179 protein-coding genes and 4 pseudogenes are annotated in these 190,018 nt (G+C 66.7%); 82 read left to right on the top strand and 101 right to left on the bottom strand.

The features are described 5' to 3' along the window. Positions 1 to 153 (top strand): annotated as a pseudogene (locus Q7514_RS27250) (glycerate kinase); the annotation flags it as partial. Here the strand turns inward: Q7514_RS27250 and Q7514_RS27245 are convergent. The 4 genes and pseudogenes from Q7514_RS27245 to Q7514_RS27230 all read right to left on the bottom strand — a co-directional run. Then, positions 123 to 1,085: pseudogene (locus Q7514_RS27245) on the bottom strand (MsnO8 family LLM class oxidoreductase); the annotation flags it as partial. The pseudogenes Q7514_RS27250 and Q7514_RS27245 sit on opposite strands and share 31 nt — an antisense overlap. A gap of 56 nt (positions 1,086 to 1,141) precedes the next feature. Beyond that, a complete protein-coding gene (locus Q7514_RS27240; RefSeq protein ID WP_330136386.1) occupies positions 1,142 to 2,272 on the bottom strand; it encodes a hypothetical protein in 1,131 nt (376 codons plus the stop codon). A 59-nt stretch (positions 2,273 to 2,331) separates the two neighbouring features. After that, on the bottom strand, positions 2,332 to 2,820 hold the full coding sequence (locus Q7514_RS27235) for an LppA family lipoprotein (protein ID WP_330136385.1): 489 nt from the start codon (positions 2,818 to 2,820) through the stop codon (positions 2,332 to 2,334). Continuing rightward, entirely contained in the window at positions 2,817 to 4,430 is a 1,614-nt protein-coding gene (locus Q7514_RS27230; protein WP_330136384.1) for an alpha/beta hydrolase, read from the bottom strand. Before Q7514_RS27230 ends, Q7514_RS27235 begins: the two co-directional genes overlap by 4 nt. An 84-nt stretch (positions 4,431 to 4,514) precedes the next feature. On the opposite strand from Q7514_RS27230, the gene Q7514_RS27225 reads away from it, so the two are divergent. Further along, complete coding sequence (locus tag Q7514_RS27225) at positions 4,515 to 4,724, top strand: hypothetical protein (protein ID WP_330136383.1); 210 nt, start codon at positions 4,515 to 4,517, stop codon at positions 4,722 to 4,724. A gap of 13 nt (positions 4,725 to 4,737) precedes the next feature. Here Q7514_RS27225 and Q7514_RS27220 read toward each other — a convergent pair whose 3' ends face one another. The 3 genes from Q7514_RS27220 to Q7514_RS27210 form a co-directional block, all read right to left on the bottom strand. Continuing rightward, entirely contained in the window at positions 4,738 to 7,266 is a 2,529-nt protein-coding gene (locus Q7514_RS27220) for an ABC transporter permease (protein ID WP_330136382.1), read from the bottom strand. A gap of 12 nt (positions 7,267 to 7,278) precedes the next feature. Continuing rightward, positions 7,279 to 8,040 (bottom strand): ABC transporter ATP-binding protein, encoded by a 762-nt coding sequence (locus tag Q7514_RS27215; protein WP_330136381.1) that lies wholly within the window; start codon positions 8,038 to 8,040, stop codon positions 7,279 to 7,281. A 78-nt stretch (positions 8,041 to 8,118) separates the two neighbouring features. Further along, complete coding sequence (locus Q7514_RS27210) at positions 8,119 to 8,880, bottom strand: SDR family NAD(P)-dependent oxidoreductase (RefSeq protein WP_330136380.1); 762 nt, start codon at positions 8,878 to 8,880, stop codon at positions 8,119 to 8,121. A gap of 234 nt (positions 8,881 to 9,114) precedes the next feature. On the opposite strand from Q7514_RS27210, the gene Q7514_RS27205 reads away from it, so the two are divergent. Next, positions 9,115 to 9,723, top strand: coding sequence for a T3SS (YopN, CesT) and YbjN peptide-binding chaperone 1 (locus Q7514_RS27205; RefSeq protein ID WP_330136379.1), 609 nt, complete (start codon positions 9,115 to 9,117; stop codon positions 9,721 to 9,723). A gap of 58 nt (positions 9,724 to 9,781) precedes the next feature. Here Q7514_RS27205 and Q7514_RS27200 read toward each other — a convergent pair. After that, a pseudogene (locus tag Q7514_RS27200) lies at positions 9,782 to 11,137 on the bottom strand (zinc ribbon domain-containing protein). 359 nt (positions 11,138 to 11,496) lie between these two features. Between Q7514_RS27200 and Q7514_RS27195 the strand changes: the two are divergent. Then, positions 11,497 to 12,267, top strand: a complete 771-nt coding sequence (locus tag Q7514_RS27195) for a deoxyribonuclease IV (protein WP_330136378.1) — start codon at positions 11,497 to 11,499, stop codon at positions 12,265 to 12,267. A 67-nt stretch (positions 12,268 to 12,334) separates the two neighbouring features. Continuing rightward, positions 12,335 to 12,703, top strand: coding sequence for a VOC family protein (locus tag Q7514_RS27190; RefSeq protein ID WP_330136377.1), 369 nt, complete (start codon positions 12,335 to 12,337; stop codon positions 12,701 to 12,703). Here Q7514_RS27190 and Q7514_RS27185 read toward each other — a convergent pair. The 4 genes from Q7514_RS27185 to Q7514_RS27170 all read right to left on the bottom strand — a co-directional run bounded on the left by Q7514_RS27185 (position 12,682) and on the right by Q7514_RS27170 (position 17,343). Next, a complete protein-coding gene (locus Q7514_RS27185) occupies positions 12,682 to 13,545 on the bottom strand; it encodes a helix-turn-helix domain-containing protein (protein WP_241996996.1) in 864 nt (287 codons plus the stop codon). The two genes, Q7514_RS27190 and Q7514_RS27185, sit on opposite strands and share 22 nt — an antisense overlap. A 313-nt stretch (positions 13,546 to 13,858) precedes the next feature. Further along, a complete protein-coding gene (locus Q7514_RS27180) occupies positions 13,859 to 14,791 on the bottom strand; it encodes an alpha/beta fold hydrolase (protein ID WP_330136376.1) in 933 nt (310 codons plus the stop codon). After that, positions 14,788 to 15,771: a VOC family protein gene (locus Q7514_RS27175; RefSeq protein ID WP_330136375.1), complete on the bottom strand. Its 984-nt coding sequence runs from the start codon at positions 15,769 to 15,771 to the stop codon at positions 14,788 to 14,790. The genes Q7514_RS27180 and Q7514_RS27175 overlap by 4 nt, the downstream gene beginning before the upstream one ends. A gap of 18 nt (positions 15,772 to 15,789) precedes the next feature. Then, positions 15,790 to 17,343, bottom strand: coding sequence for an FAD-dependent monooxygenase (locus Q7514_RS27170; RefSeq protein ID WP_330136374.1), 1,554 nt, complete (start codon positions 17,341 to 17,343; stop codon positions 15,790 to 15,792). A gap of 128 nt (positions 17,344 to 17,471) precedes the next feature. Here Q7514_RS27170 and Q7514_RS27165 point away from each other — a divergent pair, with 128 nt between their 5' ends. After that, positions 17,472 to 18,119 carry a TetR/AcrR family transcriptional regulator gene (locus Q7514_RS27165; RefSeq protein ID WP_330136373.1) on the top strand — a complete coding sequence of 216 codons (648 nt, stop codon included), beginning with the start codon at positions 17,472 to 17,474 and terminating at the stop codon, positions 18,117 to 18,119. A 327-nt stretch (positions 18,120 to 18,446) separates the two neighbouring features. On the opposite strand, the gene Q7514_RS27160 is transcribed toward Q7514_RS27165, so the two are convergent. Continuing rightward, a complete protein-coding gene (locus tag Q7514_RS27160) occupies positions 18,447 to 18,683 on the bottom strand; it encodes a hypothetical protein (protein ID WP_064079968.1) in 237 nt (78 codons plus the stop codon). Then, the gene (locus Q7514_RS27155; RefSeq protein ID WP_065923750.1) at positions 18,680 to 18,940 is read right to left on the bottom strand and encodes a ribbon-helix-helix domain-containing protein; all 261 of its coding nucleotides are present in this window, start codon (positions 18,938 to 18,940) and stop codon (positions 18,680 to 18,682) included. Before Q7514_RS27155 ends, Q7514_RS27160 begins: the two co-directional genes overlap by 4 nt. A 211-nt stretch (positions 18,941 to 19,151) precedes the next feature. Here Q7514_RS27155 and Q7514_RS33340 point away from each other — a divergent pair, with 211 nt between their 5' ends. Continuing rightward, positions 19,152 to 19,640, top strand: a complete 489-nt coding sequence (locus Q7514_RS33340; protein ID WP_330136372.1) for a recombinase family protein — start codon at positions 19,152 to 19,154, stop codon at positions 19,638 to 19,640. Next, positions 19,597 to 20,112, top strand: coding sequence for a helix-turn-helix domain-containing protein (locus Q7514_RS33335; RefSeq protein ID WP_330136371.1), 516 nt, complete (start codon positions 19,597 to 19,599; stop codon positions 20,110 to 20,112). Before Q7514_RS33340 ends, Q7514_RS33335 begins: the two co-directional genes overlap by 44 nt. A gap of 56 nt (positions 20,113 to 20,168) precedes the next feature. On the opposite strand, the gene Q7514_RS27140 is transcribed toward Q7514_RS33335, so the two are convergent. From Q7514_RS27140 to Q7514_RS27125, 4 genes are read right to left on the bottom strand one after another with little or no spacing between them, the layout of a single operon-like run. After that, complete coding sequence (locus tag Q7514_RS27140; protein ID WP_330136370.1) at positions 20,169 to 22,502, bottom strand: TniQ family protein; 2,334 nt, start codon at positions 22,500 to 22,502, stop codon at positions 20,169 to 20,171. Beyond that, complete coding sequence (locus Q7514_RS27135) at positions 22,499 to 23,602, bottom strand: ATP-binding protein (RefSeq protein WP_330136369.1); 1,104 nt, start codon at positions 23,600 to 23,602, stop codon at positions 22,499 to 22,501. Before Q7514_RS27135 ends, Q7514_RS27140 begins: the two co-directional genes overlap by 4 nt. Further along, the gene (locus Q7514_RS27130; RefSeq protein WP_330136368.1) at positions 23,599 to 25,737 is read right to left on the bottom strand and encodes a transposase; all 2,139 of its coding nucleotides are present in this window, start codon (positions 25,735 to 25,737) and stop codon (positions 23,599 to 23,601) included. The genes Q7514_RS27135 and Q7514_RS27130 overlap by 4 nt, the downstream gene beginning before the upstream one ends. Continuing rightward, a complete protein-coding gene (locus tag Q7514_RS27125; protein WP_330136367.1) occupies positions 25,734 to 26,507 on the bottom strand; it encodes a TnsA-like heteromeric transposase endonuclease subunit in 774 nt (257 codons plus the stop codon). Before Q7514_RS27125 ends, Q7514_RS27130 begins: the two co-directional genes overlap by 4 nt. Positions 26,508 to 26,720: 213 nt before the next feature. Here Q7514_RS27125 and Q7514_RS27120 point away from each other — a divergent pair, with 213 nt between their 5' ends. Beyond that, the gene (locus Q7514_RS27120; protein WP_330136366.1) at positions 26,721 to 27,446 is read left to right on the top strand and encodes an SDR family NAD(P)-dependent oxidoreductase; all 726 of its coding nucleotides are present in this window, start codon (positions 26,721 to 26,723) and stop codon (positions 27,444 to 27,446) included. Here the strand turns inward: Q7514_RS27120 and Q7514_RS27115 are convergent. The 3 genes from Q7514_RS27115 to Q7514_RS27105 are packed head-to-tail and all read right to left on the bottom strand — an operon-like array spanning position 27,425 to position 29,555. Beyond that, on the bottom strand, positions 27,425 to 28,069 hold the full coding sequence (locus Q7514_RS27115) for a TetR/AcrR family transcriptional regulator (protein ID WP_330136365.1): 645 nt from the start codon (positions 28,067 to 28,069) through the stop codon (positions 27,425 to 27,427). The genes Q7514_RS27120 and Q7514_RS27115 overlap by 22 nt on opposite strands. Beyond that, positions 28,066 to 28,821, bottom strand: a complete 756-nt coding sequence (locus tag Q7514_RS27110; RefSeq protein ID WP_330136364.1) for an ABC transporter permease — start codon at positions 28,819 to 28,821, stop codon at positions 28,066 to 28,068. The genes Q7514_RS27115 and Q7514_RS27110 overlap by 4 nt, the downstream gene beginning before the upstream one ends. A gap of 2 nt (positions 28,822 to 28,823) precedes the next feature. After that, positions 28,824 to 29,555, bottom strand: coding sequence for an ABC transporter ATP-binding protein (locus Q7514_RS27105; protein WP_330136363.1), 732 nt, complete (start codon positions 29,553 to 29,555; stop codon positions 28,824 to 28,826). 125 nt (positions 29,556 to 29,680) lie between these two features. Here Q7514_RS27105 and Q7514_RS27100 point away from each other — a divergent pair, with 125 nt between their 5' ends. The 3 genes from Q7514_RS27100 (at position 29,681) to Q7514_RS27090 (ending at position 32,756) form a co-directional block, all read left to right on the top strand. Next, on the top strand, positions 29,681 to 30,259 hold the full coding sequence (locus Q7514_RS27100) for an AMIN-like domain-containing (lipo)protein (protein ID WP_330136362.1): 579 nt from the start codon (positions 29,681 to 29,683) through the stop codon (positions 30,257 to 30,259). A 77-nt stretch (positions 30,260 to 30,336) separates the two neighbouring features. After that, positions 30,337 to 32,238, top strand: a complete 1,902-nt coding sequence (locus tag Q7514_RS27095) for an ABC transporter ATP-binding protein (protein WP_330136361.1) — start codon at positions 30,337 to 30,339, stop codon at positions 32,236 to 32,238. After that, positions 32,235 to 32,756: a mycothiol transferase gene (locus Q7514_RS27090; RefSeq protein ID WP_330136360.1), complete on the top strand. Its 522-nt coding sequence runs from the start codon at positions 32,235 to 32,237 to the stop codon at positions 32,754 to 32,756. Before Q7514_RS27095 ends, Q7514_RS27090 begins: the two co-directional genes overlap by 4 nt. A 21-nt stretch (positions 32,757 to 32,777) precedes the next feature. On the opposite strand, the gene Q7514_RS27085 is transcribed toward Q7514_RS27090, so the two are convergent. Beyond that, a complete protein-coding gene (locus Q7514_RS27085; protein WP_330136359.1) occupies positions 32,778 to 34,652 on the bottom strand; it encodes a DEAD/DEAH box helicase in 1,875 nt (624 codons plus the stop codon). A gap of 201 nt (positions 34,653 to 34,853) precedes the next feature. Here Q7514_RS27085 and Q7514_RS27080 point away from each other — a divergent pair. The 4 genes and pseudogenes from Q7514_RS27080 to Q7514_RS27065 all read left to right on the top strand — a co-directional run. Next, a pseudogene (locus tag Q7514_RS27080) lies at positions 34,854 to 35,419 on the top strand (hypothetical protein); the annotation flags it as partial. A 64-nt stretch (positions 35,420 to 35,483) separates the two neighbouring features. Continuing rightward, a complete protein-coding gene (locus tag Q7514_RS27075; protein ID WP_330136358.1) occupies positions 35,484 to 36,119 on the top strand; it encodes a phosphoribosyltransferase in 636 nt (211 codons plus the stop codon). 163 nt (positions 36,120 to 36,282) lie between these two features. Then, positions 36,283 to 38,085, top strand: coding sequence for an AMP-dependent synthetase/ligase (locus tag Q7514_RS27070; protein ID WP_330136357.1), 1,803 nt, complete (start codon positions 36,283 to 36,285; stop codon positions 38,083 to 38,085). A gap of 318 nt (positions 38,086 to 38,403) precedes the next feature. Further along, positions 38,404 to 38,925, top strand: coding sequence for a hypothetical protein (locus Q7514_RS27065; RefSeq protein WP_330136356.1), 522 nt, complete (start codon positions 38,404 to 38,406; stop codon positions 38,923 to 38,925). A gap of 382 nt (positions 38,926 to 39,307) precedes the next feature. Here the strand turns inward: Q7514_RS27065 and Q7514_RS27060 are convergent, their stop codons facing one another. From Q7514_RS27060 to Q7514_RS27050, 3 genes are read right to left on the bottom strand one after another with little or no spacing between them, the layout of a single operon-like run. Further along, positions 39,308 to 39,931 (bottom strand): alpha/beta hydrolase, encoded by a 624-nt coding sequence (locus tag Q7514_RS27060; RefSeq protein WP_330136355.1) that lies wholly within the window; start codon positions 39,929 to 39,931, stop codon positions 39,308 to 39,310. A gap of 32 nt (positions 39,932 to 39,963) precedes the next feature. Then, entirely contained in the window at positions 39,964 to 41,193 is a 1,230-nt protein-coding gene (locus Q7514_RS27055; protein WP_408016195.1) for an amino acid deaminase/aldolase, read from the bottom strand. Between the two features lie 46 nt (positions 41,194 to 41,239). Continuing rightward, positions 41,240 to 41,881 carry a TetR/AcrR family transcriptional regulator gene (locus Q7514_RS27050; protein ID WP_330136354.1) on the bottom strand — a complete coding sequence of 214 codons (642 nt, stop codon included), beginning with the start codon at positions 41,879 to 41,881 and terminating at the stop codon, positions 41,240 to 41,242. Between the two features lie 75 nt (positions 41,882 to 41,956). Here Q7514_RS27050 and Q7514_RS27045 point away from each other — a divergent pair, with 75 nt between their 5' ends. Next, positions 41,957 to 43,261 carry a D-arabinono-1,4-lactone oxidase gene (locus Q7514_RS27045; protein WP_330136353.1) on the top strand — a complete coding sequence of 435 codons (1,305 nt, stop codon included), beginning with the start codon at positions 41,957 to 41,959 and terminating at the stop codon, positions 43,259 to 43,261. Between the two features lie 15 nt (positions 43,262 to 43,276). Here Q7514_RS27045 and Q7514_RS27040 read toward each other — a convergent pair whose 3' ends face one another. The 3 genes from Q7514_RS27040 to Q7514_RS27030 all read right to left on the bottom strand — a co-directional run bounded on the left by Q7514_RS27040 (position 43,277) and on the right by Q7514_RS27030 (position 46,871). After that, complete coding sequence (locus Q7514_RS27040; RefSeq protein WP_330136352.1) at positions 43,277 to 44,233, bottom strand: adenosine deaminase; 957 nt, start codon at positions 44,231 to 44,233, stop codon at positions 43,277 to 43,279. 130 nt (positions 44,234 to 44,363) lie between these two features. Further along, complete coding sequence (locus Q7514_RS27035; protein WP_330136351.1) at positions 44,364 to 45,419, bottom strand: class I adenylate-forming enzyme family protein; 1,056 nt, start codon at positions 45,417 to 45,419, stop codon at positions 44,364 to 44,366. Positions 45,420 to 45,449: 30 nt separating this feature from the next. Then, positions 45,450 to 46,871: an MFS transporter gene (locus Q7514_RS27030; protein ID WP_330136399.1), complete on the bottom strand. Its 1,422-nt coding sequence runs from the start codon at positions 46,869 to 46,871 to the stop codon at positions 45,450 to 45,452. A 115-nt stretch (positions 46,872 to 46,986) separates the two neighbouring features. On the opposite strand from Q7514_RS27030, the gene Q7514_RS27025 reads away from it, so the two are divergent. Further along, complete coding sequence (locus Q7514_RS27025; protein ID WP_330136350.1) at positions 46,987 to 47,667, top strand: GNAT family N-acetyltransferase; 681 nt, start codon at positions 46,987 to 46,989, stop codon at positions 47,665 to 47,667. Positions 47,668 to 47,706: 39 nt separating this feature from the next. Next, complete coding sequence (locus Q7514_RS27020; RefSeq protein WP_330136349.1) at positions 47,707 to 48,753, top strand: glutathione S-transferase family protein; 1,047 nt, start codon at positions 47,707 to 47,709, stop codon at positions 48,751 to 48,753. 20 nt (positions 48,754 to 48,773) lie between these two features. On the opposite strand, the gene Q7514_RS27015 is transcribed toward Q7514_RS27020, so the two are convergent. Then, positions 48,774 to 49,217 (bottom strand): VOC family protein, encoded by a 444-nt coding sequence (locus Q7514_RS27015; RefSeq protein ID WP_330136348.1) that lies wholly within the window; start codon positions 49,215 to 49,217, stop codon positions 48,774 to 48,776. 18 nt (positions 49,218 to 49,235) lie between these two features. Then, a complete protein-coding gene (locus tag Q7514_RS27010; RefSeq protein ID WP_330136398.1) occupies positions 49,236 to 50,090 on the bottom strand; it encodes a helix-turn-helix domain-containing protein in 855 nt (284 codons plus the stop codon). A gap of 37 nt (positions 50,091 to 50,127) precedes the next feature. Between Q7514_RS27010 and Q7514_RS27005 the strand changes: the two genes are divergently transcribed. The 5 genes from Q7514_RS27005 to Q7514_RS26985 all read left to right on the top strand — a co-directional run bounded on the left by Q7514_RS27005 (position 50,128) and on the right by Q7514_RS26985 (position 60,696). Then, a complete protein-coding gene (locus tag Q7514_RS27005; protein ID WP_408016194.1) occupies positions 50,128 to 50,874 on the top strand; it encodes a hypothetical protein in 747 nt (248 codons plus the stop codon). 75 nt (positions 50,875 to 50,949) lie between these two features. Then, on the top strand, positions 50,950 to 52,044 hold the full coding sequence (locus Q7514_RS27000) for an ABC transporter ATP-binding protein (RefSeq protein ID WP_408016193.1): 1,095 nt from the start codon (positions 50,950 to 50,952) through the stop codon (positions 52,042 to 52,044). Continuing rightward, on the top strand, positions 52,041 to 52,820 hold the full coding sequence (locus tag Q7514_RS26995; RefSeq protein WP_330136347.1) for an ABC transporter permease: 780 nt from the start codon (positions 52,041 to 52,043) through the stop codon (positions 52,818 to 52,820). The genes Q7514_RS27000 and Q7514_RS26995 overlap by 4 nt, the downstream gene beginning before the upstream one ends. 52 nt (positions 52,821 to 52,872) lie before the next feature. Then, positions 52,873 to 56,742, top strand: coding sequence for an ABC transporter ATP-binding protein (locus tag Q7514_RS26990; RefSeq protein WP_330136346.1), 3,870 nt, complete (start codon positions 52,873 to 52,875; stop codon positions 56,740 to 56,742). 258 nt (positions 56,743 to 57,000) lie between these two features. After that, positions 57,001 to 60,696 (top strand): multifunctional oxoglutarate decarboxylase/oxoglutarate dehydrogenase thiamine pyrophosphate-binding subunit/dihydrolipoyllysine-residue succinyltransferase subunit, encoded by a 3,696-nt coding sequence (locus tag Q7514_RS26985; protein ID WP_408016197.1) that lies wholly within the window; start codon positions 57,001 to 57,003, stop codon positions 60,694 to 60,696. A gap of 53 nt (positions 60,697 to 60,749) precedes the next feature. Here Q7514_RS26985 and Q7514_RS26980 read toward each other — a convergent pair whose 3' ends face one another. Further along, positions 60,750 to 61,415: a TetR/AcrR family transcriptional regulator gene (locus Q7514_RS26980; protein ID WP_330136344.1), complete on the bottom strand. Its 666-nt coding sequence runs from the start codon at positions 61,413 to 61,415 to the stop codon at positions 60,750 to 60,752. Positions 61,416 to 61,486: 71 nt separating this feature from the next. Between Q7514_RS26980 and Q7514_RS26975 the strand changes: the two genes are divergently transcribed. The 3 genes from Q7514_RS26975 to Q7514_RS26965 are packed head-to-tail and all read left to right on the top strand — an operon-like array spanning position 61,487 to position 64,793. Continuing rightward, on the top strand, positions 61,487 to 63,055 hold the full coding sequence (locus Q7514_RS26975) for a flavin-containing monooxygenase (protein ID WP_330136343.1): 1,569 nt from the start codon (positions 61,487 to 61,489) through the stop codon (positions 63,053 to 63,055). Then, on the top strand, positions 63,052 to 63,879 hold the full coding sequence (locus Q7514_RS26970) for an SDR family NAD(P)-dependent oxidoreductase (RefSeq protein WP_330136342.1): 828 nt from the start codon (positions 63,052 to 63,054) through the stop codon (positions 63,877 to 63,879). Before Q7514_RS26975 ends, Q7514_RS26970 begins: the two co-directional genes overlap by 4 nt. 8 nt (positions 63,880 to 63,887) lie before the next feature. After that, complete coding sequence (locus Q7514_RS26965; RefSeq protein ID WP_330136341.1) at positions 63,888 to 64,793, top strand: alpha/beta hydrolase; 906 nt, start codon at positions 63,888 to 63,890, stop codon at positions 64,791 to 64,793. Positions 64,794 to 64,806: 13 nt separating this feature from the next. On the opposite strand, the gene Q7514_RS26960 is transcribed toward Q7514_RS26965, so the two are convergent. From Q7514_RS26960 to Q7514_RS26945, 4 genes are all read right to left on the bottom strand, one after another. Further along, a complete protein-coding gene (locus Q7514_RS26960; RefSeq protein WP_330136340.1) occupies positions 64,807 to 65,757 on the bottom strand; it encodes a glycine betaine ABC transporter substrate-binding protein in 951 nt (316 codons plus the stop codon). Positions 65,758 to 65,861: 104 nt separating this feature from the next. Further along, a complete protein-coding gene (locus Q7514_RS26955) occupies positions 65,862 to 67,055 on the bottom strand; it encodes an NAD(P)-dependent malic enzyme (protein WP_330136339.1) in 1,194 nt (397 codons plus the stop codon). Positions 67,056 to 67,524: 469 nt separating this feature from the next. After that, entirely contained in the window at positions 67,525 to 67,953 is a 429-nt protein-coding gene (locus tag Q7514_RS26950; protein WP_330136338.1) for a hypothetical protein, read from the bottom strand. Beyond that, positions 67,950 to 68,804 (bottom strand): PHP domain-containing protein, encoded by an 855-nt coding sequence (locus Q7514_RS26945; protein ID WP_330136337.1) that lies wholly within the window; start codon positions 68,802 to 68,804, stop codon positions 67,950 to 67,952. Before Q7514_RS26945 ends, Q7514_RS26950 begins: the two co-directional genes overlap by 4 nt. Positions 68,805 to 68,945: 141 nt before the next feature. Between Q7514_RS26945 and Q7514_RS26940 the strand changes: the two genes are divergently transcribed. Next, positions 68,946 to 70,016 (top strand): magnesium and cobalt transport protein CorA, encoded by a 1,071-nt coding sequence (locus Q7514_RS26940; RefSeq protein WP_330136336.1) that lies wholly within the window; start codon positions 68,946 to 68,948, stop codon positions 70,014 to 70,016. Further along, the gene (locus tag Q7514_RS26935) at positions 70,007 to 71,809 is read left to right on the top strand and encodes a hypothetical protein (protein WP_408016192.1); all 1,803 of its coding nucleotides are present in this window, start codon (positions 70,007 to 70,009) and stop codon (positions 71,807 to 71,809) included. The genes Q7514_RS26940 and Q7514_RS26935 overlap by 10 nt, the downstream gene beginning before the upstream one ends. Before the next feature lie 3 nt (positions 71,810 to 71,812). On the opposite strand, the gene Q7514_RS26930 is transcribed toward Q7514_RS26935, so the two are convergent. The 3 genes from Q7514_RS26930 to Q7514_RS26920 all read right to left on the bottom strand — a co-directional run bounded on the left by Q7514_RS26930 (position 71,813) and on the right by Q7514_RS26920 (position 74,860). After that, positions 71,813 to 72,406, bottom strand: coding sequence for a suppressor of fused domain protein (locus tag Q7514_RS26930; protein WP_330136334.1), 594 nt, complete (start codon positions 72,404 to 72,406; stop codon positions 71,813 to 71,815). Between the two features lie 66 nt (positions 72,407 to 72,472). Then, positions 72,473 to 73,702, bottom strand: coding sequence for a GNAT family N-acetyltransferase (locus Q7514_RS26925; protein WP_330136333.1), 1,230 nt, complete (start codon positions 73,700 to 73,702; stop codon positions 72,473 to 72,475). A gap of 42 nt (positions 73,703 to 73,744) precedes the next feature. Next, a complete protein-coding gene (locus tag Q7514_RS26920; RefSeq protein WP_330136332.1) occupies positions 73,745 to 74,860 on the bottom strand; it encodes a winged helix DNA-binding domain-containing protein in 1,116 nt (371 codons plus the stop codon). A 78-nt stretch (positions 74,861 to 74,938) separates the two neighbouring features. Here Q7514_RS26920 and Q7514_RS26915 point away from each other — a divergent pair, with 78 nt between their 5' ends. Next, a complete protein-coding gene (locus tag Q7514_RS26915) occupies positions 74,939 to 75,376 on the top strand; it encodes a protein-tyrosine phosphatase family protein (RefSeq protein WP_330136331.1) in 438 nt (145 codons plus the stop codon). Here the strand turns inward: Q7514_RS26915 and Q7514_RS26910 are convergent. From Q7514_RS26910 to Q7514_RS26895, 4 genes are read right to left on the bottom strand one after another with little or no spacing between them, the layout of a single operon-like run. Further along, the gene (locus tag Q7514_RS26910) at positions 75,365 to 76,219 is read right to left on the bottom strand and encodes a hypothetical protein (protein ID WP_330136330.1); all 855 of its coding nucleotides are present in this window, start codon (positions 76,217 to 76,219) and stop codon (positions 75,365 to 75,367) included. The two genes, Q7514_RS26915 and Q7514_RS26910, sit on opposite strands and share 12 nt — an antisense overlap. Before the next feature lie 20 nt (positions 76,220 to 76,239). Further along, on the bottom strand, positions 76,240 to 78,729 hold the full coding sequence (locus Q7514_RS26905) for an ABC transporter permease (RefSeq protein WP_330136329.1): 2,490 nt from the start codon (positions 78,727 to 78,729) through the stop codon (positions 76,240 to 76,242). Further along, positions 78,726 to 79,481, bottom strand: a complete 756-nt coding sequence (locus Q7514_RS26900) for an ABC transporter ATP-binding protein (RefSeq protein ID WP_330136328.1) — start codon at positions 79,479 to 79,481, stop codon at positions 78,726 to 78,728. Before Q7514_RS26900 ends, Q7514_RS26905 begins: the two co-directional genes overlap by 4 nt. A gap of 44 nt (positions 79,482 to 79,525) precedes the next feature. Next, positions 79,526 to 79,789: a hypothetical protein gene (locus Q7514_RS26895; RefSeq protein ID WP_330136327.1), complete on the bottom strand. Its 264-nt coding sequence runs from the start codon at positions 79,787 to 79,789 to the stop codon at positions 79,526 to 79,528. A 258-nt stretch (positions 79,790 to 80,047) separates the two neighbouring features. Between Q7514_RS26895 and Q7514_RS26890 the strand changes: the two genes are divergently transcribed. Together Q7514_RS26890 and Q7514_RS26885 are read left to right on the top strand one after the other, a co-directional pair. Further along, positions 80,048 to 81,322, top strand: a complete 1,275-nt coding sequence (locus Q7514_RS26890; protein WP_330136326.1) for a sensor histidine kinase — start codon at positions 80,048 to 80,050, stop codon at positions 81,320 to 81,322. After that, positions 81,313 to 81,972: a response regulator transcription factor gene (locus tag Q7514_RS26885; protein ID WP_330136325.1), complete on the top strand. Its 660-nt coding sequence runs from the start codon at positions 81,313 to 81,315 to the stop codon at positions 81,970 to 81,972. Before Q7514_RS26890 ends, Q7514_RS26885 begins: the two co-directional genes overlap by 10 nt. A gap of 15 nt (positions 81,973 to 81,987) precedes the next feature. On the opposite strand, the gene Q7514_RS26880 is transcribed toward Q7514_RS26885, so the two are convergent. Together Q7514_RS26880 and Q7514_RS26875 are read right to left on the bottom strand one after the other, a co-directional pair. Beyond that, positions 81,988 to 82,473: a general stress protein gene (locus Q7514_RS26880; RefSeq protein ID WP_330136324.1), complete on the bottom strand. Its 486-nt coding sequence runs from the start codon at positions 82,471 to 82,473 to the stop codon at positions 81,988 to 81,990. An 89-nt stretch (positions 82,474 to 82,562) separates the two neighbouring features. Further along, positions 82,563 to 83,519 carry an HpcH/HpaI aldolase/citrate lyase family protein gene (locus Q7514_RS26875; RefSeq protein ID WP_330136323.1) on the bottom strand — a complete coding sequence of 319 codons (957 nt, stop codon included), beginning with the start codon at positions 83,517 to 83,519 and terminating at the stop codon, positions 82,563 to 82,565. A 57-nt stretch (positions 83,520 to 83,576) separates the two neighbouring features. Here Q7514_RS26875 and Q7514_RS26870 point away from each other — a divergent pair, with 57 nt between their 5' ends. The 5 genes from Q7514_RS26870 (at position 83,577) to Q7514_RS26850 (ending at position 88,729) form a co-directional block, all read left to right on the top strand. Further along, positions 83,577 to 84,851, top strand: a complete 1,275-nt coding sequence (locus tag Q7514_RS26870) for a magnesium transporter MgtE N-terminal domain-containing protein (RefSeq protein ID WP_330136322.1) — start codon at positions 83,577 to 83,579, stop codon at positions 84,849 to 84,851. Continuing rightward, complete coding sequence (locus Q7514_RS26865; RefSeq protein ID WP_330136321.1) at positions 84,844 to 85,365, top strand: DUF1003 domain-containing protein; 522 nt, start codon at positions 84,844 to 84,846, stop codon at positions 85,363 to 85,365. Before Q7514_RS26870 ends, Q7514_RS26865 begins: the two co-directional genes overlap by 8 nt. A 103-nt stretch (positions 85,366 to 85,468) precedes the next feature. Continuing rightward, entirely contained in the window at positions 85,469 to 86,392 is a 924-nt protein-coding gene (locus Q7514_RS26860) for a lysozyme family protein (protein ID WP_330136320.1), read from the top strand. Positions 86,393 to 86,688: 296 nt separating this feature from the next. Further along, on the top strand, positions 86,689 to 87,570 hold the full coding sequence (locus Q7514_RS26855) for a lytic murein transglycosylase (RefSeq protein WP_330136319.1): 882 nt from the start codon (positions 86,689 to 86,691) through the stop codon (positions 87,568 to 87,570). Between the two features lie 25 nt (positions 87,571 to 87,595). Beyond that, entirely contained in the window at positions 87,596 to 88,729 is a 1,134-nt protein-coding gene (locus tag Q7514_RS26850) for an Mrp/NBP35 family ATP-binding protein (protein WP_330136318.1), read from the top strand. Between the two features lie 100 nt (positions 88,730 to 88,829). On the opposite strand, the gene tatB is transcribed toward Q7514_RS26850, so the two are convergent. The 4 genes from tatB to sigE form a co-directional block, all read right to left on the bottom strand. Continuing rightward, on the bottom strand, positions 88,830 to 89,249 hold the full coding sequence (gene tatB / locus Q7514_RS26845) for a Sec-independent protein translocase protein TatB (protein WP_330136317.1): 420 nt from the start codon (positions 89,247 to 89,249) through the stop codon (positions 88,830 to 88,832). A gap of 68 nt (positions 89,250 to 89,317) precedes the next feature. Then, a complete protein-coding gene (locus tag Q7514_RS26840; protein WP_330136395.1) occupies positions 89,318 to 90,814 on the bottom strand; it encodes a S1C family serine protease in 1,497 nt (498 codons plus the stop codon). Positions 90,815 to 91,006: 192 nt separating this feature from the next. Continuing rightward, complete coding sequence (locus Q7514_RS26835) at positions 91,007 to 91,381, bottom strand: anti-sigma factor (protein WP_330136316.1); 375 nt, start codon at positions 91,379 to 91,381, stop codon at positions 91,007 to 91,009. Between the two features lie 16 nt (positions 91,382 to 91,397). Next, positions 91,398 to 92,024 (bottom strand): RNA polymerase sigma factor SigE, encoded by a 627-nt coding sequence (gene sigE, locus Q7514_RS26830; RefSeq protein ID WP_330136315.1) that lies wholly within the window; start codon positions 92,022 to 92,024, stop codon positions 91,398 to 91,400. A gap of 290 nt (positions 92,025 to 92,314) precedes the next feature. On the opposite strand from sigE, the gene Q7514_RS26825 reads away from it, so the two are divergent. After that, positions 92,315 to 92,950, top strand: coding sequence for an O-methyltransferase (locus Q7514_RS26825; protein ID WP_330136314.1), 636 nt, complete (start codon positions 92,315 to 92,317; stop codon positions 92,948 to 92,950). A 63-nt stretch (positions 92,951 to 93,013) separates the two neighbouring features. Here the strand turns inward: Q7514_RS26825 and glgC are convergent, their stop codons facing one another. Continuing rightward, positions 93,014 to 94,228, bottom strand: coding sequence for a glucose-1-phosphate adenylyltransferase (gene glgC / locus Q7514_RS26820; RefSeq protein WP_132471581.1), 1,215 nt, complete (start codon positions 94,226 to 94,228; stop codon positions 93,014 to 93,016). A 151-nt stretch (positions 94,229 to 94,379) separates the two neighbouring features. Here glgC and glgA point away from each other — a divergent pair, with 151 nt between their 5' ends. Then, positions 94,380 to 95,552 (top strand): glycogen synthase, encoded by a 1,173-nt coding sequence (gene glgA / locus Q7514_RS26815; protein WP_330136313.1) that lies wholly within the window; start codon positions 94,380 to 94,382, stop codon positions 95,550 to 95,552. Here the strand turns inward: glgA and Q7514_RS26810 are convergent. From Q7514_RS26810 to dapE, 10 genes are all read right to left on the bottom strand, one after another. Next, a complete protein-coding gene (locus tag Q7514_RS26810) occupies positions 95,539 to 96,414 on the bottom strand; it encodes a putative RNA methyltransferase (RefSeq protein ID WP_330136312.1) in 876 nt (291 codons plus the stop codon). The genes glgA and Q7514_RS26810 overlap by 14 nt on opposite strands. 105 nt (positions 96,415 to 96,519) lie before the next feature. Beyond that, positions 96,520 to 96,687: a DUF3117 domain-containing protein gene (locus Q7514_RS26805; RefSeq protein WP_011211259.1), complete on the bottom strand. Its 168-nt coding sequence runs from the start codon at positions 96,685 to 96,687 to the stop codon at positions 96,520 to 96,522. Positions 96,688 to 96,838: 151 nt separating this feature from the next. Then, positions 96,839 to 97,411, bottom strand: a complete 573-nt coding sequence (locus Q7514_RS26800; RefSeq protein WP_330136311.1) for a DNA-3-methyladenine glycosylase I — start codon at positions 97,409 to 97,411, stop codon at positions 96,839 to 96,841. Further along, complete coding sequence (locus Q7514_RS26795) at positions 97,408 to 97,833, bottom strand: DivIVA domain-containing protein (protein WP_330136310.1); 426 nt, start codon at positions 97,831 to 97,833, stop codon at positions 97,408 to 97,410. The genes Q7514_RS26800 and Q7514_RS26795 overlap by 4 nt, the downstream gene beginning before the upstream one ends. 34 nt (positions 97,834 to 97,867) lie before the next feature. After that, the gene (locus Q7514_RS26790; RefSeq protein WP_330136309.1) at positions 97,868 to 98,785 is read right to left on the bottom strand and encodes a glucosyl-3-phosphoglycerate synthase; all 918 of its coding nucleotides are present in this window, start codon (positions 98,783 to 98,785) and stop codon (positions 97,868 to 97,870) included. Further along, positions 98,782 to 99,780, bottom strand: a complete 999-nt coding sequence (gene folP / locus Q7514_RS26785) for a dihydropteroate synthase (RefSeq protein WP_330136308.1) — start codon at positions 99,778 to 99,780, stop codon at positions 98,782 to 98,784. Before folP ends, Q7514_RS26790 begins: the two co-directional genes overlap by 4 nt. Positions 99,781 to 99,799: 19 nt before the next feature. Beyond that, positions 99,800 to 101,575 carry a long-chain-acyl-CoA synthetase gene (locus Q7514_RS26780; protein WP_330136394.1) on the bottom strand — a complete coding sequence of 592 codons (1,776 nt, stop codon included), beginning with the start codon at positions 101,573 to 101,575 and terminating at the stop codon, positions 99,800 to 99,802. 116 nt (positions 101,576 to 101,691) lie between these two features. After that, on the bottom strand, positions 101,692 to 102,252 hold the full coding sequence (locus Q7514_RS26775) for an LOG family protein (protein WP_330136307.1): 561 nt from the start codon (positions 102,250 to 102,252) through the stop codon (positions 101,692 to 101,694). After that, a complete protein-coding gene (locus Q7514_RS26770) occupies positions 102,246 to 103,058 on the bottom strand; it encodes an LOG family protein (protein ID WP_330136306.1) in 813 nt (270 codons plus the stop codon). The genes Q7514_RS26775 and Q7514_RS26770 overlap by 7 nt, the downstream gene beginning before the upstream one ends. A gap of 10 nt (positions 103,059 to 103,068) precedes the next feature. Further along, positions 103,069 to 104,145, bottom strand: coding sequence for a succinyl-diaminopimelate desuccinylase (dapE, locus tag Q7514_RS26765; RefSeq protein WP_330136305.1), 1,077 nt, complete (start codon positions 104,143 to 104,145; stop codon positions 103,069 to 103,071). Positions 104,146 to 104,243: 98 nt separating this feature from the next. Between dapE and dapD the strand changes: the two genes are divergently transcribed. Continuing rightward, on the top strand, positions 104,244 to 105,197 hold the full coding sequence (dapD, locus tag Q7514_RS26760; protein ID WP_330136304.1) for a 2,3,4,5-tetrahydropyridine-2,6-dicarboxylate N-succinyltransferase: 954 nt from the start codon (positions 104,244 to 104,246) through the stop codon (positions 105,195 to 105,197). 82 nt (positions 105,198 to 105,279) lie between these two features. Further along, entirely contained in the window at positions 105,280 to 106,614 is a 1,335-nt protein-coding gene (locus Q7514_RS26755) for an amino acid permease (RefSeq protein ID WP_408016196.1), read from the top strand. 56 nt (positions 106,615 to 106,670) lie between these two features. Here the strand turns inward: Q7514_RS26755 and Q7514_RS26750 are convergent, their stop codons facing one another. From Q7514_RS26750 to Q7514_RS26710, 9 genes are all read right to left on the bottom strand, one after another. Beyond that, positions 106,671 to 107,891, bottom strand: a complete 1,221-nt coding sequence (locus Q7514_RS26750; protein ID WP_330136392.1) for a PucR family transcriptional regulator — start codon at positions 107,889 to 107,891, stop codon at positions 106,671 to 106,673. A 226-nt stretch (positions 107,892 to 108,117) separates the two neighbouring features. Next, the gene (locus Q7514_RS26745) at positions 108,118 to 109,560 is read right to left on the bottom strand and encodes an acyl-CoA synthetase (RefSeq protein WP_330136303.1); all 1,443 of its coding nucleotides are present in this window, start codon (positions 109,558 to 109,560) and stop codon (positions 108,118 to 108,120) included. A 53-nt stretch (positions 109,561 to 109,613) separates the two neighbouring features. Next, complete coding sequence (locus tag Q7514_RS26740) at positions 109,614 to 110,297, bottom strand: rhomboid family intramembrane serine protease (RefSeq protein ID WP_330136302.1); 684 nt, start codon at positions 110,295 to 110,297, stop codon at positions 109,614 to 109,616. A gap of 30 nt (positions 110,298 to 110,327) precedes the next feature. Further along, on the bottom strand, positions 110,328 to 111,341 hold the full coding sequence (locus Q7514_RS26735) for a proline dehydrogenase family protein (protein WP_330136301.1): 1,014 nt from the start codon (positions 111,339 to 111,341) through the stop codon (positions 110,328 to 110,330). Further along, positions 111,338 to 112,993: an L-glutamate gamma-semialdehyde dehydrogenase gene (gene pruA, locus Q7514_RS26730; RefSeq protein ID WP_330136300.1), complete on the bottom strand. Its 1,656-nt coding sequence runs from the start codon at positions 112,991 to 112,993 to the stop codon at positions 111,338 to 111,340. The genes Q7514_RS26735 and pruA overlap by 4 nt, the downstream gene beginning before the upstream one ends. A gap of 140 nt (positions 112,994 to 113,133) precedes the next feature. After that, positions 113,134 to 114,243 carry a succinyldiaminopimelate transaminase gene (dapC, locus tag Q7514_RS26725; protein ID WP_330136299.1) on the bottom strand — a complete coding sequence of 370 codons (1,110 nt, stop codon included), beginning with the start codon at positions 114,241 to 114,243 and terminating at the stop codon, positions 113,134 to 113,136. A gap of 6 nt (positions 114,244 to 114,249) precedes the next feature. Continuing rightward, positions 114,250 to 114,573 carry a ferredoxin gene (gene fdxA, locus Q7514_RS26720; protein ID WP_054719028.1) on the bottom strand — a complete coding sequence of 108 codons (324 nt, stop codon included), beginning with the start codon at positions 114,571 to 114,573 and terminating at the stop codon, positions 114,250 to 114,252. A 153-nt stretch (positions 114,574 to 114,726) separates the two neighbouring features. Beyond that, positions 114,727 to 117,345 (bottom strand): bifunctional FO biosynthesis protein CofGH, encoded by a 2,619-nt coding sequence (locus tag Q7514_RS26715; RefSeq protein ID WP_330136298.1) that lies wholly within the window; start codon positions 117,343 to 117,345, stop codon positions 114,727 to 114,729. A 55-nt stretch (positions 117,346 to 117,400) separates the two neighbouring features. Further along, positions 117,401 to 117,616 carry a hypothetical protein gene (locus tag Q7514_RS26710; RefSeq protein WP_330136297.1) on the bottom strand — a complete coding sequence of 72 codons (216 nt, stop codon included), beginning with the start codon at positions 117,614 to 117,616 and terminating at the stop codon, positions 117,401 to 117,403. Positions 117,617 to 117,757: 141 nt separating this feature from the next. Here Q7514_RS26710 and Q7514_RS26705 point away from each other — a divergent pair, with 141 nt between their 5' ends. Genes Q7514_RS26705 through Q7514_RS26695 form a run of 3 tightly spaced genes read left to right on the top strand, consistent with a single transcriptional unit; the run spans position 117,758 to position 120,524 of the window. Continuing rightward, positions 117,758 to 118,234, top strand: coding sequence for a PH domain-containing protein (locus Q7514_RS26705; protein WP_330136391.1), 477 nt, complete (start codon positions 117,758 to 117,760; stop codon positions 118,232 to 118,234). Beyond that, positions 118,231 to 119,790 (top strand): PH domain-containing protein, encoded by a 1,560-nt coding sequence (locus tag Q7514_RS26700; protein ID WP_408016191.1) that lies wholly within the window; start codon positions 118,231 to 118,233, stop codon positions 119,788 to 119,790. Before Q7514_RS26705 ends, Q7514_RS26700 begins: the two co-directional genes overlap by 4 nt. A 41-nt stretch (positions 119,791 to 119,831) precedes the next feature. Then, a complete protein-coding gene (locus Q7514_RS26695; protein ID WP_330136296.1) occupies positions 119,832 to 120,524 on the top strand; it encodes a uracil-DNA glycosylase in 693 nt (230 codons plus the stop codon). On the opposite strand, the gene Q7514_RS26690 is transcribed toward Q7514_RS26695, so the two are convergent. From Q7514_RS26690 to typA, 5 genes are all read right to left on the bottom strand, one after another. After that, the gene (locus tag Q7514_RS26690; protein WP_330136295.1) at positions 120,487 to 120,921 is read right to left on the bottom strand and encodes a hypothetical protein; all 435 of its coding nucleotides are present in this window, start codon (positions 120,919 to 120,921) and stop codon (positions 120,487 to 120,489) included. The genes Q7514_RS26695 and Q7514_RS26690 overlap by 38 nt on opposite strands. A gap of 78 nt (positions 120,922 to 120,999) precedes the next feature. Continuing rightward, complete coding sequence (locus Q7514_RS26685) at positions 121,000 to 121,158, bottom strand: hypothetical protein (RefSeq protein WP_330136294.1); 159 nt, start codon at positions 121,156 to 121,158, stop codon at positions 121,000 to 121,002. Between the two features lie 35 nt (positions 121,159 to 121,193). Then, entirely contained in the window at positions 121,194 to 122,078 is an 885-nt protein-coding gene (gene mshB / locus Q7514_RS26680; protein WP_330136293.1) for an N-acetyl-1-D-myo-inositol-2-amino-2-deoxy-alpha-D-glucopyranoside deacetylase, read from the bottom strand. Beyond that, positions 122,075 to 124,090 carry an ABC transporter family substrate-binding protein gene (locus Q7514_RS26675; RefSeq protein WP_330136292.1) on the bottom strand — a complete coding sequence of 672 codons (2,016 nt, stop codon included), beginning with the start codon at positions 124,088 to 124,090 and terminating at the stop codon, positions 122,075 to 122,077. Before Q7514_RS26675 ends, mshB begins: the two co-directional genes overlap by 4 nt. A gap of 76 nt (positions 124,091 to 124,166) precedes the next feature. Beyond that, positions 124,167 to 126,065, bottom strand: a complete 1,899-nt coding sequence (typA, locus tag Q7514_RS26670; RefSeq protein ID WP_330136291.1) for a translational GTPase TypA — start codon at positions 126,063 to 126,065, stop codon at positions 124,167 to 124,169. A gap of 356 nt (positions 126,066 to 126,421) precedes the next feature. Here typA and Q7514_RS26665 point away from each other — a divergent pair, with 356 nt between their 5' ends. Beyond that, a complete protein-coding gene (locus tag Q7514_RS26665) occupies positions 126,422 to 126,604 on the top strand; it encodes a hypothetical protein (RefSeq protein ID WP_330136290.1) in 183 nt (60 codons plus the stop codon). Between the two features lie 53 nt (positions 126,605 to 126,657). Then, entirely contained in the window at positions 126,658 to 126,945 is a 288-nt protein-coding gene (locus tag Q7514_RS26660; RefSeq protein WP_330136289.1) for a 4a-hydroxytetrahydrobiopterin dehydratase, read from the top strand. Here Q7514_RS26660 and Q7514_RS26655 read toward each other — a convergent pair. Then, entirely contained in the window at positions 126,890 to 128,134 is a 1,245-nt protein-coding gene (locus tag Q7514_RS26655; RefSeq protein WP_330136288.1) for a mannosyltransferase, read from the bottom strand. The two genes, Q7514_RS26660 and Q7514_RS26655, sit on opposite strands and share 56 nt — an antisense overlap. A gap of 351 nt (positions 128,135 to 128,485) precedes the next feature. Between Q7514_RS26655 and Q7514_RS26650 the strand changes: the two genes are divergently transcribed. The 3 genes from Q7514_RS26650 to Q7514_RS26640 all read left to right on the top strand — a co-directional run bounded on the left by Q7514_RS26650 (position 128,486) and on the right by Q7514_RS26640 (position 131,332). Continuing rightward, positions 128,486 to 129,322 carry an Rv1157c family protein gene (locus Q7514_RS26650; RefSeq protein ID WP_330136389.1) on the top strand — a complete coding sequence of 279 codons (837 nt, stop codon included), beginning with the start codon at positions 128,486 to 128,488 and terminating at the stop codon, positions 129,320 to 129,322. Positions 129,323 to 129,440: 118 nt separating this feature from the next. Next, positions 129,441 to 129,779: a hypothetical protein gene (locus Q7514_RS26645; RefSeq protein ID WP_330136388.1), complete on the top strand. Its 339-nt coding sequence runs from the start codon at positions 129,441 to 129,443 to the stop codon at positions 129,777 to 129,779. Positions 129,780 to 129,901: 122 nt separating this feature from the next. Further along, complete coding sequence (locus Q7514_RS26640) at positions 129,902 to 131,332, top strand: MFS transporter (protein WP_330136287.1); 1,431 nt, start codon at positions 129,902 to 129,904, stop codon at positions 131,330 to 131,332. 17 nt (positions 131,333 to 131,349) lie between these two features. Here Q7514_RS26640 and Q7514_RS26635 read toward each other — a convergent pair whose 3' ends face one another. Together Q7514_RS26635 and Q7514_RS26630 are read right to left on the bottom strand one after the other, a co-directional pair. Next, a complete protein-coding gene (locus Q7514_RS26635; protein WP_330136286.1) occupies positions 131,350 to 132,072 on the bottom strand; it encodes a DUF1906 domain-containing protein in 723 nt (240 codons plus the stop codon). A gap of 115 nt (positions 132,073 to 132,187) precedes the next feature. Next, entirely contained in the window at positions 132,188 to 133,132 is a 945-nt protein-coding gene (locus Q7514_RS26630) for a restriction endonuclease (protein ID WP_330136285.1), read from the bottom strand. A gap of 179 nt (positions 133,133 to 133,311) precedes the next feature. Between Q7514_RS26630 and Q7514_RS26625 the strand changes: the two genes are divergently transcribed. Next, the gene (locus tag Q7514_RS26625) at positions 133,312 to 134,682 is read left to right on the top strand and encodes a carotenoid oxygenase family protein (RefSeq protein WP_330136284.1); all 1,371 of its coding nucleotides are present in this window, start codon (positions 133,312 to 133,314) and stop codon (positions 134,680 to 134,682) included. Positions 134,683 to 134,691: 9 nt separating this feature from the next. After that, positions 134,692 to 135,288: a mismatch-specific DNA-glycosylase gene (locus Q7514_RS26620; protein WP_330136283.1), complete on the top strand. Its 597-nt coding sequence runs from the start codon at positions 134,692 to 134,694 to the stop codon at positions 135,286 to 135,288. On the opposite strand, the gene Q7514_RS26615 is transcribed toward Q7514_RS26620, so the two are convergent. Next, a complete protein-coding gene (locus Q7514_RS26615; protein ID WP_330136282.1) occupies positions 135,262 to 135,600 on the bottom strand; it encodes a DUF1330 domain-containing protein in 339 nt (112 codons plus the stop codon). The genes Q7514_RS26620 and Q7514_RS26615 overlap by 27 nt on opposite strands. An 87-nt stretch (positions 135,601 to 135,687) precedes the next feature. Between Q7514_RS26615 and Q7514_RS26610 the strand changes: the two genes are divergently transcribed. Both Q7514_RS26610 and Q7514_RS26605 read left to right on the top strand, forming a co-directional pair. Continuing rightward, a complete protein-coding gene (locus tag Q7514_RS26610) occupies positions 135,688 to 136,464 on the top strand; it encodes a helix-turn-helix domain-containing protein (RefSeq protein WP_330136281.1) in 777 nt (258 codons plus the stop codon). Between the two features lie 88 nt (positions 136,465 to 136,552). Continuing rightward, the gene (locus tag Q7514_RS26605; RefSeq protein WP_330136280.1) at positions 136,553 to 136,768 is read left to right on the top strand and encodes a maltose regulon activator MalT; all 216 of its coding nucleotides are present in this window, start codon (positions 136,553 to 136,555) and stop codon (positions 136,766 to 136,768) included. Positions 136,769 to 136,786: 18 nt separating this feature from the next. On the opposite strand, the gene Q7514_RS26600 is transcribed toward Q7514_RS26605, so the two are convergent. From Q7514_RS26600 to Q7514_RS26585, 4 genes are all read right to left on the bottom strand, one after another. Beyond that, complete coding sequence (locus tag Q7514_RS26600) at positions 136,787 to 137,311, bottom strand: 2'-5' RNA ligase family protein (RefSeq protein WP_330136279.1); 525 nt, start codon at positions 137,309 to 137,311, stop codon at positions 136,787 to 136,789. Beyond that, positions 137,311 to 137,781: a sigma factor gene (locus Q7514_RS26595; protein ID WP_330136278.1), complete on the bottom strand. Its 471-nt coding sequence runs from the start codon at positions 137,779 to 137,781 to the stop codon at positions 137,311 to 137,313. Before Q7514_RS26595 ends, Q7514_RS26600 begins: the two co-directional genes overlap by 1 nt. Before the next feature lie 2 nt (positions 137,782 to 137,783). Then, complete coding sequence (locus Q7514_RS26590) at positions 137,784 to 138,194, bottom strand: YciI family protein (protein WP_330136277.1); 411 nt, start codon at positions 138,192 to 138,194, stop codon at positions 137,784 to 137,786. A 117-nt stretch (positions 138,195 to 138,311) separates the two neighbouring features. Continuing rightward, positions 138,312 to 139,061: a CPBP family intramembrane glutamic endopeptidase gene (locus Q7514_RS26585; RefSeq protein WP_330136276.1), complete on the bottom strand. Its 750-nt coding sequence runs from the start codon at positions 139,059 to 139,061 to the stop codon at positions 138,312 to 138,314. A 219-nt stretch (positions 139,062 to 139,280) separates the two neighbouring features. Here Q7514_RS26585 and Q7514_RS26580 point away from each other — a divergent pair, with 219 nt between their 5' ends. Next, positions 139,281 to 140,978: a fumarate hydratase gene (locus Q7514_RS26580; RefSeq protein WP_330136275.1), complete on the top strand. Its 1,698-nt coding sequence runs from the start codon at positions 139,281 to 139,283 to the stop codon at positions 140,976 to 140,978. Between the two features lie 71 nt (positions 140,979 to 141,049). On the opposite strand, the gene Q7514_RS26575 is transcribed toward Q7514_RS26580, so the two are convergent. Then, positions 141,050 to 141,511, bottom strand: a complete 462-nt coding sequence (locus tag Q7514_RS26575; protein WP_330136274.1) for a carboxymuconolactone decarboxylase family protein — start codon at positions 141,509 to 141,511, stop codon at positions 141,050 to 141,052. A gap of 74 nt (positions 141,512 to 141,585) precedes the next feature. On the opposite strand from Q7514_RS26575, the gene Q7514_RS26570 reads away from it, so the two are divergent. Then, the gene (locus Q7514_RS26570; RefSeq protein ID WP_330136273.1) at positions 141,586 to 142,476 is read left to right on the top strand and encodes a sigma-70 family RNA polymerase sigma factor; all 891 of its coding nucleotides are present in this window, start codon (positions 141,586 to 141,588) and stop codon (positions 142,474 to 142,476) included. A gap of 101 nt (positions 142,477 to 142,577) precedes the next feature. On the opposite strand, the gene Q7514_RS26565 is transcribed toward Q7514_RS26570, so the two are convergent. Next, a complete protein-coding gene (locus Q7514_RS26565; protein WP_330136272.1) occupies positions 142,578 to 142,970 on the bottom strand; it encodes a hypothetical protein in 393 nt (130 codons plus the stop codon). A gap of 264 nt (positions 142,971 to 143,234) precedes the next feature. Between Q7514_RS26565 and uraD the strand changes: the two genes are divergently transcribed. Genes uraD through pucL form a run of 3 tightly spaced genes read left to right on the top strand, consistent with a single transcriptional unit; the run spans position 143,235 to position 144,987 of the window. After that, positions 143,235 to 143,741 carry a 2-oxo-4-hydroxy-4-carboxy-5-ureidoimidazoline decarboxylase gene (gene uraD, locus Q7514_RS26560; RefSeq protein ID WP_330136271.1) on the top strand — a complete coding sequence of 169 codons (507 nt, stop codon included), beginning with the start codon at positions 143,235 to 143,237 and terminating at the stop codon, positions 143,739 to 143,741. Continuing rightward, entirely contained in the window at positions 143,738 to 144,064 is a 327-nt protein-coding gene (gene uraH, locus Q7514_RS26555; protein ID WP_330136270.1) for a hydroxyisourate hydrolase, read from the top strand. Before uraD ends, uraH begins: the two co-directional genes overlap by 4 nt. 2 nt (positions 144,065 to 144,066) lie before the next feature. Continuing rightward, a complete protein-coding gene (gene pucL, locus Q7514_RS26550) occupies positions 144,067 to 144,987 on the top strand; it encodes a factor-independent urate hydroxylase (protein ID WP_330136269.1) in 921 nt (306 codons plus the stop codon). Here the strand turns inward: pucL and Q7514_RS26545 are convergent. Then, positions 144,969 to 146,480 (bottom strand): helix-turn-helix domain-containing protein, encoded by a 1,512-nt coding sequence (locus Q7514_RS26545; protein ID WP_330136268.1) that lies wholly within the window; start codon positions 146,478 to 146,480, stop codon positions 144,969 to 144,971. The genes pucL and Q7514_RS26545 overlap by 19 nt on opposite strands. Positions 146,481 to 146,621: 141 nt before the next feature. On the opposite strand from Q7514_RS26545, the gene Q7514_RS26540 reads away from it, so the two are divergent. The 11 genes from Q7514_RS26540 (at position 146,622) to Q7514_RS26490 (ending at position 158,308) form a co-directional block, all read left to right on the top strand. Next, entirely contained in the window at positions 146,622 to 147,995 is a 1,374-nt protein-coding gene (locus tag Q7514_RS26540) for an 8-oxoguanine deaminase (protein WP_330136267.1), read from the top strand. A 5-nt stretch (positions 147,996 to 148,000) separates the two neighbouring features. Continuing rightward, the gene (locus tag Q7514_RS26535) at positions 148,001 to 148,828 is read left to right on the top strand and encodes an FAD binding domain-containing protein (protein ID WP_330136266.1); all 828 of its coding nucleotides are present in this window, start codon (positions 148,001 to 148,003) and stop codon (positions 148,826 to 148,828) included. Beyond that, positions 148,825 to 151,539 (top strand): molybdopterin-dependent oxidoreductase, encoded by a 2,715-nt coding sequence (locus tag Q7514_RS26530; protein WP_330136265.1) that lies wholly within the window; start codon positions 148,825 to 148,827, stop codon positions 151,537 to 151,539. The genes Q7514_RS26535 and Q7514_RS26530 overlap by 4 nt, the downstream gene beginning before the upstream one ends. A 209-nt stretch (positions 151,540 to 151,748) precedes the next feature. Continuing rightward, on the top strand, positions 151,749 to 152,024 hold the full coding sequence (locus Q7514_RS26525) for a hypothetical protein (RefSeq protein WP_330136264.1): 276 nt from the start codon (positions 151,749 to 151,751) through the stop codon (positions 152,022 to 152,024). Continuing rightward, positions 152,021 to 152,680, top strand: coding sequence for a Rieske 2Fe-2S domain-containing protein (locus Q7514_RS26520; RefSeq protein ID WP_330136263.1), 660 nt, complete (start codon positions 152,021 to 152,023; stop codon positions 152,678 to 152,680). Before Q7514_RS26525 ends, Q7514_RS26520 begins: the two co-directional genes overlap by 4 nt. Next, complete coding sequence (locus Q7514_RS26515) at positions 152,680 to 153,267, top strand: glutathione S-transferase family protein (RefSeq protein WP_330136262.1); 588 nt, start codon at positions 152,680 to 152,682, stop codon at positions 153,265 to 153,267. Before Q7514_RS26520 ends, Q7514_RS26515 begins: the two co-directional genes overlap by 1 nt. Positions 153,268 to 153,288: 21 nt before the next feature. Beyond that, positions 153,289 to 153,789: a thiamine pyrophosphate-binding protein gene (locus tag Q7514_RS26510; RefSeq protein WP_330136261.1), complete on the top strand. Its 501-nt coding sequence runs from the start codon at positions 153,289 to 153,291 to the stop codon at positions 153,787 to 153,789. Next, complete coding sequence (locus Q7514_RS26505) at positions 153,786 to 154,409, top strand: thiamine pyrophosphate-dependent enzyme (RefSeq protein ID WP_330136260.1); 624 nt, start codon at positions 153,786 to 153,788, stop codon at positions 154,407 to 154,409. The genes Q7514_RS26510 and Q7514_RS26505 overlap by 4 nt, the downstream gene beginning before the upstream one ends. Next, a complete protein-coding gene (locus tag Q7514_RS26500; RefSeq protein WP_330136259.1) occupies positions 154,396 to 155,943 on the top strand; it encodes a GMC family oxidoreductase in 1,548 nt (515 codons plus the stop codon). The genes Q7514_RS26505 and Q7514_RS26500 overlap by 14 nt, the downstream gene beginning before the upstream one ends. After that, a complete protein-coding gene (locus Q7514_RS26495; RefSeq protein WP_330136258.1) occupies positions 155,940 to 156,818 on the top strand; it encodes an aromatic ring-hydroxylating dioxygenase subunit alpha in 879 nt (292 codons plus the stop codon). The genes Q7514_RS26500 and Q7514_RS26495 overlap by 4 nt, the downstream gene beginning before the upstream one ends. Continuing rightward, positions 156,815 to 158,308, top strand: coding sequence for an aldehyde dehydrogenase family protein (locus Q7514_RS26490; protein WP_330136257.1), 1,494 nt, complete (start codon positions 156,815 to 156,817; stop codon positions 158,306 to 158,308). Before Q7514_RS26495 ends, Q7514_RS26490 begins: the two co-directional genes overlap by 4 nt. Positions 158,309 to 158,364: 56 nt before the next feature. On the opposite strand, the gene Q7514_RS26485 is transcribed toward Q7514_RS26490, so the two are convergent. Continuing rightward, on the bottom strand, positions 158,365 to 159,324 hold the full coding sequence (locus tag Q7514_RS26485) for an isopenicillin N synthase family dioxygenase (RefSeq protein ID WP_330136256.1): 960 nt from the start codon (positions 159,322 to 159,324) through the stop codon (positions 158,365 to 158,367). An 85-nt stretch (positions 159,325 to 159,409) separates the two neighbouring features. Continuing rightward, positions 159,410 to 159,982, bottom strand: coding sequence for a helix-turn-helix domain-containing protein (locus Q7514_RS26480; RefSeq protein ID WP_330136255.1), 573 nt, complete (start codon positions 159,980 to 159,982; stop codon positions 159,410 to 159,412). 128 nt (positions 159,983 to 160,110) lie between these two features. On the opposite strand from Q7514_RS26480, the gene Q7514_RS26475 reads away from it, so the two are divergent. Genes Q7514_RS26475 through Q7514_RS26460 form a run of 4 tightly spaced genes read left to right on the top strand, consistent with a single transcriptional unit; the run spans position 160,111 to position 164,786 of the window. Continuing rightward, positions 160,111 to 161,667: an ABC transporter ATP-binding protein gene (locus Q7514_RS26475; RefSeq protein WP_330136254.1), complete on the top strand. Its 1,557-nt coding sequence runs from the start codon at positions 160,111 to 160,113 to the stop codon at positions 161,665 to 161,667. Beyond that, positions 161,664 to 162,740, top strand: coding sequence for an ABC transporter permease (locus tag Q7514_RS26470; RefSeq protein ID WP_330136253.1), 1,077 nt, complete (start codon positions 161,664 to 161,666; stop codon positions 162,738 to 162,740). The genes Q7514_RS26475 and Q7514_RS26470 overlap by 4 nt, the downstream gene beginning before the upstream one ends. Then, on the top strand, positions 162,737 to 163,699 hold the full coding sequence (locus tag Q7514_RS26465; protein ID WP_330136252.1) for an ABC transporter permease: 963 nt from the start codon (positions 162,737 to 162,739) through the stop codon (positions 163,697 to 163,699). Before Q7514_RS26470 ends, Q7514_RS26465 begins: the two co-directional genes overlap by 4 nt. A gap of 58 nt (positions 163,700 to 163,757) precedes the next feature. Beyond that, a complete protein-coding gene (locus tag Q7514_RS26460; RefSeq protein WP_330136251.1) occupies positions 163,758 to 164,786 on the top strand; it encodes a BMP family protein in 1,029 nt (342 codons plus the stop codon). Positions 164,787 to 164,833: 47 nt separating this feature from the next. Here the strand turns inward: Q7514_RS26460 and Q7514_RS26455 are convergent, their stop codons facing one another. The 3 genes from Q7514_RS26455 to Q7514_RS26445 all read right to left on the bottom strand — a co-directional run bounded on the left by Q7514_RS26455 (position 164,834) and on the right by Q7514_RS26445 (position 169,194). Further along, positions 164,834 to 166,657, bottom strand: coding sequence for an ABC transporter ATP-binding protein (locus tag Q7514_RS26455; protein WP_330136250.1), 1,824 nt, complete (start codon positions 166,655 to 166,657; stop codon positions 164,834 to 164,836). Then, on the bottom strand, positions 166,654 to 168,339 hold the full coding sequence (locus Q7514_RS26450) for an ABC transporter ATP-binding protein (protein WP_330136249.1): 1,686 nt from the start codon (positions 168,337 to 168,339) through the stop codon (positions 166,654 to 166,656). The genes Q7514_RS26455 and Q7514_RS26450 overlap by 4 nt, the downstream gene beginning before the upstream one ends. A 66-nt stretch (positions 168,340 to 168,405) precedes the next feature. Continuing rightward, positions 168,406 to 169,194 carry a siderophore-interacting protein gene (locus Q7514_RS26445; RefSeq protein WP_330136248.1) on the bottom strand — a complete coding sequence of 263 codons (789 nt, stop codon included), beginning with the start codon at positions 169,192 to 169,194 and terminating at the stop codon, positions 168,406 to 168,408. A 193-nt stretch (positions 169,195 to 169,387) separates the two neighbouring features. Here Q7514_RS26445 and Q7514_RS26440 point away from each other — a divergent pair, with 193 nt between their 5' ends. The 5 genes from Q7514_RS26440 (at position 169,388) to Q7514_RS26420 (ending at position 174,547) form a co-directional block, all read left to right on the top strand. Beyond that, entirely contained in the window at positions 169,388 to 170,200 is an 813-nt protein-coding gene (locus Q7514_RS26440) for a helix-turn-helix domain-containing protein (RefSeq protein ID WP_330136247.1), read from the top strand. A 234-nt stretch (positions 170,201 to 170,434) separates the two neighbouring features. Then, positions 170,435 to 171,304 (top strand): ABC transporter ATP-binding protein, encoded by an 870-nt coding sequence (locus Q7514_RS26435; protein ID WP_330136246.1) that lies wholly within the window; start codon positions 170,435 to 170,437, stop codon positions 171,302 to 171,304. A 93-nt stretch (positions 171,305 to 171,397) separates the two neighbouring features. After that, entirely contained in the window at positions 171,398 to 172,387 is a 990-nt protein-coding gene (locus Q7514_RS26430; RefSeq protein WP_330136245.1) for an ABC transporter substrate-binding protein, read from the top strand. Further along, positions 172,344 to 173,465, top strand: a complete 1,122-nt coding sequence (locus Q7514_RS26425) for an iron chelate uptake ABC transporter family permease subunit (RefSeq protein WP_408016190.1) — start codon at positions 172,344 to 172,346, stop codon at positions 173,463 to 173,465. Before Q7514_RS26430 ends, Q7514_RS26425 begins: the two co-directional genes overlap by 44 nt. Then, positions 173,462 to 174,547 carry a FecCD family ABC transporter permease gene (locus Q7514_RS26420; RefSeq protein WP_330136243.1) on the top strand — a complete coding sequence of 362 codons (1,086 nt, stop codon included), beginning with the start codon at positions 173,462 to 173,464 and terminating at the stop codon, positions 174,545 to 174,547. Before Q7514_RS26425 ends, Q7514_RS26420 begins: the two co-directional genes overlap by 4 nt. A gap of 91 nt (positions 174,548 to 174,638) precedes the next feature. Here the strand turns inward: Q7514_RS26420 and Q7514_RS26415 are convergent, their stop codons facing one another. The 6 genes from Q7514_RS26415 to Q7514_RS26390 all read right to left on the bottom strand — a co-directional run bounded on the left by Q7514_RS26415 (position 174,639) and on the right by Q7514_RS26390 (position 181,494). Further along, positions 174,639 to 175,370, bottom strand: coding sequence for an alpha/beta fold hydrolase (locus tag Q7514_RS26415; protein WP_330136242.1), 732 nt, complete (start codon positions 175,368 to 175,370; stop codon positions 174,639 to 174,641). Further along, positions 175,367 to 176,416, bottom strand: coding sequence for an isopenicillin N synthase family dioxygenase (locus Q7514_RS26410; RefSeq protein ID WP_330136241.1), 1,050 nt, complete (start codon positions 176,414 to 176,416; stop codon positions 175,367 to 175,369). Before Q7514_RS26410 ends, Q7514_RS26415 begins: the two co-directional genes overlap by 4 nt. Further along, the gene (locus tag Q7514_RS26405; protein ID WP_330136240.1) at positions 176,397 to 177,791 is read right to left on the bottom strand and encodes a nucleobase:cation symporter-2 family protein; all 1,395 of its coding nucleotides are present in this window, start codon (positions 177,789 to 177,791) and stop codon (positions 176,397 to 176,399) included. Before Q7514_RS26405 ends, Q7514_RS26410 begins: the two co-directional genes overlap by 20 nt. Positions 177,792 to 177,917: 126 nt before the next feature. Beyond that, a complete protein-coding gene (gene alc / locus Q7514_RS26400) occupies positions 177,918 to 178,886 on the bottom strand; it encodes an allantoicase (RefSeq protein ID WP_330136239.1) in 969 nt (322 codons plus the stop codon). Further along, positions 178,883 to 180,238, bottom strand: coding sequence for an allantoinase AllB (allB, locus tag Q7514_RS26395; protein ID WP_330136238.1), 1,356 nt, complete (start codon positions 180,236 to 180,238; stop codon positions 178,883 to 178,885). Before allB ends, alc begins: the two co-directional genes overlap by 4 nt. Continuing rightward, positions 180,235 to 181,494 carry a DUF6986 family protein gene (locus tag Q7514_RS26390; protein WP_408016189.1) on the bottom strand — a complete coding sequence of 420 codons (1,260 nt, stop codon included), beginning with the start codon at positions 181,492 to 181,494 and terminating at the stop codon, positions 180,235 to 180,237. Before Q7514_RS26390 ends, allB begins: the two co-directional genes overlap by 4 nt. 194 nt (positions 181,495 to 181,688) lie before the next feature. Between Q7514_RS26390 and Q7514_RS26385 the strand changes: the two genes are divergently transcribed. Both Q7514_RS26385 and Q7514_RS26380 read left to right on the top strand, forming a co-directional pair. Beyond that, positions 181,689 to 182,027, top strand: coding sequence for a helix-turn-helix domain-containing protein (locus tag Q7514_RS26385; RefSeq protein WP_330136236.1), 339 nt, complete (start codon positions 181,689 to 181,691; stop codon positions 182,025 to 182,027). A gap of 132 nt (positions 182,028 to 182,159) precedes the next feature. Further along, positions 182,160 to 182,651, top strand: a complete 492-nt coding sequence (locus Q7514_RS26380; RefSeq protein WP_330136235.1) for a hypothetical protein — start codon at positions 182,160 to 182,162, stop codon at positions 182,649 to 182,651. A gap of 20 nt (positions 182,652 to 182,671) precedes the next feature. Here Q7514_RS26380 and Q7514_RS26375 read toward each other — a convergent pair whose 3' ends face one another. Both Q7514_RS26375 and Q7514_RS26370 read right to left on the bottom strand, forming a co-directional pair. Then, the gene (locus tag Q7514_RS26375) at positions 182,672 to 183,268 is read right to left on the bottom strand and encodes an ATP-dependent Clp protease proteolytic subunit (RefSeq protein ID WP_330136234.1); all 597 of its coding nucleotides are present in this window, start codon (positions 183,266 to 183,268) and stop codon (positions 182,672 to 182,674) included. Then, positions 183,265 to 183,894: a ClpP family protease gene (locus tag Q7514_RS26370; RefSeq protein WP_330136233.1), complete on the bottom strand. Its 630-nt coding sequence runs from the start codon at positions 183,892 to 183,894 to the stop codon at positions 183,265 to 183,267. The genes Q7514_RS26375 and Q7514_RS26370 overlap by 4 nt, the downstream gene beginning before the upstream one ends. Positions 183,895 to 184,115: 221 nt before the next feature. Between Q7514_RS26370 and Q7514_RS26365 the strand changes: the two genes are divergently transcribed. Both Q7514_RS26365 and Q7514_RS26360 read left to right on the top strand, forming a co-directional pair. Beyond that, entirely contained in the window at positions 184,116 to 185,075 is a 960-nt protein-coding gene (locus Q7514_RS26365; RefSeq protein WP_330136232.1) for a ferritin-like domain-containing protein, read from the top strand. Positions 185,076 to 185,207: 132 nt separating this feature from the next. After that, a complete protein-coding gene (locus Q7514_RS26360; protein ID WP_330136231.1) occupies positions 185,208 to 185,918 on the top strand; it encodes a type 1 glutamine amidotransferase domain-containing protein in 711 nt (236 codons plus the stop codon). 42 nt (positions 185,919 to 185,960) lie between these two features. Here the strand turns inward: Q7514_RS26360 and Q7514_RS26355 are convergent, their stop codons facing one another. The 4 genes from Q7514_RS26355 to Q7514_RS26340 all read right to left on the bottom strand — a co-directional run bounded on the left by Q7514_RS26355 (position 185,961) and on the right by Q7514_RS26340 (position 189,909). Further along, entirely contained in the window at positions 185,961 to 187,280 is a 1,320-nt protein-coding gene (locus Q7514_RS26355) for an MFS transporter (RefSeq protein ID WP_330136230.1), read from the bottom strand. 40 nt (positions 187,281 to 187,320) lie between these two features. Next, entirely contained in the window at positions 187,321 to 187,794 is a 474-nt protein-coding gene (locus Q7514_RS26350; protein ID WP_330136229.1) for a VOC family protein, read from the bottom strand. A gap of 69 nt (positions 187,795 to 187,863) precedes the next feature. Continuing rightward, positions 187,864 to 188,466 (bottom strand): hypothetical protein, encoded by a 603-nt coding sequence (locus tag Q7514_RS26345; protein WP_330136228.1) that lies wholly within the window; start codon positions 188,464 to 188,466, stop codon positions 187,864 to 187,866. Positions 188,467 to 188,496: 30 nt separating this feature from the next. Further along, on the bottom strand, positions 188,497 to 189,909 hold the full coding sequence (locus Q7514_RS26340; protein WP_330136387.1) for a xylulokinase: 1,413 nt from the start codon (positions 189,907 to 189,909) through the stop codon (positions 188,497 to 188,499). Positions 189,910 to 190,018: the final 109 nt, after the last annotated feature.

Below are 190,018 nucleotides of genomic sequence, written 5' to 3'. Positions count from 1 at the left end.
GTGGTGGGGTCGGTCGGTGACGATCTCGGCGACTACCGGTCGCGGTTCGCAGACGTGGTGGTGGCTTCCGATGCGGACGCGATGCGGGCTGTGGGAGCGGCGCTGACCGCGCCCACGCCGAACAGTCGCGCGAGCCGCGCATCGGAGGCGTAGAGCGCGTCGACGTCGAAAGTGGACGCCGAGCTCAGCACCTCGGCCGCGCCTGTCGTCGCGACGAGTTTCTCGATCTGTTCGGCGACCTGGTCCTCGGTGCCGACGATCGCGGCGGCCGCCGTACCGTCGAGGGCCCTCTGTCTACGTTCGGTGACCGGTAGACGTCGCAGCGCCTCCACCGGCGACAGCGGCGGGAAGAAGCCGCGCTCTCGGGACAGCGCCATCGCCCACCCTTCCGGCAGCAGCAGGTCGGCGGCATCCGCTTCGGTGTCGGCGATGAGGATGTCCGCGCCGATCACCAGGTACGGCTCGGGATTCGCCGCGCTGGGGCGGTAGTCGGCGCGATAACGATCGAACGGTTCCGGCCCCTGCGTCAGGATCGGACCTGCGACGACGGCGGGTAGGCCCAGGCGTGCTGCCACTCGAAGGCCGGCACCGGTCCCGAGCACGAACAGCGGCGGCGGTTGCGCGACACGGGGCCTGATCGACACCATCGCCGTGTCGTCGAGATACGCGCGTAGTTCGTCGATATCTGCGACGAAGTCGTCCGGGTCGGCGCGGGTGGTGCGCAGGGCGTCGCGAATGGGTGCGGTGAAGCCGAGCGACCGCCCGACACCCAGATCGATCCGGCCCGGGTGCAGTGCTTCGAGTGTCGCGAACTGTTCGGCGACGACGATCGGTTGATGATTGGGCAGCATGACACCGGCCGAGCCGACCCGGATGTGCCGTGTCCGATCGGCGAGGGCCTGGATCAGCAGTGCCGGGGTGCCGGATGCCACTCCCGGTACCGCATGGTGTTCGGCGACCCAGAATCGTTGATACCCTGAGGCTTCCGCGAGTTCCGCGCGGTGCAGGGTCTGCCGTAGTGCCGACGCGTCGTCCTGCCCTTCCCGAGTCCGGGAACGGTCCAGCAGCGACAATGCGACATCCATGTGGGATATCAACGCCTCACCGTGCGGCGATCATCCCCGGAACCTGCCTGCAGTGGTCAGGGCGCCGGGTCGACCGGTGGGTCGCAGGGAGGTGCGGGCTCCGGAGCGTGGTCGGGCGCGGGGAGCGGTACAGGGCTCGGGGCGGGGTCGGACCCACGGGCCGGCCATGACGCAGGCTGCGCGGCGCTGCACGGATCACTGCCGTGAGGTGCCGGGTCCGGGGGTGCGCCTGCATCATCAGGAGCACCCGCGTCGCGGGGAACAGAGTGCGGCGCGATGCGATCCCACAGCTCCGGGGTGTCGGCTTCTGGCGCGAAATCGGTGGTGCCGGGTATCGCACTCTGCCCCTCGGAACCACCCGGCTGCTCGGAGCTGCTCTGGTCGTTGGACCCACCGGATCCACCCATCGCGAGCGCCAGTCCACCGCCGAGCACTGCGAGGAGAGCGATGACGATGACCATCAGGGCAAGGATTCGGCGGGTCGATGCCGTGCCCACCGCTACAGCGGGCTGCACTCTACTGCGACGCGACGCGACCAGGGCCGCTCCGGTAGGGCGATGCCACGGCACACCGTGCGGCGTCACGAACGGGACGCCGAGGATCGTGGAGAGTTCCCGGGCGGGCACCGCGTCGCCGGGACGGAGGTCGAGGAAGACCAGCGCCGCGGGCGAGACCCCGGCCCGGGCGAGTGCTTCGTCCATCGTGTCGGGTAGGGCGTCGGGGTGGCCGGTGAGATCGTCGCCGCCGCGTACGACCGACGACAGCACCGTCCGCGAGCGGGTGTCGACGATCGACACCGACTCGACACCGCCGGTACGAGTGTGGATGGCCAGGACGGGAGTGTCGGCGAGTTCGGGTGCTCCGGCCAGGTACGCGAGCCGTGCGCTGTCGAGAGGGACCACTTCGACGGGTACCTCGCTCACCGCGCGGACAGCCTCCGCGACGACATCGGTATCGGCCTCGCCGCTCGGTAGGGAGACCAGACCGATCGTGCCGACGGTCAGCGACGCGTTCTCCGCCCGTTCCGTCATCGAGGTCACGGCCCGTGCGACGGCGTCGGCCTGCGACGTATCCGGTCCGGCCGCCCAGCGCTGCGAGTCGAAGGGGCCGAGCTGCGGAACGTCGGCGTCGACGAGGACCGCGGAGACTTCACCGTCATCGACGGCAACGCCGAGTACAGGACGCATCGTCACCGCCTCTTCGTCAAGATCGTCACGGACCGCACGAGCGTAACCGAATTCGATGCTCAGATCCGGTAGCACCCGACGGTCAGTCCGACGATCGCGGCCACATAACTGCCGAAGGTGATGTACGAACCGTCGGCAGCGAACATCCGCATCGAGAACCCCGTGTCGGGTGGCAGGACCTGACGTCCGTGGAAGCCGGCATCGGCGGCGGTGCGTTCGAACAGGTCGGCCGCACGCTGCAGATCGGCCACGGGGACCGGGTTCGAACTGCCTTGGATGGGCAGGTGCACCGACATTCCGTAAGTTCCGTCGGCGAGGGTGCACCCCGCGTTCGTGCGCGCGTATTTCTCGGAGAACTCGAGGCCGGGGAATTCCGCGGACAGTGCGTCCACGACGTCGCGCTGGACCTGGAGGTAGTACTCGACGGCTGCGTCGGTGGAGTCGGCGACAGGCTCGGGAACAGCTCTGGATCTCGCTGTGGCGCATCCGGTCATCGTCGCCACCACTGCTGTCACGATGCAGACACGTAGAAAAGGAAATTCGCTCATCGGACACTCCGTTCGTCGGCGGTGTCCGCTATGACGACCGCAATGTTGTAGGTACTCATGGAGCCGGGCACCAGATAGGAGCTGTGCCCTTCGGAGGCGGTGCGCAGAACACCCGAAACATCCTCTCCAGCATCGCTGGACAGGTGGGTCAGACCCGGGAGGTGGCTGGGGTCGCCGCCGAAGATCCCCGTGTCGGCGATAAGGTCTCCATCCGCCTCGATGAGGTACATCGACCCGGGCGCCACGCCGAGTGAGCCGACGTCGGAGGTACCGAGCCCGGCGGCGCCGACGAAGACCGCCTTGTCGGCCTCTGCTCCCTGCTGCAACGCGAGACTCGTCACGAGTGCTCCGTACGAATGACCGATCGCGGTCACATGCGGTGGCGAGGCGGGTCGGGACGCATCGAGCCCATCGAGGAACGTGGCCAGGCGCGGCGCGCCGAGCGTCGCAGACAGATCCGAGACGGGACTGCGTTCGGTGAAGGCCAGTCCCCAACCGAAATGCGGTGCCTGATAATTCATCCAGGTGACGGCCGCGACGGTCTCGGAGCCACGGTCGACACGGCCGAGTTCTCGCTGGGCTTCGTCGCGCAACCCAGAAACCTGCTGGTCGTATCCGTGGAGGTTGCCCTGCACTGACGATCCTGCTCCCGGCGTGTAGACCGCAATGTGGTCGGCAGTGTCGATGTCGCCCACCGCAACCACGGCCATCGCCTCACGGCCGGACATGTCGAGCGCCAGCAGCCGGCGATCATCCAGCGTGAGCGTGCGTTCGATCGCATCGAGTGCAGCGAGCTTGTTCAAGGTCTGCTCGAGACCCGCATCGGCGTTGGAGAGCAGACCGCCGAATACGTTGCCTTCCAGCTCTTCCTGCAGTTGCAGAGCGACCACCTCCAGCCGCTCTCGTTCGATGCCGAGCACGGCGCGGTTCGCGAGGTCGCGGATGTCGGACGGTATTCCGTCGAGGCCACCTATCTGCTCCGGGTGCTCGGTGAGCAGCACGGTGCGGTCGAAGGGATCGAGGCTGTTCCACCAGGCGACGACAGCACCCGGATCCGATCCGGCATCAGGAAACGGCTCCATCGCCGGAAATCGCATGGATATGTGGACGAACTGTGTTGCCGGCACGGCACTCTCATCAGGGAAGGCGCGTGCGAGCATCGATGTCGCCTCATGGTCGAGTTCCTCTGCGCGCCGAAGCACCGAGTCGAGTCGCGCACGCAGTGCACCGTGGTCGGTGTCGGGTTCGGCTCCGATCCGACCGGGGGCGTCGGTGAGTACGCCGTCTACTCCGATGACGAGGTCGTGTTCGTCCGCCCAGGTGTATGCAGCCTCGAGTTCGGCACGCACAGCACGTAGTTGCGGAGCCACCATGGCTGCGCACGCACTCACCCAGCGATACGAATCGGCCTGGACATCAAGGGTATCGACGACCGTTCGTAGCGACACCGCTGCGGCATCCGCGGCGTCGCCGGTCCAGGCTCCCCCGAAGATGGCGACCCGGCGGATGTCGCCGGCGATACGGTCCAGTTCCTCGGCACGATCGCCGAGGTGGGCACCCAGTTCCTCCAGTGCGTCCGGATTCCACCCGGCAAGATCGTGCAGATCCATGTCTCTTCCACCCCCTGCCGCGAAAGCATAAGGGGGCGCATACGACTACCGGCCCGGGGAGGGGCCCTGGGCCGGAATCTGTGGATGAATCGGCTGCCTGTGGACAACCCACTCGCCGCACCCCGGCGCACGGCAGCGGTCAGCGCCGGGCCGCTCGGCTGGATGCTCGGCCGCGCCCTGGCCCGGGTGATGGCCTCACGCCCTCTGCGCCCGGTGATGATCGAAATGATGAGCGGAACCGACGAGTACGAATTGCCTTCGTATCCCGCCGATTCCGCTCCCAACGCGCGGTGACGTGGTGGTGTGGCTACATGTCGGCGATGGCCTCGAGCGGCGGGGTCTTCGCGGCCCGATGCCCCGGCCACAGCGCGGCCAGCACACCCACCACACCGGAACCGATGAGCATCCCCACGACCTGGCCCCACGGCACCGAGATCCGGTCGAGTCCCTGATCGGCCAGGGTACTCACGAACGCCCAGCCGAAGACCAGACCCAGCACGAGACCGACGACCGCTCCGAACACCGCGATGAGCAGCGACTCTATGTAGATGGTGCGTCGCACCTGGGCACGTTGCATCCCGACGGCTCGGAGCATGCCGATCTCACGTCGCCGCTCGACGACCGACAACGCGAGTGTGTTCACGATGCCGAGGATCGCGATGACGACAGCGAGTGCAAGCAATCCGTAGAGGATGGCGAGGAGCATGTCGATCTGCTGGGCCTGTTGTCCCTTGAACTGATCGCGGTCCATCACCTGGACGATCACCAGGTCCTTGGTGGCGTCCTCGAGTCCTGCCCGGACCGCCTCCGGATCTGCACCGTCCGCGGTGTTGACGAGTACGACCTGCGCCGACCTCGACGACACCGGGGTGAACTGTTCGTACAGCTCGTTCGAGACGATCCACGGTCCGATGAGCTGGTTGTCCGCATAGATTCCGACGACGCTGGTGTCGACCGTCTCACCGTCCATGCTCGTGAGCGGCACGGTGGCACCGAGCTGCCAGCCGTTGTCCGAAGCGGCGGTCTCCGACACCACCATCTGGTCGCCCGCGATCGCGTCGGTGCCTTCCTTCATCTCCAGCGTGAGGACGTCCTGGATGGCGCCACCCGTCACCGCAGTGCCGTATGCGGCCTCGTCGTCGATCGTCGCCTGAACACCGTGCGACGACACCACTTCGACGACGCCGTCGACACCACGTGCAGCGTCCTGGGCCGCGACGGGCAGTCCGAACATCGGCGGCCCGGTGAGCACGAACTCGGACTTGACGCCGGTGTCGACCAGTGCGTCGACGCTGGCTTTCGCAGACGAGCCGAACACCCCGATGACGGACACGAGCATCAGGCCGAGTGTCAGCGCGAAGGCAGTTGCAGCGGTTCGACGCGGGTTGCGAGTCGCGTTGGTGCGGGCCAACCGTCCGACCGCGCCGAAGGGTCGCGCGAACACCGCGCCGAGAACCTTCACCACCGGTCGCGACAGAGCGGGCGCCGCGAGCAGCACAGCGAGGATCAGCGCGAAGGCTCCCGCTCCGACAGTCGCGGCAGCACCACCTCCGGTGCTCCGCGAGCCGACCGCGACGAGCACGGCACCTCCGACAGCGGCGACGACACCGGCGATGGTGCGGATCTTCAGAGACTCGACGGACGCCGTGGATTCCTCACGCATTGCCGCGACCGGCGGCACATGCATGGCACGCCTGGCCGGTGCATAGGCACTGACGACGGTGACGATGATCCCGACGAGCAGCGCGACGATCACGGTGCGCGGCTGCAACTGGAGCGGACCGGACGGCAGCCCGAGATCCGCGGCGTTGAGCGCCGCACGGAGCCCGTATGCGAGCGCGACACCGGCCGCGATCCCGATCGCGCTGCCGATGACACCGACGACGAGCGCTTCGAGGGTGACCGATCGGCCGACCTGCTGTCGGCTCGCGCCGATCGCGCGCAGCAGCGCGAGTTCGCGCAGGCGCTGAGCCACGATCATCGAGAACGTGTTGTAGATGATGAACGTACCGACGAGCAGTGCAATGCCACCGAATGCAAGCAGGAAGTAGTTGAGGAAGCTCAACGCTTCCGACACCTGATTCTGGGTTTCCTCGGTGACTTCGGCGCCGGTCTGCACCTTCATGTCGGGCAACGCGGCAGCAACCTCGTCACGCAGCGCTTCCGGACTCATCGAGCCGTCGCCGACGATGTCGAGGAACTGGACGTGCGTGCCGTCGGTGAACAGCCGGCTCGCCTGCTGCTCTGTGAACAGCACACCGATGTACCCGCCGGTGTCGGTGTCGAGGTCGTAGATGCCGCTCACCGTGACGGGAACCATGCCCTGAGACATGGTCAGGACCTTCGTCTCGTCCCCGATCGCCAGGTCGCCGCGTTCGGCCGCGCTCGTATTGAGTGCGATCTGCCCGACCTCCGTGGGCGGGGCGCCCTCGACGAAGACCTCGGGTTCTCCGACGGCCTGTTCCGGGGGGAACCACGCGTAGCCTTCGGCGGGTGCACCGCCGGTCTGGATCGCGGCGCCGTCGGAGCCGAGCACGATGAGCCCGCCGCCGACCGTCGGCGCCGTGCGTTCGACGCCGTCGAGGGCGTCGACCCGCGCGATGTCTTCGACGGGTACACCGCTCGCGCCGAACTCTTCGCTGCTGACGCGGACGTCGACGCCTTGGGCAACATCACCGAAGATGTCGTCGAACGTGCGCTGGAGAGTATCGGTGAACACGAACGACCCGGTGATGAAGGCGGTGCCGAGCACCACCGACAGCACCGTCAGAGCAAGCCGCACTTTGTGTGCGGCGAGGTTGCGCAGCGCAACCTTGCGGATGGGATTCCCACTCATGGTCGCCGGCTCCTACTGTGCCGTGGGTGCGTTGACGACGGTGTCGAACTGCTTCATGCGGTCGAGCACCGAGTCGGCGGTCGGCCCGCGCATCTCGTCGACGATGCGGCCATCGGAGAGGAACACAACGCGGTCGGCGTATCCGGCGGCCCGTGGATCGTGGGTGACAATCACTACGGTCTGCTCGAACTCGTCGACTGCGGCGCGCAGGATCGACAGCACCTCACCGGACGAGTGCGAGTCGAGGTTGCCTGTGGGTTCGTCGCCGAAGATGATCTCCGGCCGCCCGGCCAACGCGCGGGCACACGCGACACGTTGCTGCTGCCCACCGGATAGTTCGCCGGGTTTGTGGTCGAGGCGGTCGCCGAGACCGAGTCTGCCGACCACGGTGTCGAGCCATTCGGTGTCGACCTTGCGACCGGCGATGTCGAGCGGCAGCGTGATGTTTTCGAGCGCCGTGAGTGTGGGGACGAGGTTGAACGCCTGGAAGACGAAGCCGATGCGGTCGCGACGCAGCTGCGTCATCGCTTTGTCGGACAGCGTCGTGAGGTCGGTGTCGCCGATCAGCACTGCGCCGGAGGTCGCACTGTCGAGTCCGGCAAGGCAGTGCATCAGGGTGGACTTACCGGATCCGGACGGGCCCATGATCGCGGTGAACTCACCGGCAGCGAAATCTTCGGTCACACCGTCGAGGGCGTGAACAGCGGTTTCACCTGTTCCGTAGATTTTCTTCAGGTCCTGGGCTCGGGCAGCGGGGGCCGAATGCGATGGCATGCGCACCATCCTTCCCGCTGATGCGTCGACGCACCATCGGGGACTCCCCTGATTTGTGGTCGGCGCCCATCAGGGAGGTCAGCTCCAGCGTGCCTGGCCGCCGTCGAGAGGGACGGTGGCGCCCGTGAGATAGCGGGCGTCGTCGCCGACGATCCATGCGACGGCCCGCCCGATGTCCTCCTCACAATCGCCGATGCGACGCAACGGAATGCTCTTGACGAACGCAGCGGCCTCCTCGGGACGATTCTCGGTCCACCACTGCAACCCGGGCGACATGGCGTGCGGTGCGACCGCGTTGACCCGGATGCCGTCTACACCCCACTCCGCGGCGGCGGCCCGCGTCAGGCTGCGCAGCGCTTCCTTGACCGAGGCGTACCCCCCGTAGCCGCTCATGTCCCACCGCACCGCGGCCGAGGACACCATGTTGACGATCGATCCGCCGCCGCGGTGCTTCATGATCGGATGTACGGCCTGCATCGCGTGGAGCGACGCGATGGGCCCCGAAGCGTAGGCCTTCGTCATCAGTTCGGGTGTCAGGTCGAGGACCGGCCCGAGCGGGTTCAGACTCGCGTTGTTGACGAGGATGTCCACTCCCCCGAGCCTCTCCACGGTCTGCTCCACCGCGGCGGTGATCTGCTCGGTATCGGAGATGTCGCAGGCGATCGGTTCGGCCACACCCCCGAACCCGCGGATCTGCTCGACCGTGTCGACGAGTTTCGACTCCGTACGACCTGTCACCGCGACCGCGGCTCCCTCACGCGCCAGCGCAAATGCGACGCCCTGCCCAACCCCCTGACCTGCTCCGGTGATGAACGCGACCTTGCCATCCAATGTGCCCATGCGGCGACCTCCCTGTCTCGGCCCCCGCATGGAAGCAGACCCCACCGCTTTCGAGCGCTCGTCAGTCCTGCTCACCGGAACACAGCACCCGCACGAAACTTCCTCCCGTTGCCCGGCGTGCCGTGGGTCGTGAGGCAACGGAAAGCCGGACGACCGGGGGAAAGTTACGCAGTGGCGACACCGGCTAGGCTTCCAGCAGACACCCGGACCGCAGGCACCACAAGCGAGGGCAGCATGAGCGAGCACAACCACGGCCAGGACACCACGGCTCCCGAGCCCCTTCGCATCGACGGCGCGCTGGCGGTCGCAACCGAGGAGTACACCCAGCTCCGCGACCTGGCGATCCGCGCGCTCAGCGAACTGCTCGGCAGCGCACCGGAGACCGACGAGGACGGCGACATCGCGATTCCCGTCCACGGGTTCGGCGTGTACGTGACGGTCGCGGAGGACGGCCCGCAGCTGCACATCTGGTCGTCGCTGCTCGGTGATCTCGCCGACCGCTCCAAGGCCGCCGATGAGCTGGCCGACCTGTCGAGCGAGTGGGCGCGTCTGCGTTTCACCATCCAGGACGGGCACCTGCTCGTCTCGACGATCCTCGACGCGGATCCCTTCGCGCCGCAGCATCTCATCAACCTGATCGACGAGATCCACGACCTCACACACGAACTCGACGACGACTTCGCAGCGCGATTCGGCGGTGTCCTCGACTGCGATGCCGACGACACCTCGTATACCGGACCGTGTGGGGGCGGTGGCTGTGGTGAGGGCTGCACGTGCGGCCACGGCGGCGAGGATGCGGGCGACCTCGGTGCGGACATCCCGGTCGGACGGCCCGAGGCGTAATCACTCGGCGCACACCGTTCGCCGCTAGCGTCTACGTAAATCTGATACTTCCTGCCACCTACGTGCCAGGCGGTCCAGATCCACGTTCCTCACGGCTACCCGAGACATCCTGCGATGCCGCGGGCTCGACCGTGTCCCACACCGACGCTTCAGGTGCAGGACGAGACTTCAACGTATTCACCCCCTCAACGGAGGTCGGCCTGGGAACACTACGGCGGACACGGCGATGCCGCGGCCTCCCCGGGGTAGGACCGGTCTTGTCCCGACACTTACGCACCGGCGCATGCTCGGTGGTGCGAATCTCCAGACCCCCAGCACGGGTCCGGACCTCGGTGCCGCGCCCCACCAAGGCTCGTTTGGCGAGGTTCACCCCCGCCACATGATCACGATTCCCACCCACTCGACAGGATTCGCACCACGCATCGTGATATCCCTGTGGCCGGGCAAGTTCCTCGTTGCAGGCCTGGACACAGCGCTGACGACCCGCGGGCGGGGACCGTCACCACCACCGCACCCACGCGGGCCGCGGTGTGGGTCAGCGCATCGGCGGCCTTGCGGCGCGCGGACTGCGCCGCCCGGTTGTTGTTCACCCGGCCACGCCCACGAGGTTCGAGGGTCGCGAGATCTTCGACCGCGATCACCGTCGCGCAGCGGCGACCGCATAGTCGGTGACCTGACGAGCGAAATGAAACGCCAACTCCCGATTGATCTTGCCGCGCTTCGCACCGACGGCGGTGCGGTTCGCGTCGAGCACCGCGATCTTGCCGTCGAGTTCCACTCGTACCTGTGGTGGCGCGTTCTCGGCCAGTTGGCGCAGGCGGGCGACCTTGCGGTGCAGGAATTGGCCTTCGGTCTGCAGGCGGGCCGCAGCCGCTCGGGCTGCGCTGTATCCGAGGTCACCTCATCGCCCCTGCGGGTACGGGCGACCAGCTGCCGCCGCACACCGCGGGCGAACCCCGACGGCACAGACACTTCCCCACCGGCCGGCGGGGCGATGTGTCCGGTGGCGGGATCGAACCGGGCCGACAGCGACGCGATCGCAGTGTCGCGGTAAGTCAAGGTCCGTAGCGTCGCGGTGGCCTGTGCGGTGACCACCCGCGACACCCGCGACGGCACATAGCACCCGTCGGGGTAGGTGGGGGGTCCAACCGAGACGAGAGGCGACGGCGTGCCCGTGTTTCGGCAGTGCCCGGCCCTCGCGGTCGCGGCCGGCGGCGAGGGTGTCGAAGGTGGTGGGGTGCCATAGCCCGGTGAGTAGTTCGGTTTCGGCGCCGGTGATCAGGTCGAGTAGCCACCCGACGCGAACATCGATGTCGTCGAGTCCGATCGGGTCGCCGGTTGTGTCGTCGACCGCCACATGGGGGCGGGTGGTGAACGCGAACTGACGCCGCTCGGTCGGGTCGGTGCCGGTCATCGCGTCCCCCTTTTACCCCCCGTTGCGGGCAGCATTCAGGCTGCTGCACGTGTTGCTTTCCGGCAGTGCCGGTGTGAGGTGTCGGCGGTGACGGTATCGCGGGGTACCGACATGTTCTGTTCGGCCCGCACCGCGGCGTCCCGGACGTGCGCGACGGGGTCGTGCCGGGATACACGAGGGTTGTTTCTGCGATACTGCGGCGATCGGAATCGGGTCGACGAATAGGGAATGTGAACTTACGCTACGCAGGATGCTGCGGTATTCCGTGGTCTCCTCGAGGGGCGAAGGAGGTCGGAAGAAGTATCGGTGAGTGTGAGGGAGTATTGGATTTCTCGTCGACTGTTGTGAGACTGGAGGGCATGAGGATAGGTGCTCATGTCCGTCAGGACGACGATCCCATCGGCCAGGGCGAACGGCTCGGCGCAGATCTGGTGCAGCTGTTCCTGTCGGACCCGCAGAAATGGCACACGCCGGGCGAGCATCCTCGTACCGAGCAGATACTCGCGTCCGAGATCGACGTCGTGGTGCACTCGCCGTACGTCATCAACGTGGCGAGCCTGAACAACCGGCTTCGTATGCCGTCACGCAAAGCCGTCGCCGAGCACGCGGACGCCGCGGCGAAGATCGGCGCCTTCGGCCTCGTCGTACACGGCGGGCACGTCCGTGACGGCGAGAGCGTGGCCTCCGGCGTCCAGAACTGGCGCAAACTGTTCGAACGACAAGAGGACAAGGGCGGGTTCGCGGTGCCGATCCTCGTCGAGAACACCGCCGGCGGAGATTTCGCGATGGCCCGCTACATCGACGCCATCGGCCGGCTGTGGGATGTGATCGGAGACTACGACGTCGGGTTCTGCCTCGACACATGCCACGCGTGGGCGGCAGGTGAGGATCTCGTCGACGCCGTCGAACGAGTGCGTGCGCTGATCGGTCGCATCGATCTCGTGCATCTGAACAACTCTCGCGACGAGTTCGATTCCGCCCGCGACCGCCACGCGAATCTCGCCGACGGCACTATCGACCCGCAGTTGCTCGCCGAGGTCGCGTTGAAGGCGAATGCGCCGGTGATCCTGGAGACCCCCGCGGGCGGACTCGCCGACGACATCGCCTACCTGCGTGAGCAGACATCCTGATCGGTTGCTACCGATCCGGCGACTGTCGCCGTGATGAATTCCGGTCTCCCGTGCGGTCTACCCGAGCATGACCATGACAACGAAAGTGCTGAGCGTGTCGGTTCCGGTGGCCGACCAGGACGCCGCCCTGAAGTTCTACACCGAGGTACTGGGGTGTGAACTCCGCACCGACATCGAGATCTGGCCTGGTGCACGGCTGGTCGAGGTCGCGCCGCCCGGTTCGGAGGTCTCGCTGCTGCTCCTCCCGCGAGACAGCGAGATCCCGGTCGCAACCCGCTTGGGCACTTCCGATGCGCGAGCCGCGCACGACGCGATCCGCTCGTCCGGGACCACCCTGCACAACGACGATCTGATCCGGATGGAGGGCGTGCCGGCGATGTTCTCCTTCGCCGACCCCGACGGCAACGGCCTGGTCTATCTGGAGGACAACTCGTGAACACCCAGAACGCGTAACAACGCGAGCGACTCCGCAGCGTGTGTACCGGGTGCAGCCGAATACACGATGACCGATTGGTCGACATCCGGGATGTGCAGGGCGTCGCAGTCGAGAACGATCGGGCCCAACGCGGGATGATTCACCGTCTTCGTGTGGTTCCGCCACCCGCCGACGGTGCCCTTGTCCCACAACTCGGCGAAGTGTGCCGACTTGGTCCGTAGTTCGTGCACGAGCGCGCTCGAGCCCGTGTCGTCGGGGTAGCGGGCAGCCGCCGACCGAAGACTCCCGACCGACTGCTGCGCCGTCGCCTCGAATTCTTCCTCGGTGGCACCGACCGTGCTCATCCGAGGATCCGCTGGATCGGGGAGGAACCGCAGTCTGTTGATATTCCGGCGATGCGGTGGCAACGCCGACCAATCACCCTGCAGCGCAGAGGCCATCGCGTTCCACGCGAGGACATCACCCTTCGCGCTCATCACCACGACGGGCAGGTCTGCGAACCGGTCGATCAGGCGCAGCACGCTGGGCCGCACGTGCATGTCGATCACGCCCGGGCCGGGAGGCGCAACACCTGCCAGATGGAACAACTGGTTGCGTCCGTCGAGATCGAGTCGTAGTGCCCTGGCCAGTGCTCCGAGGACCTGCGCTGACGGAACCGATCCGCGTCCCTGTTCGAGTCGGACGACGTAGTCGACACTGATGCCCGCGAGCATCGCCACCTCCTCGCGGCGCAACCCCGGGGTGCGGCGATGCACCCCTGACGGGAGACCGACCTCGCCCGGTGAGATCAGTTCGCGAGCGTGTCGCAGCACTGCCGCCAGTTCGGTGCGGTTGATCGCCATGGAATCCAGCATGACGTCTTGTCGTGGCATATTGTAGGTTCTCGCCGCCGGTGGCATCTTGAGGCGCTGCAACCTGCTGAATTGCCGCTTGTCTCATGGCACGGCCACCGCAATCTGTCTCAATTCCCTGGCATTTCTTCAGCGCTCAGGAAGCAGGCGGGCCGTGCTGATGTCCTGCCGCGACGGGTGATCAGGACGCTGAGCAGTTCGCCGACGTCGGCCGCGCCGAGGTCGACGAGAACATAGCCGTCAAGTTGGTTCTCAAGACGAACGGCGCGGATGCCGCCGGGCGTGCGAATGGTGGCGAGCTTGATCAGGTGTTGTCCTGTCGGGTCCGACGGTCGGACGGCAGGGTCGAAGGTTCGCCGAGAAACAGTTTCGCCTGCTCGACGAAACGCTCGGCTTGCTCGATCTGGATCCAGTGACCAGCGTGCGGCAGGACGTGGAGCTGTGCATTCGGGAGGTTCTCGGCGAGGTAGTAGCCGGCCCGGACCGGCAGCATCCGGTCCTCGCGACCGTGGAGCACCAGTGTCTCGTTCTTAATCTGCGCGAGCGCTTCCTCGCTGTACCCGACCGGGTTGAACGCAGGGTTGAAGGTCGCCAGATGGGAGCGGCGTATGTCGGGCCGGTTGGCTTTTGCAGCTCGGTCCGCCGCGATCTGGTCGAGTTTGCCGGCGAACAGATCGGTGTTGTCGACGAAACGGATGAGCAGGCCGGCCATGGCCTCTGGAGACGGGTCGTCGTAGAAGGTGATGAGCCGCATGAGGTCGTCGGTCGGCTTCATCGGTGCACCGCCGGATCCCATCAGGATCATCCGGTCGACGCGCTCGGGCGCGATCTGTGCGATGCGCAGCGAGATCATGCCGCCCATCGAGTTCCCGATGAAGTGGGCCTTGCCGATGCCCAGTGCGTCGAGCAGGGCGATCAGGGAAGTGGCGCGAAGGTCGGTGTACTCCGGCATTCCACCGGCCGGTGCCGGGTCCGGATGCTCGGAGTCGCCGAAACCGAGGACGTCGGGTGCGATCGCGAAGTAGCCGGCCTCGGCGAACACCGGAAGCAGGTGCTCCCAGTTCGACGGTGCACTGACACCCGGCCCCGAGCCATGGACCAGCACAACGGCCGGGAGCACCCGATCACCGCAGGTGTAGACCCGGAGCCGATGGTCTCCGGCATCAACATCCCGGCTGGTGACCTGCCCGCTGACCATCGCTCCGCTGGCGGCCACGGTGTCACAGGTGGCCCTCACGACTGGACCTCCGCCGCAGCGGCGACGGCCTCGTCGACGGCTGCGCGCTGGAGCTCGTCGCCGCGGTCGGCACTCTCGATGAGCCACTTCCCGAGCTCCCGCGAGTTCTTGTGCCCCCACATCGAAATCGCGTCGTACTGGGTGACTTCCCAGGCTTCGTCGTCCTCGATGATGAGACCGCCCCAGCCGAACTCGACGGCAACACCGGAGGGTGAGTGGGCGTAGAAAGAGAACATCTTGTCGTTCGGGTGCATGCCGAGGGTCATGAGCAGCGGCACGCGGGCCTCGAGGATACGGTCGTAGGCCAGGCCGACGTCCTCGCGGAGGTTGTTCTCGATCAGGAAGTGGTGCAGCTTGAACGGCGCCGGGGCCTCGGCGATCGCGAGGGTGTGGTGGCGGCCGTTGCAGTGGGTGAACGCCGCGTCGATGTAGACGCCGGGCGCCATCTCCTCCTTGATGTAGTCCGACAGCTTGAAGCCGAGGTAGCCGTAGAACTCGAGCATCACGTCGCGCATGCCTTCTCCGCAGAGTAGGAAGATGTGGCCGGCACCCCCTTGCTGGGTCTGGAAGCCGCCGGTGTTGACATCGTTGCGGTAGGGCTCGGTCGCCGCGGCGAGACCGGTGATCAGCTCGACGCGGATCTGTTCCGGGTCGTGGGTGATGAAGACCCGCTGGACTCCGCGCTCGGTTCTGAGCGCTTCGTCGCCCTCGGTGACTTCGTGCCCTTGGGCTCGGAGCAACGCGACGACCTCTTCGAGGTCGGCATCGGACCCGCAGTCGTAACCGACGAACGAGACGTCGTTCTTCGGGCCGCGCTCGATGATGTGGCGGTGGATGCGGTCGTCGATCCGGAATGTGCGGACGTCCTCGGTGTGACGAGCCGGCATCACGCCGAGCAACTGTCCGAGGAAGTCGCTCCAGGCATCGAGGTCGGAGGCCTCGATGCCGACGTACGCGAGTTCTTTGACGGTGGTGGTCATGGTGACTCCTTGCTGTGATCAGAGAGCGGGGATGGAGAGGCCGGTGCTGTCCGCAGCGGCCACGAACCGATCGGGACGTACGACGACCACGCGGGCGCCGTACCTGCGAAGCCAGGCGAGGAGGGTGCCGTCGATGTCGACGACGTCCTCGGGACCCTCGGTGGCCTGGTCTGCGGCGCGCACGGCGACGTACCGGACACCAATCGCATCCCATGAGGTCTTCTCCGCCGGGGACAGGACCGTGGCCGGGTCGACGTTGTCGCCGAGCACGACGAACCCGCTGCCGAGGAGATCGTCGAGCGGCCCGATGAGACCCTGAACGTTGGCCGCACGTGGCTGCGGGATCATCCGCCCGACTGCGCCCTCGGGCATGCCCATCGGATCGGTGGAGATGCCGGTGAACCATCCGGCGGGGTAGGTCGGCGGCCACAACAGCGGCGGCAGCTCGCCGGACTCCTGAGCTGCGGCCAACCCGGCCTGCTCCTCGGGCGTGAGCTCTTGCTTGATGATGCGGCCGAGTTGGATCGAGACGTCGGTGTAGAAGTCGACGTTGGGTCGCCGCTCGGCCTCGTAGGAGTCGAGGATTGTCTCGGGAAAGGTGCCGTCGAGGACGCCGGCCAGCTTCCAGGCGAGGTTGAACGCGTCCCGGATGCCCGACTGCATGCCGGATCCGGCCCACGGGGGCATGAGGTGGGCGGCATCGCCGAGCAGGAAGAGGCGCTCTCCGAGTCGCCACTTCTCGGCAGATCGGATGTGGTGGCTGTAGAACGCCCAGCCGTGGATGTCGATCTCCTCGTGCGAGACGCCGACCGACTCGAGCAAGGGCCAGATCTTCTCGGGGCTGTCGAAGTCGGCGTCGGTCTCGCCCGGGTTGAGTGGGATCTCCCAGCGGTGGTTGTCGCGGCCGAGCGCTATGTCGACGACGGGGCGCTCCTTGTCCGACCAGAAGGTGAGGATGTGGCGGTTGGGCCACCAGCGCTTGACCTTGCCGTCGATGACAACCCAGCGCACATCGAGCGTGTCGCCGAGGAGGTTGATCCCGAGGTGCTCGCGGGTGCGCGCCTCGCCACCGTGACATGCGAGTGCGTAGCGGGCGCGGACGCTCGACTCCTCGTCCGTCACCATGTCTCGGGTCGTCACGGTGACCCCGTCGGCATCCTGGGCGACGTCGACCACAGTCGCGCCGTACTCCACGCGGATCTTGTCGCCGTAGCGCGAGGCGCCGTCGCGCAGCGTCTGCTCGAGCGCGGGTTGGTAGATGGCGTACGAGGTGGCGTGGCCGAGCTCGCCGGGTGGGAACGGTGTGCGGAGCAGCTCGGCGCCGTCGTAGGTGATCCACCGCAGCGCGACTGTCGGGTCCATCTCGGCCTTGGCCTGCTGGTCCAGGCCGACGGACTGGAAGTGGCGCATCGTCCAGTCGTTGACGGTGACGGCGCGAGCCCGGGCGTAGATGTCGTGGTCGCGCTCGAAGGCGATTGCGGTGACCCCGAGCGCGCCCAGCGCGTTCGCGGCCGCGACGCCGGACGGGCCGTATCCGATGATTGCGACGTCGGTGTCGTAATTGGTGCTCATGGCACTCCCTCAAATTCTGGACTGAACGTTCCAGACAGAAGTCTGTGGCCCCGATTACACTCGCAGGGATCACGCCTGTCAAGAGTTCTGGAATAGACACTCCAGAAATATCGCCTACACTTCGTCGTGTGCCACCAGCAGCGAAGCGACCGAACAAGCGCATGGCCCAGGGTGCGAGGTCTCGCGACGAGATCCTTGACGCCGCCTCCCGGATGATGGCCACCCGCGGATTCGAAGGAACGAGCGTCGCCGACATCGCCCGCGAGTCAGGCCTGCCGAACAGCTCGATCTACTGGCACTTCAACTCCAAGGCCGGCATCCTCGCGGCGGTGATGGAGCGGGGCGCGGAGCGCTTCTTCGCCGACGTACGACCGTCGCCGGCACTGCCGGACGAGACTGCGGACGCCCACCTGCACCGAGCTCTGCGCGGCGTCGGCGAGGTTTTCGTCGCCCACCCGGAATTCTTGCGGCTGTTCGTCATCCTGTTGTTGGGCAACGAGTCCGACGACATCAGGGAGATCGTGCACCGGGTGCGTGAGCGCGGACGTCAGAGCCTGAACACCTTGCTCCAGGCGACCCTCGGGTCATGGGGTGAGGCGACGGCCGCCCGTGTCAGCGACCGCATCGTCGACTTTGCCCTGGCGGGATTCGACGGCGCCTTCCTTGCCCTGCAGGCCGGTTCTCCGACCTCACACGAAATCCTGATGTCCCAGCTGGCCGACTCCGTCATGGAACTCGCACGCGGCGAACGGGAGGTTCAGCCGACTTCGCGTTGATTCGCGAACGCCGAACCGAACCCCCGACCTCAGTCCGAATTCGAACCCACGTCTCACATCCAGGACCTGACTTTCGGTACGCTCCGCAGAGCCCGGGTGTCGACCGCCAAGCAGAACCTCGCGCAGCAGATCGACGCCGCTCACCAAAGGCGGGAATAGACCCAGGCGAACGTTCTACGTGGACAACAAATCCGGGGCCACCACCGAACGTTCCGGACTGTAGGCGCTGCTCGGCCACGCCCGATGATCGTGGTACATATCCCGCCCCACTCGATCGGATCGTTCGCCTCCAAGGGGCGGATCTCGCACCGGCCGCCGCCGTGATCGCTACAAGAGGTCGAAGTACTGCGAGCGAGCCTTCATGGCATGAATGAGCAGCTCGTTCCCACTGTCGAAGCGCAGGACAACCAGTTCCAGGAGCCGACCGTTGGGGTCGAAACCCAGCCGGAACTCGCGCGCGGGGTTGTCGTCGTCCAGACCAGCGGTATACACGTGATGCTCTGCCGCGTAGATGCCATCGTTTTCGCTGATCCCGTGTTTGAGCGCAGATTTATGCGCCTTCACGCGACCTGGGTCCAGGCACGCACAGCTTCTCGAATCGCCTCGGATCGGGAAACATGCTCCTGCTCGGCACGCGCGTTCAAGGCCTTCAACAATGCCTCGTCCATCCGTACCGGCACCACTGCGCCGGGGCCGTCCCCCACGGTCGGTCGACCGCGTTTGCGCAACTTTTCGACGTCGTAACCGGCCTCGGCCTCGTCTGCCCACTTCTGGATCATCCCGTCCGTGACGGGTGCTCCGTTGATCGTCTCCTCAGCCATATCCATTATCGTAATACGAAATTTGCCTATCGGCCACGGCCCTCAACCCCAGCCCCAGGGACGGTCGATCCGAGTGATACCCGTCGCTCGCGTACTTGCGATCCATCTAACCCGATCCGGATACCGCAAAGGCCCAGGTGGCAGCTCGAAAATAGGCTGTACATTCCGTGTCATAATTACGTACAGATTTAACTTTCGGTACGCTCCGCACATGGAGTTGGGATACGCGCGGGTGTCGACGAGCAAGCAGGACCTCACCCGTCAGATCGACGCGCTCACCAAGGCGGGAATCGACCAGCCGAACATCTACGTGGACAAGAAGTCCGGGGTCAGCACCGACCGACCCGGACTGCAGGCGCTGCTCGGCTACGCCCGCACAGGTGATGTGATCGTGGTGCATACCCTCGACCGGCTTGGCCGCACCGTCCGCGACACCCTGAACCTGATTCACGACCTGCACCAGCGCGGCATCGGATTCCGGAACCTGGCGGACCCGATCCGGATCGACTCGACGAATCCGGACGACCCGATGGCTCAGGTGGCGGTGGTGCTGCTGGCGTTGTTCGGCCAGATGGAACGCACCTACGCGGTCGAACGGGGCTGCGCACGCCCGGACGGTCGCCACCGCCAAGGGCCGACGCACCGGCAGGCCGAGTGTGGTCACCGACGCCCAACTCGCCTACGCCACCCAATTGCGTGACGGCGGCGACACCATCGCGGAGATCACCGACAAGACCGGGCTCACCCGCTCCACCCTCTACCGGCACCTGCCGACCCGGCCGGCGGAGACGCTCACCGCCGAAACTATCACCGCTGAGGAGAAGGCCTCGCCGTCAAGGATTTCGGTGACACCGTCATCGGCGGCCGGACCGCTGGCGTGCCCTACCTGTGGGTATCAGCCCACAACGCCTCGGGACCTTGTTTCGCACCGCGCTGACCTCGCCACCGTCTGGCTGCACCTCGACGATCGCGGCGAACCGCACGAGGCGCGCCACTGCGCCCGCTGCCAACCGCACGGGCACGTCCTGGTGACCAACTGCTCCCGGTGCGGCGACGGCCCCCTGGTCACCGGCTCGCCCGGCGAAGACCTGCTCGAACCGATCCTCAACTGGCTCGAGGGTCACGGATGGACCACCCTCCCCGAACTCGTCTGCGGCCAGCACAACCGGTGACTGCCGACTAGGCGAAAGACGGATCCCGACGACGCGATCGATGCAAGTTGCCCTGATCAGTGCGACTCGCTCAGGTGACGTGCACGGCCGGCGTCGCGTGGTGTGCGAATCGGGATGCCGTACTGCTTCGCGATCCGGCTCATCCGCGGCACGCTGCGTCCCACCTCGTGCCCGAGTTCCCGCAGTGTTCGTCGCTGGGTGACGTACTGGTCGTGGAACCATGCCGGATCGACTGGCGGCCCTCCGACGGTCGGGGTGATGCCGTGGTGTCGTGCCAGCCGGCCTGCCGATTTCCTGCTGACGCCGATCATCGCGGCGATCTCGGCGAGGGTGCGGCGCTGTACGCAGTAGAGGTCGACGAACTGTGACCGGCTCAAGGCCTCCTCGGCCGCGGCCTGGGCGGCACGTCGTCCGGACCGCTCTGCGGTCATGGGCGATGCGGGTGCGGGATGGTTTTCGAGGAGGTGGCGGATGACATCGAGGGTGGTGCCCAGTTGCCGCGCGATCTCGGACAGGGAGGTGTGTTCGTGACGGGTCAGGTCGTGGAGGGCGGCGAGGGCCACGGCGCCCGGATCGGGTCCGGGTAGGTCGAGCCCGTCGAGTAGATGCAGGGGTGGATGCCAGTAGACCGGTTCCTCGTCCAGTCCGTGGTCGTCGAGGAACCGCCGGGCCGCCGCAGCGAGTAACGCGGCCAGGGCGGGGGTGAGTGTGCGCGGGAACTCGGCCCGTTTCGCGCGGACGTCGTAATCGTCTGCGAGGAATGGGGACTGGGACGCGGGGAGCCCGCTGAGTCGTTCGAATAGCAGGCAGCGGGCGAAGTCCGCCTTCTGGCCGGCGCCGGGCGGTGTTCCGGTCCGGCGGCAGATCTTGTGCCACAGGTCGTCGGGCAGCAGTGCGCGATGGTCCAGTTGTCGGCGTCGGTCGTAGTCGATCGGGGGCGGCTCCGCGGCGAGGTGGTCCGCCAGCCGGGTCAGTGCGGTCAGGGTGTCGTCCCAGTGTGGGGAGTTCCGAAGGCATGCCAGCGTGCGGGTGACCCCGTCCGCTCGGACCGCCGATCCCAGGCGGTCGGTGGTCTCGCCGAGCCTGACTGTGGTGCCCACCAGCATCAGAGCTGCCGACAGGGCCGGTCGGACCTGCTCCGGACTGCACGGGGCCACCGTGAATCGCAGTGACCATTCCGGCCAGAGCAGGGTCGGGATGCGGCGGGCAGCAGCGTCTACCGCGACAGCACTCGTCGACGGGTAGCTCGGGAGGGCGGCGGCGCTGCGGTACCGCAACTGATCGACGGCGCGGACGAACAGCGGCCGCAACGCGGCGAGCTGGATGGCCGCCAACATCGTACTGGTGGCGCTGCCCCACTCGCACATGGTTCCGGCGTCGACAGGCAGCCCCAGACGCCGGCCGCCGTGCACCAGCCACCGCAATGCCTCGCCGGCACCGGCGATGTCGGGCCGATCCAGCACCGTCATGGCCGTGGTCACCGCGGCGGAGGTGGCGATCGCCCCGTCGGCCCCCGACAGCTCCGATCCGCCCAACGCTGGGGCTTCCGACGCGGTGGACGAGCGAATCCGGGCCAATGCGTCGGCGAGATCGGCGGGAACTCGCTCGGCGATCTCCTCGATGCTGCCGTAGACGAGGACGCGGGATGCGATGGCGTGCAGATCGGCCAGCACCACGCGGGCCGCGACGAAGTGGTCGGCGTACACACCGAAGGTGCCCCGGCCGACGGAGAGGACATCGAGCACGCGTTGCTGGGCCCGGATCGCCGGGTGATCCGGACGCAACCGCATCACCGGTGCCGATGTCAGATCCGCACCGCACCGGATGAGCCCACACGGGCGAGCGGTGTCCGCACTGCGGTGGGCGCAGCGGCCCGGACTCGGCACGACCTCCCGTAGGGGACGGCTGCACCGTTGGAAGCTTTCACAGCGCGGGCAAGTGTCCGCCAGCAGACAGTGGTGCTTGGTGCAGGCGAAGACGCACCCCAGCCGCCACTGCAGTTGCCACCGACCACCGGACTCGGCGAGGCAGTCCGGGCAGTACCGGGATCGGCGCCCGCGACCCCAAGGGAAGCCCACAGTGGATCGTCCCTTCCGGCCGTTCAGCGACAGGGCGACCCCGTCGTATCGGGACAACGTCATCGCCTCGACAACGGCCGCGGGCAGATCCGCCGCCGCGGCGATGGCGCCCGCGTCATTCGGGCGCAGGTGCATCGGCCACAGGTTCGGACGCCGAACCCTGCCAGCGGCAGTGCTGTCGTCGGAGCGCAGGGCCATGTCCAGGTCGACGAACGGCGTCCCGGTGCGGTGCGCGATGGCCTCGAGCCAGGAATCGATCGCCTCCCCGGGCAGCGGGGCCACCCGGATCGGCAGGGACCGCACCCCGGTCATCGACGGCGCTGTGTCGGCCGGGTGGTGATGCGGCGCGCCTCGAGGGCGGCCTGCAGTTCGCGCCGCGCGGCCTCGGCGTCCTCGTCGTTGCTGACGGTGTCGAGAACCTCGGCATTCAGGCGTTCGCGTCCGGTCCCGACGGCGCGGTGGCAGCCGCGGTTGATCAGCACCATCAGCGACCCGATGTGTCCGGTGCTGCGGGCGAACAGGTAGTCCGACAGGTCGTCGGCGAGCATGCCCGGGTACTTGTCGGCGAGAACCAAGCCCTGCTCGATCGCCAGCAGCATCGTCCGCCATTCGCGGCGCCCGGTGTCGGTGTCGATGACGAACGGCCGCATCCCCACCAGCGTGGTGCGCCGCGCCGTCTGGGCCTCGGCGAACAGGCCCCGTTCGGCGAGCTTGACCCCGATGAACACCACGGTGACCGGGAACTCGTTGGCGATGTATTTGAAGTGGTTGCTGATCTCCACGCCGCTGGTGGCGTGCATGCGCAGGAAATGCAGATCATCGACCACCAGAAGTCTTGTCTCACAGGAGGTCACGCAGTCCAGGGTGCGGCGGGACAGGTCGGCGCTGGTGCCGCGGGTGATCCCGGGGTGGGCGTAGAACTCGAGCATCGCCCGGTTGAACTCCTTGAGGCCGGTGTTGCCGGTCAACCCGACCCGGCACACCGGCCACCGCTGGTGCCCGTCGCGGGTGTGGGTGCCCTTGATCCGGATCTCGCGGAGGTGGAACGCCTTGGCGAAGGCCAGCATCGATGTCGTCTTGCCCAGGCCGGGGTAGGCGTCGATCGCGACCGCACCCTTGGCCTTGTCGCCGAACTGGAGGTTGCTGTCGACCACGGTCGACAGCTGCTCGTGCAGCGCGGTCAGTTGCGGGGTCCGGATCGGGCCCAGGTTCGCGTGCCACAGCTGCCGAAAATGGTTGTAGACCTCGGCGTCGTCCGCGCTGAGCGCTCTCAGTTGCGTGCGGGTCAGCACCTGCGGCGCGACCAGGGAAGGGGCGTCGGCGAAATCGCGCCACCCTTCCTTGCGGGAGAGCGCCACGTTGCCCAGCGGCGCGTAGTCCTGCAGGTGCTGCCGGATCAGTGCGATCGTCACAGGTACTCCAGCGCATCGGCGTAGAAGCCGTCATCGTCGGGCCGGTCCGGCTCGTCCTCGGCGTCGTCGTCACCGATGTCGATGTCGCTCCGCGCGGTGTTGACCGCTGTCGCGCCATCGCGCGCTCCCGGCACGGGCTCGGTCACCTCGTGCGGACCCGGTGGTGGCTCGAGGTCGAGCGCTGCGTCCTCGCGGGCCATACGCAATGCCATGCGCCGCTCGGTCGTGCTCGACCCGAGGCCGAGATTCCACCGCTCCAGCAGGTCGGCGACCGCGATCCGGTCGTCGGGGTAGGTGTACTTCGCCTTCGCCAACCGGCGCGCGAACGCCAACGCGTCCTCACTGAGCGGCATCTGCATCGACCGGGCGTGCTCCCACTCGAGCGGGTACCACCGCCGGGAGGCGGGATCCCGCAGGTAGATCCGGGTGATGTCGTCCGGGTCGACGTGCAGTGGCCACCACCGGCCCTTGCCCTTTCCCCGGTCCGGGTACGGGCTGGCACCGTCGCGGCACCCGGGCGGCAGGTCGCCGTTATAGCGGCGGCCGTGCACCTCGAACCCGTAGTGCTGGAGGGTGCGCCACTCCACCTTGAGGAATTCGTACCCCAGGTCCGGGTCGCGCGGGACCTCGATGTAGCCGGCGCGGGCGATGCCGTGCTCGAACATCGCCGCCGGCGACATCTTCACCGACGGCAGATGCGGATCGAGCAGGCTCTCGTGCGGCCGGTGGTGGTACACCACCGCCACCCACTCGCGGATGATCGCCTCCAACTCGTCGAGGTAGAAGAACGCCTCCGACTCCGGCGCCACCCCACGCGAATGCAGGTCCGGGCCCTTGTATCCGGGCAGCGCCTGCAACAGGTCCTCCCGGATGGTGCGGAAGAACCGCTCCACCGGCCCCTTGTCGCGGCCGGTCCGCAGCCGGGCCGGCTGGATCGAGATCCCCATCCGCTGACACACACTGGTCAGATGTTCGGAGACATAGATCTTTCCGTGGTCGATCACGATGGTCTCCGGCGCCAGTGCCGGAGACGCCGTCCCGGCGATCGGCCCGTCGATCGCGTCGGGGTCGATCAGCAGGGACCGGGGAATCCCGTGCTCGGGCCACACCGCGTGCGCGGGCCAGTCCTTGCCCGCCGGTCGCGGCCGGAACGCCTGATACAGCGTGGCGGCGGCGTCGACCGCCTTCGTCGACACCGGTGTGAGCCGGATCCCGACGACACAGCGTGTGTACCAGTCCATCCCGACCGTTAATTCCGTCTGCACCCACCGCAGTGTCACCGGGTCCAGGGCGAACACGTCCAGCCGGGTGGTGTCCATCAACAGGTACTCGCCCGGTCGGGTCGGGCGCAGCTTCCCGTATGGCTCGTCCGGTCGGGTCGCGATGTCCCGGTTGCGTTTGGTGCTCAACCGGAACGTCGGGTGTCGCCGCTCCAGATCCTCGAGTATCCGAAACGCAGTCGCGCGCGAGGGCAGCTTCACCACGCCCGCCCCGAACCGGGCCACCACCCGGGCGTTCGCCCGTTCGATCACCATCGTCCGTGACGGTCGCGACTGATCGGTGTGCTCGACCATCACCTCCAGAGCGGTCTCGACCCACCGGTCATCGGTTCTCGTTGAGCTCACTGATGAAGGGTCGCGCCGCACCGCCAGCCCGGCCTCGCCGAACTTCTGGAACTTGCCGACCCAGCGCTCGATTGTGCGAACTCCGAGCCCCAATTCGGCCGCTTTCGCGGCGTAGCGGTCCGACAGCGCGACATTCTCGCTGTATTGGGTGCGTGGCTCGTCGGGGTCGGCGATCAGCGGGTTTCCGGACCGATATCCGGTAAGCACCTCACGCACATGGGCTGCTCGCGCGGTGAGTTGCTCCTGCTCGGTCGTGGTCAGCTGGGTCAGCACCACGCCGGCGACTTCCTGATCGTCGTCGCTCGCCGGGCCGGGACCGGTTGGGATCACCCGGGCGCGCTCGCATGCCAGGAGTTCCTTCAGCGCGAAGCGTCGATACTGCCGGCCGGTCGCGTCCTTGACGACGACCTCGTTCCCGGCTGCGGTCGACAGCATCTCTACCACCTCGACGGTCTCACCGTCATAGAGGAACCGAGTCCCGACACCGACCCGCACACCCGCGCCCGTCACGAACGCATTCCCAGCACGGTCCGCGAGGTCAAGGTTTTGCTCAAGTCGACCGTGAAATGGTGCCGCCACAACAGGTGCAGGACAGCCGATCGCACGACGGGTTCCGGCTGGCCTGGCAGGCACCGGACGGCCTCACCGAGCGTGGCGCCGTGAAGGTCGACCGATCGCAGGCCCGCCAGCAAGTCGTCATCGAACAGCCAGTCACGGCGATATCCGGCCAGGAATCGGACATTATTCAACTCCGGCTCTGCCGGTTCGCTGGCAATCTGGTACCGCCAACCACGTGACTCCACCACCAGTCGCGTCCACGCAAAGGTCAGCGCAACCTGCGGCTTCGCCAGCCGACGAGCGGGTTTCACGTCGACAACCATCGGACCGTCATCGCTCATCAGTAGGTAGTCCGGCACGTGCCGTCGTCGCGCGCCCGCCACGTCGGCTTCGAGCAGGAACGGCTGAGCGAGAATGCGCCGCACCGAGCGATCGAAATCTGCCAGCAGCAGCCGAGCCAACTCCAGCCGCGACTCGTAGATCACCAGCGCCCGCTCCGTACTGGACCAGTAGGCGCCGGAATAGTGCTTCTGACCGTGGTACCAGCGGAACGTTCGCCACGGTGTAGCGGCGTCGACCAGCTCTTCCGGCGAGACATCGCCCCAATCAACTTCTGATTCAACACCATCCGTCTTACGGCGGACGCTCGCCACAACAGAGGTCGGATGCGGATCAAGATCAACGGCCATCAGGAACCTCGATACCGAAGCGGGCCGCACCACCGCAGCCCTTCACCATCGATCATCAACCCTGGTGATCCGTTGACCCGACATTCGGCTGGGCGTGTCTCACGACAATGGCGGATCCGCCATCTGCCCGCTGCTCACTGTGAGATTCCGCCACGGTCCTCGAGACCCTACACATATGGGTAGTACGGTCCATCCCACGATCGTCCGGCCCTGGTACAACGCGAACCAGCGGGCGACCGTGATGACATGACCACTCACAATGCATCCACAGTCCTCGTCACCGGCGCCACCGGAGGCCTCGGCGCCGAAACCTGCCGTCGTCTTGCCGCCGCCGGACACACCGTCTGGATGGGCGTGCGGACTCTCGAAGCCGGCTACGACGTTGCGGGGAAGATCAGAGTCGACAGCCCCGACGCCGATGTCCGCGTCGTCGAACTCGATGTCACGAGCGACGACTCGGTCACTGCCGCCTACCGGGCGGTGTCCGAGTCCGGCACCGGTCTCGATGTTCTCGTCAACAACGCCGGTATCGCGGGCCGTGTCGCTGCACCCACCGACACCGTCCCCACCGATTTCCTTCCGGTGTTCGGTGTGAACCTGCTCGGGCCGGTCCGCGTGACCCACATCTTCCTGCCGCTACTCGCGCAGTCCCCGTCGCCGCGGTTGGTGATGGTGTCGAGCGGGATGGGCTCGTTCGCCGTGACGAACGATCCCGCGCGGATCGAATCGACGTTGCACGGGCTGGTGTATCCGTCGTCGAAGGCGGCCTTGAACATGGTGGCAACGATGTATGCCAAAGCACTTCCGAGTATTCGGGTCGTGGCTGTCGATCCCGGCTACACGGCCACCGCACTCAACGGCTTCTCCGGCACCCAATCGGTCGAGGACGGCACCGACGCGATCGTCGAGGCGTGTACCGCCGATTCACCGGCGGGGATGTTCATCGACCGTCACGGACCCGTGCCGTGGTGATCCGATCCGGCGCCGTCGGGTAGCTCACCCGTGAGATAGCGTTGAACTGTCGGCGCGATGATCTCGATGAGTTGCTCGGACGGCAGCGACGCCAACGGCTCGAACCCGAGAACATAGCGCACCAGCATCACCCCCGTCATCTGGGTTGCCACCAATTCGGCGCGCAACCGGCCGGTGCCTTCGGGCAGGTCGATCCTGCCGAGGAGCGGTTCGAGCGCGACCTCGAGCAGGAACGTCCGGATCAGTCCGGTGTCGCCGCCCGCGATCTGCGCGCGGAACATCGCCACTGCCGCGTCGCGGTGCGGGGACTCCCACACTCCGATCAGTGCGGAGGCGAGTGCATGACCGAGTTCCTCGACCGGCGTCTCGTACACCGGCGCGAGAACATCTCGAGGATCGACGGGCAGCGCGATGGATGCGGTGAACAGCTCCATCTTCGTGCCGAAGTAATGGTGTACGAGCGCTGGATCCACACCTGCGCGTGCCGCCACTGCCCGCACGGTCGTCTTGTCGAACCCGTTGGAGGCGAACAACTCCCGCGCCGAGACGAGGATCGACTCGCGGGCACCCGAGTTGCCGGGGCGCCGGCCCGGACGCCGTGTGCCGGGCGATTCGGTGGTCACTCCGTCCGCCGACGCAGTGTCGCAGCGCCGAACGCAAGGGCTGCCGCGGCGAAAGCAGCAACGACGATGAGGTCACGCACCATGACGGCGGTGGTCCCCGGGTACTGGGTGATCTCCTGCAACGCCTCCACCGCGTAGCTGAGCGGGAGCACGTTGCTGATCCAGCGGAGCCAGTCCGGCAGTTGGTCGCGCGGAACGAGCAGACCGCACAGCAGGAACTGCGGGATGACGAGCACCGGCATGAATTGCACGGCTTGAAATTCGGTGCGGGCGAAGGCGCTACACAGCAATCCCAGCGACACACCGAGCACCGCGACCAGCACTGCCGTCACGAGCACCCATGCCACCGACCCTGCGCTGGTGACGCCGAGCAGCCAGAACGCCACGGCGCATGCAAGCCCGGCCTGGAGTGCCGCTGCGAGGGAGAACGCGCTGCCGTATCCGGCAAGCAGGTCGAGTTTCGTCAACGGTGTGGTGAGAAGCCGCTCGAGTGTGCCCGAGCTTCGCTCGCGCTGCATCGCAATGGACGTGACCAGGAACATCACGACGAACGGCAGGATCCCGAGCATGGTCACGGCGATCCGATCGAACAGCGAGAAGCCGCCCGGCCCGACAGGTGCGTTCTGGTACATGAAGTACAGCAGGATCATCAGCAGGCTCGGCACGAACACGATCATGGCGACCGTGCGGTGGTCGGATCTGAGCTGCCGAAGGATACGGGTGGTGGTGGAGGCATAGATGAGGGCGCTCATGATCATGCTCCCGTCGAGGTTCGGATCAGGCGGAGGAAGGCATTTTCGAGGCTCGGCTCGCCGGTCCGATCGCGTAGTTCGCCCGGCGTGAGCTGCGCGATCAATCGGCCGTCTCGGAGCAGGACCAGTTCGTCGCAGTGGTCGGCCTCATCCATGACGTGGCTGGAGACGAGCAGGGTGGTGCCGCGCGCAGCCAGGGTTCGGAAGTGTTCCCACAGTTCGGCACGCAGGACCGGATCGAGGCCGACGGTGGGCTCGTCGAGTACGAGCAGCTCAGGGTCTCCGACGAGGGAACACGCGAGCGACAGGCGCCCGAGCTGACCTCCCGAGAGAGCACTCGCGGCATTGCGTGCATGGTCCGTCAGTCCGACGGCGGCGATCGTGTCGGCGACGGCGGAGCCTCGTCTGCCGTAGAGCGCAGCGAAGTAGGAGACGTTCTCGGTGACCGACAGATCGAGGTACACGCTCGGAGCCTGGGTGACGTACCCGACGCGTCGGCGCAGGTCTGCGGAACCGGCGGGTTTCCCGAGCACGGTGACACTGCCGGATTCGACGATCTGAGTGCCGACGATCGACCGCATCAGGGTGGTCTTTCCACAACCCGAGGGGCCGAGCAACCCGGTGATCGATCCTCGGCCGACCTTCACGTTCACATCTACGAGCGCTCGGTGAGTACCGCGGCGGACCTGCAGATCACGGACGTCTACGGCGAAGGATTCGGAAGCGACATTCATGGCGCACTCAATTCATCGAGTGTTGAAATCATCGTGTGTTGAATTGTGTAACTCGGGCCCGCCCGCGTCAATACCTTCATCGCGCCTCCCTCGATCCCGCCAAATCACGCCGTATCATGAGGCGCATGCTTCGCACCCGTCACGCCCTCGCCGTCACTGCCGCCGCGTTGGTTCTTGCGGGGTGCACCGCCAACGGGGACCCCGTGCCCGATCCCGCCGCGTCCATCGAGACGCAGGTCGAATCTCCGGATGCTCCGGCGACCACCCCGACCGACACAGCCGACAAGGTCTCCCCCGCGGGGGACGGCGCGAAGCTCACGGTCACCGATATCCGCACCGGCAGGCATGACGGCTTCGACCGTGTCGTCTACGAACTGGGCGGGGAGGGCACGCCCGGTTGGCGTGTCGGCTACGTCGACGAGGCGGTCCAGGACGGCAGCGGCAACGAGATCCCACTCGCGGGAGGCGCCGTGATCCAGGTACTCATAGACGGATCCGCGTATCCGTTCGACAGTGGTGTCGAGCCGTACTCGGGCCCCAACCCGGTTCTCGGCTCGCCGGGCGGCTCGGTGGTGGAGGTCAACGGCTCGGGCGTGTTCGAGGGCGTGACGCAGTCGTTCATCGGAGTGTCCGCCCCAGAGACGCCGTTCTCCGTCTCTGCCCTCACCGATCCCACACGTCTGGTGATCGACGTGGCGAACTAGCCCTCCCCCGCGCCTACGCTTGACCTCGAGCGCACTCGAGGTCTTAGCGTCGAGCGCGACACAAGGAGGGCTCACCCATGAGCATGGAAGTCACGGCGTGGAACGCGATGTACAACGCGATGCACGCCGAGAGCGACCGACGCCCGTTCTCGCGCGCAACAATGCGCAGGATCGGCGCATTCGCCCGGCCACATCGGCGCAACATCATCGCGTACTTGATCCTGAGTGTGCTCATCGCAGCACTCGGGGTGGCGACACCGGTCCTCGCCGGCCGTGTCATCGACGCGATCGTCGACAACGCCGCGCTGTCGGTCATCGTATGGCTGGCGGTCATCATCGCCGCGATCGCGCTGGTCGAGGCAGGCCTGGGCATCGTCAATCGGTGGCTGTCGTCCAGCATCGGTGAAGACCTGATTCTCGATCTGCGCACAACGGTCTTCGATCATGTGCAGCGCATGCCGATCGCGTTCTTCACCCGCACTCGCACCGGTGCGCTGGTCTCGCGATTGAACAACGACGTGATAGGTGCGCAGCGCGCGTTCAGCGACACGCTGTCGGGTGTCGCCGGAAACGTCGTCACGCTGGTGATCACTCTTGTCGTCATGTTCGGCATCTCGTGGCAGATCACCCTGCTGGCGCTGCTGCTGTTGCCGATCTTCATCATTCCCGCACGCACGATGGGCGCGAAGCTGGCTCAGCTGAGCCGCGAAGCGGCCAACCACAATTCGGTGATGAACACACAGATGACCGAGCGATTCTCGGCACCCGGCGCGACGCTGGTCAAGCTGTTCGGTCGCCCCGCCCACGAATCGTCCGAGTTCGCGGTGCGCGCACGACGCGTCCGCAACATCGGTGTTCGCACTGCGATGCTCCAGACCGTGTTCGTGACCGCCCTGACGCTCGTCTCTGCACTCGCGCTCGCACTGGTCTACGGACTCGGCGGCTTCTACGCGCTACGTGGACAGCTCGATCCGGGTTCGGTCGTGGCGATGGCGATGTTGCTCACCCGCCTGTACTCCCCGCTGACCGCGCTGGCCAGCGCGCGGATGGACGTGATGAGCGCGCTGGTGAGCTTCGAGCGGGTCTTCGAAATCCTCGACCTGACGCCACTGATCCGCGAGATCCCCGACGCGAAACCCGTTCCGGACGGCCCGGTCGCAGTGGAGGTGCGCGATGTGGGTTTCGCATATCCGTCGGCCGACAAGGTGTCGCTCGCATCGCTCGAAGAGGTCGCGGTGCTCGACTCGCGCGGCGGCGAGACGGTGCTGCACGACGTGTCGTTCCGCGTCGAGCCGGGCGAGATGGTCGCGCTCGTCGGATCCTCGGGAGCGGGGAAATCGACCATTGCGCAGCTGATCCCGCGGTTGTACGACGTCGACACGGGAGCCGTGCTGCTCAGCGACACGGACGTGAGGACGCTGACTGCGGATTCGATACGGGAGACGGTCGGCCTCGTGACGCAGGACGGCCACCTGTTCCACGACACGGTCCGCGGGAATCTGCTGCTGGCCCGGCCCGAGGCCACCGAGGAGCAGGTATGGGACGCACTACGCCGCGCCCGGCTCGACGAACTGATCCGGAGCCTGCCGAGTGGTCTCGACACCGTCGTCGGGGAACGCGGTTACCGCCTCTCGGGTGGTGAGCGTCAGCGATTGACCATCGCGCGTCTGCTGCTGGCACAACCGCGCGTGGTGATTCTCGACGAAGCGACCGCGCATCTGGATTCGACGTCGGAAGCCGCCGTGCAGGAAGCACTCACCGAGGCACTCGCAGGGCGCACATCGGTCGTGATCGCGCACCGTTTGTCGACGATTCGGGCGGCCGATCAGATTCTCGTGGTCGAGGCCGGGCGCATCGTCGAACGCGGCGGGCACCAGGAGTTGCTCGCGGCCGGAGGACGCTACGCCGAGCTGTATCGCACCCAATTCGCAGATTCCGGACCGAAGTCGTCCGCGAATGCGCCGATACTTCAGGCATGACCACACAGACCGACCGAGAAACCGAACTGCTGCTGACGATCCTAGGAAACCAGTTCGCCGGACTACACGGATCGTTGTCCGGTCTGACAGCGGAACAGGCGCGCAGTATCCCGAGTGCGTCGGCGATGAGCTTGGCGGCGCTGCTCAACCACCTGATCGACGGTCTCGAAGCGACCATCGACCGGATCTCCGGTGAGCAGAGCCGCGCCTCCGACCCGGTCGCCGCGTGGATGGCCGGATGGGAGGTCGACGACGAAGAGTCCGTCGCCGACCAGGTCGCGCGCCTCGACGCCACAGCCGGTCGTTTCGCGGCAAGGCTGCGCGCGGAACCCGACCTCGACCGCGTCGTCGACATTCCCGCGGGGGCCGCAGTCTGGCTCGATCAGGGCGTGCCGTTCACCGTGCGGTTCCTGGTCCTGCACCAGGTCGAGGAGTGGGCCCGGCATGCCGGCCACGCAGACATCATCCGGGAATCGATCGACGGCGCCACCGCCGATGTTCTGGCGGAGGCGCCGTGATCGATACCCTGTGAACGACTTTCAGTCGCGATAGCCGCCGCGACCACCGCGGTCGCTGCGATCGCTCCGGTGAGTGAAGTCGCCGCTGCTGCCGTAGTCCTTGCGGCCACCGCGACGATCGCCGCCGCGGTCTCCGCGGTCGCCTCCGCGTCGGTCTCCACCTCGACGATCGCCACCGCGATCACCGCCGCGGTACGACGCGGGACGTCCGCCCGGCGCACCGGTGTCGCGCTGAAGCTGGATCAGCACACCGGAGATCCGTGTGGCGCGCAGCGCCTCGAGGGCCTGCTGCGGAAGGTCCTTGGGGAGCTCGACGAGGCTGTGATCGGCGCGGATGCTGATATGCCCGAAGTCGCCGCGGCGCAGGCCACCTTCGTTGGCGATCGCACCGACGATCGCGCCCGGTTGCACGCGATGGCGCTTGCCCACCGCGATGCGGTAGGTCGCCATCTCCTGGCCGTCGCGACCGACCTTCGGTCCGTCGTCGAAACGGCGGGGCGGACGCTCGCGGGGTTCACGCTCGCGGCGAGCCGGGGCGACGGGCTCCGGCTGTTCCTCCATGAGGAACGAGTCGCCGTCGCGCGACAGCACGGCCAGCGCAGCGGCGATGTCGGCGAGCGGGACATCGTGTTCGCGCTCGTAGTCCTCGATGAATGTGCGGAACAGCTGCAGGTGCTCGGAGGTCAGCGCCTCGGTGATCGAGTCGTTGAACTTGGCCACACGCTGTGCGTTGACATCGTCGACGCTGGGTAGCTGGATCTCGGTGACCGGCTGGCGGGTGGCCCGTTCGATCGCCTTGAGCAGGTGCCGCTCGCGCGGCGCCACGAACAGCAGTGCGTCGCCGCTGCGTCCCGCACGACCGGTACGGCCGATGCGGTGCACATACGACTCGGTGTCGTGGGGGATGTCGTAGTTGACGACGTGGCTGATGCGTTCCACGTCGAGTCCGCGGGCCGCGACGTCGGTCGCGACCAGAATGTCGAGCGCTCCGCTCTTGAGCTGACCGATGGTCCGCTCACGTTGCGCCTGCACGATGTCGCCGTTGATCGCCGCGGCGGAGAAGCCTCGGGCACGGAGCCGTTCTGCCAGATCTTCGGTGGCCTGCTTCGTGCGAACGAAGATGATCATCGCCTCGAACGACTCGACCTCGAGGATCCGCGTCAACGCATCGAGCTTGCGCTGGTGCGACACGAGCACCCAGCGCTGGGTGGTGTTGGAGGAGGTCGTGGTCTTCGACTTGACCGTGATCTCCTGCGGATTGTTCAGGTACTGCTTCGACAGCCGGCGAATTGCGCCGGGCATCGTCGCCGAGAACAACGCGACCTGCTTGGTGTCGGGGGTGTCGGCAAGAATCCGCTCGACATCCTCCTGGAAGCCCATCGTGAGCATCTCGTCGGCCTCGTCGAGGACGAGGAATTCGAGTTCCGAGATGTCGAGGGTGCCCTTGGAAAGGTGATCGATCACACGTCCGGGGGTGCCGACGATGACCTGCGCACCGCGGCGCAGCCCGGAGAGCTGGACACCGTAGGCCTGGCCGCCGTAGATGGGCAGCACATGCAGGCCCGGGATGTGCGACGAATACTTACCGAAAGCCTCCGCTACCTGCAGCGCGAGTTCTCGGGTGGGCGCGAGCACGAGCGCCTGGGGCCGCTTCTTCGAGGTGTCGATCCGGGAGAGGATGGGCACTGCGAACGCGGCAGTCTTGCCGGTGCCGGTCTGAGCGAGACCGACGACGTCCCGACCCTCCAGCAGTGGTGGGATGGTTGCCGCCTGAATCGGCGACGGGGACTCATAACCCACGTCCGAAAGAGCCTTCAGCACACGGTCGTCGATGTCGAGATCGGCAAACGTGAGGGATGCGGTCTCCTGGTCGGGGGCGTCTTGAATTTCACTCATTTGACCAGCAGTTTATCGGATGGCGCGGCGATTCCGCGCCACACCCACGCAAGAGTGTGCCGAAACACGCCCCGAGCAGTCGTGTGTCGGCACTCATGAGTCCCCTCGATCTGCGACTCTACCCGCTGGTAGAACAAGTGGAGCGCGCCCACCGTCGCCGCTCGGAAACAGCACCCGCGCCGAGAGAGAAGAGTCGCCATCGTGTCGGATTCGATCGCTGTCCCGACCCACTGGTACAACGTCGCCGGGGATCTGCCTGTTGCTCCGCCGCCGCACCTGCACCCGGGCACCCGGGAACCGATCTCTGCGGACGACCTCGCTCCGCTCTTCGCCTCCGGCCTGATCGAGCAGGAGCTTTCGACCGAGACGGACATCGAGATCCCCGAGCCGATCCGCGAGGTGTACGGAACGTACCGTACGACCCCACTGATCCGCGCCCGATCGTTCGAGAAGGCACTCACCACACCCGCCCGCATCTACGTGAAATACGAAGGTGTGAGCCCGGTCGGTAGCCACAAGGTGAGACGCAGGCCGACGTCGTCTTCGGGTGCGCCGGGGGTGGCTCCAACCTCGCCGGTCTGGCGTTTCCGTTCATCCGGGAGGTCCTCCGCGACCGCGCTGACACCCGCGTCGTCGCGGTCGAGCCTGCGGCCTGCTCGTCCATCACCCAGGGTGAGTACCGCTACGACCACGGCGACATCGTGGGTCTGACCCTGCTGCTGAAGATGCACACGCTGGGCCAGGACTTCATCCCGGATCCGATCCACGATCACTCCTATCTGTCCGGCGAGCTGGGCTGATTTCATCCCGCGCCGAGTCCATACTGGGGTGGTGCGGCGGTACTCCTCGCGTGAAGAGGCCGGCCGGCGGCTCGCCCGCTCGGTCGAGCATCTCCGTGGAGCGGACAACGTCGTTCTCGCGTTGCCCCGCGGTGGGCTTCCCGTGGCCCGCGAAGTCGCCCTTGCTCTCGGTGCTCCGCTCGATGTCCTCGTCGTCCGTAAGCTCGGGGTGCCCTGGCATCCCGAGCTTGCGATGGGCGCAATCGCCGAGGGCGGCATCCGTGTGCTCAACGACGGGGTGATCCGGATCTCCAGGATCGGCGCCGAGTCCATCGAACACGTTCAGGCACACGAGCAGGTCGAGCTGGAACGTCGTGGCGCGCTGCTGCGTTCCGGTCGCGAACGTGTCGCGCTGAGCGGGCGCACCGCCGTGGTCGTCGACGACGGGATGGCGACCGGGGCGACCGCAGCGGTCGCATGTCTGGCCGCGCGCGCTGCCGGTGCCGCACGGGTGGTGCTCGCGGTTCCGATCGCCTCCCCCGAGGCCTTGAGCCGGGTCGCTGGGGATGCAGACGAAGTGATCTGCCCGTGGGCACCCCCGGGGCACGACTCCGTGGGGGCGGCCTATTCCGACTTCCATCAGCTGAGCGACGACGAAGCCGCAGGCATCCTGCGCGACACCACGTAACAGCGTCGAGCGACCCCTCAAGCTACCTGCGGGTAGCTTTCGTGTCGCAGATCACGCACAATGGACCCTGAAACTTCCCAAAACCGGCAGCCCGGGTGGTGCGGAAGCGGACACTTTGTGATGCAATGCACACCGCAAGTTTCAAAAGATGGAGGGGTCACAGATGGGTGAGATTGCCGTTCCGCAGTCGTTCGCGATTCCGGACGACGTGTCGATGGCAGATTCGGTGTTCCGGCACGAAAAGGAGTCTCCCGACTTCGTGCCGTTCGAACGCCTCATCGACGGCAAGTGGGTACCGGTCACGGCAGTTCAGTTCGCCGCCGAGGTCCGCTCCGTAGCGAAGGGCCTGATGGCATCCGGAGTCGAGCTGGGCGACCGCGTCGCGATCCTCTCGAGCACCCGCTACGAATGGGTTCTGCTGGACTACGCGATCTGGACCGCAGGCGGTGCCACGGTCGCGATCTACGAGACCTCCGCGGCCGACCAGTCGAAGTGGATCCTCGAGGACTCGGGAACATCCCTTCTCATCGTCGAGAACACCGAGCAGGCCGACATTGTCCGTGAGGTCGCCGAGGCCGCACCGACAGTGCGCGAGCTCCTGCAGATCGATCCGGCTTCGGGCGCCAAGGGCGCAATCGAGGAACTCACCGCCCGCGGCGCGGCGGTCACCGACGAGCAGGTCGAGGAACGCCGCAAGCAGGTGAACGCGGAATCCGCCGCCACCCTCATCTACACTTCGGGCACCACCGGCCGACCGAAGGGCGTGCAGCTCAAGCACCGCCACTTCTACTCCGAGTCAACGGCCGCCCAGCTGGGGCTGCCCGACTCGATGGAGGCCGGTCAGCGCACGCTGCTGTTCCTGCCGCTCGCTCACGTGTTCGCCCGGCTCATCTCCTTCGCGTCGTTCGATCACAAGGTCACCGTGGGTCACACCTCGGATCTGACCACCCTGCTCGACCAGTTCGCCGCGTTCAAGCCGAACTTCATCCTCTCGGTTCCCCGCGTGTTCGAGAAGGTCTACAACTCTGCCAAGCAGAAGGCGTACGACGGCGGCAAGGGCAAGATCTTCGACAAGGCCGCCGACACCGCGATCGAGTACAGCAAGGCACTCGAAGCGGGCGGGCCCGGCCTCGTCCTCAGAGCCAAGCACGCGTTGTTCGACAAGCTCGTCTACGGCAAGCTGCGCGATGCACTCGGCGGAAACGCGACCCGGGCCGTGTCGGGCGGCGCTGCGCTCGGTGCGCGTCTCGGTCACTTCTTCCGCGGTATCGGAGTCACGGTGTACGAAGGCTACGGTCTCACCGAGACCACCGGCGGCATCGTCATGAACACCCCGGAACATCAGAAGGTCGGCACTGTCGGACGCCCACTCAACGGGCACTCCGCGAAGATCGCCGAAGACGGCGAACTGCTCCTCAAGGGTCCCGTGGTGTTCGACGGCTACTGGCAGAACGACGCGGCCACCGCCGACTCGATCCGCGACGGCTGGTTCCACACCGGCGACATCGGAACGATCGACGCCGAGGGGTTCATCTCGATCACCGGACGTAAGAAGGAACTGCTCGTCACTGCCGGCGGCAAGAACGTCGCGCCCGCGATCCTCGAGGATTCCCTGCGTGCGCATCCGCTGATCAGCCAGGTCCTCGTCGTCGGCGATGCGAAGCCGTTCATCGGTGCGCTCATCACCATCGACGCGGAAACCCTCCCGGGCTGGCTCGAGCGCCACAGTCTGCCCGCGGACAGCACGATCGCAGATCTGATCAAGAACCCCGACCTGATCGCGGAGATCGATTCGGCCGTGTCGGCCACGAACGCCAGGGTGTCGAAGGCCGAGGCCATCAAGAAGTACCGCATCCTGGAGACCGACTTCTCGATCGAGACCGGCGAGCTCACCCCGACGCTCAAGCTCAAGCGCAACATCATCCACGACAAGCACGGTGCGGCGATCGAGGCGCTCTACTCCTGATCCGTCTGCCCTACCCCGAGCAGCCCTGAGCGAAAGTGCCGTTCACTCGCATGGCGGGCTGTTTCAGAATCGCGGGTCGGCCCCGTCGGCATGTCTCCGACGGGGCCGACCTGCGATTACTTATAGAATCCGTCGGTGGTCAGGAACGCGCCGGTCACGCCGTCGCCCACCCCGACGAAAGGGTCGCGTCGAGGCGGTGCAACCCGATCCCGCCGACGCCACCCAGCGGTCGGCTACGTCGGCCGGTATCGGGGAATTCGGCCGTTTCACGTGTGGCCCGACGGCGTTCGGCCGTACCATTCTTCCGGGAGGTTGGCCATGTCGAGAAGAGCTTCTGTCGGCGCAGTACTGGCCGGAGGTATTGCCGTAGCCGCAGCCCTGGCGCTACCTGCGACGGCAACGGCGGCGCCTGTGCAGTGCCAAGCCCAAGGCCCACAGGAGACGGTGATGATGGACGAGGGCGGTTCGTCGTGCCTCGCGTTGTCGGAGGACCGTGGGACGGCGATCAGTACGGCATGGGGTGCCGAAGCGTTCGCGAACATCGCCGGCGACGGCACGGTGGGCACAGCGTGGGCAATCGACGACAGTGGCGGCCCGGATGTTCAAGCCGGTGTGATCACTGGAGACGGCTCGAATGTGCATGCCTACGCCATCGGCACCCCGGGGCCGGGCCCAGCCGGACAGGACACAGCAGCCTATATCGGAACAAGCACGCGCACAGATGGTTTCGCGTTCGCAGCGTTCGGCGGCGAGGCCGTTCTCGCGTACGGCGATCCGGCACGGTGCTCGGGTCTCGCGATTGTCATGACGACTCAGGGGTCCTGCGCCACCGTGCGCTGACGCACACAGTCCCCGAGACCTCGGGTGTGTTCACCGGCTGTTTCGGATTCGCGGGTCGGCCCCGTCCACGACCAACAGTTCCTGATCCCACCGGACATCACGACTGGCTCGGCACCGACAACCCCGTCTGGACGGTCATCGACATCGTCGAGCGGATCGACGCCGGCCCCGATGCGTCACCGTGGAGGCGATGGCGCATCGGTTGCGGACCGAGGCGGGAATCACGACCTAGCGCAAGCGTTCTCATATTGCGGAGGCTCCGTTCGGGCATTCCGAACACAATCCCCGCGAACCGTGGATTCGCCGTGTGCCACGCATCGTCAGGATTTCGCCACGGCCCGCTGGTCGAGATGACGGCACTGCGCTCGCTGAGGGGAGGTAGTCAGGCTCGGGCGGTGACCTCGAGGACGAATTCTGCGATATCCCGGGTGACTGCACGATGGACCGGCTCATGGAGCAGGTCGTGCCCCGCATCGGGATACTCGTCGACCTGCAGATTCGGAACCTCCGTGGCCCACTCCCGCACCGGTTCCACGGGGGCGAGCCGGTCGTCGATTCCGTGCACGGCAAGGACGGGCAGGCGGGATTCCACCAGTGCCCGAGCGAACTCGGATCGTGTCGCCGATCGCGGAGTCCCACACAGTATCGCGGCCCTGAAACGGTCGGCGTCGGTGCGCAGCAGCGCGAGCGCAGACGCGGCACCGAGCGAATGTCCCATCAGCACAAGCGGGATCCCGGCGGCCTCCGCGATCGCGGTCAATGCGGACAGATCGGCCGCGTGGGACTCGACGGACCCGGGCGCATCGGGTTCGCCCTCGGACAATCCGTGCCCGGCCAGGTCGATGCCCCACAGTGCGATACCGCGAGCGCCGAGGCCCGCGGCGAATCGGTGGTAATTACCGGTGTGCTGCCTGATGCCGTGGGCGAAGACGACACCGACCGGAGCCGCATCGGTGTTCCAGCTGCGGTAGTGGATGCGGCCTGCGGCCCCGTCGAAGAACGGCATGGGTGCATTATCCGCTCACCACCGCCGACGGTTCACCAGCAGTGCCCCTCTCCCCGGTAGGTGGGAACGGCAGTGCGGGCACCGGCCTCGACGACGTGGATCTGCGCGAACCTCTCGCACAGTTCCCCTGCCTTCGCATGCCTGAACCACACACGTCCACCGATCGGGACATCCGAGGCGGCGCGGCCGCGCACCGGGGTCTGCACCTCCCCCGCTCCCTCATTGCGCAGAAGCCTCAGGCCTGCGGGCCGGACCGGCCGGGGAACGCGGGCAGCACCCGGCGGCCCCGACGCGATGTATCCGCCGCCGAACAGTGTGGTGATCGACGGCGCGGGTTTGCGCACTGCGGGCAGCGCGAAGAACAACGAAGGATTCGGCGTGAACGAGTCGTAGGCGTCGAACAGGGTCGGTACGTACAGTCCCGATCCGGCGGTGACCTCGGTGACCACCGGATCGGACGCACTCACCTCGAGTGACCCGGTGCCGCCGCTGTTGACGATCTCGAGGTCGCCGACGACGGCGCGGACCGCGTCGACCACCTCGCCGCGCCGTGTCGCGAGTTCCCGCGCCGACATTCTCTTGACCATTCGCACGGGAAGCGACGAATCGGGCAGGCCCGCGATCTGCGCCTCGTAGAACATGATTCCGACGACGTCGAAACTGCCGGCCACAGCGAGCCGCGCGAGTTCGGCCGCCTGATCAGGGGTACGCAGCGGCGACCGCCGCACCCCGAGGTGCACCGGTCCGATGCGCAGAGACGCATCGACGTCGAGACACACGCGTGGCCGAACAGTTCTGGTGCCCAAGGTATTTCGGATAAGCTCCAGCTGCGCGGGTGCATCGATCATGAGGGTCACCGACCCGGCGGCGACCGGGTCTGCAGCGAGTTCCGCGAGGCCCGCGCGGTCGACGGTGGGATATCCGAGCAGGATGTCGCGTGCACCGCACCCGACGAGCCAGAGCGCCTCACGCAACGAGTACGCCATGATGCCGCGGAACCCGCCCTGCGCGGTGAGACCGGAACCGAGCACCTCCTCGAGCACCGTCCGACAGCGCACCGACTTACTCGCGACCCGGACGGGGGTGCCCGACGCACGACGGACGAGATCGTCCGCATTGGATCGCAATGTCGTCAGGTCCAATGCAGCGAGGGGTGGATCCAGATCCGACGTCGCTGCATCGATACGGTCGAGAACAGCAGTGTTGCCGGGTACAGCAGTGTTGCCGGGGAAGGCAGTGTTGCCGGGGAAGGCGGTGCTCAAGGGTGATCCCATCGGTGCGGGGGTGAGTGTGGTGCAGGAGCGAGCGTCAGGGTTTCCCGACGGCACGGGCTGCGATGATCGCTGCCATATCGTCGAGTTCGCTGACGATCGAATCACTTTCCCGGTCGACGAGCCAGCGCAGCGTGAGGCCGTCGATGAGCGCGAGCGCGATGCGCGCCACGGATTCGATCGGCTCCGTCCACGTCGTTCCGGTCTGTTCGGCACACGCCGACAGGAAAGCGTGCGCCTGTTCGTCCATGATGCGGTACTGCTGCAGGGCTACATCACCACCGAGCGCGCCCGCGTTGCGGTGACGAAGCGAGTAGGTGGTGATCTCGTAGGTGAGGAGTTGACGTCCGGCGGTCGCCTCGATCGACGGCCACGCAGCACTGAGCCCTTTGAACAGCAGTTCTCGCAGACCGCGAACGCCTTGCGGCGCGGGCTCGTCGTGGGGGATGTCGAACGCCGTGCGCATCGTGTCGGCGAGTTGCTGAATCAACGTCTCTGCCATCGCGACGACGAGGGCTTCCTTGCTGTCGAAACAGTAATGCACCACCCCCAACGACACTCCGGCGTTCTCCGCAACTGCCCGGACGGTGACCGCGCCGACGCCACCGCCTTCGGCGAGTTCCAGCGCAGATTCGACGAGTTGGGTTCGACGCTCGTCCGCAGGTAACCGGTTCGACATGTCCCGATGGTAGTTCGGACATCGGTCCGAAGCGGGGTATTGACCTGAACGCGTGTCCAGGTCGATCATGTGGACATGGCGACGTGGCACAACTGGGCACGGAACGAGCACTCCAGCCCGCATCGGTTCGACACACCCGAAAACACGGGTGAACTCGCAACAGTGGTCGCACGCGCCGCCGAACAGGGCCGACGTGTCAAGGCCGTCGGCGCGGGCCATTCGTTCACCGGCGTCGCCGTCACCGACGGAGTTCTGCTCTCGCTCGACCGGATGACGGGGATCGAGACCGTGCTGCCCACGGCAACCGGCGCACTCGTGCGCGTGCAGGCGGGGACTCGCCTGCACGACCTGAGCGACCAATTGTGGGCACTCGGTCTCGCACTGCCCAACCTCGGCGACATCGACGTCCAGTCCGTCGCCGGAGCGATTTCCACCGGAACCCACGGGACCGGCGCGAGTTTCACCGGCCTCGCAGCACAGGTTCGTGCGGTGACGACGGTGCTCACCGACGGATCGGTCGTCGAGTGCTCCCCCGACCACGAGCCGGAACTGTTCGAGGTCTCGCGGCTCGGGATCGGAGCTTTCGGCGTTCTCTCGAGCGTGACGTTCGACTGCGTCTCCGCGTTCCGGCTGCGCGCCCACGAGGCGCCGGCCTCGCTGAGTGAGACACTCGACAGCCTCGACGAACGGCTCCACGCCGACCATTTCGAGTTCTACTGGTTCCCCCACACCGAGGGCGTCCTCACCAAGACCAACACCCGGCTGCCCGGTGCCGCGCCGGTCGACCCCGTCGGTCGGGTCCGGGGATTCGTCGACGACGAGATTCTCTCCAACGGCGTGTTCAACGCGTTCCAACACCTGGGCACCCGGGTGCCCTCGTTGGTCCCCGGACTCAACTCCCTGTCCTCGCGTGCCCTGGCGGAACGCACATACACCGATCGCAGCCACCGTGTGTTCGCGTCGAAGCGGCGTGTGCGGTTCAAGGAGATGGAGTACGCGATACCGGTAGACGCCCTGCCCACGGTCCTGGACGAGATCGCGACATGGCTGAACCGCTCCGACGTGCGGATCGGGTTCCCTATCGAGGTGCGATTCGCAGCCGCGGACGATGTCTGGCTGTCCACCGCCCACCAGCGCGACACCGCCTATGTGGCGGTGCACCAGTTCCACCGGGGCGAGCACCGCGAGTACTTCTCGGCAGTCGAGGCCATCGCACAGTCCGTCGGCGGGCGCCCGCACTGGGGGAAGCTCCATGGCCTCACTGCCGCCGAACTCAGCCGGGCGTATCCCCGATTCGACGACGTCCTCGCGGTTCGCGATCGTGTCGATCCACAGCGCGTGTTCGGCAATGCCTACCTGCAGCGCGTACTCGGCGCGTAGCGGTGCGGATCGGATTCAGAGGAAGGCAGCGCGCATCGAATTGTCGGCCAGGACCTGCCTTTCCTCATCGGTCAATCCCAGCTGTTCACGCAGCGCAGAGAACGTATCGTCCACATATCCCCCGAAGTACGCGGGGTCGTCGGAGTTCACGCTCACCGACAATCCCGCCTCGAGCATCCGGCGCAACGGATGATCGGCAAGCGTATCGACCACTCGCAACCGAACATTCGACAACGGGCACGCCGTCAACGGAATCTGTTCGTCCACCAACCGCGCGACGAGTTCCGGGTCTTCGAGGGACCGGATACCGTGGTCGATGCGCTCGGCGCCGAGCAGATCCAGTGCCTGCCGGACATACTCCGGAGGTCCCTCTTCCCCCGCGTGCGCCGTGATGCGCAAACCTTCTGCGCGGGCACGGGCGAACACATCCTCGAACAGCGACGGCGGGTAACCGACCTCCGCCGAGTCGAGTCCGAGCGCGATGATCGGGGCCTGCATCTTCATCAGATCCGTGAAGGTGTCGTTCGCCTCGGCCACGGGACGATCCCGCACGATCGACGCGATCATCGCAGCATCGATGCCGTACTCGCGGCGCGCACCGGCGGCGGCATCCGCGAGACCGTCGACGACCTCACGCAACTCCACTCCGCGAGCCGTGTGGGCCTGCGGATCGAAGAAGAATTCGGCCCGGGTGATTCCGGCCTGCGCCGCCCTCGCGAAGTACGCGCGGGCGAGGTCGGCGAAATCCTGTGCCGTACGTAGGACGTCCATGTTGGCGTAGTAGAGGTCGAGGAACGACGTGAGGTCACCGAACTCGTATCGACCACGCAGATCATCGAGGTCCCGGTACGGAAGTTCGATGCGATTGCGTTCCGCGAGGGCGAAGATCAGCTCGGGTTCGAAGGTTCCTTCGATGTGCACGTGCAGTTCCGCCAAGCCGTGCTCGTGCAGCACCACGCCTTCCTCGACCATTGATCCATCGCCTTCCAGACGGGTGTGCGCCTCTCCGCGAATGCCAATGCACCCTCACGCGGCTCCGGAAAAGGATACCTGAGCTGCGAAAGCGCACTGGGTCACAAACACCGTGGAACGCAGTCGTACGTCACGACACCCGCACTGCGACAGGATTGACGAAGCCGGCGGCGTCGATGGAAACCTGGTCGCCGGTACGAAACCAGCCGTCGTCGAACATCTCTGCGGTCGCTGCCGGATTGTTCCAATAGCCGCGGGCGACGCTCGGCCCGCGGCACAGCAGTTCGCCGCGCCCTTCCTCGGCCTCCGGGCCGAGCAAGGCGACCTCGATCCCGCCGAAAGGCACACCGACACTGCGCGGATGTCTGCGGCGATGCTCGGACGGAAGCAGAAGACCGATCCCTCCGGTCTCGGCCACACCCCAACCCCGGATGCAACGCGAGGCGGGAAACGACGCTCGGAGGTGCCGCCACGGCACTCGTGTCCCCCGGGCGCCCGCCGCGACGACGGTTCCTCCGAACGCGAGCGTCGGGAGCAACTGCACGCTGCATCCCACCGCCGTGCACAACGGTGCGGTGATCACGGTGCGACCGGGTTCGTTCACCAGATCCATGGCATGCCCTACGGCCTCGACTGTCGACAGGACGTTCGTGTTGGTCAGCTCCACGCCGCGCAGGTCACCACCATAGCCTCGGACGTAGTAGAGCAGCGCCAATTCGTCGGGTGAGGCACCGCCATCGAGGAACGGAACCCCTTCGGGGAGGGGGCCGTCGAGAATGAGCACGGCACCACTGTCGAAGGCCATCCAGTCGATTTCGGTGTCGCTGCACGTGGGATCAGGCAGAACCGGCACGCCTCCTGCGAGCACGACCCCGAGAAACGCATGCAGCCATTCGAAGCCGTTCCGGTGATGCACCAGGACGCGGTCGGCCGGGCCGACACCCTGGTCGAGGAGCCCTCCCGCGACCTTCGCCGCTTCGGTCCACAGGTCACGATAGGTGACCGCGCGACCGTCCCCGTCGACCGCAGCGACACGGTTCGAGTACCGCAACGCACTGCGATCGAGCAGTTCGGCCAGGCACGGTTCGAGATCGTCGTAGTGCAGAATCCCGCCGCAGCGATGCATGACGCGCTCACCCTGCAACCAACCCGCTCCCGCGGGAACTCCGACGACCGCCAGCGACATCGCCACCTCCCAACGCCGTCCGTGCTTGCACTATATGGCGTGGGTCACATTCTGGCCGGAGAACTGCGTTCCGAGGTGCACCGGTTTCCCGGCCGATGTGGGGCGCGCGAAGCACACCGACGCGACGAAACCCACCGTCAACGCCGCCGCCGGCAGCCACATCGAGTGCGCCATCGCCGCCGCGTATGCCTCGCGTATCGGTCCGGGCAGTTCACCAACAGGGTTCTGCGACACACCGTTCCCGAGTCCCCGTCCCGACAGCGACGCTGCCATCACGGCAGCGATCGCCGCGCTGCCGAGGACCGCGCCCAACTGCCGGGTGGCGTTGTAGACGCCCGAACCGGCACCCGCCAGCCGGAGATCGAGGTTGCGAGTGGCAGTGGTCGACAGCGTCGACCAGATGCCCGCCGACGCGAAACCGGTCAGTCCGATCGGCAGCAGCAACTGCCATACGCTCGCGTCCGGCGTCATCGCCAGCGAGAGCCACACGAACGCGACGGTCAGGAGCGCGAAACCGGGGCCCGCGACGTAACGCGGATGCACCCGATCGACGAGGCGGCCGACGAACGGCGCGAGCCCACCGCTCAACACCGCCATCGGAACCATGAGGAGCGCCGACTCGGTGGGACCGAGCCCCCGGACATCCTGCGCGTAGAACATCAGCGGGAGCATGAACGCGGTAATCGCGAAGCCGATCGACGCGATCCCGATGTTGGCGAGCGCGAAGTTCCGGTCGCGGAACAGTGTCAGCGGCACCAGCCGTTCGCCCCGACCCCGTGCCTGGTACCACACGAAGATCACAAGGAACACGACGCCGATGCCGATGCTCGTCCACACGTCGGACGACCACGGGTACTCGTCGGCCCCCTGAAGCCCGAAGACCAGAAAGAACATACCCACGCCACTGAGGACCACACCCCGGACATCGAATCGGTGGGCCTGCGTCGGGAGGACGGGCACGAATCGCAAGGCCAGCACGACACCTGCCAGTCCGATCGGAACGTTGACGAAGAAGATCCATTCCCAGCCGAGCCCGTCGACGAGCACCCCACCGGCGAGTGGCCCGACGAGGGTTGCGACCCCTCCGACAGCACCCCAAAGCCCCATCGCCAGGCCGCGCCGGTCGGGCGGAAACACGCGGGTGATCACAGCCATGGTCTGCGGAGACATCAGTGCCGCCCCGAGCCCCTGAAGCACACGCGCCGCTATGAGCGTCTCGATCGTCGACGACAGTCCGCACCACAGCGACGCGACGGTGAACACAACCAGGCCCGACAGGTAGAGCCGGCGCTGACCGAACCTGTCGCCGAGTCGACCGGCGATCAGCAACGGCACCGCGTACGCAAGCAGATAGGCGCTGGTGACCCACACGACGCTCTCGATATCGGCGTCCAGGGCGCGCATGATCGCCGGGTTCGCCACCGACACGATCGTGCTGTCGACCAGAATCATGAAGAAGCCCAGGCACAACGCACCGAGCGCGGCCCAATGAGAATCAGGTGCGGGCGGCTCTGCTCCTGATGCCACTGCACGTCCCCCTCCGCGGTCTGCGGGATACGGTATCCGCGTGGACCCCCATCTCTCGAGCATCGCGGCCCTCGCGTGGTGTCGCGAACTCGGCCTTGCCGACGACGCCCTCTCCTCCGGCGGACTCGTGACGAAAGTGGACGACACGGTCAGCACGGTCCGAGTGCTCGACGTCGGCGATACCGTCGCGGTGGTGGGCCCCGCCCGCGCCGCCTCTGCGGTGGCAGCTCTGCCGACGCGTTCGGACGAGGGTGTGGTACGCGCTGCGGCCGGTGGCTTCGCGGCCCGCACCGAGGTGCTCTGTCTGTGCCCGGAGTGGACGGATGCGGTACGGGTGAAGGATCCGTTGATCTCGCACGACACCGCGGACCTCGCCGAGCTGGTGCGGCGCTGCCCACCCGACGACAGCAGCGAGGTGGGCGCGGATGTGCCCGATCGGGCATTCGTGCTGCTCGACGACGACCACCAGCCGCTTGCCGTTGCGGGCTACCGCGAACTCCAGTCGCTTCTCGCGGACGTGCGGGTGCTGACGACACCGGAGAATCGGCGCCTCGGGCTGGGCGCCACCGTCGCGACGCTGTGCACGCACGACGCGCTCGATGCCGGGCTGATCCCCCAGTGGCGGACCCGCCGCGACAATCTCGCGGCGCGGGGGCTCGCGGCGGTGTCCGGATACCTCGAGTGGGGAACTCTCATCACAGTGCGTACGTCGGTCGAGTAGCAGACTCGGGCCGGTGACCGATCGATTCGAGGGAGCCTCATGAGCAGCAAAGCCACAGACAACACTGGCACGGCCGACCAGGCGAGTTACGTCGAGCCGGGTGCCGAATTCACCCGCGACACGAACTACATCTCGACGCGGATCACCGCCGACGGCCGCGACGGGTACCCCGTCGAAGCAGGGCGTTACCGTCTCGTCGCAGCACGTGCCTGCCCGTGGGCCAACCGCACGTTGATCGCGCGACGGCTGCTCGGTCTCGAGGACGCACTGTCGCTGGGGCTGTGCGGTCCGACCCACGACCAGCGCAGCTGGACCTTCGACCTCGACCCCGGTGGTGTCGACCCGGTGCTGGGCATCGAACGCCTCCAGGAGGCGTACTTCGCGCGGCAGCCCGACTATCCCCGGGGCATCACGGTGCCGGCCATCGTCGACGTGCCGACGGGAAAGGTCGTGACCAACGACTACGCGCAGATCACGCTGGACTTCTCGACCGAATGGACCGCGTTCCACCGGGACGGTGCACCGGACCTGTATCCGGAGTCGCTGCGGAGCGAGATCGACGAGGTCGCTGAGCTTGTCTATCGCGATGTCAACAACGGCGTCTACCGATGCGGGTTCGCCGGTTCACAGGACAAATACGACGCGGCGTTCGACCGGTTGTTCGCTCGGCTCGATTGGCTCGAGGACCGGCTCACCCACCGGCGTTACCTGGTGGGCGACACGATCACGGAGGCCGACGTCCGGTTGTTCACGACCCTCGCGCGATTCGATCCCGTCTATCACGGCCATTTCAAGTGCAACCGGAATCCACTCACCGCGTTCCCGGCGCTGTGGGGCTACGCGCGCGATCTGTTCCAGACACCCGGATTCGGCGACACAACCGATTTCGTGCAGATCAAGCAGCACTACTACATCGTGCACACCGACCTGAACCCGACGCAGATCGTGCCGAAGGGCCCGGAGCTGTCGGGCTGGGTGACGCCGCACGGCCGGGAAGAACTCGGTGGCCGGCCGTTCGGTGACGGCACCCCGCCTCCCCCGCCGCGCGCGGAGGAGGCGGTGCCGTCCGATCACACGCCGCTGTGAATCTCGTTCACCGGTGAAGCTCACTCACCGAATCCGTGCCCCGCATAGGTACCGATGCTCCAGTACACCCCCTGCGGGTCGCGGCACGAGAAGCCGTGTGAGCCGTAGTCCTCGTCGCGCAACTCCACGGTGATGGTCGCGGCGGAGGCCCGGACCTTCTCGTAGAGGGCATCGGCGAGTGCGCTGTCGGGAACGACGAGGTACACCGATCCCGAGTCGGCGTGTTGATCGAGTGGGGTGTCACGCCCGGCGGAGCCGAGCATGACTCCACCCCCGTACGGCCACGTCAGTTCTGCGTGGTCCACGGTGTCGCCGTCCCCGTAGCAGGCGGATTCTGTGAATCCGAGTGTGTCGACGAGGAACCGGATGGCGCCCCGAGCGTCGGTGTACGCCAGGCACGGCCATACGTTCGGGGCGTGGTTGTCGGTGCTGATGCGTTCCGGATTTGCTGCTGTGCTGGACATGGGACAAGCGTCCTCGGATCAGGCGTCGAAGTCTTGGACGAATGGGAACACCTCGTCCTGTCTCCAGCGCGACGGCGGCACGCCCGCGAACTCACGCCACTCGCGGGCGAGGTGGGCCTGGTCGTAGAACCCGCAATGCACTGCCACCTCCGACAGCCGCGCTGCGGGCCTGCGCAACATCGCCTTCGACCGGTCGAATCTGGCGATGCGCGCGGATTCCTTGGGTGTGATCCCGAGTTCCGCGGTGAAGCGGGCGGTCAGGTAGCGGCGACTCCACCCGAGGTCGTCGGCCACGTCGCGCACTGCGGTGCCGGGTCGGGCGACGAGCTGCTGCCATGCGTGCGCCACACGCGCATCCATCTGCGCGGTATCGCGGGCCTCGAGCAGTCGCCGGGTGAGGACGCCATCGAGGACCGCGAACCGTTCCTGCCACCCGGGTGTCGCGGCGATCCGCTCGAGCAGCTCCTGCGCGTCGGGACCCAGCACGTCGTCGAGTTCGACCACCCACGCACCGAGCGCGGATGTCGGAACCCCGAGGAGGGCACGGGCTCCCGCCGGCGTCAGCGCGAGCTGGATACCGTGCTGGTTGCCGTCGTGCGCGATCGTCACCGCCGACGTCGTCAGTCCACTCGCCAATGCGGTGAACCGACCCGGTTGCTGGCCGGGCGCGGCCGCCCTGGTGATGTCGACGGGTCGGTCGAGGCTGAGGACGACGGTCAGATCCGGCGACGACAAGCCCAGATGCTGCCCCGGTGGGAAACCCGTCAGCCGATATCCTTCGTACCAACGCACGTAAGGTTGCAGCAACGGCGCGGGCCGCTGCCGGGCGCCGTCGGAAATGCCGACAACAGTTGACGACCGGGCCACAATCACCAGCGTAACCACCGGCGGACACACGACAAGGATCGAAATGAGCGAAAAGTCCCGCGCCGTCGACAAGAACGGTGAGCCCATCAAGGGTGGCGCGATCGAACGCGCACTCATCACGCTGCTCGACAACGGCAGCCGGCTGCAGGGCCCCGCGGTCGCGAAGTACGTCGAGCGGCTGCGTCGCGCGCATCCCGGCGAGTCGCCCGCGCAGATCATCACGCGGCTCGAGAAGCAGTTCCTCACCACCATCACGGGAAGTGGTGCCGCAGCAGGCGCCACCGCGGCTTTCCCCGGCGTCGGCACGATCGCTGCCATCGGCGCGATCGGCGCCGAGTCGGTGTTCTTCCTCGAAGCATCTGCACTGCTGACGCTCGCTGTCGCGTCGGTGCACGGAATCGAACCCCACGACCACAACCAGCGCCGCGCGCTGGTGCTCGCGATCGCGCTCGGGGATTCCGGCAAGGAGATCGTGGCGGCCGCCACCGGAACGTCACTGAAGAACTGGCCGAAGGCGCTGACGGGGCAGGTCGGCAGCAAACAGCTCAAGCTGATGAACAACACGCTCGTGAAGAAGTTCGTCCGGAAGTACGCGGCCAGGCGGGGGGCACTTCTGCTCGGCAAGCTCGTACCTGCGGGTATCGGGGCTGCGATCGGTGGTGCCGGCAACCGGACGATCGGCAAGCGCACGATCATCAACGCGCGCGAGGCATTCGGAGCGCCTCCCACGACGTGGCCTGCCGAGCAGAGCGCGCTGCCGTCCCGCCCCACGTCGGAGTTGGAAGCCTGAGGCAGAGGCCTCGACCCTGCCTGCACGTATGCTCGCGGCGACACAACAGCGAGAGGTAACCGGGGGAACATTTCTGTGACAGCACCGTCAGCGAACACTCCGCACGGGCAGCCGCATTTCGCGGCACCGGCAAGCGGCCCCCCTCCCGGGATTGCAGTGGACGGCCTGACCAAGACGTTCCGCAATGTCACCGCGGTGTCGAACCTGAGCTTCACCGTGCCCCGGGGTTCGATCACCGGATTTCTCGGCCCGAACGGTTCGGGCAAGACGACGACGCTGAGCATGTTGACGGGGCTGGTACGACCCACAGCCGGCGCGGCCTACATCGACGGTGTGCCGTTCACCCGGCTCGAACAGCCCGCTCAGGTCGTGGGTGCGGTGCTAGACGCACACGGCGCACATCCGAAACACACCGCAGCCACACATCTGAAGGCGTACTGCGCGGCGATGGGTGTGCCGGACGATCGGGCAACCCGGATGCTCGACCTCGTGGGGCTGACCTCCGTGGCGCGTCGACGGGTCGGCGAGTTCTCGCTCGGTATGCGTCAGCGACTCGCGTTGGCGACCGCGTTGCTCGGCCAACCGCGCTACCTCGTCCTCGACGAACCTGCCAACGGTCTCGATCCCGAGGGAATGGCGTGGCTTCGCGACTTCCTCGTGACGTTCGCGAGAAACGGCGGCACCGTCCTGATCTCGAGTCACATCCTCCGGGAGGTCGAGCAGATGGCCGACCACCTCGTGATCATCAGCCGCGGAGCGCTCGTGATGCAGACCAGCATGGCGGATCTGCGCAACGCCTACCGGTCGCGCGTGCTCGTCGCGGTATCCGATCCCGTGAAGCTGGCGACGGCGCTTGCGGCGAGCGGTTTCACCGATGCGCAGATCCAACCCGACGGCCGGCTGGCCGTTGTGGGCGTCGAACCCGATCGCATTGCCGCACTGGCGGGTGAACACGGCATCACGCTGTTCGGCACGAGCATCGAGCATGTCGACCTCGAACAGGTCTTCCTCGCCATGACGGCCGGCCAGTACACAGCGGCACCGCAGAGCTTCGGCGCGCCACAGAACGCCCAGAGCTTCCAAGGTCAACCGAACTACCCTGCCCAACCGAACTACCCTGCCCAACCGAACTTCCAGCAACCGCCGACCGGATCCGGAGGGCACTCGTGACCGCACTCTTGACAGCTGAGTTCCGCAAGGTGCTCGGCCTGCGGTACTGGTGGATCCTGGGTATCGCACCGCTGGTGGTCGGGTTGTTCTGCGGGGCACTCACACTCCCCGTGATGCGTCAGGTCGAGGACATCCTCGGGCCCGGCTTCGCCGAGGCTGCCGCCGCAGCAGTGGGAATCTCGTTCGCGCTCGCCCTGGTGTTCCTGTTCGCTGCGCTGTTCGGTGTCGTCGGCTCCGGCGGCGAATACCAGCACCGCACCATCATCACCACCTTCCTCACCACACGCGGGCGCGACCTGGTCGTCGCATCCAAGTACACGACCGCGGCGCTGTTCGGTCTGCTGTATTGCGTGATCACGGAGGTCGTGTCGGCCCTGACCATCCTCATGTTCGGCGGCGGCTTCTCGGGTGCCGACCTCGGCAGTATCGCAGGCGTCCTCGGCACCGGTCTGCTCTGCGCGGTGCTGTGGGCACTCATCGGCTCGGGTCTGGGGCTGTTCACCGGCTCGATGGTGGGCAGCGTTCTCGCGATCTGCGCGTGGGTTCCGTTCGGTGAGCTGACCGTGTCCCTCGTGCTCCACGGCATGGGTCTCGGCGGCGTCGCGCAATTCCTGCCTGCCCAGATCACCTGGTACACGCTGTTCGGTGTCGTGGACCTGTCCGGCGAGGCCGAGATGCCGGTGTCGTGGCCGCTTGCCCCGCTCGTCCTGATCTTCTGGACCGCGTTGGTTTGCGGGCTCGGATGGTGGCGGACCCGCAGTCGCGATCTCACCTGAGTAATTCTCACCTGAGCACTGCTGTCGTAGCCCGGCGCTACTGTCGGAGGAAATGCCACACGACACACACGATCAAGGTTGGGTCCGTCGCCTCGGCGCGGAATGCATGCGCCACCGCAGAACGGCGATCGGCGCACTCGCACTCACGGCGATCGCCGCCCTGATCGATATCGCCTTCCCGCTGCTCACGAAGATCGCGCTCGACAGCGCCACCGGTGAGGCCACCGAATTCACCTCGGTCCCGAACGTGATCGGGCTCGCGGCCGCTGCGATCGCAGTGGGCGCGGCCGTCCGGTTCGGATGCCAGTACGGTCGTCGGATGCTGGCGGGCAGGCTCTCGCTGGACGTCCAACACGACCTTCGATTACGCCTGCTCGGATCGCTGCAACGCCTCGACGGCCACGGTCAGGACCGAATCCGCACCGGACAGGTGGTGTCGCGCTCGATCACGGATCTACAGCTCATCCAAGGTCTGCTCGCGATGGTCCCTATGTCGGCGGGCGCATTGCTGCAGCTCGCGCTGGCTCTGGTGATCATGACGTCGCTCTCGCCGCTGCTCACGCTGATCGCTGTCGCCACCGTGCCCGTCATCGTGACCATCGTCCGGGTGGTCCGCCCCAAGGTCTTCGCCGCGACGTGGTCGGCGCAGCAGCGGGCCGCCGACCTCGCGCAGCACGTCGAGGAAACCGTCACCGGTGTCCGGGTGGTCAAGGGCTTCGGCCAGGAGGACCGCGCCGTCGACCAACTCGAGGACCACGGCCGGATCCTGTACTCCGAGCGCATGCGGGCGGCCCGGATCAACGCGCGGTTCGCCGCGCCGATGGGTGCGATCCCGCAGCTCGGTCTGGTCGCGACGATCGCGCTCGGCGGCTGGCTCACCTTGAACGGCACGATCACGGTCGGCACCTTCGTCGCGTTCACCGCGTACGTCGCGACGATGAGCGCGACCACCCGCACGCTGGCTCAGGTCGTGATCATGGCGCAGCTGTCACGCGCCGCGGTCGAGCGGGTGTACGAGGTGATCGACACCGAGCCCGACGTCGCCGATCCTGCGCATCCCGTACCACTTCCCGACGGACCGCTCGGGCTCGCATTCCGCAACGTGACCTTCGGTTTCGACGAGGGCCGCGATGTGCTCGACGGGATGGACCTGGAGGTGCTGCCCGGCGAGACCGTCGCGATCGTGGGGCCCGCCGGCTCGGGCAAGACCGCCTTGTCGCTGCTCGCACCGCGCTTCTACACACCGTCGACGGGCGCGGTGTGCCTCACATCCGACGGCCACGACATCGATGTGGCCTCGCTGCGCGCCGACCGGCTGCGCGAAGCGGTGAGCCTCGTGTTCGACGAGCCGTTCCTGTTTTCCGACACCATCGCGTCGAATATCGCGCTGGGCCGGCACGACGCCACCGATGAGGAGATCCGCGCCGCCGCTGTCGCGGCACGTGCCGACGAGTTCATCGAGTCGTTGCCCGACGGGTACGACACCGTCGTCGGCGAACGCGGTCTCACGCTCTCGGGTGGGCAACGGCAACGGGTCGCGCTGGCCCGCGCGCTGCTGCTCAGTCCCAGAGTGCTGCTCCTCGACGATGCGACATCCGCCGTGGATGCCGAGACGGAGGCCGCGATCTACGCCGCGCTCCGCGCGCAGCCCGACCGCACCACCCTGGTGCTCGCACACCGCCGGTCGACACTGACGCTCGCCGACCGTGTCGCGGTACTCGACGGCGGCACGATCGTCGACATCGGGACCGTCGACGAACTCGATCGGCGCAGTCCGGTGTTCCGCCGCTTGTTGACGGGCACATCACCCGATGTCTCCTCGGAACGAGCAGCCCCCTCCGACCACGCCATATCGGCCCAGCAGGGTGCTTCGGACGGCCCGCACGCACTGTGGCCCGAGACCGAGACCCCATCCGACGACCATTCCCCGAGCAGGCCGCCGGCTCTCGCTCCCGTGAACCGCGGTCCCGGTGGCCGTGGAGGGGCCGGGCCCATCAGTGGCGCGCTCGGCGCGGTGGCGCCCACACCCGAACTGCGCACGGCGGTCGCCGCGTTGCCACCTGCCACGGAGCAACCCGGCGCCGACCCCGACCTGCAGTCGCGTGCGTTGCGCCGACCCGACCCTCAGTTCCGGCTCCTGCGAACGCTGCGTCCGGTGCGCCGACTGCTCGTCGCAGTGATGGTGTGTCTGGCGGTCGAGTCCGCGATCAACATAGCGTTTCCGTCGATCGTGCGGTTCGCCGTAGACCGGGGTGTCACCCCCGGCGACCCCGACATGCTGTGGTTCGCTGCGGCGATGGGTGTGGGACTCGCGCTGCTCGGGTGGGCCGCGGTGGCCGTCCTGACGGTGCTCACCGCCCGGGCCGGGGAACGAGTGCTGTTCGGATTGCGGGTACGCAGCTACGCACACCTGCAGCGGCTGGGCCTCGACTACTACGAGCGCGAACTGTCGGGCAGGATCATGACGCGGATGACGACCGACGTCGACGCACTGTCGCAGTTCATCCAGACGGGGTTGTCGACCGCGGTGGTCAGCGTGCTGACTCTGCTGGGGATCTCGGTTGCTCTGCTGGCCACCGACGCCTCGCTCGCGGTGGTGGTGCTCGCTGTCCTCCCGGTGCTGGTGGCGGCCACGCTCTGGTTCCGGAAGGTCTCGGGCGTAGCCTATGCGGTCTCGCGGGAACGGATCTCCCTGGTCAATGCCGATTTCCAGGAGAACATCACCGGATTGCGCGCGGCTCAGGCGTACCGCCGCGAGGAGACCTCCGCGCGCCGGTTCGCCGAACGTGCCGATGCGTACCGCCGCAGCCGTATGCGGTCGCAGCGGGCGATCTCCCTGTTCTTCCCGTTCATCACGTTCCTGTCGGATCTTGCATTGGCTGCCGTCGTGTTCGTGGGTGCCCGCGAGGTCTCGTCCGGAGCCACCACTGCCGGTGTCCTGATCGCATTCGTCCTGTACCTGAACCTGCTGTTCGGTCCCATCCAGCAGTTGTCACAGGTGTTCGACGGTTATCAGCAGGCACGTGTCGGGTTGCGCCGAATCGGCGACCTCCTGCGCACCGAGAGTTCGCTCGAGTCCGGACCGGCGGGCACCGTCGATGTGACCGGACACCTGCACGGCGATGTTCGTCTCGACGATGTCGGCTTCCGGTACAGCGGGGCCGAGACCGATGCGCTCGCCGACGTCGACCTGAGCTTCCCTCCGGGATCGACGGTCGCGTTGGTGGGTCGCACGGGGGCCGGGAAGTCGACGATCGTCAAATTGCTCGCCCGTTTCTACGACCCGACGTCCGGTTCGGTGCGCGTCGACGGGACGGATCTGCGCGAGTACCGGCTACCCGAGTACCGGAGCCGGCTCGGCGTGGTGCCGCAGGAAGCGCACCTGTTCACCGGGACGGTGGCGAGCAACATCGCATACGGCCGACCCGACGCGAGCCGGTCCGACATCGAGTCCGCGGCCCGCACGGTGGGAGCACTCGGCATGATCGCCGGCCTCGACGGAGGGATGTTTCATCCAGTCGGCGAGCGTGGTCAGGGTCTGTCGGCCGGTCAGCGCCAGTTGATCGCATTGGCCCGGGCCGAACTCGTCGATCCCGACCTGCTGTTGCTCGACGAAGCGACGGCCACCCTGGATCCGGCCACCGAGCAGGCGGTGCTCGAGGCCGGCGCGTCGGTCTCGCGGTCGCGGACGGCGGTGATCGTCGCGCACCGGCTGGCCACCGCAGCCCGGGCCGACCTCGTCGTCGTGATCGAGGGAGGCCGGGTGGTCGAGAGTGGACCACACGAGACGTTGCGTCGCGCGGGTGGCCTGTACACCACATTGTGGCAACTCGCGACCGCGGGGCCGGTACCGGACGTCGAGGACGACACGCCGACGCGGAACCCCGAACCGGTTGCGACCCCGCGCAGCTCGACTTTGTAACGGGGTCCGTGCTGCGGCGATGCACGTAACAGGGAATAATCTGCGGTCGAGAACCGTCATCGATGGAGACCCCGTCGACTCGAGATTGTGAGGTGGCTCTCCGGCATGCAAGATCGGTTCGAATCGTCACATGCCGAGGGCTAGCCTCATAACCACAGGCGCTCCGATCGGGTACCGAAGAAAGAAACGAGGCGAACAACTGCCGTGAGCAGCAGCTCTACATCACAGTTCGGACAGAACCAGTGGTTGGTTGACGAAATGTACCAGCGTTTCCAGGACGACCCGTCGTCCGTGGATGCGAGCTGGCACGAGTTCCTGACCGATTACTCGCCGGAAGCAGCGGTTGCGGGAGGTGTGAACGGATCCGACACCACGGCACCCGAGAAGCCCGCACCGGCGAAGTCCGCACCCGCCACGACTGCTTCGGCCACCCCTGCACCCAAGGCTGCAACATCGAAGACTGCGCCTGCATCAGCGCCGAAGGCTGCGCCTGCAGCCCCGGCTGCCAAGCCTGCCGCGGCAAAGCCCGCCGCGGCGAAGCCCGCAGCCAAGGCTGCTGCCGCACCTTCCGCCACGCCCGCCACCGAGGAGAAGAAGGTTCTCCGCGGAGCTGCCGGCGCTGTCGCGAAGAACATGAATGCCTCGCTGTCGATCCCCACTGCCACGAGCGTCCGCGCGGTCCCCGCAAAGCTGATGTTCGACAACCGGATCGTCATCAACAATCACCTCGCGCGCACGCGCGGCGGCAAGGTGTCGTTCACCCACCTGCTCGGCTACGCGATCGTCCAGGCGATCCAGGCGTACCCGAACATGAACAACCACTACGCCGAGATCGACGGCAAGCCGAACCTCGTCACCCCAGCGCACACCAACCTCGGTCTCGCCATCGACCTGCCCGGCAAGAACGGGCAGCGTTCCCTGGTCGTCGCTGCGATCCGCAACTGCGAGACGATGAACTTCGCGCAGTTCTACTCTGCGTACGAGGACATCGTCCGTCGTGCCCGCGACGGCAAGCTCACCGGTGAGGACTTCTCCGGCGTCACGATCTCGCTGACCAACCCGGGTGGCATCGGTACCGTGCATTCGGTTCCGCGCCTGATGAACGGTCAGGGTGCGATCATCGGCGCAGGCGCGATGGAGTACCCCGCCGAGTTCCAGGGTGCCTCCGACGAGCGCATCGCCGAAATGGGCATCGGCAAGTTGCTGACCCTGACCTCGACGTACGATCACCGCGTCATTCAGGGCGCCGAGTCGGGCGAGTTCCTCCGTCAGATCCATCAGCTCCTGATCTCCGACGAGTTCTACGACGAGATCTTCCACACGCTCCATATTCCTTACGAGCCGGTTCGCTGGCGCAAGGACGTGCCGGAAGGCCTCGTCGACAAGCACACCCGAGTGCTCGAGCTGATCGCGGCGTACCGCAATCGCGGTCACTTGATGGCCGACACCGATCCGCTGCAGTTCGTTCGCGACAAGTTCCGTTCGCACCCCGACCTCGACGTCACAACCCACGACCTGACCCTGTGGGATCTCGACCGCGAGTTCAACGTCGGCGGTTTCCACGGCCAGCAGCGTATGAAGTTGCGCGACGTGCTGTCGGTGCTGCGCGACGCGTACTGCCGCCACGTCGGCATCGAGTACACGCACATCCTCGAGCCCGAACAGCAGCAGTGGCTGCAGGAGCGGGTCGAGGCGCACCACGTCAAGCCGACGGTCGCGCAGCAGAAGTACATCCTGAGCCGCCTCAACGCCGCCGAGGCATTCGAGACGTTCCTGCAGACCAAGTACGTCGGCCAGAAGCGGTTCTCGCTCGAGGGCGCCGAGTCCGTCATTCCGATGATGGACAGCATCATCGATCAGGCCGCGGAGCATCAGCTCGACGAGGTCGCGATCGCCATGCCGCACCGTGGTCGTCTGAACGTGCTCGCCAACATCGTCGGCAAGCCGTACTCGAAGATCTTCACGGAGTTCGAGGGCAACCTGAACCCGTCCGCTGCACACGGTTCCGGCGACGTGAAATATCACCTGGGCGCCGAAGGCACCTACATCCAGATGTTCGGCGAGAACGACATCAAGGTCTCGCTGACCGCGAACCCGTCACACCTCGAAGCGGTCAACCCGGTTCTCGAGGGCCTCGTCCGCGCCAAGCAGGACATCCTCGACAAGGGTGAGAGCGGCTTCACGGTCCTGCCGCTGCTGCTGCACGGCGACGCCGCGTTCGCAGGCCAGGGCGTGGTCGCCGAGACGCTGAACCTCGCGCTGCTGCGCGGGTACCGCACCGGCGGCACCGTGCACATCGTGGTCAACAACCAGGTCGGCTTCACCACCGCGCCGGAGCACTCGCGTTCGTCCGAGTACTGCACCGACGTCGCCAAGATGATCGGCGCGCCGATCTTCCACGTCAACGGTGACGATCCCGAGGCCTGTGTGTGGGTTGCGCAGCTCGCCGTGGACTTCCGCGAGACGTTCCACAAGGACGTCGTGATCGACATGATCTGCTACCGCCGTCGCGGCCACAACGAGGGCGACGACCCGTCGATGACGCAGCCGGCCATGTACGACGTGATCGACACCAAGCGCAGCGTCCGTAAGAGCTACACCGAGGCCCTCATCGGCCGCGGCGACATCTCGCTCAAGGAAGCCGAAGACGCACTGCGCGACTACCAGGGTCAGTTGGAGCGGGTGTTCAACGAGGTCCGCGAGCTCGAGAAGTTCCAGCCGGAACCGTCCGAGTCCGTCGAGCTCGACCAGACGCCCGCACCGCGCCTGACCACGGCGGTCGACCAGGGTGTCCTCGACCGCATCGGCGATGCGTTCGTCAACGTTCCCGAGGGCTTCAGCGTGCACCCGCGTGTCAAGCCGGTCATCGAGAAGCGTCGCGAGATGTCCCGCGAGGGCCACATCGACTGGGCCTACGCGGAGCTGCTCGCATTCGGGTCGCTCGCCGAGCAGGGTGCACTCGTGCGCCTGGCCGGACAGGACTCGCGGCGCGGCACGTTCACGCAGCGCCACTCGGTGCTCATCGACCGCAAGACCGGCGAGGAGTACAACCCGCTCGCGGAGCTCGCTGCGAATTCCGGTAACGGTGGCCGCTTCATGGTGTACGACTCGGCGCTGACCGAGTTCGCAGGCGTGGGCTTCGAGTACGGCTACTCGGTGGGCAACCCCGAGGCGCTGGTGCTGTGGGAGGCACAGTTCGGCGACTTCGTCAACGGCGCGCAGTCGATCATCGACGAGTTCATCTCGTCCGGTGAGGCCAAGTGGGGTCAGCTCTCCGACGTCGTCATGCTCCTGCCGCACGGCCACGAGGGTCAGGGCCCCGACCACACCTCCGGTCGTATCGAACGCTGGCTGCAGCTGTGCGCCGAGGGCTCGATGACGGTGGCAGTGCCGTCCACCCCGGCGAGCTACTTCCACCTGCTGCGTCGCCATCACCTCGACGGCATCCGCCGCCCGCTGGTGGTCTTCACACCGAAGTCGATGCTGCGCAACAAGGCTGCGGTCAGCAACGTCGAGGACTTCACGCAAGGCAAGTTCCGCTCGATCCTCGAAGAGATCCCGTACGAGAACGGGACGGCGGATCGGTCCAAGGTCACGCGCGTGCTGCTGACCTCGGGCAAGATCTACTGGGAGTTGCTCGCGAAGAAGCAGAAGGAAGGCCGCGACGACATCGCGATCGTCCGTGTCGAGCAGCTGTACCCGGTGCCGCGTCGCCGGATCGCCGAGACCCTCGACAAGTACCCGAATGCGTCCGAGTTCTTCTGGGTGCAGGAGGAGCCGGCCAACCAGGGCGCCTGGCCGTTCCTCGGCTTGGCTCTGCCGGAGCTCCTTCCCGATCACCTCTCCGGCGTGAAGCGGGTGTCGCGTCGCGCGATGTCGGCTCCGTCGTCGGGTTCGAGCAAGGTGCACGCGGTCGAGCAGCAGGAGATCCTCGACAAGGCGTTCGAGCGCTGATCACTCGAGCGGCAAGCAGGCCCCGTTCGTGCTGGATCAGAGCATGACGGTTCTCATGCGAGCCGGGTCGGTTCGTCCTTCGGGACGAGCGACCCGGCTCGCGCCGTTTCACCGAGTGCGACCGCTGCGTAGGTGACGGCGGGGAGTGCACCGACCGCGAGTTCGATGAACTCGTCGCGGTCGATGGCCGGCTCCCGGAGCCACGCGATGGTGATGTCTTCGACGAAGGCCACCCACCCGCGCACGGCGAGGCGGACCGCGGGACCGGCGTCGATCCCGATGTCCGGGAGGTATCGAAGTGTTCGCTCGACCATCGCGGTGCGCGTCTGTTCGAAGACCTCGCGCATCTCCGGGTCTCCGCTCGCGGTTCCACGCAGCATCGACACGTAGGTGTCGCGGCGCTCGGTCACGTAGTCGGCATAGGCGACGATGGTACCGCGCAGCATGTCGAAGGGCTCGAGGGTCTCGTCCGGTGCAGTGCATTCGAGCATGTCGCGGCTGATGTGCCGGACGAGTTCGACGTGGAACTCGTGCTTGGACGAGAAGTAGTGGAAGAGCAGTCCGCGCGACACTCCCGCTTCGTCGGCGATGTCCTCGACGGAGATCTGATCCAGGGGGCGGTCGGCGAGCATCCGCATTCCGAGGTCGATCAATTGGGCGCGACGTTCCGCCGGTCCGAGCCTTCTTCGTTTGGTGTCGGTGCCTTTCACGCCTTCCATGCAACCGCCTTACTGAATTAGAGTCAACAAGACTATTGACCGGCGCTCAACAAGTGCCTACGCTGAGTTACATGAGTCTCACGGTTACAGACAATTCCGCGGCCGACGCGAGCCCCCGCCCGGTCGACACGCTGATCATCGGCAGCGGATTCGCCGGGCTCGGCGCCGCCATCGAACTCACCCGTGCGGGTAAGGATTTCCTCGTGCTCGAACGCGGCAACGAGGTGGGCGGCACCTGGCGCGACAACACCTACCCCGGCGCCGCGTGCGACGTGCCGTCGAACCTGTACTCGTACTCCTTCGCCCTCAACCCCGGCTGGACCCGCTCGTTCTCCCCCCAACCCGAGATCCAGGCATACATCTCCTCCGTCGCCGACAAGTACGACGTCCGCCGCCGCACTGTCTTCGGCTGCGACGTGCACTCCGCGACCTGGAACACGACGACCTTCCGGTGGGAGGTCGAGACCACCAAGGGCGCGTTCAGCGCGAAGATCCTCGTCTCCGCGGTCGGCGCGCTGTGCGAGCCGTCGCTGCCCGAGATCAAGGGAATCGACGACTTCGAAGGCGAGATCTTCCACTCGGCGCGTTGGAACCACGACGCCGATCTCTCCGGCAAGCGCGTCGCTGTGATCGGCACCGGAGCGTCCTCCATTCAGATCGTCCCCGCGATCGCCGGCAAGGTCTCGCATCTCGACGTCTATCAGCGCACCGCACCGTGGATCCTCCCCCGTGCCGACCGCGAATACACCAAGGCCGAGCGATTCGCGTTCCGCTACGTACCGGGCTTCCAGCGCCTCTCGCGCGCCATGCAGTACCTGACGCGCGAGACGCAGGTCGTCGGCCTCGCCAAGGCCCCGATCTTCATGAAGCCGCTCGAACTTGCGGCCCGCGCCCAGATCCGTCGTCAGATCTCCGATCCGGTGCTGCGACGGAAGGTCACCCCGACCTTCAAGATCGGCTGCAAGCGCATGCTCATCTCCAACGCCTATTACCCCACACTCACGCGACCGAACGTCGACCTGATCACCGCCGGCATCAGCGAGGTGACGGCCGACGGGATCGTCACGAAGGACGGCACCACCCGCAAGGTGGATGCGATCGTTGTCGCCACAGGCTTCCACGTCACCGACTCCCCCACGTTCGCCGGCATCTTCGGCAAGGACGGGCGCTCGCTCGCCGAGGTCTTCGACGACAGCGGCATGCAGGGATACAAGGGCACCACCGTCGCCGGGTTCCCGAACATGTTCTTCCTCGTCGGGCCCAACACCGGGCTCGGCCATACCTCGATGGTCTACATGATCGAATCGCAGCTCAACTACCTCGTCGACGCGATCCGCACCATCGACCAGCACCGCATCGGCACCATCGAGGTCCGCGAGGACGCCCAGGACGACTACAACCGCACTCTCCAGCATGCCCTCGGATCGAGTGTGTGGAATACCGGTGGCTGCGCGAGCTGGTACCTCGACAAGCACGGCAACAACACCACGGTATGGCCCGGATTCACCTTCGAATTCCGCAACATCACGAAGAAATTCGATCTCGAGGCGTACCGTAGCGTCGCCGCCGCCGATCTTCCCGCACCCGTTCCCGCTCGAGCAGCGGAAGCCGACACCACCCGAGAGGTTGCAGCACAATGAGTGAATTCACCGGCAGGGTCGTCGTCATCACCGGCGCCGGCTCGGGTATCGGGCGTGCCCTCGCGCTCGATCTTGCAGCGAAGGGTGCCCGGCTGGCACTGTCCGACGTCGACACCGTCGGGCTCGAGGAAACCGCTCGTCTCGCACGCGATCTCGGTGCCGAAGTTCAGGCAGAACCGCTCGACGTCACACAGCGCGAGAAGGTGATGGACTACGCAGACAAGGTCGCCGAGCACTTCGGCGTGGTCAACCAGGTCTACAACAACGCGGGTGTCGCCTACCACGGGGAGTTCGAGCGCACGGAGTTCAAGGACTTCGAGCGCGTCGTGGATGTCGACTTCTGGGGAGTTGTCAACGGCACCAAAGCTTTTCTTCCCCACCTCATCGCGTCGGGCGACGGGCACCTGATCAACGTGTCGTCCCTGTTCGGGTTGCTGTCCATTCCCGGCCAAAGCGCGTACAACGCAGCCAAGTTCGCGGTACGTGGGTTCACCGAGTCGCTGCGGCAGGAGATGCTCGTCGCGAAGCATCCCGTCCAGGTCACGTGCGTGCACCCGGGCGGAATCAAGACGGCGATCGCGCGCAACGCGGCCGTGCCCGACGGCGACGATCAGGTGAGCTTCGCGCAGTTCTTCGACAGTAAGCTGGCCCGCACCACCCCCGAGGATGCGGCCGCGACCATCGTGCGCGGCGTCCGGAAGAACAAGGGCCGCGTGTTGATCGGCGCCGATGCGAAACTGCTCGACGGATGGGTGCGTCTCGTCGGTCCGTCGTACCAGCGTGTCGTCGCGTTCGTGACGGCACGCGTCCTGCCGAAGGGTTAGCGTCCGTCATGCCCCACCTGCCGCTGCCGCTCGTCCGCGCCGCACTCCGGCCCCTGTACGCGCTCACGCTCAATGCGCGACTCCCCTTTCCCGTGCAACGACGCCTGCTCGAGGCCGCCGCGCCGATCCAGACGTTGCCGTCGTGCACAGTGGTCCGGCCGACGACGCTGGCGGGCCGACCGGCCGAACGGGTGACGGTGGGCGCCACCGAACGTCCCACCGCGGTGCTGTATCTACACGGAGGTGCCTATACCTGCGCGTCGCCGGCCACACACCGGTCGCTCGTCGCCCACCTCGCCGCCGCCAGCGGTGCCGTGGTCTATGCGGTGGACTACCGCCTCGCGCCGGAGCATCCGTATCCGGCCGCGCTGGACGACGCGGTCGGTTCCTACCTCGAACTCCTCGACCGGCAGGGTTTCACGCCCGGATCCCTGTCCATCGCCGGAGATTCCGCAGGGGGTGGGCTCACCGTGTCCACCGCGAACAGGCTGATCAGCGATCACGGCGTCACGCCGGCGGCCCTGGGCCTGTTCTCGCCGTGGGTGGATCCGGGTTCACGTGCGGCAACCATCGACCGGGATGTCGTCGTCAACACCCGATGGGCGTACGCCTCTGCCGAGGCGTATCTCGGCGACGGAAACCCCACCGACCCGGGCTACGCACCCATGCACGCGGACCCGACGGGCCTCCCGCCGACGCTGATCCAGGTCGGCACCACCGAGGTGCTCTATCCGCAGATCATCGAGTTCGCGCACACGCTGCGCGCAGCCGGTGTGGATCTGACGTTGGTGGAGCAACCGGCGCTGTGGCATGTCGCGGGCCTGCAGGCGTCTCTCGTGAAGGAGGCTGCGGATGCCGTGGTCGAGTTCGGGGAGTTCCTGCGTTCACACATGGCAGCGCCGTCACTGCCCTGATCGGCCGGCGCAGTCAGACGTGCTCGGCGAGCCAGGTGTCGGCGACTGCGGCGATGTCGTCGCCGTCGTCGATGCGGGCAAGCATCTCGGCCAGATCCGCCGTGGTGAGTTCGCCGGCAACAGTGCGGAGCGCATCGAGCTGGGGCTCGCCGAATACGTCCTTACGGAAGACCGGGACGACGTTCTGCGCGACGAACACCGGCGTCTCCGCGTCGGCGGAGGCCTCCTCCATCGGTGCGCGATCCGGGACGTCGGGCACGGTGACCACATCGCTTCCGCTGCCCTCCTCCGCGAACACCGGCGCGAGGGTGGTCAGTCCCGCGACGGTCTCGCCGGATGCAGCGGCGAAGGCCTCGGTAGGGTCTGCGCGTTCCACCGACAGCGGCTCGCACCCGTTGTCGGTGAGCGCCTCGAGGCCGCCCACGGCCTCGAACTCCGGGGTGACGACGAACGTCAGATCTGTGCAGCGGCCGGCGAGGCCGGCGACGTCCTGCTGTGAGGCGAGTTCGGTGCCTGCGGCGAGCACGGCGCGATTCTGGGCGGACGCATAGTCCGCGATCGTCAGTTCGTCGGGGAGCGCACGCGCCAGTGCGTCGAAGACGTCCTCGGCATCCCCGGAAGTGCCATCACCGGAGATGACTCCGGGGTCGTAGTGCTGCAGCAGCAGCCCGCTGTAGTCGGGAACCACCGTCACGTCTGCGGTGTCGAGCGATCTGAGGGCGGCCGCGCGGTCGCCGAGACCGTCACGTACCTGTACGTCGATACCGGTTGTGCGCAGCACCCCGGCGTAGAGGTGCGCAAGCAGCGCCCCGTCGGCGCCGTCCCGTGCCCCGACCACCACGGGACCGGTCACTTCCGCCGGGTCGAGTACCGACGATGCGCATCCGGCCGAGAGCGGCAACACGGCCGCGACCGTCACGATCGACAACCGGTTTCGCATCCACTGGATTCCCACGGCGGTCATTGTCGCGCATCATCCGCAGAGGCCGGGCGCCCGGTGTACGAACGCCGGACGCCCCGGTCCGAACCTTGGTGCGGGTTCGAGCCGGGGCGCACGGTGCGATCACATCAGTCGGCGACACCTTCTGCCCTTGCAGCGGCCGCAACGGCCTCTGCAACAGCGGGCGCGACACGCGGATCGAGCGGGCTCGGAACGATCTTGTCCACAGCCAACTCATCACCGACGACCGAGAGGATGGCCTCGGCGGCGGCGAGTTTCATGCCCTCGGTGATGCGGCGGGCGCCGGCGTCGAGCGCCCCCTTGAACACACCGGGGAAGGCGAGCACGTTGTTGATCTGGTTCGGGAAGTCGCTGCGTCCCGTCGCGACGATCGCCACGTGCTTGGAGGCGACGTCGGGGTGGATCTCCGGATCCGGGTTCGACAGCGCGAACACGATCGCGTCGTCGGCCATGGTCGCGACGATCTCCTCGGGCACGGTGCCCGCAGACACACCGACGAACACGTCGGCACCGTCGAGCGCCTCGACGATTCCGCCGTGGCGACCGGCCGGGTTGGTGCGATCGGCCAGATCGGTCTTCACGCCCGACAGGTCGGTGCGCTCGTGCGAGATGATGCCCTTCGAATCGAGCACCGTGACGTCCTCGATTCCTGCGGCGAGCAGGATGTTCGCGCACGCCACACCAGCTGCGCCGGCGCCGGAGATGACGACCCGCAGCTTCGTGATGTCGCGGCCCTGCACCTTCACGGCGCCCTTGAGCGCGGCGAGGAGGACGATGGCCGTGCCGTGTTGGTCGTCGTGCATGACCGGGCAATCGAGCGCCTCGATCAGGCGCTTCTCGATCTCGAAGCAACGCGGAGCGGAGATGTCCTCGAGGTTGACTGCGCCGAAGCTCGGACGCAACCGGACGATGGTCTCGACGATTTCGTCGGGGTCCTTGGTGTCGAGGACGAGCGGGATGGAGTTGAGCCCGGCGAACTTCTTGAACAGTGCGGCCTTGCCCTCCATCACCGGGAGGGAGGCACGCGGGCCGATGTCGCCGAGGCCGAGCACGGCGGTGCCGTCGGAGACGACAACCACGAGACGGTTGGTCCAGGTGTACCGCTCGGCGAGCGTCGCGTCGGCCGCGATCGCGCGGCTGACCTGGGCAACGCCCGGGGTGTACGCGATGGACAGGTCGCGCTGGGTGTCCAGCGGCGAGGTGAGCTCGACGGAGAGCTTGCCGTCGACGTGGCTGCCGAAGATCTCGTCGTCCGTCAACGCGAGCTTCTGAGGGGTTTTTGCGTCGGACACAATTGACACGATGACACTCCTGCGTGTTCCGAGACCAGTCGGGTCCCGGTTACTGCGAAGTAACTGCAACAGAACATCATTGGTATGCACCAGCGTGCATCGACCGTCTATGTAGTTGCAGCAGCTTCGCCAAGGACGGGTTCGGTGAAGCTTCCGGGCGCGATCACGATTGCCGCTGTACAACGCTGTACGACTTCCGGAGCGTGATGGCGCCGAGGAGGGTGGCCCTGGCGGCGGCCCTTCAGCAGGACCTGCCATCTTCTGCCCGAAGCGGGGCGGTAGCACCACCTCGAACCACACAGAAGTTTGCCACCTTCACAGACCAAACATCAAATCGGTGTTGGTTGCGAAGGTTCTCACCGATTTGCACTCCCTACCTGTGAGTTTGCAACTCCGACAGCCGGTTTTTCGGTGATTCCTCAGCGGTTCCTGGGGTTACGCCCGAGCTACCGACGAGTAGCGCGAAGATTTCGCACCCTCAACCCCACCACTGGGTGACCAACAGAATCGATGCAGTGAAAACCACCACAATTGCGGCAAGGACGGAAATCGGCCCTCTCCGACGGTCCGCGATCACCTGCGCCACCAACGCGACGACCGCCGCCACGACATGCGCCACCACCGACGCGGTCCCCGGACCGGGAAAACTGCCATCACCCCCGAGGTAGTGGGCACCGCACACAAGGACCATGAGAACCAGGACAGCGCCGGTCACGATTCCCGAGACGACGCGCGCCGCCCTCACCACGATGCCCGCCCGCCCGAGGGGAGTTCCGTAGCGCACACCATCGCCGTGATACTCCCCCGAGTAGTACTCATCCGCGTAGTACTCATCGTCGTAATAGATACTGTCCCGGTAGATTTCATTCTGATGTGCGTCGTCGCGACGCGGGCCCCGCGACCTCATCCCTCGACCACCTCGGCACCGTGCGCACGATCGAGCAGGTCCTCGAACGCGTCGCGGCCGGTCGTGAACCGGCCGAGCCCGATCGATTTGTTGTCGCCGTGATAGTCGGACGAACCCGTGACGAACAATCCCAGATTCGACGCCAGGTCCTTCATCAGCCGGGCATCCGCGTCGCTGTGGTCGGGATGGTCGGCCTCGACACCGCCGAGACCGATCTCGGCAAGCTCCTCGATCTGGTCGAGCGCCAGTAATCGCCCGCGAGACCTCGCCCGGGCATGTGCGACGACCGCAACGCCACCGGCCGCCGTCACCATCTTCACCGCCTCGGCCAGCGGAGTGTCGTTCTTGTCGATGTAGTAGCGGCCCCGCGGCGCCAACAGCTCGGTGAAAGCGTCTCCGATCGTCGACACGACACCGGCCTCGACGAGTGCACGCGCCAGATGCGGGCGACCGGCTGCCGGTCCCGCCTGCTCCAGAACATGATCCGCGTCGATGGGCAGCCCGTCCGCCGCCATACGCTCGGCCATCACGCGCAGCCGCGACACGCGCTCACCGCGCAATCGTTCGAGTTCGTCGACGAACACCTGATCCGTGGGATCGAACAGATATGCCAGCAGGTGCACCGCGACGGGATGGCCGTCCTCGCCGCGACCGGTGCACGACATCTCCATCCCCCGGACCAACCGCAGGCCGGAGGGCAGAGCACCGACAGCCTCGTCCCAACCTGCTGTGGTGTCATGGTCCGTCAGGGCCACCACGTCGAGGCCCGCAGCCGCCGCATTCCGGACCAACCCGGTGGGGGTGTCCGTACCGTCGGAGGCGGCCGAATGGGAGTGAAGATCGATGCGCACCACACAAGTGTGTCAGGTGCAGCGACTACGATGATCCAGCGACCGGACAGTGCCTTCGCCTCATGCCGAAAGCACGCTACGGGCACGTGCCGATGACGCCTTGGAACGTGCCGAAGGCACCTCGACACGGAAGGGAACCCGTTGCCGAATCCCTCCCTGCCGCGTCCGGGACGCCGCACGACAACGGACGTACCGACGATCCACGTCCCCGCCGAACGTGCGGTGGTCGACTGCGCGATCTACATCGACGGCACGCGACTCCCTGGCCGATACACCCACGCCGCCGCCCTCGCGGAGGTTCGCCGACGCGGCGAGGGCTTCGTCTGGCTCGGGCTCCACCAACCGGACGAACACCAGATGACGAGCGTGGCCCGCACGTTCGATCTGCACGAACTGACGGTCGAGGACGCCGTGCACGCCCATCAGCGCCCGAAACTCGAGCGCTACGACGATCTGTTGTTCCTGGTGCTACGCACCGTGACCTATGTCGAGCACGAATCGGTGACCACCACAAACGACATCGTCGAAACCGGGGAGATCCTCCTGTTCACCGGCCCCGACTTCATCATCAGCGTGCGTCACGGCGATCATTCGGAACTGTCGGCAGTACGCGCCCACCTCGAAGCCGACCCGGAACAACTCGGTCTCGGGCCGGCAGCGGTGCTGCACGCGATCGCAGATCATGTCGTCGACACATATCTTGCGGTCACCACCGCGGTGGAACCGGACGTCGATGACCTCGAGGAATTCGTCTTCACCCCCGACACCAGGATCGCGGTCGAGCAGATCTATCTCCTCAAGCGCGAGATCGTCCAGCTTCGCCGGGCGGTGGTGCCACTCGCGGAGCCGCTCCAGCGACTGATCCGATCACCCGGCAATCCGATCCCCAAGGACATTCGGCGCTACTTCCGCGATGTCGCCGACCATCACACCACGGTGTCCGACCGCATCGCGACCTTCGACGAAACGCTGAGCACTCTGCTCGACGCCGCGATCGCCAAGGTCACGGTTCAGCAGAACACCGATATGCGCCGGATCTCCGCGTGGGTCGCCATTGCGGCGGTACCCACGATGATCGCGGGTGTGTACGGCATGAACTTCGACCACATGCCGGAGTTGCACTGGGAGTACTCCTACTACGTGGTGGTCGGCGTCATCGCCCTGATCGTGACGGTGCTGTTCGTCCTGTTCCGCCGCAACAAGTGGCTGTGAGCACTGCACTTGTCGAGCGCGAACCCGGTACGTCCGGTTCGCGCCCGGGCACGCGTCGGGTGCTGGTGGTCGCACTCGCGCTCATCGCGCTACAGGTGACGATCCGCGGCGTCCTCGCATTCCGGGGCGAATTCTATTGGGACGACCTCATTCTGATCGGTCGCGCGGGGACCTACCCGCTGTCGTCACCAGAACTGCTGAACTACGACCACGACGGTCACCTGATGCCCGGGGCGTTCGCGGTCGCGTCGGTGGTCACGTGGCTCGCACCGATGCAATGGTGGCCGGCCGCACTGACTCTCGTCGTGGCCCAGCTGGTGGCGTCGCTCGCGGTGTTACGTCTGTTATGGCTGATACTCGGACCGCGCCGGGTGTTGTGGGCCCCCCTGTTGTTCTACCTGTTCTCGCCGTTGACGCTGCCCGCGTTCGCGTGGTGGGCTGCCGGCCTCAACTCACTCCCCATGCAAGCTGCTCTCGCCTGGGTGGCAGGGGATGCTCTGCAGCTCGCGCGGACAGGCAGGCGACGTCATGCCGTGTCCGGCATCGTCGTCACCCTCTGCGCATCGGCGTTCTTCGAGAAGTCGGTCCTCGTGCCCTTCGTCGCGTTCGTGACGGTCGCGCTGCTGTATCGCGTGGACGGTGTTCGGCGGCCGCTCCGTGTCGCGTGGCAGCGAGCACACCCCCTGTGGCTCGGATCCGGAGTCGTGCTGGCGGTCTGGGCCGCGTGGTACACCACCGTCGTCGCATCGCGGTTCGGTGTGCCGCCCTGGTCGATGGTGGCAGGACTGACCCACCACGGCCTGTCGTACGGTCTGGCGCCGTCTCTGCTCGGTGGGCCTTGGCAATGGGACCGGTGGAATCCGAGTCCGCCGTGGGCCGACCCACCGCTGGTCCTCGTGGTCGCCGCGTGGGTTGCTGTCGCGGGTGCCCTGGTGTGGAGCCTGCGCTGCCGGACCCGGACCGGGTGGGTGTGGATCGCGGCGACCGCGTACGTGTGCGCGTCTCTCGTGGCCATGATCAGCACGCGGTTCGGTCCCGAGACGACATACGAGCTGGCGCAGACCCTGCGCTACTTCGCCGATTCGTCCGTGATCGTCGCGGTGGCCGCTGCGCTCGTCCTCCGCAGCGCCGAACGCAGACCATCGGGCGTGCGGTCGCGTGCGGTCGCCCTCGCATGCGTGGTCGCGTTCGTCGTGAGCTCGGTGTGGTCGACCGTGACATTCGCCCGCAGCTGGACCGACAACCCCACCGGCGAATACCTCGCGACCGCGATGGATGCACTCACCGAACACCCGCAGGATCCGGTCCTCGACCACCCGGTGTCGGTGTGGGTCCTCCTGCCCGTCACGTACCCGCACAATCTCGTCGGGTCGGTCTTCTCCTCATTGCCCGGACGCTCCGATATCAGCGACCACACCACCGCGCTGAGTGTCCTCGACGATCGCGGCGTACTGGTGCCCGCCGAGCTCATGCCGCTCCGTGGTGTCCTTCCCGGACCGGTGCCCGAGTGCGGGTACGCGGTGACCGACGATGTGGTGACGCCACTGCTCTTGAACGAGCCGGCCGGCGACTGGGAATGGACCGTGGAGCTCCACTACATGGCCGCCGACGACGGTGCGATCGACCTCGGATTCCCCGGGCGTCCCCGTGTCTCCGTGCCCGTCACCGAAGGACTCGGCTCTGTGTACGTGCGGATCCCCGGCGGTGGCGCTGCGCTGCAGGTCGAGTCGGCGACACCGGGCCTGAACGTGTGCATCGGCGGCGGATCCATGGGTGTCGTCGTCCCGAGCTGACCGTCACATGCGAGCAGCGCCGCGCTCGGGATCGCGGACATCGATGCCTGCCTCCGCCCACGCCTCGCGGAGTGCATCGGCGCCGCGCAATCGCTTCCACGCCGCCTCGTTCGCCGTGATCGGAACCGCATCGAAGAACCGCACCGGATCGGCTGGTTCGGGCAATTCCAGCTCGGGAACGTCGCTCGCTTCGAGAAGCACCGCAGTGAACGGCGCGCCCTCCCACAGTGGCTCACCGAGATCGAGGAGCGCGTCGTCGGTGAGTACCACGCCCTCCACGGCCGGGAGCGCCGCCAACACCGCCAGGCTGCGGTGCACACCGGCTGTGAGCCCCTCCGCCCTGCGCAGGCTCAGCACGAGTTCGGCGCGCGGACCGCGCGTCGGGTCGGCGACGATGGTGGTGGGGTCACCCATCGGATGACGCGAACAACCCAAGGTCGCGAATCGGGTGAGGTCCTTGCTCGCGTGGAACCGCAGAATCTCGATCGGCTCGAGACCGAGGAACGTCACCGACGCCGATTCGGGCGCCGATCCGGGCGTGTCGGACAGATTCGCAGCGAGGTGGGCACGGACTGCGGTGAGAACGGCTTCGGTCACCTCTGCAATCTATCGCTCCCGAGGGATCCGATGCCGGGGCGGCAGCGGGTACTGCGAGCACGCCCCTCAGAACATGGTTCCCGCGAACGGTGCCAGCGGCCACGCGAACAGCGCGTCGGCGACCTGAAGCGCTGCCCGATCGTGCACCGCGATCCGTCCTGCCGCCGCCAACCGATGACAACCCACTCCACCGAGCAACAGCGATCCGAGTTCGGCGACGCCGAGCTCGAGGTGCGCAGGTTCCGTCGAGGTCGACACACCGTCGGCAGAGATCTCGAAGACCCCCGTGTTCTCCGCGAAAAGAGTGTCGGTCACCGCGACCCGGACGCTCCCGGCGCCCACGAACGAGCGTGCTTCGAGTGCGCGGGGCACGTCGAGGATCCGCAACCAGGTCTCGTCCGATACCGAACGAACATTCGCCGCGCGGTGGTCCGACAGCATCCACGGAAGTGGATCATCCGCGGGCACCGCATCGAAGACGATCCGGTCGACGAGGTCGAGGTTCAGCAGGAAACGGACGAGTCCCGCGTGCGCTTCCGCTGTGGGAGCGAAGAAGTCGCTCACAACGATGGTCCGGTCGCGCCCGCCGAACCATGCCCCGGTGTTCTCCGGGCGATACCGGACGAACCCGTCCTCGGCTCCCGCGCCGCCGTGCACCGCGAGATACGCGGGTCCGTTCGCGGACGAGAGACGGAAGCGCTGCGAAGCCCACCAGAACGAGGTGCGCTCGATACGCCCCGGACGATCCGCCACATTCTCGGAATAGATGCGCTCCAACAGATCCCAGGATTCAGGAAGCTCCGCAAACCTGACCGGACCGCCCTCGGGCACACCCGGGTGCAGCACCGCGCGCTGTCGCTCGACCTCGAGGGTCGTCGACGTCGACGCAATGCCGTAGCCGAATCGTCCGTAGATCGTGGCCTCGGATGCCCGGAGCGTGGCGACGAGGTCGCCACCGTTGCGGGCGTCGCGCAACTGCCGATGCACCAGCGACGTGACCACACCGCGACGTGTGTGGGTGGGGAGCACCCCGATGTGGGTGACAGCGGCGTGGGTGACACCCTCGCCGCCCGGCAGCACCAGAAACCCCGACGTCGCATCGACGGTTCCGACGAGTGCGCCGTCGATGAACGCGCCGAAGGTGCGGCCCTTCTCGAGGTAGTCGCCCATGCGTCCCTCGGGATAATCCGGCCCGGAGGGTAGACCGACCATGGCCGTGCGGAACAGTGCCATCGCCTGCCGCAACTCCCCCTCGGATTCGAGGACTCGGATCGCGACGTCGGGGTGTTCACTCATACGTCCGAGATTAGGCCCTCGCTTCAAGGCTGGTCGGCCCGCTCACGCGGAGTCGGTGCCGACCCGTACGTCGTGGTGCTCTGCCGCCGGGGCTGCGAACCTCACCAGCTTCATCCCTTCGGTCTCGATCGCCGACCGGTTCGATGGGGTCAGCGAACGCCACGGCGTGACTTCCAGCACCGCGGATGTGCGGCCGGTGGTCAGCTTCGCGGCACCGGCGACGCGACCGCCGACGAGCACCAGAGGAGCGATGATTCCGTTCTTCGTCATCGTGCGGGCACGGTGTTCGTCCGAAATGAACCGTCGGCGATCGGCGTGCGAGAGCAGCGCATTGTCGAACGGAGCGAGGATCCTCACCGGTGCGGGGGTGGACGGGTCGGGGCGCGGGGCGTCGGGCAGATCGAACAGTTCGACCCCACGCTCGTCGCGGAAGGTCGCGAGTTCCGGGCGCAGCCGCTCGACGATCTCCGACAACCTGGTCAGGCCGCACCATGCCTGCACGTCGCGGACGCTCGCGGGGCCGAACGCCGCCAGGTATCGCAGAACGAGCCGGTCCGGGCTCGGAAAGTCCGATTCCGGTGGGCCGGCCCATACGTCCAGGGGTGCGAGACGCGGCTTCCCCGAGCGGCCCCATAACCCGCGCGGCGTGACCTGTACCAGTGGAAGCAGGCACCGTGCGCCGTGTGCGAGCGCTGCGGGGTCCTGACCGGGGAAACAATCAGCCAGCAGCGGCCGGAGCTCGGCCTGGGTTCGCGGGGTGTCGGACAGAAGCTCTCGCGCAACGGACGCGAGGGCCCTCCGATCGACGCCGCGCAGGCCGGCGCCGTGGATCGGGTTGGTGTCGAGGTCGTTGTCGAGCAGCGGTTGCACCCATGGACGCAGCGCGTGTGCGTCGGCCGCGGACACCGCGAACACAGTGCCGCGCATCAGCACGATCCGCACCACACGTCGGGACTCGAGAAGCGCCGACAGCGACTCGGCGCGGAAGCCGCGTAGACGGGTCCACAGTGCGTAGTAGGGCGGGGTCGGGGCCTGCGCCTGCAGCCCCAGCAGATGCTCGACCATGGCCAGCGGATCCATGTCGCCCCGACGCAGTAGATGCTGACGAGCAAGGGTCGCGCGCCCGAGCGCGCGATCGGTCAGAGTGCCGGTAGCCACAGTGCACCTTGACACACACACCACCGACACGAAGCGTGTGAGACAGATCGACCACACGGGCACAGGTAGGTTTCCACCGTGCAAGAGGAATGGGACATCGCCTCCCCCGGCGTGCTGCAGCTCCCGTCGGGGCGGCTCGTTCGTGGTCGCGCGTTGCGTGCCCCCCTACCCGAAAGCCCACTACCCGAATTCGGTGTCTACCTCCAGGGGCGTCCGCTGGTCGCCATCGACTGGGATTCGCGTTGGGTCCGATGGCCCGACTTCCGGGTGCCGTCCGACCCCCAGGGCGCATACGACACCCTGTACGAGGCGTGGGTCCGTGCAGGACGGCAACGGGTGGAAGTTGCCTGTACCGGTGGGCGGGGACGCACCGGAACCGCGCTCGCGTGCCTCGCAGTACTCGACGGCGTTCCGGCGAAGGAGGCAGTCGCATTCGTCCGCCGCCATTACCACCCGCGCGCGGTCGAAACCCCTTGGCAACGCCGCTTCGTCGCACGGTTCCTCTCACTCGGGTGAACGGCGCCTCCCGAGCCGGACCACCTCGGCTTCGGCCGCGGATGCCTCGCGCTCGGCAGCGGTGACGTCCTTTTTCGCAGCTGCGACCGCGCGACGTGCGAACTTGCGTTGTTGTTCGGCGTGGAGCAGCTTCTCCTGCAGTGCGGCGACCTCCGCCTCGTGGCGGGCGAGTTCCTGATCTGCTTCCGCGGCCGCAGTGCGTGCACGCTCGACCGCGCGGCGCGCATCCTCTGCCGCGGTGGTGGCCTCGTTCAGTTCGGCTCGCTCGGCGGCACGATCCGCTCGTGCCACCGTCCGCTCGGACCGTGAGGCCGTGCGCTCGGGAACCACGCTCAGCGGCGCCGACAACAGGTCTCCGAAGCCGCCGAGGTCGCCGATGCTGCTCGGCTCGATGATCGCGTCGAGCCGGCCCGCGCGCACGCGGTCGGCGATCGCCGGGTCCGCAAGAGCAGCATTGAGGGTCTGCGCGACCTCCCGCAGCGCGCTCTCGCTGACGTTTCTCCCCCGTTCCGAAGCCAGTTCGGTGACGTCCCGCTCGAGCGCGGAGATCACCTGCCGTCGCTGGGTCGACAGTGTGCGCAGGTCCCGGCCTGACAGTGTTCGCTGCGCGGTACGCAGGGCGTCGCCGAGTTCGAGGAGGACACCGAGTTCGTCGGCCCGCTCACGTGCCAGCAGGTTCACCAGCCATGCGGCAACCGTCGGCTTGCGGAGCCGGCCTATCGCAGCGGTGAGCTCGCGATCACCCGACTCGCGGGCCTGCGCCGCGTACTCGGTGCGCGCGGCGATGAACTCCCCGGGGTCGAGACCGTACAGGGAGTCCGCCACCGAATCGAGCGTGGGCATGTGTCGAGACTAGTGGCGGATCACCCCGCCGGCACAGGGACACCCGATCCTCGCAGCAGGCGGCGCGCGGGCATCGTCGTCGCCGAGTGCGCGACCACACAGGTGACGAACACTGTCACCACCACGGCCCACAGCGGGCCCTGGGGCCAGGGCTTTCCGACGAAACCGATCGCTAGCATCGTCATCGGACCGAGGGAGATCACCAGTCCGATGACGGTTGCGATGAGGCAGACCAGCAGCGTTTCGGACCACGCCATCGTGCGGAGCTGACGCGGGGTGGCCCCGATGGCCCGCAGCAGTTGCCACTCCCGTCGACGTCGGAGTGTGCTCGCCACGAGGCGGTTGGCGACACCGAGCAGGATGTATCCCATCAGGACCAGGGAGACAGCGACGTTGAGCACGCGTGACGGATCCTGCGCGGACGGCCCTGTCAGGGCCGTGCGGGCATCGCCGATCTGCATGCCGGGCGAGTCGGCGAGAAGCGGCGCGAGTTCGGTCGTGATCCGCGCGTGGTCTCCGGCGACGAGCACCTCGTCATAGGGCCCGGACGAACCGTCCGGGAGCAGGTCCAGGCCCGCGACGATCTTGCCGAAACCGAAGCCGCGCGCGTATGTCGCGACCACCGTCGGCTCGACCTCCGTCCCATCCGACAGGATCAGCGGCAGGGTGTCGCCGACATCGACCCCGGCAAGCCGGGCGGCAGCGGAATCCATCGCAACGGCATCACCGGTGAGGTGCGTCAGGTCACCGTCGGTGAGCCCGAGATCGAGCGCGCGTCCGACGCCGGGACCGACAGCGAGCATCGGATACTCCTCGGCACGTGGTCCGCCGTCCTGCTGAAACGGACGTATCACGGTGGACCGGACCACGGCGACGGCCGCACTCGCCGAGGGCGCGCGCCCGATCGCCGCGAGCGCCGACGACGACACGCCGCCCGCGGCGGGTGCAGACACGAGCACATCGGCGACTGCGCCTTCGGTCACCTCGTGGTCCATCGTGGCGCTCGCAGTGGTCCCCGCGAAGATCTGTGTGGTCAACAGTCCGACCGCGAGTGCGAGAACACTGACGGCACCACCGGTCCGCAGCGCACGGCTACCCGAGTTGCGCACGGCGAGCCACCTGCTCGCAGAACCGGTCCTGGGCGCGATCCATCCGCAGATTCGCCTTACCATCGCGGGGGCAATCAGCGCCACACCGATGATCGCCAGGAGCGTTCCCGAGGCCGTACCGATGAGGGCCTCCTCGCTTCGGATCCCGAGGGGAACGAGGGCGGATCCGGCCGAGAATGCCAATACCACGAACCCCACCCGGGTCCGACCCGGACCGCCGCCGTGAGGTTCGGCCTCGGTCTCGACGATCGCCTCGGCGCCCGGCATCCTGGAGATGCGTAGCGATCCCGCGCGCGCCGCCACCGGAACCATGCCCAGCATCAGCAGCCCGGCACCCAGCGCCGGAACGGGACTCCAGCTCAGTGACTGCCCGTTCGCGAGCATCCCGACTGTGACCAACGACTGCGTGGCCGCCGCAGACAACAGGTAGCCGCCGATGACGCCGACGATCACGGCCCCGAATGCCGCACGGGTCGTCTGTTGCGCCGTCATCGACCGGATCTGTCGTGGCGTCGCCCCCACGGCACGGAGCAAGGCGATTTCCCGCGACCGGTTCGCCACCCCGACGGAAACCGCTCCCGCGGTGATGAATCCGACGAGGACCACGACCACTCCCCCCACGGAGAGCGCCGCGGCCGTCAGCATACCGGTCCCGGAGGCCGCCGCCGGCCGTTCGACTCGGCCGATGTCAGCGCCCGTCGCTACCACGAAACCTCGTCCAGCGACGAGTTCCTCGACGCGGTCGGTGACCGCGGCAGCGTCCGCGTCGTCGTCGAATGAGACGGTGAGTAGATCTGCGGTGTCGACCGGCTTCCGAGAGAGTTCCCGCGCCGAGGAGTCGCTGACGAATACGCCGCCGCCCGGAAGGTCTGCGATGCCGGTGACCCACATGTCCCTGGCCTGTCCGCGGAGCAGTATCTCCACCGGGTCGCCGACCGAGACCCCCACCGGGGCAGCCGCATCCGCGGTCAGCACGACGTCGGCAGGACCGCTCGGTGCGTCACCGATCAGGTCGATCGTTCCGAGAAGAGAGTTCCATCCGTGCCCGTTGTCTCGGACCGACTCCGCTGGCAGCACCCCACCTCGACCGTCGGTGACCGCAGCCGGGAAGCTCAGATCTGTCGCAACCGCACGCACCCCCGGTATCTCCGACACCTCGTGGGCGAGATCCGACGGAACCCCGACCTGCTCGGGCAGCACCGGATCGAAGTCTTCGTCCTGTGGGACGCTCTGGTCGCCGCCGACGACCATGTCGACACCGGCGAACCGATCCGTGGGGACCTGCGAACGAAGTCCCGACTCGGCCATGATGAGACAGAACGTGACCAGCGCCGTGCCCACCGCCACCGCACACACCACCGCGAGCAGGTCACCGACCCGGACAGGCAATCGCACCGTCATCGGGCTCGTCCTCCGAGCACGGCGGTCAACATAGGTGCGTCGGGGCTGTGCAGGACTTGAACGATGCGGCCGTCTTCCATCACCACGACGTCGTGTGCTCGGGCTGCAGCCGACGGGTCGTGCGTGACCATCACGACAGTCTGCCCGAGGTCGCGCACGAGATCGTCCAGGAGGGAAAGGATCTGGTCGCCGGTGGCCGGGTCCAGCGCGCCCGTCGGTTCGTCTGCGAAGACGACGTCGGGACGGGTCGCGAGTGCGCGTGCCACCGCGACCCGCTGTTGCTGCCCGCCGGAGAGTTCGCCGGGTTTGCGAGACAGGAAGTCGCCCAGACCGACCCGGTCGACGACTGCGCCGAGCCACGTTCTGTCGCAGGGTGTCTCGGACGGTGCTGATGTGCCCGCCCCAGCCAAGCGAAGAGGTAGCGTGATGTTCTCCTCGACACTCAGGGACGGGATCAGATTGTAGGCCTGGAACACGAATCCCACCCGTTCACGCCGAAGCCGTGTGCGGGCGGTCTCCCGCAGCCGACCGATCTCCGTGTCGCCGATCCACACCCTGCCGCGCGTCGGCGCATCGAGTCCGGCCGCACAGTGCAGTAACGTGCTCTTCCCGGAACCGGATCGACCCATGACGGCAAGGAATGCGCCGCGCGGGACGGTCAGGCTCACGTCGTCGAGTGCGGGTCTGCCTCCTCGATTGTCCTTGGGCCGATGGATTTTGGTCACCTGCTCCAACCGGATCGCAGCCCTCACGGATTCTCCCTCGACGCTGGACCCGGTGCGCGCTACGACAGTGTTCACGAGCGTCGCCGCCCCAGGTAACGCGCCACCAGCATGACGAGGCAGAGGACGGCGGGGATCCCGAACACCAGTGAGAACAGGACATCGTCGGGCTTGACGATCGAGAACACGGCGTTCAGGCCGACGCAGACCGCGAGTACGACCCACAGCGTCCCTGTCGCCCGGTCACGGGGTTCCCCGCCCGGTCGGATCCCGGCCGCCGAGAGTGGTTCGGGTGTTCCGGATCTTTGGTTCGGTCGGATGCCGTACGGGTCGTCCACGATGTCTCCTCGGTATCAGCGGGGCGGATCCGCAGAAGATCGCCCAGGGGGTCGAGGCCGCTGCGCGGCGCCGTTGTCCGTTCACTGGCCTCGACGCTATGAGGAGCCGCATCATCCCGACATCCCGACAGCTACCGGCTTCCGGTACAGCAGGCTGTACTGTTCGTCCCGGGCGACGCACTCGCATGGACGGCACCGGCACGCAGGGCATACCGTCGGCACACCCACCGCCTCCACGCGAGGATCCGAGGAGGAGCCGTGACTGCCGTGCGCGACACCCGACGAACTGCGCTGCGCGAGAATGCAGTTGCAGCGGTGACCAAGGCAGCCGTCGCGACGAAATGGCTGGTACTCGGAGCCGGAACCGCGGCCCTGGCGCTTCTGGGCGTGATCGCCCTGATCCTGGTTGCAGCGCTGTGCCTGGTGGGTGTCGGAGTGCTTCTGCTTGCGCCGGTGCTGTCCGGTGTCCGGTGGATCGCCGACCTGGAACGACGACGGCTCGCCGCGATCGGAACTGCCGTCCCGTCGCCGTACGGCCGTGTTCCCACCGAGTGGCGAGAGGCCTGGCGGTTCCTGCGCTCAGATCCCGGACCCCGACGAGACATCGCATGGATGTGCATCCACGCGACATTCGGGCTCGTCGTCGGCCTGCTGCCGCTGGAACTTCTCTCGAATGCGGTGGAGGAGCTCAGCCTTCCGCTGTGGTGGAGCTCGGTGCCGTCGGGTGGCGCGACGATCCTCGGTGGCTTTGTCACCGTCGACTCAGGGGCCGGTGCGCGCTGGGCGATCGTCACCGGCCTCTGCTGGGCGATCCTGTGGTTCGCGTTGCCCCCGTTGCTTCTCCGGGCACAGGTTGCACCCGGCATCCGGTTGTTGGTCCCGCACCCGGACGTCGACCTGTCCGAACGCGTCGCGGAGCTCACCGCAACACGAGCGGCCGCCCTCGACGCACACGCCGTGGAGTTACGCCGGATCGAGCGGGCGCTGCACGACGGCGCGCAGAATCGGCTCGTGACCGTCGCCGTACTCACGGGAGCGGCCCGCCAAGCGCTCGCCCGCGACCCGTCCACCGCCGATCCCCTGCTCGAACGCGCCCAACAGAGCGTCGAGGCGGCCTTGTCGGAACTGCGCTCGGTGGTGCGCAGCATCCTGCCACCGGTCCTCGAATCCGATGGCCTGTCGGGAGCCTTGTCTGCGCTGGCGGCGCAGTGCCCGGTCGAGACCCGTGTCGACGCACGCGTGATGTCGCGATGTCCCGTGGCCATCGAAGCCATCGCCTATTACACGGTGGCCGAGGCGCTCACCAATGTCACCCGCCACAGTGGAGCACAGCGAGCGGAGGTACGAGTGCGGCAGCGAGGCGACGAACTCGTGATCGAGGTGGAGGACAACGGTTCCGGCGGAGCCGCCGTCGGGCACGGATCCGGGCTGGCCGGAATCCGGGGACGTGTCGAGGCCCACGACGGGACACTGCAGGTGCACAGCCCGGCCGGTGGGCCGACGATCGTGGAGGTGGTGATCCCGTGCGGATAGTGGTGGCCGAGGACGACGCGCTGCTCCGGGAAGGGCTCGTGCTGTTGCTGCGCGGCGAAGGACTCGATGTCGTCGCAGCGGTGGGCGACCCCGACGCGTTGCTCGACGCCGTAGAACACCATCGACCCGACGTCGCCATCGTCGACGTCCGCATGCCACCGACCCACACCGACGAGGGCATTCGGGCGGCCGTCGCAGCCCGGGCGGCGCATCCCGAACTCGCGATTCTGGTGCTCTCGGCCTACGTGGAACAGAGTTTCGCCACCGCACTGCTCGCCGGCGGCTCCCATCGCACCGGGTATCTGCTCAAAGAACGGGTCGGACGGGTCCACACCTTCCTCGAAGCCCTACACCGTGTCGCGGAAGGCGGCACCGCGATCGATCCCGAAGTAGTGGCCCAGCTCTTCGCGCGAGAGCGGGCCGCCCACCGCCTGTCCGACCTGACCACCCGGGAGCGGGAGGTACTGGCGGTGATGGCCGAGGGTCTGGGCAACAGCGCAATAGCGACTCGGCTGGTCATCACCGAGAACGCCGTGCACAAACACATCCGGAACATTTTCGCCAAGCTCGACCTGCAGGCCGGTGACGACTCCGACCGACGGGTCGTCGCGGTGCTCCGACACCTCGAAGCCACGCAACGAACCGGTTGAATCGTGTGTGGGCGCCTACAAAGCCAGCTTTGCGAGCAGGTCGCGTGCCGTCTCGGCGCTGCGCGGCTGGCACAGCACGTCGTAGCGACCGGCAACCAGCTGCATCGTCGACGAGAAGTCACGCTGTCCGCGTGTGGCCGCGTAAGGGATCGTCGCCGAGATCAGCCCGAAGATGATGCCGCCGACGAGACCCACGATGAGCGGGCCCAGGAAGTCGGTGGAGAAGATCCCGAGCAGCAGACCGAAGAACAGGCCGAGCCACGCACCGGAGACGATGCCGCCGCCGATCACCTTGGCCCACGTCAGCCGACCCGTGACGCGCTCGACCTGCATCAGGTCGACACCGACGATCGTGACGTCCTCGACCGAGAAGTTCTGATCGGAGAGGTGGTCGACAGCGCGCTGCGCTTCTGCATATGTCGTGTACGAACCGACAGGCCATCCGCTCGGCGGTTCCGGGAGTCCCGGCGCCGGACGTCCTGCACCCATGGGATTCGTCATTGTGGCTCCTTCTCGTTTCCGTCCGCGTCCATTCTGCCGGGATTCCGCTCTCGTCGCCGGTGGCGGACGGCGTCGGCTCGGGGCGATGGCTACTCCGGCGGTTCGAACGACGTGGTCCGGACCATTCCCGCGGCACGGCCCTTCGCAGAGATCACGAGGGCCATCTTGCGGCTCGCTTCGTCGATCATCTCGTCACCGAGCATCGCGGCACCCCGCGCTCCACCCGCTGCGGAGGTGTGCCATTCGTAGGCGTCGAGGATCATCTCCGCCTTGTCGTAATCCTCCTGCCGCGGACTGAACACCTCGTTGGCGGCATCGATCTGGCTGGGATGCAGCACCCACTTGCCGTCGAATCCCAGTGCCGCCGAGCGCTGCGCCGACCGGCGGAACGCCTCGACGTCACGGATCTGTAGGTAGGGCCCGTCGATGGCCTGGAGGCCGTGTGCGCGCGCGGCCATGAGGATCGTCATGAGGATGTGGTGGTAGGCATCGCCGCGGTCGTACCCCTCGGGCTGCTCCCCCACCACCAGCGTGCGCATGTTGATACTGGCCATGAAATCCGCGGGGCCGAAGACGAGAGTCTGCACGCGCGGGCTGGCGGTCGCAATCTCGTTGATGTTCGTCAGCCCCAGGGCATCCTCGATCTGCGGTTCGATCCCGATCCGTCCGACCTCGAGTCCGTGTGCCTTCTCCACCTGGGTGAGCAGCAGATCGAGCGCCTTCACGTGGCTCGCGTCGGGCACCTTGGGCAGCAGGATCGCATCGAGGTGCGCACCCGCGCCGCCGACGACGGCAGCCACATCCAGATAGGTGGCGTCGGTGGTCCAGTCGTTGACCCGCACCACCTTCAGCTGGTCGCCCCAACCGTCCTCGTTCAGCGCCTCGACGATGGTCGTACGTGCCTGCTCCTTGGCGAGCGGCGACACGGCGTCCTCGAGATCCAGGAAGAGCGCATCGGCCGGGAGGCCCTTCGCCTTGTCGATCATCTTGCGGCTACTCCCCGGAACCGCGAGAACCGACCGTCGGGGCCTGAATGAGAACGACATGGGTGACCGAACCTCCGTGTTCCGTGATCGACGTGCCAACGCTCTAGCCTGGCAATCATGGCAGCAGTGAGCAAGGTATTCGCAGCGAGGCTGGCCGGCCTCGTCGTGCTCGGCCCCGACGGCGAATCGATCGGTCGTGTCCGCGACGTCGTGCTCACCATACGAATAGGCCGCCAGCCACCGCGTGTACTCGGTTTGGTCGTGGAGCTTCCGACGAGGAAGAGGATTTTCGTTCCGATGCTGAGGGTGACGGCGATCGAGCCGGGCTCGGTCACTCTCGTCACGGGCAACGTCAGTCTGCGCAGGTTCACCCAGCGCCCCTCCGAGGTGCTTGCGCTGGCGCAGGTATTGGACTCCCGCGTGCTGATCGACGATCCGGAGCTCTCCGACCTTCTCGGGGTGGACGTCACCGTCGTCGATCTCGGGATCGACCTCACCCGCAGCCGGGATTGGCTGGTCGCGCGTGTCGCGGTGCGACGACATCGCGGACGGCTCGCGCGTCGCGCCCCCGTGCACGTCGTGGAGTGGCAGCACGTACACGGACTGACACAACAGGCGTTGTCACTGCCGGGGCAGGGCGTGTCGCAGCTGCTGATGCAGTTCGAGGACATGCGTCCCGCCGACGTCGCCAACGTGCTGCGGGATCTCCCGGTCAAGCGCCGCAACGAGGTGGCCGCTGCGCTCGACGACGAACGACTCGCCGACATCGTGCAGGAGCTGCCCTCGGACGACCAGACCGATCTGCTCAAGCACCTCGAGGTCGACCGTGCCGTCGATGTCCTCGAGGCCATGGACCCGGACGACGTCGCCGACCTGCTCGGTGAACTGCCCGAGACCGACGCCGAGTGGTTCCTCCAACGCATGGACCCGGAGGATTCCGAGCCGGTTCGGCGCCTGCTCGAGCACTCCCCCGACACCGCGGGTGGCCTGATGACCCCGGAGCCGGTGGTGCTCACTCCCGCGACCACGGTCGCGGAGGCTCTCGCCCGAGCGCGCAATCCGGATCTCACCCCGGCACTGGCATCGATGGTCTTCGTGGTCCGGCCGCCGACCGCGACACCGACCGGCCGATATCTGGGGTGCGTTCATCTGCAACGATTGCTTCGCGAGCCGCCGGCAAGCCTCGTGGGCGGCATCATCGACAACGATCTGCCGCGGCTCGACCCCGAGGACTCCCTGGCTTCGGTCACCCGATACTTCGCGACGTACAACCTGGTGTGCGCTCCGGTCGTGGACGACGAGCAGCACCTGCTCGGCGCGGTGAGTGTCGACGACGTGCTCGACCATCTGTTGCCCGAGGACTGGCGTGAAGAGGAGGAAGAGGATGAGTGACCGCAACCTCCTGGGTATACAGCGCCTCGAGACTCCCCGAACCTCCCGCTTCCGGGTCAATTTCGATGTCGAAGCCGTCGGCCGGGTCAGCGAGCGGATCGCCCGCTTCCTCGGTACCGGCCGTTACCTTGCGATCCAGACGATCGTGGTGATCGTCTGGATCGCGCTCAACATCACCGCGATAGGCCTGCAGTGGGATCCGTATCCGTTCATCCTGCTCAATCTGGCGTTCTCGACGCAGGCAGCCTACGCGGCACCGCTGATCCTGCTCGCCCAGAACCGTCAGGAGAACCGCGACCGGGTGTCGCTCGAGGAAGACCGGACACGCGCCGAACAGACGAAGGCCGACACCGAGTTCCTCGCACGTGAGCTTGCAGCGTTGCGACTCGCCGTCGGTGAGGTCGCGACACGCGACTATCTGCGACGAGAACTCGAAGACCTGAAGGCATTGATCACCGAAGCCGACAGCGGCGACGACACGGGCAACGGCCAGGCGAGACCACCGCGACGCTGAAGACGCCCGATACCGCAACGACCGGTTGCACATAACCCGGCACTGTTCTGTAATGTGCGTCACAACGGTGGTGACGTCGGTTCGGTCAAAGGTGGGTGTTCGGGTGCGCTGGCAGACGACTCTGGTTGTTCCGTTGCTCGCGGCAGCAGGATTTGCCGCGACAGCGTCGGCGCCCGCACCGAGCGGGGCCTCCGCCGATCCCGCACCTGTACCGACCGCCGCCGTACGGGAAGTGGGCATCCTGCCCGCCGAGCCGGCAGCCCCGCAGGCGATGCGCAGTCCGTCCGCAGCCACTGGGAATCCGGCCGATCCGCTCTCCCAGGCGCCGCCGGCGATGCCCGGTGACGGATTCGCAATTCTCGGCGACGGCCCGCTCGCAATCCCGGAGCTCGTGTTCTATGCGTACCGCGCGGCAGAGATGCAGCTCGCGATCAATTCGCCGGAATGCGGACTGCCGTGGCACCTGCTGGCCGCGATCGGACGTCTCGAATCGAATCACGCCGACAATGGGCAGACGGACGTCCTCGGCACCCTCGCTGCACCGAGGACGACACCCGACGGCCGCGTCGGCCCGATGCAGCTTCCGGTCGGCGCGTGGGAGCGATTCCCCTCGGACGGGAACGTGGACGGCGTGACGGACCCGCAGAACGTGTTCGATGCGACCCTCGCAGCGGGCGCGTGGGCATGCGCGGACGGCGCGTCCGCGCGAGACGAGGCAGGCGAGGCCCGGGTGGCCGCCATGTTCGACTCCTCCCCCGAGTACCTGGCGAATGTGCGCACGTGGTCTGCGGCGTACAAGAAGGGCGCCGAGGTCGCCCCCGCGGTCCCGGCTGTGCCACCGACCGCCGTCCCCACTCCTGCCGCTGTCCCGATTCCCACCGCTGACGCGGCCGCGCCGGCCACACAGGACACGACCGACGAGCCGGCCTCCGCGGATACCGCCCCGGCCTCGCCGGAGTTGCCCATGATGACGATTCCGGAACTACCGGATATTCCGTGCCTCGTCCCCACCCTCTGCGGACAGTGACGTCCCGCCCCGCACACCCCCGCCCGTGCGCAGAGTCGGACATCTCCACCAACATCACTGTTACTAAAGTCACACCGCCGTAACGGCGCTTCTCCCGCGTTCGCGACGAGTCGATCCCCCTGTAGCGCCCCGACCGTGGGTTTTCGATACCCGTCATCACCGGCGATGACGCCGCGCGCGGATATCCGTAAACCTTCGTTACATCACGGTTGAGTAACGGAAGCGCATCGAATCCTGTAGTGTCGGCCCGGCCATATAACGGAGGCATCTCGAATGGGTGCCCGAGGGAGGTAGTAGTGGGCCGGCACGCGAAGCCATTGGATTCGAAGATCCGACGCAATTCCGTCATCGCCATGACGGGATTGGTGCCGGTGGGCCTGGTTGCCGCAGCTGCCACCACAGCGGGCGCATCGCCGCGCACCCTGCTCGGAATCCATCAGCAGGAAGCCGAGCCCGCAGCGGCCGCGACGCCGATCGACGACATCACCGCAGCCGTGAACTCCGTCGACATCCCCCAGGCCATCGCTGTCGCCCAGAACGTCATGATCGCGCCGGAGCCCGCAGCCACGCCCACACCGAAGGCCGCGCCCGAACCGGAACCCGCGCCCAAGGTTCTGCACGAAGGCCCCCTCGGAATCCCCGGCATCAACTTCGATGCCTACATCAACGCCGAACGAATCCTCAACGAGGAGAACCCCGGCTGCGGCATGTACTGGACACTGCTGGCCGGAATCGGCCGCGTCGAGTCCGGTCATGCCAACGGCGGCCAGGCCGACGAGAACGGCAACCTGAACGAGCCCGTGATCGGCCTGCCGCTCAACGGCAGCCTCCCCGGGCAGGCCGTGATCCACGACACCGACGGCGGCGCCCTCGATGGCGACACCGTCTACGACCGGGCCGTCGGTCCGATGCAGTTCATCCCCAGCACGTGGACCCAGTACGCGGGCGACGGCAACGGCGACGGCAAGTCCGACCCGCAGAACCTGTACGACTCGACGCTGACCACCGCGCGGTACCTGTGCGACGGCGGTCTCGACATGCGCAACCTCGCGCACTCGACCAAGGCCATCCACCGTTACAACAATTCGATGGCGTACGTCGCGAACGTGCTCGCCTGGTCCGCCGCCTACTCCACCGGCATCGCGCCCAGCGCAGCCGACCTGCCGCGCATCCACTGACCCACCGCCACCTACCATGGTCACCATGGCAGTCCTTGAGTCCGAAATCCGAAGCGCGCTCGCACGGGTCCAGGATCCGGAGATCCGCAAGCCCATCACGGACCTCGGAATGGTCAAGAGCGTCGACATCCGCGACGACAGCAGTGTCGACATCGAGGTGTATCTCACGACGGCCGGGTGCCCGATGCGCACCGAGATCACCGATCGCGTCACCAAGGCCGTAGCCGACATCGCAGGCGTGGGTGAGATCCGGGTGACGCTCGACGTGATGAACGACGAGCAGCGGACCGCCCTGCGCAAGTCCCTTCGCGGCGATTCCGCCGAACCCGTCATCCCGTTCGCGCAGCCCGGTTCACTCACCCGCGTCTACGCGGTGGCCTCCGGCAAGGGCGGCGTCGGCAAATCGTCCGTGACCGTCAACCTCGCTGCTGCGCTTGCCGATCGCGGGCTGTCAGTGGGTGTGCTCGACGCCGACATCTACGGACACTCGATTCCCCGCATGCTGGGCACGTCCGCCAAGCCCACGCAGGTGGAGCGGATGATCATGCCGCCTGTCGCGCATGAAGTGAAGATGATCTCCATCGCCCAGTTCACCGAGGGGAACACTCCGGTGGTGTGGCGCGGCCCCATGCTCCACCGGGCATTGCAGCAGTTCCTCGCCGATGTGTTCTGGGGCGATCTCGACGTGCTGCTGCTCGACCTCCCGCCCGGCACGGGCGACGTCGCGATCTCGGTCGCGCAGTTGATCCCCAACGCCGAGATCCTCGTGGTGACCACCCCGCAACAGGCAGCCGCGGAGGTCGCCGAGCGTGCCGGGTCGATCGCGTTGCAGACCCGCCAGCGCATCGCCGGCGTCGTCGAGAACATGTCGTGGCTCGAACTACCCGACGGCACCAGGATGGACGTCTTCGGAACCGGTGGCGGCCAGGCTGTCGCCGAACGGCTCTCACGCGCCGTAGGAGCCACCGTGCCGCTGCTCGGACAGATTCCCCTCGACCCGGCCGTCCGTGAGTCCGGCGACGCGGGTACCCCGATCGTCCTCAGTGCACCCGATTCAGCACCGGGCATCGCGATGCGGGAGATCGCCGACAAGCTCGCAGTCCGTCGCCGCGGTCTGGCCGGCATGTCGCTGGGGATCGACACCACCCGGCATCTGTGAACCGTCTCCGAAGTCTCACGGCCCTTCTCCAGGGGCCGTGAGCCCCACCCGGAGCCTGCGTTCGAAGAGGGGCACAGCCCCACTCCACGGAGTGAGGACTCTACGTCGCGTCGGGATCGATCGGCGGGATCTCGCCCGGAGCGAGGGGCTTCGACATGTTCGGCCGCGGAGGAGTCGAGCCGCCCGGTGACGAACCCGAGCCGTTGACCGACGGTGTCGACGGCGAATCGAAATTGCCCGTGAGGATCGAATCGTCGCCGTCGAGAAGATGCTTGGTGATGACGGCCTTCGGCGTCATGCCGCGCAATTGATTGAGATCGGACAACGGCTTCTGCAGATCCTCGAATTCGGGTCCGAGTTCGTCCTTGAGCTGCTGCCGGGCGCCCGACGCGTACTCACGCACCTGACGCAGCGACTTGGTCACCCACGACACCGCACCCGGAAGTCGCTCCGGACCGAGGACCACGAGGGCCGCGATGAGGAGGACCATGAACTCGCCCCAACCGATGTTGCCGAACACCGCACCAGACTACGTGGTCCGCACAGAATTGCAGTACCCGCAGCGGATGTCACATTCCCCGATCCAGATCAATCAGAGACGGGGGTGACCTCCATGTCGACCAGACGCCCCTCCCGTACCAACTGCACGGTGACCGGCTGATCCATCTCCTGCAGATGAACCGCGACGACGAGTTCGTCGGCGCTCGTTACCTCCCGGTCGCCGACCTTGACGATCACGTCGCCCTCGACGATCCCGGCCTGCTGCGCCGGGCTGCCCTGCTGCACATTTGCCACCTCGGCACCGCTGGCGACGTCGTTGACGACAGTCCGTGCATTCACACCGATCTCGGGGTGGTGCATCACGCCATCACCGATGAGCGCCTGCGCAACCTCGGTAACGGTGTCGATCGGGATCGCGAATCCCAGGCCGACGGATCCGCCGGTCTCCGACTTGATCGCCGAGTTGATGCCGATCACCCGGCCCTCCGAGTCGATGAGCGGTCCACCCGAATTACCCGGGTTGATGGCCGCGTCGGTCTGCACGGCATCGATGACCGCGTCGGTGTCGGTGCCCTGGCCGTTCAACCGCATGGGCCGGTGCAGTGCACTGACGATGCCGCGGGTGACGGTCTTGTTCAGTCCGAGCGGCGACCCCATCGCGACGACGTCCTCACCGACCTGGACGTCCTCCGACCGGCCGAGTTCGGCGACGACGAGATTGTCGACATCCTCGACCTTCAGAACCGCAAGGTCGGTCTTGATGTCGCGCCCGACGATCGACGCAGGCACCTTCGTACCGTCGTTGAACGACACCTGCACGTTCGCTTCGGGATTGTTGGCGGCCATCGACACCACATGGTTGTTGGTGACGATGTAGCCCTCACCGTCGATCACGACACCCGACCCGGTTCCGGCGTCCTGGCCGAGCGTGACCTGGATCGATACGACCGCGGGAAGCACGGCGTCGGCAACCTGCGCGACAGTGCCGGTCGGGACGTCCTCGCCTGCCGCGACCTGCGTCAGCGACACACCTCGACTGGTCAGCGATCCGTCTTCTGACAGCACAAGCGCGACGACGAGCCCACCGACCATTCCGATGACGACGGCAACGGCGGCGAGGGTGGCGAGTGCCCGCGGTTCGACGCGACGGTCGAAGAGCACTTCTCGGAGGGCCAGTTTGTGGGCCGGCGGCAGTGCCTCGTCGACGGTGTCCGCAACGGGCGGGCCGAGTCGCACGGCCGAGTCCGGGTCGCGCCACGGATCGGGGTCGGTGGTCTCGGCGGGTTCTTCATCGGTGTCACCGGGTGGGCGCTGGAGCGTATCGACGGCCTCGTGGGGGCGTCCGTACGCCTCGGCGAAGATCGGGTCGGCCGGAGGTGCGTGCTGGATCCGCTGATCGGGTGCCCGGTCTCGTGAAGGCGCACCGAAGGAACCGACGGCCCCGGCCGGACGGCCGAAGACCTGCGCGGCGTTCGGATCGACGGAGGGCCGATACACGGGTCGTGGTTCGAGGCGCGGCGCGTCGGCGGGTCGTTCGATCGCCCCGGACGATCCGTCGGGCCGGCCCGAAGTCGCGTCGGGCATACCGTCTGCGGACGCAGTCCCGTTGTCGTAGGCCCCATTGTCGTCGGCCCCGGTGTCACCTCGCCCGTTACGTTGCACACCCGTCCGTTGCACAGAATCGCCGCTCACGCGTGTCCGTCTCCCCCGTGTAGGTCCGTCACGCAGCCCAGTATCACCGATCGCACTGTGTCTGCTGCTACCGCCCGCTCGCTGTCACCGACGACGGCGGATCGACCACCGACGTGAAGCGCTCCACGGATCCTGGGCGGCCGCGCCGAACAGACCGGCCGTACCGGGCGAACCGCCGGGATCGGGGTTGGGCTTGTCGCAGAGATGGCTGGGAATGTTGCTCAGTGCACCGAGCAACGACGACGGCATCTGCGGCGCCTGACGGGCTGCCGACCGCAGTGCGCGGCGGGCCTGTTCCTGCGATTCGACCTCGGCCGCACATTCGGCACAGATGGACAGGTGCTGGGCGGCGCGGAGATACGCCGACATCCGGAGCTCCCCGTCGACGAATGCGGCAACGGCTTCGCTGGCCAGGTGCTCCGTGGAACCGAACCTGCGAGGTGGTTGCACCATCGTCATCAAATCCTCCTGGCGGCTACCCCGCATCGACGCGACCGACTTCGACCTTCCCATGCTCGCGCAGGTGCTCGCGCAGCGCCTGGCGGCCCCGGTGGATGCGGCTACGCACCGTACCGAGCTTGACCCCCAGTGTGGCACCGATCTCCTCGTAGGAGAGTCCCTCGATGTCACAGAGCACTACTGCGGCACGGTACTCCGGTGCCAGCGAGTCCAGTGCGGACTGCAGGTCGGCACCGAGGTGGGCGTCGTGATAGATCTCCTCGGGGTTCGGCCCGTGGGCCGGTACCCGATCGTAGTCCTCCGGCAGAGCTTCCATCCGGATGCGATTCCGGCGGCGCACCATGTCGAGGAAGAGATTCGTGGTGATTCGATGCAACCAACCCTCGAAAGTGCCCGGCTGGTAGTCCTGCAGTGAACGGAACACCCGGATGAACGTGTCCTGGGTGAGATCTTCGGCATCCTGCGCGTTGCCGGAAAGACGGTAGGCAAGGCGGTACACACGGTCGCCGTGCTGACGTACCAACTCGTCCCATGACGGCATGGCGGCACGATCGCCTGTAGCATCGAACACCGCTGTGCCACTCAGGTCGGCGTCGGTGGGCGTCAACATGTCGGGGGTGGGGACAGTGTCGGATCTTTGCATGTGGATCGGTGGATCCTCCTCTTCGGGACCGCTGATCGAAAACGACATTCTCCGGTGTGCAACGCTCTGGCGCGGGATTCTATTTCCCCGCCGCCTTCCCGTTGCGTCACTTCCGACCGATGCCTGACGATCGTCGAACCTGCGGTCTGTTGCGTATCCGACCATCACTTTTCACCACAGCGATGTGGACGCCGTATGAGTACCCTGAAAGTCACCTGAGAAACCATGAACGCGGGATTCTGGGGCGCGCCTGCCTGCACTGATGCGGTCGCGAGGATAGCCTCATCAGGGTGCAGACCAATGCCGACCGGATTCTGGCCCACGCGGAGAACGTCGTTGTCGAGGACGACGCTCTCGTCAACGCACGCGAACGCGCCCTCGACCTCGGTGCCGAACCCGTTTCTCCGTCCGTGGGCGCAGCGTTGTCCCTGTTCGCGCGCATGCTCGATGCGCGCACTGTCGTCGAGATCGGAACCGGCGCCGGCGTGAGCGGCCTGTGGTTGCTCCACGGAGTGCGCGAGGACGGTGTACTCACCACCATCGACAGCGAACCCGAGCACCACCGCGCCGCGAAGATCGCGTTCCGGGACAGCGGGGTGGTCGCCTCCCGCACCAGGCTGATCAACGGCCGCGCACTCGATGTACTGCCGCGCCTCGCCGATTCCGGATACGACCTCGTCTTCGTCGACGCCACCCCCGCCGACCACCCCCACTTCGTCCGAGAGGGAGTCCGACTGCTCAGACCCGGCGGTGTCATCGTGCTGCACAACGCCCTGCTCGACGGACGCGTCGCCGACCCGGCCGCCAGGGACTCGACCGTGCTCGCTGTTCGTGAGGCCGCGCGCGCAATCTCTCAGGACGACCGGCTGGCACCGGTGGTACTGCCGCTCGGCGACGGACTGCTGTGCGCTGTGCGCATGAGCTGAACGCTGTGCGCATGATCCGAACGCTGTGCGTCCGAGGTAAGTGCCGTGCGCGCCTGAGGTGAGCTAGATCCACACACCCTTGCCGATGGCGACGACTCCGCCGTTGCTCACCGCGAAACGCTGACGGTCGCGCTCGAGGTCGACTCCGATGATCTCGCCGTCTCCGACGACGACGTTCTTGTCGAGAATCGCGTGACGCACGACTGCGCCCTTGCCGATCCGGACCCCGGGCATCACCACACTGCCTTCCACGGTGGCGCCGTCCTCGACCATGACATTGGAACTGAGCACCGAATTGCGGACGGTAGCGGCCGACAGAATGCTTCCGGCCCCGACAATCGACTCCTGCGCGAGACCGCCCTGCACGAACTTCGCCGGCGGAAGGTTCTCAGCGGCCCCGCGGATGGGCCAGCGCTTGTTGTAGAGGTTGAAGATGGGATGGACGGACACGAGATCCATGTGTGCGTCGTAGAACGCGTCGAGCGTTCCGACATCGCGCCAGTAGGCGCGATCGCGTTCGGTGGCGCCCGGCACCACGTTGTCGTTGAAGTCGTAGACGTGCGCGGCGCCCTGCGACACGAGCGCGGGGATGATGTCGCCGCCCATGTCGTGGTCGGAGTCCGAGTTCTCCGAATCGGCCCGCAATGCCTCGACCAGCACCTTGGTGGTGAAAACGTAGTTGCCCATGGAGGCGAAGGTGACGTTGGGGTCGTCGGGCGTGCCGGGCGGGTGTGCCGGCTTCTCGAGGAACTGCGTGATGCGGCCTGTCTCGTCGCTGTCGATGCATCCGAATGCGAACGCCTCGCTGCGCGGGACCCGGATCCCCGCGACGGTGACGCCGGCGCCGGATTCGATGTGCTGACGCACCATCTGCTCGGGGTCCATCCGGTAGACGTGGTCCGCGCCGAACACCACGATGTATTCGGGGTCCTCGTCGTACACGAGATTCAGCGATTGCAGGATCGCGTCGGCGCTGCCGGTGTACCAGCGCGGCCCGAGGCGCTGCTGTGCGGGCACCGGGGTGATGTACTCGCCGGTGAAGCCGGACAATCGCCAGGTCTGGGAGATGTGCCGATCGAGTGAATGCGACTTGTACTGAGTCAGCACACAGATCCGTAGATAACCCGCGTTGACGAGGTTGCTCAGCACGAAGTCGATCAGCCGGTACGCACCTCCGAACGGCACCGCGGGCTTCGCGCGGTCCGCGGTCAACGGATACAGCCGCTTACCCTCGCCGCCGGCGAGCACGATTCCAAGCACATGTGGCTGGCTCCTCACACGCTCAACCTATCCGCACTGCCCACGATGCCGCCAGCCAAGTAGGAACAAGTAGCAATCGGTCCCGCATCCTCGGCTGCCGCAGGTGGCTCGTTGCCCCGGCGTTCGGGATCGAGTGGCCGGAAGTTCGGCGGCCCGATAGTTTGATGCAGTGCGGGTGGCAATGATGACACGGGAATATCCGCCCGAGGTATACGGCGGCGCAGGCGTTCACGTAACCGAGCTCGTGTCGCAGCTACGGCGACTGTGCGAGGTCGACGTGCACTGTATGGGGGCACCCCGCGAGACCGCGATCGTGTACTCCCCCGACCCGGCTCTCGCCGGAGCCAACGCCGCGTTGACCACCCTGTCGGCGGAACTGCGCATGGCCCACGGAGCGGCCGGAGCGGACATCGTCCACTCACACACCTGGTACTCGGGCCTGGCCGGCCACCTCGCCGCCGAACTGTACGACGTCCCGCATATCCTCACCGCTCACTCGCTCGAGCCTCGGCGCCCGTGGAAAGCCGAACAGCTCGGTGGCGGTTACCGGATTTCGTCGTGGTCCGAGCGAAACGCCGTGCAGTACGCGGACGCCGTCATCGCTGTCAGCGACGGCATGCGGCTCGATGTCCTCGATGCGTACCCGTTCGTCGACCCCGCGCGTGTCCATGTGGTGCGCAACGGGATCGACACTTCGGCATGGCACCCGGGCCCCGTCACGCCGGGCGCCGAATCGGTGCTTCCGGCCATCGGTGTCGACCCCGCGGCTCCGATCGCCGTGTTCGTCGGACGTATCACCCGGCAGAAAGGCCTCGGCCATCTGATCGCGGCCGCGCACCGCATCGCACCCGAGATCCAGCTCGTGTTGTGTGCGGGCGCCCCCGATACCCCCGAACTCGCAGCGGACACCGAACGGGCCGTCGCCGAGGCGCAGAGTTCACGGGGCAACGTCATCTGGGTGCAGGAGATGCTCCCACGCGAATCGGTCCGCGAACTGCTCGCTGCCGCGCAGGTGTTCGTGTGCCCCTCGGTCTACGAGCCGCTCGGCATCGTCAACCTCGAAGCGATGGCCTGCGAGACCGCCGTGGTGGCGTCGGATGTGGGCGGAATTCCCGAGGTCGTGCAGGACGGCGTCACCGGCACACTCGTGCACTACAACTCGTACGAACCCGCGGTCTACGAACACGCACTCGCGGATGCTGTCAACGACCTCGCCTCCGATCCCGTACGTGCGGCCGAATTCGGGCGGGCGGGACGCGCACGGGCGATCAACGAGTTCTCGTGGGCGCAGATCGCGCGCGACACCCTCGCTGTCTACCAGGACGCGATCAGTCGCCGCTGAAGGCACCGTTCTGGCGGTGCCTGTCACCGGGCCGTCGGACCCAGGTCGACACCGTCACCGACGCGGTCACCTCGAATCCGTCGGGCAGCACCTCCACCATCTCGGCGCGTTGCTGCGCGGTGAGGTGGAAGGCGGACGGACCCATACCCACGAGAGCGTCGAGTGCCTGGCGGGTCAACTCCATCGCGAACCGAATCTCGGTCCGGTCGTGTCGCTCGAACAGGCCGGACAACGCGGCCGACAAGCGTTCGGTCTTGTGTTCGTCGACGCTGACCATCCCGGGCAGCGACACCAGTTCACGCAGGTGCTCCGGGGTCGGAGTGGCCACCACGAGCGCCCCGCCCGGCTCGAGGATCCGGTGCACCTCGGATGCATTGCGCGGGGCGAACACCGACAGCACGTGACCGAGCGTCCCGGACCGCACCGGGATCTGTGCCCACGCGTCTGCCAGGACGGCGCCGGCCCGGGGATGGCTCCGGGCGATACGACGCACCGCCGGCTTCGACACATCGAGTCCGATGCCTCGCGCACCGGGCATCCCGTCGAGCACCGACGCGAGGTACTGGCCGGTTCCCGCGCCAACCTCGAGCACGCCCGAATCCGACGGGACGGACGCGCACGCCGCCGCCACCGCGTCGCGAATCGGGTCGTAGTGGCCGGCGCCGAGGAAGGCAGCGCGGTCGGCGATCATCTCCGCGGTATCGCCGGTGAACCGGGTCGCCGCGCCGGTCAAGAGCGAGACGTATCCCTGCCGCGCGATGTCGAAGCTGTGGCCTCGTTCGCACAACACCGCTGTGTCATCGAGGTCCAGCGCGGACTCACACTGCGGGCACGCGAGGAGGTCGATCACCGAGTCGAGCATGGTTTCCCTTCATCCACGACGTACGCGGCAGCTTCCGCCGGTACGAAACCGGGCCCCGCGCACATACAACAGCGCGAGGCCCGGAAACGTCGAAAGAGGCGCTGATCAGCTGGTGACACTCTTGAGTTCGTCGCCGAGGGCCGCAGCCTCGTCCGGCGTGAGCTCGACGACCAAACGTCCGCCGCCCTCGAGTGGAACCCTCATGACGATTCCTCGTCCCTCTTTGGTTGCTTCGAGGGGACCGTCCCCGGTCCGGGGCTTCATGGCCGCCATCCTCTGCTCCCTCCAAATCTGCACCCGACCTCCGGGCGCGTGGGTTACCGTGTGGTTGCCTCGTCGCGGTCGACGATGCGCGCTCCACCATTGTTCCCTATCGCGGTCCTCGCTGGACAGCGGACTCCCGCGCGCGCCCACACGATGTAGGTCAAGCGTCCGTTCGAACCCAGCACTGCGCGATGTGGTCGTCGACCATCCCGGTGGCCTGCATGAGGGCATACGCCGTGGTGGGGCCCACAAAACGGAAACCCCTGCGCTTGAGCTCACGCGCCATCGCCGTCGATTCCGGGGTCACCGCCGGAATCCGATCGACGGAGTCGAGTCGGTGGGCGCGCCGCGCCGGCGCGAACGACCACAGCAAGGTATCGAGGTCGGAATCGTCGAGGTCGAGCACCGCTCGCGCGTTCGACACCACAGCCTCGATCTTGCGCCGGTTGCGGACGATGCTCGCATCGGCCATCAGCTCAGCGATCTTCTCGTCGTCGTAGCGAGCCACGACATCGACGTCGAAACTGTCGAACGCCGCACGGAACCCCTCGCGCTTACGCAGGATCGTCAACCACGACAGACCCGACTGGAACGCTTCCAGGGCGAGCCGCTCGAACAGCTCGTCGCGACCGTGCAGCTCGCGTCCCCACTCCGTGTCGTGGTAGTCGCGGTAGAGCGTCTCGCCTGGGCGATCGATCGCCCAGGGGCACCGCACCCGTACGACCTCGGTCATGAGGTGGCCTCTTCATCTGCTTCGTCTCGGTCTTCGTCTGCGTCCCGCTCCTCCGACACGTCCTTCGCCTCGGTCCCCCCGGGTTCCTCGACGACCGGATCCTCGGACACCGGCGCGTCGTCGCCGAGGGTCTCGGCCGGCCCTTCGTATTCTTCGATCCGGGCCCGGAGTTCGTCGATCTCGCGGGCGAGCCGATCGAGCGCCCAGTCGACCTCGCCCATCTTGTATCCGCGCAGCGTCTGCTGGAAGCGCAGATCTCGCACGTCCGTCCCCGTCACGTCGGACGCAGGCAGGACCGTCGCGGTGGTGCCGGGCGGGATGGGCGCGAGCGCCTCACCCCGCCCGAACACCACGCTCGCGACGAAGTACAGCGCGGCGCCGACGACGACGATGACGAGCACGTACAGCAGGACCGTCAGCATTCCTCGATCTTGACACGCCGCGCCGACATCCGAGTCAGCCGGTGATCGTCACCATCGGTGGACGGTCCTCGAGACTCACGTGGGTCTCGACGGGACTGAACGCGTCGCCGTCGACGACGAACTGGGTCAGCGGTGAACCCGAGTCCGCGATTCCGCAGCGACCCAGCATGGTTCCGACGATCTGCCGGCTCATCGCACCGAGCTCGGACAGGGGGCGGTTCCGATGTTTGCGCACCCCCAGGTTGACCTGTGCGATCGCATCGAGACCGAGCCGGTCGTACGTATCGAGCAGAAGTCCGATCTCCACGCCGTAGCCCGGCGCGAACGGAACCGACTGCAGCAGCTCCCTGGTACCCGCGTATTCACCTCCGAGAGGTTGGAGCACACATGTAAGTTCCGGCCGCAGTGCCGCGAGCAGCGGCCGCGCGACCAGTTCGGTGACCCGGCCACCGCCGGAGGCCTCCTCTGCGCCGCTGACCCGCAGGGGTCGACGGTAGAAACCTTTGACGAGGTGGATCCCGTCGCCGAGCAGCAGTGGGCCGAGGAGCTTGGGCACGAACGCCGGGTCCGGGTTGATGAGATCGGAATCGACGAACGCGATCAGATCTCCGGATGTCGCCGCGATCGACCGCCACAGGACCTCGCCCTTGCCTGGCACCGGTGGCAGACCTGGCACCGCTTCCTCGCGTGAGATCGTGCGTGCACCGGCGGCACGGGCACGGCCCACGGTGTCGTCCGTGGAACCCGAATCGAGCACCACCAGTTCATCGACGAGACCACCCAGGAGCGGATGGATCGTATCGACGACCTTCCCGACGGTTTCCTCCTCGTCGAGGGCGGGCAACACCACCGTGACCGTGCGCCCTGCCTTCGCACGCTCGAGTTCGCCGACCGTCCACCCGGGACGGTCCCAACTGTTCGCTTCGCTCCACGTGCGTGTGGGGGCGCTCATGCCAGCCCCCTGACCGTGCGTGCGGGCCGGCGGGTCCCGATGATCGCCGCCGTCATGTCGACCACGCGCCGGGTCGCTGCGACCTCGTGCACCCGGAACACCCTCGCGCCTGCTGCCGCGGACAATGCTGTCGCTGCCAATGTGCCCTCCAACCGCTCGGCGAGTTCGACACCCAGAGTCTCGCCTACGAAGTCCTTGTTACTGAGGGCCATGAGCACAGGCCACCCGCTTTTTACGAGAACGTCCACGTGCCGCAACAATTCGAGCCCGTGATGGGTGTTTTTCCCGAAGTCGTGCGTCGGATCTATGAGGATCGAATCGGCCGCGACACCTCGTCGCGCGGCGTCCTCGGCGGCTCCGACGACCACGGCAGCGACCTCCTCGACGATGTCGGTGTACCGCACCCGGTGGGGGCGCGTCCGAGGGATCGCGCCACCGGTGTGGGAGCACACGATGCCCGCACCGAGCTCGGCTGCGACATCGACGAGCTCGGGGTCTGCACCCGCCCACGTGTCGTTGATCAGGTCAGCGCCTTCGGCAACCGAGCGGCGGGCCACTGCGCTGCGCCACGTGTCGACGCTGATGATCACATCCGGGTACCGCTCACGGATCGCTGCGACGAAGGGCACCACCCGCCTGATCTCCTCGGCGGTGTCGACGAGATCCCCGGGGCCCGCCTTGACGCCGCCGATGTCCACGAGATCGGCACCCTCCGCAACGGCCCGGTCGACGGCGGCGAGCGCAGCGTCGTCGGTGAACGTCGCACCTCGGTCGTAGAAGGAGTCCGGGGTGCGGTTGACGATCGCCATCACGAGGGCGCGGTCGGTCGCGACCGGTCGACCGCACAGCGTCGGAGACGGTCGTCGGTCGAGCGTCGGAGACGGTCGTCGGTCGAGCGTCGGAGACGGTCGGTCCAGCGTCGGAGACGCGGGCCCGGATGGGCGCGCGTCGGGCTGCGCGGGCAACTCGGGAACCTCTGCGGCGGAACCGGTCATGGCTCCCATCCTGACATGATCAGCGCCGGGGGATTTCACCCCGCGCTACTGCATCGACGTATCCGTCGTAGTGGCGGCGGTATCCCTCCGAGCGATTCTCGAGGACGAACAGTCCGTCGGAGCCGGTGTCGGTGTAGCCCTGCTTACGCAGATCCACCTTGCGACTCTTGAAGGTCGTCGTGTGCTCGAGCTCGTCGACGATCCGCACGAACAGCGGAACGGCGTAGTCCGGGAGCGCGCGGTGCAATGCTGCGGAGAGCTCCTCACCGTCGAATGTCGTGTCCGGTTTCAGCGTCACCGCAGCCATGCCCGCACGACCTTCGACGCCGGGCACCTCGACCCCGTAGACGACCGCTTCGGCGATCGAGTCGTGCGACGACACTGCCCCTTCGACCTGGGTTGTCGCGACGTTCTCGCCCTTCCATCGGAAGGTGTCGCCGAGACGATCGACGAACGCCACGTGCATGAAGCCCTGTTTGCGGACGAGGTCGCCGGTGTCGAACCAGATGTCTCCGTCGTCGAACCCGTTGCGGACGAGCTTGGCCTCGGTCGCGTCGGGATCGGTGTAGCCGTCGAAGGGGGCACGGGATGTGACCTTCGCGAGGAGCAGACCTACCTCACCTCGCCGGACGCTCTTCAGATTCCCATCCGCACCGCGTCGTGCCTTGCCCGTATCGGGGTCGTAGTCCACCACCGCGTGCGGCAGGGGGCAGATTCCCGCGGTGCGGGTCTGGTTGAGGGCGTTGATGAACGCGATGTTGCATTCGCTCGCACCGTAGAACTCCGCAACACGGTCGATTCCGAAGCGTTCGGTGAACTCGGTCCAGATCTCGGGTCGCAGTCCATTGCCCACCATCAGCCGGATGCCGTTGTCGCGGTCGTCGGGACGCTCGGGCTGGTTGAGCAGGTAGCGGCAGATCTCACCGATGTAGATGAACGCGGTGGCACCGTTGCGACGGGCATCCGACCAGAATCCCGACGCAGAGAACTTGCGGCCCAACGCCAGGGTCGCGCCCGAGCCGAGCACCGACGAAAGCGCAACCGTCAATGCGTTGTTGTGATAGAGCGGCAGGCAGCAGTACAGGGTGTCGTCACGACGCAGGCGCACACCCAGCCCGCCGAGCCCGGACATCGATTTCAGCCAGCGGAAGTGCGACATCTTGCTGGCCTTGGGCAGACCCGTCGTGCCGGACGTGAAGATGTAGTACGCGGTCTCGGATGCCTGCAGGCGTTCGGTGACCGCCGGGTTCGCGGAATCGGCCTCGGCGGCGAGTGAGTCCAGTTCGTCGACGCGCAACACCGCCTCTGCCTGCGGCGGCCCGTCGAGGGACTCGATCGCCTCTTCGCACTCTTCGCCGAACACGAGGACTCGGCTGTCGAGCAGTCCGAGGCTGTGGGCGAGCACGTCCCCACGCTGGTGATTGTTGAGCATGCCGGCCGCGGCGCCGAGCTTGACCGCTGCGAGTGTGATGAGGAGCGCCTCGGGTCGGTTCGCCATGAGGATGCCGACTACGTCACCGACCTGCACTCCCCGCGCAGTCAGCACGGCCGCGTACCGGTTGACCTGTGCATTCGCGTCGCCGTAGCTCAGCGTGTCGCCGTCGAAGCGCAGGAACGGCTGATCGGGCCGACGGTCGGCGAGCTTCTGGAACACCGACCCGATCGTTTCGCGGGCCTTCGGGGTGCGGGTCATCCCGAGCGCTCCGCGCAGCAGGCTCGGCGCATCGGGCAACATGGTCGGTAGTTGGGCAAGCAGACCGATCGGGGATACGGTCGAATCACGCTCGGTGGACACGGGGTTGGTCAACTTCGTTCCTCACGGCGGTCGGCAGGGCAGCGGGTTCGGACGAAGTCACGGTTCCCCCGAACTTACCGAAGAGTAGATAATCGATCCTCCCAGCGAAACCCCCTCTACACTCGCGCGGCCGCGCCACACCGATCGAGCGCATCCTCGATTTCACCGGTGACCTGCAAAGCATCGAGCGCACGCCGAGCCACGAACCCGGTGTCGACCATCGACTCGAGCCACGTGAGCAAACCGGTGTAGTGCCCAACCGGGTCGAGCAGCACCATAGGCTTGTCGTGCATCCCCAAGTATCCCGCGGTCCAGGTCTCGAACAGCTCCTCGAGTGTGCCGATTCCGCCGGGCAGGGTGATGAACGCGTCGGCTCGGGTCTCCATGATCTCCTTGCGCTGCCGCATGGTGTCGGTGACGACGAGCTCGTCCGCATCGACGTCGGCGACCTCGCGGTGCACAAGTGCCTTCGGGATGACCCCGACGGTGTGCGCACCTGCGGCGCGGACGGCCTCGGCGATCGCACCCATCATCGACACGTTGCCTCCGCCGGAAACCAACCGCCATCCGCGTCGTCCCAGCGCCGTGCCGACCGCGCTCGCGAACTCGAGGTACGACTTGTCCACCGGACCGGACGCACAGTAGACGCACACCGCCAGGCCGGACTCACTCACCACGAGGCCTCCTCACCGTAGAGCTCGTGCTCGTCCTCACCTCGGTGCGCGGCGACGATGATCTGTACCGCTTCCTCGATGCTGTCGGTCACCGAGATCAGGTCGAAGTCCTCGGCCGAGATCTTGCCCTCGCGCAGCATCGTCGCGCGGATCCAGTCGAGCAGCCCCGACCAGTACTCGGTGCCGAACAACACGATCGGGAACTGGGTGATCTTGTGGGTCTGCACCAGCGTGACGGCTTCGAACAACTCGTCGAGCGTTCCGAACCCGCCCGGCAGACAGACGAACGCTTGCGAATACTTCACGAACATCGTCTTGCGCGCGAAGAAGTACCGGAAGTTCAGACCCAGATCCACCCAGTCGTTGAGAGATTGCTCGAAGGGCAGTTCGATGCCCAGGCCGATCGAGAATCCGCCCGACTCGCTCGCCCCGCGGTTGGCGGCCTCCATCGCTCCGGGCCCGCCACCGGTGATCACGGCGTAACCCGCATCGACGAGTGCGGCACCGAGGCGACGACCGATCGCGTAGTCCGCGTGGTCCGTGGGTGTACGCGCCGACCCGAACACCGCGACGGCGCGCGGGACCTCGGCGAGCGCACCGAACCCCTCGACGAATTCGCTCTGGATCCGCAGGACCCGCCACGGGTCGGTGTGCACCCAGTCGGCGGGGCCGCGTCGGTCGAGGAGGCGCTGATCCATCATGGTGGACTCGAACGCACGGTCGCCGCGCAACTGCACGGGTCCCCGATGCACGATCTCGTCGCGATCGCGTCGACTGTCGGAGTTCGTGGGGGGTTCGTCGCCTGGCATGTCGGTCACGTTATCGGGTGAGGTACCCGCGGAGCACTGCGGTCACCTCGGTGATGTGACGCACGTCCACGTTCTCGTCCCGCTTGTGCGCGAGGTTCGGGTCGCCCGGACCGTAGTTGACGGCGGGGATCCCCAGGGACGCGAACCGCGACACGTCGGTCCATCCGTATTTCGCGCGGAACCGACCGTCGGCCGCCGCCACCAGAGCTGCCGCGGCAGGGTTCGACAGGCCGGGCAGAGCGCCCGGCGACATGTCGGTCAGTTCCATCTCGATGTCGAGGCCCGCGAAGACCTCCTTCACATGCGCGAGAGCCGCATCGGGGCTGCGATCCGGTGCGAACCGGAAATTGACATCGACCTCCGCCGCATCGGGCACGACATTGCCGGCCACTCCCCCGCCGAGCCGCACGGCGGACAGTCCTTCGCGGTACACACAGCCGTCGATGTCGACCGACCGCGCTTCGTACCGAGACAGTCGGTCGAGCACGGGCGCGAGTTTGTGGATCGCATTGTCGCCGAGCCAGGACCTTGCCGAATGTGCTCGCACGCCGCCCGTGGTGATCCTCACCCGCAGCGTCCCCTGACAGCCCGCTTCGATCAGCCCACCTGTGGGCTCGCCGAGGATCGCGACGTCAGCGTCGAGCCACTCGCGCAGATCGGTCTCGATTCGGCCGAGTCCGTTGAAGGAGGCTGCGATCTCCTCACAGTCGTAGAACACGAGCGTCAGATCGTGGACGGGTTCGGCGACGGTCGCCGCGAGATGCAGGAACACCGCGTCGCCCGACTTCATGTCGGAGGTCCCGCACCCGTACATCAGGTCGCCCTCGCGCCGCGACGGCACATTGTCGGCGATCGGCACCGTGTCGAGGTGACCGGCCAGCATCACCCGGCTGCCGAGACCGCGGTCGGTGCGAGCCAGGACGGCGTTACCACTGCGAATCACCTCGAACCCGGACGTCTGTTCGCGCAGCGCCCTTTCGACCGCGTCGGCAATGACCGATTCGTCCTGCGACACGCTGGGAATATCCACCAGCGCTGCGGTGAGGTCGATCGGGTCGGCGTGCAGGTCGAGATGCGGTGCGGCCATAGCCGCACAATACGGAATCCTCGTTTTTCACAGGTTCGGCATCGGTTTTTCACAGGGCCTACACAGGAGTGCGGGTGCCTCGCGTACGCTTCTCGACCGTGAGTGCACACGGAGCATCAGCAGTAGGCATCGCGAACATCGCGACGGACGGCACCGTCCTCGACACCTGGTTCCCGGCCCCCACGCTGGGCGAACACACCGATACCGGGACGACGCGGCTCGAAGGCAAGGACATCCCGTCCGACCTCGCGCTGCTCGCGGGGACCGACGAGGCGCGCGACGTCAACCAGGTCGCGGTCCGCACCACCATCGCCGACCTGTCGCAGGCACCCGTCGACGCACACGACGCCTACCTGCGTCTGCACCTGCTCTCCCATCGTCTCGTCCAGCCGCACGGCATCAACCTCGACGGCCTCTTCGGACTTCTCGCGAACGTCGTGTGGACCAACTACGGTCCCTGCGCGGTCGAAGGCTTCGAACTCGTCCGTTCACGCCTGCGCATCCGCGGCCCCGTCACCGTCTACGGAGTCGACAAGTTCCCACGCATGGTCGATTACGTCGTGCCGTCCGGTGTCCGCATCGCCGACGCCGACCGCGTCCGCCTCGGTGCGCACCTTGCGTCCGGCACCACCGTGATGCACGAGGGCTTCGTCAACTTCAACGCCGGTACTCTCGGCAACTCGATGGTCGAAGGCCGGATCTCCGCGGGCGTCGTCGTCGACGACGGCTCCGACGTGGGCGGCGGCGCCTCGATCATGGGCACCCTGTCGGGTGGCGGCAAGGAAGTCATCTCCATCGGCAAGCGCTGCCTCCTGGGCGCGAACGCCGGTGTGGGCATCTCGCTCGGCGACGACTGCATCGTCGAGGCCGGCCTGTATGTCACCGCCGGAACCAAGGTCACCGGCCCCGACGGCACCGTCGTCAAGGCCAAGGAACTCAACGGCAAGTCCAATCTCATGCTGCGCCGCAACTCGGTCAGTGGTGCTGTCGAAGTGGTCCCGAACAAGGGCACCGGCGTAGAGCTGAACGCAGCCCTCCACGCCAACGACTGAGTAGGGTCCCTTGAGCACAGCCGAGTCGCCCGCAACCGAACCGCAGAACCTCGGGAGCGGGCTCAAAGTCCGACATCTGACCATGATGGGGCTCGGCTCCGCGATCGGCGCGGGCCTGTTCCTCGGCTCGGGTGTGGGTATCGCAGCGGCGGGTCCCGCCGTCCTCGTCTCGTATGTCCTCGCAGGCATCATGATCATCTTCGTGATGCGGATGCTCGGCGAAATGGGCGCGGCGTTACCGGTGTCGGGGTCGTTCTCGCACTACGCCCGCATCGGAATCGGCCGCTGGGCCGGATTCACGATGGGCTGGCTGTATTGGTTCATGCTGATCATGGTCCTGGGCGTCGAGATCACCGGCGCATCGGCAATCGTGCAGTCGTGGCTTCCCGGTGTGCCCCAATGGGTTGTGGCGCTCGTGTTCGTCACCTTCTTCGCCGTGGTCAACCTCGCGCGGGTCGCGAATTTCGGTGAGTTCGAATTCTGGTTCGCCGCTTTGAAGGTCGCCGTCATCCTCGGTTTCCTCGTGCTGGGTGTGCTGTTGGTGTTCGGTCTGCTGCCCGGCACCGATCCGGTCGGCACGGTGCATCTGCTCGGCGACGGCGACGGGTTCGCGCCCAACGGCATCGCAGGCATCGCCGCCGGCCTGCTCGCGGTCGCGTTCGCGTTCGGCGGCATCGAGATCGTCACGATCGCCGCTGCCGAATCGAAGGATCCGGAACGGTCGATCGCCACCGCCGTCCGCTCGGTCGTCTGGCGTATCAGCCTGTTCTACTTCGGCTCGATCGCGATCATGGTGCTCGTGTTGCCGTGGACCACCGCGAGCGGCGACACCTCGCCGTTCGTGTCCGTCCTCGATATCGCCGGGATCCCCTACGTTTCCGGATTCATGGAACTCGTCGTCGTGATCGCGCTGCTGTCGGCGTTCAACGCGAACGTGTACGGAACCTCACGGATGGCGTACTCCCTCGCGCGCGGCGGGGACGGACCGGCGTGGCTCGGCAAGCTCTCACACAACGGAGTGCCCCGCAACGCAGTGCTGGTGTCGGTCTTCTTCGGCTTCGTCAGCGTGTGGCTGAACTGGCTGCTTCCCGATCAGATCCTCGGGATCCTGCTCAACGCAGTCGGCTCGGCATTGATCGCGATCTGGCTCTTCATCGTGGTCGCACACCTGCGGCTGCGGCGGCAGTTCGAGCAGGACGGCACGCTGAAACTGAAGATGTGGGCGTTCCCCTACCTGAGCTGGTTCACGCTCGCCATGCTCGTCGCGTTCATCGCCTTGATGCTCTCCGACTCCGATGCCCGCGCGCAGCTCACGGCCACCGCCGCGCTCTTCGTGGTCATCACCGTGATCGGCATCGTCTGGCGCCGGTTCCACCCCGCTGTTTCCGTTGAGGCAGCCGACCGCCCCGCATCCTGACGGAGGCTGGGCCCAGCCGAGCGCCGGGCCCAGCCCCGTGTGCATGGGGCGAGAACTTACTGGGCGGCGAGGAACTCGCGATCCGCGCCCAGTCCTTCGAGCCGCCGGGCGATCAGCGCAGCCTGCAACTGCCGCAGGCCCGAGGGCCGCGTGGGGTCGAAACCGGTCAGCTGGGAAACCCGCTTGAGCCGGTAGTCGACGGTATTGGCGTGCACGTGCAGTGTGCGTGCGGTCAGCTGCCGGCTCAGGTCGTGCGAGATGTGCGTCTCGAGGGTCTCGACGAGTTCGGGTGAGTCGTCGAGCGGGTCGAGGACACGCGCGAGGTACTGCCGCGCCGGCCCCGGACGGGTCAGCTGGTACTCGAGAGCAAGATCGTGCATCCCGTACGTGCCGACCGGGCGTCCCAGCAATCGGACGAGGTCGAGCAGTTCGTGGGCCTGCTTCGCCGCTGCCGGAACTTCCGGTACGGACGCGTGCACCAGCGCCACCGTCACCGACACACCGGCCACCGTCTCGATCCGGCGGCGCAGGTCGTCGACCACGGGCGACGTCGACGCCCCCGCGAGCAGCACCGTCCCCCCTTCGGGGCCGAGCAGTGCCAGGTGTTTGCCGTCGCAGATGGCTTCCAGTTCGACCTCGACGCGGCGCAGGGTCCGGCGTGCGACGACTTCGGGGCGCACGTGCGGATTCCGCTCGTCGGGGTGCCGGGCCAGCGACACGGCGAGCACGGTGTATCCGTCGGCGAGTTCGAGCCCGGAACGACGCGCGACCGACGCGGCATCCTGTCCGCTGAGCAGTGCAGCGATGAGTTCCTGTGCGGCGACGTCACGCTCGCGGCGAATGACCTCGAGTTCCGAGACGAATCCGGTCGTGGCGGTCACGGTGACGCGTTCGAGCAGTGCCATCCACAGCCGCGAGGCATCCGCGACCGACATGACGTCGCCCTCGCGGGCACGGTCACTGACGAGTTCCCAGCCGAGGCGGATGCCCTCGTGGTAGATGCGCAGCATGTATTCGAGGCGGAATCCCGCCCGCGCCCACTGTGCTGCGCTGCTGCGCAGATCTGCGAGATCGGCGTCCGACGGGAGTTCGCCGGAATCGAGCAGGTGGATCGCGATGCGCAAACACCGGACGGTGACTTCGGTGACGTCGCCCCGCAACGACTCTCCGGGACGCAGTGAGCACGGTGCGACATTGTCGGCGAAGTGCGCGACCAGCTTGCGCGCCACTGCCGGCAGGTCGCGAAGCGGAACCGACGCGGGCTTGCCGTCGACCATGAAGGCCGGGCTCGCGCCGTCATAGCGATCCGGACGAAGCGCTTGCTCGGTGTCGCGAACCTGATCCGTCAAAGACATACCTCGAACCCCCATCGAAGTGAGTAGACCTACTTACTCTGCAGTAGACAATCCGCCCTGGAGTGTGGCACACGCAACCCCCGAGCCGACTGTGTGTCGACTTTCCGTCGGCATCGGCACTCGGCCGGAGAATGTTCCGCCAACGTCACTACTGCAACAGTTTCTTCTGTACCTTTCCCATCGCGTTGCGCGGCAAGGACTCGACCACGCGCACCTCACGCGGGCGCTTGTGGATCGAAAGCTGCTGAGCAACAAGCGTGATCAACTCTTCCTCGACCACTTCCGGACCATCGACGTGAGGAACCACGAACGCGACGATACGTTGGCCGAGATCATCGTCTTCCAGCCCCGCAACCGCAACCTCTCTTACCGACCGATGCCCGAGGAGCACGGTTTCGATCTCCCCTGCCCCCACCCGGAAGCCACCCGTCTTGATCAGATCCGTCGACTCCCGCCCGACGATCCGATGAAAACCCTCGGCATCGATCACCGCGACATCACCGGTGACGAACCAGCCGTCCTCGGTCCACGATGCCGCCGTGGCCTCGGGACGACCCAGATAGCCGTCGAACAACATCGGACCTCGCACCTGCAGCACGCCGATGCTCTCGCCATCGTGGGGCACGTCGGCACCGTGTTCGTCGCGCAGCCGCGTCTGCACCCCGGCGACCGGTACCCCCACCCAGCCGGGTCGACGCTCACCGTCGGCACGGGTGCTCACGGTGAGCATCGTCTCGCTCATGCCGTAGCGCTCGATCGGGGCCTGCCCGGTCAGTTCACGCAACTTCTCGAATACCGGCACCGGAAGCGGCGCACTGCCCGAGACGAGCAGTCGCGCACGTCCCAGAGCGCGTGCGGACTCTTCGTCCTCGACCACACGAGACCACACTGTGGGCACACCGAAATAGAGTGTGCCTGCGGCCTCCGCATACGCCTGCGGTGTCGGCTTGCCCGTGTGGATCAGCCTGCTGCCCACCCGAAGTGGGCCGAGCACACCGAGGATCAGCCCGTGTACGTGGAACAGCGGCAACCCATGCACGAGGGTGTCGCGCTCGGTCCAGTCCCACGCCCGCACGAGCGCGTCGAGACCGGCGGCAATCGCCTGACGGCTGAGCAACACTCCCTTGGGGGCTCCCGTGGTGCCGGAGGTGTAGAGCACGAACGCGATCTTCTTCGGGCTCGGCTCCGGTACGTGGTGCCAATCGCGCGCGTGCAGTCGGACCGGCAGCACCGGAAGTTCCGGCACCTGCGCACCCGTAGCAGCATCACCCGTATCGGGCCCCGGCCCCAGCCAGGCCTGTGCACCCGAATCCTTCAGAATGTGGGCGAGTTCCGCGGGGCCCGAGTCCGGCGGCACCGGTACCACCGTGACGCCCGCGAGCAGGCAGCCGACAACCGCCACGATCGTCGTCGCCGTGGGAGTGGCGAGCACCGCGACCCGCTCGGCGCGCGACACGCGGGCGGCCACCGCTGTCGCCGCCCCGAGAATGTCGCTGCGCGACAAGGTATGGCCGTCTATCCGGACGGCATCGGACACATCGTCACCGCGGGCGACGGCAAGCGGGTTCAGCGATCGCAGTAGTGCAGACACAGCTGTCACGATACTGTCGCGATCCCCGATCGCACGTATCGCTGTGCGCACGGTCAGGAACGGAGACCACCGTGCACCTCGGGGCCGGACGCGGCGACCTGCCGAGACGGCGGGAGCACGATTCCGAGCACCGCCCCGAGAAGCATGCCGATCAGCACCGCCACACCGTGGGCATCGTCGAGTACCACCAACAGCGCCCCGGCAACGAACGTGCCGGCCGATGCCACCAGCAAGGTGCGCCGCGCCCCCACCACCGGCCAAAGACCCGCGAGGGACGCCGCCATCACGAACGTCGCGCCGGAGACTCCCGCCCCCACCGACGGCGCGACGAACGAGGTGAACAACCCCCACAAGACCTGTCCGACGGCGAACAATGCGACCGCGCGCTGCCACCCCCAGACGCGCACCGCCGCGATCGCGACGATCGCAAACATCACCAGGTTGCCGACCGTACCGGCGACACCACCGTCCTGGGTCAGCGCCGACGTGAGCACCCGCCACCATTCACCGTCACGCGTGCGGACCGGGTAGCGACGGAACACATCGAGCAGCGACGGCGAGATCAACCGGATCACCGACGGCACGGCGACCAGCACCCACAATGCGATCGCAGCGACCGGCGGTGGCCACCACCAGCCCTTCGCGACGCTTCGGCCGGGGGCTGCCATCAGTGCGGTCAGGGCCACCACGACGGCATAGAGCACCCACGAACGGGGGTCGTCGCCGGAGGTGCTCACGAGCGCCAATCTACCGGCGAGGTGGTCCGTTCAGTCGCGGCTCAGGAGCGAACGGACGAAAAAACGCAGGTTGGACGGGCGCTCGGCGAGGCGTCGCATGAGATAGCCGTACCACTGCGACCCATAAGGTACGTAGACCCTCACCCTGCGCCCGGCATCTGCCAGACGCTGCTGCTCGTTGTCGCGAATCCCGAACAGCATCTGATGTTCGAACTCTCCGCGGCCACGTCCCGTGACCGCGGCAAGCGGATCGACCGCCGTGACGAAGGCGGGATCGTGGGAGGCGACCATCGGGTAGCCGTCGCCCGCCATGAGGATCTGCAGGCAGCGCAGATACGACGCATCGACCTCGGCGCGGTCCCGGTACGCCACCGACTCTGGCTCGTCGTAGGCGCCTTTGCACAGCCGCACCCGCGACCGCGGCCCCACCAGTTCTCGACAGTCCCCTTCGGTGCGCCGCAGATACGCCTGCACGACCGCCCCGACATCGGGGAAATCGGCGCGCAGGTCGCGGACGATCGCGAGCGTGTCGTCGGTGACGGTGTGATCTTCGGCGTCGATGCTGACCCACGCGCCCGCATCCTGCGCGGCGGTGCAGATCTCCCGAGCGTGGTCGAGCGCGATCTTGCTGCCGTCCGTCCCGAGCGACAACCCCAGCGCGGTGAGCTTGACCGACACCTCGACTGCGGGCGCACCGGTGAACGTCTCGGGTGTGGCTCCGCCGAGCGTCCCCAGATCGGCGAGCAGGTCACAGTATTCGCCGACAACGGCGCGCGCCTGCCCGACGTCGAGGGTGTTCTCGCCGAGATGATCGATGCTCACGCCCCGGCCCGAGCCCAACAACTGCGTGGCGACGGTCATCGCGTCCGCGCGAGTGGTTCCGGCGACGAATCGGTCGACGATCCGGCGGGTGGGCGGCGCCACCGTGACCAGGCGACGCACCGCGTTCGATTTCGCGGCCGTGAGAATGACCGGGCGCAGCGGATTCGACAGCACACCGCGCAGCGGATTCGACCTCGCACCGCTCGGGGCCGCGCTGGTCACGACCCCACCTCGCGTTGGGGTTCCATGTGCGGGTAGCGATGATCGGTAGGCGGGACGAACGTCTCCTTGAGCGCACGCGGCGACACCCAGCGCAGCAGGTTCAACGGTGAGCCCGCCTTGTCATCGGTGCCCGAGAGCCGACCACCGCCGAACGGCTGCTGTCCGACGACCGCGCCGGTGGGCTTGTCGTTGACGTAGAAGTTGCCCGCTGTGAACCTCAGCGCGGCAGAGGCCTGCTCGATCGCGGCGCGGTCCTCCGCGACCACGGCCCCCGTGAGTGCGTACGGGGTTGCGGTGTCGATCATCTCGAGCACGTTCTCCCACGCACCGGCCACGGTGTCGTCGTAGACGTGTACGGCGAGGATCGGACCGAAGAATTCGGTGGTGAGCGCTTCGTCGCCGGGATCGTCGACGAGCAGCACAGTGGGTCGCACGAACCAGCCGACCCACTGGTCGTACCCACCGCCGACTGCGAACTCCACGGCGGCGCGGTCCCGAGCGCGGTCGAGGGCACCGACGACCTTCTCGTATGCGCGACGATCGATCAATGCGCCACCGAAATTGGAGAGATCGGTGACGTCGCCGTAGGTGAGCGCATCGACCTCCGCGAGGAAGTCCTCCCGCATCCGCGACCACACCGAGCGCGGCACGAACGCGCGCGACGCCGCCGAGCATTTCTGCCCCTGGTACTCGAACGCGCCGCGGATCAGCGCGGTGCTCAGGACAGCGGCGTCTGCGGAAGGATGGGCGACGACGAAGTCCTTTCCGCCGGTCTCTCCCACGATCCGCGGATAGGCCCGGTACGCGTCGAGGTTGCCGCCGATCTCCTTCCACAGGTGCCGGAACGTCGCGACCGATCCGGTGAAGTGCAGACCCGCGAAGCGGGGGTCTCTCAGAACCACGTCGGACACGGCTCTGCCGTCGCCGGTGAGCAGATTGATCACCCCGGGTGGCAGCCCGGCCGCTTCGAGGACGCGCATCGTCCAGTAGGCAGCGAGGGACTGCGTGGGTGAAGGCTTCCAGACGACGGTGTTGCCCATGAGCGCCGGCGCCGTGGGCAGGTTGCCGGCGATCGCCGTGAAGTTGAACGGAGTCACGGCGTACACGAACCCTTCGAGCGGACGGTGGTCCATCCGGTTCCACACACCCGACGACGACTTCGGCTGCTCCGCGAGGAGTCCGCGTGCGAAGTGCACGTTGAACCGCCAGAAGTCCACCAGCTCGCACGGTGCGTCGATCTCGGCCTGCTGCACCGACTTCGACTGGCCGAGCATCGTGGCAGCAGCGATGGTCTCACGCCACGGGCCGGACATCAGGTCGGCGGCCCGCAGCAGGATCGCGGCACGCGCATCGAACGGCATGTCACGCCACGCCGGTGCCGCCGCGGTCGCGGCATCGACCGCAGCTGCTGCGTCCGCCACAGTGGCAGTGCGGAGGGTGCCGAGCACCGAAGTGTGGTTGTGCGGCTGGACGATGTCGATGCGATCGCCCTCGCCGTGGAGGTGCGCTCCCCCGATCACGTGGGCGACATCGATCGGTTCGGCGGAGAGCTCCGCAAGCTTGCGGAGCAGCCGGGCCCGCTCGGGGCTGCTCGGGGCGTATCCGTGTACCGGCTCGTTCGTCGGCTCAGGAACAACTGTGACGGCGTCCATGGTGCCTCCTGGGCCCCAGGGTAGCGCCGAGACCGAGGCCCGCGGGCCGAATGCGGTGGTGTACTCACCACCGCATACGAGCGAATGTATCGTTCATCTCGATCAACAGAACGGACGATACATTCGCTCGGTGCGCTGAATTACTTCAGTCGCTGTGCCGCCGCCTCGATCCGCTCGTCGGTGGCGGTCAACGCGATCCGCACGTGCTGTACACCGCCGGGTCCGTAGAACTCGCCCGGTGCAACGAGGAGGCCTCGTTCGGCGAACCAGTCGACGGTCGTGCGACACTCTTCACCGCGGGTTGCCCACAGATAGAGGCCGGCCTCGGAGTGGTCGACGGTGAAACCGGCACCGCGCACGGCCTCGAGCAGCGTCTCGCGACGCACCCGGTACCGCTCACGCTGGATGTTCTCGTGCTCGTCGTCGTTCAGTGCCGCGGTCATCGCGGCCTGGATCGGCAGCGGCACCATCATGCCGGAGTGCTTGCGCACCTCGAGGAGGTCGGCGACGAGTTCGGCGTCGCCGGTGACGAATCCCGCGCGATAACTCGCGAGGTTCGACGTCTTCGACAGCGAATGCACCGCAAGCAGATTCGTGTGGTCGCCGTCGCTCACACTCGGATGCAGGATCGAGAGCGCCTCGCCCTCCCACGTGAGCCCGAGGTAGCACTCGTCGGATACGACGATCGCGTTCCGGGTACGGGCCCAGTCGACGACCTTGCGCAGATGATCGAGACCGAGCACCTTGCCGGTCGGGTTCGACGGCGAGTTGACGAACACCAGCGACGCGCCCTCCGGCCCGAGGCGGGTGAGTCCGTCGGCACGGATCAACCGTGCACCCGCGAGCAGCCCGCCGACCTCGTAGGTCGGGTACGCGAGTTCAGGGATGACGACGAGATCCGCGGCGCCGACGCCCAGCAGGGTCGGCAGCCACGCGATCATCTCCTTGGTGCCGATCGCAGGCAGAACCGCTGCCTCGTCGATGCCGGTGATTCCGTAGCGGCGCGCGAGCGCGCCCACTGCGGCCTGCCGCAGCTCGGGCGTGCCGTGTGTCGTGGGGTAGCCGGGCTCCTCCGCAACCGAGGCAAGCGCCTCCCGGATCACCGGTGCGACCGGATCGACGGGAGTTCCCACCGAGAGGTTGACGATCCCGTCCGGGTGCGCAGCAGCCTTCGCCTTCGCGTCGGTCAGTGAATCCCACGGAAAGTCCGGAAGGCTCTGTGCGACCGACCGGCGTGTACGTGTGGCCACAGGCGCCTATTCCTCACCCATGGGAGGCAGGTTCTTGACGAACGGCGTGTCGTAATCGACCTTGCCGAGCTTCGCCGCGCCACCGGGAGACCCGAGATCCTTGAAGAAGTCGATGTTGGTCTGCACGTACTCGGACCACTCGTCCGGGACGTCGTCTTCGTAGAAGATCGCCTCGACGGGGCACACGGGCTCGCAGGCGCCACAGTCCACGCATTCGTCCGGGTGGATGTACAGCATGCGACCACCCTCGTAGATGCAGTCGACCGGGCACTCTTCGATGCATGCCTTGTCCAACACGTCCACGCACGGCTCCGCAATCGTGTACGTCACTGCTGTTCTCCCTGCCTCTCTACAATGCCCGCCGACCCGGTACGGTCCCAGCGCATCGGCGCACTGGCGCCCACAACCGAACAGTATCCACCGTCTCCGGTGGCCACCTTCCTGTTAGGGTGCCCTGACCCGCCCCCGACGTGGGAGTCGGACCTACCGGACAGTGACGCCGATCTCACGGCGGGCGTACGCGGTGGTGCGCTCACGGGCAGGACGCCCGATGCCCTCGGCGATCGCCACCAGCTCGGCGACGGTTTTCTCCGACCCGTGCTGCGAACCTGCCATCCGCGAGATCGTCTCCTCCATCAACGTGCCACCGAGATCGTTGGCTCCGCCCTCGAGCATCGCCTGCGTCCCCGCGACACCGAGTTTGACCCAGCTCGTCTGGATGTTCGCGATGCGACCGTGCAGCATGATGCGGGCCAACGCGTGCGCCGCACGGTTGTCGCGCATCGTCGGCCCCGGCCTGGACGCACCCGCCAGATACAGCGGCGACGACTGATGCACGAACGGCAGCAGCACGAACTCGGTGAACCCGCCCGTGCGGTCCTGGATCCCACGGAGCACATTCAGGTGCCCCACCCAATGGTGCGGCTGGTCGACGTGCCCGTACATCATCGTCGAACTCGACCGCAGTCCCACCTCATGCGCGGTGGTGACGACCTCGATCCACTCCGCGGTCGGCAACTTGCCCTTCGTGAGCACCCAGCGCACCTCGTCGTCGAGGATCTCCGCGGCCGTGCCCGGAATCGTGTCGAGGCCGGCTTCGCGCAGCTCGGTCAACCATTCGCGGATGGACGTACCACTCCGCGCGACACCGTTGACGATCTCCATCGGCGAGAACGCGTGCACGTGCATCGACGGCACCCGCGCCTTGACCGCGCGCACCAGATCCGCGTATCCGGTCACCGGAAGCTCGGGATCGATGCCTCCCTGCATGCACACCTCGGTGGCCCCGGCGACGTGCGCTTCCCACGCCCGGTCGGCGACCTCCTCCGAGGAGAGCGTGAAGGCGTCGGCGTCGCCCTTGCGCTGCGCGAACGCACAGAACCGACAACCCGTGTAACAGATGTTGGTGAAGTTGATGTTCCGGTTGACGACATACGTGACGTCGTCGCCGACCGTGTCGCGACGCAGCTGATCTGCCAGCGCGACCATCGCCTCGAGACCCGCCCCGTCGGCGTTCGCGAGAGCGATGTACTCGGCGTCGGAGCATCCGCCCGGGTCGCGCTCCGCAGACCGCAGGGCCGACAGCACATCACTGTCGAGCCGCACCGGCGCAGACTCGCCGAGCGCGAGTACCTGCTCGCGCACGGTGTCCCAGTCGCCGAAGGCACTACCCAGGTCGGAGCGGTGAACGGTGTTGCGTCCGGTCACGTCGATCTCAGAGTTGAGGTCGACACGTCCCGACGACTCCCATTCGATGTCGGGTTCCTGCCACGGCAGCCCCGACGGGATGACCTGCTGCGCGAGGCCCGTCTCCGGATCGGAGAGTGCACGAACGTGAGCCGTGATTCTCGGGTCGATCCACGGCTGGCCGGCGAGCACGTACTGCGGCTGCGCCGCGATTCGTTCGGTGAGCCGGAATCCTGCTTCGGCACTGAGCCGGGCCAGCGTGTCGAGATTCGGCCACGGACGCTCAGGATTGACGTGATCCGGCGTCAGCGGCGACACGCCACCCCAGTCGTCGACTCCCGCCGCGAGCAACGCGCGGCACTCGTCGAGCGACACCAGGTTGGGCGGCGCCTGGATTCGCATCCCCGGACCGAGGATCAGACGTGAGACCGCGATCGCGGCCAGAAACTCGTCGAGCGCGGCGTCGTCGACGTCGCGCATCGCGGTGTCGTCCTTGGCCCGGAAGTTCTGCACGATGACTTCCTGGATGTGCCCGAACGCCTTGTGTGTCTTCCGGATCGCCAGGATCGACTCGGCACGCTCGACGAAGGACTCCCCGATGCCGACGAGAATGCCCGTGGTGAACGGCACGGACAAGCGACCCGCATCGGTGAGCACCCGCAGCCGCACGGACGGTTCCTTGTCGGGACTGCCGTAATGGCACTGGCCCTTCTCCGTGAACAACCGCTCCGACGTCGTCTCGAGCATCATGCCCATCGACGGCGCCACCGGCTTCAGCCGCGAGATCTCGGCCCAGCTCATCACACCCGGATTCAGGTGCGGCAGCAGCCCGGTCTCCTCGAGCACCCGGATCGACATCGCCCGCACATAGTCGAGCGTCGAATCGTATCCGCGTTCGTCGAGCCACTGTCTCGCCTCGGGCCACCGGTCCTCCGGCCTGTCGCCGAGGGTGAACAAGGCTTCCTTGCAGCCTAGTTCGGCGCCCTGTCGTGCAATCTCGAGAATCTCGTCGGGCTCGAGGTACATACCCCGGCCTTCGGCGCGAAGCCTGCCCGGGACGGTGACGAACGTGCAGTAGTGACAACGGTCGCGGCACAACCGCGTGATCGGGACGAACACCTTCCTCGAGTAGGTGACGGTTCCCGGACGATCCTCCGCGAGCAGGCCCGCATCGCGTACCCGCGCCGCCGACGTACACAGGTCGTCGAGATCCGCGCCGCGCGCCTGCAACAGCACAGTGGCTTCGTCGACGTTGAGACTCACGCCGTCTCGAGCGCGGCGCAACGCCCGGCGCATCGCCGACGGAGTCGGCTGTACAGCACCTGCCGAGACAGTCGGCTGTGGGGCGGCACCGGGTCGCAGCGACGGCGACGGGAGCATCGCGGAGTGCTGGGTGTCGTCAGCGGAATCGGTCATGGGCCGATCATGCGCTCCCACCGTGTCGCATGCCACTTCGGGGTGCACTCGCCGGTCACTCGTGGGGATAGTCGTCGTCCACGGATACCTCGCGATTCTGCTCGGCGGCATCGGCGGGGTCGACCTCGAGCGGCAGGTCGGAGGGGAACGTGTCGCGAGGATCGTCGTAGGCAGGCGTCGACTGTTCGACGCGATCCCCTTCGGAATCCTCCGTCGACAGGCTCGGGAACTCGACTGCATCGGAAGTGTCGGTCATGTCGGCTTCACTCATGTCGATCCTCCTCGTCGTGGCTGAAACGCCCGGCGGTGTGGGGATACCCGGGGCCACCCGTATGGGGGGCCTTCGCCAGCCTAGCCTGGAACCCGGAACCGAGTCGGGAGTGTGAATGTGGACAGCAGCACCGGGACGGTGATGGCCGAACCCGCGTGGCGGCCGAGCCCGAAGGCGCGTGCGTTGTGGGCGATCAACGCCGCGTTGATGTGGGTACCGATCGTCATTGCGCAGGTCGTGTGGGGTGTACTCGACTCCGGCCGGATCGGGTGGCATATAGCGGCAGCCGTCGCGACCGTCGTCGTCGCCGGTCTGCACGTCGGGGTGGTCCCGCTGTGGCGGTATCGGGTGCACCGATGGGAGATCAGCGACACCGCCGTGCACACCCGCTCGGGTTGGTTCACGCAGGAGCGCCGGATCGCGCCGATCTCACGGATTCAGACCGTGGACACCGAGCGTGGTCCGATCGATCGTCTGCTCGGGCTCGCGACCGTCACCGTCACCACGGCGTCGTCCGCCGGTGCTGTGGAGATCACCGCGCTCGATGCAGCAGTGGCCGACGAGACCGTCGCGAGGCTCACCGCGATCGCGGGCCGCAACGGAGCCGACGCGACGTGAGCTCCGGACCCGATACAGCCGGACCCGATACGCCCGGAATCGACGGCGCCGCCGACTGGCAGCGTCTCGACCGTCGGATGCTGCTGATCCATCCGGTCGAAGAGATCCTGAAGCTGTTTCCCGTTCTGATCGGTTCGGTGCTGCTGGGCAGCAGCAGCGGCAACCCGTACTGGGGGCTCGGTGTCGCGGCGCTGCTGGTTCTCGTCGGACTCGCCCGCTGGTTCACCACGAGCTATCGGGTCGGACCCGTGCACGTCGAGCTGCGCCGCGGCCTGGTTCAGCGCCGCGAGCTGTCGATCCCTCGCAGCCGCATCCGGTCGGTCGATGTCGATCGGCGGCTACTGCACAGGCTGCTCGGTCTCGCGGTCGTGAAGATCGGCACCGGACAATCCGGAGGAAGCAACTCCGACCACAACAGGTTCGAGCTCAATGGCATCGCGATCGAAGACGTCCCTGCTCTGCGTGCCGCACTCCTCGAGGGCGGACAGAATCCCGTCACGCCAGCGAGCACTCCCGAGTCCTATCCTGTGGACGCGGCTCCGAGCGAACGCGAACTTGCCCGTTTCCGGCCCGGATGGGTGCGGTACGCACCGTTCTCGGCCACCGGGCTGATCGGCGTCGCCGCCGTGGTCGGCTTGGCGTTCCAGTACGGCATCGGCGAACGACTCACCGAATCGGACACCGTCGAGCGCGGTGTCGATGCGCTCGCGGCTGCCGGTATCGCGGTCGTCGTCGGTGTGGCGATCGTCGTGATCCTCGTCGTGGCGAGTATCGCCGCGTGCATCCGGTACCTGCTGCTGTACGGGAACCTGATGGTCACCGATGACGGGCGGATGCTGCGGGTCGGGCGAGGCCTGCTGCGGGTGCGGCACACGACGCTCGATCGCGCGCGGCTTCGCGGCGTCGACGTCCACGAACCGCTCGCGTTGAGGCTCGTGGGAGCGGCGCGCCTCGACGCGATCATGACGGGGGTGTCGGCCGAACGCGGCGAGTCGTCGCTCGTGTTGCCGTCGGCGCCCGACGGCGAGGTACTTCGGGTCGCCGGCGAGGTACTCACCACCGACTCGCCCCTGACGGCGCCGCTGGTCCCCCACGGCTCTGCGGCACGTCGTCGTCGCTTCACCCGGGCCGTCACTCCGGTGGTGGGCCTGATCGCGGTGGGCATCGCGGTCGCGGCACTCGTCGACCGGCCGCTGCCGCTGCCGCTGCCCGCGATCGTGGTGGGCGCGGCTGTGCTCGTCGTGGCCGCCGCAGCGCTCGGGTGGGATCGATACAAGGGTCTCGGGCATGCCTCACCCGCCGGGTATCTCGTCACACGTGCGGGTTCGCTCGACCGCCACCGGATCAGTCTCGAGGCGGACGGGATCATCGGGTGGACCGTGCGCCAGACGTTCTTCCAGCGGCGTGCCGGCGTGGCGACGGTGATCGCTGCGACTCCCGCGGGAGCGGGCCACTACGCGGTCGTGGACGTCCCCGAGGGCGACGCCTGGTCGTTGATCGAATCCGTGACTCCCGGCGCCGGCGACATCTGGGCACGCGGAGGCCCGGTCTCGTGATCGATCCCTGGCACAGGCCCGGCGCCGACACACTCGCCGGTATGGATTCACTCCTCGTCGAGTGCCGCGCGTGCCCACGGCTGGTCGAGTGGCGTGAACGGGTCGCGCGGGAAAAGCGGGCCGCATTCCGCGACGAGGAGTACTGGGGTCGGCCGGTGCCCGGTTTCGGCCCCACGGATGCGGCGCTGCTGATCGTGGGGTTGGCGCCTGCCGCGCACGGCGCCAACCGGACGGGACGGATGTTCACCGGCGACCGCTCAGGCGATTTCCTGTACGCAGCGATGTACGAGGCCGGTCTCGCGTCGCAACCCACCGCGACCCGTATCGGTGACGGGCTCGAACTGTTCGGTACTCGGATCACCTCACCGGTGCATTGCGCTCCTCCCGCCAACAAGCCGACCGTGACCGAGCGGGACACGTGCCGAGGCTGGCTCGAACAGGAACTGGCGTTGCTCTCCCCGACGCTGAGGGCTGTCGTGGTGCTCGGTGGATTCGGGTGGCAGGCACTGCTCCCGGTGCTCACCGCCGCGGGATGGGTCGTGCCGTCGCCACGACCGAAGTTCGGGCACGGTGCGAGCGTCACCCTTCCCTCGGCGACCGGGGAGAAGGCCCCGCTGCACCTGTTCGGGTGCTATCACGTGAGTCAGCAGAACACCTTCACCGGTCGTCTCACCCGGGAGATGACCACGGCTGTGCTCAGGACTGCTGCGCAGGCGGCCGGGCTCCCTGCATGATCGCCTTGATCCGCGCCGAGAACAGATAGCCGCCGGCGGGCAGGAGCGCGGCGACGGGCAGCATCAGGACCCGCCAGTCGGCCATCACGAGCTGATCGCCGCCCGGCCCGACGGCCAGGCAGGCAGCGAATCCGAGCAACCACGCCGCGAGCGGCAGCATCGCGGTGCGAAACGACCCGGTCTCGCTGTACACGGCCATCACCAGCAGCAGATCGAGCACCGCGGCAAGCAGGATCGTGATCGGGAACGGGACCGAACCGATGTAGAGACCGAGGAACATCACCGACAGGATCGCGCACAGGAACCCGTCGAAGACGAGCAACGCGACCACGCCTCTACGGGGCTCCGGCGGCAGTGCTGGTACGTCCGGCAGTGCGGTTGCAGGGTCGACGGTCATCGTTCCATAGTGCGCGACGGCGCCTCGGCCGGGCCATCCGGGTCTACCGACCAGTGCCACGCAGGGTCGGCGGGGAGGTCACGGCACCGGCGGGTAACCGAGCATCGTCAGCAGGTGCGATTGCATGTCGACGAACCCGTAGAGCGCATCGAAATAACCGGCGCGGATCTCATCGGCGTGCGGACGCAACGAGTCGACGAACGCGATGATCTGATTCTGAACGGACCAGTTGTACATCGCCACCCTCCCCTTCATCAGTGACGGCGGTCACGTTATCCGATGCCGGAGAAGAGGTCACGCTCCCGCCCGGAATCGTCCGTTTCGCCCGGTTCTCCTCGAACCAGGCGGAAGTGTTCTTCGCTGAGGACCGGTTGGGCGACCAGGTTCGACAGCGTGAACTGCTCTCGGCCCGGCGCCACGGTCACCTGTGTTGCGTGGGCAGCCATCGCAGCGCGTTTAGCGCCGAGCACTCCGCGGACGTCGACGACGGCTGTCACCTGATCGTCGGGCACGCTCGGGAGCTCACCCGGATCGGGCAGGCGCCACCCGTCGGGGAGGTCGCCGATCTCGGCGATACCCGCTTCGAGCGCAGCCTTCTCGGTCACCGTCCAGTACACCTTTGCCGGAGTCCACGGCGCACCGGCAGCAGGGTAGTCATCCGTTCCGGAGATCTCGACCGCGGCAGTCACGCGTTCGTGCACCGCGATGTGGTCCGGGTGCCCGTACCCACCGACCGGGTCGTACGTGACCACGACGTGCGGACGTGTGTGCCGGATGACGGCAACGAGTTCCGCAACCGCTTCATCGGGATCGGCGTTGACCCAGGCGCGGGGATTCGCCGCCGACGGCGTGCCGGCCATCCCGGAGTCCCGCCAATGGCCCGCCCCACCCAGGAAGAGCGGCGCGTCGACCCCGAGCGCATTCAATGCCCGGGTCAATTCCAGCACGCGGTAGCCACCCAATTGGTCTGCCCGGTCGGCGGTGAGCTGCGCCCACTCGTCGCCGATCACTTCGCCTTCCTCGCCGAGAGTGCAGGTCACCACGGTGACCTCGACTCCCTCGGCAACATACCGGGCGACAGTGCCACCCGTGGTGAGGGTTTCGTCGTCCGGATGTGCGTGGACGAGCAGCAGTCTGCGCGGTTCGTCAGCGGTCACTGTGTGTTCCTCCACCAGAATCGAGCGTCACCGACGATACCTGCGGACACCGGGCCGGCCAGAGCCACTCCGTCCACACCGGGGCCGGCAGCGGCAACGGACCGGCCCTGGATGATCGGGAGGTTCACTGCGAGATCCCACAGCCTCGGCTCCACCGCGGCGAGCGTTGCCGGGACGTCGCCCACCCCGTGCACAGCATCGACGAGCTGGGTCTGCACTTCGGGATCACAGGCACCGGAGAGGTTGCTGGGTGCTTCGAGTTGGGCGACGGCGGCCTCCTCCGTCTCATCCCCCGTTTCCTGGTCGCCGGAACCGTCGTTCCCAGCACCCGAGTCGGGGACGTCCTCCGTGGTGGTGGCTCCGCTCGTCGACGTGGGCGACGCTTGCGTCTCCGCGGCGCCTGTCGTGTCGGGAGTCTCGGATACGGACGAGTCCGGTAGCGCGGGCGGGCACCCGAATCGGGACAGCGCCGCGGTCGCAGGGTCGGAACCCGCCTGCTTCCAGCCGACGATCGCGTGCACATCGCCGTCGACGAGGGCGTCTCCGTAGAGTTCGTCGGGCGGTAGTTCGCTCACCGTGGCCGCGATTCCCGCGCCGGACAAGACATCCGCCACCGTCCGTGCCACGGTGTGCGCGGTCTCGGACCCCTCCGCGACACCGAGCACGAGCACGAGCGGTACTCCGTCGCGGACGAGGGTGCCGTCCGTGATCGGTTCTGCGCGCCCCGCGGGTGTCCGCTCCTGCGAATCCTCATCCGAGGACGACTCTTCCGTGGTGGTGGTCGCCGGTGTCGTCGTGTCGTCGGGGGGCGACGAACCAGGAGACGACGATTCGGGGGTCGGCCCGGGATCCGGTGCAGCAGGCAGGTACCCGGAGTCCGCGAGCAGCGCGAGCGCATCCTCGCGACTGGGCCGCGGCGGCATCGTCGGCGCGTACCCGGGATCGGACGGCGCGAGAACCTGAGCCCGGTCGGGGACGACCTCCGACTCGGAACCCGCCGCGACCAGGGCGAGCATCTCAGGGTCGAGCAGACCGAGCACACCGCGACGCACCCGCGGGTCTGCAAGGGCGGGAGTACGTGTGTTGAGCGTCAATTCGAGCGTCCGGGCCTCGAGCTGCACGTGGGTTCGCAAGTCCGATACCGCACCGAGCTGCGCGAGCAACGCCGACCCTCCGGAGACCTGTGCGATCTGGGTGTCGCCGCTACGCATGGATTCGGTGAGCTGGGCGTCGCTTCCACCGCGGCGCATGAGGATCTCGTCGGGCAGTGCCGGCTCGCCCCAGAACCGGTCGTTGCGCTCGAGCAGCACCTCGCCGCGTCCGCGGTCGACGGACTCCACCTTGAACGGGCCTCCCGACACGGGGATCGTTTCCGACAGGCCGGTGTCGAAACCACCCGGGGTGTCCTTGACGAGGTGCGCGGGCAGCATGTCGGCGAAGAGCTCTCTCCACGCGGGGTACGGCTCACGCAACGTCACGGTGACCGTCTTGCCGCCGCCCGAGGACTGGACGTCCTCGATCAGCCGGTATCCAGCGGCGTCGACGACTCCCGGCTGCGAGGTCATCTGCTGCCAGAGATAATGGAAGTCCTCCGCCGCGATGGGTGCACTGTCCGACCACTGGGCGTCGGTCCGAACCTCGTATTCGATGGTGAACGGCGCCTGCGAGACGACCTCCGCGGACACCAGCACCGAGTCGTCGAGCACCCATTCGGTGAGCGCGGGGTCCTCCGCGCTCGGTGCGGGGCGGAATGCACTGGGCAGGACCAGTTGTGCGATTGCATCACCGACCGGCGACTGATCTGCCAGCAGGTGCGGGTTGAAACCGGTCTCGACGCCGTCGATCGCGACGACCACGGTGTTGCGCTTCTGGGCGGGCGCGGGTGCTGCTGTCGGCTCCGTCTGTTCGATCGGCGGAGGTGGATCTGCGGTACATGCCGTCGACGCCAGTACCACTGTCGCCACGGCCACCGGACCGATCCACCGCCGATGCCGGATGCGCGGACGCAACACTCGGGGTTTCCTCTCGTCGACCTATGTCACGGCCCCGGGAGCCTGGGCTACCGGGGCCGCTTCACACTATTCCCTACTACTGATTACGGGCCTTCTCACGCGAACGCGCACGGGCACGATCGGTGGCCGACAGATGCACCTTGCGCACCCGCACGATCTCCGGTGTGACCTCCACGCACTCGTCGCCGGCACAGAACTCCATGGCCGCTTCGAGGGTGAGGTCGATCGGCTTGGCAAGGGTCTCCATCACGTCGGCGGAGGACTGACGCATGTTGGTCAGCTTCTTCTCGCGGGTGACGTTGATGTCGAGATCTTCCTGCCGCGGGTTGATGCCCACGACCATGCCCTCGTAGGTGTCCGCTCCGGGCTCGACGAAGAACGTGCCGCGATCGGCCAGCTGGATCATTGCGAACGGCGTCACGGAACCCGCTCGGTCGGACACCAGCGACCCGGTGTGGCGTGCCCGGATCTCGCCTGCCCAGGGCGCGTACCCGTGGAAGACGGCGTTTGCGATGCCGGTGCCGCGCGTCTCGGTGAGGAAGTCGGTACGGAACCCGATCAGGCCGCGGGACGGGACGAGGAATTCCATTCGCACCCAACCCGTACCCTGGTTGGTCATCTGCACCATCTTGCCCTTGCGGTTGGCAAGCAGCTGAGTGATGGATCCGAGGTACTCCTCGGGGGTGTCGACCGTCAGCTCCTCGTACGGCTCGTGCAGCTTGCCGTCGACCTGCTTGGTGACCACCTGCGGTTTACCGACGGTCAGCTCGAAGCCTTCGCGGCGCATCTGCTCCACCAGGATCGCCAGTGCCAGCTCACCTCGGCCCTGGACCTCCCAGGCATCGGGGCGTCCGATATCGAGCACCTTGAGCGACACGTTGCCGACGAGTTCCGAGTCGAGGCGGGACTTGACCATGCGTGCGGTCAGTTTGTGTCCCTTGACACGGCCGACCAGCGGCGACGTATTCGTGCCGATGGTGACCGAGATGGCCGGCTGATCGACGGTGATCTGGGGCAGCGCCACCGGATTCTCGAGGTCTGCGAGTGTGTCGCCGATCATGATGTCGGGGAACCCGGCGACAGCCACGATGTCGCCGGCAATGGCGGTTTCTGCGGGATGCCGCTCCACACCGACGGTGGCGAGCAGTTCGGTGATCTTGGCCTTGGTGACGACCGGCTCGCCGTCGACGACACGCATCCAGCTCACGGTCTGCCCCTTGCGGAGCTCGCCGTTGTGGATACGGACCAGCGCGAGGCGGCCCAGGAACGCGGAGGCGTCGAGGTTGGTGACGTGCGCCTGCAGCGGCGCCGCAACGTCACCCTTGGGTGCGGGAACGTACTCCATCAGCACGTCGAACAGGTCGTCGAGATTCTCCGCGTCGGGAACCTGCCCGTTCTCGGGTTGCTTCCTGCTTGCCTTGCCCTCACGACCGGACGCGTAGAGGACCGGAAGTCCGAGAGCGAGCTCTGCGGCTTCGGCAGCTTCGTCGTCGAGGTCGGACGCGAGGTCGAGCAGCAGCGTCTGGCTTTCTTCGACGACCTCGGCGATGCGGGCGTCGGGGCGGTCGGTCTTGTTCACGACCAGAATCACCGGAAGCGACGCAGCGAGTGCCTTGCGCAGGACGAAGCGCGTCTGCGGCAGTGGGCCCTCGGACGAGTCGACGAGGAGCACGACACCGTCGACCATCGACAGGCCCCGCTCGACCTCGCCACCGAAGTCGGCGTGGCCGGGGGTATCGATGACGTTGATGACGGTCACGCTGCCATCGGGATGGTGGCGGTGCACCGCGGTGTTCTTGGCGAGAATGGTGATGCCCTTCTCGCGTTCGAGGTCGCCGGAGTCCATGACTCGGTCAACGAGTTCAGCGCGCTCGGCGAACGCACCCGACTGGCGCAGCATGGCGTCGACGAGGGTGGTCTTTCCATGGTCGACGTGCGCCACGATGGCGACGTTTCGAAAATCAGCGGTGCTCACGCGATGGCTCTCCTGGCTGTAGTCCGGCCACACGGCACTGGACCCGGTTGGCACCTCGCCCGTACGGCGCAATTTCGTTCTGGGCCGCGACGCGAATGCGAGACACCCGGCGTGGACTTCGAGATCGATTCTCCGAAGGTCCGTGCGGGCACTGCGGCCACGAATACCCTACAGCCCGCACGGGTGAGCACGCGGCATCGCGAACCTATCGGCCCAGCTCAGCGTACCCCGAAGTGACGTTCGACACGTAGAAGCGCTCAGCTTCGGGACGGCAGACGGCCAGAAAGTGACCCTTGGTGTTCAAGTGAGGGAACGCTAACCTGACTTCCACGCGCACGGACGGGAGCAGGACGACGATGGGCAAGAAGAAGTTCAAGGCGAGCACTGTTGCACGCCTCAAGCCGAAGAAGAAGTGCTGCCGCAAGAAGACGCGCTGTGTGAAATGTCCCGTCGTGATCATGCGCATGAAGAAGGTCCAGGACGACGGGATGAGCGAGAAACAGCTGCGCAAGCACTTGGAGAAGGTCCGCGCCGCCTGACCCGGTGTCTCTCGGCCGTTGCGGGTGCCTCCGGTGAGGCGACACAATGAGTCATGGCCCAGTTGCTCACCGACGGCGAGATCGACGCCGCACTGTCCGACCTTCCGCATTGGCACCGGGCCGGCGACGCCCTGGTGCGCACCATCGAATCACCGACGTTCCCCGACGCGATCGCCCTGGTCGGCAGGGTGGCCGAGATCGCGGAGGAAGCACAGCACCACCCCGATATCGACATCCGGTGGCGCAAGGTGACCTACTCGCTCAGCACTCACTCCGCAGGCGGGATCACCGCAGCCGATCCGGATCTGGCCCACAAGATCGATTCGCTGGCGGGGCCGTAGCGGACTCGCCGGTGCCCACTCGCGGCGCGATGATCATCCATAGGTAGACGACGAGAACGCCGACGACGTTCACCGCTCCGAGCCATGCGAGCGGTGCTGGGCGGTCGATGTCCCACATCGAAGCCTGGAAGGTGCTCAGTACCCACGGCACGCCCACCAGCGTCACCACGGTCCAGCAGGCCGCCACGATCCAGGTGCCGAGACGACCGGCGAGCGGCCCGTAGACGAGCCACAACAACATCGGTACGACCCACACCCAGTGGTGCACCCACGAGATCGGCGACACCAACAGCCCGAACAGCTGAACGATGACGAGTGTGCCGAGCCGGTCGTCGGGGCCGAGTGACCGCCAAGCCGCGAACGCGAGGACCGCGCACGCAGCAACAGCAACGATCCACACCGCGCCGGTGTCCACGTCACGGCCGACAAGCCGGCTGAGTGCACCCCGCAGCGACTGGTTCCAGACCGATCCCACCGGGCCGATCCGATCGGCGTCACCGAACAGCGAGGTGAAGTAGGTGCGCGCTTGCTCGCCGAGCAGCACACTGCTGACTACCACGGTGGCACCGAAGGCGACGGCCGAGAAGAACGCCGCGCGCCAGCGTCGCCTGGCCAGGAAGTACACGCCCGTGATCGCCGGGGTGAGCTTGATGCCGGCCACGACGCCGACGATCCCGCCGGACAGCCACCACCGGCTGCTGCGCACCGCCACCATCACGGCGAGCACGAGGAAGACGTTGATCTGCCCGTAGTCGAGGGTCGTGCGTACCGGTTCGCTCCACACCGCGACGGCCGTCCAGACCATCGCCACCGACGTCCAGTGACTTCCGCGTGCCGCCGGACCGACGAGCAGTTCGAGTGCGATCCTGATGACCCAGAACAGGGCTGCGATCGTCAGGAGCAACCACAGGACGCCGAGCAGCCCGAAGGGTAGATGGTGCAGCGGCAGAAACACGAGAGCCGCGAACGGCGGATAGGTGAACGGCAGCGGGAAGTCCGGCGTGTCGCGCGAATAGGTGAAGTCGTAGAGCTCGCCGCTCAGGAGCGCAGCGGAACCGTCGACGTAGACATGCAGGTCGACGAGGTTCATACCGTTGGGAGTCAGCAGACCCCACGCGAGCCTGGCCACCACCGACAACAGCAGAAGCAACACGCACCACAGACGATATGACCGAGCACGTTCTGGCACTGCGGTGCGCCTCCCGTCGTCGTCGTCCGGGTGCTCCGACCCGGCGTCAGAGGTTACCGGTGCGACGCAACAGATCGAAAAGCGACGACCCCTCACGTAACAATTTCATCTCTGGTCACACCTTTCACATCCGTTGGGAGTTACCGTCAACCGGGAACCGCCATACGGAACACCCTGTGGCTACACTCCCCGCAGGTATCAGCCCACGCCCTCGACAAACGGGCGCTGCCGCTTGTACCGGACGGGGGGGCTACATAGAGTGTCTCCTCGAGCCGTCAGTATCTGGTTGCCCGTCCAGGACACCGGATACTTCAACGACAAGGATGGGGAACAGTGCTTCGTACTCGAGGAATGCGGAGGGCGCTCACGGTGTGCGCACTCGCCGCCACCGCGGGGCTTGCCGTGCCGACGCACGCAGTCGCGCAACCTGCACCGCCCGCGCTACCGGATCTGGCCGAGCTCGTCACGCTCCCCGAGTTCGCTGTGCCGGCCGACCTGTCCATCGAGTCGCTGACGCAGTTCCTCCCCCGGTCCGAGGTCGACCTCGCGGAGACGGAGGCCCTCGCGTCTCTTGCCCCCGCCATTGTGGGGGCTGCTGCCGGTCCCTCCGACATCGCGGACGACGGCAAGAACGACATCCTCGCTCAGGCCAAGGAACTGCTCGCGAACTCCGAGCTTCCGGATTCGGTGAAGGGCACCCTCGAGAGGGTCATCACCTTCCTCGATGGCAGCGGAGGCGGCGGCCCCGACCTCCCGGCTCCGGGTGAAGTCGTGATCTCCCAGTTCCTGTACCCGACGCTCGGCCAGGACTGCATCGGCGACGGCGCCGACTCGGTCGGCACCGCACTCGCAGTCGCGGGCCCGGCATTGTTGCCGCCTCCGGGACCGGGCGCCGGCCAGGCCGGTTTCGTGTTCACTGCACTCGGCACCGCACCGGCGGCCGCTGAGCAGGCCGAGCCGCTCACCCTGACCTGGATCAACATCTCCAACGGTCGCACCGGGATGCAGCCGTTGACCAACGAGGCCAATGTCAACCCGGACGGCCCCACCACGCTGACCGCGATCGCCGACACCGGGCCCGGCCAGGTCGTCGCCGTGATCTCAGGGGGCATCACCACGCAGGAGGAGGGCGCGGACGCGCGCTCGTGCACCTTCCTGCCGACGCTGGGGCTCGTCGCAGTTCCCTGACAGGCATCTTCAGCACGAGGCCACCGGAATCGTTCCGGTGGCCTCGTCGCGTATGCAGCCGAGTTTCTCGTTCCCTTCTCACCGGCCGCCGCACGTGGTAGACCGAGGCATGGCCCGTATGCCCCAGCCCCGACCACAGCGGCACCGGTCGATCCGGTCGTTGCGCTCGCGCCGCTCGATCCTGTCGATCGCTTCTGAGGGGTCGATCCTCTCCATCGGGTCCGCCTATTCGATCCTGTCGATCGGCAGCGTCGGCTCGTTCCTGTCGGTCGGATCCGCCGGATCCGCAGCCTCGGCACTGTCGTCGTTGTCGTTCGGAAGTGTGGGCTCGTGCATGTCGGCGCTGTCGCGCTGGTCGCTGATGGCGTGGCGCGGGGTGCATTCGGCGCCGGAGGAGCATCCACGCCTCGTGGTCACGGCCGACGAAACCGATCCCGCCCGTCACTGCCAGTCCTGACACATGTGCGGTGGGTCCGCTGGGCTTCCGAACTGTCGGCATGTTAGACAAGTTGCGACATAGTTGTTTTCGCACACATCGAAGTTGAGGCCGCGTTCGAGCGTGGCTCGGACGAGGACCCCATGGCCGTCGACAGCCCGATCCCCACACGGGAGCGGCCCGTACCGCGCGCAATCGTTCCGGTTCTGGCACTGTGTGGCATCGGCGTGGCGCTCATGCAGACGCTCATCGTTCCGCTCCTGCCGCAATTGCCGGTACTCGTCGACGCAACGCCTGAGAACACCTCTTGGGCCGTCACCGCGACACTTCTCGCCGGGGCCGTGATCACCCCGATCTCAGGCCGACTCGGCGACATGTTCGGCAAACGCCGGATGTTGATCGTCAGCCTCGGCATGATGGTCCTCGGCTCCGCCGTGTGTGCTCTGTCGACCACCCTGGTACCCCTCGTGGTCGGCCGTACCCTCCAGGGCGCCGCCGTCGGCGCGATTCCACTCGGCATCGCGATTCTGCGCGACGAGCTTCCACCCAGGAAGATCCCGGGCGCGATGGCGACGCTCAGCGCCACTCTCGGCGTCGGTGGCGCGATAGGTCTGCCGTTCGCGGCGTTCGTCGCGCAATTGACCAACTGGCACATGCTGTTCGTGGTCTCCGGAATCATCGGCGTCATCGGCATCGCTGCAGTGCTGTATTTCGTCCCCGAGTCGCCCCAGCGCAATCCGGGCCGGTTCGATTTCGTCGGTGCGATCCTGCTGTCGATCGCGCTGGTGCTCCTTCTTCTCCCGGTCAGTAAGGGCAACGCGTGGGGCTGGACGAGTCCGTCGACGATCGGAATGCTCGTCGGCGCGGCCGTGGTGTTCCTCGGGTGGGGTGTGTACGAGCTGCGTCGGCCTCGTCCCCTCGTCGATCTCCGGATTTCCGCGCGACGTCCGGTGCTCATGACGAACCTCGCGTCGATCGCCTTGGGATTCGCGATGTATTCCAACGTCCTCGCGTTCCCTCAGCTGCTCATGGCCCCTACCGAGACCGGGTACGGGTTCGGTCTGTCGATGGTGGGCGCCGGACTCGTGCTCGCTCCGAGCGGCTTCGTGATGATGGCCCTGTCTCCCGTGTCCGCACGGATCACACGCCAGTTCGGTCCGCGCGCAACCCTCGCGTGCGGCGCGGCAACCGTGGGGATCGGGTATCTGGTGGCGTACGTGCTCTACACGGAGATCTGGCACCTGCTGGTCGCGGCGATGATCATCGGAGCCGGGGTGGGCCTGTCGTACGCTGCGATGCCCGCTCTGATCATGGCGGCCGTGCCTCTGCACGAATCTGCCGCTGCCAACAGCCTCAATACACTCATGCGCTCGATCGGTACGTCGTCGGCGGCAGCGGTCATCGGAGTCGTGCTTGCCGCCATGACCACCCGGATCGGCGATGCGGTGGTCCCGTCCCTCGACGGTTTCCGGATCACGTTCCTGATCGCGGTCGTCGCAGCGGTCGTCTCGTTGGCGATCACCGCACTGATCCCAAGACCGAGTCCGGCCCCGCGGCGCCTCGGCAACAACTGAGATCGAGCCGACCGACCTCAGAGTTTCGAGAGTGACCACTGCCCGTAGTCCGCGGCCAGAACGTTGTTGACGTCGATACCGATGCCGTCGATCTCACCCCCGGAGACCTGGTGCAGGTGTGCGGATCCGTGGACGAAGCCTTTGGGCGTTCCCCAATTGTGCTGCCAGTAGAAGGCCCCGAGCCCGACGGCAGACGCCCACTCGATGGTCGGCGAATTCGCATATACTCCGGTATTGGAAGGTCCGACCACTTCTTGCCATGCAAGCAGATACGGGACGATCTGGGTGGTGAACTGCACGAAGGTCGGATTGTCGTCGATCGAGGCATAGATCGGCCGATCGTCGGGTCCCCCCGCCGCGCGATGCAGTTCGAGTCCGCGTCGCGCGTGTTTCAACCCGGCCTGGTAGCCACCGAGCCAGTCGGAGGTCTCGCCCTTTCCGAACTGGTAGTTCGACACCACTTCGAGGCCACTGCCGATGAGCGCGTCGGCCTCGCTTTCGGTGAGCGGCTTGCCCAACATCCATTCGGCACCCGGTCGGCGGTCGGAGACGTAGCGGATCGCGCCGATGTGCCCAGCGGAACGGATCGAGGACGGGGACGGTACACCGGCGGAGTAGTCGACGATGGTGCCGAGCACCTCGCGCCCCTGGGCGATCCCCGGCGCGGCGAGCGCGGAGGCAACCACAGCTCCTGATCCGATCGCCGTATACCGCAGCAGTTCCCGACGGGTGAGTGTCATGCGCGCCTCGCTTCGCAGGTGGGGCAGATGCCACCCGGTATTGCACCACAGCACCACCGGTCACACCTGTCGCATCGACGAAGGTGACCGATTCGTCCGGATCAGGGTTCGATGGTCAGTGCCCCGCGAGCTCCGCGAAGAACGCCGGCACCAGGGCGACGTCCTGGACGGTCCGCACCGTGGTGCGCACACCCAGTCCGTGTTCCTGGAGCAGATCACACAGGCCTTCTCCGTCGACCAGGTCGATCGGAGGAGCTCCGTGCCGGTGCGCCTCCGCCCGGGCGTCGTCGGTGAACTCACCGGTTGATACGAGCAACCCCTTCTCGCCCCGGCCGACCATCGCCGCACGGAACTCGCGCACGACATCGGCAGCCACCCGCTCGCGGCCGCGGACGAAGCGGAAGAACACCGAGAAACTGAGCAGCGACACCCGCAACACACCGGTGCCCTCGACGACGTCGGCATCGGTGCTCTCGTCCGGATCGAGGGTAGTCAGCGTCGTGAACCCGGCCGCGCGAAGAACGGCCGTGACCAAACGCTCGAAGCCGTCGTCGGGCAGATCGGTGACGGCACCCAGAACCGGTTCGCGCCACAGTTCCGGATCCTCGGGGGCGGCGACAAGAGGAACGACCTGAGCACCCGACGAGGTGCGCACCATCCGTTTGCGCCGCTTCTCGGCGGTGTAGGCGATCTGCATGGGCCTGATCTCGGATTCCCGCACCGCACGCCCCTGATCGGTGGCGCTCCACACCCCGCGACGTGCGTTGGCGAGCAGCCCCATGCCCTTGAGGTAGGTGCGTGCCCAGGCCACGCGGTATTCGATCTCTGTCCCCGGACCGTCGCCGTGCAGCACGGCACGCGCTGCAGCCGGCAGTCCGACACGTTCCGATACTGCGGTGTCGATCTCGTCGATCACGCCGGATCCGCCGAGTCCGATCACCGCCTGCAGGGTCGGCCACAGCAGATCGGTGTAGGGCGGGAGCGCGCTCTCGCCGCCGGCTGCACTTACCGCACTTGCTGTGCTTGTGAGGGGGTTTCCGACAACGTTTCGGCGCTGCACACCTTCCCCAATCGTTGCGGCCTTGCCCAGTACCGCCGGTCGCTCCTGCAGGTCGGGAAACACCCTATCGGATCGACGGTGCCCGTTTCGGCGCGGGCACCTGCCGTGCGCCCTACGATGGAATCCGTGCTCCCCACGAGGTCTGCGGGCCGGCCGTGAATCGCCCCGCACCAGTCGATATGGCCCACAACCCCTACCTGAGCGGGGTGTTCGCCCCGCAACGCGACGAAGTGGACGTGGCGAACCTCCCGGTCTCCGGTGAGCTGCCACCGGATCTACACGGTAGTTATCTGCGAAACGGACCGAACCCGAGGTTCGATCCGATCGGCACCTACGTCTATCCACTGGACGGCGACGCAATGGTGCACCGCGTCGAAATCGGCGACGGCACAGCGCGGTACACCAACAGGTTCGTCCGCACTCCCAACGTGGTCGCGGAGGAGAAGGCCGGGCGTGCGCTGTGGGCCGGGATCACCGACCCGTACTTCCCGCCCGCAGACGCGGTGGGCCCGGACCTCGCGAACACCATGCGCGAACTCCCCGACATCAACGTGATCCGGCACGGAGGCAAATTGTTCGCACTCGCAGAGGGCGCGCCGCCGTACACACTCGGATCCGAGCTCGAAACACTCGCCCGCGACACCTTCGACGGTGGCCTGCCCGTCGGCATCACCGCCCACCCGAAGATCGACCCGAACACCGGCGAGATGGTGGCGTTCTGCTACATGTTCGAAGCCCCGTATCTCACCTGGTCGGTGATCGATGCCGAGGGCACGGTCATCCGCCCACCGACGCCCGTTGCCGGGGCCGACCGACCGTTGATGATCCACGACATGGCACTGACGTCGCGCTACATCGTGCTCATCCTCTCCCCATGCGTTTTCCAGATGGAACGGATCTTCTCCGGTGCGTCGCCGCTGACCTGGCTGCCGGACCTCGGCACAAGAATCGCGCTGATCCCCCGCGACGGCAACCCGGTGCGCTGGCACACCACCGACACATTCTGGGTCTGGCACACGGCCAACGCCTTCGACATGCCGAACGGCGATGTCACACTCGACTACGTCGAGTGGCGGTATCCGGGCGGAATCATCGAGTCGAACGAGCCGAACCCCGGTTCACTTACACGCGCGGTGATCTCCGACTCCGGGGTCACCCGGACACCGTTCGTCGAACGCACCATCGAGTTCCCCCGCGTCGACGACCGCCTCCTGACCGGCGAGCACCGGACGGTAGCCACGGTCGGCAAGACCGGAGAGCGCCACATCCCGCCCGGCGACGCGGACGCCCTGTGCTGGTTCGACGTGGTCGCCGGCACCGATACGACGTGGGACGCCGGCAACTACTCCGTCGGCGAACCCGCATACCTGTCGAGCTCGTCCGGAGGACCCGGTTACTGGGGCACGATCGCCACCGACCGCACCGATATGACCAGTCGTTTCCTGGTCTTCCCGGCCGAGGATCCCGCAACCGGTCCGGTGGCGCAGGTACAGCTACCGATCCGGGTGCCCTCGGGGCTGCACGGAGCGTGGCTACCCGAGATCTCCTAGTGTGAGCGGGTGGGTTTCACACGCGCCGAGCTCGAGTCCTTCCGCGATACCGTCGTCCCCGACCTGATCGGCGACGGCTGCCGTCTGCTGTTCGTCGGCATCAATCCCGGATTGTGGACAGCCGCGACCGGAGCCCATTTCGCGCGACCGGGCAACCGCTTCTACCCTGCTTTGCTGCGGGCCGGCATCCTCACCCGCGCGGTCGACCCCACATCCGGCCTGAGCGGAGCCGATACCGCGCACCTGCTCGAGCGCGGCATCGGCATCACCAATCTGGCACCCCGCGCCACGGCGCGCGCGGACGAGCTCACCATCGACGAATTGCGCGCCGGCCCTGAGCGATTGGCAGAGGTGGTCACGCGATGGCAACCCCGCGTCGTCGCGGTTGCGGGAATCACCGCGTACCGCGCAGCCTTCGGGCGACGCAAAGCCGTTTCCGGCGCGCAGGAGGAGACAATCGTCGGCGTTCCGCTGTGGGTGGTCCCCAATCCGAGCGGCCTCAATGCGCACGACACCGTCGACTCCCTGGCCGAGGCGTATGCAGCGCCCGCTCGGGCGGCAGGCATCCTCGCGCAGCGATCAGGCGCGCCCGGTCACCTTCGCTAGGTATTCGGTCGCACGGTAACCGTCTGCCGTCCCCTCGACGAGGACGGCGACACCGTCGGAGTTCTCCGTGCGGAGCGGGAGGATCTCCTGATACCCGGGTGAGTCGTACCACCGGCGGGCTCGCTCGATATCGGGGAATTCGATGACGATCACATACCCGGGGAACGGTCCTTCCAGCACTTCCGGGTCGACCCCGTGAACAAGGAAACGTCCTCCGTACGGAACGAACGTGTCATCGATCGTCTCGAGGTATCGGATGATGTCCGCTCCGAAGTCGACGGAACGGAGGTGGGCGATTGCGTATGCGGTCATGCCGACGACTCTGCAACATCGGGCGCCACAGATCGATTACCTGCGAGGTAATGGCAATGCTTCCCTCGCACCCATAGGGTCGACGCCATGACGACGATGCAGTCGGAACCGGCCGGCGCGATGCTGCGACACTGGAGAGAACGTCGAGGACTCAGCCAGCTCACGCTCGCGAACCGCGCGGGCGTCTCTGCGCGGCACGTGAGTTTCGTCGAAACCGGTCGGTCACGCCCCTCCCGAGACATGCTGTTGAAGATCTGCGAGGAGTTGGAAATACCTCTGCGCGAGCAGAACTCGATCCTGATGGCCGCGGGACTGGCACCGGCCTATCCCGAACATCGGCTCGGCGACGTGCCCATGGCCGCGGTGTCCGACGCCATCACGCGAATCCTGCGGTCGCACCAGCCGTTTCCCGCGCTGGTCGTGGATCGGCACTGGACGATGATCGACGCCAACGACGCGATAGGAGCGCTCGTTGCGGGCTGCTCCCCCGAGTTGCTCGAACCACCCGTCAATGTGCTGCGCCTGTCGCTGCATCCGAACGGACTGGCCCCGCGGATCGCAAATCTGGGACAGTGGCGCGCTCACCTGCTGGTCCGGCTCCGTCATCAGATCGGCGCGACCGCCGATCCCGTTCTCCTGCGCCTGCACGACGAATTGTCCGGCTATCCGTGCGACGACCCGGACGAGCCGGCGGAGTCGCATTCGCTCGTGGTTCCCTTGCGGATACACACCGACGACGGCGAGCTGTCGTTCTTGAGCACTACGACATTGTTCGGGACACCGCTCGACGTCACGGTGTCGGAACTCGCGATCGAAGCGTTCTATCCGGCCGACGACACGACCGCCGCTGCGCTGCACGGCTGAGCGCGTAGCGCGAACCCTGTTCTCACCGGACGTCACGGGCGTACGGTTCGAGAGGAAGCTGTTCGAACTGATCCGGAGGCGACCGATCATGAGCACTGCCAAGTGGTGGGTGATCGACGGGCGGAAAGATGGATACGCCGTCGAAGAACGCCCTACCGGGGACATCGTGGTCACGAACAAGTCCTCGTCCGAAGAACACGTGCTCCACGGGTATGTGTGGAAGCACTCGCCGGTGTTCGGCATCCAGATCCAGAGCGAGGGACCGCCGCCGTACGGGCACTGGGTCGAGAACCCGGACGACTGACCTCACCCGGGTAGATCGTCACGGCAGCGTCATCAACCGACGATGTTCGCCGGTGACGGTGTCGATGAGCGCCGCGCGTACCACGGTGGCTTCGAGAGGCAGCACGTCGTAGACGGCGGCGGTCAACCGCGGGAGTTCGTCGCGCCGGGTCCTCGGACTGAGCGAACAGTGCGGAGTCCACGACCGCGGTCGATAGTGGCGGTGCAGTTCGGCGCCGGTGCCCTCCACCGCACGCACCACGCGTTCCTGCCGGACGAGAAGATCCGCGGTCGGCGCCGGGATCAGGCATGCCCGGCCCCTGTGGAACAGGCCCACGGCATCGAGCCTCAGCGGGATCGGGGCGGCCTCGGGTAGCGCGTCGAGCACGGCGACGACGCGGTCCGTGTCGTAGGTCCGCAGTACCGCATACGACAGGTGCGGCACGTGCCTGCGGTGGGTGTGCGTGAGCAACGTCGGGATGCCGGCGTCCTCGAGCCTGCCCCACAATGTCCGCACCGCCCGGTCGGCGCGGGAGTCGAAGAGTAGGCAGACGGCAAGTGCCATCAGCCGAGGCGTTCGGCTCGCGCGCGCAGGTACCGCTGCTGGGGAAGGCTTGTGGCTTGCCGGGCTGCCTCGTCGTACTCCTCACGTGCAAGCGCGATCCGGGACGCCGGTGTCAGCGATGGGTGACAGCATAGAAACAGCAGAACGAGCGTGTCGTCCACCTGTGGATGTACGTCAGCGCCGGGTGCGTGCCGCCCGCCGGACGGGACCCGTTGGGCTACCTCGTCGTCGCGGCGTCGCCTCGCCTGCTCGCTGCGGAACAAGTCGGTCAGGCGCCGTGACGCGACGGTGACGAGCCAGGCCCGCGGGTCGTCGGGAGTACCGGAGTCCGGCCACTGTGTGGCGGCCGCCAGCAGCGCTTCCTGCACCGCGTCCTCGGCGAGATCGAAGTGCCCGAACCGTCGCACGACCGCATCGAGGACCTGCGGCGCCGACGAGCGCAGCAGGTCCTCGATCACGTTGTCGCGCATCTCTACAGTTCAGGCCCCGGAGGTGGACCTTCGTCGACGGGACGGACGTCGGCGTACGCGGTGTCCAGGACGTGCGCCGGGGCAGGACATTCACCGAGCCGCATCGCAATCTCTGTGGCTCGGTCGAAGCTGTCGCACTCGACGATCCAGTACCCGGCGAGCACTTCTTCGGTCTCGGCGTAGGGGCCGTCGGTCACGAGTGCGCCCGGTCCGATACGTCGCGTGTGGATGGGCGCCGCCAGACCTCGCGTCTCGACGAGTTCGCCGGTTTCTTCGAGTTCCGCGTTGAGTGTCGTCATGAACTCGACCATTGCCGCGAAGTCGTCCTGCGACCACGCCGGAGTGTCGGAGTCCTTACCTGCCATGCCGTCGTATTCCTGCTGGGTGGCATAGCTCTGGATCATGAATTTCATGGCCGTTCCTCCTCCATGACGCCCGGATGGGTGCTGCATCGGATACGTCGGAGCCGACGGGCGGGTCCGGACATCCCACGGAGAATTATCGGCGTATGGAGAGAACTTCGTGGCCGATCAGGACACGGACACGTGCCACACCAGTGCTGCCGCGAGCGCCCCGGCGCCGTTGAGCGACCAGTGCAACGCGATCGGTGCGAGGATGCTGCCGCTCCGCCGCCGGAGCCAGGTGAACACGAACCCTGCCGCTGCGGTCGCTATCACGGCGCCGGCGATCCCGGCGAGCTGCGCCCAGATTCCGGCGCCGAGGAAGGCGCTCAGTCCGGCGTTGCCCGCGGTCAGCCCGAACGACGACGCGATGTGCCACAGTCCGAACAACAGCGACCCGACCGCGAAGACACCTCGGGCTCCCCACACACGTTCGAGGGTGCCGTGCAGGACACCGCGAAACGCGAGTTCCTCGGGGATGACGGTCTGCAACGGGATGATGATCATCGACGCGACCAGCGCACCGGACACGGTGGCGTACCGTTCGGACAGGAAGAACTGCCTGGTGAACGGCAGTGCGATCCCGATCGCGACGACGGCGAGCACCAACCCGACCGCACCGACCGAGTAGAGGGTGCCGCGTTTCCAGTGGCGTGGTGACAAACCGAGTTCGTTCCAGTGCATACCGCGTTGCCGCATGATCGCGACAAGAACACCCGCTGCGATGGGCACCGTCGCGACGGAGGCCCACACCGTGGTGAAGTGCGCGATGAGGTTGGTGACTACGAGAACCGTCACGACCACTGCGATGTCGACCCACGCGTGGAAGTGCGGGACACGCCTGACCAGCGGGGCGACGCGTACGGCTTCGACGGTCACGCGAGACCGCCCTCGATTCGGCGTGATCCGCGAGAACGGACGGTGTCGTGCAGGTGACTCTGAAGCATCTTTTCCAGTATACGGACGAGGGCGCCACGCTCCCGTGACGCACATCACGATCAGGGCGTTCGAGGGCCGCATCACACGCCCCGTTGTCAAGGCCTTGCGTCGGCGCGACTAATCTGTTTAGCGAACCTCAGCCTCTTTTCAGGAGATACAATGGCCGACTTCCTCTACGAGGACCTCCTGCCGATCGGGGAAGACCCCACCGAATATCGGCTGCTGACCAGCGAGGGGGTGTCCACCGTCGAAGGACCGGACGGACGCACCTTCTTGAAGGTCGAACCCGAGGCGATGCGGCTGCTCACCGAGACCGCACTTCACGACATCTCGCATTACCTGCGCACGGATCATCTGAAGCAGCTCGCAAGCATCCTCGACGATCCCGAGGCGTCGAACAACGACAAGTTCGTTGCCCTCGATCTCCTGAAGAACGCGAACATCGCCGCAGCCGGTGTACTGCCGATGTGCCAGGACACCGGGACCGCCATCGTGATGGGCAAGCGCGGACAACACGTCCTGACGCCGGGCGACGACGAAGAATCGATCGCGCGCGGCGTGTACGACGCATACACGCGATTGAACCTCCGCTACTCGCAGAACGCTCCCCTCACCATGTGGGAGGAGAAGAACACGGGCAACAACCTCCCTGCGCAGATCGAGTTGTACGCCGACACGGCGAAGGGCCACGAGAACTCCTACAAGTTCCTGTTCATGGCGAAGGGCGGCGGGTCGGCCAACAAGTCATACCTGTACCAGGAGACCAAGGCGATCCTGAACCCGGACTCGATGATGCAGTTCCTCGAGGCCAAGATCCGCTCGCTCGGTACCGCGGCCTGCCCGCCCTACCACCTCGCGATCGTCGTCGGCGGCACGTCCGCCGAGTTCGCACTCAAGACGGCGAAATACGCATCGGCGCACTATCTCGACGAGCTCCCCACCGAGGGCGCGATCACCGGCCGCGGCTTCCGCGACCACGAGCTCGAGAAGCGGGTCTTCGAGCTCACCCAGAAGATCGGCATCGGCGCGCAGTTCGGCGGTAAGTACTTCTGCCACGATGTCCGCGTCGTCCGACTCCCCCGCCACGGCGCGTCGCTGCCCGTCGCCATCGCGGTGTCCTGTTCGGCCGACCGTCAGGCCAAGGCGAAGATCACCCCCGAGGGTGTCTTCCTCGAACAGCTCGAGTTCAACCCCGGCCGGTTCCTGCCCGAGGTCACCGACAGCCAGCTCGACGCCGAGACCTCCGGCGTCTCGGGCACCGGTAAAGGCGCGGCGGTGAAGATCGATCTCACCAAGCCGATGCCGGAGATCCTCGCGGAGCTGTCCAAGCACCCCGTCAAGACGCGCCTGTCGCTGACCGGCCCGCTCGTCGTGGCCCGCGACATCGCCCACGCCAAGATCAAGGAACGCCTCGACGCCGGCGAGGAGATGCCGCAGTACCTCAAGGACCACCCGGTGTACTACGCCGGCCCGGCCAAGACCCCCGAGGGTCTGGCATCCGGATCGTTCGGCCCCACCACCGCCGGTCGCATGGACTCGTACGTCGAGCAGTTCCAGGCGGCGGGCGGTTCGATGGTGATGCTCGCGAAGGGCAACCGTTCGAAGCAGGTCACCGACGCGTGCAACACCCACGGCGGCTTCTACCTCGGCTCGATCGGCGGCCCGGCCGCGCGGCTGGCCCTCGACTGCATCAAGAACGTCGAGGTCGTCGAGTACGAAGAGCTCGGTATGGAAGCCGTGTGGAAGATCGACGTCGAGGACTTCCCGGCATTCATCGTCGTGGACGACAAGGGCAACGACTTCTTCGCCCACACCGGCGAGGTCACCCTCACGGTGGGTAAGCGACCCGGTCTCTAGACACCCAGCGCATTCGAACGCGAGGAGCGGTCCGGCAGTGAATTCGCCGGACCGCTTCGTCGTCCCGCCGTTTACTCGCCGGGCGCCACACCTGCCGGCTGCTGGATGGTCGCGTTGATCCGATTCCACACGTTGATCGTCGCGATCTGCATGATGAGCGCGGCGAGTTGCTTCTCGTCGTAGTGGTCGGCGGCGGTGTCCCACACCTCGTCGGACACCGCATCCGGCCGGTCCGCGATCCGGGTGGCGGCTTCGGTGAGTGCCAACGCTGCGCGTTCCGCGTCGCTGAATCGAAGCGACTCACGCCACGCCGAGACCGCGAACAGCCGCTCCACGGACTCCCCGGCTTCCACCGCCTCTTTCGTGTGCATCTCCACGCAGAAGCTGCAGCCGTTGACCTGACTCGCCCGCAGATGCACAAGATGCACCGTGCTGTCCGGGAGCCCGGTGTTCTCCAGTGTCTTCGACAGCGCCTGCAGTGCGTCGAACGTTCCGGGGAGTACGAACGCGGGGTGATTCATTCGTGCCTTCATGTCTGCTCCTGTCACATCGGATTCTGTTCGTTCGTCATCCTTATGACGGAGCGCAACGAGAGAATGTGACTACCATGAGCGACGAAATCCTTGCCGAGCAGTTCGAGACCCACCGCGAGCATCTGCGCGCAGTGGGTTTCCGGATGCTCGGGTCCACAGTGGAATCCGACGACGCGGTGCAGGAGACGTGGCTGAAGTTGAGCCGCTCCGACACCGACGCCGTCGAGAATCTCGGCGGGTGGCTGACCACGGTGATGAGTCGCGTGTGCCTCGACATGCTGCGCTCGCGCAAGGCGCGCCACGAGGTCACCCTGGACGAGCCCACGGAACCGGTTGCGCGGGACAGCGACTCACCTGACCCGGAAGACGAAGCGGTACTTGCCGATTCGATCGGTATCGCAATGATGGTAGTTCTCGAGGCTCTGAACCCCGCCGAACGCCTCACCTTCGTGCTGCACGACATGTTCGGGATGCCGTTCGACGAGATCGCCCCGATCGTGGGCCGCTCCCCCGCTACGACGCGACAACTCGCCAGCCGCGCCCGACGCCGGGTCCGGGGTACATCCGCCGATCATTCGGAGAGCAGGCACCCACGTCGAGTGGTCGACGCATTCCTCGTCGCTGCGCGCGAAGGACGGTTCGACGACCTGCTCGAGGTTCTCGATCCGAACGTGACACTCCGCGCCGACACAGTGGCCGTGGAGGGGGCGAAGATCGGTGCGGCATTCGGGGGCCCGAAGATCGTTGCCGAGGTCGCCGGTTCTGTCGCGGTGGCAGATGCGTTCCAGGGTCGAGCGCGCGGCGCCGCACCTGCCACGATCGACGGAGTTCCCGGGGCTGTGTGGGCGCCGGGCGGGATACCACGCACCGTCTTCCGGTTCACCGTGGTCGACGGGCGGATCGTCGCCCTCGATGTCGTGGGCGATCCGGAATCGATCGGAACACTCGACGTCGTTCTGCTCTGATCACCTCGCTTCACCAGGCGATCCTTCCCGCGATTGATTTCGCTTCCCGCTACAGCAATTACCCGCGCGGGAAGCCGGAAAAGCCGCGGGAACGAGTGTCCTCAGGCAGCGCAGGAGTGTGTGCGGGAAAGGACCGCGGGTGACTGCGCGACGACGTCCTGCAGGAAGTCGGCGACGACGGCCGGCGCGGGTTCTTCACCCGGAGCGAGGATCTCGCACAGGCGCCGGTAGGTGTCGATGCTCAGCACCGGCGCCACGCGGAAGTGCGTGGTCATCGCCAGCGTGAATCCGATTCCGTGCCTACGGGAGCGCACCAGCAACTCGGGGCCGTGTTCGCCCTCGGTCAGACAGATTTCGAATTCGGCACCGCCGGCGTCGTGTTCGAAGGACGCGGACGCTACGTTGCTTCGGAGCATCTGACGATGGAGCGGCCGCAGTCCGCCGAGCACCAGCGGCGGAAGCGTCACGGTGCGGGAACGGTCGGCGGTGAACATGCGAATCTCTCCTTGCGCTTCTCCGGTCATCGTACTCCGACCGGGATTTTTCTGGAATCAATCCAATAACTGGAACTATTCCAGAAAAAGGCTCTTGTCGCAATCACCCGACCCGAGGCATGCGTCACGTCGACGCCGGGCGTTGGCGGATGGTCCAAATGCCGCACCCTGCAGGAGTGCCAACTCTGTACACGGTGTTGCTGCGCGAGACTCCCCCGCGCCGACATGATGGACACACCGACGAGCACACCGAGGGGAGGTTCCGTGCACTACTCGATCACCGACTTCGACGCGCTGCCCGAGGATGAGGCCACAGCAGTACTGCTCGAGTGCTGCTCCAGCCCATCCTGGGCACACACAGTCGCTGCCGCCCGACCCTACGAGTCACGATCGGTGCTGATCGTCGCCGCCAAAACCGCTTGCGAGCAGCTCACCGGGCCGGACCTCGACGACGCACTCGCAGGTCACCCGCGGATCGGCGAGCGCGCAGACAGCGCTGAGTCACGACGTGAGCAGGCCGCGGTGGCGACCGCCGATGCCGAGCTCCTCGAGCGGATCGCCGCAGGCAACCGCGCGTACGAAGCGAAGTTCGGGCATGTCTACCTCGTCCGCGCCGCCGGACGCTCGGCAACCGAACTGCTGCAGATTCTCGAACATCGACTCGACAACGAACCCGACGTCGAGCAGCACGAGGTCCGTTCCGCCCTCGCCGACATCACCTGCCTGCGCCTCGAACGGTTGATCATCGATACATCGGAAGGCACCGGATGAACACGCTCAGCACTCACGTCCTCGACGCCACCGCCGGCGCACCCGCGGCCGGACTCGAGGTCACGCTCACCGACTCCGACGGTGCAGTGCTCGGCGCCGGTGTCACCGACGACGACGGCCGGATCACCTCGGTGACCGAATCTCCCCTCGCCTCGGGGACGTACACCCTCACCTTCGCGACCGGCGACTGGTTCGCCGCCGGTTCCGTCGAGAACTTCTATCCGGAAGTGACCATCACTTTCCGTATCCCGGACGGGCAGAGCCACTTCCATGTGCCACTGCTCCTGTCACCGTTTTCGTACTCCACCTATCGCGGGAGCTGAGCATGACCGAACTGACCGGCAAGATCGTCCTGGGCCCGCACCGCTACGGTAAGGCCGAGAATCGCGTGGTGCGTATCGTGCGCGACACAGCCCGCCACGAGATCCGCGACCTCAACGTGTCATCCTGCCTGCGAGGAGATTTCGATGCGGCACACCTCGAGGGCGATCAGGCCACAGTGCTGCCCACCGATTCCCAGAAGCAGACCATCTTCTCCTACGCCAAAGAGAAGGGCGTCACGTTCATCGAGGACTACGGCCTCGCCCTCGCACGACACTTCGTCGACGACGTCGACCCTGTCGAGTCCGCGCGCATCGAGATCGAAGAATACGTGTGGGAGCGCGTCGTCGTCGACGGTGCCGGACACGATCACACATGGACCCGCAAGGGATCCGAGGTGCGCACCGTCGCGATCACCGTGCAGGGCTCCGGCAGTGATCGCAAGGAATGGGTGATCGGCGGGCTGAAGGATCTCGTCGTCCTCAAGTCCACGGGTTCGGAATTCTCAGGCTTCCTCACTGACCCCTATACCGTTCTCGAACCGACCCACGACCGCGTCATGGCGACGAGCCTCGTGGCGCAGTGGCGCTTCACGGCCTCCGACGCAGACTGGGACGTCACCTACGACGGGATCAGGGCGACAATGCTCGAGGTGTTCGCGACGCTGCAGTCGAAGGCCCTGCAGCAGACCCTGTTCGAGATGGGTCGTGCGGTGCTCGAGAAGTACCCGTTCATCGCCGAAATCCGGCTGTCGGCGCCGAACAAGCACCACTTCGCCTACGACCTCGCCCGATTCGGAGTCGACAACGACAACGAGGTCTTCCACGCCGACGACCGGCCGTACGGCCTGATCCAGGCGAGTGTGCTGCGCGAGGACGCACCCGATGCCGGAATCGCGTGGGAGCCCTACACGGGCGCCGTGTGACAGCCGAACCTGCCGGGCTCACGCGCTCGGTCGCCGAGTGAACGGAGCGCGAGGTAGACGTCGAGGCGATCGCCGGTGCGGCCGAGATCCCGTCCGGTGAGCGCCTCGACCCTGCCTATGCGGTACCGCACGGTGTTCAGGTGCACATGCAGCCGATCGGCGGCGCGCCGCCACGATCCGTCGCACTCCAGGAAGATCTCGAGGGTCTCGAGCAGTCCGGCATCGGTGCAACGGTCGTGTTCGATCACCTCACCGAGGATCCGGTCCGCGTAGGAGTGGAGCAGGTCGGCCGGCAACGTCGACATCAGACCGAGAGCCGAATCGAGTTCGGAGCGGCGCACCGAGACCGCACCGGGGAGGTTGCGGGCCGCTGCGGACGCCGCAGTTGCAGCCCGGATTCCGCCGTCGACGTTGTCACCGGGGCAGCGGTCACTCACCCCCACGAAGACCCGGTCGTGCCGCAGCGCGGGCGTCAAACGGCCCAGGCGCCGTCGCAGCAGCGCAGCGACATTCTCTTCCGTGCCATTGGTGAGCGCGACGACGCGCCCCGACGTGTCGACCGAGGTGACGCACGGCCCCAGCACGTCCTCGACCAGCGCGCGAAGCATGTCCGTAGGGATGTGCCCCTCGGACACGGCGACCACAGCGACCCGTTCCCCCACCGGTACGGCAAGAGTCGAATGCTCGGCGATCTCCCACGCTGCCCGACGTCGCTCGTCGCGGCGTACCCTGTCGAACGCGACCACCGTCGCGAGCTCACCGAACGCCTCGAGGCACTCTGACTCGACCTCCGTGCGCATGTCCCGATTCCGGATCACCAGAAACCAAGAACCGAGGCGGTCGACGAGACCCCGGCCCACCGTCAGGATCGTGAACCCGTCGGGCGTCGCTGCCGGAAACCGTGAGGCGGTCAGCGCAGTTGTGGTGACGACGTCGAGGGCGGCGTCGTCCGGCGGCGACGTGGACGTCATCGTCACCCCGGTCGCGGTGAGCAGCCAAGTCTGCACCCCGAACTGCTGCGCGAGCCTGTCGAGCAGTTCATCGACGGGACGGCCGTCGGCGAGGGCAGCGAGCCACTGCCGTTGCCGTGCGAGTCCCGTCTGCAGACGGTCCATGCGTGCCCCGGACATCCGGCCGGTCATGTGTTCGATCACCCGGCTGAACGGCATATGGTCGGGCACCGCCAGCAGCGGCAACCGATGCCGAACACACGCATCGACGACATCGTCGGGCACCCCGCCGTGCAGAGCTTCACCCGCGGCCATAGCCGCGACACCCGCCGCGACCAGACGCTTGACGAACAGGTCGGTGTCCTCCGCCGAACGCCGCCACACCAGACCCGTGAACACCAGCGATCCGGCCGTCACATAACGCGTGGGATCGGGCATGTCGGTCGTGCACGCCCGCAGAACCACGCGTGCGAGCGCATCCGGGTCGCCGTGGAGCACCCGAATTCCCAGGTCCGGGACGTTGACCACATCGTGAAGAAGCATGCTGTTCACCTCCCGGTGATCGTCTTGGATGATCGAACAGTAGGAGCACAAAATTTCCGGAGCGTTTCATGTGTGCTGCCGGAGAGGTTTCGGCCTCGGGCAGCGTTGACTGGAGACTCCGACGAGTTTCGAGGAGTCCCGATGCATCCGAACCCCACCGAACCGCAGCGCGTTATCCGCGGTGCGCACATCGTGACGATGGACTCCTCACGGGCCGAGTACCGCACCGGATACGTCGTGGTCGAAGGCAACCGCATCGTCGCGGTGGGCGAGGGCGAACCGGTCGGCTACGACGATGCGCAGATCATCGACGGCATCGGGTGCGTGCTCACTCCCGGCCTGATCAACACCCACCACCACCTGTACCAGTGGCTCACCCGCGGACTCGCCGTCGACCACACGCTGTTCGAATGGCTCACCACGCTCTACCCGATCTGGGGTGGCATCGATGCCGATGCCGTGTACGTCGGAGCGAAGGGCGCGCTGGCGCACCTCGTCCGCACCGGGTGCACCACGAGCACCGACCACCACTACGTCGTGCCGCGCGACGGTGGCGACGTGTTCGGCGCCGAGATCACCGCCGCAGCCGAGGTCGGCATCCGATTCCACCCGTGCCGCGGCTCGATGGATCTCGGAGAGAGCGCCGGCGGTCTCCCGCCGGATCACATCGTGGAACAACTCGACGCAATTCTCGAGGGCAGCCGCGAGGCCGTCGACACCTGGCACGATCCGTCGTTCGACTCGATGCTGCGGATCACTCTTGCGCCGTGCTCACCGTTCTCGGTCACCGGCGATCTGCTGAGGGAGTCGGCGCTGCTCGCGCGCGATCTCGGGGTCCGGCTGCACACCCATCTCGCCGAGACCCTCGACGAGGAGGATTTCTGTCTCGAGAAGTTCGGGTGCCGGCCGGTGCAGTACATGGAGTCGTTGGGCTGGACCGGCTCGGACGTCTGGTACGCGCACGCGGTGCATCTCGACGACCACGACATCGGTGTGCTGGCCGCGTCGGGTACCGGGGCCGCGCACTGCCCCACGTCCAACGCGCGTCTCGGTGCCGGCATCGCGCGTGCCGCAGATCTCTATGCAGCGGGTGTGCCCCTCGGACTCGGCGTCGACGGTGCCGCGAGCAACGAGTCGTGCTGCATGCTCGAAGAGGCCCACCACGCAGCATTGTTCGCACGTGCTCGCAGCGGCCCGCGAGCCATGTCGGTGCGGCAGAGCCTCGAGCTGGCGACCATCGGCGGTGCACAGGTGCTGGGCCGTGAGAACGAGATCGGGTCGATCGAGGTCGGCAAGCTCGCCGATCTGGCGTTGTGGCGCATCGACGGTCTCGCGCATTCGGGAATCACCGACCCGGTCGCGGCGCTCGTCCTCGGCAGTCGGCCGCCGCTCGAACTGTTGCTCATCAACGGTCGCGATGTGGTGCGCCGCGACGAAGTGTGCACCGTCGACGAGGAGGTCGTCGCCCGGCAGGTCGCCGACGAACACGTCGAGCTCGTCGCGAAAGCGGGGTGAGTGCCGTGGATCTCCACACGATCACTGCGTACGACCTGGCTCATGAACGAGGCGACCTGACCATCGGGCCCGGTGAGGCGTTCGTCGCCGGAGGGACGTGGATGTTCTCCGAACCCCAGCTGCATCTGCACAGGCTGGTCGATCTGACCGGGCTCGACTGGCCCGCAGTGACGCTCACCGCCGACCACCTCGAGATCGCAGCCACGTGCACGGTCGAACGCCTGTCGGTCCTCTCGACCACCGAGCAGTGGCGGGCCGCGCCGCTGTTCCGGCAGTGCGCGCAGGCATTGCTCGCGTCGTGGAAGATCTGGAAGCGGGCCACGGTCGGTGGCAACATCTGTCTGTCGTTCCCGGCGGGTGCGATGATCTCGCTCGCCGCGGCGCTCGACGCCACCGCGGTGGTCTGGACCTCGGATGGACGCGAAACCTTCTATCCGATCACCGAGTTCGTCACCGGGTCCGCGACCAACGTGCTCGCCTCCGGCGATGTGCTGCGCAGCATCCGCGTCCCGCTCTCCACACTCGGAGCCCGCACCGCGTTCCGAAAGATCGCTCTGTCCCCTTTGGGCCGCTCGGGTGCGATTGTCATCGGGCGCCGCGACACGGACGGCGGTGTCGCACTGTCGGTGACCGCCTCGACCGTGCGGCCGTATGTCCTGAAATTTCACGAACTCCCGTCCGAACAGGACATGTCCGAGGCGCTTGCTCGCTTCGTCCCGGCCGATGCCTACCACTCCGACTCGCACGGAGCAGCCGACTGGAGACAGGCCGTCACCGCTGTACTCGCCGAAGACGTCCGTATCGAACTGTCGAACAGAGAGGACCCGGCGTGAAATTCACCGTCAACGGCACCGAACTCGACACCGAGCCTCGTCCCGGCCAGTGCCTGCGCACACTGCTACGGGAAAATACGCACTTCGAGGTCAAGAAGGGCTGCGACGCCGGCGACTGCGGCGCATGTTCCGTCCTCGTCGACGGCGAACCCGTCCATTCCTGCATCTATCCCGCCGCGCGTGCGGACGGGCACGACGTGACCACCGTGTCGGGCCTGGGCACCCCCGACCACCTGCATCCGATGCAGCAGAAGTTCGTCGACGCAGCCGGTTTCCAGTGTGGCTTCTGCACTGCCGGCATGATCGTGACCGCGTCCACGTTCACCGACGACGATCTCGATGACCTGCCGAACCGGTTGAAGGGCAACCTGTGTCGCTGCACGGGTTATCGTTCGATCGACGACGCGTTGCGCGGCACCCGGAACACCGAACAGGTCGTCGAGGGGGCGTCGTGCGGCCGGTCGCAGCGTGCGCCCGCCGCGACCCGAGTGGTCACCGGAGTCGAGCGCTACACCCTCGATACGCAGGTCGAAGGCCTGCTGCACATCGCCGTGCTCGGCAGCCCTCATCCGCACGCGCGCATCCTCTCGGTCGACGCCGCCGCGGCCGAAGCTCTACCCGGCGTGCACACAGTGCTGTACTACCGTGATGCTCCCGCAACGGCGTACTCGACAGCGCGACACGAACTGCGCGACGACGACCCCGACGACACCTACCTGTTCGACAAGATCGTGCGGTTCCGCGGGCAGCGGGTCGCCGCAGTCGTCGCGGAGACTGCCGCCCTCGCGCAGCGGGCGATCGGGCTGATCCGAGTCGACTACGAGGAACTGCCGTTCGTCCTCGACCCGGATGTCGCTCGAGAACCGGGTGCACCGTTGCTTCACGCCGACAAGGGCCCCGCGTCACGCATCGCCGATCCGTCACGCAACCTCGTCGCCGAACTCCACGGTGAGACCGGGGACGTCGAGACTGCGTTCGAGGCATCGGAGTTCGTGGTGCAAGGACGGTGGAGTACGCATCGCGTGCAGCACACCCACCTCGAAACACACTGTGCCATAGGATATATCGACGGAGAGGGTCGACTCGTCATCCGTAGTTCGACACAGGTCCCGTTCCTCGTGCGAGACGAGCTGTGCCACATCTTCGGGCTCGACCGGGACCGGGTCCGGGTGTTCGCGACCCGGGTCGGCGGCGGGTTCGGAGCCAAACAGGAGATGCTCGTCGAAGACGTCGTCGCCGCCGCGGTGTTGCGCACCGGCCGTCCCGTTCAGTTCGAGTTCACCCGCACCGACCAGCTCACCGTCGCACCGTGCCGGCATCCCATGCGCGTCGGCGTCACCCTCGCCGCGGGAACAGACGGAATCCTCAACGCCCTCGCGATCGACGTCCTCGCCGACGCCGGCGCCTACGGCAACCACTCGGCCGGCGTGATGTTCCACGGCTGCACCGAATCCATTGCGGTGTACCGATCCCCGAACAAGCGGGTCGATGCTCAGGCCGTCTACACGAACAATCGTCCCTCCGGGGCGTTCCGCGGCTACGGTCTCGGGCAGGTGATCTTCGCGGTCGAGTCCGCGATGGACGAACTCGCGGTGAAGCTCGGCGTGGACCCGTACGAACTCCGGCGCCGGAACATCGTCGTCCCGGGCGATCCGCTGATCGCGGCTCACCTGGAGAGTGCCGACCTGATGTACGGCAGCTACGGGCTGGATCAATGCCTCGACCTCACCGAACGCGCGATGTCGAGGAGCGGTGGCGCGCCCGCACCCGTGGGCGACCACTGGCGGATCGGCGACGGGATGGCTCTCGCGATGATCGCGACCAACCCACCGAACGGGCACATCGCCGACACGTCGATCGAACTGCTCCCCGACGGGCGGTTCGTCGCTCACGTCGGGACCGCGGAGTTCGGTAACGGCACCACCACCGTGCACACTCAGATCGCGGCCACCGAACTCGGCACCGTCCCCGACCACGTCGAGATCTGGCAATCCGACACCGACGTCACGACGCACGACACCGGCGCGTTCGGTTCCTCCGGCACCGTCGTCGCAGCGAAATCCCTGCTGGCGGCGGCACAAGAATTGCACCACCGCATGGCGAAGGCCGCCGCCGAACTCACCGGCACCGACCCGGACGCTGCCGAACTCACCCCGGACGGCGTGCGGTGCGGCGACACGCTCGTCACGCCGTCGGAGTTGCTCGACGCATCGGGCGGCCGTCTACGCGGCGAAGGCCGCCACGGCGGCCTTCCTCGCTCGTTGTGTTTCAACGTGCAGGCCTTCCGGGTCGCAGTGGACGTCCGGACCGGTGAGGTCCGCATCCTCCGATCCATCCAGTCCGCCGACGCCGGCACCGTTCTCAATCCCGAACAGTGCCGCGGTCAGATCGAAGGCGGAGTCGCGCAGGCGATCGGTGTATCGATGTTCGAGGAGTTGATCACCGACGAGCACGGGCGGGTGACGACGGACGTGCTGCGGAACTATCACATCCCGCAATACGCCGACCTTCCCCGCACCGAGGTGTACTTCGCCGACACATTCGACGAGCTCGGTCCGATGGGAGCGAAGTCGATGAGCGAGGCTCCGTTCAATCCGATCTCGCCCGCGTTGGCCAACGCCGTCCGCAACGCGATCGGTGTGCGTCCCCACGAGCTTCCGCTCTCCCGTGACCGCGTATGGCGACTGCTGCAGAACGCCACACAGTCGTAACTCAACGTTGACACAGCCCGGAAGAATCGCCCCGATTCAGGTGTAATATAACTTCTTGCAACGGTATTCGAACCGATGCAGTCCGCCCGCGCGAATGTCCGCCAGGACCCCGGCGGTGAACGATCCGGAGCTCCCCTCCGGAGGAGGATTTTCCGGAGACGGGTGTGAGGGCCGTCCCAGACGAGCACCCCACGTCTCCGGAGGACCACATGACCTGTTCGGCAATGCTCCCACCCACCCTCGAGTTGGTGGGACGCTTCGACCCCGACGTCATGAACACATTCATTGCCGCACGAGCGGAACAACTTCACGTGCACGCAACCGTTCTGTCCGCCACGGAACATCGCATCGCGTTACACACGCGCGGCGACCCCGATCTCGTCGGCGCCCTCGAAGCTGCCTGCGCACTTGCACCGGGCGACAACGTCGTCCTCGAATGCACGGCCCCTCAGTCCACATCGCCCGAGAGAAAGGTAGTGCCATGACCCCGTGGGTTTCCGTGGCCCTCACCCGCGATATCGAACCCGGCTCCGCAACCGGCACCGCGGTGAACGGTGCACCAGTAGCACTGTGGCGCGGCGCCGACGGCGTGCTGCACGCGTGGGCGGACCGATGCCCACATCGGGGAATGCGCCTCAGCCTCGGATTCGTCCGCGGAGCCAGACTCGTATGCCTCTATCACGGTTGGCAATTCGATGGCAAAGGTGCATGCAGGCACGTGCCGGCTCACCCGAAGATGACTCCGCCGAGTACCGTGACGCCCGTCCGTTACCGAGCTGTCGACCGCAGCGGAATCGCGTGGGTGTCGACTACCGACTCCAGCGACACCGCCGTCCCCGAACGATCCGCCCCCGAGACCGCACCGGAACCGATCCGGTCGGTGTGGTTCACCGCCGACACCGAGCGCGTGATCGACCGGCTCCGCTCCGAGGTGGAGGACCTCGCCCTCGACGGGCACGTCGCCACCGGGCAGATCGACGGCGTGGAGATCCGCGCCGGCATCCAGAAGGTCGACGAGGCCACGACGGCAGTACATGTCGTCGCAGTCGGGAACCTTCCGGCAGAGACCGTGACCCGGCTCGTACGGCGCCTGCATGACATCCGAGACTCGGTGACCACGACAGTCGAGGCGGTGCAGTGATGACAATCCCTGTGTTGCACGACTTCCCGCTCGACCCGAGGTGTTACTCGGTGCGACTGACGCTGTCGCTCATGGAGATGGAGCACACCACCGTGCCCGTCGACGTGTTCCCGGGCGCGAAACACCTCGAAGGGCGATACCGCGAGCTCACCCCGACCGGGGTCCTACCGGTACTCGAAACCGGGGAACAGATGCTTGTCGGTATGGAGACGATTCTCATGCACGTCGTCGCCGGCACCGTGTGGATGCCGCCCGACGATCGGTGGCTGCGGTTCGCATCCGGGCCCCTCGAGCAGGTGTACGTCTGCCGCGAGAGGTCCCTGTTCACCACCGATCCCATCGACAACCACGGTGCGCGGGCAGTACTCCAGGAGGTCGACGACCACCTCGCCGTCTCGCTCCCGGACGGCGACTGGCTTGCCGGCGATCGACCCACAGCGGCCGACCTGGCCGTCTATCCGGCTGCCGCACTGAGCCGGGACATCGGTATCGATCACGACGCGTACCCCGGACTACGACGGTGGATGCGCCTCATCAAACAACTTCCCGGGTTCGTCGAAATGCCTGGTATTCCCGTCTTCCCCTGACCTTTCCACGGAAGGATCCTCATGGAACAGTCGACCGTCGACGCGGTGATCCGCGGCCTCGAGAAGGCCGGCGTCAGCACCGTGTGTTACCTCCCCGATTCCCTGTTCAAAGAGCTGTACCCCGCGCTCGATGCGCATCCGAGCATCCGGACCATCCAGGTCACCAACGAAGGCGAAGGCGCCGCCATCTGCGGTGGGCTGTTCCTGTCCGGCGCACGCGGCGTGCTCATCATGGAGAACTCGGGCCTCCGCGCCTCCGTCGAACCATTGGCCCGGATGGGTCTCGGCGCGGGGATCCCCGTGATCATGCTCATGAGCTATCGCGGCGAACTCGGCGAGAACAACTGGTGGGCAGTACCACACGGCATCACCATGGAGCCGATCCTCGATGCGCTGCGTATCCCGTACCGCATCGTCCGCGAAGAGGATGCGATCGAACGTGCCGTCCACGACGCATTCGAATGGTCGTACTCGGCCTACCATCATTCCGCCGTCGCCCTCGGAGGAGGACTCGTCCGATGACCACCATGCGCATGACCCGATTCGAGTGCATGCAGGCGCTCGCAGCCCTACTCGACAACGAACTGGTGATCCTGTCCCTGGGGGCCAGCGTCGACGAGTGGTACAACGCCGCACCGCACATGCGACAGGCAAGCCTGTTCCAGCAGCAGCTCGGCTGCGTCACCCCGCAGGCATTCGGACTCGCGGTGGGCCTGCCTCACCGTCGGATCATCTCTCTCGACACCGACGGTGGAATGCTGTTCAACCTGGGCATCCTCGCGACACTCGGTAACGAGCGGCCCAGCAATCTCTTCACGGTGGTGTGGGACAACGAGTGCTACCAGTCGATCGGCGGGCCACCCACCCACACGGCTCACGGCAATGTGGACATCGCTGCCATCGCACGCGGAGCCGGCGTGGAGAAGTCCTACACGGCCACGACTCTCGAAGAATTCGAGAAGCACTGCGTGTCCGGGCTTGCGGCAGACGAGCCGTATGTGCTCGTCGCGAAGGTCTCGAGCAATGTCCAGCCCGGCATCAAGCGCAAGCACAGCGACGGGCGTGAGGACAAGTACATCTTCGTCCGCCACGTGGAGGCGACGGAGAACATCACGATCATGGGCCCCAGTGAACACAACTGACGGCTACGACTACGTCGTCGTCGGGGGTGGGTCCGCGGGGTGCGTCCTCGCGGCCCGCCTCACCGAGGACCCCGACGTCACCGTGCTGCTCCTCGAGGCCGGACCGGACCACGCCGGAATCGACTCGCTGGACACACCCGGAACCTGGGCTTCTCTGCTCGGCGGCGCATACGACTGGGGCTACCACTTCACCGCGAATCCGCTGCTCGACGGGCGCGAAGTGCCGATCCCGCGGGGACGCGTGCTCGGCGGATCGAGCAGCATCAACGCGATGCTGTGGTACCGCGGGCACGCGTCGGACTACGACGCATGGGAGACAGCGGGGGCGAAGGGTTGGAACTACGCGTCGCTGCTCCCGTACTTCCGGCGCGCCGAGGACTGGGAGGGCGGTGCAACCGCGGAGCGTGGCGCCGGTGGCCCGATCCGCATCACCACGCCGCCGAATCCTCACCCCGTTGCCGCCGGATTACTGGAGGCCGCAGCAGAACTCGACATGACGGTGCTCGACGACTGCAACGGACCCGACATCGAGGGTGCCGCCCTCGCCAATCTCAACATCGATGACGGGCATCGCGGCAGCACCGCTCGCGCCTACCTCGATCCGGTGCTGGCCCGGCCGAATCTCACGGTCCGCACCGGCGCGACCGTCACCGAGCTCGTGTTCGCCGGGACTCGGTGCACCGGCGTGCGGTACCGATCGCACGGCGTCGTCGAGGTCCGCGCGCACGCCGAGACACTGCTGTGCGCGGGCGCGATCGCCAGCCCACATCTGCTGCTGCTCGCAGGCATCGGAGATCTCGAACACCTCGGTGAGCACGGCGTCACTGTCCGCGCAGATCTTCCCGGTGTCGGACGCAATCTTCAGGATCATCCCTTGCTGATGGGTGTGAACTTCCGGTCCCGTCGTCCGCTCGGACCGGTGCGGGACAACGGCGGCGGAGCAATCCTGAACTGGCGATCCGATCCGGCCCTGGATCTTCCGGATCTGCACGCATTCATCGTGCAGGGGCCGCACGCGACCCCGGAGGTGACGAAACGGTACGACGTCGCCGGTGACGTCTTCGCCATCTCCCCCGGTCTCATGCGGTCCCGCAGCGTCGGGCGACTGTCCTTGCGTTCTGCCGACCCCGAGGTCGCACCCGACATCGACCCCCGCTATCTGTCCGATCCACGCGACCTCGACGCCCTCGTCTCGGGCCTCGATTACATCTTCGACCTCGCCGGTACCGCAGCATTGCGTGGGCTGATCGACACACCCGCTGCGCCCGATCGGCGACTCGACCGAGCCGAGGCGGAAGCGTTCGTCCGGGCAAGCTGCTCGACGTTCTTCCACGTCGGCGGTACCTGCGCGATGGGTGTCGGCCCCGACGCGGTCGTCGACCCCGAGCTGCGGGTATACGGTTTCGACAGGCTGCGCGTCGTCGACGCATCCGTGATTCCGATACTGCCGTCGTGCAATACGAACGCACCCGTCATCGCCCTCGCGGAACGCGCCGCCGCGTTGATCAGAGGACACGAGAGGACCCCGTCATGACCACCACCCTGTGCGACGATCCCGTCGTCCTCGACCGCTGGTACCCGGTCTGCGCGGAGAACGAACTCGAAGCTGCCGCTGTCGCCACCACACTGCTCGGCGCCGACCTCACCTGCGGACACGATCAGGACGGCCATCCCGTCGTCCACACGGCAGCACGTGAACTGCCGGTACGTACGAAGTTCGGATTCGTGTGGACCACGCTCGGTGAGCCTGTCCGCGACGTCTTCACGATCGACGAGGCCGATGAGCCCGGCCGTCGGTACGTCGCGTGCGGATGGGTCACACTCCGATCATCTCCCGGCCGCGTCGTCGAGAACTTCCTCGACATGGCCCACTTCCCGTTCGTGCACACCGGGATCCTCGGCGGTGAGGCAGCCACCGAGGTTGCCCGTTACAGCTGGGAGATCCGCAAGGACACCGATGAGGTATGGGCCACCGACTGCAAGTTCTTCCAGCCTCAGATGTCCGCGGCATCGGAAGGCACCTTCGCACATCTGACCTATCGTGTACCGGATCCGTATCAGGTGATGCTGTACCGGATTTCACCCTCCGACGAGACACGTCTCGACGCCATCGCGCTGTTCATCCAGCCGATCACGGAAACGTTGTGTCGTGCACAGCCGGTGATGTACCTCGTCGATCCTGATTCGACCCACACCGAGCTGACCCAGTTCGAGCAGGTGATCTTCCTGCAGGACCGCATCATCGTCGAGAACCAGAGGCCGCTGTTGCTCCCGCTCGATCCCCGTGACGAGATCCCCACACGGGCGGACGCGTCCTCGGTCACCTACCGTCGCTGGCTCAAAGCCAAAGGGCTGCGGTGGGGAGCACTCCCGTTCCGACCCGCCCACACCGCAGGAGCACGTCCATGACCACCAGCATCGCACCGCGGCACAGCGCCGCGTTCCTCGACGGCAACGACAAGCGCCTGCTCATCGACGGCCGGTGGATCGCCGGAGCGGGAGCGCCGTTCGAGACCTCCGATCCCGCCACCGGCGCTGTCCTCGCCACACTGTCCTCCGCAGGCGCCGACGATGTGGACGCAGCGGTCGCCGCGGCACGCGCCGCGCTGCACGGGAAGTGGCGAGCGTGGACGCCCGCCGCGCGCGCACGGGTGCTGTGGCACATCGCCGACGCCATCGATGTCCATGCCGACGAACTGGCCGAACTGGAGACCTTCGACCAGGGTAAGTCGTGGGCGACGTCCCGGTTCGCGGAGATTCCCTCGGCAGCAGAACAGTTCCGGTACTACGCCGGATGGGCCACGAAGATCACGGGCACCACGATCGCGCCATCGATCACCTACCAGCCACCCGGAAAACGGGTGGTCGCGCAGACGGTGCGCGAACCGGTCGGTGTGGTCGCGGCGATCGTCCCGTGGAATTCGCCGATGCTCATGGCGGCGATGAAGCTCGCACCGGCCCTCGCGGCGGGATGCGCCGTCATCCTCAAACCGGCTGAGGACACCTCGCTCACTGCACTGCGCCTCGGTGAGCTCATGGTCGAGGCAGGCGTACCGGCCGGCGTCGTCGGGGTTCTCACGGGTGACGGCACCGTCGGCGCGCGGTTGGCGTCCCACCGGGATGTCGACAAGGTGACATTCACGGGGTCCACCGCGACCGGGCGAGCCCTGACGGCCGCATCCGGCGCGAGCAACCTCAAGCGCCTGACGCTCGAACTCGGCGGGAAGTCTCCCGTCCTGGTGTTCGGCGACGCCGAACTCGACACGGCCGTCCCCGGCATCGCGCGGGGCATCTTCTCGAACTGCGGTCAGGTGTGCGTCGCCGGATCGCGTGTCTATGCCGAACGGTCGGTGTACGAGCAGGTGGTGGACGGCCTGGCCGCCGCTGCACGGTCACTTCGTCTGGGCCACGGGCTCGACGAGGGCACCGACCTCGGTCCACTCGTGAGCCGGCGGCACCGCAACACGGTGGCGTCGTACGTCGACGACGGTGTCCGCGGTGGCGCGACGGTCGTCGCCGGGGGTCGTGCGGTGGGTGAGATCGGCAGCTTCTACGAGCCGACCGTCGTCGTCGATGCCGGCTCGGACCTGCCGATGATGCGTGAGGAGATCTTCGGTCCCGTCGTCACCGTCACTCCGTTCGACGACGCCGAGGAGGTCATCGCCTGGGCGAACGACACCGACTACGGCCTGGCCGCGAGCGTATGGACGTCGAACCTCTCACGCGCCCATCGTGTTTCCGACGCGATCCGCGCCGGAACGGTGTGGATCAACTGCCACTCCTATTTCGCCCCCGAGTTGGTCAAGGGCGGGCACAAGGAATCCGGGTGGGGTTACGAGAACGGTGCAGCGGGGCTGGAGAATTATCTCGAGACCAAGACCGTCTGCCTCACGGTCTGATCCGTCGCCCCCTCCGGGCCGAGCCGGCACAACGCGCGCCGGGCCGCGACACGTCTCTACGAGACCTGCTTTTCTTTGAGGTAATCATGCGTCGCATCAAAACGCGAGAGCATGTATTCACCCGCTTCGATCGGAGGATAGATCGGTTCTGCCCCGGGCTCGACGCAGGTCGGTATCGCTTCGATCACGGCGTGGAAGTCCGGGGCGACGAAGTACGGGATCGAATACCGATGTGCACCCACCGGATTGAGTACCCGATGGCGAGTCGATACGTAGCGGTGATTCGTCCACCGGGCGATCATGTCCCCCAGGTTGACGATCAGGGCGTCGGGTGGGGTGACGACGTCGATCCATCCCCCGCCCCGGGCGGCCACCTGTAATCCGCCGATGTCGTCCTGCGCGAGCAGGGTCAGCGAGCCGTAGTCCGTGTGTGCACCGGCGCCCGGCGCGAGGTCGCCGGCTGGGGCTGGCGGATAGTTCAGCATCCGCAGCGAGGCAATGGGATCGGTGAACATCGGCTCGAACGCGTCGACCTCCAGGCCGAGGGCGAGCGCAAGTCCACACATCAGGTGAGCATTGATATCGAGACAGGCCTTCGAGTACTCCTCGGCGACACTCTTGAATTCGGGCATCAGCGAGTCAGGCCACTGGGCGGGTCCGTGCAGGGGTGTGCCTGCCATGACTTCCGGATGGTCCGGGCCGCGGTCGATGGTGATGTCGAGCGCTTCCTTGCTGTCCGCTCCGAGTGCAGCGTCGAGAGTCTCGGCCTTGGGAGGAACATATCCACTGTGGCAGGACGACTTGCCGATCCAGATCTGCATCTTCTCGTCTGCGGGCAGCGCGAAGAACCGTTGCGCTTGCTCCATCATCGCAGCGCGGAGCTCGGAGGCGAGTCCGTGACCGGTCACGACGAAGAATCCGAGGTCGGTGCAGGCTGCGTCGAGAGCATCGGCAACCGCGTGGGGGTCTCCCCCGTCGCGTAGCGGGCGCAGATCGATGATGGGAAGCGAGTCCATGGGGTTCTCCAGACACGAGGCGAATGATCGCTATCAGTTAATTCTTGCGGGGCTACCACCTCGTCTCGTTCCTGTGAGATCCGAGTTACGGATGCTCGGGCGTCACGCCCACACACAGCACGATGTGCGCGGGTTCCTCACCCCTGTGAGCCCATTGCATCTCGGTTCCTGCCGCGGCGAACAAGCAATCCCCCTCGACGAGGACGACGGGTTCACGGTCACGCACCTGCACCTCGAGGCTGCCACCTGTCACCACCACGACGAGGTCGTCCGCGCGGCGGAACCAGCCGCTGACGTCGTCGTCCGATCCGATGAGATACTGGTAGACCTCGGAGATCACACCGTTTCCGCGCGCCAGCCACGTCACGGGCGCGGTCGGAGTACCGGTCACCGCCTGCGGAATGCGCCCCTCGGCGCGCACCACCAGGACATCCGCGTCGGGCGCGGGGTCGAGGAAGCTCGACGGTGATCGCCCGAGAGCATCGGCGATCTTGTACAGGGTCGCGAGCGACGGCGCGTTCAGTCCCCGCTCCACCTGACTGAGAAACGCCTGACTGACTCCCGCCCGCTCCGCCAATATCCTGGCACTGAGACCATCCCGCTTACGGGCAGCACGAATCGCAGCTCCGATCCGCGCGACGCGATCCTCTTCCGGCACAACACTCCTCCGATTCATCCGCATATGACGTCCGAAACACGATCGTCACGATTCGGTCATTGCCGGTCAACTATGCACCTGCAGAGTTCCGACTTAACGAATAGCGATTACCTGGAAGGTCTCATCGCATGGTGACAGCAGTATCCTCGGCCGGCACCACCGGCACCCTCGACAGCGAGAGCCCAGGGCTTGCCGACGGAGTCGTCATGAACGGCATTCATCGTTCGTTCGGCGAGAACGTCGTCCTGCGCGACGTGTCTCTGCACGTCCGTCCAGGCGAGGTCTACGCACTTCTCGGCGAGAACGGCGCCGGAAAGTCCACGCTGATGCGTATTCTCACGGGCCTGCTCCCCCCGGATGCCGGCGCGATCACCGTCGACGGCGTGTCCCTCGCCGACGGCGGGCACAACCGCATCGCCATGGTTCACCAGCACTTCATGCTCGTACCCAGCATGACCGTGGCCGAGAACTTCCTGCTCGGACGCTCACGCGGCGTCGTCGGACGGAGTCGCCTGCGCAGGATGGGCGAGGAGATCGCCGCGCTGGCCGACGACGCCGGCCTCGCATGCACGCCCGACGCCCGCGTCGAGACGCTGTCGGTCGGCGAACAGCAGCGTGTCGAAATCCTCCGCGCCCTGCACCTGGGAGCCCGCTACCTACTCCTCGACGAACCCACCGCGAATCTGGCTCCCACAGAGATACATTCACTGCTCGCGCAGGTACGACGTCTCGCCACCGATCTCGGCGTAGGAATCGTGCTGATCACGCACCATCTCGAAGAGGTGATCGAGGCCGCCGACCGCGTGGGTGTTCTACGCGGGGGCACACTCGTCTCGGAGAGGCCCGTCTCCGACGTCACGACCGCGGAACTGGCCCGCGACATGGTGGGCCGCGATGTCGGGCTCGGAATCCGCCGAGCTGCCGCCGAGCCGGCGGGTCACTGCATGCTCGAACTCGTGAGCGTGTCGGTGCCAGGCCAGCTCGGCGATGTGAACCTGCGAGTACGTGCAGGCGAACTTGTCGCAGTTGCGGGGGTCGAAGGCAACGGCCAGTCCGCCCTCGAGGATGTGCTCTCCGGCCTTGCGGCCGACTCGTCCGGCGCAGTGTGCATCGACGAGCGTGAGATCGACACGTCCAGCCCGCGCGATCTCCGGGAGGCCGGTGTCGGTGTCGTGCCCGCCGACCGCTACACCCGCGGGCTGGTCAAGTCCCTCGGAATCGATACCAACCTCGCCATCGACAGCTACACCACGCCCCCTGTGGCGCAGCGGTGGGGACGCGTGTCGCGCAACGCGATTCGACAACGCGCCGAGCGCATCATCGCGGCACTGTCGGTGAAGGCCCCGAGCCCGCGCACCCCCGCCGGAACACTGTCCGGCGGCCACGCCCAGCGCGTCGTGCTCGGTCGGGTCCTCGACGGCGAGCCGGACGTCCTCGTCGTCGCACAGCCCACCCGAGGCCTCGACATCGGCGCCACCGAATTCGTGTGGGACACCCTCGTGGAACACCGCTCCCGCGGCGCTGCAATCCTCCTGATCTCCTCGGACCTCGACGAGGTCTGCAGTCTCGCCGACCGCGTCGTCGTTCTCTACCGCGGGCGCATCGTCGCCGAATTCGACGAAGGACCGTTCGATCGCGAGGCCATCGGCTCAGCGATGGGCGGATTCCAGGAGGCCGCTGCGTGACCGCCACTCTCACTCCCCCGGGATCGTCCCCGGTCACCGATCCCGCAACGACATCGCGACCGAAGAGCTTGGTCACCTCGGCCGCAGTCCCGCTGCTCGCCGTGGCAGCCGGTCTCTCCGTCGGCGCCGTCCTCATCCTTCTCGCGGGCGGGAATCCGATCGACGCCTACGCGACGATGCTCGATGCAGCACTCGGCGGCGACACGCAACTCGGGCGCCTGCTGACAGGGATGACTCCCCTCGTCCTCATCGGCCTCGGATACGCGATCGCCTACCGCACCGGGTTCATCACCATCGGCGCGCAAGGTCACTACGACGTCGGTGCGATCACCGCCGCGGCGGTGGTACTCACTGTCCCGCTCAACTCGGGCTGGGTCGCGATCCCCGTCGTCGCCGTCCTCGCGGCGGCCGCGGGCGCATTCATCGGGGGGATCGCCGGAATCCTGAAAGCCAGATTGGGCGTGAACGAGATCATCTCGTCGCTCATGCTCAACTATCTGGTCTTCTACGGCCTCGCGTGGGCGGTACGGAAACCACTCGCCAATCCGAACGGATTCACCCCGGAGTCCGAACGCATCCCCGATTGGGCGATGCTCGCAACCATCCCCGGCACCCGCATCCACGTCGGCGTGTTCGTGGCCATCGCCGCGGTGCCACTCGTGTGGTGGCTCATGCGCTCGACGCGGTTCGGGTTCGCCTCGCAGGTGGTCGGTGAAAGTCCCTCCGTCGCCGCAGCCAACGGCATCCCCGTCTCCCGGATCATCATGACCTCCGCATTGATCAGCGGCGCTCTCGGAGGTATCGCAGGGGCAATCATGCTGCTCGGCAGCCAATTCCGCCTGTCGCTGGCGGTGTCCTCGGGCATCGGATTCACCGCGATCGTCGTGGCGCTGCTCGGCCGACGCAATCCCTTCGGCATCGTCCTCGCAGCGGCACTGGTCTCGGGGCTCACCCTCGGCAGCCAGGCCGTGCAGCGAACCCAGGAGATTCCAGCATCCATCGGCACCGTCGTGCAGGCCGTCATGATCGTGACGGTGCTGCTCGCCAACAGAATTATGGAGCGTGCCCGATGAACTGGTCCGAGGTCCTGGGCGCCGGTGCGCTCATCCCACTGCTCACCGCGGCACTGCGTCTGGCCGCCCCCATCATTCTCGCGGCGGCCGGAGCCTGCCTGGCCGAACGTTCCGGCCTGATGAACCTCGGCATCGAGGGACAGATGATGGTAGGGGCAGTCGCGGCCTTCATCACCACCTACTCCACCGGGCAACCGATGCTCGGAGCCGTCGCCGGTGCTGTGGCCGGCCTCCTCACGGCTGTACTCGTCGGATACCTGACCATCACGATGGCCATCGACCAGATCATCACCGGCATCTCTGTGGTGATCCTCGGTTCGGGTATCGCAGCCTTCCTGTATCTCCAGGTGTTCGGCATCACCGGCACGCCGCCGCGCATCGAGGGCACCACACCGCTCGATCTGCCCGTGCTGTCCGACATTCCTGTCCTCGGCCCGATCCTGTTCTCTCAATCCCCGCTCGTGCACATCGCGCTCCTGCTGGTTGTCGCACTGTGGTGGCTGCTTTCCCGCACCGCGTTCGGCCTCTCGGTGCGCGCGGCAGGTGAGAGCCCCGAGGCCGCCGACTCGGTCGGTATCTCCGTTGCACGTACGCGCTGGATCACACTGCTGATCTCCGGCGCAGCAGCCGGCATGGCCGGCGCCCTGGTGGTCGACGGCCTGCGCTTCTTCCAGGACGGCATCACGGGGGGCCGCGGATGGATCGCACTCGGTGTCGTGATCTTGGCCCGATGGAATCCGCTCGGCGCTATGGCCGGCGGCTTCATGTTCGGTCTCGTCGATGCATTCCAGCTGCGAGTACAGGCGGCATCGGGTGGGCAATCCACATCGGTCCCCTACGAGTTGTTCCAGGCGATGCCGTACCTGGTGACGCTGATCGCCGTCGTGGTGACCACCGTGTGGTTTGCGCGCGGCAATGCCCCGAAAGCACTCGGGGTCCCCTTTGCCCCTGCCAAATAGATATCCCGTCAACAGGATTCACATTGTCGAATCCGTCGTACCCCATCTAGGAGAATCAGTGAAGAAACTGGGTACCGCCATCGCCACAGCAGCTGTCGTCGGCGTGGCCGTCACGGGATGTTCGAGCTCCGAACCCGGCGACAGTTCGTCGGCCTCTTCCGATGGTGTCGTCAAGGCCGCCATCGTCACCTCCGGCCCCGTCAACGACCTCGGCTGGAATCAGGGCATGGTCGAGGGCGCCGAGAAACTCGAAGCCGAGGGCCTCCTCGACCTGACTGTGGTCCAGCAGGATTCGGGCGCAACGTCCGAGCAGATCGCGCAGATCGTCACCGACCTCGCCGAGGACGGCAATCAGCTCATCGTCGGTCACTCGTTCAACTACGGCGAACCCATCAAGGGCGTCATCGCCGACTATCCGGACGTGCTGTTTGCATATGCGGGAGGTTTCGGCGACGTCACCGAGAACCTGGCCGACTACAGCCAGCCGTTCTACGAGGGCGCCTTCCTCTCCGGCATCCTCGCCGGCGATCTCACTGCATCGGGAGTTCTTGCGGGCACCGCCGGTTTCGAAATCCCCGTGTGCAAGGCCCAGATCGAATCGTTCGCCGACGGCGCGCGGCTGAGCTACCAGGGCGGCGGGGAGATCCAGCTCAAGCCCGCGTACATCGGCGGATGGTCCGATGCCGCGGCCCAGACCCTCGAAGCCGTCAACGCCCTCGTCGACCAGGGCGCCGACCAGTTCACCACGTGCGGCGTCGACGCGGCCACCATCGAAGGCGCCAAGCAGCGAGGTGTCTACGTCGCGGGATACGCCATGGACCAGACTCCGCTCGCTCCCGAGAACGTCGTGTCGTCCATCGTGTGGAACCTCGACGAAGTGCTCCGCGCGATGATCACCGATGTCGAAGCCGGCGATATCGATCCCGCGAAATACTACGAAGTCGACTTCGCCCAGGGTGGCGTGGACGTCGCGATCAACCCGGCATTCGCCGATCGGATCTCACCCGAAGCGATGGCACTGTTCGAAGAATACCGCAACAAGATCAAGTCCGGCGAGTACGAGGTCGAGTACAAGGGCGGCGAGTAGAGAGGCGAAGTGCCGCTCTCGCGCCTGGCCGACGGGCGCAGGCGCGCTCAACGGCCACCGGCGCGCGCATCACAGTCACGGTCGCCGCGGTGCGCGGCCGCATAAAGAAGGGCGTACGCGCCGCCGGGACGGTGCACCAGATCGATGTGGCTGCCCTGTTCGAGAATCCGGCCGCGTTCGAGGACGATGATGTGGTCGGCTGCCTCGGCCTGCGCGAAGCGATGGGCGACGATGATGGCGGTCCGCTCGCGGACGGCAGCGTGCACGGCGGTGTCGAGTGTGCCGTCTACGCCACCGTGGGCAGTGGCCTCATCGAGTACCACGACGCGTGGATCGGCCAGTAGCACGCGGGCGAGGGCGAGCTGTTGAATGCGGGCGTCGTCGAGGTCGTGTCCGAGGGCGGTGTCGAGATCATCGGCCAGCTCTCGAGTCCAGCACGCACCGACAGCGTCGAGTGCCTCCCTCAGTGCGGTGTCGGGTGCGTCAGGATCCGCCAGACGCAGGTTCTCCGCGAGTGTGCCTGCGAACAGGTGCGTGTCCTGCGAAACCAGCAGCACCGCTCGGCGCCCGGCCTGTCCGGCCTCGTTCGCGGGGACGCCACCGATCAGTACCTGCCCCGCGGTGGGCGGAAGTACTCCGGCTACGAGCTGCGCGAGGGTGGACTTGCCCGACCCCGATACACCGACGAGCACGGTGGTGGTGCCCTCGGCAAGGTCGAGATCAATACCGGTGAGCGCATCGGAGGCACCCGACCGGTATCGGTACGTCAGCGAACGGGCACGGACGGCTCCGTCGGCGATCTGCCGACGCGGCGCGCGGAAGGGATGGGCAAGGAGCACCCCGACGAGACGACCGAGCCCAGCGGCAGCACGTTGCAGGTCGTCGATGCTGGACAACAAGGCGCCGATAGGGCCGAACAGGCGATGGAAGAACAGCGCAGCGGCGGTCACCGCGCCCACGGACAGCCCGGCCTCGTTTGCGCGCCAGAATCCGACCGCGAGAACTGCTGCCAAACCGAGGAACTCCGCGAAATTGAGACCCGCATTGAATCTGTTGCGGGCACGGGTCACCTCCCGCTGTGTCTCGACGGCACTGAGGCTACGAATTGCGATCCGCTCGAGTTGTGTGCCCTGACTGCGACCGGCTACCACGGTGTCGGCGCCGCGAACGCTTTCGATGATCGCTTGCCCTCGATCGGCCTCCTCACGCCGCAACCGTCGGTACAAGGGGCGCGAGCGGCGCAGGAATATCACGGTCGCGCACAGCTGCACAGGTACGGCGATCAGGGCCGCCAGCGCAAGATAGGGATCGAGCGCAGCAAGCCCGAGCACCGTGAGCACGATGGTGAATCCCGCCTGCACGGATCGGGGCAGGACACCGGATGCCGCCCCGGTGATCGCTTCGACATCCCCGGTGACACGGGAGACGACATCGGAGGTTCCGGCGTCCTCGACCGTGTTCTGATCGATCCGGACCGCGGTGGCGAACACTTCCTCGCGCAGGTATGCGAGCGCACGTTGCAGACAGGACACCAGCAGCTGCCCGCCCCAGCGCAGCAACAGCGACGACACGACACCGGCTCCCACGACCGCGCCTGCGTACATCGCGATTCGGCCAAGACCGGATTCGGCGAGGACAGCGTCGACGATCCGACCCAGCACGAGCGGGATGAGCAGCGCTGTCGCCGACCCGGCCGACAGCAGCAGCGTCGTGACCACAAGCGCGGTCCGCTGCAGGCGCAGCACCCGCTCCAAGTACTGCCAACTCTGTCTGCCATCGGCAACCGGCAGGCTTGCCTCCTCGGTTGCCGCCGAGGAGGGGCGATCGCCGGCGCCGGTCGTAAGCATCGCCCCGTCGTCGTCGGTGTTCATCGTGCATCCTCCATCCTGCGGGCCCCGACAATTTCGCCCGCGTGTCGGAACGTGGTGGTGAGATCGATGATTCGGTGGCATTCGTTCAGAAGCAGCGGGCTGGACGTGATGACCACGATTGTCCTTCCGGAATTGCGTAGTCCTTCGGCCACGTGTTTCTCGGTGAGCGGGTCAAGTGCGGTGGTCGGCTCGTCGAGCACGATCACGTCTGCCGGATCATGCAATGCTCGGGCCAGCAACACCCGCTGACGCTGACCGCCCGAAAGACGGTGGCCGCCTTCACCGATGGGGACATCGGGTGAGCCGATGTGCTGGATCACATCATCGAGTGCGACCGCACGCACTGCATCCTCGTTCCACCCGACATGCCCGGCGCCGGGGCCGGCGTCTGTGGTGAGTCCGGTGACGTTCTCGCGCAAGGTACCGGTGAACACTGTCGCATCGTGCGGCGGTGCTGCCACCACCGCACGATATTCGCGGGGTCCGGCCTCGAGCGCGTCGGTACCGTGCACGTAGAGCTCTCCCGGTGTGGGTGGTACGCGCATGCCGAGCCGGGCCGACACGGCACGGGCAGTCGCGGCGCCGTCCACCCGCACCCCGACGAGCTGCCCGGGTACTGCCTCGACCATGTCATCGCCGGCGGCCCAGGCCAAGGGAACGCTGCCGTGCCGGGCGGGCGCCTGTCCGCCGACAGGCAGCGCGAAAGGCTCGGCGATGAGAGCATGCAGGCGACGTGCGGAGGCGCGCTTGTGCGCCCAATTCGCTCCGAACGTGCCGATGTGGGCGAGCGCTCCTTGCAGGAACTGCGCGAGTGCGATCACGGTGATCAGCTGCCCCGGGGTAATTTCGCCATGGGAGGCCATCCATGCTGCGGCGAACGCCAAGGCTCCCAGATACACCACCGAAACTGTCCTGCTCACGGCCTCATACGTGATGAGCTTCTTCGCCGCGGCGACAGCGCCGAGCAGTGACGACGCAGATGCGATCCGGTACCGGCGCACGACCTCGTCTTCGGCGCCGAGCCCGCGCACGATCCGCAAGCCCGACATCGTATCGGTCGCCACCTGGCTGGCCGCTGCCACTGAGGCCTGTTCGACCATTCCCACCTTCTCCAGTGGGCTGGCGAGCGCCCGCATTCCCAGCAGCACCGCGATCGCCCCGACAAGCACGCCGAGCCCCAACGGAATCGAGATGATCAGGAGTGCGATGCTCGCAGAAAGAAGTGCGGCCATGGTCGCGGCCTGCTCGGTGATACTCCACGCCACCCCCGCAACCCGGAATGTGTCGGAGCTCGCGACGGAGAGGACATCCCCGGTGGCACGATGCTGGATTCTGCCGCGCGGGTGCAGCACTCGTCGGACAGCGAGCTGTCGGAGATCGTGCTCGCCGTGCCCGTACACGCGAACCATCCCGAGGGCAGCGCGCTGGTAGCTCGAGGACAGCACGACGAAGACCGCGCCGAGCACACCCAGCCAGAGAACCAGCGACGCACCATCACTGCGCACGATCGCCATGTCCACGATCACGCCGATCAGGATCGGCACCGCGGCCTCGCATGCCTGGTGTACGACGAACCCGATCGTGGCCAGGCCGAGCTGCCGACCACGCCGTGCCCCCGTCAGAGCAGATTTGACAATGGAGCCGGCAGAGTCGTGTGGACGATGGTCAAGGAGGTTCCCCATACGACTTCACAGTAGGAAGAACAATCATCTGCGGGCAGCCGATGTGTGTCGCATACCGGACACGCCTCAGTCCAGATCTGCGGGCCGATCGCCTGCCTTGTCGCGGGCCCAGTAGCCGATCACGTGATGGCGATCGCGAGCCGAGCCGAGTCGCCCGCGGAGGTCACGGCGAATTGCGCGGCTCGCGGCGGCCTCACAGGCGACCCACGCGTACCAGGGCGCATCGGGGACCGGAAGCTCACCGACCGCCTCGGGCAGAGCGCTGTCGCCGAGTCCGTTTCCGGTGCCGATGAGCCAGCGGTACTCGACGTCCGCAGCCGTGACCAACGTCAGGACGTCGTCGTGCTCAGCCACCTCCGCGACCACGATCGCGCGCACGGCAGCGTCCAACCCCTCGACGATGCGCCCGAGCCCCGGGAGCCCAGTCGCGTCGGCGACGAGGATCTGCACCTCAGCGTCAGCGGGCGGCTCGTAGTAGGCGCGGCTCCTACCGCCGTTGAACACCCCGATCACATGGCCCGGCTCCGCGCGCTCGGCCCAGGTGGACGCGATTCCGTGCCCGTGGACGGCGAAGTCGATGTCGAAGCGCCGCCCTCCGTCGTGCACGGCACGCATCGTGTAGTGCCGCCACGGTGGCTCCTCGCCCACCCACCCGGGTCCGTACTCCGGCAAGTTGAATGTCTCGACGTCGGCTGCCGTCTCGCCAGGGCGCGGGATGGCGATGTCGACACGCTCGTCGCCGACTCCGTCGACATGCCAGCGCCAGTCGCCGACAGCCTCGAGCGAGATACGGATCATGTGCGGGGACAGCCACGTTGCGTTCACAACGCGCGCCGGTGCGCAGGGAATGGCCACGGTAGGTCCTTCGGAGAACTGATGGATCGGATCTTGTCAGGTACATCCGAGCCTAGAAACGGGCGGAAACCCACGGCAAGGATCTCCAGAGACAAGTCATGTCGGGATCTGGACATCGAACCGGCACAGCGCGACACCCCACGCTTCCCGATTCTGGTTTAGGGTAGCCTCACAGAAATGCGGAGGGTGTGTCGTGACATCAGTGCTTGATCTCGTCCCCGAGGAGGTGCGGCCCCCTGCACGAGTCTCGGCGCCACGCCCCCGGAGGGCAGTGCCGGATTCGTTCTTGCTCACCACAGGGCTGTTCGAACAAGACGTGGCCGGCTATTGGCCACCGGACAGCCACGAGGAACACGAGCTGATCTGGCCCGAGCGCGGCGTGGTGACGATCCTGGTGGACGGCCGGTTGTCGACCGTGCTTCCGGGGTCCGGGCTCTGGATTTCCCGAGGTGTGGTGCATGAGACGCACTCCGTCCCTGGCGCCGCATTCCGGACGACTTTCTTCACCCCGGAGGCGTGGACTCCGGCGTGGAACGCAACCGCCCCGGTGAAAGTGAATGCGGCGGTGCGGCAGTTGCTGGTCCATCTCGCGCGCACCGGTATGCCGCGGGAAGAACGACTGCGTGCCCAGCAGGTGTGCATCGACATGCTGGAACCGTTGGCCTCCCATGACATCACGGTGCCGATCCCACGCGACCCCCGGATCAGGGAGCTGGTGGACAGCGTCCTGCAGAATCCCGCCGGGGAGCATTCTTTGGAGCAGTGGGCCTACATGTTGAATGTGAGCACACGGACCATCACGCGCGCGTTCTCGGCGGACGTGGCGATGAGCTTCGCGCAGTGGCGCCGCCTTGTCAGAATACGAGCGGCGTGCGGACTGCTCGCGGAGGGTAAGAGCGTCACGACGGCCGGACGCCGCGTGGGCTATGGCACGACCAGCGCGTTCGTGGCCGCTTTCCGTAAGGTCGTCGGCTGCACGCCAGGGGAACTACTCGCCGACGTGTGAGGCGAACACAGCCGCCTACGACAGTCCCGACTGCGACACAGGTAGTCCACACATCGACATGCGAGACTCCTAGGCTTCGAATTCGGGGAGGCTGCGGCCCCGGCACGATGTGTTCGAGTTGAGCGCAAGTACCTCTGCCCGGTCTCCGAATCGGCTCGCCGTATGCGCCCTGATCGTCATCCTCGTTGTGAGCAGCTCCGGCTGCCATTCGTCACACCTCCAGAAAGCACACTCGTGAACACTCGCACCGGGGCGGCGCTCTCCGAGACCCCGCGCACCACGGTTTCGACCGATCTGTGCGCAGACCGGGTCACCATCGGTTACGACAAGCGCATCATCTCCACCGACCTGAGCGTGAGAATCCCGCCGGGCTCCTTCACTGTGATCATCGGGCCGAATGCGTGCGGAAAATCGACGCTGTTGCGCGCCCTCTCGCGACTGTTGACACCGCGAGAGGGGACGGTACTGCTCGACGGCAAGGAGATTTCACGTTACCAGGCGAAGGCGGTCGCCCGCCGGATCGGGCTGCTTCCTCAATCCTCGATCTCACCGGACGGCATCACGGTCGCCGACCTTGTGGGCCGCGGGCGTTTTCCACACCAGAAGCTGCTTCGGCAATGGTCGAAAAGCGACGAGATCGCAGTGGCCGACGCACTCGAGGCCACCCACCTGACCGAACTCTCCTCACGCCCGGTCGATGAGCTCTCCGGCGGCCAACGGCAGCGCGTCTGGGTTGCGATGGCTCTGGCCCAGCAAACCCCTCTGCTGCTCCTCGACGAACCTACGACGTTTCTGGACATCGCCCACCAGATCGAACTGATGGAACTCTTCAGTGCCTTGCACAACGACGGTCACACCCTCGTCGCAGTGCTCCACGACCTCAACCACGCCGCGCGGTACGCGACACACCTCATCGCGATGAAGGACGGTCGGATCGTCGCCGAGGGACCCCCTGAACAGGTCGTCACGGTGCAGACGGTATCCGAGGTGTTCGGTATCGATTCCGTCGTCATCGATGACCCGATCACCGGAGGTCCACTGGTGGTGCCCTACAAGTCCACCGGGCCGTTGCGGCGGAGTACCTCGGCGGATGTGTCCGGATAACAGTACAAGCTGTCCGCCGAGGACGATGGTTGCCCGACTAGCCTCACTTAGGCAACCCTTCCCAAGTTCCCGTCGAAGTTCCGAAGGATCCCGATGCTCCAATCCGTCCCTACCCTCCGTCGTCTCGGGGCTTCGGCCACGATCATCCTGATCGGACTCGGGCTGACCTCGTGCAGCGAGTCCTCCGACGTCTCGTCCGCCTCCGAATCCACCACGCGCACCGTCGACACCGCGTACGGCGACATCGAGGTGCCCTCAGACCCGCAGCGTGTCGTGGCAGTGTCGTACGACACCCCCTGGCAGCTCGCTGCCGTGGGGGTCGAGCCCGTCGCGATGCAGGACTACTCGGCGTACGCGAGCGAATTCACCGCCGAGCAACAGGAGCTCATGGAGAACGTCAGCACAGTGGGAGCGTTCTTCGAACTCAACATAGAGGCCGTGATGGCTGCCGAGCCCGACCTCATCGTGGGCGACGTACTCGAGATCGACGAAGCCACCTGGGTAGAACTGTCGAAGATCGCCCCGACCGCGATCTACGAGGGCGCGTACCGCGGCGACTGGCGCGCGATCGGCGCGGGCGTGGCCGATTCGGTAGGCCGTGCCGGCGCATTCCAGGAGTCCGCCGAGACGTACGAATCCGAGCTTGCGCGCCTGCAGTCCGAATATGCCGAGGTGCTCGAGCGGCCGTGGGCGGCAATCGGCGCGGGGGACGTCGAGGGCGGTTTCTCGGTGCTCTATCCCGGTGGCTCCGTCGGGGCGCTCTACTTCGACGACCTGGGAGCGTCGTTCGCACCGGGCATCCCCGAGGAGGAGGACGGCGAGAAAGGGTGGATGTACATCTCGCCCGAGCTGACTCAGCCCGTGCTCGGCAAGGCCGAGATCATCGTGGGTGGAGCGCGGCCTGACGGCGAGTTCGTCGATTCGCTGCAGCTGACGACTTCTACGCCGCTCTTCCAGGAACTCCCCGCTGCTCGATCGGGCGACGTCTATTCGGTGTACTCCACGGTCACTGATTACGGCACCGCTCTCGCCTGGCTCGATGCGGTCGAGGAGACCGTGCTCGAACCCCTTGCTCGGGACTGAGGACGTGAGCGGCGCATCAACGCTCGAGGCGCACGAGGACACCGCCGTCACACAAGGCGTCGCGAGTGGTCCGGCCGTGCGATCGCTGGGGCTGCTGCTCGCCCTCGTCCTCCTCGCGGCGTGCGTCGCAATGAGTCTCGCTGTCGGGACGCGATCCGTGCCACCCGGCGAAGTCATGTCGGCTGTCGTCGACGCCCTCCGAGGGCGCAGCGCCGGCGGCGAGGTGCAGGAGATCGTCCTCGGTCTCAGACTCCCTCGCACGCTCGTTGGCCTGTTCGTGGGTGCTGCGCTTGGCGTCTCGGGCGCCCTCATCCAGGCTCTCACGCGCAATCCTCTGGCCGATCCCGGCATTCTCGGCGTGAACGCCGGGGCCGGGTTCCTCGTGACACTGGGAATCGGATTGTTCGGGGTCGTGGACGTACAAGGATATGTCTGGTTCGCGCTCGCGGGCGCCGGGGCGGCGACCCTCGTGGTATTCACCGTGGGCACGGTGGGAAGGGCAGGGGCGACGCCCGTGCGGCTCATGCTTGTCGGCGTCGCAGTGGGAGCACTGCTGGGCGGAATCTCGAGCATGATCGGCCTTCTGACACCGGGAGTATTCGATGGCATGCGCTTCTGGGGTGCAGGCACTCTCGCCTCGCGCGATGAGCATGTGCTGTGGACGACGGCACCCTTGATCGTCGCAGGGCTCGTGCTCGCGGGGCTCGTCGCACGCTCGCTCAACGCGGTCGCGCTCGGCGATGAGCTGGCGCGCTCGCTGGGTGTCCGCGTCGTTCGGACCCGTATCGTCGTCATCATCGCGGTGACATTGCTGGCCGGCGCAGCCACCGCCGCGGCAGGCCCCATCGGTTTCATCGGGCTCATGGTTCCGCACGTCGTGCGCTGGTTCACCGGGCCCGATCAGCGCTGGATCTTCGCATACACCGTCGTCTGCGCACCGATCCTGCTACTCGCGGCCGACGTACTCGGTCGTGTGGTGGTCTGGCCGCAGGAGATGCAGGCCGGAATCATCACCGCGTTCGTGGGCGCACCCGTACTGGTGATGTTGGCCCGGCGACGGAAGCTCACCGGCCTGTGAGCACGATTACAGAGGAAGCGCCCCCGGCCGGTCGGCGGACCTGGGTCGCGCGCGGGCTCCGCGGTGACAGGTTCTCGATGCGCATCGACGTGCGCTCGGTGACGGTGTCGGCCGTCAGCGCACTCGCCGCAGCGGCACTGCTGGTCGTGACACTGTCGATGGGCGACGTTGCCATCGCCTTCTCCGACGTCCTCGCGGTACTCGCCGGTCACGGCACGCCGAAGGCACAGCTTGTCGTCGGCGAATGGCGGTTGCCGCGCGCGCTCCTTGCGCTCGCGCTCGGCGCCGCGCTGGGACTCAGTGGCGCGGTATTCCAATCGCTCACGCGCAACCCCCTGGGAAGCCCCGATATCATCGGCTTCTCGACCGGCGCATACACAGGCGGGCTGGTCGTCATCCTCGCATTGGGCGGCAGCTATCTCCTCACGGCTGCGGGCGCGGTAGTGGGCGGTCTGCTCACAGCCGTAGTCGTGTACGGGCTGTCCCGCTCACGCGGCGCCGTGCAGAGTTTCCGCCTCATCATCGTGGGCATCGGTGTCTCCGCGACGCTCGCGTCCGTCAACACCTGGCTCATCACACGCGCCGACGTCGACGATGCGATGGCTGCGTCCGTGTGGGGCAGCGGCTCGCTCGGCGGCCTCGGTATGACGCAGCTCGTTCCCGTCCTCGCCATCCTGGCCGTTGTCGTCCCAGTACTGTTCACATACGGACCAGGATTACGGATGCTCGAGATGGGAGATGATCTCGCGCGCGCCGCCGGGACGCGAGTCGAGAGAGTGCGCCTCGGTGCAATGTTGTGGGCGATCGTGCTCGTCGCAGTCGCTACGGCCGCAGCAGGTCCGATCGCGTTCATTGCGCTCGTCGCGCCGCAGATCTCGCGGCGACTCGTCGGGACGGCCTCGATCGCGTTCGCGCCGGCCGCCTTGACCGGGGCGTTTCTTCTGCTGCTGTCGGACCTGCTCGCACAGCGGGTGTTCGCGCCCACGCAACTACCCGTGGGGATCATGACGGTCACGCTCGGTGGCGTGTACTTCGTTTGGCTGCTCGTGCGTGAGTCGACCGGGTACGCACGGCGCCGATGAAGCCGGGTAACAAAGTCTCCCTCACCCGCCCGGCCTTCCGCCGGTTCTGAACCATAGGTAACTCGGGCAAGCGGAGGAGACTCGTCGACTGCTATGCGAGGGAAGAGCACCACCGAACAAGCGCGGCGGCGAGCTCACCGGAGGCAGACAGCTGCGGCGCATGATCCGATTCGAGGGTCACGACGGACGCACCGGGTGTGAGCCGCTGCATCTCCCTCTGGGTTGCGATCGGGACCGAACGGTCCAGCGCTGCTTCGATGTACAGGCGCGGCACGGTCCCGAAACGTTCGGCCGTCCAGGTCGGCGCCATGAGCCGTGCGGTTTCGAGTTGCGGAACGAGCCGGCGTGCAGCGCCGATGGCGTCGGCAGCGCTCGCCTCGTGGAAGAACACCGCCGCACCTGCTTCCGGCGGGACGACGGTGCCGCGACCGTCGTCGGTAGGCTCGAGCCACGCGGAGATACCCACCGGCGGTTCGAGACCCAGTCCATTGCACAGCATCCCGAAATCGACGCCGGACGGCAGCATCATGCCCGCAACATACGCGACGCCGGTCACGCGGTCGGGCAGTATCTCCGCGACCTGTGTGACGACGATGCCACCACCCGAGTGTCCGACGAGGATGACCTCGTCGTCGAGTTCGGTCACGTGGTCGGCGATCACACCGGCGACATCGTCGACCGTGACGTCGTCTTCGCCCCACGCCCCCACTGCAGGTAACGACAGGGGGTGAGGCGTATGTCCCGCTGCTCGGAGCGGCGTGAGGATCGCGTCCCACACCCAGGGACCCGCCCAGGCGCCGTGCACCAGCACAACGTGGCTCACTGCTTGCCCGCCGCAGCCAGAACCCGGGCAGCTTCTCGGACGGCTTTGGCATTCGCCTTGCCCTGACGGGACCCCGCAAGCTTCGCTTCGATGTGGTCACGCACGGTGATCGGTTCGTAGCATTCGTCGTCGGCGAACTCCGGCAGCGTGGAGATGACTGCGTCGACGTTACCGTCGTGGAAGAAGGCGACCGAGCGCCGACGCTGGATCGTGCCGTCCACGATCGGTGGCTTGACGCGGTGCAGCGTGGACATCCACCGGTCGTTGGTGATGCGTGCGGTGAGATCACCGAGGTTGACGAGCAACGCACCCGGCTGCGGCGCGACGTCGTGCCACACACCGTCGCCGCCGAGAACCTGCAGTCCCGCGACGCAGTCGGCCCACAGCACGGTCACGATGCCGAAGTCGGTGTGTTCACCCATTCCGGTGAGGTCGCCGTCGACGGTCACGGCGCCTTCGGGTAGGGCGTAATTGTTCATGCGGAGTACGTCGATCGAGTGATCGGTCAGACGCGCGAAGAACTCCGGGTCCTGGCCGAGTGCATCGGAGAAGATCCGGGTGAGCACCCCGGCAACCCGGGAAGCCTCGGTGTAATACGCCTGCACCCGGTCTCGGAAGTCAGCGACCTCGGGCCACAGGTTGATCCCGTAGTCGCTTTCGGACAGGTCCAGATCTGTGAACGATCGTGCCTCGGTGCCGACGTTGAAGGCCTCGAAGAAGTCGTTCATCCTGCTGGCCGACTCCACACCGAGGCTCAGGCTCAGCGATTCGCTCTTCGGCGGGCTGTAACCTCGGTTGGCGCCCTCGACCCGGTACTGCTTCTTCTCGTCGAGCGGCAGACCGAAGAAGTCGTCGACGGCGCCTGCCAGCCCGTCGGTCACGTCGTCCGGGATCCTGTGTCCGAGAATCTGGATGAATCCGACCCGCGTACAGGCATCGTCGATCTCACCGGTTACCCGTGCGCGGTCGGCGTCGGTGCCTCCATGGACGTACGGTCCGATGTCGACGGCGGGCACATCGAAGGTGTCAGATGTGTGCGGGTTCATTGGCAACTCCGGTACGGGAAGAGGATTCGGGCGAGGGGACAGGGGTATCGTGACGAACGGCGGCACGGGCCGACGTTCCGAGCCTGGTGTGGTTGAACAGCAGGTTCAACGAGAATGCGGTGATCGCAGCAAGCGTGATTCCGCTGCCGAGGATGATCTGTGCGGCCGAGGGGAAATGCTCGAACAGTCCTTCGGCGAATTCTGGCAGCAGGCCGACTCCCACCGCGACGGCCGCGATCGTGGAGTTGATCCGGTCCGACATGTCGACCTTGCGCAAGGTTTCGATGCCGACGAGCGCCACCGTCGCGAAGAGGATGAGGCCGACACCTCCGATCACCGGCTGGGGCAAGGCCGCGACCACCGAACTTGCCTTGGGCAGCGCACCGAGAACGAGGAGGATCACGCCGGACGTGGCGGTGACGTATCGGCTGTGAACGCGAGTGGTGGCGACCGCTCCGACGTTCTGGTTGAAGACCGTGTCGACGAAGGCGTTGAAGATGCCGCCGAGAACGGCGGACAGTCCGTCACCGGCGAGCCCACGGGCGATGTCGGCTTTACCCAGCCGCCTTCCCGTGATCTCGCTCAAGGCAAGCATGCTCGCAGTGGACTCGGCGAACACGACAGCCATGACGATGCTCATCGCAACGACCGCAGTGATGGGAAATTCGGGAGCACCGAAGTGGAACGGCGCGGGAAAGCCCAGCCACGCTGCCTCCGAGACTCCACCCACATCGATCATGCCGAGGGGAAACGCGAGCGCGGTGCCGGCGAGAAGGGCGATGAGAACCCCGAGCTGCGACCAGATTCCGCGGCCGAGACATAGGAATCCCACCGCGACGGCGATCACCACACCGGCAAGCATGATGCTGGTGGGTGACGCGAAGTCCGGTGACGAAACGTCGTTGCCCACGATGAGGCCGCCCGCGACGCCGATGAGCGAGATGCCCACTACCGTGAGCACCGCGCCGGTGACCAGCGGCGGAAAGAACCTGACGATCTTGGCGAACGGCCAGGCCAGTGCAAGACCCACGATGCCGCCGACCAGCATCGACCCGTACACGGCCTGCAGTCCGTACTGGTTCGCGATGAGGATCATCGGTGTCAGGCCGGCGAAGGTGGCGCCGCAGATGATGGGCAGACGCACACCGACGAGCTTGCCCACACCGAGGCTCTGGATGACGGTGATGAGACCGGCGATCAGTAGATCGGCGCTGATGAGCATTGCGATGGTGTCGCGATCGAGGCCGACCGCGGCACCGAACACGAGGGGCACCGTGACGCACCCTGTGTACATGATCAGGACGTGCTGGAGCCCGAACGCGAACTGCCGGAGGAACGGCAACTTCGCGTCTACGGGGTGTACTGCTGTGTCCATGTGGAAGCTCCAGTTCGGATACAGGGCCGTATACGCTGACGAGTACATCGTCGGCCCTGGATTTTTCGAACTCGAGTCCGATTGTTTCGTGCCCGTAAGGAAGGGCTCACTGCCACCCGGCAGGAGCTATTCCAGGCGTCCGTTGACCCGCAGGCGAGCGATGCCACCGTCCGGATACACATCGAGCCGCACGAACTTCACCGGGACGTCGGAATCGACACGGAACCGGTGTCGGCAGTCCGGTAGCAGCCCGGTGCGAGGAAGCAGCTCTATCCACGCCGACTCGTCCGAGAGCTCTTCTTCCGTGGCGATTCCGCTCAGCCGTGCGAAGCCGGGGGCATTACCCACGAAGTAGGAGGTGTCGATCTCGACGTGATCGACCCGGCCCTCCCCCGCCAAACGCATGACGACGTAGTCGTTGCCGTCGTCGCGGCGACGCGCGTTTTCCCAGCCCTCCCCCATGTGGCGAGACCGGCCGGGGGCGATGATGTTGCGCGGCGACGAATAGAAACGGTTGGAGCACGCGACGACGTCACCTCCGTTCTCGAGCGCGGCGAGGTCGATGGTGCCGGTCAGGAAAGCCGGATCCGGTCGAGCTTCCCCGTGCACCCGGATCCGTGCCACTCCGCCGTCGGGAAAGATGTTGAGGCGCAGGTGTGTCCACCTGCGACTGCGTTCCACCGGGAAAGCGTTGGCAGTGTCACCCTGGAGTGCCACACGGTCGAGGATCGGCTCCCACGGCGCATCGAGCAGTTCCTGCTCCGTCGGGTATCCGTCGAGTTCGATGCCATCGATCGACGCGAAGGGCGGGAAATTGCCGGTGAACCAGGCGGTGTCGAGCACGATTCCTCGTACGATTCCCGGAACCCCGAGTCTCACGATGGCGAAGTCGTGGCCCGGTTCCCGGCGACGGCGGGTCTCCCAGCCGTCGTACACCTTCCCTTTGTGCCCGAACTCCGCGGGGTCGAATACCGGGAGTCCGGGAGAGATGAGATTCTCACGGCCGGCGAAGAACTCGTCGTTCGCGTAGACGACGGCTCCTGCGAGTTCACGGGAAGCCAGGTCGGGCAGCTGCAGAAACTCCGCGGTGGTCAAAGGTAGTCCTTCCGAGTCAGGACGGCGCCGCGCGGCGCCGGGTCGCGAGTGGGGTCGAGGGTGAGGGTGAGCGGCTCCCCCGCGAGCCAGGTCTGCCGGATGACACCGGCGAGTGCGCGCTCCGCGTAGGGAGTCACGGCGTTGCGGTGGTGCAGTCGCTCGGGGAAAACCACGAATGCGGCGTCGGGGGCGAAGACACACAGGTCGGCGATGCTGCCGACAGCAATGACTCCTCGGTCTTCCAGACCGACGAGTTTCGCTGTACCGCCGGCCATCCAGCGACACACGTCGACGAGGGTGTGCCCACGCCTGCGCGCTTCCGACCAGACGATGGAAAGACCGAGTTGCAGCGACGAGATGCCGCCCCACGCAGCCCCGAAGTCGCCGCTGACGAACTTCTTCAGTTCCGGTGTGCACGGTGAGTGGTCGGAGACGACGCAGTCGAGAGTGCCGTCGGAGAGAGCCCGCCACAGGCTCTCCCGGTTACGTGCCTCGCGGATCGGTGGACAGCATTTGAAATGCGTCGACCCGTCGAGGATCTCCTCGCTGAACAACGACAGGTAGTGCGGACACGTCTCGGCGGTGATCGGCACGCCGTCCGCCTTCGCAGCGGCGAGGAGCGGCAGGCTGCCGGCGTCCGACAGGTGCAGGATGTGGACCCGGCAACCCGTCTCCCGAGCACCTTCGATCACCTGCGCGACGGCACGGGATTCGGCCTCGGGTGGCCTCGAGTCGAGAAAGTCGTCGTACTTCTTTCCGGCGGGCTGGGTTTGGGCATCGAGGGTCGGTCCGTCCTCGGCGTGCACGATGAGCAGTCCGCCGAATCCTGCGACGACCCGCATCGCATCGAGCATCTGCTGCCGGTCGAGCGGTGGGTATTCGTCGAGTCCCGAATACGCGAGGAAGCATTTGAACCCGAATACCCCTGCATCCCAGAGCGCTTCCAGTTCATCCAGATTTCCGGGAACAGCACCACCCCAGAATCCGACATCGATCGTCACCTTCTCGGCCGCGACCTTCCGCTTCACCTCGAGTGCCTCGACGTCGGTGGTCGACGGGATCGAATTGAGGGGCATGTCGATCAGTGTGGTGACGCCGCCGGCGGCGGCGGCGCGGGTGGCGCTCGCGAAACCCTCCCATTCGGTGCGCCCGGGTTCGTTGACGTGGACGTGGGTGTCGACCAGGCCCGGAAGCAGCACCTCGTCGTCGGCGAGGAGCACTTCGCGGACACCGGGAGGTGACGCGCTGTCGTACTCGTCGATAGCGGTGATCCTGCCGTCGCGGATGTGCACGGCACAGCTGCGTTCCTGATCGCCCACGACAGCGCGGCGTGTGCGGATGACTGTGTTCACTGCACTGCCCCCGACGCCCTGAGCGCGATGAGTTCGCCGAGCCCTACACCTGCGTGTCCGGATATGTCTGCGTCGGTGATCGCACCGCACGCGTGCCCACGGAGCAGGAACGATGCGAGGGCGCGGGCCGTGGCGGGTTCGTCGAGATAGCCCGAACTCTTCCCGGGGTCGAGATAGGCGGCGACACGCGCGCCCGCAACCGGGAGGGACCGACGGTAGAAAGCAAAAGTCGCGGCGAACCGGGTAGGAAGCTGCGCCGGGTGCAGATCCCACCCCTGGTAGAAGCCGCGGCGCAGCGACCGGTCGACGAGTCGTGCGTGCAGTCCCCAGGCCGCGCGGATGTCGTCCTCGGGGCCGACCGGGAGGCGATTGGTCGAGCCGTCGGACAACCGCACGCCGGTTCCTGCCGCCGCGACCTGCATGGTCGCCTTGGCATGGTCGGCGACTGGATGGTCCATCGCCTGGTACTCGGCGGCGATGCCACATGCGGCCGAATAGTCGTAGGTGCCGTAGTGCAGAGCGGTACATCGCCCTTCCGCGGCGCGGATCATCGTCGCGACCGCGGCGGTTCCGTCGGGGCCGCAGATGGACTGGGGCGTCTCGATCTGGATCTCGAACCCGAGTGGCGCGGGGAGTGAGTACGTCCGGTCGAGGTACTCGCACATGGTGATCATGGCCCTCACCTGCTCCGGTGCGGTGACCTTCGGCAATGTGACGATGAAACCGTCGGGCAGAGAATTTTTCTCGGTAAGTGCGGCGATGAAGGCATCGAGGGTGCGCAGTCCGCGGTGTCGGGTCGAGGCCTCGAAGGATTTCATCCGGATTCCCGCGAAGGGGGTCACGCCAGGGGCGGCGGCGAGCGCTGCGGCCGCCCGTGCGCAGTGTTCGTCTTCGTCGCGGTCGCGATCGGTGACACCGCGCTGGACGAATCCGTCTTCGAAGTCGATCCGCAGGTCCTCGATCGGCTCGTTCCGCAGTTTCGCTCGGACCAGGGGCAGGACCGCGTCGGCGATCTCCGGTTCGATGCCGATGACGGCGGCGAGATCGGATGACCCGCTGATGTGGGCATCGAGGGTGCCGAGCGCTTCCGCTCCCCACCGCGAGACCGTCTCGGCGTCGTACCGGTCTGCGGCCACGTACACGGTGTGCACCGGTTGTCGGGCGACGGTGTCGCCGGGGTAGGCAGCGGCGTAGGCCGCATCGACATCCGCGAGTTGCCCGTCCAGTGCTGTGGCGAGGTTCTCCAGTTCGGTCAAGCCGACCACTCCTGTCCTGCATCCACCGCTGTATACGGCGTGATGCACCGACGGTATCGACGGCAGGTCATGCGTTCCGTTAACTGACGTTACGGACCGGTAACGCCCTCGGCCAGAGGAGTCGGGGGAGCGCGTGTGTTCGTCGACAGCGGAACCGAGCCCGCGTCACGCTCTGCGGCGGAACAATGGGCGGCATGGAACCGGAGCCACGGAAAGTCGTCGATCTCGGAGCCGCGCGCGCTGCACGCGAGCCGCGGCTTCTGCGTCAGGTCTACGGCGAGGTCCTCCGCAACGAGCGGCGCGACCAGGACCGCAGCCTCGACGACGTCGCCCGCGCTGTGGGGATGTCGAAGCAGTATCTGTCCGAGATCGAGCGGGGGCGCAAGGACCCGTCGTCGGAGATACTCGGTTCTGTCTGCAATGCGCTGGGTATGCCGGTGGAGCAGCTCCTCGAGCGGGGAATTCGCCGTATGTCGGCACATCGCGCGATCGGGACCACGCAGCAGACAACTGTGGAACTGCGCGCGGCCTGACTCTGATCCGCGAAGCGAATCAACAGATTTCGACACTTCGGTCTCCGGATTCGTTGCACAATGCCACAATCGGCAGGGCAAGCAATCATCCACAACGTGAGAACCCACGTTGCCGATTTGTGAAGGAGTGGCATGTACCGGAAGGTTCCCGGTCTCGTCGTCACCTCGTTCGTTGCCGCCACCGCTGCTGCTCTCACACTGAGCGCAGGCGCCCACGCGAACCCCCTGGGGTCCCTCGACCTCGATCCACCGGCCGATCCCGTCGAAACGCCGTTCTGCAGCATCGAATACCCCGACCCCAACCAATTCGACCGCACCGACACCAGCGACGTGACGGTCGCCTCTCCAGCGGGCGGGCAGGTGCGGTTCACCTTCCACACACGGTCACAGACCTCGGCACCGTACACACAGGCCGCGTCGGTGACCTGGGCGAATCTCGACAGCGGGATCAGCGGTGTCGGCAACACCTCGGCACGAGTCGGAGCGGGTGAGACGACCCTCACCGTGCCGGTGCAGGAGACGGGCCCGGGTCGCATCACCGCGGTCACACGGGTCACCAACACTGCAGACAACGGGCAGGACGTCACCACACTCGATTGTTCCTCCGAGTACACGGTGCCCTGACGCGCCTCGTTCTCACTGTCCTAGCCATCGTCGCGGTTGACGATGATGTGGTCGGCGAGCCCGTAGGCGACGGCCTCTTCCGGAACGAAGATGCGGTCGCGGTCGGTGTCGCGGCGAAGTTGCTCCACGTCGCGCCCGGTGTGCGCCGAAAGTATTTCCTCGGTCTGTGCGCGTACCCGCATCACCTCCGCGGCCTGCAACGCGAGATCGGAGATGGTGCCCTGGCCCTGCGACGACGGCTGGTGGAGAAGCACTCTCGAATGCGCGAGCACATGCCGTCGTCCTTCCGCGCCGGCAGCCAGGAGAACAGCCGCGGCCGACGCGGCTTGCCCCATGCAGTACGTCGCGACCCCGGCCCGCAGGAACTGCATGGTGTCGTAGATCGCGAGCATCGCTGTGGTCGATCCACCCGGCGAGTTGATGTACAGCCCGATCTCCCGGTCCGGGGACTCGGCTTCGAGGTGCAGCATCTGGGCCATCACGACATTCGCGACGCCGTCGTCGATCTCGGTGCCGAGGAAGACGATCCGCTCGTTGAGGAGACGGCTGAAGACGTCGAACGATCTCTCCCCCGCCGGTGTGCGTTCGATGACGTTGGGGATCGTGTACGAGCTCATCCGACATCCTCCTGCCGATCGGTGAACAACCCGAGCGGACGTGTCGCCGCAAACGGGGCAATTTCCTGCAGCGAGCCCACGACGGCATCGACGATGCCGTACTCGCGAGCCTGCTCTGCGGTGAACCACCGGTCGCGGTCACTGTCGCGGTTGATCTCCTCCACCGAACGCCCCGTGGCGTCAGCGAGGATCTGCTGCGACTGCTGCTTCATGTATTCGAGGTGCTCGGCCTGGATCGCGATGTCGACTGCCGTACCGGCGAACCCGGCGGACGGCTGGTGCATCATGATGCGGCTGTGCGGCAAGCTCAGCCGCTTACCTTTCGATCCCGATGCCAGGAGCACCTGACCCATGCTCGCGGCGAAACCGGCAGCGACAGTGACAACGTCGTTGGGGATCAGCCGCATGGTGTCGTAGATCGCGAGCCCGGCAAGGACCGATCCTCCGGGAGAGTTGATGTGGAGGACGATGTCGCGCCTGTCGTCGTCGTTGGCGAGCAGCACCAGTTCCGAGCAGACTCGTTCGGCCATCTCGTCGTCGACTTCGCCGGTGAGGAGGAGCGTGCGATGCCGGAAGAGTCTTTCGACGAGGGTGTCGCGATAGGTGGATGTTCCGTTCGTTGTCATGCGACCACCTTTGCCGCCGTCGGCGTGAATCGGTCCGTTTGTCCGCCCAGGGCAGACGGCGTTCCGGAGCGCGACTTCCACCCCGAAGCATGTGCCATCGGTCACATAAGCGTTGGCGGGCGCGGATCCGGGTAGTCGAGAGTAGTCACGTCGCGATTCCGATCGATGTGAATTCGTCGGTAGGCCACCGACCCTTCCAATACAAAGGAGGCGAACGCACCATGACCGAGAACCGTACCGCCGCGTTGCTCACACAATTGCGCACACTCCACGAACTGACCCATGCCGAGACTCAGGTTGCCGAGACCCGCGTCGCTCAGGCCCGTACCGAAGCGGTACGCAAGGAGCTGACCGAGAACGCGGAGAATTGTCGGATCCGCGCGATTGCCGTCGAAGAAGCCATCCGCGACCTCGGCGGGTTCCCGGATATAGTGGGGCCGTTCCTCGGACGAGCAGCCATCACGGTGAAAACCCTGGCCGAGCAGGCGCAGCCCCTCGACGAAGCGCTGTTGTCGGACCTCGCGCTCGAGCATCAACTGCTCGACCGTGCCCGCTACGTGAAAGCGCTGGCCACCGCGGATGACCACACGCCCATCGTGTCACTCGCCGACCGCCTGATCACGGCCCACACGGCGACGCTGGAATGGCTGACCACCGTCCTCTCAGAGGAAGCCCTCGGGGGACCCACCGCTCTACACCGCACTCCCCTCCAGGCCGCAGCCGGTGCAGCGGTGCGGCTGGTCAATGCGCCTGTCACCTGGTCGACCCGCGGAATCGATCGAGCGATCGATGCCGCACGATCGACGCGACCCCGCATCGAATCACTGCTCTCGCGGGGCGCGCATGCCGGTGACGTCGCGGCCGAGACGATCGGTGCGTCGCGCGACGCCGCCCTCGAGACGGCCGAGCGCGTGAGTCGGCGCGAAGGGGCCGAGAGGGCCGCGGACGCCCTGCACAAGGTCCGGAGCGAATCGGGAGTGCTCGCCCCGGAAGAATTGCCGATCCGTGACTACGACGATCTCACCGTCCCCAAGGCCGTCGAGGCAGTCAAGGGACTGAGCGAGCCCGCAGGCATTCGCGCCATCGTGGCATACGAGGAAGCCCACAAGGCGCGGCACGGCGTTGTCTCGGCTGCTCAGACCCGTCTGGCTGCCATTGCGCAGGACGTGGTCGGCATCTGATCGCTACCCCCGCGCGGCAATTCCGTCACGATCGCCGGGTTGGGTTCGGACCCGGCGATCGTCTCGGGCTGTTCCGTGTCGCCGGAACCCACAGTGGGTACACCATCGGTACACCCCTCGGAAGGACTCTCGATGACCGATCTTCTGTTCGTCGTCAGCGCAGCCGATCACTGGACTCTCCAGGACGGCACCCGACATCCCACCGGTTTCTGGGCGGAAGAACTCGTGGAGCCCTACACCACATTCACCGAGGCCGGCTACACCATCACCGTCGCGACTCCGGGCGGGCGCACCCCGGTCGTCGACCCTGGGAGCCTCGAACCCGACGCGGCCGGAGGCGAGGACCGCGCCGCTGCGCTGAAGACGTCCCTCGACAAGCTACATCCCGTGCTCGCGGATGCTGTACCGCTCGAAAGCCGACGCGCCGAGGATTTCGATCTGCTGTTCGTGCCCGGTGGTCATGCGCCGATGGAGGACCTTGCCGTCGACGAACGATTCGGTGAACTCGTGCGGCATTTCGTCGAGTCCGACAAGATCGTCGCGATGGTGTGCCACGCACCCGCAGCGCTGCTGCCCGCGTTCGCGTCGGGAGGGCGCTGGTTGTTCTCAGACTACCGATTGACGTCCTTCACGAACCTCGAGGAAGTACAGGCGGGACTCGCCGACAAAGCCCCTTGGTTGCTGCAGGACCGGCTACAGGAGGCCGGCGCGGTGTTCTCCTCCGGTGACCCGTGGGAACCGCACGTCGTGGTCGACCGAACCCTGTACACGGGTCAGAACCCGGCGTCGTCGCGCCCGCTGGCCGAACGTGTCGTCGCCGACCTGTCTGCTCGTTCCACATGATGACCGGCCCCATCACCGGTCTTGCCGCTGGTGAAACTCCCGCTAGTCTTCGAGCGCTTCCCGGGCACGTTCCGGCAGGGTGAACGCGGCGACGGCTGCGACGACGAACGATGCCGCGAAGGCACCGAAGACCAGGGCGTTGCCGCCGCCATCGAGCAGCAACGGCACCAGGAGCGGAGCAATGATCGACGCGAGTCGGCCGAACGCTGCGGCTGCACCCGTGCCGGATCCGCGTACCGGAGTCGGGTACAACTCCGGCCCGATCGCGTACAGCGCACCCCACGCACCGAGGTTGAAGAACGACAAGGCCATGCCGGCGGCGATGATCGCTGCGGGTGTGTCGGCCAGTCCGAACAGCGCCGCCGACACGGCCGATCCCGCGAGGAACGCCGCCAGGGTGATGCGCCTGCCCCACACCTCGATCAACCACGCGGCGACGCCGTAACCGGGTAGCTGGGCAAAGGTGATGATCAGCGTGTAACCGAACGAAGTGACCAGATCGAAGCCCTGTGCGACGAGCAGGCTCGGCAACCAGATGAACGCGCCGTAGTACGAGAAGTTGATGCCGAACCAGACGATCCACAGCCCGGCGGTGCGAGCACGCAGTCCCTCGTCCCAGATCGATCGCCGCGGCACCTCGGTCGGCGCGGGCTCGGCCGGTGCGTCGACGATCCCCTCTCCCGGGGCCGCGACTCCCGCCGAGCGTTCGTAGTCACGGACGATGGCCTCGGCGTCCGCGTAGCGCCCCTTGCTCTCGAGGAACCGCACCGATTCCGGCAGCCCGAGACGCACGACGAGCGCGTACGCGGCGGGAAGGAGGCCGATCGCGAGAGCCCACCGCCACCCGTCGTCGTTCAGCGGCACGACGAAGTACCCGATCAAGGCTGCGAGAAGCCATCCGGCGGCCCAGAAGGCTTCCAGCGCCACCACCACGCGACCACGGATCTTGCGCGGCGCAAACTCGCTGACCAGCGTTGACGCGACCGGAAGTTCTGCGCCGAGCCCCAGGCCGACGACGAAACGAAGGGCTATGAGCATCGCGACCGACGTAGACAACGCCGCGGCGCCCGTCGCCAGCCCGTAGACGAGGAGGGTCATGGCGAACACCTGCCGGCGGCCGATGCGGTCGGCGAGCAGACCACCGACAGACGCACCGATCGCCATGCCGAGGAATCCGATGGAGCCGATCCACGACAACTGGGTGGACGACAGATTCCACTGGACCGCCAGCGCCGCCATGACGAAGGAGATGAGACCGACGTCCATCGCGTCGAGCGCCCAGCCGACACCCGATCCGCCCAACAGCCGACGGTGCTTGGCGGTGAACGGCAGTTGGTCGAGTCGCTGGGTGCGCGTGGTCATGGATCGGGAAGTTACACCCGGCGACTCGGTTGCGGTGCACTCAGCCGCGCGCGGCCTCCTCGAGTGGGGCGATCTCGATCTTCCGCATTTTCATCATCACGTCGCTGACCCGCTCCGCGACCTTCGGATCGGGGTCGGTGAGCAGTTCCATGAGTCGTCGCGGCACCACCTGCCACGACACCCCGAACCGATCCTTGAGCCAACCGCACTGCGATTCCTCACCGCCGTCGGCGATGAGCGAGTTCCAGTAGTGATCGACCTCGTCCTGGTCACCGCAGTCGATCTTGAACGACACGGCCTCACTGAATGTGAACTGCGGACCGCCGTTCAGACCGGTGAATCGGGAGCCGTCGAGTTCGAATTCGACGGTCAGGACGGTACCGGGCGGGAACGGCCCGTCCTCCGGGTAGTAGGAGGTGCTCAGGATCTTCGAATTGGGGAAGACGGAGGCATAGAACTCGGCGGCTTCCTGCGCGTTCATGTCGAACCACAGGCACGGGGTGAGGGCGGGCATCACGAGGCTCCTTCATAGGTGGTGCGGGTGTCATATGGACTGACCGCCACCGAAGCGAAACCTCATCGCTCACTCGACGGCGAACCGAACAGGTGGCTCTCGGAGCACCCGGTCGGGCCACAGGCTTGCTCCGGCATGACCGAGCAGCAGTTTGGTGTAGTACACGGGCGCGAACCAGGGCGCGGTGCGAGACGACCCGAGTGCCCGGTCCAAGGCGATGCCACCCACGGCCAGCGCCGCACCGAGCGGGCGCCGATATCGTGGGGTGGCACGAATCGCGACGGTCGCGGCCATCATGTAGCCGTACTGCGCGCCCGCCCACAGCCACACCGGCATGCGGTTCGCCTCGTCCCGATCCCACCAAGCAAAGACGAACGGATGTACGTGCAGTGCAGCAAATTTCAGGTGATCGGTTCCGGACGCGCCGGGACGCTCGTACCAGCGGGCGCACGCACGAGTGTTGTTCACCCATGCCCCACCCCACAGGTCGACCGCACACGCGCGAAGAGTCAACGATTCGGCGCCGGACAGGTCGCGCGATCGGCGGGAGAGCGTCGGTGCTGCGATCGCGCCGAGCACCGATAGCGCCGCGGTGACCGTGTTTTCCACGGGTCCCGCTTCGGGCCCCACGAACTCGTCCCACGCCTGTCGAAATCTTCCTCGTGTTCCCATGCCTGCCCAGTCTGCCACCGACACCCTGTTTCAGGGGCCGACACCATCCGTCAGATCCCGCACTTCGGCGTAGCGCTGACGGACATACGGGGTCGGGTCGGCCTCGTAGCGTCGAATCTCGCCCTCCGCCCACTTCGGGGGTTCGTCTCCACCGCGAAGCACCCATGCCGCCTGCCGCGCTGCACCTCGGGCGACGTACTCGCCTGGTTCGGGTACGTCCACCGGCAGACCGAAGATCGCCGGTGCAAGCTCGCACAAGGCCTGGGACCTTGCCCCTCCCCCGACCATCAGTACCCGCCGCACCGGTGTGCCCTGACCGATGATGTGGTCGATACCCTCGGCCAGCGAACAGAGCAACCCTTCGACGGCAGCGCGGGCCAGGTGGGCGGGCGTCGAATTCGTCAGTCGTAGACCGTGGATCGCGCCTGTCGCGTCCGGACGGTTCGGGGTGCGTTCGCCCTCGAGATACGGCACGAGCACGAGGCCGCCGCTGCCCGCGGGAGAAGACAGCGCGAGTCGCGCCAGTAGGGCGTGTTCTACGCCGAGCATCGCCGCGGTCGCGTCGAGGACCCGGGCCCCGTTGAGCGTGCACACCAGCGGCAGGTGTCGCCCGGTGGCATCGGCGAACCCGGCAACGTATCCGTCGGGGTCGCGAGGCGCGGTGGCCGACACGGCGCATACGACGCCGGATGTTCCGATCGACACGATGACGTCGCCTTCGCGGGAACCCAATGCCAGTGCCGCGGCAGCATTGTCGCCGGCTCCGGGACCGAGCAGCGCGCCCCAAGATGTTTCCCCGACAGAATCGACCGGCCCGGCAATGGATGGCAACGCCGGACTCGATCGTCGCAGTGCAAGTTCGAGCAGATCGCGACGGTAGTCGCCGGTAGTGGCATCGAAGTAGCCGGTGCCACTCGCGTCGCTGCGGTCGGTGGCGAGTGCGCCGAGGTCCGAGCTGCCTGCAATTCGCCACGTCAACCAATCGTGCGGGAGGCACAAAACAGCGGTGCGCGCGGCATTGTCGGGTTCATGGTCTGCGAGCCAGCGGGCTTTGGCGATGGTGATCGAGGCGACCGGCACTATTCCGACGGCGTCCGCCCATGCCTCGGGCCCACCGAGATCGCGGACCAGATCCGCCGCCGATACAGCAGATCGATTGTCGTTCCACAGCAGAGCATCTCGAATCACCTGACCGGAGGAGTCGAGGCACACCATGCCGTGCTGCTGCGCACCCACCGACACCGCGGCTACGTCCTCGAGGCCTCCGGCCGCGGCGATCGCCTCGTCGAGCGCCGTCGACCATGCGAGAGGATCCACCTCAGTTCCGTCCGGGTGCGTCGCTCGGCCTTCCCGAACCACGGCGCCCGTGTCCGCGTCGCACACCATCACCTTGCAGGATTGGGTGGACGAATCCACACCGGCTACTACAGAGGTTTCGGTAATTGAGTTAGTGGTGGTCACAGGGAAAGCCCGGTGTGATCGAGGAAGCCGTGGCACAGGTCGTAGTTCGACCCGATCCGGACCAGCCCGGCTTCGGTCGCCACGCGAACTT

It is taken from the genome of Rhodococcus artemisiae (assembly GCF_036327795.1).
Classification (GTDB): Bacteria; Actinomycetota; Actinomycetes; order Mycobacteriales; family Mycobacteriaceae; genus Rhodococcus; species Rhodococcus artemisiae.
The sequence above is the reverse complement of the archived record's forward strand: the minus strand, read 5'-3'. Positions and strand labels throughout refer to the sequence as shown.

Coding starts and splice junctions, on each gene's coding strand:
- Q7514_RS26805 (WP_011211259.1), bottom strand. CDS start 96,687: ATGGCGGCCATGAAGCCCCGGACCGGGGACGGTCCCCTCGAAGCAACC.
- Q7514_RS26645 (WP_330136388.1), top strand. CDS start 129,441: ATGCCCCAGCCCCGACCACAGCGGCACCGGTCGATCCGGTCGTTGCGC.
- Q7514_RS26450 (WP_330136249.1), bottom strand. CDS start 168,339: ATGGGGAACCTCCTTGACCATCGTCCACACGACTCTGCCGGCTCCATT.
- Q7514_RS26925 (WP_330136333.1), bottom strand. CDS start 73,702: ATGAGTGAACACCCCGACGTCGCGATCCGAGTCCTCGAATCCGAGGGG.
- Q7514_RS26425 (WP_408016190.1), top strand. CDS start 172,344: ATGCGGTCGAGGAGACCGTGCTCGAACCCCTTGCTCGGGACTGAGGAC.
- Q7514_RS26380 (WP_330136235.1), top strand. CDS start 182,160: ATGTACCGGAAGGTTCCCGGTCTCGTCGTCACCTCGTTCGTTGCCGCC.
- Q7514_RS27235 (WP_330136385.1), bottom strand. CDS start 2,820: ATGAGCGAATTTCCTTTTCTACGTGTCTGCATCGTGACAGCAGTGGTG.
- Q7514_RS26790 (WP_330136309.1), bottom strand. CDS start 98,785: ATGAGCGCCCCCACACGCACGTGGAGCGAAGCGAACAGTTGGGACCGT.
- Q7514_RS26350 (WP_330136229.1), bottom strand. CDS start 187,794: ATGCCCGCCCTCACCCCGTGCCTGTGGTTCGACATGAACGCGCAGGAA.
- Q7514_RS26660 (WP_330136289.1), top strand. CDS start 126,658: ATGGCCCAGTTGCTCACCGACGGCGAGATCGACGCCGCACTGTCCGAC.
- Q7514_RS27120 (WP_330136366.1), top strand. CDS start 26,721: ATGACCACTCACAATGCATCCACAGTCCTCGTCACCGGCGCCACCGGA.
- Q7514_RS26625 (WP_330136284.1), top strand. CDS start 133,312: ATGGCCCACAACCCCTACCTGAGCGGGGTGTTCGCCCCGCAACGCGAC.
- Q7514_RS26870 (WP_330136322.1), top strand. CDS start 83,577: ATGGCAGCAGTGAGCAAGGTATTCGCAGCGAGGCTGGCCGGCCTCGTC.
- Q7514_RS26600 (WP_330136279.1), bottom strand. CDS start 137,311: ATGGCACTTGCCGTCTGCCTACTCTTCGACTCCCGCGCCGACCGGGCG.
- Q7514_RS26990 (WP_330136346.1), top strand. CDS start 52,873: ATGCCACACGACACACACGATCAAGGTTGGGTCCGTCGCCTCGGCGCG.
- Q7514_RS26610 (WP_330136281.1), top strand. CDS start 135,688: ATGACGACGATGCAGTCGGAACCGGCCGGCGCGATGCTGCGACACTGG.
- Q7514_RS26865 (WP_330136321.1), top strand. CDS start 84,844: ATGAGTGACCGCAACCTCCTGGGTATACAGCGCCTCGAGACTCCCCGA.
- Q7514_RS33340 (WP_330136372.1), top strand. CDS start 19,152: ATGGAGTTGGGATACGCGCGGGTGTCGACGAGCAAGCAGGACCTCACC.
- Q7514_RS27050 (WP_330136354.1), bottom strand. CDS start 41,881: ATGTCGAACCGGTTACCTGCGGACGAGCGTCGAACCCAACTCGTCGAA.
- Q7514_RS26485 (WP_330136256.1), bottom strand. CDS start 159,324: ATGGACTCGCTTCCCATCATCGATCTGCGCCCGCTACGCGACGGGGGA.
- Q7514_RS26595 (WP_330136278.1), bottom strand. CDS start 137,781: ATGCGCGACAACGTGATCGAGGACCTGCTGCGCTCGTCGGCGCCGCAG.
- dapE (WP_330136305.1), bottom strand. CDS start 104,145: ATGGCCGCACCGCATCTCGACCTGCACGCCGACCCGATCGACCTCACC.
- Q7514_RS26540 (WP_330136267.1), top strand. CDS start 146,622: ATGCATCCGAACCCCACCGAACCGCAGCGCGTTATCCGCGGTGCGCAC.
- Q7514_RS27095 (WP_330136361.1), top strand. CDS start 30,337: ATGAGCATGGAAGTCACGGCGTGGAACGCGATGTACAACGCGATGCAC.
- Q7514_RS27215 (WP_330136381.1), bottom strand. CDS start 8,040: ATGCCATCGCATTCGGCCCCCGCTGCCCGAGCCCAGGACCTGAAGAAA.
- Q7514_RS26800 (WP_330136311.1), bottom strand. CDS start 97,411: ATGACCGAGGTCGTACGGGTGCGGTGCCCCTGGGCGATCGATCGCCCA.
- Q7514_RS27015 (WP_330136348.1), bottom strand. CDS start 49,217: ATGTCCAGCACAGCAGCAAATCCGGAACGCATCAGCACCGACAACCAC.
- Q7514_RS26905 (WP_330136329.1), bottom strand. CDS start 78,729: ATGACGGTGCGATTGCCTGTCCGGGTCGGTGACCTGCTCGCGGTGGTG.
- Q7514_RS26375 (WP_330136234.1), bottom strand. CDS start 183,268: ATGAGCTCGTACACGATCCCCAACGTCATCGAACGCACACCGGCGGGG.
- uraH (WP_330136270.1), top strand. CDS start 143,738: ATGAACACGCTCAGCACTCACGTCCTCGACGCCACCGCCGGCGCACCC.
- Q7514_RS27190 (WP_330136377.1), top strand. CDS start 12,335: ATGACCATGACAACGAAAGTGCTGAGCGTGTCGGTTCCGGTGGCCGAC.
- Q7514_RS27040 (WP_330136352.1), bottom strand. CDS start 44,233: ATGGTCGAGGAAGGCGTGGTGCTGCACGAGCACGGCTTGGCGGAACTG.
- Q7514_RS26950 (WP_330136338.1), bottom strand. CDS start 67,953: ATGAGGTCGCGGGGCCCGCGTCGCGACGACGCACATCAGAATGAAATC.
- Q7514_RS26665 (WP_330136290.1), top strand. CDS start 126,422: ATGGGCAAGAAGAAGTTCAAGGCGAGCACTGTTGCACGCCTCAAGCCG.
- Q7514_RS26970 (WP_330136342.1), top strand. CDS start 63,052: ATGAGTGAATTCACCGGCAGGGTCGTCGTCATCACCGGCGCCGGCTCG.
- Q7514_RS26795 (WP_330136310.1), bottom strand. CDS start 97,833: ATGCTGACGGTCCTGCTGTACGTGCTCGTCATCGTCGTCGTCGGCGCC.
- Q7514_RS27110 (WP_330136364.1), bottom strand. CDS start 28,821: ATGAGCGCCCTCATCTATGCCTCCACCACCACCCGTATCCTTCGGCAG.
- Q7514_RS26365 (WP_330136232.1), top strand. CDS start 184,116: ATGACCGAGAACCGTACCGCCGCGTTGCTCACACAATTGCGCACACTC.
- Q7514_RS27035 (WP_330136351.1), bottom strand. CDS start 45,419: ATGTCGCTGGCGGTCGTCGGAGTTCCCGCGGGAGCGGGTTGGTTGCAG.
- Q7514_RS27105 (WP_330136363.1), bottom strand. CDS start 29,555: ATGAATGTCGCTTCCGAATCCTTCGCCGTAGACGTCCGTGATCTGCAG.
- pucL (WP_330136269.1), top strand. CDS start 144,067: ATGACCGAACTGACCGGCAAGATCGTCCTGGGCCCGCACCGCTACGGT.
- Q7514_RS26510 (WP_330136261.1), top strand. CDS start 153,289: ATGGAACAGTCGACCGTCGACGCGGTGATCCGCGGCCTCGAGAAGGCC.
- Q7514_RS26685 (WP_330136294.1), bottom strand. CDS start 121,158: ATGTACAACTGGTCCGTTCAGAATCAGATCATCGCGTTCGTCGACTCG.
- Q7514_RS27030 (WP_330136399.1), bottom strand. CDS start 46,871: ATGATTCTGGTCGACAGCACGATCGTGTCGGTGGCGAACCCGGCGATC.
- pruA (WP_330136300.1), bottom strand. CDS start 112,993: ATGGACGCCGTCACAGTTGTTCCTGAGCCGACGAACGAGCCGGTACAC.
- Q7514_RS26495 (WP_330136258.1), top strand. CDS start 155,940: ATGACCACCACCCTGTGCGACGATCCCGTCGTCCTCGACCGCTGGTAC.
- Q7514_RS26405 (WP_330136240.1), bottom strand. CDS start 177,791: ATGGACACAGCAGTACACCCCGTAGACGCGAAGTTGCCGTTCCTCCGG.
- Q7514_RS26755 (WP_408016196.1), top strand. CDS start 105,280: ATGATGGGGCTCGGCTCCGCGATCGGCGCGGGCCTGTTCCTCGGCTCG.
- Q7514_RS26880 (WP_330136324.1), bottom strand. CDS start 82,473: ATGACGAATCCCATGGGTGCAGGACGTCCGGCGCCGGGACTCCCGGAA.
- Q7514_RS27090 (WP_330136360.1), top strand. CDS start 32,235: ATGACCACACAGACCGACCGAGAAACCGAACTGCTGCTGACGATCCTA.
- Q7514_RS26370 (WP_330136233.1), bottom strand. CDS start 183,894: ATGACAACGAACGGAACATCCACCTATCGCGACACCCTCGTCGAAAGA.
- Q7514_RS27195 (WP_330136378.1), top strand. CDS start 11,497: ATGAGGATAGGTGCTCATGTCCGTCAGGACGACGATCCCATCGGCCAG.
- Q7514_RS26910 (WP_330136330.1), bottom strand. CDS start 76,219: ATGCCCACGCTCGATTCGGTGGCGGACTCCCTGTACGGTCTCGACCCC.
- Q7514_RS27210 (WP_330136380.1), bottom strand. CDS start 8,880: ATGGGCACATTGGATGGCAAGGTCGCGTTCATCACCGGAGCAGGTCAG.
- Q7514_RS26650 (WP_330136389.1), top strand. CDS start 128,486: ATGCGGAGGGCGCTCACGGTGTGCGCACTCGCCGCCACCGCGGGGCTT.
- Q7514_RS27155 (WP_065923750.1), bottom strand. CDS start 18,940: ATGGCTGAGGAGACGATCAACGGAGCACCCGTCACGGACGGGATGATC.
- Q7514_RS26410 (WP_330136241.1), bottom strand. CDS start 176,416: ATGAACCCGCACACATCTGACACCTTCGATGTGCCCGCCGTCGACATC.
- Q7514_RS26385 (WP_330136236.1), top strand. CDS start 181,689: ATGGAACCGGAGCCACGGAAAGTCGTCGATCTCGGAGCCGCGCGCGCT.
- Q7514_RS26545 (WP_330136268.1), bottom strand. CDS start 146,480: ATGCTTCTTCACGATGTGGTCAACGTCCCGGACCTGGGAATTCGGGTG.
- Q7514_RS26770 (WP_330136306.1), bottom strand. CDS start 103,058: ATGCCAGGCGACGAACCCCCCACGAACTCCGACAGTCGACGCGATCGC.
- Q7514_RS26615 (WP_330136282.1), bottom strand. CDS start 135,600: ATGACCGCATACGCAATCGCCCACCTCCGTTCCGTCGACTTCGGAGCG.
- Q7514_RS26490 (WP_330136257.1), top strand. CDS start 156,815: ATGACCACCAGCATCGCACCGCGGCACAGCGCCGCGTTCCTCGACGGC.
- Q7514_RS26580 (WP_330136275.1), top strand. CDS start 139,281: ATGGCCGACTTCCTCTACGAGGACCTCCTGCCGATCGGGGAAGACCCC.
- Q7514_RS27045 (WP_330136353.1), top strand. CDS start 41,957: ATGGCGACGTGGCACAACTGGGCACGGAACGAGCACTCCAGCCCGCAT.
- Q7514_RS26690 (WP_330136295.1), bottom strand. CDS start 120,921: ATGACCGTCGACCCTGCAACCGCACTGCCGGACGTACCAGCACTGCCG.
- Q7514_RS26515 (WP_330136262.1), top strand. CDS start 152,680: ATGACAATCCCTGTGTTGCACGACTTCCCGCTCGACCCGAGGTGTTAC.
- Q7514_RS26695 (WP_330136296.1), top strand. CDS start 119,832: ATGGATTCACTCCTCGTCGAGTGCCGCGCGTGCCCACGGCTGGTCGAG.
- Q7514_RS27220 (WP_330136382.1), bottom strand. CDS start 7,266: ATGAGTGGGAATCCCATCCGCAAGGTTGCGCTGCGCAACCTCGCCGCA.
- Q7514_RS27085 (WP_330136359.1), bottom strand. CDS start 34,652: ATGAGTGAAATTCAAGACGCCCCCGACCAGGAGACCGCATCCCTCACG.
- Q7514_RS27060 (WP_330136355.1), bottom strand. CDS start 39,931: ATGCCGTTCTTCGACGGGGCCGCAGGCCGCATCCACTACCGCAGCTGG.
- Q7514_RS26640 (WP_330136287.1), top strand. CDS start 129,902: ATGGCCGTCGACAGCCCGATCCCCACACGGGAGCGGCCCGTACCGCGC.
- Q7514_RS27070 (WP_330136357.1), top strand. CDS start 36,283: ATGGGTGAGATTGCCGTTCCGCAGTCGTTCGCGATTCCGGACGACGTG.
- Q7514_RS26810 (WP_330136312.1), bottom strand. CDS start 96,414: ATGCTCGACTCGGTGATCGACCTCCTCGCGTGCCCGCAGTGTGAGTCC.
- Q7514_RS26520 (WP_330136263.1), top strand. CDS start 152,021: ATGACCCCGTGGGTTTCCGTGGCCCTCACCCGCGATATCGAACCCGGC.
- Q7514_RS26590 (WP_330136277.1), bottom strand. CDS start 138,194: ATGAAATTCATGATCCAGAGCTATGCCACCCAGCAGGAATACGACGGC.
- Q7514_RS27185 (WP_241996996.1), bottom strand. CDS start 13,545: ATGGCGATCAACCGCACCGAACTGGCGGCAGTGCTGCGACACGCTCGC.
- Q7514_RS26985 (WP_408016197.1), top strand. CDS start 57,001: ATGTACCAGCGTTTCCAGGACGACCCGTCGTCCGTGGATGCGAGCTGG.
- Q7514_RS26710 (WP_330136297.1), bottom strand. CDS start 117,616: ATGAGTGAAGCCGACATGACCGACACTTCCGATGCAGTCGAGTTCCCG.
- Q7514_RS26750 (WP_330136392.1), bottom strand. CDS start 107,891: ATGGTCGACGGCAAGCCCGCGTCGGTTCCGCTTCGCGACCTGCCGGCA.
- Q7514_RS26705 (WP_330136391.1), top strand. CDS start 117,758: ATGGCCGAACCCGCGTGGCGGCCGAGCCCGAAGGCGCGTGCGTTGTGG.
- Q7514_RS26715 (WP_330136298.1), bottom strand. CDS start 117,345: ATGACCGATTCCGCTGACGACACCCAGCACTCCGCGATGCTCCCGTCG.
- Q7514_RS26975 (WP_330136343.1), top strand. CDS start 61,487: ATGAGTCTCACGGTTACAGACAATTCCGCGGCCGACGCGAGCCCCCGC.
- Q7514_RS26430 (WP_330136245.1), top strand. CDS start 171,398: ATGCTCCAATCCGTCCCTACCCTCCGTCGTCTCGGGGCTTCGGCCACG.
- Q7514_RS26455 (WP_330136250.1), bottom strand. CDS start 166,657: ATGAACACCGACGACGACGGGGCGATGCTTACGACCGGCGCCGGCGAT.
- Q7514_RS26475 (WP_330136254.1), top strand. CDS start 160,111: ATGGTGACAGCAGTATCCTCGGCCGGCACCACCGGCACCCTCGACAGC.
- Q7514_RS26965 (WP_330136341.1), top strand. CDS start 63,888: ATGCCCCACCTGCCGCTGCCGCTCGTCCGCGCCGCACTCCGGCCCCTG.
- Q7514_RS26345 (WP_330136228.1), bottom strand. CDS start 188,466: ATGGGAACACGAGGAAGATTTCGACAGGCGTGGGACGAGTTCGTGGGG.
- Q7514_RS26525 (WP_330136264.1), top strand. CDS start 151,749: ATGACCTGTTCGGCAATGCTCCCACCCACCCTCGAGTTGGTGGGACGC.
- Q7514_RS27170 (WP_330136374.1), bottom strand. CDS start 17,343: ATGAGCACCAATTACGACACCGACGTCGCAATCATCGGATACGGCCCG.
- Q7514_RS27175 (WP_330136375.1), bottom strand. CDS start 15,771: ATGACCACCACCGTCAAAGAACTCGCGTACGTCGGCATCGAGGCCTCC.
- Q7514_RS26465 (WP_330136252.1), top strand. CDS start 162,737: ATGAACTGGTCCGAGGTCCTGGGCGCCGGTGCGCTCATCCCACTGCTC.
- Q7514_RS26850 (WP_330136318.1), top strand. CDS start 87,596: ATGGCAGTCCTTGAGTCCGAAATCCGAAGCGCGCTCGCACGGGTCCAG.
- Q7514_RS26565 (WP_330136272.1), bottom strand. CDS start 142,970: ATGTTCACCGCCGACCGTTCCCGCACCGTGACGCTTCCGCCGCTGGTG.
- sigE (WP_330136315.1), bottom strand. CDS start 92,024: ATGCAAAGATCCGACACTGTCCCCACCCCCGACATGTTGACGCCCACC.
- Q7514_RS26840 (WP_330136395.1), bottom strand. CDS start 90,814: ATGCCCGACGCGACTTCGGGCCGGCCCGACGGATCGTCCGGGGCGATC.
- Q7514_RS26360 (WP_330136231.1), top strand. CDS start 185,208: ATGACCGATCTTCTGTTCGTCGTCAGCGCAGCCGATCACTGGACTCTC.
- Q7514_RS27100 (WP_330136362.1), top strand. CDS start 29,681: ATGCTTCGCACCCGTCACGCCCTCGCCGTCACTGCCGCCGCGTTGGTT.
- Q7514_RS27140 (WP_330136370.1), bottom strand. CDS start 22,502: ATGACCGGGGTGCGGTCCCTGCCGATCCGGGTGGCCCCGCTGCCCGGG.
- Q7514_RS27005 (WP_408016194.1), top strand. CDS start 50,128: ATGAGCGAAAAGTCCCGCGCCGTCGACAAGAACGGTGAGCCCATCAAG.
- Q7514_RS27065 (WP_330136356.1), top strand. CDS start 38,404: ATGTCGAGAAGAGCTTCTGTCGGCGCAGTACTGGCCGGAGGTATTGCC.
- Q7514_RS27205 (WP_330136379.1), top strand. CDS start 9,115: ATGAGCGAGCACAACCACGGCCAGGACACCACGGCTCCCGAGCCCCTT.
- Q7514_RS26575 (WP_330136274.1), bottom strand. CDS start 141,511: ATGAAGGCACGAATGAATCACCCCGCGTTCGTACTCCCCGGAACGTTC.
- Q7514_RS26875 (WP_330136323.1), bottom strand. CDS start 83,519: ATGTCGTTCTCATTCAGGCCCCGACGGTCGGTTCTCGCGGTTCCGGGG.
- Q7514_RS26505 (WP_330136260.1), top strand. CDS start 153,786: ATGACCACCATGCGCATGACCCGATTCGAGTGCATGCAGGCGCTCGCA.
- Q7514_RS26570 (WP_330136273.1), top strand. CDS start 141,586: ATGAGCGACGAAATCCTTGCCGAGCAGTTCGAGACCCACCGCGAGCAT.
- Q7514_RS26835 (WP_330136316.1), bottom strand. CDS start 91,381: ATGACGATGGTGCAACCACCTCGCAGGTTCGGTTCCACGGAGCACCTG.
- Q7514_RS27240 (WP_330136386.1), bottom strand. CDS start 2,272: ATGCGTCCTGTACTCGGCGTTGCCGTCGATGACGGTGAAGTCTCCGCG.
- Q7514_RS26960 (WP_330136340.1), bottom strand. CDS start 65,757: ATGACCGCCGTGGGAATCCAGTGGATGCGAAACCGGTTGTCGATCGTG.
- Q7514_RS27230 (WP_330136384.1), bottom strand. CDS start 4,430: ATGGATCTGCACGATCTTGCCGGGTGGAATCCGGACGCACTGGAGGAA.
- Q7514_RS27225 (WP_330136383.1), top strand. CDS start 4,515: ATGAATCGGCTGCCTGTGGACAACCCACTCGCCGCACCCCGGCGCACG.
- Q7514_RS26635 (WP_330136286.1), bottom strand. CDS start 132,072: ATGACACTCACCCGTCGGGAACTGCTGCGGTATACGGCGATCGGATCA.
- Q7514_RS26980 (WP_330136344.1), bottom strand. CDS start 61,415: ATGGAAGGCGTGAAAGGCACCGACACCAAACGAAGAAGGCTCGGACCG.
- Q7514_RS27020 (WP_330136349.1), top strand. CDS start 47,707: ATGAGCAGCAAAGCCACAGACAACACTGGCACGGCCGACCAGGCGAGT.
- Q7514_RS26355 (WP_330136230.1), bottom strand. CDS start 187,280: ATGACCACGCGCACCCAGCGACTCGACCAACTGCCGTTCACCGCCAAG.
- Q7514_RS26605 (WP_330136280.1), top strand. CDS start 136,553: ATGAGCACTGCCAAGTGGTGGGTGATCGACGGGCGGAAAGATGGATAC.
- folP (WP_330136308.1), bottom strand. CDS start 99,780: ATGACCGGTTCCGCCGCAGAGGTTCCCGAGTTGCCCGCGCAGCCCGAC.